The organism is Clostridium tunisiense TJ (assembly GCF_000300195.1).
In the GTDB taxonomy this organism is placed as follows: Bacteria; Bacillota; Clostridia; order Clostridiales; family Clostridiaceae; genus Clostridium_J; species Clostridium_J tunisiense.
In genome coordinates, this window is record NZ_AMQH01000012.1 from 288,357 (window position 1) to 519,042 (window position 230,686).

Annotated in this window: 222 protein-coding genes, 2 pseudogenes, 4 riboswitches and 1 other annotated feature (1 of these 229 running past the window's edge); of the genes and pseudogenes, 188 read left to right on the forward strand and 36 right to left on the reverse strand. The window is 30.6% G+C overall.

Going from position 1 to position 230,686, the window contains the following annotated elements:
* Positions 1 to 131 precede the first annotated feature (131 nt).
* The 8 genes from C661_RS0113135 (at position 132) to C661_RS0113175 (ending at position 6,266) form a co-directional block, all read left to right on the forward strand.
* Positions 132 to 719 (forward strand): GNAT family N-acetyltransferase, encoded by a 588-nt coding sequence (locus C661_RS0113135; protein WP_017415791.1) that lies wholly within the window; start codon positions 132 to 134, stop codon positions 717 to 719.
* A 349-nt stretch (positions 720 to 1,068) separates the two neighbouring features.
* A complete protein-coding gene (locus C661_RS0113140; protein WP_017415792.1) occupies positions 1,069 to 1,626 on the forward strand; it encodes a hypothetical protein in 558 nt (185 codons plus the stop codon).
* Positions 1,627 to 1,730: 104 nt separating this feature from the next.
* Complete coding sequence (locus C661_RS0113145) at positions 1,731 to 2,231, forward strand: GNAT family N-acetyltransferase (protein WP_017415793.1); 501 nt, start codon at positions 1,731 to 1,733, stop codon at positions 2,229 to 2,231.
* A 180-nt stretch (positions 2,232 to 2,411) separates the two neighbouring features.
* Positions 2,412 to 2,528 (forward strand): DUF5694 domain-containing protein, encoded by a 117-nt coding sequence (locus tag C661_RS24265; protein WP_017415794.1) that lies wholly within the window; start codon positions 2,412 to 2,414, stop codon positions 2,526 to 2,528.
* 53 nt (positions 2,529 to 2,581) lie between these two features.
* Entirely contained in the window at positions 2,582 to 3,175 is a 594-nt protein-coding gene (locus C661_RS0113155) for a hypothetical protein (protein ID WP_017415795.1), read from the forward strand.
* Positions 3,176 to 3,216: 41 nt separating this feature from the next.
* The gene (locus C661_RS0113160) at positions 3,217 to 3,948 is read left to right on the forward strand and encodes a carbon-nitrogen hydrolase family protein (protein WP_017415796.1); all 732 of its coding nucleotides are present in this window, start codon (positions 3,217 to 3,219) and stop codon (positions 3,946 to 3,948) included.
* Positions 3,949 to 4,302: 354 nt separating this feature from the next.
* Positions 4,303 to 5,124 (forward strand): class I SAM-dependent methyltransferase, encoded by an 822-nt coding sequence (locus C661_RS0113165; RefSeq protein ID WP_017415797.1) that lies wholly within the window; start codon positions 4,303 to 4,305, stop codon positions 5,122 to 5,124.
* Positions 5,125 to 6,017: 893 nt separating this feature from the next.
* Entirely contained in the window at positions 6,018 to 6,266 is a 249-nt protein-coding gene (locus C661_RS0113175; RefSeq protein ID WP_017415799.1) for a hypothetical protein, read from the forward strand.
* Positions 6,267 to 6,411: 145 nt separating this feature from the next.
* On the opposite strand, the gene C661_RS22795 is transcribed toward C661_RS0113175, so the two are convergent.
* Together C661_RS22795 and C661_RS0113185 are read right to left on the reverse strand one after the other, a co-directional pair.
* Entirely contained in the window at positions 6,412 to 7,740 is a 1,329-nt protein-coding gene (locus C661_RS22795) for an FtsW/RodA/SpoVE family cell cycle protein (RefSeq protein ID WP_157785692.1), read from the reverse strand.
* The gene (locus C661_RS0113185; RefSeq protein ID WP_017415801.1) at positions 7,730 to 8,080 is read right to left on the reverse strand and encodes a PadR family transcriptional regulator; all 351 of its coding nucleotides are present in this window, start codon (positions 8,078 to 8,080) and stop codon (positions 7,730 to 7,732) included. The genes C661_RS22795 and C661_RS0113185 overlap by 11 nt, the downstream gene beginning before the upstream one ends.
* Positions 8,081 to 8,692: 612 nt before the next feature.
* Between C661_RS0113185 and C661_RS0113190 the strand changes: the two genes are divergently transcribed.
* From C661_RS0113190 to C661_RS0113225, 8 genes are all read left to right on the forward strand, one after another.
* A complete protein-coding gene (locus tag C661_RS0113190; RefSeq protein WP_017415802.1) occupies positions 8,693 to 9,208 on the forward strand; it encodes an RNA polymerase sigma factor in 516 nt (171 codons plus the stop codon).
* 1 nt (position 9,209) lies between these two features.
* On the forward strand, positions 9,210 to 10,709 hold the full coding sequence (locus C661_RS0113195) for a DUF4179 domain-containing protein (RefSeq protein ID WP_017415803.1): 1,500 nt from the start codon (positions 9,210 to 9,212) through the stop codon (positions 10,707 to 10,709).
* 135 nt (positions 10,710 to 10,844) lie between these two features.
* Complete coding sequence (locus C661_RS0113200; protein ID WP_017415804.1) at positions 10,845 to 11,297, forward strand: hypothetical protein; 453 nt, start codon at positions 10,845 to 10,847, stop codon at positions 11,295 to 11,297.
* Positions 11,298 to 12,029: 732 nt separating this feature from the next.
* Complete coding sequence (locus C661_RS22800; RefSeq protein WP_017415805.1) at positions 12,030 to 12,848, forward strand: C40 family peptidase; 819 nt, start codon at positions 12,030 to 12,032, stop codon at positions 12,846 to 12,848.
* A 330-nt stretch (positions 12,849 to 13,178) separates the two neighbouring features.
* Entirely contained in the window at positions 13,179 to 14,507 is a 1,329-nt protein-coding gene (locus tag C661_RS21910) for a cell wall-binding repeat-containing protein (protein WP_017415806.1), read from the forward strand.
* Between the two features lie 32 nt (positions 14,508 to 14,539).
* Complete coding sequence (locus C661_RS23695) at positions 14,540 to 14,713, forward strand: hypothetical protein (RefSeq protein WP_157785693.1); 174 nt, start codon at positions 14,540 to 14,542, stop codon at positions 14,711 to 14,713.
* 808 nt (positions 14,714 to 15,521) lie between these two features.
* Positions 15,522 to 16,010 carry an RNA polymerase sigma factor gene (locus C661_RS0113220; protein WP_017415808.1) on the forward strand — a complete coding sequence of 163 codons (489 nt, stop codon included), beginning with the start codon at positions 15,522 to 15,524 and terminating at the stop codon, positions 16,008 to 16,010.
* Positions 16,010 to 16,699: a zf-HC2 domain-containing protein gene (locus tag C661_RS0113225; RefSeq protein WP_017415809.1), complete on the forward strand. Its 690-nt coding sequence runs from the start codon at positions 16,010 to 16,012 to the stop codon at positions 16,697 to 16,699. Before C661_RS0113220 ends, C661_RS0113225 begins: the two co-directional genes overlap by 1 nt.
* 342 nt (positions 16,700 to 17,041) lie before the next feature.
* On the opposite strand, the gene C661_RS22805 is transcribed toward C661_RS0113225, so the two are convergent.
* Together C661_RS22805 and C661_RS0113235 are read right to left on the reverse strand one after the other, a co-directional pair.
* The gene (locus C661_RS22805) at positions 17,042 to 17,578 is read right to left on the reverse strand and encodes a restriction endonuclease (RefSeq protein ID WP_017415810.1); all 537 of its coding nucleotides are present in this window, start codon (positions 17,576 to 17,578) and stop codon (positions 17,042 to 17,044) included.
* On the reverse strand, positions 17,571 to 18,140 hold the full coding sequence (locus tag C661_RS0113235; protein ID WP_017415811.1) for a restriction endonuclease: 570 nt from the start codon (positions 18,138 to 18,140) through the stop codon (positions 17,571 to 17,573). Before C661_RS0113235 ends, C661_RS22805 begins: the two co-directional genes overlap by 8 nt.
* 920 nt (positions 18,141 to 19,060) lie before the next feature.
* Here C661_RS0113235 and C661_RS0113245 point away from each other — a divergent pair.
* From C661_RS0113245 to C661_RS0113265, 5 genes are all read left to right on the forward strand, one after another.
* Entirely contained in the window at positions 19,061 to 19,549 is a 489-nt protein-coding gene (locus tag C661_RS0113245) for an RNA polymerase sigma factor (protein WP_017415813.1), read from the forward strand.
* Positions 19,546 to 20,082 carry an anti-sigma factor gene (locus C661_RS21920; protein WP_017415814.1) on the forward strand — a complete coding sequence of 179 codons (537 nt, stop codon included), beginning with the start codon at positions 19,546 to 19,548 and terminating at the stop codon, positions 20,080 to 20,082. Before C661_RS0113245 ends, C661_RS21920 begins: the two co-directional genes overlap by 4 nt.
* 14 nt (positions 20,083 to 20,096) lie before the next feature.
* Positions 20,097 to 20,930: a YfjL-like protein gene (locus tag C661_RS0113255; protein ID WP_026051057.1), complete on the forward strand. Its 834-nt coding sequence runs from the start codon at positions 20,097 to 20,099 to the stop codon at positions 20,928 to 20,930.
* Positions 20,931 to 21,503: 573 nt separating this feature from the next.
* Positions 21,504 to 22,457: a phospho-N-acetylmuramoyl-pentapeptide-transferase gene (mraY, locus tag C661_RS0113260; protein ID WP_017415816.1), complete on the forward strand. Its 954-nt coding sequence runs from the start codon at positions 21,504 to 21,506 to the stop codon at positions 22,455 to 22,457.
* 474 nt (positions 22,458 to 22,931) lie between these two features.
* A complete protein-coding gene (locus C661_RS0113265; protein ID WP_017415817.1) occupies positions 22,932 to 23,687 on the forward strand; it encodes an alpha/beta fold hydrolase in 756 nt (251 codons plus the stop codon).
* A 92-nt stretch (positions 23,688 to 23,779) separates the two neighbouring features.
* Here the strand turns inward: C661_RS0113265 and C661_RS0113270 are convergent, their stop codons facing one another.
* Positions 23,780 to 24,811 carry a PTS sugar transporter subunit IIC gene (locus C661_RS0113270; protein ID WP_017415818.1) on the reverse strand — a complete coding sequence of 344 codons (1,032 nt, stop codon included), beginning with the start codon at positions 24,809 to 24,811 and terminating at the stop codon, positions 23,780 to 23,782.
* 205 nt (positions 24,812 to 25,016) lie between these two features.
* Positions 25,017 to 25,111: riboswitch (glycine riboswitch) on the reverse strand.
* A gap of 391 nt (positions 25,112 to 25,502) precedes the next feature.
* Between C661_RS0113270 and C661_RS0113275 the strand changes: the two genes are divergently transcribed.
* From C661_RS0113275 to C661_RS21925, 3 genes are all read left to right on the forward strand, one after another.
* Positions 25,503 to 25,727: a hypothetical protein gene (locus C661_RS0113275; protein WP_017415819.1), complete on the forward strand. Its 225-nt coding sequence runs from the start codon at positions 25,503 to 25,505 to the stop codon at positions 25,725 to 25,727.
* Between the two features lie 135 nt (positions 25,728 to 25,862).
* Positions 25,863 to 26,726, forward strand: coding sequence for an alpha/beta hydrolase (locus C661_RS0113280; RefSeq protein WP_017415820.1), 864 nt, complete (start codon positions 25,863 to 25,865; stop codon positions 26,724 to 26,726).
* Positions 26,727 to 26,784: 58 nt separating this feature from the next.
* Entirely contained in the window at positions 26,785 to 27,114 is a 330-nt protein-coding gene (locus C661_RS21925) for a class I SAM-dependent methyltransferase (RefSeq protein WP_017415821.1), read from the forward strand.
* A 177-nt stretch (positions 27,115 to 27,291) separates the two neighbouring features.
* Here C661_RS21925 and C661_RS0113290 read toward each other — a convergent pair whose 3' ends face one another.
* Positions 27,292 to 28,050 carry a ZIP family metal transporter gene (locus tag C661_RS0113290; protein WP_017415822.1) on the reverse strand — a complete coding sequence of 253 codons (759 nt, stop codon included), beginning with the start codon at positions 28,048 to 28,050 and terminating at the stop codon, positions 27,292 to 27,294.
* A 571-nt stretch (positions 28,051 to 28,621) separates the two neighbouring features.
* Here C661_RS0113290 and C661_RS0113295 point away from each other — a divergent pair.
* Together C661_RS0113295 and C661_RS21930 are read left to right on the forward strand one after the other, a co-directional pair.
* Entirely contained in the window at positions 28,622 to 29,143 is a 522-nt protein-coding gene (locus tag C661_RS0113295; RefSeq protein ID WP_017415823.1) for a hypothetical protein, read from the forward strand.
* Between the two features lie 122 nt (positions 29,144 to 29,265).
* Positions 29,266 to 29,838, forward strand: coding sequence for a hypothetical protein (locus tag C661_RS21930; protein ID WP_017415824.1), 573 nt, complete (start codon positions 29,266 to 29,268; stop codon positions 29,836 to 29,838).
* Between the two features lie 178 nt (positions 29,839 to 30,016).
* Here the strand turns inward: C661_RS21930 and C661_RS0113305 are convergent, their stop codons facing one another.
* Positions 30,017 to 30,460, reverse strand: coding sequence for a helix-turn-helix domain-containing protein (locus C661_RS0113305; RefSeq protein WP_017415825.1), 444 nt, complete (start codon positions 30,458 to 30,460; stop codon positions 30,017 to 30,019).
* Positions 30,461 to 30,649: 189 nt separating this feature from the next.
* On the opposite strand from C661_RS0113305, the gene C661_RS0113310 reads away from it, so the two are divergent.
* The 17 genes and pseudogenes from C661_RS0113310 (at position 30,650) to ybaK (ending at position 44,338) form a co-directional block, all read left to right on the forward strand.
* Positions 30,650 to 32,419, forward strand: coding sequence for an ABC transporter ATP-binding protein (locus tag C661_RS0113310; protein ID WP_017415826.1), 1,770 nt, complete (start codon positions 30,650 to 30,652; stop codon positions 32,417 to 32,419).
* Entirely contained in the window at positions 32,382 to 34,130 is a 1,749-nt protein-coding gene (locus C661_RS0113315) for an ABC transporter ATP-binding protein (RefSeq protein WP_017415827.1), read from the forward strand. Before C661_RS0113310 ends, C661_RS0113315 begins: the two co-directional genes overlap by 38 nt.
* Positions 34,131 to 34,333: 203 nt before the next feature.
* Entirely contained in the window at positions 34,334 to 34,480 is a 147-nt protein-coding gene (locus C661_RS23995) for a hypothetical protein (protein ID WP_017415829.1), read from the forward strand.
* A gap of 367 nt (positions 34,481 to 34,847) precedes the next feature.
* Positions 34,848 to 35,297 (forward strand): MarR family winged helix-turn-helix transcriptional regulator, encoded by a 450-nt coding sequence (locus C661_RS0113330; protein WP_017415830.1) that lies wholly within the window; start codon positions 34,848 to 34,850, stop codon positions 35,295 to 35,297.
* A 123-nt stretch (positions 35,298 to 35,420) separates the two neighbouring features.
* Positions 35,421 to 36,326, forward strand: coding sequence for a thioredoxin (locus C661_RS0113335; protein WP_017415831.1), 906 nt, complete (start codon positions 35,421 to 35,423; stop codon positions 36,324 to 36,326).
* 169 nt (positions 36,327 to 36,495) lie between these two features.
* The gene (locus C661_RS0113340; RefSeq protein ID WP_017415832.1) at positions 36,496 to 37,260 is read left to right on the forward strand and encodes a DODA-type extradiol aromatic ring-opening family dioxygenase; all 765 of its coding nucleotides are present in this window, start codon (positions 36,496 to 36,498) and stop codon (positions 37,258 to 37,260) included.
* 440 nt (positions 37,261 to 37,700) lie between these two features.
* A pseudogene (locus C661_RS21935) lies at positions 37,701 to 38,708 on the forward strand (macro domain-containing protein).
* A 100-nt stretch (positions 38,709 to 38,808) separates the two neighbouring features.
* Complete coding sequence (locus C661_RS0113350) at positions 38,809 to 39,462, forward strand: vWA domain-containing protein (RefSeq protein ID WP_017415835.1); 654 nt, start codon at positions 38,809 to 38,811, stop codon at positions 39,460 to 39,462.
* Positions 39,463 to 39,476: 14 nt separating this feature from the next.
* Entirely contained in the window at positions 39,477 to 39,659 is a 183-nt protein-coding gene (locus C661_RS24570) for a hypothetical protein (RefSeq protein ID WP_500681104.1), read from the forward strand.
* Between the two features lie 6 nt (positions 39,660 to 39,665).
* Positions 39,666 to 39,803: a DUF1016 N-terminal domain-containing protein gene (locus C661_RS23160; RefSeq protein ID WP_017415836.1), complete on the forward strand. Its 138-nt coding sequence runs from the start codon at positions 39,666 to 39,668 to the stop codon at positions 39,801 to 39,803.
* A 69-nt stretch (positions 39,804 to 39,872) separates the two neighbouring features.
* Positions 39,873 to 40,715, forward strand: coding sequence for a GIY-YIG nuclease family protein (locus tag C661_RS0113360; RefSeq protein ID WP_017415837.1), 843 nt, complete (start codon positions 39,873 to 39,875; stop codon positions 40,713 to 40,715).
* Between the two features lie 176 nt (positions 40,716 to 40,891).
* The gene (locus tag C661_RS0113365) at positions 40,892 to 41,326 is read left to right on the forward strand and encodes a GIY-YIG nuclease family protein (protein ID WP_017415838.1); all 435 of its coding nucleotides are present in this window, start codon (positions 40,892 to 40,894) and stop codon (positions 41,324 to 41,326) included.
* Positions 41,327 to 41,557: 231 nt separating this feature from the next.
* Complete coding sequence (locus C661_RS0113370) at positions 41,558 to 42,337, forward strand: hypothetical protein (RefSeq protein WP_017415839.1); 780 nt, start codon at positions 41,558 to 41,560, stop codon at positions 42,335 to 42,337.
* Positions 42,338 to 42,507: 170 nt separating this feature from the next.
* Complete coding sequence (locus tag C661_RS21940; RefSeq protein ID WP_017415840.1) at positions 42,508 to 42,966, forward strand: hypothetical protein; 459 nt, start codon at positions 42,508 to 42,510, stop codon at positions 42,964 to 42,966.
* Positions 42,967 to 43,142: 176 nt separating this feature from the next.
* Positions 43,143 to 43,292: a hypothetical protein gene (locus C661_RS23700; RefSeq protein WP_157785694.1), complete on the forward strand. Its 150-nt coding sequence runs from the start codon at positions 43,143 to 43,145 to the stop codon at positions 43,290 to 43,292.
* Positions 43,293 to 43,330: 38 nt separating this feature from the next.
* Complete coding sequence (locus tag C661_RS0113385) at positions 43,331 to 43,618, forward strand: hypothetical protein (RefSeq protein ID WP_017415842.1); 288 nt, start codon at positions 43,331 to 43,333, stop codon at positions 43,616 to 43,618.
* A 249-nt stretch (positions 43,619 to 43,867) separates the two neighbouring features.
* Complete coding sequence (gene ybaK, locus C661_RS0113390) at positions 43,868 to 44,338, forward strand: Cys-tRNA(Pro) deacylase (protein WP_017415843.1); 471 nt, start codon at positions 43,868 to 43,870, stop codon at positions 44,336 to 44,338.
* Between the two features lie 255 nt (positions 44,339 to 44,593).
* Here ybaK and C661_RS0113395 read toward each other — a convergent pair whose 3' ends face one another.
* Positions 44,594 to 44,812, reverse strand: a complete 219-nt coding sequence (locus C661_RS0113395) for a DUF2922 domain-containing protein (protein ID WP_017415844.1) — start codon at positions 44,810 to 44,812, stop codon at positions 44,594 to 44,596.
* A gap of 93 nt (positions 44,813 to 44,905) precedes the next feature.
* Complete coding sequence (locus C661_RS0113400; RefSeq protein WP_017415845.1) at positions 44,906 to 45,094, reverse strand: YvrJ family protein; 189 nt, start codon at positions 45,092 to 45,094, stop codon at positions 44,906 to 44,908.
* Between the two features lie 368 nt (positions 45,095 to 45,462).
* Between C661_RS0113400 and C661_RS0113410 the strand changes: the two genes are divergently transcribed.
* The 4 genes from C661_RS0113410 to C661_RS0113425 all read left to right on the forward strand — a co-directional run bounded on the left by C661_RS0113410 (position 45,463) and on the right by C661_RS0113425 (position 48,204).
* Entirely contained in the window at positions 45,463 to 45,690 is a 228-nt protein-coding gene (locus C661_RS0113410; RefSeq protein WP_017415847.1) for a hypothetical protein, read from the forward strand.
* A 358-nt stretch (positions 45,691 to 46,048) separates the two neighbouring features.
* A complete protein-coding gene (locus C661_RS0113415; RefSeq protein ID WP_017415848.1) occupies positions 46,049 to 46,243 on the forward strand; it encodes a hypothetical protein in 195 nt (64 codons plus the stop codon).
* Between the two features lie 180 nt (positions 46,244 to 46,423).
* A complete protein-coding gene (locus C661_RS0113420) occupies positions 46,424 to 47,314 on the forward strand; it encodes a serine hydrolase domain-containing protein (RefSeq protein ID WP_017415849.1) in 891 nt (296 codons plus the stop codon).
* Between the two features lie 92 nt (positions 47,315 to 47,406).
* A complete protein-coding gene (locus C661_RS0113425; RefSeq protein ID WP_017415850.1) occupies positions 47,407 to 48,204 on the forward strand; it encodes a hypothetical protein in 798 nt (265 codons plus the stop codon).
* A gap of 268 nt (positions 48,205 to 48,472) precedes the next feature.
* On the opposite strand, the gene C661_RS0113430 is transcribed toward C661_RS0113425, so the two are convergent.
* Complete coding sequence (locus C661_RS0113430) at positions 48,473 to 48,850, reverse strand: pyridoxamine 5'-phosphate oxidase family protein (protein ID WP_017415851.1); 378 nt, start codon at positions 48,848 to 48,850, stop codon at positions 48,473 to 48,475.
* A gap of 294 nt (positions 48,851 to 49,144) precedes the next feature.
* On the opposite strand from C661_RS0113430, the gene C661_RS0113435 reads away from it, so the two are divergent.
* The 9 genes from C661_RS0113435 to C661_RS0113475 all read left to right on the forward strand — a co-directional run bounded on the left by C661_RS0113435 (position 49,145) and on the right by C661_RS0113475 (position 55,155).
* On the forward strand, positions 49,145 to 49,654 hold the full coding sequence (locus C661_RS0113435) for an RrF2 family transcriptional regulator (protein WP_017415852.1): 510 nt from the start codon (positions 49,145 to 49,147) through the stop codon (positions 49,652 to 49,654).
* A 107-nt stretch (positions 49,655 to 49,761) separates the two neighbouring features.
* Positions 49,762 to 50,208, forward strand: coding sequence for an HIT family protein (locus C661_RS0113440; RefSeq protein ID WP_017415853.1), 447 nt, complete (start codon positions 49,762 to 49,764; stop codon positions 50,206 to 50,208).
* 948 nt (positions 50,209 to 51,156) lie between these two features.
* The gene (locus C661_RS0113445; protein ID WP_017415854.1) at positions 51,157 to 51,663 is read left to right on the forward strand and encodes a hypothetical protein; all 507 of its coding nucleotides are present in this window, start codon (positions 51,157 to 51,159) and stop codon (positions 51,661 to 51,663) included.
* Positions 51,664 to 51,755: 92 nt separating this feature from the next.
* Positions 51,756 to 52,208 (forward strand): NUDIX hydrolase, encoded by a 453-nt coding sequence (locus tag C661_RS0113450; protein ID WP_017415855.1) that lies wholly within the window; start codon positions 51,756 to 51,758, stop codon positions 52,206 to 52,208.
* Between the two features lie 165 nt (positions 52,209 to 52,373).
* A complete protein-coding gene (locus C661_RS0113455) occupies positions 52,374 to 52,850 on the forward strand; it encodes an HD domain-containing protein (protein WP_026051061.1) in 477 nt (158 codons plus the stop codon).
* A 75-nt stretch (positions 52,851 to 52,925) separates the two neighbouring features.
* The gene (locus C661_RS0113460; protein ID WP_017415857.1) at positions 52,926 to 54,026 is read left to right on the forward strand and encodes an alkaline phosphatase family protein; all 1,101 of its coding nucleotides are present in this window, start codon (positions 52,926 to 52,928) and stop codon (positions 54,024 to 54,026) included.
* Between the two features lie 5 nt (positions 54,027 to 54,031).
* Positions 54,032 to 54,184, forward strand: coding sequence for a GrpB family protein (locus tag C661_RS23165; protein WP_157785695.1), 153 nt, complete (start codon positions 54,032 to 54,034; stop codon positions 54,182 to 54,184).
* 143 nt (positions 54,185 to 54,327) lie between these two features.
* A complete protein-coding gene (locus tag C661_RS0113470; protein ID WP_017415859.1) occupies positions 54,328 to 54,522 on the forward strand; it encodes a hypothetical protein in 195 nt (64 codons plus the stop codon).
* Between the two features lie 177 nt (positions 54,523 to 54,699).
* Positions 54,700 to 55,155 (forward strand): AraC family transcriptional regulator, encoded by a 456-nt coding sequence (locus C661_RS0113475; RefSeq protein ID WP_017415860.1) that lies wholly within the window; start codon positions 54,700 to 54,702, stop codon positions 55,153 to 55,155.
* A gap of 572 nt (positions 55,156 to 55,727) precedes the next feature.
* On the opposite strand, the gene C661_RS0113485 is transcribed toward C661_RS0113475, so the two are convergent.
* Positions 55,728 to 56,267 (reverse strand): GNAT family N-acetyltransferase, encoded by a 540-nt coding sequence (locus tag C661_RS0113485; protein ID WP_017415862.1) that lies wholly within the window; start codon positions 56,265 to 56,267, stop codon positions 55,728 to 55,730.
* A 623-nt stretch (positions 56,268 to 56,890) separates the two neighbouring features.
* Here C661_RS0113485 and C661_RS0113490 point away from each other — a divergent pair.
* The 40 genes and pseudogenes from C661_RS0113490 to C661_RS0113695 all read left to right on the forward strand — a co-directional run bounded on the left by C661_RS0113490 (position 56,891) and on the right by C661_RS0113695 (position 90,075).
* Positions 56,891 to 57,943 carry a serine hydrolase domain-containing protein gene (locus C661_RS0113490; protein ID WP_017415863.1) on the forward strand — a complete coding sequence of 351 codons (1,053 nt, stop codon included), beginning with the start codon at positions 56,891 to 56,893 and terminating at the stop codon, positions 57,941 to 57,943.
* Positions 57,944 to 58,275: 332 nt separating this feature from the next.
* Positions 58,276 to 58,731: a GNAT family N-acetyltransferase gene (locus tag C661_RS21945; RefSeq protein WP_017415864.1), complete on the forward strand. Its 456-nt coding sequence runs from the start codon at positions 58,276 to 58,278 to the stop codon at positions 58,729 to 58,731.
* Positions 58,732 to 59,034: 303 nt separating this feature from the next.
* A complete protein-coding gene (locus tag C661_RS0113500; RefSeq protein WP_278244012.1) occupies positions 59,035 to 59,472 on the forward strand; it encodes a GNAT family N-acetyltransferase in 438 nt (145 codons plus the stop codon).
* A gap of 297 nt (positions 59,473 to 59,769) precedes the next feature.
* A complete protein-coding gene (locus C661_RS21950; protein ID WP_017415866.1) occupies positions 59,770 to 60,261 on the forward strand; it encodes an NUDIX domain-containing protein in 492 nt (163 codons plus the stop codon).
* A gap of 135 nt (positions 60,262 to 60,396) precedes the next feature.
* Positions 60,397 to 61,263 carry an alpha/beta fold hydrolase gene (locus C661_RS21955; protein WP_017415867.1) on the forward strand — a complete coding sequence of 289 codons (867 nt, stop codon included), beginning with the start codon at positions 60,397 to 60,399 and terminating at the stop codon, positions 61,261 to 61,263.
* 222 nt (positions 61,264 to 61,485) lie between these two features.
* The gene (locus C661_RS0113515; RefSeq protein WP_017415868.1) at positions 61,486 to 62,049 is read left to right on the forward strand and encodes a GNAT family N-acetyltransferase; all 564 of its coding nucleotides are present in this window, start codon (positions 61,486 to 61,488) and stop codon (positions 62,047 to 62,049) included.
* Between the two features lie 145 nt (positions 62,050 to 62,194).
* A complete protein-coding gene (locus C661_RS0113520; RefSeq protein WP_017415869.1) occupies positions 62,195 to 62,683 on the forward strand; it encodes an NUDIX domain-containing protein in 489 nt (162 codons plus the stop codon).
* Positions 62,684 to 62,900: 217 nt separating this feature from the next.
* Positions 62,901 to 63,383: a GNAT family N-acetyltransferase gene (locus tag C661_RS0113525; RefSeq protein WP_017415870.1), complete on the forward strand. Its 483-nt coding sequence runs from the start codon at positions 62,901 to 62,903 to the stop codon at positions 63,381 to 63,383.
* Between the two features lie 39 nt (positions 63,384 to 63,422).
* A complete protein-coding gene (locus tag C661_RS0113530) occupies positions 63,423 to 63,983 on the forward strand; it encodes a GNAT family N-acetyltransferase (protein ID WP_017415871.1) in 561 nt (186 codons plus the stop codon).
* Positions 63,984 to 64,078: 95 nt separating this feature from the next.
* Positions 64,079 to 64,309, forward strand: a complete 231-nt coding sequence (locus C661_RS24275) for a Maf family protein (protein WP_017415872.1) — start codon at positions 64,079 to 64,081, stop codon at positions 64,307 to 64,309.
* Positions 64,266 to 64,661: a non-canonical purine NTP pyrophosphatase gene (locus tag C661_RS21960; protein ID WP_017415873.1), complete on the forward strand. Its 396-nt coding sequence runs from the start codon at positions 64,266 to 64,268 to the stop codon at positions 64,659 to 64,661. The genes C661_RS24275 and C661_RS21960 overlap by 44 nt, the downstream gene beginning before the upstream one ends.
* Positions 64,662 to 64,703: 42 nt before the next feature.
* Positions 64,704 to 64,901: a DUF4177 domain-containing protein gene (locus C661_RS0113540; protein ID WP_017415874.1), complete on the forward strand. Its 198-nt coding sequence runs from the start codon at positions 64,704 to 64,706 to the stop codon at positions 64,899 to 64,901.
* Positions 64,902 to 65,213: 312 nt separating this feature from the next.
* Positions 65,214 to 66,080 carry an SDR family oxidoreductase gene (locus tag C661_RS0113545; protein ID WP_017415875.1) on the forward strand — a complete coding sequence of 289 codons (867 nt, stop codon included), beginning with the start codon at positions 65,214 to 65,216 and terminating at the stop codon, positions 66,078 to 66,080.
* Between the two features lie 233 nt (positions 66,081 to 66,313).
* Positions 66,314 to 66,778, forward strand: coding sequence for an NUDIX hydrolase (locus tag C661_RS0113550; protein ID WP_017415876.1), 465 nt, complete (start codon positions 66,314 to 66,316; stop codon positions 66,776 to 66,778).
* Between the two features lie 51 nt (positions 66,779 to 66,829).
* Positions 66,830 to 67,156 carry an NIPSNAP family protein gene (locus C661_RS0113555; RefSeq protein ID WP_017415877.1) on the forward strand — a complete coding sequence of 109 codons (327 nt, stop codon included), beginning with the start codon at positions 66,830 to 66,832 and terminating at the stop codon, positions 67,154 to 67,156.
* Positions 67,157 to 67,636: 480 nt separating this feature from the next.
* Positions 67,637 to 68,206: a hypothetical protein gene (locus C661_RS0113560; protein WP_017415878.1), complete on the forward strand. Its 570-nt coding sequence runs from the start codon at positions 67,637 to 67,639 to the stop codon at positions 68,204 to 68,206.
* A 173-nt stretch (positions 68,207 to 68,379) separates the two neighbouring features.
* Positions 68,380 to 69,084, forward strand: coding sequence for a nucleoside/nucleotide kinase family protein (locus C661_RS0113565; protein WP_017415879.1), 705 nt, complete (start codon positions 68,380 to 68,382; stop codon positions 69,082 to 69,084).
* A gap of 10 nt (positions 69,085 to 69,094) precedes the next feature.
* Entirely contained in the window at positions 69,095 to 69,481 is a 387-nt protein-coding gene (locus tag C661_RS0113570) for a VOC family protein (protein WP_017415880.1), read from the forward strand.
* Positions 69,482 to 69,804: 323 nt separating this feature from the next.
* Complete coding sequence (locus tag C661_RS0113575; RefSeq protein ID WP_017415881.1) at positions 69,805 to 70,944, forward strand: alpha/beta hydrolase; 1,140 nt, start codon at positions 69,805 to 69,807, stop codon at positions 70,942 to 70,944.
* Positions 70,945 to 71,471: 527 nt separating this feature from the next.
* Positions 71,472 to 71,810, forward strand: a complete 339-nt coding sequence (locus C661_RS0113580; protein ID WP_017415882.1) for a hypothetical protein — start codon at positions 71,472 to 71,474, stop codon at positions 71,808 to 71,810.
* Between the two features lie 267 nt (positions 71,811 to 72,077).
* On the forward strand, positions 72,078 to 72,311 hold the full coding sequence (locus C661_RS0113585) for a hypothetical protein (RefSeq protein WP_017415883.1): 234 nt from the start codon (positions 72,078 to 72,080) through the stop codon (positions 72,309 to 72,311).
* A gap of 470 nt (positions 72,312 to 72,781) precedes the next feature.
* On the forward strand, positions 72,782 to 72,982 hold the full coding sequence (locus C661_RS23170) for a DNA-3-methyladenine glycosylase (RefSeq protein ID WP_278244014.1): 201 nt from the start codon (positions 72,782 to 72,784) through the stop codon (positions 72,980 to 72,982).
* 368 nt (positions 72,983 to 73,350) lie between these two features.
* Positions 73,351 to 74,209, forward strand: a pseudogene (locus C661_RS21965) (AraC family transcriptional regulator).
* Between the two features lie 452 nt (positions 74,210 to 74,661).
* Complete coding sequence (locus C661_RS0113600) at positions 74,662 to 75,159, forward strand: ASCH domain-containing protein (RefSeq protein WP_017415885.1); 498 nt, start codon at positions 74,662 to 74,664, stop codon at positions 75,157 to 75,159.
* Positions 75,160 to 75,546: 387 nt separating this feature from the next.
* Positions 75,547 to 76,020 (forward strand): hypothetical protein, encoded by a 474-nt coding sequence (locus C661_RS0113610; RefSeq protein WP_017415887.1) that lies wholly within the window; start codon positions 75,547 to 75,549, stop codon positions 76,018 to 76,020.
* Positions 76,021 to 76,254: 234 nt separating this feature from the next.
* Complete coding sequence (locus C661_RS0113620) at positions 76,255 to 77,121, forward strand: nucleotidyltransferase domain-containing protein (RefSeq protein ID WP_017415889.1); 867 nt, start codon at positions 76,255 to 76,257, stop codon at positions 77,119 to 77,121.
* 202 nt (positions 77,122 to 77,323) lie between these two features.
* Positions 77,324 to 78,151, forward strand: a complete 828-nt coding sequence (locus tag C661_RS0113630; protein ID WP_017415891.1) for a P-loop NTPase family protein — start codon at positions 77,324 to 77,326, stop codon at positions 78,149 to 78,151.
* 259 nt (positions 78,152 to 78,410) lie between these two features.
* Positions 78,411 to 79,001, forward strand: coding sequence for a GNAT family N-acetyltransferase (locus C661_RS0113635; protein ID WP_017415892.1), 591 nt, complete (start codon positions 78,411 to 78,413; stop codon positions 78,999 to 79,001).
* A 76-nt stretch (positions 79,002 to 79,077) separates the two neighbouring features.
* Positions 79,078 to 79,707 (forward strand): CPBP family intramembrane glutamic endopeptidase, encoded by a 630-nt coding sequence (locus tag C661_RS0113640; RefSeq protein WP_017415893.1) that lies wholly within the window; start codon positions 79,078 to 79,080, stop codon positions 79,705 to 79,707.
* A 54-nt stretch (positions 79,708 to 79,761) separates the two neighbouring features.
* Entirely contained in the window at positions 79,762 to 80,289 is a 528-nt protein-coding gene (locus C661_RS0113645) for an NUDIX hydrolase (RefSeq protein WP_017415894.1), read from the forward strand.
* 195 nt (positions 80,290 to 80,484) lie between these two features.
* On the forward strand, positions 80,485 to 80,796 hold the full coding sequence (locus C661_RS21970) for a Type 1 glutamine amidotransferase-like domain-containing protein (protein ID WP_017415895.1): 312 nt from the start codon (positions 80,485 to 80,487) through the stop codon (positions 80,794 to 80,796).
* Positions 80,768 to 81,706, forward strand: a complete 939-nt coding sequence (locus C661_RS21975) for an alpha/beta hydrolase family protein (protein ID WP_157785696.1) — start codon at positions 80,768 to 80,770, stop codon at positions 81,704 to 81,706. The genes C661_RS21970 and C661_RS21975 overlap by 29 nt, the downstream gene beginning before the upstream one ends.
* A 244-nt stretch (positions 81,707 to 81,950) precedes the next feature.
* The gene (locus C661_RS0113655; RefSeq protein WP_017415897.1) at positions 81,951 to 82,520 is read left to right on the forward strand and encodes a hypothetical protein; all 570 of its coding nucleotides are present in this window, start codon (positions 81,951 to 81,953) and stop codon (positions 82,518 to 82,520) included.
* A gap of 453 nt (positions 82,521 to 82,973) precedes the next feature.
* Positions 82,974 to 83,639 carry an acyltransferase gene (locus tag C661_RS0113660; protein WP_017415898.1) on the forward strand — a complete coding sequence of 222 codons (666 nt, stop codon included), beginning with the start codon at positions 82,974 to 82,976 and terminating at the stop codon, positions 83,637 to 83,639.
* Between the two features lie 409 nt (positions 83,640 to 84,048).
* The gene (locus C661_RS0113665; protein ID WP_017415899.1) at positions 84,049 to 84,396 is read left to right on the forward strand and encodes a TIGR04076 family protein; all 348 of its coding nucleotides are present in this window, start codon (positions 84,049 to 84,051) and stop codon (positions 84,394 to 84,396) included.
* 190 nt (positions 84,397 to 84,586) lie between these two features.
* A complete protein-coding gene (locus tag C661_RS0113670; protein ID WP_017415900.1) occupies positions 84,587 to 85,366 on the forward strand; it encodes an alpha/beta fold hydrolase in 780 nt (259 codons plus the stop codon).
* 114 nt (positions 85,367 to 85,480) lie between these two features.
* Positions 85,481 to 86,092 carry a DUF6273 domain-containing protein gene (locus C661_RS0113675; protein ID WP_017415901.1) on the forward strand — a complete coding sequence of 204 codons (612 nt, stop codon included), beginning with the start codon at positions 85,481 to 85,483 and terminating at the stop codon, positions 86,090 to 86,092.
* Positions 86,093 to 86,501: 409 nt separating this feature from the next.
* Positions 86,502 to 86,593, forward strand: a riboswitch (yybP-ykoY riboswitch).
* Between the two features lie 196 nt (positions 86,594 to 86,789).
* On the forward strand, positions 86,790 to 87,506 hold the full coding sequence (locus C661_RS0113680) for a TMEM165/GDT1 family protein (RefSeq protein WP_017415902.1): 717 nt from the start codon (positions 86,790 to 86,792) through the stop codon (positions 87,504 to 87,506).
* Positions 87,507 to 87,946: 440 nt separating this feature from the next.
* Positions 87,947 to 88,864, forward strand: a complete 918-nt coding sequence (locus C661_RS0113685; protein WP_017415903.1) for a DUF2935 domain-containing protein — start codon at positions 87,947 to 87,949, stop codon at positions 88,862 to 88,864.
* Between the two features lie 533 nt (positions 88,865 to 89,397).
* A complete protein-coding gene (locus tag C661_RS0113695; protein WP_017415904.1) occupies positions 89,398 to 90,075 on the forward strand; it encodes a CPBP family intramembrane glutamic endopeptidase in 678 nt (225 codons plus the stop codon).
* 213 nt (positions 90,076 to 90,288) lie between these two features.
* On the opposite strand, the gene C661_RS0113700 is transcribed toward C661_RS0113695, so the two are convergent.
* Positions 90,289 to 91,146: a hypothetical protein gene (locus tag C661_RS0113700; protein WP_017415905.1), complete on the reverse strand. Its 858-nt coding sequence runs from the start codon at positions 91,144 to 91,146 to the stop codon at positions 90,289 to 90,291.
* A gap of 576 nt (positions 91,147 to 91,722) precedes the next feature.
* Between C661_RS0113700 and C661_RS0113710 the strand changes: the two genes are divergently transcribed.
* The 8 genes from C661_RS0113710 to C661_RS0113750 all read left to right on the forward strand — a co-directional run bounded on the left by C661_RS0113710 (position 91,723) and on the right by C661_RS0113750 (position 99,998).
* Positions 91,723 to 92,322, forward strand: a complete 600-nt coding sequence (locus tag C661_RS0113710) for a hypothetical protein (RefSeq protein WP_017415907.1) — start codon at positions 91,723 to 91,725, stop codon at positions 92,320 to 92,322.
* A 442-nt stretch (positions 92,323 to 92,764) separates the two neighbouring features.
* Positions 92,765 to 93,520 (forward strand): class I SAM-dependent methyltransferase, encoded by a 756-nt coding sequence (locus C661_RS0113720; RefSeq protein WP_017415909.1) that lies wholly within the window; start codon positions 92,765 to 92,767, stop codon positions 93,518 to 93,520.
* Between the two features lie 93 nt (positions 93,521 to 93,613).
* Positions 93,614 to 94,057: a hypothetical protein gene (locus tag C661_RS0113725; RefSeq protein WP_017415910.1), complete on the forward strand. Its 444-nt coding sequence runs from the start codon at positions 93,614 to 93,616 to the stop codon at positions 94,055 to 94,057.
* A gap of 353 nt (positions 94,058 to 94,410) precedes the next feature.
* Entirely contained in the window at positions 94,411 to 95,478 is a 1,068-nt protein-coding gene (locus C661_RS0113730) for a DUF6688 domain-containing protein (protein WP_017415911.1), read from the forward strand.
* Positions 95,479 to 95,810: 332 nt separating this feature from the next.
* On the forward strand, positions 95,811 to 96,275 hold the full coding sequence (locus C661_RS22810; RefSeq protein ID WP_017415913.1) for a hypothetical protein: 465 nt from the start codon (positions 95,811 to 95,813) through the stop codon (positions 96,273 to 96,275).
* 81 nt (positions 96,276 to 96,356) lie between these two features.
* A complete protein-coding gene (locus tag C661_RS21980) occupies positions 96,357 to 97,601 on the forward strand; it encodes an ABC transporter ATP-binding protein (RefSeq protein WP_192812668.1) in 1,245 nt (414 codons plus the stop codon).
* On the forward strand, positions 97,598 to 99,400 hold the full coding sequence (locus C661_RS0113745; RefSeq protein ID WP_017415915.1) for an ABC transporter ATP-binding protein: 1,803 nt from the start codon (positions 97,598 to 97,600) through the stop codon (positions 99,398 to 99,400). Before C661_RS21980 ends, C661_RS0113745 begins: the two co-directional genes overlap by 4 nt.
* 214 nt (positions 99,401 to 99,614) lie before the next feature.
* A complete protein-coding gene (locus C661_RS0113750) occupies positions 99,615 to 99,998 on the forward strand; it encodes a hypothetical protein (RefSeq protein WP_017415916.1) in 384 nt (127 codons plus the stop codon).
* 400 nt (positions 99,999 to 100,398) lie between these two features.
* Here the strand turns inward: C661_RS0113750 and C661_RS0113755 are convergent, their stop codons facing one another.
* A complete protein-coding gene (locus tag C661_RS0113755; RefSeq protein WP_017415917.1) occupies positions 100,399 to 100,938 on the reverse strand; it encodes a nitroreductase family protein in 540 nt (179 codons plus the stop codon).
* A 481-nt stretch (positions 100,939 to 101,419) separates the two neighbouring features.
* Here C661_RS0113755 and C661_RS0113760 point away from each other — a divergent pair, with 481 nt between their 5' ends.
* From C661_RS0113760 to C661_RS0113810, 11 genes are all read left to right on the forward strand, one after another.
* Positions 101,420 to 101,938 (forward strand): GNAT family N-acetyltransferase, encoded by a 519-nt coding sequence (locus C661_RS0113760; protein WP_017415918.1) that lies wholly within the window; start codon positions 101,420 to 101,422, stop codon positions 101,936 to 101,938.
* A gap of 135 nt (positions 101,939 to 102,073) precedes the next feature.
* Positions 102,074 to 102,700 carry a Type 1 glutamine amidotransferase-like domain-containing protein gene (locus C661_RS0113765; RefSeq protein ID WP_017415919.1) on the forward strand — a complete coding sequence of 209 codons (627 nt, stop codon included), beginning with the start codon at positions 102,074 to 102,076 and terminating at the stop codon, positions 102,698 to 102,700.
* A gap of 54 nt (positions 102,701 to 102,754) precedes the next feature.
* Positions 102,755 to 103,324 (forward strand): hypothetical protein, encoded by a 570-nt coding sequence (locus tag C661_RS0113770; RefSeq protein ID WP_017415920.1) that lies wholly within the window; start codon positions 102,755 to 102,757, stop codon positions 103,322 to 103,324.
* 311 nt (positions 103,325 to 103,635) lie between these two features.
* Positions 103,636 to 104,205: a hypothetical protein gene (locus C661_RS0113775; protein WP_017415921.1), complete on the forward strand. Its 570-nt coding sequence runs from the start codon at positions 103,636 to 103,638 to the stop codon at positions 104,203 to 104,205.
* Positions 104,206 to 104,551: 346 nt separating this feature from the next.
* Positions 104,552 to 105,106 (forward strand): sigma-70 family RNA polymerase sigma factor, encoded by a 555-nt coding sequence (locus C661_RS0113780; protein WP_017415922.1) that lies wholly within the window; start codon positions 104,552 to 104,554, stop codon positions 105,104 to 105,106.
* 4 nt (positions 105,107 to 105,110) lie between these two features.
* On the forward strand, positions 105,111 to 106,214 hold the full coding sequence (locus tag C661_RS0113785) for a DUF4179 domain-containing protein (RefSeq protein ID WP_017415923.1): 1,104 nt from the start codon (positions 105,111 to 105,113) through the stop codon (positions 106,212 to 106,214).
* Between the two features lie 363 nt (positions 106,215 to 106,577).
* Positions 106,578 to 106,949, forward strand: coding sequence for a PH domain-containing protein (locus C661_RS0113790; RefSeq protein ID WP_017415924.1), 372 nt, complete (start codon positions 106,578 to 106,580; stop codon positions 106,947 to 106,949).
* A gap of 449 nt (positions 106,950 to 107,398) precedes the next feature.
* Positions 107,399 to 107,968: an RNA polymerase sigma factor gene (locus tag C661_RS21985; RefSeq protein ID WP_017415925.1), complete on the forward strand. Its 570-nt coding sequence runs from the start codon at positions 107,399 to 107,401 to the stop codon at positions 107,966 to 107,968.
* A complete protein-coding gene (locus C661_RS0113800; protein WP_017415926.1) occupies positions 107,958 to 109,754 on the forward strand; it encodes a DUF4830 domain-containing protein in 1,797 nt (598 codons plus the stop codon). The genes C661_RS21985 and C661_RS0113800 overlap by 11 nt, the downstream gene beginning before the upstream one ends.
* A 294-nt stretch (positions 109,755 to 110,048) precedes the next feature.
* On the forward strand, positions 110,049 to 110,459 hold the full coding sequence (locus tag C661_RS0113805; protein WP_017415927.1) for an iron chaperone: 411 nt from the start codon (positions 110,049 to 110,051) through the stop codon (positions 110,457 to 110,459).
* A gap of 502 nt (positions 110,460 to 110,961) precedes the next feature.
* Complete coding sequence (locus tag C661_RS0113810; protein WP_017415928.1) at positions 110,962 to 112,320, forward strand: UTP--glucose-1-phosphate uridylyltransferase; 1,359 nt, start codon at positions 110,962 to 110,964, stop codon at positions 112,318 to 112,320.
* Positions 112,321 to 112,590: 270 nt separating this feature from the next.
* On the opposite strand, the gene eam is transcribed toward C661_RS0113810, so the two are convergent.
* The 4 genes from eam to C661_RS0113830 all read right to left on the reverse strand — a co-directional run bounded on the left by eam (position 112,591) and on the right by C661_RS0113830 (position 117,966).
* On the reverse strand, positions 112,591 to 113,868 hold the full coding sequence (gene eam, locus C661_RS0113815) for a glutamate 2,3-aminomutase (RefSeq protein WP_017415929.1): 1,278 nt from the start codon (positions 113,866 to 113,868) through the stop codon (positions 112,591 to 112,593).
* A 489-nt stretch (positions 113,869 to 114,357) separates the two neighbouring features.
* Positions 114,358 to 115,695, reverse strand: a complete 1,338-nt coding sequence (locus C661_RS0113820) for an ABC transporter permease (protein WP_017415930.1) — start codon at positions 115,693 to 115,695, stop codon at positions 114,358 to 114,360.
* Between the two features lie 14 nt (positions 115,696 to 115,709).
* Entirely contained in the window at positions 115,710 to 117,038 is a 1,329-nt protein-coding gene (locus C661_RS0113825; RefSeq protein ID WP_017415931.1) for an ABC transporter permease, read from the reverse strand.
* Positions 117,025 to 117,966: an ABC transporter ATP-binding protein gene (locus tag C661_RS0113830; RefSeq protein ID WP_017415932.1), complete on the reverse strand. Its 942-nt coding sequence runs from the start codon at positions 117,964 to 117,966 to the stop codon at positions 117,025 to 117,027. Before C661_RS0113830 ends, C661_RS0113825 begins: the two co-directional genes overlap by 14 nt.
* 506 nt (positions 117,967 to 118,472) lie before the next feature.
* On the opposite strand from C661_RS0113830, the gene C661_RS21990 reads away from it, so the two are divergent.
* Together C661_RS21990 and C661_RS0113840 are read left to right on the forward strand one after the other, a co-directional pair.
* Positions 118,473 to 119,435, forward strand: coding sequence for a CPBP family intramembrane glutamic endopeptidase (locus C661_RS21990; protein WP_017415933.1), 963 nt, complete (start codon positions 118,473 to 118,475; stop codon positions 119,433 to 119,435).
* Between the two features lie 373 nt (positions 119,436 to 119,808).
* Complete coding sequence (locus C661_RS0113840) at positions 119,809 to 120,840, forward strand: threonine aldolase family protein (protein ID WP_017415934.1); 1,032 nt, start codon at positions 119,809 to 119,811, stop codon at positions 120,838 to 120,840.
* 125 nt (positions 120,841 to 120,965) lie between these two features.
* Here the strand turns inward: C661_RS0113840 and C661_RS0113845 are convergent, their stop codons facing one another.
* Together C661_RS0113845 and C661_RS0113850 are read right to left on the reverse strand one after the other, a co-directional pair.
* Positions 120,966 to 122,000: a homoserine dehydrogenase gene (locus C661_RS0113845; RefSeq protein WP_017415935.1), complete on the reverse strand. Its 1,035-nt coding sequence runs from the start codon at positions 121,998 to 122,000 to the stop codon at positions 120,966 to 120,968.
* 1 nt (position 122,001) lies between these two features.
* Complete coding sequence (locus C661_RS0113850; protein ID WP_017415936.1) at positions 122,002 to 123,105, reverse strand: iron-containing alcohol dehydrogenase family protein; 1,104 nt, start codon at positions 123,103 to 123,105, stop codon at positions 122,002 to 122,004.
* A 453-nt stretch (positions 123,106 to 123,558) separates the two neighbouring features.
* Here C661_RS0113850 and C661_RS23705 point away from each other — a divergent pair, with 453 nt between their 5' ends.
* The 12 genes from C661_RS23705 to C661_RS0113910 all read left to right on the forward strand — a co-directional run bounded on the left by C661_RS23705 (position 123,559) and on the right by C661_RS0113910 (position 134,400).
* Entirely contained in the window at positions 123,559 to 123,717 is a 159-nt protein-coding gene (locus C661_RS23705; protein WP_017415937.1) for a hypothetical protein, read from the forward strand.
* 205 nt (positions 123,718 to 123,922) lie between these two features.
* Complete coding sequence (locus C661_RS0113860) at positions 123,923 to 124,648, forward strand: pseudouridine synthase (protein ID WP_017415938.1); 726 nt, start codon at positions 123,923 to 123,925, stop codon at positions 124,646 to 124,648.
* A complete protein-coding gene (mnmM, locus tag C661_RS0113865) occupies positions 124,641 to 125,183 on the forward strand; it encodes a tRNA 5-(aminomethyl)-2-thiouridylate-methyltransferase MnmM (protein WP_017415939.1) in 543 nt (180 codons plus the stop codon). The genes C661_RS0113860 and mnmM overlap by 8 nt, the downstream gene beginning before the upstream one ends.
* Before the next feature lie 38 nt (positions 125,184 to 125,221).
* A complete protein-coding gene (locus C661_RS23180; RefSeq protein ID WP_017415940.1) occupies positions 125,222 to 125,389 on the forward strand; it encodes a YpmA family protein in 168 nt (55 codons plus the stop codon).
* A gap of 132 nt (positions 125,390 to 125,521) precedes the next feature.
* Positions 125,522 to 126,406, forward strand: coding sequence for a MurR/RpiR family transcriptional regulator (locus C661_RS0113875; RefSeq protein WP_017415941.1), 885 nt, complete (start codon positions 125,522 to 125,524; stop codon positions 126,404 to 126,406).
* Positions 126,407 to 126,621: 215 nt separating this feature from the next.
* The gene (gdhA, locus tag C661_RS0113880; RefSeq protein WP_026051064.1) at positions 126,622 to 127,968 is read left to right on the forward strand and encodes an NADP-specific glutamate dehydrogenase; all 1,347 of its coding nucleotides are present in this window, start codon (positions 126,622 to 126,624) and stop codon (positions 127,966 to 127,968) included.
* A gap of 224 nt (positions 127,969 to 128,192) precedes the next feature.
* The gene (locus tag C661_RS0113885) at positions 128,193 to 129,416 is read left to right on the forward strand and encodes a BaiN/RdsA family NAD(P)/FAD-dependent oxidoreductase (protein ID WP_017415943.1); all 1,224 of its coding nucleotides are present in this window, start codon (positions 128,193 to 128,195) and stop codon (positions 129,414 to 129,416) included.
* Positions 129,417 to 129,770, forward strand: a complete 354-nt coding sequence (aroH, locus tag C661_RS0113890) for a chorismate mutase (RefSeq protein WP_017415944.1) — start codon at positions 129,417 to 129,419, stop codon at positions 129,768 to 129,770.
* A 17-nt stretch (positions 129,771 to 129,787) separates the two neighbouring features.
* Positions 129,788 to 130,444, forward strand: a complete 657-nt coding sequence (gene cmk, locus C661_RS0113895) for a (d)CMP kinase (protein WP_017415945.1) — start codon at positions 129,788 to 129,790, stop codon at positions 130,442 to 130,444.
* A gap of 191 nt (positions 130,445 to 130,635) precedes the next feature.
* Positions 130,636 to 132,558, forward strand: a complete 1,923-nt coding sequence (locus C661_RS0113900) for a bifunctional 4-hydroxy-3-methylbut-2-enyl diphosphate reductase/30S ribosomal protein S1 (protein WP_017415946.1) — start codon at positions 130,636 to 130,638, stop codon at positions 132,556 to 132,558.
* Between the two features lie 229 nt (positions 132,559 to 132,787).
* Positions 132,788 to 133,168, forward strand: a complete 381-nt coding sequence (speD, locus tag C661_RS0113905) for an adenosylmethionine decarboxylase (RefSeq protein ID WP_017415947.1) — start codon at positions 132,788 to 132,790, stop codon at positions 133,166 to 133,168.
* A 371-nt stretch (positions 133,169 to 133,539) separates the two neighbouring features.
* Positions 133,540 to 134,400, forward strand: coding sequence for a GNAT family N-acetyltransferase (locus C661_RS0113910; protein WP_017415948.1), 861 nt, complete (start codon positions 133,540 to 133,542; stop codon positions 134,398 to 134,400).
* 143 nt (positions 134,401 to 134,543) lie between these two features.
* On the opposite strand, the gene C661_RS0113915 is transcribed toward C661_RS0113910, so the two are convergent.
* On the reverse strand, positions 134,544 to 135,740 hold the full coding sequence (locus tag C661_RS0113915) for a pyridoxal phosphate-dependent aminotransferase (RefSeq protein ID WP_017415949.1): 1,197 nt from the start codon (positions 135,738 to 135,740) through the stop codon (positions 134,544 to 134,546).
* A 13-nt stretch (positions 135,741 to 135,753) separates the two neighbouring features.
* Positions 135,754 to 135,921 (reverse strand): hypothetical protein, encoded by a 168-nt coding sequence (locus tag C661_RS24000; RefSeq protein WP_017415950.1) that lies wholly within the window; start codon positions 135,919 to 135,921, stop codon positions 135,754 to 135,756.
* A 475-nt stretch (positions 135,922 to 136,396) separates the two neighbouring features.
* On the opposite strand from C661_RS24000, the gene miaB reads away from it, so the two are divergent.
* From miaB to C661_RS0113950, 6 genes are all read left to right on the forward strand, one after another.
* On the forward strand, positions 136,397 to 137,722 hold the full coding sequence (gene miaB, locus C661_RS0113925; RefSeq protein ID WP_017415951.1) for a tRNA (N6-isopentenyl adenosine(37)-C2)-methylthiotransferase MiaB: 1,326 nt from the start codon (positions 136,397 to 136,399) through the stop codon (positions 137,720 to 137,722).
* A gap of 151 nt (positions 137,723 to 137,873) precedes the next feature.
* Positions 137,874 to 140,612: a DNA mismatch repair protein MutS gene (mutS, locus tag C661_RS0113930; protein WP_017415952.1), complete on the forward strand. Its 2,739-nt coding sequence runs from the start codon at positions 137,874 to 137,876 to the stop codon at positions 140,610 to 140,612.
* Between the two features lie 32 nt (positions 140,613 to 140,644).
* Positions 140,645 to 142,525: a DNA mismatch repair endonuclease MutL gene (gene mutL / locus C661_RS0113935; protein WP_017415953.1), complete on the forward strand. Its 1,881-nt coding sequence runs from the start codon at positions 140,645 to 140,647 to the stop codon at positions 142,523 to 142,525.
* A gap of 19 nt (positions 142,526 to 142,544) precedes the next feature.
* Positions 142,545 to 143,492, forward strand: a complete 948-nt coding sequence (gene miaA / locus C661_RS0113940) for a tRNA (adenosine(37)-N6)-dimethylallyltransferase MiaA (RefSeq protein ID WP_017415954.1) — start codon at positions 142,545 to 142,547, stop codon at positions 143,490 to 143,492.
* 56 nt (positions 143,493 to 143,548) lie between these two features.
* Positions 143,549 to 143,809, forward strand: a complete 261-nt coding sequence (hfq, locus tag C661_RS0113945; RefSeq protein WP_017415955.1) for an RNA chaperone Hfq — start codon at positions 143,549 to 143,551, stop codon at positions 143,807 to 143,809.
* Between the two features lie 137 nt (positions 143,810 to 143,946).
* The gene (locus C661_RS0113950) at positions 143,947 to 145,233 is read left to right on the forward strand and encodes a methionine gamma-lyase family protein (protein ID WP_017415956.1); all 1,287 of its coding nucleotides are present in this window, start codon (positions 143,947 to 143,949) and stop codon (positions 145,231 to 145,233) included.
* A 48-nt stretch (positions 145,234 to 145,281) separates the two neighbouring features.
* On the opposite strand, the gene lexA is transcribed toward C661_RS0113950, so the two are convergent.
* Entirely contained in the window at positions 145,282 to 145,890 is a 609-nt protein-coding gene (gene lexA, locus C661_RS0113955; protein WP_017415957.1) for a transcriptional repressor LexA, read from the reverse strand.
* Between the two features lie 195 nt (positions 145,891 to 146,085).
* Here lexA and C661_RS0113960 point away from each other — a divergent pair, with 195 nt between their 5' ends.
* From C661_RS0113960 to argS, 3 genes are all read left to right on the forward strand, one after another.
* On the forward strand, positions 146,086 to 147,426 hold the full coding sequence (locus C661_RS0113960; RefSeq protein WP_017415958.1) for a DEAD/DEAH box helicase: 1,341 nt from the start codon (positions 146,086 to 146,088) through the stop codon (positions 147,424 to 147,426).
* Positions 147,427 to 147,597: 171 nt separating this feature from the next.
* Complete coding sequence (locus C661_RS0113965; RefSeq protein ID WP_017415959.1) at positions 147,598 to 149,214, forward strand: ABC-F family ATP-binding cassette domain-containing protein; 1,617 nt, start codon at positions 147,598 to 147,600, stop codon at positions 149,212 to 149,214.
* A 698-nt stretch (positions 149,215 to 149,912) separates the two neighbouring features.
* The gene (gene argS, locus C661_RS0113970; protein WP_017415960.1) at positions 149,913 to 151,604 is read left to right on the forward strand and encodes an arginine--tRNA ligase; all 1,692 of its coding nucleotides are present in this window, start codon (positions 149,913 to 149,915) and stop codon (positions 151,602 to 151,604) included.
* Between the two features lie 58 nt (positions 151,605 to 151,662).
* On the opposite strand, the gene C661_RS23185 is transcribed toward argS, so the two are convergent.
* The 3 genes from C661_RS23185 to C661_RS0113985 all read right to left on the reverse strand — a co-directional run bounded on the left by C661_RS23185 (position 151,663) and on the right by C661_RS0113985 (position 153,881).
* On the reverse strand, positions 151,663 to 151,800 hold the full coding sequence (locus C661_RS23185; RefSeq protein WP_017415961.1) for a FeoB-associated Cys-rich membrane protein: 138 nt from the start codon (positions 151,798 to 151,800) through the stop codon (positions 151,663 to 151,665).
* Positions 151,801 to 151,875: 75 nt separating this feature from the next.
* On the reverse strand, positions 151,876 to 153,651 hold the full coding sequence (gene feoB / locus C661_RS0113980) for a ferrous iron transport protein B (RefSeq protein ID WP_017415962.1): 1,776 nt from the start codon (positions 153,649 to 153,651) through the stop codon (positions 151,876 to 151,878).
* Between the two features lie 2 nt (positions 153,652 to 153,653).
* Positions 153,654 to 153,881 (reverse strand): FeoA family protein, encoded by a 228-nt coding sequence (locus C661_RS0113985; RefSeq protein ID WP_017415963.1) that lies wholly within the window; start codon positions 153,879 to 153,881, stop codon positions 153,654 to 153,656.
* Between the two features lie 699 nt (positions 153,882 to 154,580).
* Here C661_RS0113985 and C661_RS21995 point away from each other — a divergent pair.
* The 15 genes from C661_RS21995 to C661_RS24425 all read left to right on the forward strand — a co-directional run bounded on the left by C661_RS21995 (position 154,581) and on the right by C661_RS24425 (position 172,780).
* A complete protein-coding gene (locus C661_RS21995; protein ID WP_017415964.1) occupies positions 154,581 to 155,294 on the forward strand; it encodes a ribonuclease H-like domain-containing protein in 714 nt (237 codons plus the stop codon).
* 156 nt (positions 155,295 to 155,450) lie between these two features.
* Positions 155,451 to 155,876 carry a hypothetical protein gene (locus tag C661_RS0113995; protein ID WP_017415965.1) on the forward strand — a complete coding sequence of 142 codons (426 nt, stop codon included), beginning with the start codon at positions 155,451 to 155,453 and terminating at the stop codon, positions 155,874 to 155,876.
* A gap of 10 nt (positions 155,877 to 155,886) precedes the next feature.
* The gene (ade, locus tag C661_RS0114000; RefSeq protein ID WP_017415966.1) at positions 155,887 to 157,590 is read left to right on the forward strand and encodes an adenine deaminase; all 1,704 of its coding nucleotides are present in this window, start codon (positions 155,887 to 155,889) and stop codon (positions 157,588 to 157,590) included.
* 190 nt (positions 157,591 to 157,780) lie between these two features.
* Positions 157,781 to 157,863: riboswitch (cyclic di-GMP riboswitch) on the forward strand.
* A 103-nt stretch (positions 157,864 to 157,966) separates the two neighbouring features.
* Entirely contained in the window at positions 157,967 to 158,740 is a 774-nt protein-coding gene (locus C661_RS0114010) for a prepilin peptidase (RefSeq protein ID WP_017415968.1), read from the forward strand.
* Between the two features lie 151 nt (positions 158,741 to 158,891).
* Positions 158,892 to 160,589, forward strand: coding sequence for a GspE/PulE family protein (locus C661_RS0114015; protein ID WP_017415969.1), 1,698 nt, complete (start codon positions 158,892 to 158,894; stop codon positions 160,587 to 160,589).
* 154 nt (positions 160,590 to 160,743) lie between these two features.
* A complete protein-coding gene (locus C661_RS0114020) occupies positions 160,744 to 161,946 on the forward strand; it encodes a type II secretion system F family protein (protein ID WP_017415970.1) in 1,203 nt (400 codons plus the stop codon).
* A 100-nt stretch (positions 161,947 to 162,046) separates the two neighbouring features.
* A complete protein-coding gene (locus C661_RS24420) occupies positions 162,047 to 162,481 on the forward strand; it encodes a prepilin-type N-terminal cleavage/methylation domain-containing protein (protein WP_017415971.1) in 435 nt (144 codons plus the stop codon).
* Positions 162,482 to 162,724: 243 nt separating this feature from the next.
* Positions 162,725 to 163,897 carry a type IV pilus assembly protein PilM gene (pilM, locus tag C661_RS0114030; RefSeq protein ID WP_017415972.1) on the forward strand — a complete coding sequence of 391 codons (1,173 nt, stop codon included), beginning with the start codon at positions 162,725 to 162,727 and terminating at the stop codon, positions 163,895 to 163,897.
* A 13-nt stretch (positions 163,898 to 163,910) separates the two neighbouring features.
* Positions 163,911 to 164,486 (forward strand): PilN domain-containing protein, encoded by a 576-nt coding sequence (locus C661_RS0114035; RefSeq protein WP_017415973.1) that lies wholly within the window; start codon positions 163,911 to 163,913, stop codon positions 164,484 to 164,486.
* Positions 164,470 to 165,768, forward strand: coding sequence for a hypothetical protein (locus C661_RS0114040; RefSeq protein WP_017415974.1), 1,299 nt, complete (start codon positions 164,470 to 164,472; stop codon positions 165,766 to 165,768). The genes C661_RS0114035 and C661_RS0114040 overlap by 17 nt, the downstream gene beginning before the upstream one ends.
* 13 nt (positions 165,769 to 165,781) lie before the next feature.
* Positions 165,782 to 166,609 carry a type IV pilus modification PilV family protein gene (locus tag C661_RS0114045; protein WP_017415975.1) on the forward strand — a complete coding sequence of 276 codons (828 nt, stop codon included), beginning with the start codon at positions 165,782 to 165,784 and terminating at the stop codon, positions 166,607 to 166,609.
* A gap of 11 nt (positions 166,610 to 166,620) precedes the next feature.
* Entirely contained in the window at positions 166,621 to 168,705 is a 2,085-nt protein-coding gene (locus tag C661_RS0114050; RefSeq protein WP_017415976.1) for a polymer-forming cytoskeletal protein, read from the forward strand.
* A gap of 16 nt (positions 168,706 to 168,721) precedes the next feature.
* Complete coding sequence (locus tag C661_RS0114055; protein WP_017415977.1) at positions 168,722 to 169,237, forward strand: PilW family protein; 516 nt, start codon at positions 168,722 to 168,724, stop codon at positions 169,235 to 169,237.
* 15 nt (positions 169,238 to 169,252) lie between these two features.
* A complete protein-coding gene (locus tag C661_RS0114060; RefSeq protein WP_020480143.1) occupies positions 169,253 to 172,174 on the forward strand; it encodes a vWA domain-containing protein in 2,922 nt (973 codons plus the stop codon).
* A gap of 225 nt (positions 172,175 to 172,399) precedes the next feature.
* Positions 172,400 to 172,780 carry a prepilin-type N-terminal cleavage/methylation domain-containing protein gene (locus tag C661_RS24425; protein ID WP_017415978.1) on the forward strand — a complete coding sequence of 127 codons (381 nt, stop codon included), beginning with the start codon at positions 172,400 to 172,402 and terminating at the stop codon, positions 172,778 to 172,780.
* Positions 172,781 to 172,945: 165 nt separating this feature from the next.
* Here the strand turns inward: C661_RS24425 and gltX are convergent, their stop codons facing one another.
* The gene (gene gltX / locus C661_RS0114070) at positions 172,946 to 174,397 is read right to left on the reverse strand and encodes a glutamate--tRNA ligase (protein ID WP_017415979.1); all 1,452 of its coding nucleotides are present in this window, start codon (positions 174,395 to 174,397) and stop codon (positions 172,946 to 172,948) included.
* Positions 174,398 to 174,418: 21 nt separating this feature from the next.
* Positions 174,419 to 175,648: a 6-phosphofructokinase gene (locus C661_RS0114075; protein WP_017415980.1), complete on the reverse strand. Its 1,230-nt coding sequence runs from the start codon at positions 175,646 to 175,648 to the stop codon at positions 174,419 to 174,421.
* 586 nt (positions 175,649 to 176,234) lie between these two features.
* On the opposite strand from C661_RS0114075, the gene C661_RS0114080 reads away from it, so the two are divergent.
* The 5 genes from C661_RS0114080 (at position 176,235) to ppaX (ending at position 182,325) form a co-directional block, all read left to right on the forward strand.
* On the forward strand, positions 176,235 to 177,239 hold the full coding sequence (locus C661_RS0114080; RefSeq protein WP_017415981.1) for a WG repeat-containing protein: 1,005 nt from the start codon (positions 176,235 to 176,237) through the stop codon (positions 177,237 to 177,239).
* Between the two features lie 94 nt (positions 177,240 to 177,333).
* Positions 177,334 to 178,278 (forward strand): dipeptidase, encoded by a 945-nt coding sequence (locus C661_RS0114085; protein WP_017415982.1) that lies wholly within the window; start codon positions 177,334 to 177,336, stop codon positions 178,276 to 178,278.
* A gap of 168 nt (positions 178,279 to 178,446) precedes the next feature.
* A complete protein-coding gene (locus tag C661_RS0114090; RefSeq protein WP_017415983.1) occupies positions 178,447 to 180,738 on the forward strand; it encodes a VIT and vWA domain-containing protein in 2,292 nt (763 codons plus the stop codon).
* Between the two features lie 121 nt (positions 180,739 to 180,859).
* Positions 180,860 to 181,606, forward strand: coding sequence for a SprT-like domain-containing protein (locus tag C661_RS0114095; RefSeq protein WP_017415984.1), 747 nt, complete (start codon positions 180,860 to 180,862; stop codon positions 181,604 to 181,606).
* An 89-nt stretch (positions 181,607 to 181,695) separates the two neighbouring features.
* Complete coding sequence (gene ppaX / locus C661_RS0114100) at positions 181,696 to 182,325, forward strand: pyrophosphatase PpaX (protein ID WP_017415985.1); 630 nt, start codon at positions 181,696 to 181,698, stop codon at positions 182,323 to 182,325.
* Positions 182,326 to 182,800: 475 nt separating this feature from the next.
* Here the strand turns inward: ppaX and ltaE are convergent, their stop codons facing one another.
* A complete protein-coding gene (ltaE, locus tag C661_RS0114105) occupies positions 182,801 to 183,826 on the reverse strand; it encodes a low-specificity L-threonine aldolase (RefSeq protein ID WP_017415986.1) in 1,026 nt (341 codons plus the stop codon).
* Between the two features lie 260 nt (positions 183,827 to 184,086).
* Here ltaE and C661_RS0114110 point away from each other — a divergent pair, with 260 nt between their 5' ends.
* Genes C661_RS0114110 through C661_RS0114120 form a run of 3 tightly spaced genes read left to right on the forward strand, consistent with a single transcriptional unit; the run spans position 184,087 to position 187,812 of the window.
* Positions 184,087 to 186,330, forward strand: coding sequence for a type IA DNA topoisomerase (locus C661_RS0114110; RefSeq protein WP_017415987.1), 2,244 nt, complete (start codon positions 184,087 to 184,089; stop codon positions 186,328 to 186,330).
* A 15-nt stretch (positions 186,331 to 186,345) separates the two neighbouring features.
* Positions 186,346 to 187,245 carry a DUF2156 domain-containing protein gene (locus tag C661_RS0114115; protein ID WP_017415988.1) on the forward strand — a complete coding sequence of 300 codons (900 nt, stop codon included), beginning with the start codon at positions 186,346 to 186,348 and terminating at the stop codon, positions 187,243 to 187,245.
* Positions 187,246 to 187,257: 12 nt separating this feature from the next.
* Entirely contained in the window at positions 187,258 to 187,812 is a 555-nt protein-coding gene (locus C661_RS0114120) for a GNAT family N-acetyltransferase (protein ID WP_017415989.1), read from the forward strand.
* A gap of 73 nt (positions 187,813 to 187,885) precedes the next feature.
* Here the strand turns inward: C661_RS0114120 and C661_RS0114125 are convergent, their stop codons facing one another.
* Complete coding sequence (locus C661_RS0114125) at positions 187,886 to 189,127, reverse strand: D-alanyl-D-alanine carboxypeptidase family protein (protein ID WP_017415990.1); 1,242 nt, start codon at positions 189,125 to 189,127, stop codon at positions 187,886 to 187,888.
* A gap of 328 nt (positions 189,128 to 189,455) precedes the next feature.
* Between C661_RS0114125 and C661_RS0114130 the strand changes: the two genes are divergently transcribed.
* The 3 genes from C661_RS0114130 to C661_RS22010 all read left to right on the forward strand — a co-directional run bounded on the left by C661_RS0114130 (position 189,456) and on the right by C661_RS22010 (position 191,240).
* Positions 189,456 to 190,064, forward strand: coding sequence for an NUDIX hydrolase (locus C661_RS0114130; protein ID WP_017415991.1), 609 nt, complete (start codon positions 189,456 to 189,458; stop codon positions 190,062 to 190,064).
* Between the two features lie 99 nt (positions 190,065 to 190,163).
* On the forward strand, positions 190,164 to 190,802 hold the full coding sequence (locus tag C661_RS0114135) for a lactate utilization protein (protein ID WP_017415992.1): 639 nt from the start codon (positions 190,164 to 190,166) through the stop codon (positions 190,800 to 190,802).
* A gap of 222 nt (positions 190,803 to 191,024) precedes the next feature.
* Positions 191,025 to 191,240, forward strand: coding sequence for a hypothetical protein (locus C661_RS22010; RefSeq protein WP_017415993.1), 216 nt, complete (start codon positions 191,025 to 191,027; stop codon positions 191,238 to 191,240).
* 113 nt (positions 191,241 to 191,353) lie between these two features.
* Here C661_RS22010 and C661_RS0114145 read toward each other — a convergent pair whose 3' ends face one another.
* Together C661_RS0114145 and C661_RS0114150 are read right to left on the reverse strand one after the other, a co-directional pair.
* Positions 191,354 to 191,689 carry a hypothetical protein gene (locus C661_RS0114145; RefSeq protein WP_017415994.1) on the reverse strand — a complete coding sequence of 112 codons (336 nt, stop codon included), beginning with the start codon at positions 191,687 to 191,689 and terminating at the stop codon, positions 191,354 to 191,356.
* A gap of 24 nt (positions 191,690 to 191,713) precedes the next feature.
* Positions 191,714 to 193,192, reverse strand: a complete 1,479-nt coding sequence (locus C661_RS0114150) for a nicotinate phosphoribosyltransferase (protein WP_017415995.1) — start codon at positions 193,190 to 193,192, stop codon at positions 191,714 to 191,716.
* A gap of 172 nt (positions 193,193 to 193,364) precedes the next feature.
* On the opposite strand from C661_RS0114150, the gene C661_RS0114155 reads away from it, so the two are divergent.
* Together C661_RS0114155 and pepF are read left to right on the forward strand one after the other, a co-directional pair.
* Complete coding sequence (locus C661_RS0114155) at positions 193,365 to 195,386, forward strand: ATP-dependent helicase (protein ID WP_017415996.1); 2,022 nt, start codon at positions 193,365 to 193,367, stop codon at positions 195,384 to 195,386.
* Positions 195,387 to 195,538: 152 nt separating this feature from the next.
* Positions 195,539 to 197,341, forward strand: a complete 1,803-nt coding sequence (pepF, locus tag C661_RS0114160) for an oligoendopeptidase F (RefSeq protein ID WP_017415997.1) — start codon at positions 195,539 to 195,541, stop codon at positions 197,339 to 197,341.
* Positions 197,342 to 197,436: 95 nt separating this feature from the next.
* On the opposite strand, the gene C661_RS0114165 is transcribed toward pepF, so the two are convergent.
* Both C661_RS0114165 and C661_RS0114170 read right to left on the reverse strand, forming a co-directional pair.
* Complete coding sequence (locus C661_RS0114165; protein ID WP_017415998.1) at positions 197,437 to 198,201, reverse strand: YkgJ family cysteine cluster protein; 765 nt, start codon at positions 198,199 to 198,201, stop codon at positions 197,437 to 197,439.
* 241 nt (positions 198,202 to 198,442) lie between these two features.
* Positions 198,443 to 198,715: a DUF3243 domain-containing protein gene (locus tag C661_RS0114170; RefSeq protein WP_017415999.1), complete on the reverse strand. Its 273-nt coding sequence runs from the start codon at positions 198,713 to 198,715 to the stop codon at positions 198,443 to 198,445.
* A gap of 138 nt (positions 198,716 to 198,853) precedes the next feature.
* Between C661_RS0114170 and C661_RS0114175 the strand changes: the two genes are divergently transcribed.
* From C661_RS0114175 to asrC, 9 genes are all read left to right on the forward strand, one after another.
* Positions 198,854 to 199,333 carry a permease gene (locus C661_RS0114175; protein ID WP_017416000.1) on the forward strand — a complete coding sequence of 160 codons (480 nt, stop codon included), beginning with the start codon at positions 198,854 to 198,856 and terminating at the stop codon, positions 199,331 to 199,333.
* Between the two features lie 4 nt (positions 199,334 to 199,337).
* Complete coding sequence (locus C661_RS0114180; protein ID WP_017416001.1) at positions 199,338 to 199,856, forward strand: permease; 519 nt, start codon at positions 199,338 to 199,340, stop codon at positions 199,854 to 199,856.
* Between the two features lie 138 nt (positions 199,857 to 199,994).
* Positions 199,995 to 200,312: a thioredoxin family protein gene (locus tag C661_RS0114185; RefSeq protein WP_017416002.1), complete on the forward strand. Its 318-nt coding sequence runs from the start codon at positions 199,995 to 199,997 to the stop codon at positions 200,310 to 200,312.
* Positions 200,313 to 200,456: 144 nt separating this feature from the next.
* Positions 200,457 to 202,955 carry a DsrE/DsrF/DrsH-like family protein gene (locus C661_RS0114190; protein WP_017416003.1) on the forward strand — a complete coding sequence of 833 codons (2,499 nt, stop codon included), beginning with the start codon at positions 200,457 to 200,459 and terminating at the stop codon, positions 202,953 to 202,955.
* 388 nt (positions 202,956 to 203,343) lie between these two features.
* Entirely contained in the window at positions 203,344 to 204,027 is a 684-nt protein-coding gene (locus tag C661_RS0114195) for a Crp/Fnr family transcriptional regulator (protein WP_017416004.1), read from the forward strand.
* 84 nt (positions 204,028 to 204,111) lie between these two features.
* The gene (locus tag C661_RS0114200; protein ID WP_017416005.1) at positions 204,112 to 204,879 is read left to right on the forward strand and encodes a formate/nitrite transporter family protein; all 768 of its coding nucleotides are present in this window, start codon (positions 204,112 to 204,114) and stop codon (positions 204,877 to 204,879) included.
* Between the two features lie 25 nt (positions 204,880 to 204,904).
* Positions 204,905 to 205,906: an anaerobic sulfite reductase subunit AsrA gene (asrA, locus tag C661_RS0114205; RefSeq protein ID WP_017416006.1), complete on the forward strand. Its 1,002-nt coding sequence runs from the start codon at positions 204,905 to 204,907 to the stop codon at positions 205,904 to 205,906.
* Entirely contained in the window at positions 205,906 to 206,697 is a 792-nt protein-coding gene (asrB, locus tag C661_RS0114210; RefSeq protein WP_017416007.1) for an anaerobic sulfite reductase subunit AsrB, read from the forward strand. Before asrA ends, asrB begins: the two co-directional genes overlap by 1 nt.
* Positions 206,698 to 206,709: 12 nt before the next feature.
* Entirely contained in the window at positions 206,710 to 207,663 is a 954-nt protein-coding gene (gene asrC / locus C661_RS0114215) for a sulfite reductase subunit C (protein WP_017416008.1), read from the forward strand.
* 32 nt (positions 207,664 to 207,695) lie between these two features.
* On the opposite strand, the gene C661_RS0114220 is transcribed toward asrC, so the two are convergent.
* Both C661_RS0114220 and C661_RS0114225 read right to left on the reverse strand, forming a co-directional pair.
* A complete protein-coding gene (locus C661_RS0114220; protein WP_017416009.1) occupies positions 207,696 to 208,349 on the reverse strand; it encodes a site-2 protease family protein in 654 nt (217 codons plus the stop codon).
* Between the two features lie 275 nt (positions 208,350 to 208,624).
* Entirely contained in the window at positions 208,625 to 209,953 is a 1,329-nt protein-coding gene (locus tag C661_RS0114225; protein WP_017416010.1) for a dicarboxylate/amino acid:cation symporter, read from the reverse strand.
* Between the two features lie 309 nt (positions 209,954 to 210,262).
* Positions 210,263 to 210,520: a binding site (T-box leader), on the reverse strand.
* Positions 210,521 to 210,827: 307 nt separating this feature from the next.
* On the opposite strand from C661_RS0114225, the gene C661_RS22825 reads away from it, so the two are divergent.
* From C661_RS22825 to purD, 9 genes are all read left to right on the forward strand, one after another.
* The gene (locus C661_RS22825; protein ID WP_242826004.1) at positions 210,828 to 211,886 is read left to right on the forward strand and encodes a DUF3810 domain-containing protein; all 1,059 of its coding nucleotides are present in this window, start codon (positions 210,828 to 210,830) and stop codon (positions 211,884 to 211,886) included.
* A gap of 374 nt (positions 211,887 to 212,260) precedes the next feature.
* Entirely contained in the window at positions 212,261 to 216,118 is a 3,858-nt protein-coding gene (locus C661_RS0114235; RefSeq protein ID WP_017416012.1) for a phosphoribosylformylglycinamidine synthase, read from the forward strand.
* A gap of 11 nt (positions 216,119 to 216,129) precedes the next feature.
* Positions 216,130 to 216,609: a 5-(carboxyamino)imidazole ribonucleotide mutase gene (purE, locus tag C661_RS0114240; protein ID WP_017416013.1), complete on the forward strand. Its 480-nt coding sequence runs from the start codon at positions 216,130 to 216,132 to the stop codon at positions 216,607 to 216,609.
* Positions 216,609 to 217,313, forward strand: coding sequence for a phosphoribosylaminoimidazolesuccinocarboxamide synthase (gene purC, locus C661_RS0114245; protein ID WP_017416014.1), 705 nt, complete (start codon positions 216,609 to 216,611; stop codon positions 217,311 to 217,313). The genes purE and purC overlap by 1 nt, the downstream gene beginning before the upstream one ends.
* Positions 217,314 to 217,342: 29 nt before the next feature.
* Positions 217,343 to 218,773 (forward strand): amidophosphoribosyltransferase, encoded by a 1,431-nt coding sequence (gene purF, locus C661_RS0114250; RefSeq protein WP_017416015.1) that lies wholly within the window; start codon positions 217,343 to 217,345, stop codon positions 218,771 to 218,773.
* A 3-nt stretch (positions 218,774 to 218,776) separates the two neighbouring features.
* Positions 218,777 to 219,775, forward strand: coding sequence for a phosphoribosylformylglycinamidine cyclo-ligase (gene purM / locus C661_RS0114255; RefSeq protein WP_017416016.1), 999 nt, complete (start codon positions 218,777 to 218,779; stop codon positions 219,773 to 219,775).
* Positions 219,763 to 220,377: a phosphoribosylglycinamide formyltransferase gene (purN, locus tag C661_RS0114260; RefSeq protein ID WP_017416017.1), complete on the forward strand. Its 615-nt coding sequence runs from the start codon at positions 219,763 to 219,765 to the stop codon at positions 220,375 to 220,377. The genes purM and purN overlap by 13 nt, the downstream gene beginning before the upstream one ends.
* Before the next feature lie 5 nt (positions 220,378 to 220,382).
* Positions 220,383 to 221,891, forward strand: a complete 1,509-nt coding sequence (gene purH, locus C661_RS0114265; protein ID WP_017416018.1) for a bifunctional phosphoribosylaminoimidazolecarboxamide formyltransferase/IMP cyclohydrolase — start codon at positions 220,383 to 220,385, stop codon at positions 221,889 to 221,891.
* Positions 221,892 to 221,905: 14 nt separating this feature from the next.
* A complete protein-coding gene (gene purD / locus C661_RS0114270) occupies positions 221,906 to 223,150 on the forward strand; it encodes a phosphoribosylamine--glycine ligase (protein WP_017416019.1) in 1,245 nt (414 codons plus the stop codon).
* 156 nt (positions 223,151 to 223,306) lie between these two features.
* Here the strand turns inward: purD and C661_RS0114275 are convergent, their stop codons facing one another.
* Positions 223,307 to 223,999, reverse strand: coding sequence for a DUF554 domain-containing protein (locus C661_RS0114275; RefSeq protein ID WP_017416020.1), 693 nt, complete (start codon positions 223,997 to 223,999; stop codon positions 223,307 to 223,309).
* 250 nt (positions 224,000 to 224,249) lie between these two features.
* Here C661_RS0114275 and C661_RS0114280 point away from each other — a divergent pair, with 250 nt between their 5' ends.
* From C661_RS0114280 to C661_RS0114295, 4 genes are all read left to right on the forward strand, one after another.
* Positions 224,250 to 225,830, forward strand: a complete 1,581-nt coding sequence (locus C661_RS0114280; protein WP_017416021.1) for a peptidoglycan-binding domain-containing protein — start codon at positions 224,250 to 224,252, stop codon at positions 225,828 to 225,830.
* Positions 225,831 to 226,393: 563 nt separating this feature from the next.
* Positions 226,394 to 226,486, forward strand: a riboswitch (glycine riboswitch).
* 116 nt (positions 226,487 to 226,602) lie between these two features.
* Entirely contained in the window at positions 226,603 to 227,952 is a 1,350-nt protein-coding gene (locus C661_RS0114285; RefSeq protein WP_017416022.1) for an APC family permease, read from the forward strand.
* Positions 227,953 to 227,963: 11 nt separating this feature from the next.
* Positions 227,964 to 228,491, forward strand: coding sequence for a 2'-5' RNA ligase family protein (locus C661_RS0114290; protein ID WP_017416023.1), 528 nt, complete (start codon positions 227,964 to 227,966; stop codon positions 228,489 to 228,491).
* A 214-nt stretch (positions 228,492 to 228,705) separates the two neighbouring features.
* Positions 228,706 to 230,686 carry the 5' portion of a tetratricopeptide repeat protein gene (locus tag C661_RS0114295; RefSeq protein WP_017416024.1) on the forward strand. 92 nt of this gene lie beyond the right edge of the window, so only the first 1,981 of its 2,073 coding nucleotides appear in the window; its start codon is at positions 228,706 to 228,708; its stop codon lies off the right edge, out of view.

A 230,686-nucleotide genomic window follows, 5' to 3' on the forward strand; every position in this document is an offset into this window, starting at 1 on the left:
TTGTGAAAAACAAATGACCACCATAGAAAAAATATATAATGGGCTATCGGATGTCAATAGTTAATAAAAATTTTCTTGAATTGTGGTATAGGAGTAAATCAAGGCGAAGCAAAGTATTTGGGGGGATTTAAGTGAAAATAAGAGAATTTATAGATACTGATAATTCTCAATGGGTAAGGTGTAGAGTGCTATCCTTTTTAGATAGTGCATATTTCGATAATGTACTGCGTGAAAAAGAACACTACAAAAATCCTTCTGTTGAGTTAGTGGCAGAGATTGATGATAAAATTATAGGTTTAATAGATGTAGAATATGAGATTGAAAAAGGAACAGTTTGTTATAGTTCAAATGAATTAGGTGGAGTTATATGGCATATAGCAGTTTTACCCGAATTTAGAAACTTAGGCGTTGCAACCTTGTTGTTAAATGAAGCAATAAATAGACTGAAAAACAAAGGTATAAAGAAACTTGAAGCATGGACAAGAGATGATAAATGGGTAAATCATTGGTATAAAAATAGAGGATTTAGCTGGAAGGAATCTTACCTCCATGTTTATGCTGAAGGTGATGAATGCGATATAATTACACAATCTAAAATTAATAAATTATTTATATGTAGTAGTTTTGCGCACTACATAGGTAAAGATAAAGATACTATTAAAAAAGCATTCAAAAGGGTACATGAGTGTAATTTATATGAGTTAACATTGACAAAGTAGTTCAGAGTCTTCTTAAGAAGTAACTTAATTACAGTATTTGAATGTTTTAAAACTTAGTATACTTACTAAAAGATAAAGCCACTAAGAAAACATCAAGGAGCTACAAGCTCTAGAGGCGTTTTCTCAGTGGTTTATTTTTATGTGTCCTGAAATTTTATCCCAACTAATAAGTAGGCAATTAACAGCTAAAGCTTTCATTACGGTGAAGTCTTAGATTTTAATTGCCTTGCTTTAAATTGAGTAAAGCATATAAAATAAAACTTTTGATAGCTAGCATTAAAAATTTAAAGAAACATATTATTAATATAAGTTTAAGGTCAACTTTAAAAAGAGATGTAGGAGGTTTTTAATGCTGTTATTTGATGAATACCCTAAAGAAGTAAGCATAGCTAGTGAGAAAATGCCTGATGGTAAGGTTATAAATGAAATCTTTGAACTAACTTATACAGCTATGACTACTATAATTCCGTCTGATACTTCAAAGGATGAAGATTTTAATTTGTGGTATGAAAACTTTAAGTTAAGGTTAAAAAGTGGTACAAAGTACATCTTGATGAGTAATGATAATATTTTAAAGGGCTATTTAGCATATAGCTTACACTATGAAAATAATTCCATATGTATAGAAGACTTAATTATTAATCCTAAATATCAAGAGGATGGGTTTACAGTAGCACGGTTGATATGCTATTTCTTAATGAAAGTAGAAGGTGAAAATTTAAATAACATTTATACTTATACAAGTAAATTAAATACAAGAATGCAAGGTATTCTGGATAAGGTAGGATTTTCTATAGAGGAATACAACAGTAAAAGTATTAAGTATAGAATAGATAAAGAATTAATTACTAATAAATACTCAAAATTAATTTTACATTTCAATAAGAAGAACAATTATAACTTTTAAAATATATTTTAAGGAGGGGTTCTATATAAAAGCTTTTATAAAGAACAACAGTAAATTAAATTTTATTATTTGGATTAGAATAGTTAAAGAAAGAGGAATAGTCTATGAGAGCTAAGATTAAGAGTGGATTATCAATTATAAAAATTACTGAGGAAGACATAAATAAGCAGCTAATTAAGCAATTATCGCAATTGCTAACTTATTCAGAGCCAGAGAATTTTGAAGAGTGTAAAAAGTGGTGGGAACAGTGGTTTTCTGACAAGATACCAGGGGAGAAACTCACAATAATAGCTAAGGAGGAAAATAATATTATAGGGGTTACAAGGTTTTGGAAGACACCGTTTTGTAATAATAAATGGCTCATTGAAGGACTTGAGGTAATACCTCTCAAAAGAAGAAAAGGTGTAGGAAAAGCAATTGTTATAGAAGGCGTACGCATTTTAAGAGGTATTACTAATGAAAAGATATTTGTTAACATTTCAAATAAAAACATTGAATCTAAAAGACTTCATGAAGGACTTGGATTTAAAAAAATTAGCAGTGGATCACTGAATAGTTATGGAGAGTATAGAAATCATATAGATGAATATGTCCTAGAAGTATAGTTATCAATTATTAAATAGTATTAAGTATATTGTGAAAAGGATGATTGTAAATGAACTGGTAATTATAGAATGCAGAATTTAAAGTTTACTGATTTAATAGGTTGCTTCTTAATCTATTTTCTCATACTTTGAGGCTATAGCAATATAATTTACTAAAAGTATTTTGAAGATGATGATTTAATGGGGAAAAGAAAACCTCAAGTTATGATATTAGGTTCGAGTCATGTTTGGATACTTTCTAATTTTATAAGGGAAAGTCAGTTATTTGAACTTGTTGATGTATTAGAATATTTATAGAAGCAGTTTTTAGAATACCATATCCTAATATTTAAATTAGTAGAGGTGTATATATGAGCGTAATAAAAGGAGTTATTACCCATCAGAATAAATTCACATTAGAGGGGGGTTATGTAGCTTTATTAAATTCAACATTTGAAGAAGTTTGCTGTGCCACAACAAATGAACAAGGAGAATATAGTCTAGAAGCTGAAGATGGCTATTATCCTTTTATGGTAGCAGTAAAGGAATATGGAGAAAATTTCCTAGAGTTTTGGTGTCAAAATATTAATCTGAAAAATAATATTACTATCAATGCAGCTATCGATAAGTTAGAGATTTATGGTTTGCACTGCTTTACAGTTAAGGGAGCATACCCTTCAATGATGGTATATTTTAGACCAATGAGCCTTGATAAGTTTAAATTGGGTGAAAAAGACATAGGTCCTAATATAATAAATAGCTCTATTAAGGTTTCAATCAATGGATATGAAAGTGAAGTATATAAAGTAAACAAAGTTGAAGAATATAGTAAGGATTGCAGTATGACAGCATATCTTCTTCAGGTTTCTGTTTCAGATGAATTGTTACCTGAAAATGAAAATATGTTAGATGTTCAAGTGTCAGATTTAGATGGTTTATTTGGGCAGGCATCTATATTTTTTTAAAACATAAGGAGCTTAGTAAACTTTTTTTAGGGAGGAGTAAAATGAAGGCAGCTCTAGTGGTAAATAGAATGAAAAGCTCAATGAGGGAAAACCTTAATGACATTTTAAATTATATTAAAAAGGCTTCACAAGAAAATAGTGACTTGGTGATATTCCCAGAAGCTGCTATTACTGGGCTATGCTTAACGGATAATCCTATAGATGATATAAAACTAGGATTATCTATGGATAGCTTAGAAATTGCCAAGTTATGTAATGCTGCTAAAAATTACAATATAAACGTGGCAATTGGAATCCTGGAGAAAGAAAATGTGAAATTATATGATACAGCTATATATATTGATAGAGATGGTGAAATTATATCAAAATATAGAAGAATAACCTCAGGGTGGAGAGACTCTAGTCAAGATAGCATTTATAAAGAAGGATGTGAAATCAAGGTAATAAACACAGAGTTTGGCAAAGTTTGTTTTTTAATATGTGGAGATTTATTTGAGGAAGAACTTGTGAGTAAAGTAAGAGAAGAAAGTGTTGAGTATTTATTTTTCCCTTTTGCAAGATGTCTTTATCCAGAGACGAATATCAAAGAAATATGGGAAAGAGAAGTATTTAAAGAATACCTAGAGCAGATGAAAAAAACTAATGCGATTACTTTGGCTGCAAATTATCTTGATGAATATTATTTTGGAGGAGCATTTTCAGTAGATAAAGAGGGTAGACTCATATCTTATTTTGAAATTGGACAAGAAGGTATGCTTATTATTGATGTTTAAACTTAATTTTAAATCTATGAGTGGAAAACATTCAAGCTACTAAGAAAAGTATTAAAGGAGCCATAAGCTCTGGAGTATTCTTCTCAGTGGCTTTTATTTCATCTATCTTAGAACTTAAAACCAACTAATCTGTAGATAATTCTCAGTTAAAGCTTACCACTGATTTCAAGCCTTAACTGGAAATTATCTTTTTAAAACTTAACTAGAAAAGTTAGGATTTAAAGTAAAATATTACAGTAATTATATGGTAGAATAGTATTAATTGTGAAATATGGAAGATTTTATTTAGTCTAAACTAATAAATTATTGTGTATTCAGATTATTTATAGAATGTTTGATATAGGAGGTATCTCTATGGAAAAGATAGATGAAGTGTTTGAATTTTATAATACTGGTGCTGAAAAAGGGAGATTAGAAAGAGGACTTGGAAAAGTTGAATTATATAGAACAAAAGAGATATTAAAGAAATATATTACTAACACTAATAATAAAATTTTTGATATTGGCGGAGGCATTGGGATTTATTCTTCTTGGCTTTCAGAGATGAATAACGAAGTACATCTTTTAGAATTAGCACCATCGGCGGTTGAACATGCAATTAAAAATCAAAACGAAAATAATACTTTCATTGCAGAAGTTTGTGATGCTAGAAATATTAATAGGGATGATGAAAGTGCAGATATAGTTTTGCTTATGGGACCGTTGTATCATTTACAAAATATAGATGACCGATTGCGAGTTTTGAATGAGGCAAAAAGAGTTTTAAAGAAAAATGGTCTTTTATTTTCAGTAGGAATATCAAAATTTAGTTGTACAACATGGGCATTGTCAACCTATGGGAAGGATAATAACTTTTTAGATAATGATATATTTGGTGATATGATTGAAAATGAATTATCATCAGGTATTCATATAAGACCAAAAGAATATCCATATTTTATTGCGCAAGCATACTTTCATACTCCATTAGGATTACAAAGAGAGATTGAATCAGTAGGGTTTGAAACAATTGAAAAACATGCAATAGAAGGGCTGATTTGGTTCACACCTTGTTTAAGTGAAAAATGGGAAGATAAAAACAGTAGAGAAAGATTGTTGAAAATTGTAAGGCGTACAGAAAATGAGGAAGAAATCATGGGAATGAGTTCACATTTTATGATTGTATCAAGAAAATAAACATTATCTTTGAATTAACTTCATTCACAATCTTCTTAACAAGCGACTGATTTACAGCATTTCAATGTTTTAAAGCTTAATATACTTACTAAAAGATACAGCCACTAAGAAAAATATTCAAGGAGCTAGGAAGCTATATTAAGTTTCATGAGATTTATAAGTAATTTGTTAAATATGAAAGAGGTGTAATTTTGAAAAGTAAATATTTAATAATTAGGTTAATTTGCAGTATAGCATCAATTATATTAGCTTTATATTTTTTTATAGGAAATATTCATATGAGTAAATTAATGCCTTATATTCTTATAAATTTACTTGTATATAACATTTCGGTACATATGGAAAGTAAACACTCTGTTCATTATAGTAAAAATGACGGAATAAAAATAATTTTATTGAGTATATTATTTTTTTCTTTGTGACAATGGTATTGGCAATACTTCATGAGATATAATTAAAGATTTTAACATGGTTTTATTATGTCACAACATTCTTAAACTATGTCTTACCAATAGAATTATGATTAATTTAAAACTGTAAGTGAATGAAGGCTGTGTAGCATCAACATAGTTTTTGTACCAATGAATAAAGCTTATATAAGCTATCTAAAATACTTTGAAGAGCTTACTCTATTAATAAATAAACCTTAGTAATATATAATTTATTTGAAGTTGCTCACTATCTTGTTTTCAGGATAAATACATGTTTTAGTGGCCATTTTTAAAAGGTATAATTAACAGTAACTGGGACTTTTACTGTAGCCCCTACTAATAATATAGAAGAGCTGAAAAGCTTTTTTTATGATAGGGGAATTAAATAGAAGATTCTTCGAAATAAAATTTATGTATCGATTGGGAATATTATGGTAATGTGAATTTAAAGGGGGGAAATTTATGAATATTTTAGCACTTGTTTTTTCATACATTATATTTACTGTACTATTTAGTAAATTTGGGAAACCTATTGAAGTATATATAAGTAAGTTTAATCTAAAAAAATTAACTAAATTTATTATTCTAGCGGGGGCTATGTCTATATGGTATTTATTAAGAGACTATTTAAACTTAAATGATATTCTATTTGGAGTTATTGCAGGATTAATACTGGCAATAAGTGGAACTGTGTTTAATGTATTTAAATGATATTCAATAGTGATATAAGAGTTTGATAATGAAATATAATCACGACACAATTTTCTTATTAAGTGTCAATCTAAGGATTAAGTTAAGACTATAGGAAGACTAACGCCTGCAAAATTGCAGGCGTTAACTTTTGTAAAAGAATAAGTTAAATTGCTTCTTTTTTAGCCATGTTGTGAGTTATATCTTTCCTTCTGTACACACTTAAGATTAGCCCAACTATAGTCATATTAATAACTAACTGGGAACCACCGAAGCTCATAAAAGGAAGACTAATACCCATGATAGGAGCAATTCCAAAATTCATTGCAATGTTAAGTAAAAACTCCGTAGTTAAAATTGCTATAAAGCCAGAAACTATGAGCTTTCCGTAAGAATTCTTAGTAACCTTTGCTACACTTATTATTTTTAGTAGGAAAATTATAATTAGTGTAATTATAGCCACGGCGGTAATCCATCCAAAGGTATAGACTATATAAGTAAAAACAAAATCGGTATGAAGCTCAGGAATGGTCTTTGGCTCCATGTTAAATCCATTTCCAAAGGCCCCTGCACTTTCCACAGCTTTTTTTAGTTGAAGATAAATCCAACCACTAGCTAGTGGATCACGATCAGGCTCCAAGAAAATTGTAAATCTTCTTAATCTATAGGGTTCCAATAAAGAATAGGTGAAAACACTAAAAACTGGCGATATTATACAAAAAAGTACTTGGGATATCTTGGCCTTAGACATAAACATTAAAGTTATACAAGCAATAAAATATAAAAAACTGTAGGTAGTAGTAGCTGTTAGTGTGAGATAACCAGGAATTATAGTTATGAGTAAAACAGGAACTATAATTAGTCCTAGAGCTTTTAAAAATCCAAAAAGATTATTCCAATCCCAGCCTTCAAATATTCCTGCAAGAGAAACCACTAAAAATAATAAACAAAAGGGCATTAAATCAATGGTTAAAAAGCCTATATGAAAATAGTAGTGGCCATTAACAGGAACATTGAAAAATAACTGTAGAATTAAAATTACCAATGTACCAATGTAAATCTGCTTTGAATAAGGCAAAATTCTTCTGTAATCAAAGAAGTATAATCCTGTGATTAAACCAATTCCTAGGATATAAAATACAAGGTTCTTCTGAAATATTTTAATATAATCAGCTTCAGCCACAGCTCCTTTGCTTTGGATAAAGTACATGGTGACAAGTCCAAAGAGGGAAAAGCACAGTAGAGGTATTATAACACCCCATCCAATTTTTGCTTTATGAGTTATATCTAACTGTTTTCCTATTAAACTGGGGTCCCCCATATGAGAGATTGCCTTTTCAGTTGCCTCTTCCTCAGACAATCCAGAGCTTATGAAATCTTCTTTGAGAGTTTCAATATGATCTTGTAATTCTAGGTTTATATCATAGTGGACATCCTTGTTTCTTATAAGCATGCAAACTTTATTTATATAATCCTTAACCTTATTATTTTCCATAATCAAGAGAAACCTCCTCCCATAAAATTTTATCTACAGCACCAGAGAATAGTGACCACTCCTGTTTTTTCTCTTTCATATAAAGGTTCCCTTTTTCGGTAATTTTATAGTATTTACGTTTCCTACAACCTTCACTTTCACTCCAATAGGACTCAATCATAGCTTCTCCTTCAAGAGCATGAAGTATAGGGTACAAGGTTCCTTCCTTAAAACTGAAAACTCCATTAGATTTAAGATCAATAACCTTTATAATTTCGTAACCATACATGGGTCTGCTGTTAAGTAAGCTTAAAACAAGGGTGGTAGTACTTCCTTTTAATAGTTCTTTACTGATTTTCATAGTTTACCTCCTTTATACCTAGATATTATATGCATCGATTATCTAGGTATAATTTTAAAGACATATTTTCCATATGTCAATAGTTTTTCAAAACTTTGTAACAAGCAAATAAATATGGTTAGACCCCTAGGTTTATTGATATAATTTGCTTTGCTATAAGGTAAAATAGCAAAGGAGACAAATGAAAGTTAGGGAGTTCTACCTGTAGAGAAGTTGCTACCGAAGCTATTATTGTGTTAAGTTTTTAGTTTAAATTGCCTTATATTTTTACTTTTACTCCAAGGAAGCTGAAGCTATAGGTATATTATTACAGTAATAATATGGTAGAATTTAAATAGTAGATCATTGAATAAGAATTTACTTAAGGTCAAACTAGTAAATAAACACGAACAAAGGGAACTTCTCAAATTAATCTTCTCTTAAAAATGTTATATTGGCAAAAGTATTTTTAGCTAACATTATTTTAAATAAAATTAAAGACAGTAGGACTACCAATATTCTTACTGTCTTCAATTTTTCTATATTTTAGAGAACCATTATGCAATATATGAAGTCTAATGTAATGAAATATAGAGTTACTATGGTATAAATAATTTGGGGAGCTGATATTTAGTGGAAAACGAATTAGTGCGTAAAAGTAAAAAAGGGGATATGGATGCTTTTTCAAAACTTATAAAGATGTATGAAAAGGATATGTATAGAGTAGCCATAGCTATGGTGAAAAATAACGAGGATGCCTTAGATTGTATTCAAAATGCAATCTTAAAAGCATATAAATCTATAGGAAAATTGAAAAAAGAAGAATACTTTAAAACATGGCTTATTAGAATTGTAATTAATAATTGCAAGGACACTATTACAAAGGAAAGAAAATATACACCGTTACTTCAGGTTAATAAAGAAGTTTGTTATGAAGAGAATTTAGAATACGTTGAGATTCAAGAAGCTATAGATAGCCTTGATATGGATTTGAAAAAATTAATTATTTTATATTACTATGAAGATATGACTATAAAGGATATTTCTCAGAGTCTAGATATTTCAGAAGGAACTATAAAATCAAGGCTTTCTAGAGCTAAAACAAAGCTTAAATCCATATTAAATGAAGTATATAGTGAGGTGTTATAACATGCATAGAGATGTATTTAAAAATAAAGCAATTGTTGAAAATGATGATTTGGAGTTGAAAAAATTACTTAAGGAAAAGGATAATCTTAAGGTTCCTGAAGAAATATCCAAAGGAATTGATTCTGTTCTAAATGATATTAGAAATAGCAAAACTGTATACAAAAATTATAATAGCCTTTTAAGAAAGATAGCTATGGTTGCAATTATCTGTTTAAGTGTAACTACGGTAGCTAGTTTTACTAATCCAACAATAGTTAGAGCTATACCTATAGTTGGTAAAATATTTGACTTTTTTGCAGGAGAGACGGTAAAAAATATCAAAGATGACTCTTTGATTATTGGGAAATCTGTAAAAGACAAGGGCATAACTTTAACTGCTGAGGAAGTGGCTATGTACGGTAATAAGGTGATTGCTACATTTAAAGTACAAGGTAAGGTTTTAAAAAATGAAAAATTAGACATAGAATTAAGAGGAAAAATTAATGGAGATGGATTTAGTTATTCAAGTAGTAAAATTAAAAGGATAGATGAATCAACTGTAGCAGTGCTATTTGAAGGAAGTTTAATAGATTCTTATGTCAGTGAAAGTGTAGATATAAACTTTTATATGGGTGGTGTTTTAATAGATAATAAAGAGATAAACGGAGATTGGAGAATTTCTACTACAGTGAATAAAGCTCAGATAGAAGTTCCATCAAGGGAGATTAAATCTTCGGAAGAGATAAATGTAAAAGGATTTAAGTTTACAATTGATAATTTAGTGACCTCTTCTATAGGAAATAGTATTACTATGAAATCTAAATTTGAAGAATATGATTTTTCTAATAAAAATGATACAGAAATTTCAAATGATTGGACTGAAATATTTAATAATATGGACTATATATTTATAGATTCTAATGGGAAAATTTTATTAACAGAAAACCTATATGGCACTGGGAATATATCAAAGATGGAGTCTAATATAGAAAATATAATCTATGGCGATATTTCTTATTCAGATTACATTGATATAATTCCAGTTATAAAAGGGATGGATTATAAAGAGGATGATGGAAATTTTGTAAATCAATGCATTTTAAGTTCTACTAATCCAAAGTTTGAAAAAGTATTTAAAAATCGTCAATATTATAATGTTGACAAAGAAAATTCATTTTTAAAATTGGATGAGCTGAAAGGAAAGTCAATACAGGTTAATTCTAGAGATAATATTGAAATAAAAGATATCGAATGCACAGATATGTATACTAAGATAACTATGAAAGTTAATGGATATTATGATTTAAGAAAATTGGGATTTGTTAGTATAATTGATGAAGATTTTAATGAATATACCCATGTAGGAATTAGTGGTGGAGCTGTTGTAGAAAACTCGAGTAAAAATGAAGTGAGTGTAACTTTGCCACCTTTGGATGAAGCAAAGAAATATACAATAACTCTATTAAGAACAAAGGATGTAAACTTAAATGAAATAGAAAAAATTAGAGTAAATTTAAAATAAATAATTTTAAATATTTATTATTGTCATTCTTGTAAGTTTTTGTGACTTATTAACTAAACACCTGTAACGATACTCCAATACCATGTTATCACTAATAATAACTCTTAATATAATATATTAAAGGTGGTGTTTATTTTGAAGAAACTGTATAAAGTTATGCTATTGTTGTTTGTAGCTATTTCAATTTTTCTTATGGGTTGTGATAAACAGAATAAGACTATAATGGATAACCCAAATGCTATTAATTTAACTGAAGAAAAAGCAACGGAGATGTTTCAAAACATGTATGGTATGCCTAGACTAAAAGACCAAAGAGTAATTTTGTTAAATGATACTCTTTATGTAGATTTCTTTTTTGATAAAAGTGCAGGAAAATCAGAATTTGAGTCCGCACGTATTTTTGTATATACCACCTTTATTCGTGAAGAAACCGAAAACTATAGTGAAATATCCTATATCTCCTTAGTTGATAAAGCAGAAAAGAAATTACATTGGAAGAACATAGTATGCGATATATACAAAAACAATAAAAAAGTTTCTTATGAAAGATTTGAAGATAAGCAACTAGTAGCCTCGGAAGTGTATTAAATACTAAAAATAATTTACTATATGAAAGTCACATCTTTCTTAAGAAGCGACTTATTTACAGTATTTGAATGTTTTAAAGCTTAATATACTTGTTAAAAGATAAAGCCACTAAGAAAACATCAAGGAGCTGCAAGCTCTGTAGTAGTTTTCTCAGTGGCTTATTCTCATCCTACATAAAATCCAAACGCATCTAATCTGTAGACTATTTTTGATTAAAGCTTTCACTACGCTGAAGTATTAATCCCAAATAGTCTTTTAATTTAAAACCTAGGTTGAAATAAATATCTCTATGGATATTCATAAATCACTGCAAAGCCTATATTTCATAGAATTTTATAGGCAATAAATCGAAAAAATCCATATAAACTATGATACTAAAGATATTGAACTTTATAATAGAGTTGAAATAGGAGAATTAAAGGGTGGCTTGTAATTAATTTATTACAATTGTAAGGGAAGTAGATATGTATCGACACAGTATATAAAAAACCTATAGACTAAAATAATCTATAGGGAGCTAGTTGGCAATAGTTAATAAAAGCCTCTTAAGCGAAAGAAACTAAATTAACAATATTAATGTGTCATAATAGAATAATTAACATTATTGAGCAATTATTAAATTGATGTAAATTGATTTAATAATAATTAATACAAAATAATTGAGTGGACATGTTGCTTTATATGGAATTATGTTGTAAAATATGTATAAATAAAACAAAAGGGGGAGAAAATATGAAAAAAAACAATTTTAAGTCCATTGTGACAAGAATCTGTCTACTATTTGCAGTTTGTTTACTAGTTTCATTTAATCCAGTTAAAGCTGAAGCAGCTACAGCAACTGGACAAGATATAGTAACTGAAGCAAAGAAGTATTTGGGTGTACCTTATCAGTGGGGTGGAAATGGTCCAAGCACTTTTGACTGTTCAGGTTTTACAAAATATGTATATGGTCAATTTGGAATTAATTTACCTAGAGTAGCTTCTGATCAAGCATCATCAGGAACATCAGTAGCACAAGGGAATCTACAACCAGGAGATTTGGTATTTTGGGGCAGTCCTGCTTATCACGTTGGAATATATATTGGAAATAACCAATATATTCATGCACCACAAGATAATGATGTAGTTAAGATTTCTACATTATCAACATATACTTCAGCTCGTAGAATAATAAAAAATACAGGCTGGGTGTTATCAAATGGTACTTACTACTATTATAATGCAGATGGCTCATTAAAGACTGGTTGGTTACTTGAAAATAACCAATGGTACTGGCTTAATAATGATGCAAGCAAAGGATCACTTGGAGCTGCTGCAACCCAATGGCGTTACATCGATGGATATTGGTATTGGTTTAATGACGATGCAAGCAAAGGATCATTATGTAAAATGATGACTGGATGGTTAAATGTCAATGGTGACTGGTACTATCTAAATGATGATACTGCTAAATACGGCGGTCCATATGGTGGTATGTTAATTGGCGATTACACAATAGGAAATAAGCTATATCATTTTAATGAGTATGGAAGATGCACAAATCCATATTAAATAGTAAAAAGGTAGTCTCTAGATAACTAGGGACTACCTTCTTTTATGTTTAAACAGTGATTTTCCCAGTTGTTTTTTTCAGCGCCGATATAAGAGGAAAATGGAGAATTTAAGACTTAAGTTAAGGAATTAGTCCTAGCTAGTAGTATTATAACTTTGCTCATGGTAATTATTATAAGTCTATATTTTTCGAAACAGTTTCCTATGTGGCTAGGTCAAGTTATAAATTAACGTCATCATGAATTTAAAGGCGTTTTTTTGCTTTATAATGAAACCTAATCAATATAGCTTACATAGTATATTAATAGAGAAATTTAATCGGAGGAAAACATGGAAAATTATGAAATGTGCTGTCCACTTACAGTAAACACTACTAGAGTTTGTGGTGAAAATCCTATTGATACTGCCTTGGAAATCTACAAAATCGCCTTTAGCGATATGGAACCAAATGCAGTGATTTTGGTAAATAAAAACCAAGTTTTTGATGGAATAGCAGCAACTCCACTAGTTCACTTCCCAATTAATGCACCAATTTTATTCACTGATGGGAATAAGATTAACAAAGAAGTTTTGGCTGAAATAAAAAAACTAGACCATGAAAGTCACATGGGAATTCAGGTTATATTAGTTGGTAACATCTGTAAGGAAGTGAAAGAAGACTTAGAGCACATGGGAATATGCACGCATCATATAACTGGGTGCAATCATTATGAGACGGCTTGCGAAGTATTGAAGGCAAGGCATATGTTTGAAAATATACTTATCATGTCTGGAGAAGATTATTCAGAGGGGATTGCTTCAACTTATTGGGCAGCTCACCATGGAGATCCCATTTTATTCGTAAAGAAAAACACTATACCAAGGTGTACCTTAGAAGCTATAAAGAAACATGGAGATGTGAACCTGTACATTGTAGGGTCTACTAACACTGTATCAAAAGAAGTTGAGAATGCCTTGGAGAGACTAGATTGTGTTAATAATGTAAAAAGAATTTCTGGAGACTCACCTTATAGCATTGCAGTAAATTTTGCAGCTTATAAGGATTGTAAAACAGAGTTTGGATGGGGAAGAAACTACAAAGATGGTCATGCTTTTACCTTTGGAACCCTAAATTATCCAATGGAAATTATTGCTGGAGTAGCTTTTGCACATATGGGCAAACATACACCATTACTCTTAATTAAAAAAGATTGTATTCCTCAAATAGTTGAAAAATATATAAAAGCTGTTAAGTTTTTGCCTAAAGAAATGCCGAAACCACCATTTATGCATGGATTTATTCTTGGAGATGTGGAACAAATCTCTTATTGTACTCAAATAGAAGTAAATAAGCTCCTTTCTATTGACCATCATATAATGGAAGTTGAAATGAAAAAAATGATGAAAAAAATGGAAGAAGAACATGAAATGGATCACAAACATCATGAAGACCATGGACTTATTCATTATTTTATGAAAGTGATGATGTCAAAGATGGACATGGACATGGAAGATATGGAGCACATGAATCATATGTGTCACAAAGACCATGAGGAAGATATGCATCATTGTATGATGGAGGAGCATGAAAATATGCATCATCTTATGACAAACCATCATCATCATAAAAATAGCAATAAACTAAAAGGTTGTCATAAGGATATGAAACATCATTGTTAGTATAAAATAACTAAGATGGATAAAGTATTAATGTGATTGAGAATAAGATTTTACTGTCCAGTCATAAAGGGAAGAGCCTTGATAAAATGAAGATAGCCCTTACTGTTAGGAATTCAATATATGAAGAAGCTTTAAGTCAGTTATTTAAAACAGTATCAAAGAGAGAGGGCGGCGTTATAATTAAACCTTCTTATGTAGGAAACTAGGAGAAGTATCTGAAGATTACCTTGAAAAAATTACTATGGGGTAAACCTTATTTAGCTTTCAATAGTAAGAGTTACACACATAATTCATGATTTTAAAGTAATAAAGCAGCCACTAAGAAAACATCGAGGAGCTGAAAGCTCTGGAGGAGTTTTTTCAGTGGCTTATTCTCATCCCACATAAAATCTAAACTCACCTGATCTGTAGACTATTTGGGATTAAAGCTTTCTCTATGTTCAAGTCTTAATCCCAAATAGTCTTTTAATTTATAGGCCAAGTTGAAATAAATACACCTAGAAGTTTTAATTAAATCATTACAAAATTTAATTATTAATGTCATAGGAGCTATGAAAAAACAATAGTTGAATAATAATTTTAGGGATAGTTATTAGAAGTACTTTAATTGTGCTTCAGCTTAAAATACAATTAAAGTAAGTACTTAAAGAGCTAAGAGAGATAAGGGGTAGTACTAAATTTATTACCATGTAGCCCTGAACTATCACCTCTATTAGATGAAATTACTTTCTTAATAAAATGAAAAAGGGAACCAGGTGTAGTTCTCTTAATAAATGAATTAATAAAAATAGATTCTTAAAAAAAGACAATGTAAAAGGGTATTAAACGTATTAGTTATCGAGTTCAAGCAATTAAAAGAATAAAAAAATACTCAAGTATAGAATTTGTTAATATAGCTGGTATTATTGAAGTTGAACTTAATTCTTAGTCTTTAATACCTTTTATTTAAAAATTTCTTAAATACTTTGTAACGAAATAGAGAAATCACCCACTTATTGTATAGGAGGTGGAATAATGGAGGATATGGAACAGGTTTACCTTAGCTATGCTCAAACTGTTTATAAATATTTATTTTACTTAACTGGTGATGAGCATCTTTCTGAAGAGTTAACACAAGAAACTTTTTATCAAGCATCGAAGACTATAAATGATTTTAGAGGAGAGTGCAAGGTTTCTGTATGGCTATGCCAAATAGCTAAGTACTTATGGTACAAGCAGCTAGAAAAGCAGAGTAAGGTAACAAATATACAGTATGAAGAAGCATTGCTTAATTTCCCATCCAAGCAAAATGTTGAAAATGATATCCTTAAAAACAATGATAAAATTGAATTATTTCGGATGATACATACTTTAGATGTTAAGAGTAAGGAAGTAGTTTATCTAAGGCTAACTGGAGAATTAAGTTTTGCTGAGATAGGGGATATTCTAAATCAAAGTGAAACTTGGGCTAGAGTTACTTTTTATCGTGCTAAGAAAAATTTATTGAAAGGAAGGTCAGAGTGATGCAAGATTTAAATTGTGAGATTATAGAAGATTTATTACCAAGCTATATTGAAAATTTAACAAATGACTTTACTAATAAATCAATAGAAAACCACCTTAATAAATGTAAGGAATGTGAAGAAACCTTTAAGCTATTAAGTAAAGAACTTAAGTGCAATGAACCGAAAGAGATTAAGAACTTTCAAAACTTTTTAAGAAAGATAAAAATAAAAAATATAATATTAGGATTAGTTTTAGCAATTATACTTTTCTTTTTAATTGTTAATGTGCATAAAGAACTAATTAGTATTCATGGTACGCCTATTAGTAGCAATGGGGTAAATATTAGTGAAGTAGTTGAATTTAGTGATGGACGTATTCATTGTCGTATTACTGTAAATGGTGATTACATTATCGGTGGGGCTTCAGTAAGTCCAGTTATGGGGACTTCAGATAGTATTTTAGAGCTAAAAACAACGATTATTAGACAAAAATCAAAAGACGATTCCCTAACTTCAAAAGGTATTTGCTTTGATCAAAGTTTTGTTATTGACCTTGATGAGCCAATTTTTAAAGAAACTACTGCATTATATTTTCAAGGAAAAGATGAGAGGGATAGAGTGCTGATTTGGAAAAAAGGCATGAGTATACCTAAGGCTAATGAGGATTTAGAGTTACAGTATCGTATTAAAAGTGGGGAATTTAAATAAATTTAAAGTTAGTTCAGGAGTATTCCTATATTATTTATGATTAAATATGTAATGAGTTTTAAAAGGATATTAATTTTATAGAATGATGTGTACCCTTTACAGCATAGAGTCAAAATGGTGAAAAGTGTACTTATGAGGTTTTGATACAAAAGCTTTTATAGAGAACAACAGTAAGCTTATTTATAGAAAGGTAGCCTACAAAGCTACCTTCTATTTTTACCTAGAAAGAAATTATCAGTGTGAAGACTGTTGGAATTATATAAATATAATTAAACTAATTGCTTGAAGTACAACTATTATCTCTAGCCTAACGAAAGAGTTAGTTTTCTTAAAATCATCACATTATTTAATTGAGGAGTAGTTAAAACTATTCATACTATAAACCATATCAAAACTATTTCCGTCAAATAACTTGATGTTTATATTTTCAGGTAAAGTATTTATAAATTCCCTAGCATCATTAGTAATTATTCCAGTGGTTATGATAATACCAAGATTAACATTATCACATGTCATAGCTCCAATGAGTTTTTTAACAATAGCTTCATCTACTTTAAATGGAGCCTTTCTAGAAAACCAATATCTTTTACATTCAACATAAATAACTTCATCATTTTTAAAACACTTAATATCAATGCCGCCATCAGGACCAGGTGGAGAAACTTCTACATTTAAGTACCCATTACTTTTTAAAAACTCCCCACACCACAATTCAAACTCTCTAGGTGATAGATTATATAACTCATTTCTTAGATTTACTTTAGATAATAAATTTTTTGAATGGTTAACTGTTTTATATAATTCGCTTAGTACACCAATTAGAGGGTTTATTAATAGTAGAATATAAAACATTGTTAAGAAGAAAGGAAAATCACTCATATATGAAGCCTCCATCAAAAATTCCTGATTCTTTTATATCTCTAATAGCTTTAGTAAATTCAAAACCATCAATTAGTAAAATTTCATACTCATTACGTAATCTACTTACAAACTCAAGTGCTTCTGGAGAAAAGTATCCATTAGTAAATATTACACCTTTCTTTACATTATCATGAACCATTCTTCCTAAAAGTCTTTGAACATGGGGTCTACCAACTGGACTATATTTAAATTCTTCAGTTTCTATTAAATCATCTAGAAAGCACTGAACATAGGTTTTTACATTTCTTTTATTGCACACAAAGTCAATATCAGGGAGGCTAAAGAATTTAGCAGGTTTTATATCTGTATAACCTTTATCTTTTAGGAAAAACTTAGAGATTTTTTTAAATGAAGTATAACCAAAGCTATATAAATCCTGCATTGATATGATTCCTAATCTAGTTCTTTTTAGCAATACTCTTTGGCTAAGAAGAAAATTAATTTTACCTACTAATGGTTTAAGTAATATTAAAATAAGAAATAGTATTATTGCATAAATTGTTGTAAAAATATAAAACACATTAATCACCTCAATATAAGTGTTCCCAAAAGAAGGATGTTTAAAACTATTGTGGGATAAAATGTAAGTGTAAAAGGAGTTATACATCTTATTGCAACTTTAACATCAGTGATTCCACTAATTATTATTTTTTCAATTATAGAAGGATCAAAAAACTTTGCCTCCTGGGGAAAAAGAAAAGCAAATTTATGTATTATCTACAAGGGTAACCCAATTAAAGGAAATATCTTAAGAAATACTCTTAAATATTTACCCTAGCAATTTGGACATAAGAGTACCATTAATGGTATTTATAATGACTTTGATACACCTTTTTCTATAATTTTTTGTCATTATCTATGACTCTATCAATTGTCTATATTCTTATGGTTTGTATAAGGAAAGATAATAGGCATCTGGCTGATATAATTGCTGGAAGTATAGTTGTAAAAAACCAGACAAGAGCCGAACACAGATAATGATCATAACAACATGCATATAGCTTGAATTATAAACAATATATAAAATAATAAGTGAAAGAAAAGATATAAAATGATTTTTCACATAAAAAAGAGACTATCCAAAGGAAGATATTAAACTTACTTTGAAAATAGTCCCTTTAATTTTAGTTATGAAATAGAGTGCATGTAGCTGAAGAATATATTGCTAGGACTTCTATTGAGGTGAATACATTTAGTTGTAAATAGAAAAAAGAGTATAAAAAATATCTTATAACATTAAGTTTAACAAAGCAGCCACTAAGAAAATATCAAGGAGCTAGGAAGCTCTGGAGAAGTTTTCTCAGTGGCTTATTTCTATGTTTTTATTTATGCTTACAATAAATATATTGTAAAATAAATTTAGGTATTTTTTATTTTAATTGTAACGAAATAGTAATTGATGGTACTAATAGATGTAAGGAAGTTGAAGGGAGGGATCTTATGAAGGAGTTCGATGAGTTGTACAACCTGTATAGTGAAGGAGTTTATAAGTACTTAGTTTATTTAACTGGAAATTTATCAGTGGCTGAAGATCTCCTTCAAGAGACCTTTTTTCAAGCTTTTAAAAGTATAAATAAATTCAAGGGGGAAAGTAAAATATCTACTTGGCTCTATGGAATAGCAAGGAATACATATTTAAAGAATTATAATAGGGAGAAAAAGTATAACTTATGCCATATTGATGATTTTAAAGATCATATAAACAGTGGAGAACTTTTAGACTCAAATTATGAGAGAAAAGAAACTCTCAGAGAAATCCTTTGCGAGATTAATAAGTTAGATTTTGAGTCTAAACAAGTAGTACTTTTAAGAATTAGTGGGGACTTAAGCTTTAAGGATATTGGAGAAATCCTAGGTAAAAGCGAAAGTTGGGCAAGAGTAACTTTTCATAGAACAAAGATAAAGTTGAGAAAGGAGATGGAGCTGTGATTAAAGAGATTAACTGCGGAATTATCAAGGATTTATTAGCTTTATACGTAGATGGATTAACCTGTAAGGAAAGTAATGAACTTATTGAAAATCACATTTCACGTTGTGCTCAGTGCAATAAATATTTAGAAGAGTTAAAAGATGATGGTATTGAATTAAGCAATGCTGCTGATTTAAAAGAGATGCCAGTTTTAGATAGAGATAACAAGATAGTAAAAAGCATTAAGTATAAACTATTGAATATAAGAATTATCTCAGTTGTTTTTGGAGCATTGCTAGCTTTGTTTCTCTTACAGGGAGAGAGGGCTTTTCAATCCATTTTAATTTATCCTTTGTTAGGGGTGGCAGCTTATGGGGTTGTAAAAAGAATTTGGTTACCACCAGTTATAGTCACAGTTATTTATTTTTTAGGAAGTGTGATTTTCCTGCAAGAGGGAATACCAATATTAATTTTGGCATTTTTGAATGGCGCTCTTACTCTAGCAGGCACAATTATTGGCTATTGTATTAAAAAAATATGGTTTTACAAATAAGAGGTGGGGTAGGGATGAAAAAGGTATTTATTTTTATATTAGTTGGTTTAGTTGGGTTAGTAGGATTTATCTATAATGAATTTAACGGCAATCCAGTAAGTAAGTATTTTGTTAAGAGAGAAATTCAGAGTTATCTTTCAACTAATTATAGTGACAAGAATCTGGAGATTGTAAAAATTGAATATAACAGCAGAATTAAGAATTACTCTACAACAGTAGGGTTAAAAAAGGAAGGAACTGAATATTCTATTGAAAAATTAGAGGATGGAAGTTATGATGACGGTTATTACAATAATGAGGTAATTAACCCTAGATTTTCAAGGAGAATGGGTGAGGAATTAAGTGAGATTATATATAAAAATTTAAAGAATAAAGTTTCTGAACTAAGTAATATAAATGTAAGATTTGAAATAAAGGGTGGAAAATACCCAATAAACATGGAATATACTAAGGAAATAGAGGAAAAGCCTGAAATTATAATTGACCTTCAAGGCAGTGGAATAACCCAAAAAGAGTTTTTAGATAAGGCATTTTTAATAAAGGAACATATTATAAGTGAGGGCTATAAACTTAGAGGATTTCACTTTAGATATAATAAAGAGGGGGAGAATGCTAGTTCAATTTATTCTATGAAGCTAGAAGAAAATCAGCTTAATCTTAGTAGAGAAGAGTTTAATAATCTTAATGTTAATTATGATGAGAGTATAAAGACGAAGGTAAAACAGCGTATAGCTAAGAATACTCTTTTACGAGGAGCTTATATTCTAGGTGGTATTTTAGTTACAATAGCTGTGGGTTTATTTATAAGCTTTTTCGAAAAGAGAAGAAGTGTAAATCAGTTAAACTAGTAAATTTGCAAATAATTTAGTGGTTAGAAGGTATTTGTACTCCTCATATACAGAGTACAAAAGTGAACTTAGATAATATGTTTAATTAAAAGTTAATATAAGAATTTGAAGGAGCAAAATATTAAGAGTTTTGCTCCTTTGTGTTTTGATTTTATATGACGATAACTAATGATTAATTTTTACATCTATTTCTTTAATCTGCTGTAAATTCACTTATAAGTTCTGACCCTCATATTCTCATAGCATAATAAGCAAAATAATTGAATTTTATTCAAGTTAATATTATATACTTTTCAAGTAATTTTGATGTTTATACATTGCCATAGCAACATTCAAATTAATATATTAACATAATAAGTAAGTTACACCTTTGAGACAGCCGTGGCAACTGCTTACTAGCATTGAAGAAAAGGACAGGCAATGGAAACTATAAAATATTCACTAGAGAGTACACTGTAGTTAGAAATTTAAGTGGTGTAAAGTTCTATTAATCTCATTAATAATTTTAAATAGTATTTATTGCAATAAATTCATGAGGATGAATTTAAATATAAAACAGTAAAGAGGGGTTTTATGGTTATAATTATTTATTCAGTGCTCTTAAGTTTTTTTATATCTTTATTTACTGGTTGGCTTATTATTCCGCTTTTTAAAAGGCTTAAACTTGGACAAAACATAAGAAAAGAAGGGCCCCAGAGCCATATTAAAAAATCTGGCACACCTACTTTTGGAGGTATTATATTTGCCTTTTCAACTATAACTACAATGTTAATTTATTCAAGGCAATACACTAATGAAGTTAAGGTTGTAATATATGCAATTATAGCTTTTGGTTCCATAGGTTTAATTGATGACTATTTAAAGAAAATACATAAAGATAATGAAGGATTAACTCCAATACAAAAGATCATCCTATTACTTTTTGTATCAAGTATTTTTGCTTTTTATGCCTATGGTGATGCCACAATTGGACCGTCAATTGTAATTCCTTTCACCAAAAAAATACTTAATCTAAAAATACTTTATATACCATTTATCATATTTTATTATGTAGCCACAACTAATGCAGTAAATTTAACCGATGGTTTAGACGGACTTGCAACCTCAGTAACCTTACTTATAATGACATTCTTTACTACCTTGAGTTTTAGCATGGGATATTATTCCTTATCAGTATTTTGTGGCGCCTTGTCAGGAGCATTGTTAGGGTTCTTAAGATATAATTCATATCCAGCCAGAATAATTATGGGGGATACGGGCTCCCTAGCTTTAGGTGGAGCTGTAGCAACCATAGCTATAATACTAAAAAACCCTTTAATAATCACTATTGTTGGAGGAATCTATATAATAGAAACCTTGTCAGTAATAATACAAACCATATCCTTTAAATTGTTTAGAAAACGTGTATTTAAGATGGCACCAATTCATCACTCCTTTGAATTAAGCGGTTGGCATGAATCTAAGATAGTTACCGTAGCATCAATTGTAACAACAATTTTATGCCTTATAGCATTTTTATCATATTAAATTTTAAAGTATAAAATGGGGTGCATAATAAGTATAGTTTAGAAGTTTTAAGACAACTTTTCTCGGTGGATTATTTTAATACTCGTAGAATTAAAATCAAATAATAGGTAGGCAATTTATAGCTAAGCTTTCCATATGTTGGGGCATTAGTTGTTAATTGTCTTTCTTTATTTTAAGTGAAAGTAATAAAGATTATAGATAAATTATTACAGGAGTTATATGGTAAAAATGAAATGATCACATAGTGTGTTATAGTAGATTATGCTGACTAAACGGCTCTCAAGGGTATGGGGAGTTAAATAGTGGAAAAGAAGGAGTTTAATTGGGGTGTAAAACTCATTAACAAAGGGGAATGAGCAATAGAAAAAAATTATATATCTGCATATTATATTAGCTTGTTATAAATGTTACAATTTGTGTATATAGATATTTAAATAGAATTACTCATGTGATTTTAAATATGTGGAGGTATATATGATATTTAAAGAGTTTGGAAATAGGGATAAGCCAGTAATGATTTTTCTTCATGGTGGTGGGCTGTCCTGGTGGTCATTAAAACCACAAATTGAAGCACTAAAAAGTGATTATTTTATTGTTACACCCATTATTGACGGACACGGTGATGATTGGAATAACACTTTTATAAGCATAGAAAAATCAGCAGAAGGGATTATTCAGTATATAAAGAATAATTGTAATGGAAAAGTTTTTGCAATTTGTGGTCTTTCCATTGGCGCTCAAATTGTTGTAGAAATATTATCGCGAGAAGGTAATATCACAGAACATGCAGTTATAGAAAGTGCTTTAGTTTATCCAATGAAGATGGCAACTAAATTAACTGTACCAATGTACAATCTGTGTTATGGGTTAATCAAAAAAAGGTGGTATGCAAAATTACAGGCTAAAACATTAAATGTCCCTGAAGAATTATTTGAAGTCTATTACATGGACAGTTCACGAATGACAAAAGAATCCCTAATCAATATTACAAAAAGTAATGGGGATTACTCATTACCTCCAACATTAGGTAATACCAAAGCAAAAACATTAATAATGGTTGGAGAGAAGGAACTGTCAGTTATGAAAAAGTCTGCAAAACTACTTCACCACACTATAAAAGGCAGTTTTTTAAAAGTCATTGAGAAGAGCGGTCATGGAGAAATTAGTTTGATTCATACGGATAGTTACATTGACTTATTACAGGGTTTCTTTGAAAATGCTATAAATTAATGGAACTCCAAGGGAGTTCCATTAAAACTCTTATATTATGAACCCTATTTTAAAACATAGCCTTAAGCTAATAAAGTGAATACTTATCTAAACTAAGTGTTTTTAGTGGTTGCTTGAAAACTCTTTTTAAATTTTAGCTCTTTAACAAAGCTGTAAGCATAAGTGCTTATGACTCCTCCAAGTATCCCTGCTATAATTGCAAATAACAGAGTTTTTGAAACTACTATTGGGTCATTAAAAGCAAAAGGAGTAAAGAAGCCTGGTATAGATGATGCTGTTCCTGGAGCATCTACCTTGATTTTAAATAGTACCGCCATAATTCCAGCAAAACCACCACCTATAAAACTTGCAGTATACAAGGGCCCTGAATTTTTAGTAACTAAATCTGCTTGAGTTAATGGTTCAAGCATTAAGGAAACTAATTTAGATTTATCCCTTATTCCTATTTTTAGAAACATCATGCCATTAGCAAAAGCACCGCCTACACAAGCTATACAACCAATTCCCATAGGAATTCCCTTTAAACTTAACATTGCAGTTAAAGCCATTGAGCTAAGTGGAGATGTGCTTATTACAGTTATAATTCCTCCAAGTACAAAACCCATGAATATTGGGGACATAGTTGTAGCATTCACAATGGTAACACCAATTTCTCCAAGGGCATTAGTTACTATTGGATTTACTAATACTGCTATAAACCTTGCTAAAGGAACGAATAATAGCAAGATAGAAATTAACTTTAAGGTATCATTTAATTTATTCTTTAACTTATCATATACTATTGCTAATAAATAACCTGCTACAAACCCTGGTAGAATTCCAAAGCCAAACACTGCTGCCCCAGTAGCTGCAGCTACATCAAATTCAACATCCATTTTTAACATTACAAGTATTGCGCAAATAATTCCAGCTACACTACCTGCAGCTTTTCCTATTTCTCCAGCAAAAGCAATCCCTACAGCATCACCCAAAATATACTTATAAATAGCCTCCACCAGAAAGGTTGCCACAGCAGCTCCTGCTAAGCCAGTCATGGCCTTTTCACCCTTATAAGCCTTTGTGCTAAATAAATAAAACATTACTAACACAAGCATTAACGTAAATAAACCTTTTAAAACTTCCATTTATAAAACCTCCTCATCTTAACTTTAGTATTTAAATAATTAGAAAGTTGCCTATTTATGTTGAGCTCTTACATAAATACTCACTAAATAACTAAGAAAATCCTATGCTTTTTTAATTGCAAAATTTATAATTATTAAATATAAATTATAAATTTTGCGTTTAAAAACATAAAAAAGACAGAGAAAAAGGTATTATAAAAAAATTACCCTTTTCTCTGTCTTTTTATCTGAAAGATTTTACGGCAAGAACCGTATTACTTCTTCGATGCTACAAATTGTAGTCTCTCCAGAGATGTATCAAGAAACTGTAATTTACCTGAGAGTTTCAAAGTAATTCGGATCAGTTACTTCTTTCTCCTACGGTGTCAAGCGACTTTTCAGTATTCCATCATCTACATATATATTGATTTATAGTATTATTTTACCATATGAATATTTTAAACACTAATAGAAATTATTAATAAAACTTAGTATAATCATTTGCTATTTCTATGATTTCATGTTTTAGAGAAAGCATTGGTTGGGTTGGTACAGATATGTAGTGTAGATTAATGCAATAAAATGGTAAATATGCTATACTTTTCTTATGAGCAAAGGGAAAACTTTTTCATATAGCTTGTAAGACCTTGAGTTGTAATGGACTTGGGTTTTTACTGGCATTTATTGAATTAGTAATATAGGGGGAAATCACATGGAAAATAACAAAATAGAAAGGTTACCCCTTAAATTCTATTTAAATGTAGGAATTCTTGAACCAAAAGATAATATCATAGGTGTTAATAAAAAACTAAGAGATGTACTAGAATTAAAGGGATATGAAGTTAAATATGAAGAGTTTAATAGTGGACATGATTACTTGTGCTGGGGAGAAACTCTTGCAAATGGTTTGATTTCATTAATTGGTGATGAAAGTTAAAGCATAGATATAAACTAAAGAATTACAAAAGGGAGTTCTAAACAGCTCTGAGGATTAAATTTATTTTAGACTATGAGCAATGTTCTTTGAAATTTGAATAATACGGTATTTCAAATATATTTTAAGGAGAAAGTAATGAAAGAGATTTTTATTAATAAAGATTATATTAAGGCGAGAATCCATCAGTGGGGAGATAAAGAAAATCCAACAATTATATGTTTTCATGGTTTAGGTGGTACAAGCTTGAGTTTTATTGAGTTAGGGTATTTGTTAAGGAAAGAGTATAATGTTATAGCGATAGATTTGCCAGGACATGGGAAAACACCTGCATTTGAGAGAGAAGAAGATTATGAAATGCCTAATATGGTTACATGGATTGACAAAGTTATTTCAACTATAACTGAGAAAAAATTTTATCTTTTAGGACATTCCTATGGTGCAGATATTGCACTTTACTATCTATACACCTACCCATCAAAAGTAATTAAGACAATGTTATTAGATGGAGGATATTATTTAAAGAAGGAATGGTATGATTACCAGACTTCCATATCAGGAAATATAACCTCCTTACAAAGAGAAATTGATTATTATATCCAAGACTTTGATGACTATTGCTTTGATTCTGTTGAAGAACATATTGAAGTGGAGAAAAGCAATTATATAAGGTGGTCTAATCTATTAGAAGAAGCCTCAAAAGATTTAGTACAGATGGAAAAGGGGAAATATAGATGGCATGCAAATGGTGTTACAGCAAAAGCTGCTATAAAATCTATGTATAATTGTCCACCTAGTTCCATTTATGATAAGTTGCCAAAATCAATTTATTTATTACAAAGTACATTACCTAATTCAATGAATGAGTACAGAAACAACTTTGCCGAGAATTTTAAAAAATGTACGGATTCCAAGCTGAAAAGAATCGAAGAAGCAGGTCATTTGATTCACTGGGACAAACCTAATGAAATTGTAAAAGAGATAATAGATTGGTTTAGATAGAAAGTTATTTTATTACATAGTCTTTTATTTTAACCGAGCAACAGGATTAGAGCAATGCATGAAGTTAAGCTTTGAGGATAAGGAGTTTGATTATGTTGTTTTAAATCTTATTCTATCTATGGTTCCAGATGGAAATAAGTGTTTAAAAGAAGCTTATAGAGTATTAAAGCCAAATGGAAAAATTGCAATATTTGATAAGTTTGCCAGTGATGGACAAAAGGAAAGTTTAGCAAAAGCTTTGTTAAATAAATTAACTACATCCCTTGGAACCGATATAAATAGAAAGTTTTCACAAATATCAAAGGGCATAAATTTAAAAGTTGTTGAGGAAAGAAAGAGCATATTTGGAGGCATGTATAAGATTATGATACTGGAAAAAGGGGATTAGATTATGTGTTATAATCCAAATTAAAACTAATATATGCAATAAATTTATCTAAATTATAAATACATGCAAGAGGAAAAACATACATTTAATTTTGAATAAGAAATTTTCATAACTTTATCCATAAAGAGGTTGTCTCAAAATAGAACTTTGAGACAACCTCTTTGACTTTTTTATATACTATTTTCCAAGAAAAGAAATCATCAAAATTCCCACAATCATTCCTAAAACATTACCTACTGTTGAGAGCTTGCCTTTCCAAATTTCCCTTGAGCTTGGTAAAGTCTCTCGATAAATAATATAAAGTATCATTCCCCCAGCAATGGCAAGGCTAAAACAGATAACAAGTGGTGAAAGAGTACCTAATAATGTACCTAATATCGATCCTAATCCCATAGGTAAAGACGTAATTATTGAAAAGGCTAGAAGCATGACGGTATTAGATTTATACTCTCTAAGAAGTATGCCTAATGTTAAACCTTCAGGAATTCCATGAATTACTAATGCTAAAGCAAGATGAAAACCTTTTGTAGAATTACTACAAAATAGAGAACCAAAGGCTATACCACCAGGAATATTATGAATTCCTATTCCAATAGCCATTAACATAGCAGCTTTAAAGTATCTATGATTTATTCGTGAAGGGGTATGTTCATGATTATGTTCTAATTCACTATCAAGTAATAATGAAATGATAAGTCCGAATGTAATACCTATTATGCTAATATATACACTTCCAACTTCAAAGGACTCTGGTAACAAATCAAAGCATACAATTGCAAGCATTAGTCCACCAACAAACCCTAGTAATGTACCTTTAAATCTTTTGCCACGTCTTTTTACAAAAGAAGAAAGTAACATTCCAGTAAGTAGCCCAGTAATTGAAATGATAAAACCTAATGTCCCCATAGCAAGTGTTGAGATAAAAATGTTATTCATATATTCTCCTAAGAATTAATTCATAAGTATTTTATGAGTAGTATAGCACCTATATGACTGAATAATAGATATTGACGTGGGTAATATATTACAGGCAATATCCAGTTGAAGTAGTAAACCTCTTTGAATTGCATAGTTTTTATTACAGTATCAATTATTATTTTACCAGTAGAAGATATAAGTAGTTTTTTATTTTCCTAATGAAATCAAAAGGAATCTGGTTGGCTTACAGATTCCTTCTTAGTATAAACATGAAAGTTTACCTACTCTAGGGAACGAATATAAATAAACTTCATTATATTTATATTTTAAAATTATATTATGTAGATAATGTGGATAATTATGGTATGCAAGGATGTAACATTAATCAAGTTATATTTCCATTGTGATTATTCGACTTTGTAATTAACCTGTTGATATAATGGTTTATTTGTAGATGTAGGTTTAGAATTTCTAATGATATGTTACTGTAAAATTTCCAGATAAAAATATGCTATAATTATTAGTATATAAAGAATGATAGATACACTTTTTAATTAAAGTAATTGTAATATATTTTATGGAGGAGTATATGAGAGAATTTAACCAAGAAGAAATAAAGGAAATGGAAAAAATAGCTCAAAATTTTGAAACGAAGTTAAAGCTGTTTACTGAAGATGTGGAGTGCGAAAACCCCATTCAAGTTATATTAAAAGGTCACTTGTACATTGAACATGAGTTGAGGGAGTTACTTAAAAATAATCTTGAAAATCCTGAGGTCTTAGATTGTGATAAGTTGGGATTTTCGCAGCTAGTTAAAATAGTATTTTCTTTAGGATTACTTCCCTTAGAACTACTAGAAACTGCTAAGGAAATTAATAGAATAAGAAATTTATGCTCTCACGATTTAAATTTTAAATTTGGGGTTAGGGAATATGATGAGCTTGAAAAGACCTTTAGTTCAGAATTTAAAGAATACTACCAAATATTTTCAACAAAACTTACTAAGCCAAATAGTGAGCTTGAAAAATTGCAGATGGCATTATTTACAATGTGGGAACAGGTGAGTACATACAACCTTATACCAGATCATATCAAAGAGTTACTTGTATAATATGAACTACTGTATTGCACAGAAATGAATTTCGTGTTTTTCGGCCTCGATTGAAAAATACTTTTAATTTCTAATAACATAATTCCTTATTGCTAAAACTATAATGCAAAAGGGGTGATTATATGAAAAAATTAATTGGTTTAATGTTAGTTGTATTTGTTGTTGTAGCAATTCCAGCAGTTATGTATCTACAAAATATAAATAAGAACTATGAAAGTGTTCAAACTAACACTGAGAAAACAACAAAAGAAGTAAGTGAGGTATTTAATAGTACTCAAAATACTGAAGAAGAAGATAAAAGAGTTAAATTATATATATCTGTCATGAGAGACGCATTTAAAATAAATAATGGTGGGAATAGATTTATAGCAATAAAAAAAGATACACTTGTAGGTCTTGATGAAAAATCAAAGATAAAAGTACTAGAAGGGTTTAAAGATTTATCACCAAATCTATATTGGTTTGAAGACATTAAGGACAATAAGTCATTTTTTACCCTGGATGATAATGGTCTAATAGCAGGAACCGTCAAAGGAACATTTCTTTATATAAATCTAATTGAATATAATGATAATGAAGCTGTAGTTGAAGCAACTTCTTGGTATGGCAATTTAGGGGCAGTTATACCAACCTACAAAGCTGTATACAAAAATGGACAATGGAAATTAAAAAATATAGGTACTGGTATATCATAAAATCAACAAGAAGTCAGATTATGCAACTTGAAAGTTAGAATTAGCTTCCAAGTTGCATAAATTTTAATACATCATGCAGCTTTAATCAGCTTTTGTTTTACCAACAATATTGAAATATGGATTTAGTAATGGACAACTAGGTAATCTCTACCTAAAAGACAGTGAAGCAAGCTCAAGATTATTTTTCTTTATTAGTCAGTCTATATTCATCTCTTAATGGCCAAAATAATTTGAATTGCAATTTTTCAACTTCTCTCTTTTGCTTATAGCTAACCCTAAGGGTAACATTGTCAGGAATATCTATTCCTGATGGAACATTCTTTAATAATGAGTTGATATGTTTATTTACTTTAAGATTTGTTACTTCATCAAAAATGCTGTCTAGCATAACATCATAATTACCACTCATATCTTTAACCACTTCATAAAGTTCTTCTTTATTGGCATATTCATATGAATCTCCAGACCCAATCCACTCCATAAGAGCACACCTACTAAATCTCCATTCCCTGCCTATTTTTCTAGCTGGGATGTGCTCTTCTCTTAATAGTTTTATCAATGTTCTTTCTCCCACACCTAAAAAATCGCAGGCCTGTTCCAAATTTAAAATATCATTATCCATCTTCCGCCGCTCCTTTGACATAGTGAATAAATTTCCTAATTATTTAACTTAAATTATACGCTAATTAATATTCTTGGTCAACTTAGTAAGTAGTGACATAACATTATAGTGTAACTTTAATAGTACTTAATATGCATATAATTGTATTTTGATGTAATTAGTAGTATTATTGTTAAGGGGGGGATTGCTATGTCAAAACTAAAAATTGAACCTATGAAACAACCAGATAAAATTTTAAACTATTGGAAGAAAGAGAAGTTTGTGACTACCTGCATAATATTATTTGGAATAGCTAGCAATACTTCAATGATTCTAGGTCCTATATATCAAGGTAAACTTATAGATTCTATTGCAGAGGGTAATAGCTTGTCATCAGTAGTATTGCTTGCTACTTTGTATGCTGCACTCATTGGAATTACTCAGCTATTTCGTTATTTTAAGCGTTTTTATATAAGACGTTTTGCAAACAGCACAAGTTCAACTATGAGGTTTATGATATACAATAATATAATGAGCAAAAGTACTTCAGAGCTTGATGATGAAAACACTGGTAACCTTATGACAAGAGTAATTTCTGATGTAGATTTATGTGTTGAAGGAATGCGAAAGTTTACCACTGAAGTTTTCGATACTGGTGTGCTTATGATATCCTACCTTGTATCAATGCTTTTTTATGATGTGAAAATAACTATACTTTCTATTATTTTTGTTCCAGTTGCTATGGGAATTGCTGAAAAATTAAAAAGTGTTATTTACAAGTACTCTAGGGAATATCGAAAGAAAAGCAGCGACATTGCAGATGTTACTTATGATATAATTGAAAATTCCATGCTTTATCGTGTAACTGGTATGGAAGTTAAAAATAGGGCTCGGTATAATGAGGAGCTGGAGGATTTACAGAACAAAGCTATAAAGGCCAGTATATTGGAAAACTCTATGCAACCCATTTATAACGTTATAGCAATGGTTGGAATAATTATGGTTATTTACCTTGGAGGTACAAAGGTTATTAGAGGAGGCTGGACTGTAGGAAGGTTTTCTACTTATATTGCCATGTTTACAGCTATGGCTACTAAGGCAAGTAAAGCAGCAAAGCTCTTTAACTCTGTTCAAAAGTCTCAGATTTCCTGGAAGCGTATTAAACCATATCTTTCAGACTACAAAACTAAGGATAGTTCTTCTAGTGTAGATAATAGGAATACCATGTTATCAGTGGAGGGCCTTAGTTTTTCTTATGGTGAAGGCCGTGAAAATATAATTGACAATATAAGCTTTGAAGCTAAGAAGGGTGAAATTATAGGTATAACTGGGTCAATTGCTTCAGGTAAATCAACACTTGGATTATCCTTGTTAGGATTATATCCCTATTTAGGAAGTATTAAAGTAGATGGCAAAGAGCTTAAGGATTACTGCCAGTATGAGCGAAGCCAAATGATTTCTTATTTAGGGCATAAGCCACAGCTACTTTCTGATACAATATACAACAATATAACCATGGGCAGTAGGAAAGAAATCACACCTGTTTTAAAGGATGTTTGCTTTGATACAGATTTAGATGCAATGTCAAAGGGGCAAGATACTTTGGTTGGAAACAGTGGAATAAAATTAAGCGGGGGTCAGCAGGCAAGAATAGCTCTTGCTAGAGCACTTATTAATAAGAATAAAATTATAATATTAGACGATCCTTTTTCAGCAGTTGACATGAAGACAGAAGAAAGAATTATTGAAAACTTAAGGAACAATTATAAAGACAGTTTGATTATTTTAATTTCCCACCGTTTAGCTATATTCAACAGGATAAATAAAATAATCTTATTGAAAAATGACACAACAGCTGATATGGGTACACATGAAGAGCTCATGAAAAAATCTGATGTTTATGCCACAATATATAATTTGCAATGCACAGAGGGGGGAGACTATGACGAGCAATACTTTGATAAAGCAGTCAATGAGTAAAGTGATTAAAAATAATATGAAGCTAAGTGTATTATTATTAGTTGCCATTTGTGGAGTTGTAGTTACAACTTTAGTTCCGCCACAGATTTTAAAATATATAGTAGACAACAACCTTGTGCCCAAAAATAACGATAAATTACTTGTATTAGCTACTTCTTATATTGTAGTAATACTCTTTATAGGAATATTTGATTTCGTAAAGGAGGCTATTCTTACAATAATGGGACAAAAAATAACTAAAGAGATAAAAATAGAAATGATGGAAAAGCTTGAAAGGATAAATGCAATGTTCTTTTCCTCAAACAGCTCAGGAGCAGTGGTTTCAAGATTTACAAATGATGTTGATGCAATTAGTTCACTGTTTACTAGCGGTATAGTTGGAATGATGGTTGACTGCTTTAAGCTTATAGGTATTGTAATTTCAATTTGGATGTTCAGTAGTAGGATTGGATTTATAACCTTATTACTTCTCCCAGCTATTTATGGTATTACACGGCTTTTTCAAAAGAGGATGCTTAAAGCACAGATAGAGAATCGGATACTTATAGGTAAGGTAAATAATCATATATCAGAAAGTTTAAAAAATATACAAATGATTAAATCCTACAGCAAAGAAAAGTATATGGAAGAGAACTATAAGACACATTTACTTGATAATTATAAAACTGTAGATAAGGTTAACTTTTATGATTCAGTTTACTCACCTTTGATTCAGTTTATTCGTGCTGTTGTTATAGCTTTCATTGTAGTGTTATCTTCTAGGCAGCTAAATCTTTTGGGCATATCTCTTGGTATGGTTGCAGCAACAATAGAATTAATATCTAGTCTCTTTGCACCAATTGAAAACCTTGGTATGGAACTTCAGAATATTCAGCAGGCCATATCAGGTATTAAAAGAGTAAATGATTTTTATAGTGAACCCGAAGATGTGATTAAGAAAGATAAACTGAAGGCAGAAGATATTATTCAAAATCGTGAAGAGGTGAGATTATCCTTTAATCATATTTCCTTTCAATATGAAGAAGGCACTAATATTCTTCAAGACATTAACCTTAGCTTAAAACTAAATGAAAAGGTTACTTTTGTAGGAAGGACAGGAGTGGGTAAAACCACATTATTTAAGCTTATAATGGGACTATTAAGGCCAACAAAGGGCAGTATTACTATAAATGAAATAGATGTTTATGAGATACCAAATTCAGAAAAACGGAAGCTTTTTGGGTATGTTGATCAAAGCTTTCATATAATTAAGGGTACCGTGGCAGAGCAGATAAGCTTACAGGATGAAAGTATTTCAAGGGAGCAAATAGAAAAAGCTCTAGATTTTGTAGGACTTAAAGAATATGTAGAATCACTTGAAAAGGGCATGGATACTAAAGTAGTCAATGATACACTTTTTTCACAGGGACAAAAGCAACTTTTAGCTATAGCCAGAGCTATTGTAACAAATCCACCTATTCTTTTATTAGATGAGATTACAGCAAACCTTGATTCAATTACTGAAGAAAGAATAGTATACGTACTTGATAAAGCAAGTGAGGCTCATACCATACTGTCTATCTCTCATCGTTTGTCATCAATGATTGCTAGTGATACTGTTGTTATATTAGAACATGGCAGAGTTAAAAATGCGGGCTCTCCTGAAGTACTTCTTGAAAGTGATGATTGGTACCGCAGTCATATTGCACTTGAGAAACTAACATGGAGTTAATTGATAAGTATCCACAAACCCTTGAAGAAAAATAATATTAGAATAGGTATCTTAATTATTTGACAGTAATAATAAACACAGAGTTTGTAGTGGAGAACTTACTAAGTCTTGATGAAGCAGTGGGGTCAAGGGTCTATGAGATGTGTAAGGACTATGTGGTGAAGATAGAGAGGGGAAGGGAGGGTAACCTTTGATTTAGGTGATTGAGGGGAGATGGAGATAACATTGCTATTAAAGATGCTTTTGGTATTTGGCCAGCCGCTATGTTATTTTTATTCGTAGTTTTCTTAATTGGGGTTATAGTTACAGTTAGGAGAGTATATTATAGAGGAATATTAAATAGAAATTGATAGATTTAGATATAAAGTGGTAAATAAAATAAATTTCATTAATGAGGTTTAGCTAACTATGATTCAAAAGGGGTGTTAAGGGGGACTAACTCACAAATCTACCGCTCCACCTAAAAATACCCCTTCAACAAGATTAATAAAATTGCGTATTAGTATGATTAAATGAATTCCGCGAGAAATTAGGGAGGTAATATAATCAGATATGAATATTAAGAAGCTTACATTATTTTAATCCCAGAAGTTAACTCTCGTCTTTTTATTACAGTTGATCCAATGAAGAAATTAATATGATAACATTGAGTCTAGAATTTACACATAAGGATATAGAATCATTGACATTATCACTAATTAGTGATATATTTAATGTATGAGAAAGAATAAAAAAATATCCTATGGTGATTCAAACGATTTGAATTTAAAGTTTTTTATAACCATGAGCAGATCTACTCAAGCTGTTCATAAAAGGGCAGCAAATTTATTTAGCAAAGGAGGCTTAACTACTGCGCAATTTGCAGTACTTGAAACTCTATATCACAAAGGTGATTTGACAATAAATGAATTAATCAAAAGTATTCTAACTACTAGTGGAAACATAACTGTTGTTATCAATAATCTTGAAAAAGAGGAGTTAATAGAAAGATATCCTAATCCAGAGGATAAAAGATCTTTCCTCATTTCTATTACTGAAAAAGGTAGTAAAAAAGTAGAGGAAATTTTTCCAGAACACCTTAAGGATCTAGAATATTGTTTTGAGGATTTATCAGCTGAGGAAAAACAATTACTCATAAGTGTATTTAAAAAAATAGGTACTAAATAGTACCTTTACTTTTAATGAATTATTACTAATTAGTGATAATTCATATGTGAGGTAAGTATTTGGATATTAGTAATAGGGCATAATGATACAGTTATTGCCCCAGTAAAAAGGAGAGAATGACTTATGGAAAATAAAAAAGTTGAAATTATAGAATTTACAGATCCAGCCTGTACTTGGTGCTGGGGCAGTGAACCTGTTTTAAGAAAGCTTGAAGCTCTATATGAAGGAGACTTAGAAGTTAACTTTATTATGGGAGGTTTAGTTGAAGATATAAGAAACTTTAGTGATGATTGGAATGGCATAGGCGGAGATCTATCAGAAGTAAATGAGCAAATTTCTGGTCACTGGCTGGAGGCTTCTAAAAGACACGGAATGCCTGTTGAAGTAAATGGCTTTAAGCTATTTACTGAAGAGACTCCTTCAACCTACCCAATGAATATAGCATTTAAAGCAGCACAATTTCAAAATAATGATTTAGCAAAGATGTTATTAAGGAGAATGCGTGAAGCAGTAGCAGCTGAAGCTATAAATGCTAATAAGACAGAGGTGCTAATAGAACTAGCAGCTGAATGTGGACTAGATATTGCAAGGTTTATAGTAAATTTGAATGATGGAACAGCAGAAACAGCTTTTAGAGAAGATTTAGAAGTAACTAGATCCAATAGAGTGCACGGGTTCCCGTCCTATGCAGTAAAGATAAACAACGAGAAAGCATTAATCCTAAGAGGGTTTCAATCCTTTGAGACTTTCAAAGCAGTTATAGATCAGCTTACTAATAATGAATTAATACCTAAAACTATTGAAAAAACTGAAGAAAACATAATAAGTTTTATAAACAAGTTTCAAAGTGTTGCTCCAGCTGAAATTGCAGCAACTTTTAACCTTTCTAAAGCTGAGGTTGATGAAATTGTGGAAAGCTTAATGAATCAAAATTTAATTAAAGCTTCTAAGGTGGGCAATGGATACTTTATTACAGCTAACAGTAATACTTTAGCTTGTGATCCAGATAGCAGAGTATGTCATATTTAAGACATAATAGTGAAGGGAAGGTTAACAATAATTAATCACTTCCTGCACTGATATGCTGCACTACATGAGGATCATATATATATATAATTCTATCCAATGTATATTGAGTATAAAGTATCAATGTATATAGACTGTTTGTTAATAATTTAATATAAAAGGATGTGAAGTAATGATTTCTCCAATATTTATATGTCACGGTGGACCAACACTTGTAGTAGAAAATAATGAATATACTGCTTATCTCAAGGATCTTGGTAAAAAGCTAACCCCTAAAGCGGTAGTTATATTTACTGCACATTGGGAAACTGAAGTTACTGAAATTTCATCCATAGAAGGCACCTATGATATGATATATGACTTTTCGGGCTTTCCAAAAGAACTATATTCGATAAAATATCCAGCTAAAGGATCTAAAGAAGTAGCTTTTCAGCTGCAATCTATGCTTAGGAATAAAGGGATTGAAAGTAGGCTGGATGAAAGCAGAGGTATGGATCACGGTGCTTGGGATGTCCTTTACTTAATGTTTCCAAATGCAGATATTCCTGTTGTCCAAATATCCCTTAATCCACAGCTGCCAATGGAAAAGCAATATGAAATAGGCAGAGCGATAATGGAGCTTGGGAAGGAAGATATTTTGATAGTAGGAAGTGGTTCCACTGTCCACAATCTTGCAACTATTGACTGGAATTCAGAAAAAGCAGAAGAATGGGCACAAGAGTTTGACCGCTGGCTAATAGAAAAGGTAGAGGGGAATGATATTGAAGGGCTGTTTAATTATAGACAGTTAGCACCCTTCGCAAAACGAGCCGTGCCTACGGAGGAGCATATAGTTCCTTTGTTTATTGCTATGGGAAGCGGTAATAGTGATAAGCCAAAGCTATTGCATCAAAGCTATGCATATGGAACTTTAAGCTATATATGCTTTGAGTTTTAAAATTATAAGCCTTCAATAGGTATTGAATAAAATTATAAATCTATAGAAGGTCACGGCCCCCTAGCAATTGGGGCGTACATCTTTACGCAAAATCAATAATTAATGCGTATTAGTAGGATTTTTCTATCTAAACACAGGTTGATACAGTGGTTAGGCTAGAGAAGAATTAAGCCTATATAAAAGTAGCTAGATAGTTTAAGGTTAGAACTAAAGTATGTTTTATTTCCCCTCAGACATTAGGTTTGAGGGGTTTTTTAGACATAATTGTGGTATAATTTTTTTTAGATAATTACGTTATAGAAAGATAATTCATGAAGTCATAATTACTTACTTTGAACTTATGGCTATATGTGAAGGATAGTACTTATATGGATAGAGCTTTAATAGCTATTGGGTTTATTAACCATATAGGGTTGAATTAAGAACGTGGAGGTTTGACTATGTCTCTTGAAATAATCCGTAATGATATAACAAAAGTTCACGCTGATGCAATAGTGAATCCAACAGATTTATCTTTGATTGGCGGGGGAGGGGTAGATGGAGCAATTCATAGAGCTGCAGGACCTGAACTGCTGGTTTAATACAATGCACTTGCAGGCTGGAAGGTTGGGCAAGCTAAAATAACAAAAGGGTACAAGCTACCTGCAAAGTATGTAATACATACAGTTGGACCAGTTTGGCAAGATGGTAAAAGGGATGAAGAAAAGCTATTGGCAGATTGCTATAAGAACTCACTTGCATTAGCTAAAAAATATAAATTAGAAAGTATTGCTTTTCCATTGATATCCTCGGGAACCTTTGGATATCCAAAGGATAAAGCCTTAAAGATAGCAATTTCTACAATCGGAGATTTTCTATTAAATAATGATATGACAGTTTTTCTTGTTGTCTATGATAAGGCAGCCTTTACCCTATCTGAGAGGTTGTTTTCATCCATTAAACAATATATTGACGATAAGTACATAGAAGAATATCAGGTAGCTTATAGCAATAGATTTGATGAAAGATATGTGGAAAGAGAATGTTATGTAGAAGAATCCATGCTTTCACCTATGGAAGTTCCCTTAAAAAAGCGCAATCGAAGTCTTATTGATATAGTAAAGAATATGGATGAAAGCTTTTCACAAATGCTGCTCCGATTGATTGATGAAAAAGGCATGACGGATTCTGAAACTTATAAAAAAGCAAATATAGATAGAAAGCTTTTTTCTAAAATACGAAATGACATAAATTATAAACCTAGTAAGCCTACTGCTATTGCTTTTGCCATTGCACTGAGATTAAATCTTGATGAAACAAAAGATTTATTACTTAAAGCTGGGTTTGCCCTTTCTCACAGTAACAAGTTTGATATTATCATTGAGTATTTTATTGAGGAGAACAACTACAATATTTTTGAGATAAATGAGGCGTTATTTGCTTTTGACCAGAATCTATTAGGTGTTTAATTAAATTGTAGCATAAATAAAATTGTCGCCCACAAGGCGACTTTTCTTTTTATAGAAAATGTTATTCTTTAATTACAATAAATGATTGGAGGATAACATTATGAAAAAAGGTTTAACAGAATTAGTTTTTATTCTAGACAGAAGTGGCTCAATGAGTGGTCTTGAAAGGGATACTATAGGTGGATATAATGCCATGCTGGAGAAGCAGAAAAGTGAGCCGGGGGAGGTTTTAATAACTACTGTACTCTTTGATGATAGATATGAATTGCTCCATGACCGAATTAATATTCGAGGTATAGAGCCTATAACCGATAAAGAGTATTTTGTAAGAGGTAGTACAGCACTATTGGATGCAGTAGGAAAAACCATAAATAAAATTGGAAACGTGCAAAAACATACAACTAAGGATGAAAGAGCTGAACAGGTTATGTTCGTCATAACAACTGATGGCATGGAAAATGCCAGTAGGGAGTTTACCTATGAAAAAGTCCGTCAAATGATTGAGAATCAAAAAAGCAAATATGGATGGGAATTTATTTTTCTTGGTGCAAATATTGATGCTATATCTACTGCCGAGCGTTTTGGAATCAGTAAAGACAGAGCCACAAATTACAATGCAGATAGCGAAGGAACCTTGCTTAATTATGAAGTAATCAGCGAAGCAGTAAGCAGTATCCGTGCTAGTAATACTATTTCGGAAAATTGGAAAGACCGAATTGAAGAGGACTTTATAAAACGTGGAGGGAGGAAGTAACTGAACTTAGTGCGATAAGAAATGCAATTTCTTTTGGTGGAGACAGTGACACCCTTGCAGCAATAACAGGTAGCATAGCTGAGGCAGCTTATAATATTCCAGAAGAAATAAAGAGAAAAGTATTAGATATTCTTGATGAGCCTTTGATTAATACTATATCAGAATATAGGAAATATAATACTAAAATATCAACATAAAGAAGATTGGGGGCTAAAGTAATTGATAATATTGCAAAAGAAATAAAAGCTGAGTTTCCTGACCAAAAGGGGTTTTCATCTAGAAATTTGAAGTATATAAGGAAATTTGCTATAGAGTATAAGAATCTGGAATTTGTGCAATAGGTTGTTGCACAAATTCCATTAAACTTTTAGTATAATATATAAAATAAGAGTGAGAAAGGAAGAGTGTATATGTTATTGACTGAAATCCTTAAGTTAAGAGGGATTAGTACAGATAAAATGAAAGTTATAAGACATACTGTTAATAGAGATTATATTAAGACGTTAATAGAATGCGGAAATTTTGAATTGTATCAATCAGTTCAAAAGACTAATATTTTGAAGGATGTTAATTATTTCATATCATTTACAGATTTGCAGGGAACTAAGGCTCTACTTCATGGAATGTACAACGTAAACGGAGTACAAACAATATTAGAACTTCCAGAAGAACTCAATATAATAAAGGAGCGGGAATCATGGGGTGAAGGACCTTATTACAGATATAATCTTGAACGAGTTGATTTACTAAATGATTTGGAAGAAAGACTAGTTATTGAATGGGGAACTTCAACTATTTCTTGGCATCAGAGAAAATTAGATAAAGAAATAATTGAAATTCTACCAAAAGGTTTTACTAAGGTATTTCCAGGTTACCAAAATGTAATTCTATCATTTGATGAGTTGTCAAAAACAATTAAGAATCCAGATGCAAATAGGCAATGGAAAATGATGCTATCAAATGTATATGGAGTCTATCTTATTCTTGATAAAAAAGATGGACAACAATATGTTGGCTCTGCATATGGGAAAGATGGAATTTGGGGTAGATGGAGCAATTATATACAATCTAAGCATGGGGACAATAAAATTTTAGTAGAGTTATTAAAGAATGATCCTATGAGATATAAGCATTTTCAATTTAGTATATTAAGTGTTTTACCTAATTCTTCAATTCGTGAACAAGTAATTCAACTTGAATCAATTACCAAGGAAAAGTTAGGTACAAGAGTATTTGGATTGAATGCAAATTGATTGGTATATCAAAAAAAATTTTAATCACATTAACATTAAACAAGGTCCTCACAACTAGATAAAGGTAAAGTTCAGAGAAAGAAATTAGAATTTTAGGGTTATCCTAAAATTTTCTGATGAAGCAAAGTTTATAATTAAGAATTTTAAAGTGATTTTTGAAGAGTGAGGTATTTAAAATGAACATTATTAATAAATTAATTTCTTGTTTAGAAGAAGAAGGAATACTTCCAGTTTCAAAGGCAACCTGGAACTCATTCATGTTAAATCATTGTTTCCCTGAGAATGAGCAGGATAAAAAAGAACAGTATAGCTATATTAAACAGCAGGTGGGAAACAAATCAGGAGTATATATTTATGTAAGAGATGGAGAGTACCTTTATATAGGGAAAGCTAAGCCATTAGCAAAAAGGATTAGAGACCACTATATAGAATCTTATAAGCCAATACCAGATGACTGCCCAGAAAAAAACTCTAGATGGGATAGGTTCTTTCAAAAGTATAACGGTGAAGTTGAGATATATTGGAGGGAATTTGAAAGCGAAGAAGAAAGACAATTGGTTGAAGTGATTTTAACAAAACTAATACAACCAATTTTTCTTAAGTTTAGATAGTATAACCGAATATCAGTTTTATTTAGAATTAACAGTATGTCTTTAAATGTTCTGTTTTACACAAGCAGTAGAAACTCAGATTATCAGTTCATGATTTATAGAATTACCTGAGTAACCTGTTGAGGTTAGTTAAGAAGTATTTTCATTGTATTAGTTGGGTAGTATTTCTAGTTATTACTTTTTATGTTATTATAATAGTATAAAAAGTTTGGTGTGTAGAGGGGAATAAATATGAAACAAAAATTGATTAATGCGGTATTAAATAATAAGGATAATCTTTCTTACGTTAACTTAAATGAAAATAATGAGTATAGAGGTTGGACGTATGATTTTAATATAACACTTCCTGAAGGGGAAAATATGAGATTAGATTTATCAAAAGAAGAAGATTTATTCCTATTGTTTATATTAGCTTCATCTTGGTCCAAAACAGGACCATGGGAGAATGCAGCGTTTTTCACTACATACCTAAAAATTAGTAAAAAAGATAAAGTAGATTTGTGGCTAGATAATGATTTTGTAATTCATGAAGTAAATTGCAGTGAGCAAAATGCAGTAAATATTGTGGAGTTGTGTAAGGGCGTAGTACCTAGAAAAAAGGTGAGCTTTAGAAAAGATTACTTTTCAAGTATCTCAATTATTGCAGAAAATTGGACTGAGATAAATACAAAGTTAAAAGACTCTAATAAAGAAAACAATTATAGAATCTTTATCGACTATATTAGTAAATTAGAAGGACTAGGTGCAGGAAAAAATAAGATGAGAATTAAAATTCCTCTAATCCTACGAGAACTAAGATGTCAAAAGATATATAATAATATACCTGGTGAGATTTGTTGTGTTCCAGATGAAAGAGTTAAAATTTCATCAAAAGAAATTGGAATAATGTTACCACATATAAGCTCTATAGATAATTTACTAAAAGCATCAAAGATAATTTATGATAATTTTGGAGATTTATATGATATACCGTTGTTCGCTTATGAAGATGTTAAAAAGGATATCATTTAAGTGTATTGGATTTACTAAGGTAGTAAGTCCTTTTTTCTTACCTAAAAATAGCTTGGTGGAGTATTTTAAGCAATTTTACCACTGTGGTAGTTAACATTGAGATATTAAATTATAGGTATCTTAATTATTTGCCAGTGATAATAAACACAGAATTTGTGGTGGAGAACTTATTGAGTTTTGATGAGGCTGTGGGGTCAAGGGTGTATGAGGTGTGTAAGTATTATGTGATGGAGATGAGAAGGGGAGGGAGGGGAATTTTAGGCTTAGGTGAGAGGGAACAGAGTGAATTTCAAAAGGCAATTGGAATTGAAAAAGACATAGTTACTCAGGAATTTGTGGTTGGAATAAATAGTGTAAGGGCTGCAACCCTTGAGGATTTTGAAACTGAAGCCTTAAACAGTAGATTAGAAAAAGATGGTGGCTTAGGATTTGACTTTAATATGAAAACTATAAGCTTTGATTTCTTAGATGGACTTGAGGATGAAGAGATTAAAAAGCAATTTGCTAATGCATTAAATGAAGGCGCTATAAAATTAAAGCATACATCCTTTAAAGAAAAGGAAACTGATAATGAAAAATTCGCTATTCAAACTTGGATTCTAAGGCTTGGATTTATAGGTGATAGGTAAAGGTGCAAGAAATCAATTACTTCGCAATTTGAGCGGAAACAGCGCCTTTAGAAGTAATGGTGAGAAATAAGAATAATTAATATTTGAAGTCTTAATGTTAAATTAAATAAAATATAGTAAAACAAGCTAGAACAATTTAAGTATATACCTAAAAAAAGTACATGCTATAATCTTCCATGAAATTTTTTAAAATGATTAAAGTGCTAATAAATAAAGTAGATGATAATTGCCAAAGCTTTGGTTATAAGCTTGAAAAAGATATAATTAATAATATATTAGCATACATGGATATTAAGAATATTAAAAAGAAGGCTAGAGAGGCATAAAGAAGAACAAGTTAAGTAGATGATGAGGTAAGTTAAAAATGAACGATGAGAAAGCATTGTTATGCAAGAATAATCTAATCCAACATATGGAAGATTTCCTAGATTACAAAATTGCTCAAGATGAGTACTATGAACTTTCAGAAAGATGTTATTCAGAGTATGGAGACTTATTAAAAAAATATTATCCCAAATTTAATCAAAAATTTATGGAAGTAGTACCGGAAGCTTGTTTATACTATATTGATGAGCCTGGATTAGATGATAACAGTAGAGAGATATTTAGAAACGAAATTAGCAATTTATATAAAGTATTGATTGCACTGTAATTTAAATTCATCTTAACTCTTTATCCAATTTCAGTGATGAATACTGAATTAAATTGTAGTAAGTTATTATAAAAAGATAAGCCCCCTGAAATTTTAACTAACTTGTGGTAAAGTATAGTTAATGGGAAATAAAGCCCAGTACATCAATGCCTCTCAATTGTTAAACAGTGTTAAGTAGAAAGCACTAGTTATTTTATTGATGAAATAGGCTAAGAGATATGAATTTTTATAATTTTTGGAGTGAAGTTTATGGCAGTTAAAACAAATGTAATGAGATTATTAGATAAGGCGAAAGTAGAATATAAAAGTCATTGTTATGCAGATACAAATGCAGTTAGTGGCATTGAGGTTGCAAATGTTTTGAATCAGAATCCCAAGCAAGTGTTTAAAACACTTGTAACTGTAAGTGAAACTAAGAAATACTATGTATTTCTAGTTCCTGTTGCAGATGAATTAGATTTTAAAAAAGCTGCTAATAGTGTTAAGGAGAAGGCAGTTAAAATGATTAAATCAAAAGATTTGCTGGAGGTTACAGGATATATACATGGGGGATGCTCACCTATTGGCATGAAAAAGAGTTTTGTAACTACCATTGATGAATCAGCAGATAACTTTGAAACTATTATATTTAGTGCTGGAAAAATTGGATATCAAGTGGAGGTAAGTCTTGAAGAATTGAGAAAGGTTATTACCTTCAATTTATTAGACCTTATTCAATGAATATAAAGAATAGTGTACTGTGTCTCACTTCTACTTAGTTATGATGAACAGTGAGAATGGAATTTTCTTAGAAGAAGTAGATATGAAATTCTTTTATTGTAATGTAAGTTATGTTTATTAAGGTTTTGGAGTAAAGAAAAGCACAGAAGTTTTAAAGGTATAAAATACTTTTTTACATAAAGAAGAGACTATTTCAAGGAGGTTTAGAACTTCATTTGAAAATAGCCTCTTTTATTTTAGTTTTGAAGCAGACTGCTACTGAACAGCAAATTTAGTAGTTTGTCTTTGAGTTAATTGGGCTCCATATTTTGAAGCTAGGCCACCACATTTAGTTAGGAATATATCCTTTGCTAGGATGGTATCCATAAGAGCTGAAGCTTCAACTTCAGTTGTATTGCTTTTAACTCCAGTGATAGTCATTGATACCTTATCACCGGTAGTTGTTACAAAAGTCATTGCTAATGAGTATTCCATTTTTCACCTACTTTCTTTTAAGTAATGGACAAGTTTATTTTGTTTACAACTTTAGAAGCAGATTTGAGGCTTCCAAAGTGTTGTTAAGTGGTGTTATGCAACTTTATTATCATTACCATTATCAATACCTACACCAAGTTTAGTTGATATTATGATATTTAGTTTATTTATTGATAAAGTTAGATTCATAATGTTTTTCTCAAGCCTAATCAAAAGATAAGCGCTTATAGCAACAGGAAACCCGCCATTATCAATTAAATTAACTAGTTCATTTATCTCCATGAAAATTACCTCCTTTCTTATAAAACATATATGCCTTTAGAGAGAAATTTCTTAGGATTAGAAATAATTATTGATAATAAATTTTGTGATAGTCAGTGCTCCATATAGGAGAACAGGAAAGACTCATTTATTTTTTGAAAATGCCTTATTAATGTCTACAAAAAAAGGTGGAGCTGGTATAAGAAAGCTTTGATAAATAAAAATCCTATAAGCTTAGTATTCATCTTTGGTGTAACTATTTTTGATTAAACCCGTGTAACCTTGGGTATCTATCAAAGATAGTTTTTTATTATGAAATTATAAAAAACTTTTTTTATGGAGAAGGATTTTAAAACATAATGACGAATATGTGTTCTCGAGGTGATAATATGAATATTAATGTCAATTTAAATTTATCCTTTGGAGAAGCCCTTGAGGTTTTGAAAGCAGTTCATGAAAAATATATAGATATTAAAGTTTTTTTTGCTGAATGTGAGAATGAAGAAGATACAATAGGGCTTTCAACTCCTGAGGAGCTTAAAGCGCTTTATAATAACTTACTTAAACAAATGAAGCAAGAAAGTAGTATGTTTGATTTATTAGATTTTATTAAATAAACCCTTAGAAAAGAATGATTACATAAGATAATAAAAAACAAATGATAATTTAAAAAAATACTTCAGTAGATTTCAATATAGCATTATGCCACTAAGAAAAAGATATTCCACCATTTAAAGTGTTAGGATACTTTCTCTCAGTGGCTTATTCTAATTCACCATAAAATCTAAACCCACTTAATAGGTCTATAATCCCCAGCTAAAGATTTCACCACCTTTAGATCTCAGTTTTAAATTGGCTTTGATTTTTATGCAAGCAATGAAAAAATACAGGTATATTATTACAGTAAATATATGGTAAGATAAGTATAATAGTTCGTTGTAGTAATTTTACATGAATTAATAGGGGGATAGGATAGTGGAGAATAAGCGTTCTAAAAAAGTATATATGATTACTAATTCTATATGGACTTTTACTTGTTTAGCAGGAGCATTAACCATAAAAGATAAATATAATTTAAGCTTATGGATATATTTCATTGCAACAGTAATAGTTTTAGCCACAGGGCAGTTGCTATTGAAAAGGATATTTATGAAGACTAATAACAAATAACTTTATCACACACTTTTCTTAAGTTGCGCATTTATCCTAGATTACCATAGGTGAACAATGGGTAGTTATAACCAATTAGTGGCTATTGATCTGAATAGTATTAACTAACATTAATAATGGCTTAAACATTGAAATTGAAGTGAAGAAAATTATTAGAATAAACAAAATGGGGGGATTTAAATGGGGTTGTTATCAGATTTCCGAAATTCTGTAGTTGAAAAAAATTTGGGGGTATACGGCATTCATGTTTATCAAAATGGGAAAACCCTGGCTGAGCATCGATTCCGCAGCAATGATAGAGAAAATCTCTATTCCGCATCAAAAACCTTTGCATCTGTGGGAATTGGTATAGCTGAAAGCGAAGGTCTTTTAGGGTTGTCAGATTATGTGCTGGATTTTTTCCCTGAATACAAGGAGATTGCTTATTCAGGTTCTGAAAAAATAACTATACGGCATTTGTTGCAAATGAGCTCTGGACATATGTTTGAGGATTTTAGTCAATATAATTCTAAAGATAGAGCAGAACTTTTCTTTAGCACTGAGATGAAAAAAGAAGCTGGTTCAAATTTCTATTATGAGGATTTATGTACTTACATGCTTGGTAGGATTGTTGAAAAGGTCAGTGGTAAGATAATCATGGATTATTTAAAGCCTCGCTTATTTCATAAGTTAGAAATTGTAAATCCACAATGGCATACCTGCCAGAATGGGCATACAGAATGCTCAGGGGGGTTATACCTGACTACTGAGGAGTTTTCTCGCCTTGGGATAACCTTATTACAAAAGGGCATTTACAAGGATAAACAAATCCTTCCTGCTGACTATGTAAGCCGCCTTCATTCTGATTGGGTGGATACCACCTCCAAAAATGATGATGAAACAAGAGGTGGCTATGGATATCAGGTTTGGAAATGTACGCCACCCAACACTTACCGAGCAGATGGCATGTATGGTCAAATGAGTGTGGTTTTAACTGATTATAACGCTGTTATTACTGTTACAGCCCACAATGAAATCAACCACAAGGATATCCTGCGTGCAATGTGGAGCGATATTCTTCCAAAGTTATAAGATAAAAGTACTAGCAAACAATATAAACCAGTGGTTAATTAGGACATGATATATTATTAAAACCTAAATGGGGAGAAATTGGAGGGGTATGAGTGCATAAAGAAGAAAAAAAGCAATTTATAGAAAATCAAATAATTTCCTTAAGGAAGATTAATGAATTACAGAAACAAGTGAGTCATATTGATGATTCATTAGAGAAGCTTTATCCAGTAGCAATTGTTAAAGATGATGTTTTCTTTGTATTTGACTTGGATCACAGTGGTGAAAAGTATGAATTTAAATTGGAATATCCAACACCAATGAAATTTGGAGAGAGAATTTTAGCAGCTTTCCCATTGGAGTTTTATGATATGAAAGCATCTGCAGTAGTGACAGAGGACGCGTTTCATAGTCTAGAGGGGTATGCATTTATTTTTCATGAATTTGTACATTGTTTTCAATGGGAAACCTGTGAGAGAGAAATAAGAGAAACCTTGGAAATCGAAAGAAAATCAAAAGAAAGCAAGAATTTTACGTGGGAAATAACTCATCCTTTTCCTTATGAGAATTCTATTTTTAGCCAGAAAACAATAGAGTTAAGAAATTACTTTGATTTAAGGGACTACTTAGGTGTTTTAAATTATTATAAGGAGATTAAGGAAAGTTTAAAGGAAATTGATTATGAATATATGATATGGCAGGAATGGAAAGAGGGATTTGCAAGATATATTGAGAATTTAGTGAGATATAGGTTAGGCATTAATAAAAATACGGATAATTTAAAGCCACCTTTTGATAGGGTATGTTTTTATGAAATAGGAAGTAAGTATATAGAGTTATTAATCGAGAAGGATAAGAGCTTAAAAAATAACTTAAAGGAACTATATTTTAGAATGTTTAACCCAATATAATAAAGATAGATTGCTTCACCATATTCTTAAAAAGCAACTTAATTACATTATTTGGATGTTTTAAAGATTAATATACTTACTGAAAGATAAATCCACTAAGAAAAGTAACCAAGGAGCTCATAAGCTTTGGAGGAGTTTTCTCAGGGGCTTATTTTATGTGGACTAAAATTTAAATTTAGCTAATAGGTAGACAAGTTAGTTTGTAGGGTAAGTTACCTATGAAAAATAGTAAAAAAGAGTCTCTACCAGATTTGATAGAGACTTTAATTTAAATACCTTGCTTTGCAGATGTAACTGTTACCTCTACAACTCTAGATAAAAATGAGAATTTTTCTTTCATCATATCAAATTCTGGACCAGATGTTAGATATTTTGCAGTTCCTTCAACTACAAAGCCTGTTCCTTGATAGTCTTTGTAGCCTAATACTTCTTTGCTACCTAAAGTCATCTTAATTTTATTATTTACATTTACATTTTTTTCTGTCTTACGGAATCCATATGCAGGAATTAAAATCCTTTCATCATCAGTAACTACTAAATAAGAGTTCCAAGTATTCGCAATATGTGGTTCAGTGGAATCTCCCCATGATATTACAGTTACTACACCTTCATGTTTTAATACATCATAAAATTTTTCTGTAAGCATTCTATATTTCCTCCTAATTATTAAATAATATAAATAAGAACTAGATACTATATCTATCGTAATTTAAGTAATATATACAAGAATTGTGGAATCAATAGATAGTGCATATATTGCATATAATACAGATACATATTATCTACAATTATTATATATTCACTATACTTAGAAGTCAAGAGTAAATAAATATATTATGGACAAACATTATCTATAATTTTATTCAGTAGATATTGACTTATAAAAGATAATGAGGTATTCTGTCGGAAGATTATATTATTATGCAAGGGGATGAGTTTATTGCAATTTTCTATAGGAGTAGAGTATGCATTGCATTGTTTATTATATATGGTAGATATTCCAGCAGGAAAATCTGTTGGCATTAAAGATTTAGCAACATATCAAGGTGTATCAGAGACATACTTATCAAAAGTATATACAAAGTTGAGAAAATCCGGAATTGTTAAGTCAATCCCAGGTGTTAATGGGGGATATGCTTTAGCACGTAACCCTGAAAGCATTACGTTTTGGGATATAGTTGAAGCAGTAGAAGGAACTTCTCCTTTATTTCAATGTGCAGAGATAAGGCAAAATGAGTTATTATTAGATAAGAATAATTTACCTGATACACATACAAAATGTCCTTGTTTAATTAAAGTTGTGATGTTAGAAGCAGAAGAACAAATGAGACAATATTTAAGAAACAAGACTTTACAGTGGTTATATGAACAGTTAAGTAATAAGATTCCTGAAGAAGACAGAAAAGCAACAATTGAGTGGTTTAATAGTATTAAGCAAAAACAAGTTTAATACATGGTATGGTAAATTATAGATTAAAAGATGATTCTAAATTAGGTTGCAACATTCTTAAGTTATGTCATAAGAGTAAATTTATATTTTTTAAGGGGGGCTATAGCATGAAATGCAAGATGTGTGAACATCAAAAGAATATTACAAATGATCCATATTTTATTATGGAACTTGAAACTGGATATGTTATCTTGGGATGGTTTCAGAGGTTCAAGGGATATACAGTTTTTAACTGCAAAGAACATGGCCCAGAATTACATAATTTAGAACATGATTTCAAAATTAAACACCTTGAAGAAATGTCCATAGTTGCAGAAGCTGTTTCTAATGTGTTTAAGCCAGATAAAATGAATTATGAGCTCCTTGGAAATGGCTGCCCTCATATTCATTGGCATTTATACCCCAGGGTGAAGGGGGACACTCCTATAGTAAGCTCGGTTTATCAACTATCTAATAGCGATTTGTTTGATGAAGCTACAAGACCAAGCGATGAAGTAAGAAAAGATTATATAAATAAAATTAAGAATGAAATCGAAAGATTGCTGGCATTATAAGCATAATCTACAATTGAGTAATCTAAGGTTCTTCTTATTAAATCACTAAAAATGAAATTAAATAATTATTGCGGGTGCCGTATTATTCAGCAATGAATTCTACGGTTTTTAGTATCACAATTTTCTTGAAAAGTAACTTAATTACAGTATTTGAATATTTTAAAGATTAATATACTTACTAAAAGATAAAGCCACTAAGAAAAGTCACCAAGGAGCTATTAAGCTTTGAAGGAGTTTTCTTAGTGGCTTATTTTTATGTGGCCTAAAATTTAAAATTAACTAATAGGTAGACAAGTAATAGCTAAAGCTTTCACTTTGGCGAAGTATAGATATACCACGTCATAGCTTTAAATAAAATTAAGTTTTTTCAATGCTTTGATAGCAAAATACTTTAACGTTTCAAGTAGTAAATCTATAGGGTTCCTTGATGGAATTTTTACTTATTCATATCCTGAGACCCTTAAGGGAACCATGGTAGGACTAATCTATAAGTTAAGTTTTAACTCTGGTTCCCTATAGATATACTACGTCATAGCTTTAAATAAAATTAAGTTTTTCAATACTTGGATAGCAAAATACTTTAAGGTTTCAAGTAGTAAATCTATAGGGTTCCTTGATGGAATTTTTACTTATTCATATCCTGAGACCCTTAAGGGAACCATGGTAGGACTAATCTATAAGTTAAGTTTTAACTCTGGTTCCCTATAGATATACTACGTCATAGCTTTAAATAAAATTAAGTTTTTCAATACTTGGATAGCAAAATACTTTAAGGTTTCAAGTAGTAAATCTATATATTAGAGGTAAAATGTCTTTGAATTTATTTTAGGAGCAAGCAAATGTTATAGGTATATTATTACAGTAATAATATGGTAGAATAGAATTACAAAGATAGTAGGCTATAGTAAAAAATGGCGAACCAAATAGTAGTGTAAAGGGAGGAATAGGATGAAAAAATTGTTTGGAGTCCTAATTATTATCGTAGTTATAATTGTTGCTATTTCATTTGGTTTTTATGCTTGTTTTTCTATAGGTACGATTCATACAAACAGTGCTCAACCAATAACAACAAACTATAGTAATGAATATAAAACTAACTTTAAAAAAGATTTTCCGTACATTCAAGATATAGACATTTATTATCAGCAAGGCAGAATTAATTTTAATTTCACCGTAAGTCCTCAAATGTCTTTAGAAGAATGTAAACAAGTGGTTAATAAGACTAAAGATATACTTCAGGATAGAACTATCACTGAGTCTTTCTTAAAAGGACATAATGAACAGAATGCAATTACCATATGCTTTGATAGTAAGAAAGATATTTATTCATTCAAGTGTTCGTATTTTATTCCTACTCCCGACACCACAGATAATCCTAATGTATCTTCAATTAATAATTATAAGATATGGTATCTAACTATTAATAATCAACCGAGTGTACAAATTGAATTCTAAATATTTAGTGAACAATATTCTAGTAATATGGCGTAATCAATAAACTATTAGACATATTTAATCTTTAAATAACATATCAGGGGGGGCATATTATGAGTTTAACAAATTTAACGAGTAAAAAACCTAAAAATATTAGTGGCGCTGGAGTCTTACTAATAGATAAAGATAAGAAAGTGCTACTACAACTTAGAACTGATAGTAACTCTTGGGGTATTCCAGGTGGCTGCCTTAATATAGGGGAATCTTTAGAAGCTGCGGCCAAAAGAGAAGTTTTTGAAGAAACAGGACTTATAGTTGATGACCTACAATTATTTAATGTTTACTCAGGAGAAAAGCAACATTGGATTTACCCTGATGGGAATGAAGTATATATTGTTAGCACGGTATTTATTTCTAATAGTTTTCATGGAATTTTAAGAGCTGATGAAGTAGAGAGTAAAGAAGTTAAATTTTTTCATATAGATAATATGCCTGAAGAAATTATTTCAACAAGCATTCCTATTATAGAAGATTTAAAAAATAGAATTAATAATTATTTTTCATAAAAGATATTTTTGTAGAGTTTATATTATAAGGCTATGAATTAATAAAGTTAGGACGTAATTTTCCTATATTGTGAAGTTAGAAAATTTATATATTGGGCGGTGGAAGACATGGAAAAACATATTGAAAATATTCAAAAGTATTTACATAATGGACATGCTGAAGATATGGAAAATCGCATTGAAAGACTTAGAAAGCATATTGATGATATTCTATTAAATATGAAAGACACTGAAGAAAGAAGGTGTGGGTATCTCCATCTTTATGGAGTTTCCCAAGCATGTGCTATGATTGCTCTAAAAAGGAATCAAGATGTTGAATTGGCGACAATGACTGGTATGTTACATGATTTACACTCTTACAAAGCTATGAATACTGAAAATCATGCAGAGCACGGTGCAGTTTTAGCACGTCAAATTCTTAAGGAGTTGGCATTGACAACTGATTATGAAACAGACTTAATATGTTCAGCTATTCGCAACCACAGTTCAAAGGCGACTACTCATTCTGCATTTGATGAAGTATTAAAAGATGCAGATGTTTTACAACATTGTTTATACAATACGCTTTTTCCTGTGATGGAACATGAAAAATGTAGGTTTCAGAATTTATTAACTGAATTTGGTATTTTAAGAACAGTATAAGCATTTTTGGCACCAAAACTAATATGCAATCTTCTTATCATGAAGCAATGTGAAGAAAAAGATTGGAGGCGTTTTATGGACATAAAATATCCAGACTATAGTAATTCGATTGTGAATTTATCTTGTTCAGTGTTGAGACATTACGGAGCAGAAAATCACCATGAAACCTTAGAAATATTTGATAACTATTTAAAGAAAAATTATAAAAATGTTGTGGTCATGTTATTAGATGGATTAGGCATAAATGCATTAGAAAACCATCTTGATAAAGGAAGCTTTCTTAGAAAGCATCTTGTAGCAGAAATATCTACAGTGTTTCCACCTACTACAACTGCTGCAACAACTTCTATTGAAAGTGGATTAACACCTAAGGAACATGGGTGGCTTGGTTGGAGTTTATACTTTAGCGAAATAGACAAGATTGTTAATGCTTTTATTAACAAGGTAGAAAATAGCGGGGAAGAAGCTGCTGATTATCATGTGGCTGGAAAAATAATTCCTTATAAAAATATATATAGTATTATCAATGAAACTGGTAATGCTACTGCTTATAGTGTGTCACCCTTTGGCACCAACAAAGTTTCATCGCACATTGAAATGTTCACAGAGGTAGAAAGACTTTGCAATCTTTTTGGAGACAAGTATATCTATGCATACTTTCCCCAGCCAGATGCAGCTATGCATGAATATGGTTGCTATAGTAGTGAAGTGACCTCCTGGGTGAGAGAATTAAATGAAGGGATAGAAAAAATGTGCCACAGGCTAAAGGATACTATTGTTATTGTAACCGCAGACCATGGGCATATTAATTTGAATTACAAGTTTGTTAGCGATTATCCTCAGCTTTTAAAGATGCTAGTAAGACCAATTTCTATTGAAAGTAGAGCCACTTGCTTTTATGTAAAAGAAGAGTATAGACAGCAGTTTAAAGAGGAATTTTACAAAGCCTTTGGCAATGAGTTTTTATTATTTTCAAAAGCGGAAGTCATAGAAGGGGATTTATTTGGAGAGGGTCAAGCCCATAGAAAATTTGAGGAGTTTATTGGTGATTTTTTGGCAGTTGCCATTGGTGACAAAGGCATTGCCTACAGCCCTAAATCCAAACAGTTCCTATCAAATCATGCAGGAATGACCAAGCAGGAGATGATGGTCCCATTTATTGTGTTTGAGAGTTGAGAGTTATGAAAAAAAACTGCAAGCAATTTTTTGAGCAAATAAAGTTTAGGGATTTTATCCGTTCTCATTCTGAATTTGCTAAAGAATATGAATTATTAAAGCAGGAACTCTATAAGATGTATGCTGATGATAGAAAAAAGTACACAGAAAGCAAATAGGCATTTTTGATAAAATAAAACAGCTTACAGACGAAAACTGTACTGAATAGTTTAAGTGAAATAGAGCTGCATTATGTACATGGGTAAAGGAATGAAAAATTAACAGCGGAAAGGTTCCAACAAGAAGGAGAGATATCGGCATTGTGAAAGATAATATAATTAAGGTTATTTTTTTGATTATATCCTTAGGGCTACTTATTGCAATGATAGTTATTACAAGTGACAATATCAAGGATAAAATTAACACGAGTAAATTAATACCCATGATAGGTGTTCTTTCAATTATGCTAATTGTGGTACTATTGGTATGGATAAGAAGAAAAAATCATAGTCAATAAGGGAGCATATAGGCAACTTGAGATATCAGTTTACAGTGAAAAATTCTGGGATTAAAGGTGAAAACAACTCAATAAATAGGAATTTGGCAATTTGAAAAATAAGTTGAAATACATTTTAAAGCATTATATGATTAATTCAGGCATCGATGTACTCTATTTAAAAAAGAAGGTAAATTTATGAATATTAATATTGAAATGATACCAGCATATAAAATTGCTTATATACGAAAAATAGGCCCTTATGGTTCAGAGAATGTTGAAATAATGGAACAATTAAAACGCTGGGCTAGAGAAAAAAACTTATTTAATGAAAGTTCAATCATATTAGGAATAGCTCAAGATAACCCTCAATTCACAGAACCCAAAGATTGTCGTTATGATACATGTTTAGTTGTTTCAGATGAATTTAAGGTTGATAATAAGTATATTAATTTTGGGAAAACTATTGCTGGAAAATATTGCGTATTTAAAATAAGTCATACTATGGATGCTATGCAGAAAGCATGGATGGAGATATTTTCGGAGTTATTAAAAAGAAATTACGAATTTGATGATAAAAGACCTATTTTTGAACGCTATGCAGTGCAGATGAGAAATAAACATTACTGTGAAATTTGCGTACCAATATTATAAAAGGTGTAGACTTACGAAAAATAATAAAAGCCACAGGACTTACAGAGGAAGAGATTAAGAAGATAAAGAATATAAAATTTTAAAATTTTAAAAGTAAGCTAGGGTTTAGAAATTAAAAGATAGACTCTAGCTTTTGTTTTGTAGCGAACACTAGGGTTATACTATGGATAATCTTTAGTTAACAAGTTCACAATTCTCTTCAAGTTGTACATAAGAATATCGTAGAATTCATTTCTTAATAATACGGTATTCTAGTCAATTTTATTTGTAAATTTATCTTCGTAACATCTTAATATTATTAATTAGTCTTTCTTATTGAATAGTTTTGGGTATAAGTATAATAATATCCCAACTACTACACTTATTAAAATGTAATTAATTGCAGTTTCCTCTAGTTTAATAACCTGAAATCCTATAAAAAATGTTAAGAAAATAATTATAAAATTTATTAAAGCCAATAGTTTTTCTCTTTTCATATATTATTCCTCGCCATTCATAACTCTTTACTATAATAATTATATCATATTTGAATATTGCTCATTCAATTTGATTGATACATTGGAATTTACAAATTAATTTAGTTCCTTCTGAAGCCCGATAATTGAAAATGATGTTTCACTATATTTTTTATCTCCAAAAACCCCTAGTACTTTATCAAATCCATTGTTTGTCCAAAAGCGGAGTCCTTTCCAATTTTTCAAATAAACACTTAGTCCAATTGATTTCCAGCCTTGCTTTTTACATTCAACACAAATTGATTTAATTACCTCTTCACCATAAGAGTTTCCTTGAGCATTTTTATCAATCATAAAAATGCTTATCCAAATAGTTTCATTATTTGGATAACCGTGATACAAATCAAAAAAACCTATTATCTCACCATTTATTTTTTCGATTACCATAAAATAATAGTTGGATTTATCTGCTCCTTCAATAGGGGGTAAATCACCATTATTAACGCAGTTTTCTATATAACCTTGCGGGAATTCCTCACCCTCAAGAATGACTTTATCTTTCCAAGAAGAACAGATGCGATTTAAAGTTTCAACATCATCATTTTCAGCCTTTCGTATTATAAAATTATGTGTGTTCCACCTTCTATAAATTCTCATTTTCCCTCCTGATTTAATTTATAATAAATTTGTTTTTAATTATAACTATGTCTTAACTCATAAAAAAGTGTACCATACTTACCATTTTATTGCATTAATTTCCAATATACTTCTGCTAACTTTTACTTTTTAAACGAGAAACAGACAAATTATATATCTTAAAGCTAAATAGTAATTTGTAGAGTTGAAGTAACAAACCTTAGTTTCAATTTTTTCCCATCTTTCAATATCTATCTAATTACATTATATAAGAATATTAAAGTAGTCACTAAGAAAAGTACACAAGGAGTTATTAAGCTCTAGAGTAGTTTTCTCAGTGGCCTATTTTAAATCATGATAAAATTAAAAATTAACTAATAGGTATACAAGTAATAGCTAAAGCTTTCACTTTGGCGAAGTTTGAGATGTATAATGCCTATGAATTTATTTTAGGAGCAAGTAAATGCTATAGGTATATTATTACAGTAATAATATGGTAGAATAGAATTACAAAGATAGTACGTTATAGTAATATTAGCTGAAAGAATATGCATAAGAAAATTTTAATTCCTTAATAGTGTATAGTTTGGAGTTGAAATTTATAATAAATAGTATTTGCAGAATTTGAAAAAGGGGTGAAAACATTGGATACTTATATTATAAAATCACAAATATTAAATAGGAAACCTGATTTTTCAGGAGTCATATTCCTTTCGATTAATGGAGAAACCCTTATGCAAGAAGCTATGGGAGAGGCTAAAACAAGTGAACATATTCCCAATTATGTAAACACAAGATTTCCTACAGCCTCTGGAAGTAAGATTTTTACTGCTGTTGCAATATTAAAACTAATTGAGTTAGGAAGATTATCACTAGATGATTCAGTTACAACTTGTCTGCCAAGTTATTTTCCATACATGGATGATTCGGTGACAATTCGCCATCTACTTACCCATACATCAGGTTTTTGTGATTATTTTGATGAGGAAGAAAATGATACAGATGTCTCTTATGCTAGTGTATGGGAAAACATCCCCATGTATGCCATGAAATCACCTAGTGATTTTTTGAGATTACTTCAAAATAAAAAAATGGAATTTCAACCTGGTTATCGTTTCAAATATAACAATGGCGGGTTTGTAATACTTTCTATGATTATTGAAAAAGTTTCTGGCATGGATTTTCCACTTTTTATTCAGAAGTACATTTTTGACGTATGCAGGATGAATAGTAGTGGCTATTTTTCAATGGACAATCTTCCCAGTGATACTGCAATTGGCTATACAGACAATGGAAAAGGTGGCCTAAAAGCCAATATTTATTCTGTGCCAATCATTGGTGGTGGTGATGGAGGTGCCTACACTACCGCAGGAGACATGTATTTATTCTGGAATGCTTTGCTAAATGGGAAAATACTAGCCCCTCATATTGTACAAGCTATGTGTACCCCACAAGTAAAAACTGGAGAAGATAGCGATGCTTATGGTTATGGTGTATGGTTAGATACATGTAATGAAAGTGTTATCAAAATCCATGTTATGGGCGGAGACCCTGGGGTATCATTTAGAAGTGCCTATTACCCAAATAACAAAATTGTATACACTGTTTTATGTAATCGTGATGCTGGTAGTTATATGGCATTTAAAGTAGCTGAGAATATGATGCCTACTATGCAAGCTAAAAATAACAACATATGAATTATGTGGTATTGTTCTTAAACTATGCCTTAATCATATAATTAGGACTAATTTAAACCTGCAAAAGTATAAGGGTTAAGTAGGTTCTCAATAGCCTTTTACTAATAAATAAAAACGGATTCAAGCTTTGGAATAGACTCTGAAAAACTTGATCCCTTTATATAAGACAGTGGCAGAAAAATTATATATTTTAAAGATAAATAGCAATTTAGAGGTGAATTTATATAGATTTCAGATTAGCTAAAATTAACGACTTACTGAGATAAGAATTTTATCTAAAGTGAAACTATTAAATTAAGACGTAACATAAAAATATTTTAGTGGAGGTATGTATGTTTCAGTTTTTGGAATTTAATGACTTAAAAGATGATGAAATCAAATTAGTTTTGAAAAGCCAAGACTTGCCTGATTATGAAAAGGGAATTTTACCAAGATACGGGTTTTCAATAATACATATCAATGATAATAAAGATATTGGTGTAATTTATTTTGCAGTAGACAATACACGCAGACAATATTTAAGAGGTCATCTTAGTTATGGGGTTTCCTCTGATTATTCTGGGCATAATTACGCAATGAAAGCATGTAAACTTATTAAACAAATTGCATTGGCTCATGGATTTAAGCGTTTGTTTATAGGGGCTGGGTATGATAATATTGCCTCAAGAAAAACAATAGAAAAATTAGGAGCGACGCTTATTACTATAAATGATGTTCCTGATGATGAAATTATACAAAACTTGCATACAGAGAAAATAGATATGTATGTTTGGGATATTGTAGTATAAGCATTATTTTTATTAAGGCTTATTCTTAAACTATGCCTTAATCATATAATTAGGATTAATTTAAACCTGCAAAAGTATAAAGGTTATGTAGATTCTGCATAGCCTTTTACTAATAAATAAAAGGGATTCAAGCTTTGGAATAGACTCTGAAAAACTTAGTACCTTAATCTAAGATAGTGGCAGAAAAACTATATATTTTAAAGATAAATGGCAATTTGGAGGTGAATTTAAATGTATTTCAGATTAGCTAAAATTAACGACTTATCAAAAATCAAAGCTATGTATAAAAACATAATTGATAATATGAACAGAAACAATATACCAATTTGGGACGAGATCTACCCTTGCGAGTTTTTTAGAGATGATATTGAAAATAATCGCCTTTATTTATTGGTGGAGGAGAATGAGGATATAGTCGCAGCTTTTGCATTATGTGAATCAAATGCTGGAGAAAGTTATGCGAAATGGAAAAATGCCTATGACAAGGCATTATATCTTGATCGCTTTGGCGTTAATGTTGATTATTCAAGACGAGGAATTGGTAGTATAATGCTTGAGCATGCTATAATCCTCGCTAATCAAAAGAGTGCTAAATATTTAAGGCTTTTTGTTGTGGATATAAATAAACCAGCTATAAATGTATATTTAAAAAATGGATTTAGGCAGGTAGATGGAATCTATGAAGAAAAAATCGATGATGACTTTATACTTCGTGAACATGGATTTGAAATAGAAGTATAAAGGCAACACAAACTCCAATGTTTAGAGTTGAAGTAATACAACTTTAGTTCTTATGTAAGTAATGAAAATGCAGAGGTATATTATTACAGTAATTATATGGTAAAATGGAAGTGATATGATATTAATTTGTAGAAACAAGATACTCAAATTCACTTTGGTTAGTAGTGGCCAAGCCTTTAAGAATTCAACGCATATTGCTTGACCAAGCGAGTCTAGATAGATGAAGTAAGGGTTTGGGTTAAAGACTTTGGCAGAGCAATTAGTTCATAAATTTTGATTCAGAAAAAGGAGAAGAAAATGGTAAAATTAAACACTTTTGGAAAAGAAATAAAGGATGACTTTAGAGAAAGAAATAGAGCTGCAGGGATAGTATTAAATGATAAAAAAGAAATAATTCTAATGAATTTGACAAACATGTATTTTCATATGTTACCAGGTGGTGGAGTGGATGCAAATGAAAATATGGAGGAAGCTTTGTATCGAGAGTTAAAAGAGGAAACAGGTGCAAATGTTGAAATCATTAGTGAGTTAGGGATAGTTGTTGAAAATTTAGAACAAAGAAAAATGAAGCAAATCACATATTTTTATCTTACAAAGGTAGTTGGAGAAATTCAAGAACCAAACTTCATGCCAGATGAATTGGAGCAAGGGTACCAGGTGGAATGGTATTCCATAGATGATGCTATAAAAATTCTTGAGGAAGAAAATGAGTATGAAGAGTACATAAAACAAAGAGAATTAGAGGCAATTAAAGAAGCAAAAAAATACTTACAGGAAAATAATTTATAACTTAAACTTCCTTCAACAAGAAATCTCAGTTCATTCTAAAGTGAAAAACCTGTATGGCAACCACCACATAGGAAGAAGAACTCTGTGACTCCTGTTCGAAAATAGAGATTATTTTTATTAAAGGAGATGTAAGTTATGAAAAAACAAAATGATTATTTTTCAGAATATATCAAAATCAATGGAATAGAACAATACTTGTTACACCACACCATCAGTGCTAAGCTTCCTGTGCTTTTGTTTTTACATGGTGGTCCAGGAATGGCAGAGTCAACATTCGCATATGCTTTTCAAAAGGAATTATCAAGTTTTTTTAACATTATTCATTGGGATCAGAGAGGCGCAGGGAAAACCTTAACCAAAGCCAAGAAAAATAGTAACTATCCTTCTTGTGAGGAGCTAATAGACGACTTATTTGAAATAGTTAAGTACTTGAAAAAGAAATATAACAAGGAGAAGATTGTTATTTTAGGTCATTCTTGGGGAAGTGTTTTGGGAACATTATTTGTGCGTAGATATCCTCAAGAGGTATTATGCTATATCGGTGCTGGACAAGTCATAGATATAGTGGAGAATGAAAAGCTTGGTTATGAAAAGTTAAAGGAATTAATAATAAAAGCGGGTAATAAAAAAGATTTAAACAGCCTTGAAAAAATAGGTGTTTATCCCGAAAAAAATTATGAAAAACCTATGATAAAGAAATTGCAGAGAATTAGAATATTGCAAGGAAAGTATAAGATTGGAATGAATTTTATTCCTATAATAAAAACCTTACTTAAAAGCCCAATTTTTAGGTTGTCAGATATTACAAGTTCATTTAAAGGGATGAATAATAATAAAAAACTTTGGGAATTTTTATTTTCCCATAGCTTATATGAGGAAAGCCGTGATTATGACATACCTGTTTTTTATATCCTTGGAGACAGAGATTTTCAGGCCCCTCATACAATAGCAAGTGGATATTTCGATTCAATTAATGCACCAGACAAAAAAACTTTATTATAAAAGAAGCTGGTCACTTTATGATGCTTGACCAACCGAAACTATTTACTAATGCTTTGGCTGAGATTTCTAAACTATGAATAAATACTAAAATTATAAAGTATAAACGAGAGGTAATTAAGCTGCATTCTTCTAGAGTACTTTATCAAATAAGCTGCTATTTAATTTTGAAGAATAAATGTTAAAAGATGCATAGCGATACATAATGAAATGAGGGATAAGGATATGGTAGATGAAATATTTAGTGTATTCCCTGAAATAAATACAGAAAGATTAAATCTGAGAGAGATAAAACAGGAAGATAGGGAAAGTATATATAAAATTTTAAGTGATTTTGAAGTTATAAGATATGATACATTTGAATTGTTTACAAATATAAAGCAGGCAGAGGACATGATTAATTGGTTCAATGAGGCATTCAAACAAAAACAAGCTATATTTTGGGGGATCTCTTTAAAAAATAGCCCTGAAATTATCGGATTTTGCAAATGTGAAATTGAAATTCCAAAAGTAAGAGCAGATTTTGGTTATGATTTGAATACTAAGTATTGGAGTAAAGGTATTATCACCGAAGCGTTAAGTGCAATAATGAATTTCACATTTAATGAACTTGATGTTAATAGAATTGAAGCCACAGTATCTACAGAAAATATAGCTTCAATTAAAGTTCTTAAGAAGCTAGGTTTTACTCAGGAAGGTATTTTAAGAGAGCGTAGTTATTGGAGAGGTAGTTACTATGATATGATAATGCTTTCCATTCTGAAAAGTGAGTATTTGAGTAGTATATAATATTGTATCATAGGGTTCCATGATGGAGTTTTTACGCACTCATCTTCAAAAAACCTTAAGAGAACCAGGGTAGGACTCATGTATAAGTTAAGTTTTAGCTCTGATTCCTTATATTTAAAAGAAATAGTGATTCATGGAGGGAATTATGGACGGAAAACTTAGAAATATGACATCTGTATATTTATTGAACAGAGACAAAATATTATTACTTTATAGAATTGGCTCAAGGGTAGTGAATAACTCGTATGTAGGTTCGGCTGGTGGACATTTCGAAAAAGAAGAACTAAATGATGCTATGGCCTGTGTTCTTCGGGAACTTAATGAGGAAACAGGACTTGTTAAAGAAGATATAGAAAATTTAGCACTTAGATATGTTACTTTAAGAATGAAAGATAATGAAATTAGGCAAAACTATTATTTTTTTGCAAATTTAATAAGCACATATAAAGAGATTTCCAGTAACGAAGGGCATTTAGAATGGGTAGATTATAAGAATATTTCTTTACTTGTAATGCCATATACAGCAAAATATGTTATTGATCACTTTTTGAAGGTTGGAAGAAATACAACTTGTTTATATGGTGGTATTGCAACTTATAATGGTATTGATTTTATAGAAATGCAAAGCTTTTAATTATAAATTACGTTTTCTAGAGTTGAAGTAAAAAAGCTAAGTTTTAGCTTTTTAGTGTTTTTCAAATATATATTTAATTGCACCATATAATATGAAGGGTTCAATATAAACCCTAGGTTTATGAGAAAATTTAAGTAAACACAAAGAAAAAGATATACAAGCATATAGTAAAACACTACGAAGTAAAGATTTTTTATGTAATGAGAAGGTGATTTTTATGGAAATTAGACAAGCTGATGAAAGAGTTTTATTAAATTTATGGCAAGAAACAGAGAAAAGCATGGAACCAACTACCCGTTTTTTTTATGACAACATTAAAAATGGAAATGCAGAATTTTGGACATGTAATGACGATAATCAAATTGTGGGAGAACTATATGTATTTAAAAAATTATCGGACAATGAATTTGCCGATGGAATACATACGGCATACTTATGTGCTTTCAGAATAATTAAGGAACTGAGAGGACAAGGGCTTGGTACGAAACTACTTACTACAGTTTTAGAACATATAAAGGATATGGGGTTTGAAATAGCAACTATTGGAGTTGATGAAACCGAAACAGATAATATACGGTTATATAAGAGGATAGGTTTTACAGAAAAAGTAAAGGATTCTTTCGTTGACCCTTGTAATTTAGATGAAAACCAGATGCCAAATTCATGTGAGAAATTTTGGCTATTACGAAAAAACTTATAGATACAGATTAATAATTCTTTATAAAGGGGGAAGAAAAAAATGTTAAACCATAAGGGAACGCAGCCTATAGAGACCGAAAGGATTTTAATACGCAGATTTACGCTGAGTGATGCAGAGTATATGTTTAATAATTGGGCGAATGATAGTGAAATTTACAGATTTTTTACAAGAAACCCACATAACGACTTGAGCCAAACAGAACAAATTATTAACGAATGGGTTAATGCATATACAAATGATGATTGCTACAATTGGGCAATTGAATTAAAAGAGACTGGTGAAATAGTTGGTCAAATTTCAGTAGTGCATTTAAGTGAAAAGTACTCCCTATGTGAAGTTGGGTTTACCGTAGGCAGGTCATTTTGGAGCAAAGGCATTGCGACAGAAGCCCTGAAAGCTGTTATTAATTATTTGTTGCAGGAAATTGGTATCAACAGAATAGAAGGAAAGCATAATGTTCTGAATTTCGCATCAGGTAGGGTGATGCAAAAATCGGGGATGACTTTTGAGGGTACTATGCGACAGGCGGATATCAATAGGGCAGGGGAATTTAGTGACCTTGCATTATATTCAATATTAAAGACTGATTTAGCTATATAGTATGAAGAAATTAACTAGTTCAAAATTTTCTTAATTGATGAACAACAGTAATTTTTGATGAACCAACTAAATGAATTTGATTAGAGGTTAATGCTATGAAAGATATAATTTTTGTAACCAGTAATAAAGGAAAGATTGCCACAGCACAAAGTGATTTAAAAAATATCAGAGTATTACCATATGAGGCTGAGTTAATTGAACCAAGAAGTGATGATATTAGAGAGATAGCAGAGCAAAAGGTATATCAGGCATATGAAATTGTAAAAAAAACCTTGTATAGCTTTGGATTCTGGTTTTTTTATCAAGGCATTAAAAGATTTTCCTAAGGCTTATGTAAATCATGCTTTAGATACAATAGGCATAGAAGGTATACTTAAACTAATGAAGGGCATAGATGATCGGTCCTGTGAATTCAGGTCATGTCTAGCGTACTATGATGGAAGTGTTGTAAAGTTCTTTGAGAGTAAATCTCCTGGGAGACTTTCTCTAACTGTTAAAGGTAGGGATAATAAAAACAAATGGTCTGATTTATGGTACATATTTATTCCTGATAAGTTTGAAAAGACATTAACAGAATTTGATGGAAATGATTTTGAAACTTATAATAAAACAAAGGAAGACTCATGCATTAAGAAATTTGGTGCATGGTACGAGTTACGGGAAGTATTTGGTAGTTAGGAATGTCTATTTATTGTTCATAAAAAGGGAGAAAAGATTTTTATGTATGAGAATAAGGTTGTAAGAATTAAATTGAAACATGGAATAGTGGAGATGAAACCTGAGCAAGATTATCAAGAGGTTATAGATAAATATACTAAAGAGGGTTGGAGATTTGTTCAAATTTTTGCGCCACCTATTGTTGGTAATGGGTATGCTACTTTTTATGATTTGATTTTTGAAAAGGTTAAAAATGTATAATAGTTAGCAATAAAAAATGGTTATCATATTGACTATGATGGATTAGCGATAAATTTATAAATTTTTTTATGAGTTAATTATAAAAGAGGTCTAGACATAGCTGAAAATATAAAATGAATTGGTGATTATGGAAAAATTAAAGTTGGAATGACGAGCAATGATATGTTGGGTGATATTGAGGCGTTTGGAGTTGTATTTCATGTCGTCTTATCAAAGATGGTAAATAAAAAAATACAAATAAAGTAAATTATATGCTATAATACCAGTTGTGAATTATTACAAAATATATAGAAATCAGTGAGGAAATGGACAGTGGATAAGATTTTAATTACTGGAGGTAAAGGTTTTTTTGCATCGAGATTTAATGAATATTATAAGGATAAGTATGATATTATTTCCTTATCAAAGGAAGAACTTAATATAACAGATGAAAAAAAAGTTATATCAAAAATTAAAGAAGTTAATCCAAAGTTTATAGTTCATACTGCGGCTATTGCAGATACACAGGTTTGTGAAAAAAATCCTGAGTATTCTTTTGAAATAAATGTAACAGGAAGTAAAAATATTGCAAGAGCTTCAGATTTAGTAAGAGCTAATTTAATCCATATAAGTTCTGAGCAAGTTTACAATGGAAACTTAGAGGAGGGTCCATATAACGAAAATACAATACCTGTTCCAGATACAGTATATGGAAAGCAAAAGCTTCTAGGAGAACAAGAGGTCAACAAAATTACAGAAGATGCATGGATTTTAAGATTTAATTGGTTGTTTGGGTTTCCAGAAAGATATGGTAGGGTTAATGGTAACATTATATGGAATATTACTCGTGCACTATTAAAAGGCGAAAATATGAGAGTTCCCTCAAATGAGTATAGGGGAATGACTTATGTATATGATTTGCTTAAAAATTTCAATAAAATATTTGAAATACCTTTTGGAATTTACAATACTGGCAGTGAAAATAATCTAAGCACTTATGATGTAGCAAAAATTATTTTAGAAGAAATGAATTTATCACATAAAGTTAATGAGATATTAATAAAGGATGAAGAAAGATTTAAAGAAAGAAAAAGAGACTTAAGAATATCAAATTTAAAATTTGAAAATAATGGCATTGTTTTTTTAGAAACTGAAGAAGCTATTAAAAAATGTATTAAAGATTTTGGATTAAGAATTTAAGCAATATGAAAATCTGCTTAGCAATTAGTTTGGTTTATTTGTCAAACCGGTATAACAATAAGTAAACATACATCCTACTACAATTAGAGACGCAATTTTCTTAAAAAGCAAAGTAACTAATTAAATTTAGAGTCATAATAATGTTCTTGAAAACTGAACAATACGATGTTATAAATAAATGTTATAATTGAATCATGATAGTAAAATATGATGAATTAAGGTGAGGGCTAAAATTGGGAGACTATATAAAGTGGATAAGAGGCAGGGTAGGGCATGATACTATAATTTTAAATTTCTCTGTTGCATGTATTGTAAATGAAAATGGAGAAATATTACTACAAAAGAGAAGTGATAAGGATGATATTTGGGGACTTCCAGGAGGAGCAGTTGAAATTGGCGAATCCATTGAGGATGCTGTGATTAGAGAGGTTAAGGAAGAGACTGGATTAAATGTTGAAGTGGAGCATTTTATTGGAGTTTATTCTAAATATTTTCATACCTATCCAAATGGGGATAGGTCACAATCCATATGTCATTTATTTAAGTGTAGTATGCTCAATGGAGAGTTACAGGTTGATAATAAAGAAACATTTGATTTGAAGTTTTTTGATAAACATAATATTCCTAAATTATTTATCCAACAGCATACAGATATGCTAAATGATTTTTTTCAAGGTAAAAGAGGCACATTTAGATAATATTTTATGTAAATATTAAATCAAAAATAACAACTATAAGGGGAGAACGTAATGATTTACGAATTAAGAACTTATTACATTAAACCTGGAAAGATGGAAGATATTCATAATAGATTTTCTAATCTTACAATAGATTTATTTAAGAAATATGGAATGAATACATTGGATTTTTGGGAAGATGCAGAAGGCAAGAATATTATTTATTACATTCTTGAGCACAAAGACATGGAAGCAAGAGAGCAGAACTTTAATAATTTTAAAAAGGATCCGGAGTGGATTGAGGGAAAAAGATTATCTGAATTAAATGGACCTATAGTAGAGAAGGTTGAAAGTATTTTTATGAAAAGAGTACCATACTCTCCAGTTAATAAGATATAATAAATAAAGGTTTTACTTAAAAATCCTAAGGTGAAAAGTTTGAAGGGCAAAATTTACTAATATTGGCTAAGGAATTAGGCTTAGGTGTATTTCGCCTCCACAATGAGACAATTATATTAGTTCAGGTTATTCTTAAAGTACTACTCAATTATAGTATTTGAATGTTTTAAAGCTTAATATACTTACTGAAAGATAAAGCTACTAAGAAAAATACCCAAGGAGTTATTAAGCTCTGGGGTAACTTTTTAGTGGCTTATTTTTATATGTCTTAAAGTTCAAACTCAACTAATAGGCAGGCATTTCTAGCTAAAGCTTACACGGCCTTTAGGTCACAATTGGAAATTATTTTTGACTTAATTTTTATGCAAGTAATGATAAGGTACAGGTATATTATTACAGTAATTTTATGGTAGAATAAGTATAATAGTTGGTTTAGTAGATTATGGCGTTGTAAATATATTTGATATTTGGAGGGAAACTATGGTTATTTTAATTGGTGGAGTTAGTTGCACAGGAAAAACATTGATGGCTCAGAAATTACTAGAAAAATATAAGATTCCATATTTGTCAATAGACCATATAAAAATGGGCTTGATTCGTGGAAATAAATATTGTGATTTTTCTGCAACCGATGGTGATAATGAACTTACATATAAACTGTGGCCAATAGTAAAGGGCATTATCATGACTAATATTGAGAATGGACAACATATTATCATTGAAGGGTGTTATTTACCGCCTGAGCATATTAAGGATTTTGAACCTGAATATTTAGAACAAATAATCCCTTTCTACATAGGTTTTTCAAAGGAGTATGTTGAGAAGCATTTTGATTCAGGAATTGTTGAGCATAGAAGTGAGATAGAACAAAGGGAATGTGATGATTTTTATATGAACAAAGAAAATTTTATTAAATTCCATTGGGAGATCAAAGAACGCTGTAAGAAAAATGGTGCTAAATTTTTTGAGATTAATGATGATTATGCTGGAGAAATGAACAATGTATACAAATGGATGGATGAACAGGTAGAAGCAAAGCGATGGTCATAATAACCTTATTGGAACATAATAAAATTTAATTATATAATTCGCAATATTCTAAAAAGATGATTTATAAGTTAAATAAAATCTACTTTTTAAGTTTATAAATCATGGCAACATTGTAATAAAATAAAGCTAAGTAATTCTATGTAAGTAAAATACATAAGAAGTATAATTACCATATGATCTTATTAAATAGAGGCCAAATTTATGACTTTAGTGTGGTAAACGTAGTGATAAGAGAAATCAAAAATAAAAATAAAAAGGAAAAATTTGAAATGGAATTTTTGATAAACAAATTGAAAAATGAAGATATTTCTAAAAAAATATATGTTATTGGAATTGATGGCTTAGGAGGAGCAGGGAAAAGTACGCTTGTTAATTCCTTAAAATTGCAATTGCAAAGTGAAAACTATTATTCTTATGTGTTACACATTGATGATTTTATTCATCCAAAACGTATTAGATATGATTTGTCTAAAGAAGAATGGGATTGCTATTATAATGTACAGTGGAGATATGATTATTTAGTGAAAGAAATTTTATCTCCTATAAAAAATGGAGAAATAATTGATAAACAAATAGAAATATATGATAAAGAAAATGATAGATATACTACCCAAAGAGTCAATTTAGTTAATGGCTCTGTATTAATATTAGAGGGAATATTTTTGCAAAGAAAAGAACTAAAACCCTATTTAGATTTTATAATTTATCTTGAGGTATCACGGGATGTTAGGTTAAATAGAGTTTTAGCAAGAGATGGATATATGGGTGGATTGGAAGATATAAAATGTAAATACGAAAAACGATACTTTCCAGCAGAAGAAAAATATATCTTAGAATATTCCCCTATTGAAACTGCGGATTATTTATATTTTGAATAGGAGGGAAAATATGAAAAATTATACTCAGGTTTATGTGAAAAGTAGTTTTGAAGCGGCAGAAATGTATTGCGAAGCCTTTGGCGCAGAAATTACATTTGAAGTAAAAAATGATACCGAAACTGCTTATGCACACTGTGAATTATCCGTAAATGGTGAAGGTTTTTTAGCATTAAGCGAAGCAGTAAACCCTTGTGACATAAACATAGTTCACAAAATGAAATGGGAAACTATGACTTTTAATGTTTTTGAGATGGGAAGCGAAGAATCGGTTTATAATGCCTTTAATATTTTGAGTAATGGCGGTGTTATTATTAATCCCATTCAGGAAGTTCCATGGAGCAAGTGTTGTGCGACTGTTATAGACAAATTTGGAGTGTGTTGGTGGATTGCAATATGATAAACCCAATAAGCATAATACGAAGCTGACAAATTCCAATTTCTAGAGTTGAAGTAAAACAACTTTAGTTTTTATATAAGTAATGAAAAGACATAGGCATATTATTACAGTAATTATATGGTAAAATAAAATTAGTATAATAGTTGTTGTAGTAAATTAATATGTAAGAAATAAGAATTTATTTGGAGGAACTTAATGGAGTCAAGTTAATATACTACCAAATAAAAAAGATTAAAGCAACAGAAATTCCCCAATGGGGTGCTTTTCTAAGAAAACAGTTCCATTCAGTGAGATATGAGATTTATGTAATAAGGAGAACACTTATGAAAGTAGGAAGAGTAACAAGAGTCTTAATTGATAAAGATAGAACAGAAAGCTTTTTAACAATTAATGAAAAAGAGAAAATAGTTATCAGTATATTTTACCAAGCAGATCAAGAGTTTGATGCTGCAGAAAAAGCATATTACAAGGACTTATATGAACCAAATAGTGAAGAGTTTATTAAGAGGTTTGGAGACAATAATGAAGAGAGAAAGGAATACTTAAGAACTATAAAGATAAATACATTTAATAATGCTCCAATTACAAAAGAAAATAAAAAGTTTCCAGTTATTTTATTTTCAGGTGGACTAGGTATGGGAAGAGACTTTTATATGTTTAATATTGAAGAGTTGGTAGCGAAAGGGTATATAGTGGTAACAGTTGGACATATTTATGATACTGAATTTACTATTTTGCCTGATGGAACAATAGTTGAACAAGATGAAGCTGTTAAAGATCATACTAAAGAAGCAAGAGAAAAATTAATTAGTATTAGGAAGAAAGATGTTTTATTTGTTTTACATGAACTTAATAATTTGAATAAAAAAGATGCAATTATTAAAAATAAAATGAATTTGAATAAAATAGGTGCTGTTGGTCATTCCATTGGTGCATATACATTATTTGAGAGTTTTAAAGAAGATGAAAGAATTAAAGTTTTAATTATGCTTGATGGAAGCTTACAGTATATTAATTTAAACAAAGAAATAGCAGAAGGTAAAAAACTTAATAAACCATTACTTAACTTTAGGAAGGGATTAAATAAATATGATGAAAGAATGAAATCCTTTATAGAAAAAAATAAGGACAAGTTTGATGGTGAATTATTTAAAGATTTTATAATAAGAGAGCATTACACTATAATAAATCAAGAAGAAGGACAAGAACAGTTAATAAAATATTTGGATAAATATCAATCATCAATTAAATTATGTAACACAGAGCATATGACTTTTTCAGATTGGTTTATAGTTAAAAAAGAATTAAAAAATAATGAAATGATACCTGTAGAAGAAGCTCACAGGATTATTAATTATGTTATAGTTTCATTTTTAGATGAATTTTTATGTGAGGTTAATCAAGGGTATACTGATATTCTGAAGAGTGAGAGATATAGTAATCTTAAGTTGCTAGAGAACTAATTATATTCACACTTATAAATTTCCAAGTAAATATGACCTACCTTTTCAATTAAAACTAATCCACTAAGCAGCCAGTAGTCAGAGAAAAATGTGACTTGTTGGATGCTTAATTATATTTCTATTCTATAATATTCAACTTATATGTTGAGAATTTTAGTAGATTCATATTAATTTAAATTTCTTTTGAGCTTTGATAAATACCGAGAACTTGCTTAATTCAATAAGCCCAAGTTTATAAGAAAACTTAAGCAGCTACTAAGAAAAGTTTCTAAGGAGCTAGTATCCTCAGGGTAAATTTCTCAGATGCTTATTTTTATTTGTCTTAAAATTTAAATTCAACTAATAGGTAGGCAATTTACAGTTAAAGCTTTAAGGACTTTCAAGTCTTAGTTGCAAATTACCTTTGATTTAAATTTTAAGAAGGTTAAGAAAAGGTGTAGGTATATTATTACAGTAATTTTATGGTAGAATGGAATTAATTAGGTAGTACGTTATAGTAATTTAAGGCGAATTAAATGGAGGATATTATGGTAGGAAAGTATAAAGTAATAACTTTGTGCGGGAGTACGAGGTTTAAAGATGAGTTCTTGAAAGTACAAAAACAATTAACTCTACAAGGAAATATAGTTATTTCAGTAGGAATGTTTGGACATGCTGATGGTGAGTTTGAAAATGTCATCACTCCTAAAACTAAAGTAATGCTTGACGATATACATAAAAGAAAAATTGATATGTCTGATGAAATTTATGTAATTAACAAAAATGGATATATAGGCGAAAGTACAAAAGGTGAAATAGAATATGCTATAAAGAATGGAAAAAGGGTTGATTATTTAGAGTGCTGTAATGCTTACTCAGTTTTGTAATATGATAATTAAGCGACTTAACTAATGAAATTTAGAGTTATAATAATGTTCTTTGAAAATTGAATAATACGGTATTAAAATATCAAGTAGCAGAAGTACATTGGAAATTAATGCAATAAATTGGTAGGTATGATAAACTTTTCTTATGAGTTAAGTCATAGTTGTAATTTAATGTGACATATGAAAAATGTAAAACAACATAATAAATAGTAATTTATCTATTAGATTTTAATCAAGAATTATACTTTTTATGTAGGAGGTTACTAAATGAGGTTTAAAATTAATAAAGGTATTAAAGCAAAAATCTTATTTGGAATTGGAATGGTACTATTAATTTGTTATTTGGGAGGCATATTTTATATTTACAATGTTCAAGAGTATAGCCCATATGCTTCTACTGGGGCTGAACTTGATGTTTTAATTCACAGCGTATTGTTTTTACCTTCAACTGCAATATTCTTTATATTATCTCTTATATTACACATAAAAACAAAAAAGTGAATCGTGGTGTCTATTACGAGTATATAAATTCCGATTTGTAAAGTTTATATAAAATAATTTTAGATTTAATTCTATCATATATTTCATATTTAACGACTAAAATTAAAAACCAAATAATTTTTCTAAATGCCGTATTATTCAGTAATGAATTTTACGGCATTTTTACGTCGCAATCCAATAACTAACTATACCTTAAAAATAGAGAGTATCCATAGTATTCAATGATACTAAAACATGTGTAAATAATACTTTGTAGACAGTATAGCTATACCTGGTATTTATAGTCTACAAAGTATTTGTAGAAATAGACTATTTGCCCTATAGACCAATGGATTTGTGTAGCATATCAAATAGCATTTCCTAAAAGCAAATAGAAGAGTGCATTGTTTATATATCAACAAAGTGAAGGTACTGGTATTACTGATGTTTCTGATTATAGGTATAGATAACAAATAAGTTAAGACATTAAAATATTCAAATCAAAGTCATTAGAGGCAAATATCATTGAAACACCTGGTTATATCATAGATGCAAATAATGAAGGAATTTCAGTCGCCACCAATAAAGGTATTCTGATTATAGAAATATTACAGTTTCCAGGAGGAAAACCTCTTGAGGTAAAAGAATTTTTAAAAGGAAATAAAATAGAAAAGGGCATTGTATTATCATAATCATAATTGATTAATAGTCTATATAGGACTACAATATTATGATTATTGGTCAGTAATATTCTTAAAGAGTGGTTTAGCTAACAAAATACTTGTATTTTTAGGGGGAGATGAGTAGGAGTGTATACATATGATTTTAAGACCAGGATACAGATTACAAAGGGATGGTCAAATGATAAAAAAATATTGCGTTACAACCAATGATGGGAAAAAATGCAACAGTAGAATCTTATAGCTTCAATATAAATAGTAATTTGATTTATAGGTTATTTATATATACAATCTTTCAGACAAGACAAAACATAGCACAAAAAGTCGGGAACAACCACTTGAAAAGAGATAAGATAAATATACAGACAGGGGGAGTGATTATGAGGTGGCTTGAAGGAATTGGTGAAGCTATTAACTATATTGAGGAGAATATTACTGAAGAAATTTCAATAGAAAGTATTGCAAAAAAAAGCATTTATGTCTCCATTCTACTTCCAAAAAGGCTTTGGAATGCTTTGTGGTTTTACCGTTGGAGAGTATATCAGACAACGCAGGCTTACCCTTGCCTGCAGTGAGCTTGTTTCCACTAATGAAAAAGTTATTGATATTGCACTGAAGTATGGCTACGACTCACCAGATAGTTTCACAAAAGCTTTTATTCGATTTCATGGTGTCACACCTACTGCTGTTCGAAAAGATGGAGCAATGATTAAATCCTTTGCTCCACTCAAAATCAAATTTTCATTGGAAGGTGGTTATATTATGGATTACAAAATTGTTGAAAAAGATTCGTTCACTATCATGGGGGCATCAAAAGTATTCAAATATGATAATGCAAATACAAAAGTTCCACAGTTTTGGACAGATCGTTATGAGGCAGGAAATGGAGATTTTGTATGTGGAATGTACGGAGTAAGCATAGATGAGAGCATGGGTTCAGATGAGTTTGAATATTTAATTGCAGATAATTACAATCCAACTATAGAAATACCTAATGGTTTTGTTACAAAGATTATTCCTAAACACACCTGGGCAGTTTTTGCTTGTAAGGGCCCAATGCCGAAAGCTTTGCAAGATGGAAACAAAAAAATCTTTTCAGAATGGTTACCTAACTGTAAGGACTATGAAATTGCAGCAGGTTACAATATTGAAATGTACACCAATATAGCTGATTATCCTCAAGGTAATCAAGATGAAAACTACTACAGCGAAATTTGGATTCCTGTTAAGAAAAAATAACTATTTAAAACAGCATAATTCGAAGTTCATTAAGTATTCCAATTTGTAGAGTTGAAGTAAGATAATTTTAGGTTTTAGACCTTTCAAATATCTATTTAATTGCATCCTATAATATGAAGGGTTAAATATAAACCCGAGGTTTACGAGAAAGTTTAAGTAGCCACTAAGAAAAGTACCCAAGGAGTTATTAAGATCTGGAGTAATTTTCTCAGTGGCTCTTTTTCTGCATCTTAGATTTAAATTCAAGTAGTAGGTAGACAACTTTTAGCTAAACAGCTTATTTTTCTGTGTCTTAAAATTTAAATTCTACGAAGGTAATAAAAAGGTGAAGGTATATTATTACAGTAATTTTGTGGTAAAATTAACTTACTAGAGTTATAAAAGAAATCTAACTAAAGTGAAACCAGTAATTTATGACGAGACAGATTATTTATTACGAGGAGGATATAAAGATGGGGAAAGAACATATATCAGTGAAAAAAATGTGGGAAGATTATTTAACCTTAATTGGTGAGAGTCTTGAAAGTACTAATAAGAGTTACACTTCATGGTACTTTTGTGATAATGAAAGAAGTGCCAATAATTTAGCGGAATTAGTGAGAGAAGGAACTAAAAGAGGAACAACTGGACTTTATGATTTATATAAAATAGATAATGAGGAACTTCCTTTAGTTGATAGTTATAGTGTTATTACAAATTGGAATGGAATTGCCCAATGTATCATAAGAACTAAAAAAGTAACAATACTTCCTTTTAAAGATGTAAATGAGGAACTTGCAAATATAGAAGGTGAAGGTGATAAATCTTTAAGATATTGGAAAAAGGTACACATGGATTTTTTCACAAGAGAATTAAAAGAGTTTGATATGTATTTTTCACAAGATATGTCAGTAGTATTTGAAGAGTTTGAAGTGGTATATAAACAAATATTTGATGCAGAACATTCTTAGTCTATGACATAAGAGTAATTTTCAAAGAAATAGGTCTTGTTTAAATGAGAGGGGAGTTAATTATGGTACCTAATAATATCATTGAACAATATGAAGTAAAAACTAATGATATTCTTATGGTATGCTGTGACGGAATGAGCGACTGGGAATCAAAAGAAAAAAATATAAAACTTTAATTGACTTTGGGTTAAAAGATGGAATTGGAAGTTTGATATCTGAATCAAAGGAACTTGCAGTAAATACCCAAAACTATTTTGATGATATGACTGATATATCCATAAAATGGGCTGAGTAAATGAGTTTCTTCAAGTTTTTTTCTTTTTTCTGATTTGAGTAATATGAGTAAAATATTCCGTTATAAATAGTTATGTATAGGGGGAAGAATATATGAATTATAGTAATTATCTTAACAAGGTTTCACAACGTTATACTGGAGTTGATGAAATTCAATTAAATTCACTTGAAGTAAAAAGTATGTATGAAGAAGTTTTCCAAATGAAATGGCTAGCAACAAAATTAAAAATTTTTTCATTTATATCTTATACTAACAAAATTGATGCTAGCGATATTGTTACTTATTCGTATGCCTGTGTAGATTACTCTTTGAAGAATTATAAAGGTTTACCTAGAGGAATGCAAAACGGGATATCAACATTTAACGTACTTGTATCTGAAAATGTCTCAAAAGAAGCAATAAAATTTGCTACATCAAGACCTAAAAAGCACTTTTCACTTTTTGAAATGCCAATTATTTTTGACTTGACTAATGAAAAAATTTACTACTACAAAAATACACCTATGTGGGGATCCATTTATTATAAATACTTTAGGGAGTATATTGAAACCCATTTTAATGTTTAGATTATTACTGCATAATTAGAAAGATATAAAGAATTAAAGAGGTAGTATAAATAATGCCTAAAGTAGGGGTCTTTGCAGCTGTCTTTGATGAAAAGGACAAAATATTATGCGTAAAAATAATACTGCGCTTAAAGCCTTATAAAATGCGGGTTTTCAAAATTGGGAGCGAAAAATAAGTTGTATAATAGTTCGTTGTAGTAAATTATTGTGTATTTTAATTAATAGGGGGATAAAATGGGGAATTTAAATTATCACTGTAAGTGGAGGTTAGAGTTAGCAAAGAAAATTTGCGAAAAGATAAGGGGTGTGGAAGGTACAAAGGGTATAAGGGCAATAATTGTGGGCGGTTCAGTTGCAAGAGGTTATGCTGATGAATATTCAGATATAGAAATACCTATATTTTGGGAAGAACTTCCCAATGAGAAGCTTCGAAAACTTATAGTAAAAGAATTAAATGCAGAATTTTTTTATCCATATAATCATGAAGCAAGAGAGGACAATATCATTGTAAATGAGCTTAGGATTGATTTATGGCACATTACTCTTGAACAAGAAGAACAAGTTATAAAATCTGTAATTGAAGACTTTGAAATTGATTTTGGAAGTAGTAACGCTATAGATACCATAAGAACTTGCATACCTATATTTGGAGAAGAAATAATAAGCTCTTGGAAAACTAAAGCAAAAGAATATCCAAAACAGATTGCAATAAGTAGTATTAATAAAGCCTTACAATCCATAGATAGTACACAGGTTGAACTTTTGATACAAAGAGAGAATTCAACATTATTGTTTGAACATATTGCTAATCTCCAAAAAAACATATTTATAATACTACTTGCCTTAAACAAAGAATACTTTCCAACTTTTAAATGGATGTATAAATCACTTGAAGGTTTTAAAATCAAACCTGATAATGTTGAACAAAGATTTAGAGATGTTTTTAATTATTCCATAAAGGAAGCATATGAAAATACCTTGGCTATTTTGTTTGAAACCATTGATATGATTAACAACATATATCCAGAAGTTAATACAAATATAGTGTTAAGTAAACTAAAATCCGCTCGAATACCCCACCTTCAGCCTATAGATATTTAAGTTTTAGAAAGAGTTGAGATAATGGAAATTGAAGATAGGGTTACAAATATGGAAGATTTTTTATTCTTTAAAAGTATAAGGGGAAGGATTAATTGGTTACAGTTAATACTTAACAATTTTATAGTAGAAATTAATTGAAGGTTATATGCGTAAGCTTATTATTTATTAAGTCATTTTATGAGAGATGGGAGTTAATATAGGTATGAAAAGAACAGTATACTTTATTGAAGGATTACCTGGCACTGGAAAATCAACGATTTCCAAGTGGCTAGAAGAAAAAACTGGCGCAAAATGTATTTTAGAAAGTGACTTAAATTACCCTAATGATTTATGTAATGTAGCAGGTATTCCATTAGATGTTTACAATAAAATTTCTTGCGAATTTCCTATTATAGACGATTTCATTAAACAACATGGTATGTATATATATGTAAATATTGAAGAGGTAAGAAACTGTTTTCCAAATGAACATAAATTATTGAGTATATTATCGGAATGGGATATTGGGGATGAATTTAATCAGCATATGACACTTTCACATTATATTCCATGTACTTTAGAGTTTTTTAATAATCGTTTTGCTCAATTACAAGAAGATTATCATAGCATAATATTTGATAGTGTGTGGCTTCAAAACCCCATAAATGAACTTCTTTCAAGAAATGCAGATAGTGAAACAATAATAAAGTATTGTTCTTCACTTGCTGAAATGTTAAAAGAGTTTAGCCTTTACTGTATTCACTTGAAACGAGATAGTGCTGATAAAACAATTAAATTTGCAACCTATGCAAAAGGAGAACAATGGACAGCTCGCGTTACTGAATTGTTCACTAAGACACCTTATGGAACTACTCATAAATTAGAAGGTTTTAATGGGTTAATCAAATATTTCTCAGAAAGAGCTAAAATTGAAGAAGAAATCTTATCCCGTAGGATTATAAAGTGTTTACAATATACTGTTGATGAAAGTAATTGGGATAAAGTGAAAGAGTTAATATGGGAAGATTTAAAGGATAGTATAATTATTTAAATCTATACCACTATAAAATAATTCAAAGTAACCTTAAAATATGTCTTAATCATAGAAATATGGTTAACTTAAACTTGCAAAAGTATAAGGGGTATGTGGGTTTTACATAGCTTTATTAACAATGTATAGAGCATATTTAAGCTTTTTAACATACTCTAAAAACTGTCATTTTACTCTTAGAGAGAAATAGAAGGATCATATAGTTAAAGATAAATAGGAATTTGAATTGTAAATTATTTATATTACTGGAGGTAAATGAATGGATATTGAGATACGCAAGTTAATACCAGAGCTTGCAGAAGATTATGTGCATTTTTTTGACACTACGCCACACGATAACAATGTGGATGAGCATAAATGCTATTGTGTGTGTTGGTGTAATGATGATTATGAGGGAAAAGATTTTTCAACAGTAGAGAAAAGAAGAGAATGTGCCTTACAATATGTTAAAGGCAATAACATTCAAGGTTATCTTGTTTATAGTGGTGATACGGTTGTTGGATGGTGCAACGCAAATACGAAATCAGATTGTTTGAAATGCGCTAGTTGGCGAAGATTTATGGATTATGTACCTTTAGAGCAATCTAACACAGGCATAAAGGTGAAATCCATATTTTGTTTCGTGATTGCGCCGGAGATGAAAAGAAAAGGCATTGCCACACTTCTATTGGAACGTGTGTGTAAGGATGCGGTTCAGGATGGATTTGACTTTGTGGAGGCATACCCATACAAAGAATCTAGTTATCAATCATCAGATTTTGGCGGCCATTTTGAGATGTATAAAAAAAGTGGATTTAATGTGTCTTTTGAGACTGAACAAGGGCTTGTCATGAGGAAGCGGTTAAAGTAGTACTTTTCAAAATAAGCAATATATTAAGCTGACTAATTCCAATTTATAGAGTTAATTATTGGGGGGGGGATAAAGGATGAAAGATGGTAGAGAACACACTATTAGAAGAATTATTGGATTATTAGTTTTTCTTCAGTTATTATTATTTGGAATAAAACAATGTCTTTTTATTTTTTTCAAAAGAACTGATTATTTAGACAGCATGGCATCTATGTTTACTATGATAATTATTATAGTTTTATTTATAATTTTCACAAGAAAACAGAATGTATCACTTTTAATATTTCCTGAAAAATTTGGTGTGTTTTATAAACTTGCTACCATTGTTGTGGTAGTTCTATTTATTACCACTCCGTCTAATTTTACTGGTGGATCTCAAGCAATAACCTTACTTGTTTACAGTAGTATCGTGACACCAATTTTTGAAGAGTTGATATTCCGAGGGTATGTTTGGAATAAACTTAGTACAATATTTTCAAAAGAATGGAAAACATATATTGTTTCTACAATACTATTTGCATTGTGGCATATCGGTTATATTAGTGCTATTGCCTTTCGTGTGGAAAGTGGACTTGTAAATGCTATGATATGGAAAGTAATATCAGGTTTGTGCTTTGGAATTATTTTAGGGGCTATTCGATTAAAAACTAAAAACAGTTACTCAACAATATTGTTGCATGGAGTCCTAAATATATTTGGTAGATAAATATTACATTCCGAATTTGAAGTTAAATTATAATTTAGGGGGGTACTGTATTATATGGAAATGATTGATATTTATGACGAATTAGGTCAAAAATGTGGTAAGACCGAGGAAAAATACGAGACTCATAGAAAAGGACTTATTCATAAAGGTGTTTGTGTATGGATTATTAATTCTAATGATGAGATACTACTACAAACTCGAAATAGTCAAGTTATGTTCCCAAATATGATGGATATTTCATTTTCAGGGCATATCCAAGCTGGTGAAACATCTTTAGAAGCAGCTATACGAGAAGGAAAAGAAGAACTTGGCATTGATTTAGAAATGGATAAACTCCAGTATCTCTTTTCGTGTCGAGAGTATGGGGAAGTTGATGGATATATTGAAAATGAAATAGATGATGTGTTCCTTTATAGAACGGATATTCTTTTAGAGGAGTATTCTTTCTACGATAATGAAGTGAAAGAGGTATCCTATGTTTCACTTGAGAAATTCAAAATAATGGTAGAAACACATTCCACAATGCTTATGCCTTACAAAACACATTATATTTTTTTACTAACAGCCTTGGATAGGTGGTAAATTTAGTCGATTATATGGACTTGATTTCGTACTTACCATGACAAATTCCAATTTCTAAAGTTGAAGTAATACAACTTTAGTTTTTATGTAAGTAATTAAAAGACATAGGTATATTATTTCAGCAATTATATGGGGAAAAAAAATGTTTTAAAAGTAGCTGTAGTAAATTAATCAAAGTTAGTTAGGAGGATTGTTATGGGAAAAATTGTAACTGTTGGAGGGGTAAATCCACCATCATCACTGGACTTGATTGATAAGGAAATTATAAAGCTTACTAATAAAAAGTATCCCAAAATACTTTATGTTCCTACAGCGGGTGGAGACAACCTAGGTTATTGTGATTTTTACAGAGGAATATATGAAGGACGTTTTGGCTGTGAAATGGATGTGCTTTTTTTAATCAACGAAACACCCACAGAAAAAGAAATCCGAGAAAAAATATTTTCATCAGATATTATATATGTAGGTGGAGGTTTACATGATGGACTTGAAGTCAGGGATTTCTGAAATTATTGGTATTAAAGCTGATGATATACCAGCTTCAATTGAATATAGGATAATAGAATCCATAAAAGAAGTTGGGTATGAGAGACAGCTTATTAAGTATAACACCAATGGAGATACAGTCAGTGCCTTTCTTTTAATTCCCGATGTTCTTAATAATAATCCTGCAATACTAATAAATCACCAGCATAACAGCCAGCGGCATTTAGGGAAAAGTGAGGTATGCGGATTAGCTGGTAATCCCTTGCAGGCTTTTGGACCAGAATTAGCGAGAAAGGGATTTGTTGTTTTAGCACCTGACTCGATATGCTTTGAAGAGAGACGGAAAGATGCGCAGGGGATAGTACCTCTACCAGGGGATGAGGATTTTTTTCAACATTTAAATGAAATGTGTTACCGTATCTTAAAGGGTGATAATCTTATGAAAAAAGTACTGCTTGACGCTATGAACGGAGTAACTTTACTGTCTGAACTTACTTTTACTGATAATAAAAAGATTTGCTCACTGGGGCATTCTTATGGTGGAAACACCGTGCTATTCCTGTCTGCATTAGATGAACGGATCTGTTTTAGCTGTGCAAGTGGAAGCGCATGCACCTATGAGAACCGAATGCTAAATGATGTAGGTATTGAACTGGCAAGCGTGATTCCGGGTTTCAACAAAAGCTATGATATATTTGATTTAGTACACTGTATTGCTCCAAGACCGTTATTGATTGTCTCTGCGGATGAAGACAAATACTCGAGGGATGCAGACTTTATTGTTGAAGAAGCTCGTCCATCATATGCAAAATATGGGGCTCATAATAAATTATGTCATAAGAGATATAATGGTGGACATGGACTGACAAAAGAGAGGTTTGATTACATCATCGAATGGTTGTGTATGAGTGCTGAAAACACCGTATTATAAGCGTTATATGAAGATATTTTACTTCACCTTCTTCTTAAGATATGTCTTAATCATAGAATTATAATTAATTTAAACCTACAAAAATATAAATGGTATGTAGTTTATACATAATCTTTCTACCAATAAATAAAGCGTATTTAAGCTTTCTGATATACCCTTTAAGACTTGTGCTTTTAATTTAAGAGAGGAACAGAAGAATTGTATAATTAAAGGTAAATAGCAATGTAAAGGGGTGGATTGTGTTTTGAAGAAATACCTTTATCATGGCTCTGATTATTCTGGAATTACAGAATTGGAAGCTCGTTCTAAACTCTATAATACCGATAAAAAAGTAGTATATTTGACAGATAATATTCCCTATGCATTGTATTATATTTGGGATGAAAAACACAACGGCTATAGTGGGAAACATGTTACAGGTTGGATTAAGAATGGAGTTGCATATTATGAAGAGCAATTTCCTGATCAATTAAAAACTTTCTATAAAGGAGTTTCTGGCTATCTCTATTGCATTTCCAAGAATTCTGGTATTCAATCCGTTGAAAACAGAGAATGTCTGTATTATAGTTTGAAAAATACCGTTATAGCTAAAGTTGATTATATTTCTGTTGTATATGAAGAACTTTTGAAATATGAAGCATCAGGTAAGTTTAAGGTGTTACGATACAACGAACAATCGAAAAAGCGTCAAGACGAACTAATTGATTTGATTGCAATAAGTATTGTTAAGTCAGACTTTTTCAAGGACAATGAAGCCAAGGCACAGTTTATGAAAAAATATTTTGTTAAGGCATGGGAGAAGGCTCTTAAGTAGCAATAAATTTCAATTTTCAGTTGAGAGTATAAATTCCAATTTCTAGAGTTGAAGTAAGATAATTTTAGTTTTTTGATCTTTCAAATATCTATTTAGTTGCATCCTATAATATGAAGAGTTCAATACAAGCCCTAGGTTTATGAAAAATTTAAGTAGTCACTAAGAAAAGTACCCAAGCAGTTATTAAGCTATGGTGCAATTTTCTCAGTGGCTTATTTTCATGCCACTAAAAGTTTAAACTCAACTAATAGGTAGGCATTCATATCTGAAGCTTATACGACCTTTAAATCGCAATTGGAATTTGTTTTTGACTTAATTTTTATGTAAGTAATGAAAAGGTACAGGTATATTATTACAGTAATTTTGTGGTAAAATTGAATTACTAGAGTTATATAAGAATTTAATATAAAGTCAAACTAGTAGATTATGAAAAATACATTAAGGAGGATTATTATGGGGATTTCTGTTGATGAACTTTTTACATTGAGTGAATTAGATGCACAAGCAATATTTTGTGGGGTTAAGTATCCTTGGGAAGTTCTTGCAAGTATTAATACTTTTATTTTTGAATATGCAAAAACTTTGCCTAATGATTTTGAAAGAATAGAGGAATTTATATGGGTTGGCAAAGGCACTACTATTGAAAAAAGTGCTCTGATAAAAGGTCCTGCGATAATTGGTTATAATTGTGAAATCAGACATTCTGCTTATATTAGAGGAAATGTTATCATTGGTAATGATGTTGTTGTTGGAAACTCAACTGAAATTAAAAATTCAATTCTCTTTAACAAAGTGCAGGTTCCACATTATAATTATGTTAGTGATTCAATATTAGGGTATAAATCCCATTTAGGGGCTGGTGCAATAACCTCCAATTTAAAATCTAATGGAACATTGGTAAAAGTAAAATATGGTACAGATATTATTGAAACTGGTTTAAGAAAATTTGGCGCAATTTTAGGTGATTCATCGGAAGTAGGATGTAATGCAGTTTTAAACCCAGGGACAATATTAGGGAAAGATAGTATCGTTTATCCATTATGTTCTGTGAGGGGTTATATTCCAGAGAATAGTATTTTGAAAAGTAGTGGTGAAATTGTAGAGAGAAAACAAAGTTAAGTAATTAGAATATTTGTCTAGGATTTCGGTTCTAGAAGTAAGTTTTACAGTATTTTACTTCACCAAATTCTTAAAATATGTCTTAACCATAGAATTATGATTAATTTAAATATATATAAATATGAAGGTTATGTAGTTTCTGCATAGCCTTTCTTCCAATAAATAAAGCATAGTGAAATGTATAATATACTCTGAAAAACTTGTTCTCCCAATCTAAGAGAGCAATAGAAAAATCATATATAAAAGATTAAGAGTGATTTAGATAACAGAATAATTGGCACCATGATAAATCAAGCCAAAGAAGTACTTAAGTGGTATGATAATATGCAAAATCCCATTCCTACTTGGTATGAGGGCTGCAAAAAATGAGTAAAAAAGAAGTCGATAAAATCTAATTTGGAGGTTAATCATGAAAAAATGGTATGATGAGGAGTACAAATTTGAAATTGAGGTAACTGGGTTTCTTCGCAGTGACCATACAGAGCGGTACTGCCGAAATGGCGAGGAAGTAGGGGATAAGTATACCTGTACCTATGGCTGTCCCGTAAATAAAGATGGGCAGGGTATTTGTTCAAAGGTTATGCTAATTATGTTCCCAATCATGGAGTCGGTGAGAAGTGGCGGGGATTTAGAGAACATAGGTGGCAATGATAAATATAGCAAGGATATTGTATGCCCAGATGGCTGCGTCATGTTCAGGTTGACGGCAAAGAAACTTCACAATGAGAATTTTTATAAAGGGAAGTTTTTTGATTAGTTTTGACTTTTATTGTGGTCAGTTTGAAGATAACTGTAATATATAAATTCCAATTTCTATAGTTGAAGTAATGTAAGATTAAAGACTTGCTCTTTAATCTAAGAGAGCAAGAAAAAATAATATAGTTAAAGAATAATAGTAATTTACTTAGAAGAAGAATAAAGTATTTATATTTAACATGGAGGTTATTATGAAAGAATATATAGTAGATAATGAAAACAATAAGATGAGGTATCATGATTTTCCAGGTAAAGATACCCCAATAATATTTATTCATGGTTTAGGCTGTGCGGGGTCTTTTGATTATCCTGAAGTAGCAGCACAAACTGATTTAATTGAACATAGGCGAATATTAATAGATTTAATTGGCAGTGGATTTAGTGATAAGCCTGATAATTATTTATATAGCATAAAAGAACATGCAGAATATCTGTATAATTTTGTACAAGCTCTAAAACTTGATAAGTTTATTATTTTTGCACATAGTTTAGGAGGACCAATTGCACTTGAACTTGCAGATAAATGCAAACAGAAGATTGAAACAATTATTCTTAGTGAATCCAATTTAGATAAAAGCAGTAAGGGCTCATATAGTTATGAATTTGGAACTTGTGAAGAAGAAGATTTCGTAAGTGGGGTATTTGATGAAGTTGTAAGTGCAAATTCAATTGATAATTCTATGTGGTCAGCTACATTATCAGTTTGTTCTTCAATAGCAATTAGTAGAATTTCAAAGGCTGCAGTTGCTGGCGGAGACCCATCATGGCGTGAAATATTATATTCATTAAAATGTAAAAGGACTTTTATTTTTGGTGAAAAATCTTTACCAGATGATGATAAAGCTGAGTTGGAAAGACAAAGGATAAATATTGAAATTGTCAAATCAGCAGGACATTCTATGGCTTGGGAAAATCCAAAGGGATTAGCAGAAGCAATAAAAAAAGGTATCCTTTATGCACGAGAGTTATAAATATTTGAAAAAATGACAAATCCAATTTGAAGAGTAAAGTATTATTTGTAGCTTTTCTTATCTTTTCAATTTCTAGCCAGGTAGATTACCTATTACAAGGAAAGAAGTGGTTAAATGGAAGATATAAAAATTGACTCATTATTATCATTGGGTGGTTATAATTGGCGTGTGCTTGACATCCAAAAGGGTATGGCTTTGATTATAACTGAAGAAATTATAGAACAACGCCCTTACCATGACGCCTATAAAGATATAACATGGGCTGACTGCGCCTTAAGAAAATATCTTAATGGTGAATTTTATGATAAATTTAACTCAGCCGATAAATCAAGAATAATTCCAGTAATAAATAAAAATCTTGATAATCAGTGGTATGGTGCAAAGGGTGGAGCAGATACAAAAGATTATATATTTTTATTAAGCCTTGAGGAAGTGTGTAAATACTTCGGGGATAGCAGTTCAAAACTGCAAAACCCAGGAAAAAATCAAAGATATTGGTTTGAAAGAAAAGATGAAAACAACAGTAAGCGATTAGCAAGACTTCTAGGTAAAGAAGGAAGTTGGTGGTGGTGGCTTCGATCCCCTGGACGCGTTAATGTAAAAGCTGTGTACATCTTCGGCACTGACGGCAATATAGGAATCCAAGGCAATAATATATTGAAAGGCAACATCAGCGATGGCAAATGTACAGGCGGTGTTCGTCCCGCTTTGTGGTTGAAACTATAAATGTGAGTTTCTATATGAAATATCCTGATTTTCATAGACATAAGGAATCTATTAATAAAGGGCCTTAATTAAAGAATTCTTGAGTTTTAGTTATCTTTGGAAAGAACCTCAATTTATTTGACAATGAACATTAATTTTCCGGTAAGTAAAGAAGATACAGATATATTATTACAGCAATTATATGGCACAATATAATTAGTATGAGTCTATTGCAGCGTATATGAAAGTATGAATAAGGGTTAACCTGAGATGATAAAAATTATCATTTGATAATTATATGAAGATATATTTTTAGGAATATGTGTTAGAGGTATTGGTATTCTATTGTTTTAGAAAATTATTCACAAAACATGTAATATCAATTGACAAAACAACATACAGTATAATATAATTGCTTTGTAAATTAAATAACTTCGTTAAAAGGGAGTAGCTGCCTTGTAAAAGGTGATAAAGTCAACATACTGACCTTTGGTCTGGCTTTATCGTAACTAATCTTAGTTAAGTGAGACTTTTAGCACAATATTTTCATTGTGCTAGAGGTCTTTTTTGATGCAATAAATGATGCATTAAGAAAGGCTTTTAGCAGGATGTTCTATTGTGCTGAAAGTCTTTATTTATTTTTAAAACAAATATGGAAGTTAAACTTAAGGAGGGTAGTTTATTTTAAGCTAAAATTATTTAATTAGGAGGATGAAAAATGGCATCATTTATCAAAGCATTATTATTAGTTGTAGTTGCAGAAATGGGAGATAAAACGCAATTACTTGCTATGGCTATGGCTAGCAAATACAAGGTTAAGCACGTGATGATGGGAGTTTTAATTGCAACTGTTTTGAATCACGCAATGGCAGTTGCAGTGGGAAGTTACCTAGGTAATGTAATTCCTATGAACATAGTAAAGATTGTAGCAGCAGTTTCCTTCCTAGCATTTGGGCTATGGACAATTCGTGGAGACAAACTAGATGAGGAAGATGAGAAAAAAGTAAAATTTGGTCCTATTGTAACAGTAGCTATTGCTTTCTTTATGGCTGAAATGGGAGATAAAACCCAGTTAATGACTGTAAGTATTGCTGCAGAAAATTCAAGTCCTATATTAATACTTCTTGGTACAACAGCAGGTATGCTTGTAGCTGATGGTATAGGTGTTGTAGGTGGTGCATGGATGTGCAAACATGTACCTGAATCATACATTAAATGGATAGCAGGAATAATATTTATGTTCTTTGGAACATTAACTTTATATAATGGTCTGCCAGCAGCATTTTTAAGCCCAGTATATATAATTTTGTTCTTAGCAGTTATGGGACTACTTATTTATCTTTTTGGAGTAAAATTCGCTTATCATGGTCAGTTATGTAATATAGTACTACCAGAACAAGAAGCTTCAGTAGATAAAGAAAGTAATATAAGTTAAAGAGCTTAAATTTCCAAATAACTATTTTGGTATGAACATATTTTTGTTCTTTTCGATTTTTAAGAATCATGTTGTAGATTAATAGCATTAAATGTAGAATCAGTATGTAATAGAAAGTATGTATAGGTATAGAAAAATTACTTCGCAATAAACTATCGCTAAAATCTTACCATTACTCAATTTGCATAAGATATACTTTAAATAATACAAAACTTATAGGAGCCAAGGCATTGCGCCAAGGCTCTTTTTTTATAGAGAAATGTTGCGTAAATCCTTTCACACACGATTTTGACTAAATTGGAAGTAATAATATATTGACCAGTTATATTAAAAAATTTATGGATTGATTAAGCTTAAAATACTACAATATAAGGTAACATTTTCCAAATATTTACAATATAATGAAATTAGTATTAATTATATATTAGGAGAAGTTAAATATGTTATCTGGCTGCGAATTTATACGCCAATCATTAGAATTACATCTTTTTTTTGCAAGAATTATGAAGGAACACTCATTTTTTTTAGAGATAAGCTTCACACCAAAGGATTCAAATTATATTAGTAGGGCAGATGCATTTAGAATGAGGTTCGATAAAATTTTAGATGAAACTATTAGGCTTTCCAATGGAGTTGTTAGTAATAATGTATTAGAGTCCGGTGAAGTAGTTACACCTTTTACCTTAAAAGCTGAAATGGCTTCAGCATATTTTACTGGAGTCAAAATTCCAACAACTTTGACAGAGTCTGAAACTCAATTAGAGGGTAATAATTCAATGATAAATAGCGCTATGCTTGAAGAAAGAGTGTTTATGCTTAATGAAAGAGCTATGGAACTAACTAAAGATTTAGCACTATTTAAGAATAAGTTATTATCAGATGTGCTATCCTGTAGAGTATTTACGGCTAATTATCCATTACTTATTGATCATATTATGAGAGAAGCAAAATTTTATCTTAAACTTGTTAAAAGGCTACAAAATCGTGAAGAAATAGACATTGAGAGGGAGGCTTATGAACAAGAAGTTTTTTGGAATAGAATTATGGCAGAGCATTCAAAGTTTATCCGAGGGCTTCTTGATCCAACTGAAGAAGAGCTAATAAATAAAGCAAATAACTTTGGTAATGAATTTGATGAATTAACAAAAGAAGCAATTGAGAAGTCATTGTCTATTTATGAACTTACAGATGATAGCCTTAAAGCAACCAAAGAAATAAGGAAATTTAAGGCACAAGGCACTCAAGGATTAGTAGAATGCAAAATCAAGTCTATAATAATACCATTATTAGGAGACCATACATTACGTGAAGCAAGCCATTTTTTACGCTTATTGAAAATATTTAAGCATAATCTATAAATTAATAAACATAATGAGAAACAATACTTATAAATAAAAATGTTTTAAAAGACCTTTGTGTATTAAAATACGGCAAAGGTCTTTTTATTACTAATGGTATACTCTTAATGTTGATTTACACTTAAAACTAAACATTAACTATCTTACTAATTAAATTTGAAAAGAATACAGATTCATTTGATAACTACCAAAATATGCTATAATAGTTAAAGAGTATGATAAATAAGTAGGATTAAGTTAAATAAAAAGTAGGGGAATTAGTATGGGAAATATGAACCTTATAGATAGTGAGCATTACTCTATATTAAAAGATGAATATTTAAATAAGAAGGTGGTCAAGTAGAACATGGGATCTGGATCTTATGTGAGAAACTTTTAAGAATGAATAATAACTATAATTTCTTATAATATTTAGTAATGTGAGAATTTCAAAACATACAAAGGGTATTAGCACAGCAATCTAAGGATAATGATAGGGGTTAATAAAATATTTAAGTATAAAAGGGGAAACGGAAAGTGAGAGGGGTATTAATATGGAGCTTGTTAAAACAAAGGGGTTTTATGTATTCTCAATATTATATATTATTTTTATTTCTATAATATCAATATATCTTAATGGCTTTGTAGAATTTGATCCAACTAACTACAAAATGTTATTTATAGCTATTATATTGTGGCTGCTTTTATATATACCAATTCCAATATCTGTGATGAAAGCTAAATATGAAATAAGTGAATTCGGTTTTAAGATTACAAAAGCACTGCTAATATCTCTGCCCATATTTTTAATATTTATTTTACCAAAGGCAAACTATGATATATCAATAAACACATTATATTGGGCAATATTATTTTCCTTTGCAAGAGTAGGAGAAGAAGTATTCTATAGAGGATTTATTTATACTTTATGTTTAAAGTTATTTAAAAATACAAATACGCCGTGGAACTGGGCTATAGTTTTATCTAGTTTATTATTTGCCATGATGCATACTCAATATGACTTTGGTATAATGGTGAGCACTTTTATTTTAGCTATCTTCTTAGGATTATTAAGGCATATCACGGATTCAATATTAATTCCAATTATAATTCATTGTGCCTTAGCTGGCGGCATATTGACTATAATAATGGGAATATTTATATATTTTATATTTGTACTAATAGGGTTCTTAAGAAAAGAAAAAGTATTAGAGTTAGTAAAATTAAGATAAAACTTCAATTTGTAATTAAAAGAGAATTTATTATAAACTAAATCAGGAGGGAAAATGAGAAGTTTAGTATAGATGGGCTTGAAAAACACAAGCCATTCTTTACGAATGGCTTTGTTGAATTATATTATACAACTTTTTTACTATCCAATAAGGATGACTAATGAGCCCTACTGTACTAGTATTCCCTAAACATTGAGTTTCATTAGTAAAAGCTTACAAAGGAATACAAGATTCACAAGGAGTTCCAAATAAGCAAATACCACAATAGTTTGAATCAATATTATAGGCTTCTTTTGTATGTTTTGAAGCAATGTTTCTTTGATATTCTCTACATTTAATCTTATCATGTCCTTTTTCAGTTATAGCATAAGCTGGACATCGCTTTGCACAATTCATACAAGTGCCTCTTGAATAGAACAAACAATACTCATTATGGTTACTATATTTTCTTTTTGTAGGCTTAATTGAAATATTAGCAATAACAGATCCAATTCTTACAGCTGTCCCTAAAGGCGTAATAAGTGCATCAGTTAAACTAAAAGTTCCTAGACCAGAGATATAGGCAACATGACGTTCTGACCAAGTTGAAGCAAAACCATATTTTTCTGATTTTTTATTCTCCCATAAGGAAGATTGCCCTGGTACAATTGCTTTTATCCCTTCATTTTCAAGCAAATTTACAAGAAACTTTCCAATTTTTTCATTAAAAACTTCACCATGGGTACGTGCTAATACGGCCCGTTTCGCCGGATATATGCTATCACATCTTTGCTCAGCTTTTGTCTTTTTAGTTTGCGGAAGTATCCAAGAAATAACCGTTAATTCAATTGGTTGTACTTTTAACTCAGGATAAACTTTTAAGAATATATCCTCCGGTGTCCAATGAAATTCCCCTATATCTTCTTTCAACTTATAATAGATTTCATCATCGCCTTTTGAAAAACCAACCAAAGGAAGGTCCCAAGCCCTTTCGGGTAAACTTTCATCTAATGAGTTATGAATTGAATCGTTAACAAATTCAACAATGGATGATTCTATATATAGCCTTAAATCTTCTATACTCTTGCCCATAAACACCCCTCCAATAAAAACTTCAAAGACATTATCATAGTCAAATGGTCTTAGATACTATCGTAAGCTAAAGAATCATGTTAATAACTTAATTCTCATATTTGCCAGCTGCATTAAGCTATTATACATGTCTAGTATGTTTTCCTCTTTTATTTCAAGTAAATTTTTAAGAAAAGGTGTTGATAAACTGCAAGAGGATTTTATTTTTATGAAAGTAATAAAAAGGTACAGGTATATTATTACAGTAATTATATGGTAGAATGGAGTAGTTATAATAGTTTGTTGTAGTAATCAGGGTGAAATTATTTACATAAATTCCAGCTAATAGTATTATGTAAATATAAAATATTATATTAAAGGAGTAGTTATGATTTCTATTGATATAAAATATAATTCAAAGGATACCTTTGAATTAACACAGTTTATTAGCAAAAAACTTTATAAGAATAACAGCATTGCAATTGGAAGAGTTTTTACAGTTTTTTAAAAAAATAAATGCATAAAACACAGCAGATAGATCTGATTTAGTAGAATTTATCTGCTTTTATTTAAAATATATTGATTTTAGGAGGAGTTATGAAAAAACGTATATTATGTTGTATTATTACTGTAATAATGGCAATTTCATTAGTAGGTTGCCAAAAAGAAACTAAACAAAAAAAGGAAATCCTTAACGAAGCTAGTAACTCTAATTCTACTACTATCATTAATAATACTGCTTTTGAAGATGAGCCAGATAATAGTGTTATTAAAAAAAGATATGAAAATGTTAATAGGGATGAAATAACTTATGAATTAACAGCACAATCATGTTACTACTATGAAAGTAAGGATAATATAATATGCAGTTTGCGCTCAGCTGAAGTACCTAGTATTAATGATAAAAAGTATTGGTATATATTACAAGATTACACTTATGTATGCGAACTTAATCCAACTAAATTAACTTATGATGAGGCAATAAATTTGATTAACAAAGTGCTACCAAATGATATAAAAAAAGAAAGAGAAAAGCTTCACGATGCTGAATCATATTTGATAAGAAGCATCATCTATTCTTCTAGCAAAGGGAATTTTATTGTGCAATTAGTTCACCCTAAAATTGAAGATGAAAACCTTAAGAAGACTACTGATGTTGCTTCTGTAACAGGCCTTTCATACTTAAAAGAAGAATAAAAGGACGTAGTAGCATGATTTTAACCACATAGATATCAATAATTCTTTGTAAAACAATAAAGAAGGTACCGAAGTAATAAATACTTATACCTTAAGGATCAATACTTGATATATAAAGTTAGATGGAGCATAAACATGGATAGACATTTTACAGTTTCTATATTTATAGTATATAAAGATAAAGTATTATTACATTTGCGTAGGAAGGCAAAAAAGATAAATCCTTTGATACAATACCAGGAGATGGTGAGTCTAATTTGCTTAGATGGTATAGTAAAGAAGATTTGAAAAATGCATGTGACATTCAGCATAATATTTTAATGATGGCTAGTGAAGTCTTAGAATTGTTGGGAGAATGATAGGGTTTTGATTGACTATAAAACATTATGGAATATTTCGATTATTATAAAGATAAATAGTAATTTAGAAGGGAGTTTAAATAATGGATTTCAGAAATACATTTGACCAAATACCAGAAACATTTGATAAATATAGACCCAGATATTGTGATGAACTCTTCACAGAAATCATTAATATATCTGATTTAAATTCAAGCAAGGATGTACTTGAAATTGGTCCAGGTACAGGACAAGCAACAGAGCCTATTTTAAAAACTGGCTGTAATTATAAGGCAATTGAACTCGGGGAGAACTTTACAGAATATATGAAAAATAAATATGGGACTTATAGTAATTTTGATATTGTAAATGCTGATTTTGAAGCATTCGATTTTGGAAATCAAACATATGATTTAGTATATTCAGCAGCTACAATTCAATGGATACCTGAAGAAATAGCATTCTCAAAAGCCTACAATATACTAAAACCGGGTGGCATTCTTGCAATGTTTATGACCCGCTCAGATGATAAAAGTGCAAATGAAGAACTGTATAATAGAATAGATGAGGTATATAAAGAACACTTTTCTGTTAAGAAGAGCTATAATTGTAAAATGAAATATGATAATGTTGTGAATTATGGCTTTGTTAATTACAAATATCAAGACTGGAAAAAGGTAAGAACACTTAATGCTGATGAATATATATCATATATTAGTACACATTGTGAGCATATAACTTTAGAAGAGCCTTATAAGTCTAAATTTTACACGGAAGTAAGAAAGGCTATTATAAATTCTGGCAATAAAATCATTATTAACGATACTATTCCATTATATCTTGCTCAAAAACCGCTATAAATTCCAAGTTGCCGAGTTTCTTATAACTAATTATGGAGAAAAATTTATTAACAATGAAATGTACAAATCAGAATTTTAAAAGGAGAAATAGAAATGGAAATGCAGGAGTTTATTAATTTTTTCAAAGATAAAAATGATCACTACGAAATTTCAGATTCTTTTGCAAGTGATGAAAGATATAGACAAAGATGCGGTGGTTATATCAAAAATGCTAAGGCTGCACAGATTGAAATTAACATAAAAAATGCGGAACCTAATCAAAAATGGCATTTACTTACTTCGTATTATGATGAGATATCTGATTGTAAAAAAGATGCTGAAACTTGCTACAATAGATTAAAATGCCCAGAGTTACTTCTCTGGATAGCTGATGCTGCTGGAATTGATTCAGAAATAGTTAGCAAAGCTGCAAGTAAAGCTAGAGAGATTATTGATAGTGGTTCTAATGGTCGTTCAAGAAATAAAGCAGGCTATGAAATAAGAAAAGAAATTATTACTTGGAGAATGATTGAAAAGAAAATTAAGACAGAACTATAAAAATGCTACATATGAATAATGTAAACTAGAAGGTAGATTTAAACTTGTAACGGTTTGTATTTGCTTAAATTGTTAGCTAGGAGATATTTTAAATTATAAGAAGGGTTATAGGGTTTCATCATAGAATTTTAACTTATTTATGATGAATTTCATTCATGATGAGTGGAATTCATCTTCATAAACCCTTAAGGGAACCAAGGTAGGACTCATGTGTGAGTTAAGTTTTAATTCTGGTTTCCTACAAGCAAAAAAATTATGAGGAGATGTGAATTATGGGACCAATTATTTTTATGTTCTTATTACTATTATTATTTGGAGTCCCTATTTTTTAAACTTTAGCCAATATAGTAAGAATGATTTTTTCTTTTAACAACCAAGCTGTAAAGGAAAAGTTTTATAATGTTACGGACTTTTTTACTTTTACCTGTGGCATATTTTATTCATGTAGCTTAATTTTAATGACAGGCTTTAGGGATTATAATGAGGCACTACAAATACCAAACGATACTTCGTCTTTTCATGCTCCAATAGCTTCTTGGCACTCACTAACTATCATAGCTTTATTTGCTATTGGAATTATAGGATATACTGTGCTCAGGATAAGCAAAACCTCTCTACCACCTCTTTTAACGGTATTGATGTTTTCTTTTATGTTTGTGGGGATATTTGCAAGCTTGTTATGGATTGTTCAGCTTTCAAATAATCTTTTTAAAGATGCTATGGTTTTATTTTTAGGTTTATTTCCACTAAATTTTATCCTTTGCTCAGTTACACTTATGAATTATATTCTTAAAAATTATATATTAGATGCTTCAGAAAAGAAAAATCAGTATAAAAACAAAGTTTTATACTGGATTTACGACCTTTTATTAAAAAGCAAGAATTGGGTTGGGGTAGCTGTAGCTTTAATGCTTCCTGTTCTTATAATATTAATGCTTATACTCATTCTCTTAGGACAACAGCCAGATGCCCTTATAAAGGCCTTTACTGAAACAAGCGATTGGACCTTATCTACAAAAATTTCACCTCCGCCAGTTCAGATGGATTCACATTATCTTTGCACCGTTTCCTTAAGAGGACATAAAAAACTAGTAAAGCCTTTAAGGTATGGTATTCGTAGAAATGATAAGATCGTTGTAAACAGGCAGCTTATGATTGCCAATGCCTTTGAGCAGTTAATTGAGGAAAAGGTTCCTAGAACTCATAGGCTTATACGTTACATTTATGATAAGTATGGCTATCCTCTATCCCGTCATATCAATACAGCTTGGAGTGCTGATATTGTCTATGTTTTGATGAAACCTTTGGAATGGTTCTTCTTGGTAGTACTTTATGCTTTAGATAAAAATCCAGAGAATAGGATTGCAAGGCAGTACTTACCAGGTTCCTTAAGTAAAAGGAGTAAGATCTTAAGTAACTAAGTATTGTAAAATATAATTTATGGAAAAGATCCACTTGTAAATAATTGTGAGGTGATATATATGGAGGCGAAACAAATAATAATAGCATCAATATGTACTATTGCATTAATCTTAACAGTAATTAAAAAAAGAAAAAAAGGGATAAAATATGTTTGATATTTCATAATCTTCTTAAGTGGAGTGTATACTTAAATTTTATGATATATGGGTCTATAAATTACAGCTTAATAATTTCTTTTTTACTGAATGAAAATAACAAAAGTCATTTTAAGACCACGGAAAACATATAATTTACGATGAATTTAATTTAGCTTGATTGGGGATTTAGATATATGGGGAAAAAACAATATAACATTTTAGACCTAGGGAGTATTCCTTTCAGATGTGCAAAGGGTTATTCCTTTTTAATAGCATTACAAAAGATATTAGATGGAATTGTTCCAAGTATACAAATATTAATAACGGCAAAGTTTTTAGATGTTGCCATGCGGATAGCAAATGGAAAAAGCAACCTTTCAGAAATAATATTACCTTTGATTTTAATAGGAGTTTTCATTGCTTACACTTGGTTATCTAGCCAAATTATAAAGTTCGTGGAGTATAAACTTGAGTTTAAACTGAGGGAAAGGTTTAGAGTTAGTATTACAGAAAAAGTAGCCAAGCTTCAGTACAGGCATATTGAAAATCAAGAAACTTGGGATTTAATTTCTAGAGTGTCAAAGCAGCCTGAGATTGTGTTTAAAAAAGCTTATATTAACACCTTATCATTTTTGTCCATGCTACTAAGAATTGTGTGAGTATTGGTTATTTTAATAACTCAGGTATGGTGGGCAGGACTCACAATTTTACTTATTAGCATACCACTTGTAATTTTAGCTATGAAAAGTGGAAAGGAAACCTATGATGCTAGTAGGGAAATATCTAAGCATAGAAGAAGATATGAATGCCTAGGAGAAGTTTTGACTGGTAGAGAGGGAGCCCTAGAGCGAAATCTTTTTGGATTCACTAAGGAAGTTAATAAAAAGTGGAAGGAACAGTATGAAATTACAAGAAGAATTGTTTTTAAAGCAGATCTTAAGTTCTTTGTAAAGTTAAAGCTTGGGAGCATAGTTACAGCAATAATAACTATATTAATGACTACGGTTTTAATAAAACCAGTATTAGATAACTTAATGTCTGTGGGAATGTTTATTTCCATTGTTAATGGGCTTTTTTCACTAGTTCAAATGATGTCCTGGCAGTTAAGTGAATATGTAGGGGAGCTAGCAAGAAATAAAGAGTACTTGAAGGATTTAGGCAGCTTTGAAAGTTTAGAGGAATTACAGGGAGCTGTTGATTTACCATCAGTAAGTGAATTTGAAGTGGAGACCTTAGAGTTTAAGAAGGTGTCCTTTAAATACCCAGGTACAGATTTTTATATTTTAAAGGATTTATCTTTTAAACTTGAAAAGGGAGCTCACTATGCCTTTGTTGGTGCTAATGGAGCAGGAAAAACTACAATTACTAAGCTTATTACAGGGCTATATGAGGATTTTCAGGGTGATATTTTAATAAATGGTAAAAGTATTAAAGCTTACAAGTATAGCGAGTTAAAATCCTTGTTTTCTGTGGTGTATCAAGACTTTGCTAAATATTATATTTCCATGAAAGATAATATTTCCTTAGGTGATGTGAACCACTTAGGAAAAGAAGAAGAAGAGGAAAGCATAAAAAATTCCATTAATATAATGGGGCTTGAGGCAGCTGTGGAGGCACTTCCAGAAAAGTTAAATACACCACTTGGAAAGATAAAAAGCAATGGTCAAGACTTCTCAGGAGGACAATGGCAAAGATTAGCCATGGCAAGGTCAATTATAAGTAAGGCCTCTTTAAGGATATTAGACGAGCCAACTGCAGCCTTAGATCCCATAAGTGAAAGCAAGATTTATGAGGAGTTTGAGAAAATAAGTAAGGGCGGCACAACCATATTTATAAGTCATAGGCTTGGGTCAACAAAGTTAGCTCAGGAGATTTTTGTCCTTGAAAATGGCACCATCATAGAAAAAGGTACCCATGAGGAGCTTATGGAGAAAAGAGGAGTCTATGAGAAAATGTATGAAAGCCAAAGGAGTTGGTATTTATGATGGGCGAGAAGAAGGATAATATATCTCTTTATAAAATACTAAAAAACATTCTCCCTATGATATTTGAGACTTGTCCAGTATATTTTACCCTTTATAATTTATTATCAATTATTCATGGAGTATCCCATGTGGTTACTGTTATTATGACTCAAAAGTTTTTCGATGCTATTGCTAATGCAGTGAGTAACAGAGGGAGTTTTAAAGAAGTACTATTAATGGTATTGGCTCTAGGAGCCACATTAGTAATCAATCAAATATTAAACGGAGTTGCTAATTTTATTCCTGATGATATAGGTTTTAGAGTTCAAGGTAATATTGGAGGCAAAATTAATGAAAAGGCAGGCAAATTTGATGCATTAACCTTTGAAATTCCTTCTAATTTAGATGCCATAAACAAGGCTAATGAGGGATTACTTAATAGCATGTATTTAGTATTTATAATTTCAACTATTTTAACCTTTTACTTTCCATACTTTTTAGTAATGGGAATTTACCTTTATAGTTTAAAACCAATACTAGCAATATCGCTTGTAATTATATTTATACCAGTAGCGCTCACTCAGCTTTTAAGGCTAAAGGTATTTACAAAGTTATCTGATGAATCAGCACCTATAAGAAGAGAATTTCAGTATTATGAGAAATGTATTATTGATAAGGAATACTTTAAAGAAACAAGACTTCTTGGGGCTTTTAAATATTTTAGGGATTTATATTTGTTAGCTATTGATTCATTAAATAAGAAGATTTGGAAGGCAGAAAAGACCTCTGGAATCATGGAGCTTACAATGAAGGCAATAACACTTTCAGGATATTTGGTCATTTTATATTTACTTGTAATTGCGCTAATCAAGGGGGACATTACGGTAGGAGCCTTCGGTGCAGTATTTGCATCTATTGGCAGTATGTTTAACATCATGGAGGAAATAGTATGTAGACATGTGGGTGCCATTACGGAAAATTTAGGTAATGTAAAAGGGCTAATAAAGCTTTTAGAAATGCCTGAAAGAGAAGGAGAAGATAGTGATAGAAATGAGGTTACTGGAATAACTCTCACAGAGGTTTCCTTTAAATATCCAGGAGCAGATAAAGAAGCACTAAGCAATATCAATTTAGAAGTTCAGCCAGGAGAAACCATTGCGATTGTTGGTGAAAATGGTGCAGGAAAAAGTACCTTAGTAAAGCTCATGATAGGACTATTTTCTCCAAGCAGTGGAAGTGTCACTTTAGGGAAGGTGGAAACCTCTAAAGCTTCTATGAAATCCTTATATAAAAATGTATCTGCAGTATTTCAAAACTACCAAAGATACAAAATGACTTTAGGTGAAAATGTTACTATAAGTGACTTTAAAGGTAATAGTGAGGTCAATAAAGATAATAAAGAGAAATTAAGCAGTGCCTTAAATAAAGCAGATTTAATTATAGATGAAGAAAAGTTTAAAGATTCCTATGACACCATGCTGTCTAGAGAGTTTGATGGGATAGACTTATCTGGTGGTCAATGGCAAAGAATAGCAATTGCAAGGGGGTTTTATAGGAATTATCACACCATTGTTTTGGATGAACCTACTGCTGCCATAGATCCAATAGAAGAAACTAAAATTTATAATAAATTTGTAGACATGTCTAAAGGTAAAACTGCCATAATTGTAACCCATAGATTAGGCTCAGCAAAGATAGCAGATAGAATCGTGGTGCTGGATAATGGGGGAATAAGCGAAATAGGTACCCATGAAGAACTAATGAGTAAAAATGGGAAATATGCAGAGATGTATAGGGCTCAAAGCAAGTGGTATGCTTAGTCTTAGTAAGGTTCAATTTAAGAGGATAGAATTAGATAACCTAGTTTTTTGAATTGTGAAATAAAGACATTATAAAATTCTATTTGAATAATAGGTTATAAAAAAGACATCTCTTTTTCATATAAAAATAGCACCATTATCATAATATTGAATATCCTATTATTAGGGATGGGACAAGCTTTTTATCTCTAATAAAAAAACAGGTGATGAATATATGTTTGGAACAGAATTTCAATCTCAAGTTGCTAATAATTTAATAACTCAAAACAGTCCTGTAACAATTGGATCAGCTTGTGTTGCTGAGCTAGAGAATAACGTCTTTGTTTTGCTTGTTGAAATAGAAGTGCAAGTTCCAGGTCCAGATATTGAACAAGTGCTCATAATAAGATTAACACCAGCTCAAGCAGCTGTGTTAATACCACAAGTTGGTCGTTGTAGAATAGTAAATCAAATTCCAACCCAAGCACCTGGAAGAGAAGTAAATCTTATTTGCGGATTTGCATTTGGTCAGAATATATTCTTAGTATTTGACGTTGAAACCAACACAACAGATGAGCTAGTTTTAGTTAGAGTTCCTTCATGCCCAATTGTTGGATAAAACTAATAAACTAAAATTTGGAGATTAATTATAATATTAAGAAGCACGATTTCTATTTTTAAAAAATAATCTATAGTATGAGATAAGGAGTCAGTGCACTGGGGATAACTCTCAGTGTACTGACTTTGTTATAAATTTTATATTATCCTTAAATCTTTATACCTTTTCCATTAGATTTTGCAAGAAAAGTAGCAGATGCTCTTAAAGTTCTAAGAAAATAAACAAATTTGAATACCTATGGAATATCCATAGGTATTCTTCTTAAACATTTGATTTAGAATGTAAAAATGCCGTAAAATTCACTTCTAAATAATACGGCATTAAGAAGTTATTAGATTTTTAATTTTAGTTATTAAATAAGAAAACTTGGAATTAGCATGTTTAATTTACATGATTAATATTACCAACGCTCATAATATACTATATCTTCGAGTTTCTTTCTTGGACGAGGTTTTGGAGTTTCATCAGGATAGCCAATAGTTATAACTCCAACTACATATTTGTCAGAAGGTATATTTAAAACTGGCCTAATCTCTTCTTGCGTAAACTCAGCAACCCAGCAGGCTCCTAGTCCTGAATTATTAGCTTGTAGCAACATATATCCTGCTGAAATTGAGGTGTCTCTAATAATTCGTTTCACCTCATCCTCGGGACTATTATCATCCAAATAAACATCTATACCTTCTTTTATTCTACAACGTATATCTGCAACGCATACAATAAAAACAGGAGCTGTAAGCATCCATTTTTGATTATGAGAAGCCTCCATTACATTCTGTCTCATTTTTTCAGACCTTACTACTATATAGCGCCAAGGCTGTGTATTATTACCTGATGGCGCAAGTCTTCCACTCTCAAGTACCTCATTTATTTTTTCATCTTCAACTGGCTTGTCAGCATATTTTCTTATGCTTCTACGCATTTCAATTTCTTTAATCATATATTGTTTTCACTTCTTTCAATTGTATTTTAATACATTTTATCATACCATTTTGCCTCGATTACTTATAATCATATCATTTAAGGGTAATTGATTCCATATAACTAATAAATTACAGAGTATTTATATATTATTTTTTAACACTGTATTGTTCAGTTTTCAAAGAACATTATTATTACCCTAAATTTCACTAGCTGCATTGCTTGATTATCAAGAGGTGTCTTAATGATTCTTAGTAATGTTCATCTCAAATGGAGCAGGGGAGTTGAATATAATTGTTAAGGATTAGGAGATAATGCTTAATTAATATTTGCTTTTTTAAAAGTCTTTTAGTAGGCATAGATGTGTTTTTTTTATTGCTAAAAATATATTCAGATGCTACAGGTATATTGTTATGGTAATTATATGGTAAAATGAAACTTATACCATAGTGTTTTCCTATGTTAGATTATTTTATAATAATAGTAAAGGGGTATTGAATATGGGGTTAAAAAATTTAGAAACAAATAGGTTAATAATTAGAAGTACTAGGAAAGAAGATACGGATTTTTGCTTAGGCATATGGTTAGATGAGGAAATGGGGAAATACTTATCAGACCCACCTCGTGAAAAAGCAAATGATCTCTATTTGGAATGGAAAGAGAATGTAGAAATTTATGATGGTTGTTATTATTTTATTGCAGTTTCAAAGGAAACTGGAAATTGCATTGGAACCTGTAGTGCAATTCCAAGTGAAGACAAAAGGCAATGGGACTTAGGATATGCCATTCATAAAAACTACTGGCGTCAAGGCTATGCAACGGAAATGATAAAAGCATTAATTGACTTTTGTCATGGTAATGGCGCTAAGAAAATAACAGCTCCTGTGGCACAACAAAACAAGGGTTCAAATGCAGTGCTAAAAAAGCTTAACTTTTATATTGAAAAAGAAGGTACTTTCAAAAAATCTGGCACCGACATTATATATGATGAGTATGTATATGTCCTTGATTTAGAATAATTCTTGCTTTAGTAAGATTAATAATATTTTCAGGGTAGTGTAGTGCAAATGAGAAACTAAGCAAAAGTTGGAGGTATATTATTACAGTAATTATATGGTAAAATAGTGATGGGTTAAATTAAGGGGTGATTAAGTATGTTGATATTATCAGGTGGGGGAGATCCAGAAAAAGTTAAGCCAATTGATAATTTTTTTGCCAGTAAAATAAATAAAGAAAAAGTGTTGATATATATTCCTATTGCAATGGAGGAATCCTGTTTTACTTATGAGGAATGCTATGAGTGGTTCACAAAAACTTATAGGGAATATGGAATTCGTAAAATCCAGATGTGGACTGATTTAAAGGGAAAGAAGTTATCTAGTGAATATGCAGGAGTATTCATTGGAGGAGGAAATACTTATAAGCTACTAAAGATTATGAAAGATACAAATTTTGATAAAGAGGTTATTAAATTTTTAAGTAATGATGGTATTGTTTATGGAGGTTCCGCTGGAGCTATTATATTTGGAAAAACAATTGATTCAGCAAAATACGCAGATAAGAACATAGTTGATTTAATGGATACAAAAGGTTTGAATCTTTTAAATAATAAAGATGTTTGGTGTCATTATAAGAAAGAAGATGATGAGTTAATTAATTCTTATGATAATAAGCTATACATTTTATATGAGGAGTCAGGGATTATTATTGATGGACAAGATGTGAAAGGAATAGGGAAAAAATATAAAGTGAAATCCTTGCAATTTAAAGCACAAGGATGATTGTTTAATTTCAAAGGTTCATGAAGTTTGGTGATAATATAATGGAGGTTACATATGAAAAATAATAATGAAATATTAAAAAACATCCCTTTTACATTTTTTATCTTATTACCAATTATAATGATAATTTTTAGAAGTAATGGAATCACCCTTATGAACAATACCTATGCAAATTTATATTTAATTATTTATGCAGCAATTTCAATAAAGTTTATTTTCGGAACTAATAAAAACTCTAAGTGGTTAGGGATATATGTGCTTATTTATGTACTATTTGAATTTTGTGCTTACACTGGTTCATATGAATCATACAAATCTCCAAACAATAAAAATACAGTAATTGTAGAATATATAAATGTGTTTCCTCATGCAGAAAAATTAAAGGTTTATAAAAGGTCTTTTATTATATTTAAAAAAGAACTAGTAGAAACTCCTGTCGCTGGCTCAGGAGACTACAAAATATTATGGAAAGGTGATAGCTCTGTAATAGTAACTGGAACTCCTATAGCAAGTTTTAGAAATTCTTATGAGAATGGTAGTCTTGATAATCATTATAAAAATATGATAAATGAAGGTACAATTGAGTTGATTTTTACTGAAGGAATTCTGATAAACATAGAATAGAACCTGTTTCCTTGTCGGCACAAGCTTGCTTGTGAACTCAAAATATCCTTCACATCTTTGACTTGTTATTTTCAGATGCCTAATAATAAGTTAAGCCTTAGTTTTATAACTGTAAAACTAAGGCTTATTTTTATTATAAAAGTATAAATATGTAAAATGACAGTTATTGTATGGTAAAATATAAGTAGAGAATAATAGACTGGAAAATAGGATGTAGTAGTTTTAAAGCTACAACACAAACATTAAGGAAGAAGTAAATATAGGGTTCTCATTTTTATTAAAGTATGACCATAGCATAATGGAGGGTAAATATGAAAAGTAAGGATATAACAATTAAAAACATTTCGCTTATGCTTTTAATCTTATTATCAATTTTAATGATAGTTTTAGAGAAAAATGGAATCACTCTTATGAATAATATATATGTATACATATATATTGCTATTTATATAGGGCTTTCAGTAACATATGTTTTGCTAACTAATAAAACTTGCAATTGGTTAGGTATATTTGTAGTTGTTTATCTGATATTTGTATGTTTCAGTTATTTGGGTTCATATGAATCATATAAATCACCAAGCAATAAAAATAAATTAATAGTGGAAAATAAAACTGTATTTCTTAACTCTGCAAAATTAACGGTTAGTAAAGGAACTTGTGGGATATTTAAAAAAGAACTATTCCAAACCTCTAGCACTTGCTCACAAGGATGGAGCGTATTCTGGAAAGACGATAGTTCAATAATATTAACTGGCCCCGCTGTAGTAGAGTTTAAAGATTTTTATAAGAATGGTGTCCTTGATAATCATTATATAAACATGATAAAAGAAAGTAAAATTGAAATACTTTCTTCTGAAGGAATTCTGATAAACATAGATTAAGGTATAGTTTGAGGAAGAAAAATGAATAGATTGAACAGAATAGATTTAAAAAAATTTAATGAAAGAATAAAGTAACTTTATGTATAATAGGCTAAGGCTAAAATGAGCTATTCAGCCTAAAGTTATAAATTTTTGTACAGCTACTAGAAGCGCTAGCATTATGTTTAGGCTTAAAATATAATAAAAATAAATATCTGTAGAACTATGTGAAGTAAGGATAGTAATGAATTATTTGTTTATTACCATCCTTTATTTTTATTTTTGATAGAAATAGTGAAAATTCAACGAAGTATTAGGTGAATAGAAAAACACTTAAAAATGAGCTTGTATAGAAAAGAGGTTAATTATGGAGATTTCTGAAGATAATTTTATTCATCAATTAAAGCTGCAAAATGAAGAAGCTTTAAGTTATATCTTAGAGCAATATGGTTGGATTATTAAATCTACTGTAAAAAAACATCTGTATAATTTAGAAAGTCTTCAAGGTGAATGTATAAATGACATACTTATGGCAGTTTGGTACAACATCCATAGCTTTGATGAGAGTAGAAGTGAATTTAAAAACTGGCTAGCTGGTGTAGCAAAATATAAATGCATAGATTATAAAAGAAAGTATTTGAAGAATTTAGGTCATGAAGATGTTGACAATTTAGAGATCAGTGTAGAAGATAACTCATTGAATGAAATACTCAATAATGAGCTTAATAAAGATTTAGATTCCATGCTTAACTGCTTAAAGAAAGAGGACAAAGATTTATTTCTAAAGCTATATTTAGAGGAAAAAGCTATGGATCAGGTATGTTTTGAAACGGGTATGAAAAGAGAGGTTATTTACAACAGGCTATCAAGAGCAAAAAAGAAGATTAAAAATGTACTGAATACAAATGAAAGCAGGGTGTAATCTAATGGGCAATAATATATATGATATGTTAAATGATAACAATATTGATTTAGAAGGATTAGATAGAGAAGGATTTAATCCTATTGAAAAAAAACAAATAGAAGCTAGATTTAAAAAGTCTATTAATAAAAATGAGAAAAAGAGCATAAAGAAGGGAATAATGGCAGCAGCTATTGTAATTGCTATTGCGGTAGGAACTGTTGGAAGTGGTTTTGGAACTTCTGTAGCTGCTGCAATTAAGTTAGCAACAGCAGATATGGGATTATTTTTAGGCACTAATAAGGATTTAGGTAGATATAAAACTGTAGTTGATCAAAGTAAAAGTAGTGAGGCTATAAGTGTCCAATTAAATGAAGTTATACTAAATGGAAATGAATTAGTAGTGTCAACCACAATTAAATACGAGAAAGGTGATTTAAAAATTGAAAGTATTGATGTCCATGGAGAAGTATTTATAAATGGAGTAGAGCTATCAGAATCCTCCAGTGGAGTTGGAAAAATTACTAAGGATTCCACATTTCAGCAGGTAGTGACCTATAGTCTTAAGGACAATGAACTAAAAGGGGACTTAGCAGTAAAAATAGTTTATCCATCAATATTGTTAAATGGAGAAGTAACTAATATAAAACCTTATGAATTTGAATTTAATACTAATGGGGATAAATTAGCTGGAGACACTATAAAACTTCCAATAAATCATAACTTTACTTTGGAAAATGGTAGTATAGTAACACTAAAAAATTATGTAAGCAATAAAGTTAGTACAAAGTTATTTTTAGATATTGATAATACAAATAAATCTGAGACTGTTTATGATATACAGTTAAGGGGCTATGATAATTGTGGAAATAAAATTGTGTTTAAACCAAGAATTATGAGTGCAGACCAAGGTATTCTTGAACTATCAACTGCATTAGGTGAAGAAATCAGTGATGAGGCAATAGAGATAACCTTAACACCATATGCAGCGGCTTTTTCAGAGGGTAATGGAATTTTCATTAGTGACTTGAAGCAGATTGAGAAAAAAGTAGCCTTTCCAGGTAAAAATCAAAAGTTAGATAATGGTTATAAGCAAGTTGGCGAAGAATTTACTATAAAAATAAAGTAAGGTATGTATTCTACTTGCTAATTAATAAACTTTTTTAAAACTAAGAACTTTCAACAATTTGCATTGTTCAATTTGACCAATGCAAATTTTTTATAAAATAGCAGGCTTACAATTCATTCAAGAGAAATATAGCTAATTATATGGAAAAGATATTAGGTTTAAAACTACTCTTGAAAATGTTGGAATTCAACCTTTGTTTAAAGTATAATAGAGATATATACTTAGATAAATAGTTTCGATATTTGATAATGAATAAACAGAAGTCAAGAGATATTATAAAGTTATAAATATTTATTCTAAAAGTAGATTTAGTAATCTAATGGAGAACTATGAAACACTATAAAATTTAAGGAGGACAATAAAATGCCAGAATCAAATAACATTTTATCATGGACATTAATATCAGAGTGCCCAATTCCTAATGATGCAAAGGATTTACTAGTGGAAGGGGAGGTAGCAATTGCTGCTTATAAAACCTTCCGCGATAGTGCTATATTTACTAATAAGAGATTAATCGTAAGAGATTCACAGGGACTTACAGGAAAAAAAGTAGAGATATACTCACTACCATACTCCTCAATTAACATGTGGTCTACAGAAAATGCAGGAAAATTATTTGATATGAATGCTGAAGTTGAACTTTGGACAAGGGCAGGGCATATAAAAGTAAACTTAAACAAAGATGTGGATATACGTAAGTTTGATAAACTAATAGCAAGTGTTCTTTTAAAATAATATGTAAAATTGGAAGTGCTCACATGTTAGATAAATAATATATCATTCATTGGTTTAGAAGGTAGCTAAAGGTATGGTTAAAAATACTCTTAGCTACTTTTTTCTTACATAAATGCAATATTGAAGAATTGAAGCAAAGTATTAATTAGTGTTTCATTAGGTATCTGAAAATAAATGACAAGTGAAAAATATTTTGAGTTCACGAGCAAACTTGTGCTGACAAGGAGCTTGTTGACCTAGTATAACAGTAGTTAGAGGAAAATACTGACTTGTTTATTTTTGAAGATGCCTTATGCTAAATCTAAAAAAATTAAAATAGAAATTGAGTTTTAGAAAAACTGATCAATTGAAAAAGAAAGTTTATAGTAAAGTGTTACTTTTTTAAAATCAATAAGGTCTTTATAGTTATAGGGTATTTAGAGAAGATATATTAGGGGGGGGAAGAGTTTTTGAGTACAGATTCTTTGTTGGTAGAGAAAGTTCTAAAAGGTGATGAGAAGGCATATGAAACTCTTATTGTGAAGTATCAAGATACTATCTACGGTTTTTTATATAAAACCACCTTGGATAAAGAGGATAGTGAAGATATCATGCAAGAAACCTTTTTAAAAGCCTATAAAAATTTATATAAACTCGAAGATAAGTCTAGCTTTTATCACTGGTTATTCAAAATTACAATTAATACAATGAACACTCATTTAAAAAAGAGGAAAAAATCCACTGTGGAGTTTGATGAGTCTTTTGAAAACTTAAAATCCGATGATAAATACAATCCTGAAAATATGCTAGAGCTAAAGGAGAAAGAGAGAGAACTACATAGAAGATTGAGCATTCTTAAGGAAGATCAAAAGAATATTATTTTGCTTAAATTTGTCCATGGATTTTCTTATAAGGAAATAGCAGAATTTCTTAAAATTAATGAAGATACGGTTAAAATGAAGGCCTTTAGAGCAAAGAAAAAGTTATATATTTCAAGTGGAGATGAAATAGAAGAAGGAGGTATTTTAAATGAAGTGTAATGAAGAAAACTTATATAATTATATTGAAAACAAACTTGATGATGAAAACTTAAAAATGGTTGAAGAGCATATTAGAGTTTGTAAAAAATGCACAGAAGTTTTAAATGCTTTTAAGCTTATGGAAAGTATTAGTGAAACTCCACTTCATGCACCTTCAGGATTTGAAGCTACTGTGATGAGTAAAATAGACAAGGGCTTATATTCAAGGAAAAAGTATTTTTACCTAAATAAAATAATTGGAAGTAGAAGGACAGTTGCAAAGTGCACAGCAGTAGCAGTGCTAGCTTTTGCAGTAATAAGTATACCTATGTTTAATGAAAAGTTTAATTTAGTAGGTAAATTAAAGAACAATAATATAGCTAGAGTGCAAAAGGAAAATGCACAGAAAGAGGATATAGATGAAAAATCTAAAAATATTCTTCTTAAGTACAATTATCATATACAGGAGAAGCTTAGTGAAAAGCAAATTGTGTTAAATGAATCCTTTGGGTCAAATTTAGAAATAGAAGCATCTAAGGAGATAGGCCTTGATTTAGCACAATACAAGCATGTGGAAGTTAAGCAAGTAACTTATGCCTTAAGGGAAAAATCAAAGTATAACTTCAATGGAAGTATAAGTGCTGTTTTATACTATAATGATAAAAACGAATTAATAGGGGGGGGCTTATCTTACGATGGGTATGATCCAGGAATATTTCCAATAAATAGCCGAAGTCAGGTTAGACCTGAAGGTTTTCAGCCAGAGACATTTAAATTTGAAAATGTAGAAAGTATAGAACTAATTAAATTTGCAAATTCTAGTGGGGAAAACTTAGGTGTAGAAAAAAGAAGTACAATTACCAGGAATTTAGAGAAGTTTTTATCTGTATTAGAAACCTCTAAGCCAATTAATAAAGAGTTTAATGGAAAGAAATCTGTAGAAAATCAATATATGATATGCATTAATTATAAAGATAAGGCTGAGCTAAGATTATATTATTATAAGGATATAAATAAAATAGATATTACTGGATTAAAAGACTGGCATTATGAAACAACAGACGAGCTTAGAGCATTGGTTGAAACAGGTGATTTAACAAAGGAAACAACAGCAGTTTCCAAAAGGGATTTACGTAATAAAATTGCCAATAGTGTAGACTATTTCACGAGTGCAAAAGGAAGCTTTAGATGGAATGACAAAAGATTAAACAGTGATGTTACAGTAGATTACAAGGTGAACCTTAAAGATACCCCATCAAGCTATGAAAAAGAAACTTCAAAAGATGGAAATATACTTGAAGCAACTCTTAATGGAAATATAAAGACTATATTTTATAACAACTCAAAAACATATAGGATTGGTGAGGTATCCACATCTAAAGGAGATGCCACAAGAAATAATATAGAAAATAGATACGGTACTGCATCAGATGGTAGTAGTGAAGTCTATCTAAGACCTGACCCTTTATTTTTGATTTATGCAAATGAAAGTTTGTTTAACCAAAATTTAGCAGTTGGAATTTTAAAAGATGAATCAAAGTGGTCTATATCTGGCATAGAAAAGTATTTAGAGCTAGATGCAGCTATAATTGAGGGTACCTTTGACAATTACTATTCAACTAAATTAGCATCAACAAAATATAAGGTTTGGGTAGAAAAAAACTCTGGTATAGTATTAAAGATGGAATGGTATGATGAAAATGGAGACATAACAAAAGAGCTAGAAACCATGTCTATAAAATTAAATATACCAATAGATGATGAAGAGATGAAAAAGGATACAACAGGTTATACTGAAGCTTACTAAAAATAATCCTTATTGTAAAATATAATAAGGATATTACATTAATATATCTAATTGCATTTTACATTGTCTTTAAGATAAGTTGCCTAAAACTTATCTTATAATGTAGAAATAATATTGCAACTTATATGCTAAAGTATGGCTAATATATAGCAAATAAATGATTACAGAGGAGTAGTACTTAAAGTATAATAGAAATAACTACTTATAATGTAACAGTTAATATTTAACTTAGAAATTTGGAGGTCACAGTTACAATAAAAGTGACCATTATAGAGAGAGCGAGGCGAATATGTTATGTGGCAATGTCCTAAATGCGGACGTAATTTTAAGAATACAGACCAAGACCATTTCTGCGGCGAGGCGCCGAAAACTATTGATGCTTATATTGATGCACAATCGGAAGATGTTAGACCATTACTAAATCAAGTGAGAGATACACTTCGTTCCGCACTCCCAAATGCCCAAGAACGTATCTCATGGAGTATGCCAACTTACTGGAGTAAGCAAAATATAATTCACTTTGCTTCATTCAAAAATCACATTGGGTTGTATCCTGGACCTGAGGCTGTAGTGCATTTCACTGAAAGACTAAGGGAATACAAGACAAGCAAAGGCGCAGTGCAGTTTCCTCATAGCAAGCCATTACCACTCCAGCTTATTGCAGAAATAGCAAAATGGTGTTACCATACTGGGAACCATCATTAATAAGGAAAGGGTATGCAGAATTTTCATACCCTTTCTTTATCTGTTAAAAAAGTGAGGAAGTAATTTAAACTACTTTTCTACTTTAATTAAAATTCAACCTATTATTTTCTTAATTAAGCATAGTGGAGAACAAAAAAAACAAGTGGTTTTTCAAAAATTATTTAATGTAATAAAGTGTTAAAATTTGACTTGAGTATATTTAGCATATTATAGTCAATTTAGATTGAGAATAAGAGGGATATGTAAGTAACCTATAATTTCTATAATGAGAAAAATTATAGGCTACTTGTATTAAAGAGAATGCAAAAAGAGTTAGCTAAATGCAGTGTGTTTATTGGATATAATTAAGATTTTAGTATAGTTAGATACTAGATATTACAAAAGAAAATTGTCCTGTATGCAAAATTAGTTTATGGTAAAATATTATTAAAGAGAAATATTGCCTTGCAGTTTAGGGGAAATACATATTTATAAATAACTATTATGATGGAGATGATTTTTAATGAACAAAGATTTAGATAAAACTATTGAGTTGTTGAAGAAATATAATCAAGAGCATTTACTACAATTTTATAGCTTTTTAAGTGAAGAGGAGAAATCAGAATTAATTAATGAAATACTTTCAATAGATTTTAATTTAGTACAAGATACATATAATGGCGTGAAATGTGATGATAGCAAAAAAGAGGATAATGAGTTTAAACCACTTAAAGCAAAGAGTCTTAAACTGTACACAGATGCAGAAAGAGTTAACTTATATAATATTGGAATGGATGCGCTAACAAAGGGCAGGGTTGCTGTTTATTTAGTTGCAGGTGGGCAAGGAACTAGGCTTGGGCATAAAGGACCAAAAGGCACATTCAGTATAGGTTTACCTTCAGGAAAATCACTGTTTCAACTTCAATGTGAGAGACTTATTTATTTATCAAAGGAGTGTAAAAAGTATATTCCATTATATATCATGACAAGTGTTGATAATCATCAGGAGACAGTAAGCTTTTTTGAAGAACATAATTATTTTGGTTATCCTAAAAGTATGATAATGTTCTTTAAGCAGAGAACCATGCCTGCTGTAGGTGAAGATGGAAAGATACTTTTGTCTGATAAGGGTAGAATTGTTATGAGCTCTAATGGAAATGGAGGTTGCTTTCTTGCTTTAAAAGAATCAGGAGCCCTTGAGGATATGAAATCTAAAGGAGTTGAATGGTTGTTTATATATGGAATTGATAACGCCTTAGTAAGAGTAGCTGATCCACTTTTTATTGGATTTACTATATGTTCAAAGCAGTTAGCAGCTAGTAAAGTAGTAGAGAAAAAGTATGCCGAAGAAAAAGTAGGAGTTTTGTGCTATAGGAATAATAAACCTGCTATTGTTGAATATTCTGAGATGCAAAATATAATTGCAAGTGAGGTTGATTCAGAAGGAAAGCTTGTTTATTCAAATGCAAATATATTAAATCATTTATTAAATATTAAATTCATAGAAAAAATAATAGAGGAACCGTTACCACTACATATTGCACATAAAAAAATTGAACATTTAGATAGTCACGGAAGGATGGTAGTACCTACTGAACCTAATGGTTATAAATTTGAATATTTCTTATTTGATATATTTGAGAAGTTAAGTGATATGGCAGCTTTAGAAGTGGAAAGAGAAGAAGAGTTTGCTCCAGTAAAAAATAAAGAGGGAGAAGATAGCCCTGAAACAGCAAAGGAATTAATTTTAAATTTGCATAAGAAATGGCTTACTAATGCAAGGTTTAATAAGACGTTGTTAGAGAAAAATCAAATTGAAGTTTCTCCTTTAATATCATATTATGGAGATAATTTAAGCGGTAAAAATATTAATGAAATCTAAAGGCTAGTTTTATTTACCATTAGATTTATAGAGAAACAACTTAAGTAATAGATAATTTACTACTTAAGTTGTTTATTGTTTTCTCAGCATAAACACATGCACTTCTTTATGTTTTTTAGGGTATATAATTAGGGCTAATTCAAGCGAAATACCTTGGAACCAGCATAAACACTATATATTGTTATATTCTTTTATTTATAACAATAAACATTAATCCCAATGGGATAAAACTCCATAATAAAGCCCTAAGTAAAAATACTTAGGGTTATGTTAATTTGTAATATTTTCTTTTAATAGACTCCCTAAGTCTTGTGTGAATTTATTAGGATAGTCATATATTTTGCCTTCCCAAGTTCTAATTTTAACATAGTTTTTACCTCTAGATATGATGTATTGAGGTAAAATTGGGGTTTTTCCATCTCCATTTGGAGCGTTAACAATGTAAGTTGGGATTGCCATTCCAGAGGTATAACCCCTGAGATATTCCATTATTTCAATACCATCATCTATAGATGTATTAAAGTGGGTGGTTCCAACTACACTTTTAGCATGGAATATATAGTAAGGCCTAACCCTGCATTTTAAAAGCTGCTGATTTAGAAGTCGCATTACAAACTTATCATTATTTATGCCGTTTAATAGTACTGCCTGATTTCCTAGGGGAATTCCTATATTAGATAATTTATCACAGGCTTCTTTTGCTTCTTTTGTGATTTCTAAAGGGTGATTAAAATGGGTATTTATATAAATAGGTGAATACTTTTTAAAAATATTAAGTAAATTTTCAGTAATTCTTTGAGGTAAGTTCACAAGGGTACGAGTACCAAGTCGAATATAATCTACTGTTGGTATATTATATATTTCTCCGAGCAGCCAATCGAGGGTATCATCAGACAACATAAGAGCATCGCCACCAGTGATTAATACATCCCGTATTTCAGGGTTATTTCTTATATAGTCAATGGATTCCTTCAGAACTTCTTTAGTTTTGTGGGTGTCTAAAGTGCCAATGTTTCTTCGTCTTTGACAATGTCTACAAAAGGATGAGCAAAGATTTGTAACATTAATAATTAGTCTATCAGGATATCTCCTTGTAATAGCACCAGCTGGATTTGTAAATTCTTCTCCCATGGGATCAATAGAGCCATGCTGGTTTAATTCTAAAATAGTAGGAATAGATTGAAGCCTTATTGGATTTAGTTTATTATCATCCATTAAAGAGGCATAGTAAGGTGAGATTCCCCATCTGAATTTTTCCTGAACTTTTCTTATGTTATTTATTTCAGAGTCATCCAACTCTACAATTTGAGATAGTAAATCTACATCTTCAATTCTATTTCTTATATGCCATTGCCAATCATTCCAATCAGCTTCTGTACCCTTAAGTAGGGACAGGATTTTTTTCTTTTTTTCCTGAATTTTAGCTTCTACAGTATTGGATAACCCCTTAGGGATAGTATCCTTAATCTTTGTATAATCCTCAATTTTTGATTTTAATTCTTCTGCACGATTAAGTGCACACATAGTTTTGTTTTTTTCTTTAGCCATAAGACCCTCCTTTATGTTTTTATTATATATGGAACCAAAGCGAAGACTTAACTTAGTATTGAAGCTACATTGGTTCCCTTAAGGCTTTTTTAAAGATGAATAAGATAAAGTTTCGCCAGGTAAACTTTAAGAAAAGCAAGTTTACCTTTAAGTATATTTCTGCTATATAAAGATAACTTAAACCTTAATACTACATATAGAGAGTCAAAGTGAAGATTTACCCCATATATGAGCCAACTTGTTTTCCTAAGACCTTTGGAAAACAGTAAGCCAAGATTCCACTAAGAAATCCTATATGCGGTATATAAAAAGTTTCTTTGTAAAAGTTATTTTTAGGAAGTAATGATATTAAATTACTTATTATATTATATAATAACATAATATTCAAAATATATAAATATTTTCGACAAATATTTAAAAGGCAGCTAAAAGTATGGTTGAAAATACTTTTAGCTGCACTTTATTCATAAACCTAATATATTAAAAACCTTACTTATTAGCCTTTAATATATTACCTATTACTTTAAAACTAAGCTTCTGCCCATTATATAACACAAGTCCTTTATAAATTTTAGCGGCTAGCATTATTGTTAACAAGGAGAAAATTAGTAGTAGAGCTGTTGACATAATCCCTGCTGCCATACCCATGGTGCCTGCAATAAGATCAGCCGGCACTATGAAAGGAGAAGTAAAGGGAATATATCTAGCTACGGAAAGTATACCTTCTTTACCAAGGATTGGGGCAAAGTAACAAACTAACCAGCTTATAATTATTGGCATCTGAAATACCGCTTGAGTAGAGGCCACATCCTCTGGTTTTGAAACCATGCAACCAGCAACAGCAGCAATAATGCAGTAAAATAAGAATCCTAAGCAAAAGAAGGCTATTGCAAGTAGTACTGCTGGAAGGGTTAATGCAGTTTCTCCTAAGTTATCCTTAAGAAAGTTGATGATGGTAATTGCTGAATTCTCATAGTTAGGATAAATACTTTGCGCAATGGCATTTCCACCATATAACCCCACAGTGCCTGCTGCAACCCAAGTTACAAATTGTCCCAAGGCCATAGATGTAACAGCTAGTACCTTACCAGTTATCATAGCATAGGGGTGAACAGAGGTTAATAACACTTCCATGAGCTTGGAGGTTTTTTCTGTAGATACTGATTTACTGATGGTCTGACCATAAAGTAGTAGCATAAAGTACATTACAAAGCTAAATACCATAGGTGCCGCTACTTTGATTACTTTGATTACTACACTAGAATTTTCACCAATTTCTGAGAAGGATACTACTGTTGGCTTAAGTACACCAATAAGTTGCTCCGAGGATAAACCTACCTGTAGGAGTTTGTTTGTTTCAAAAGCAGAGGACATTGAGTTAAGTAGAGATTCTGCTTCACCTTTTGATACCTTTGAGTTTTCAGGTATAAGAGCTTTTAATTCGTAGCCTAAATCTTTCTTTGTAATAACTACAGCTATAGCCTCAGAAGACTTTTCTCCTGCAGCTTTAACAGTTTCTTTACTAGACTTATCAATAACGTTTATATATTCAGCTTCATTAAAGTCATTTTTATTAGTCTTAGAAATTATATCCTTATAATTGGTTGGCTGTAATCCACTATTATCTAATACATATACAGCTTTAATTGGAGAGGGGTCACTATTACTTTCCTTATCAGGTTTAGCCACTACCAAATTCACCACTACCAATGCTCCTATTATAAGTAATGAAACTAAGGTAGTAACAAGCTTAAAACTAATGCCCTTTGTAGCCTGTGAAAGGGTAAAGGCATACACTGAAGTCCATCCTCTAAAATTATCTTTCATTTTTCCTTCCCCCTTTACACCGTCTTTGAAATTTTAATAAGTTCTTTAAGTTTAATTTTATTACCATTATGAAGTATTAGTGTTTCATAAACTTTTGCTACAAATTTAAATAATAGCATAATAGTTATTATTTGAAGTGCAATAGCAGCTGCTACAAATGGTAAGGTTACCTTTCCAATTAGAAGGGCACCAGGCAATATGAAAACTGAGGACAAAGGGAATAAGAAAGAGAATATAACAAATCCATTAATTCCCGATGCCATTAATACACTGGCAGCACCCATTCCAACATATGCTCCAATTAAGTTAATCAAGGTGAATAAGGTAAGTCCTTCACTCAATTCTTCTAGCCTGCTTACAGATGCTCCTGCAAGGCCTGCTAAGGTGGCATAGAAAATCATTCCAACACCAATGAGTATTAAACAGAAAATAATATTAGTTATATTTAAATTCTGAAAAATATTTTTTGGAAGGAACTGCGAAAGTACACTTTCTCCACTGCTTGAAGATAAGCCACGTGAAATTATATTGGAAATAAATAATGCTACTATCATAGATATAACTTGAAATAGCACCGCAGTGAGCATGGCAAGAATTTTACCAATCATTATAGCAAGTGGTTTAACAGAAGTTAGTAGGTATTCGATAACTCGAGTTGATTTTTCTGTTAGTATAGAGGAAGCAATTTGTGTGCTTGCCATTATGTTCACCATCATAACTATAAATAGGATTCCATAAATGAATCCGTACTCGCTACCTGATATAGAAGTATCTTCTTTTACAACTTCTATACCATTAACATCAGTGGTAAATACCTTAGTTTTTACTTCTGCATTAATCATATCTAACTGGGTGCTATTTACTCCAAGGGAATTAAACTTAATAGTTTCAAATTCCTTTTTTATAGAATCTGCAAGGGTATTTAAGGTGCTTTCTTTAACAGGCCCCTTGGTAGCTCTTACAAATTCTAAAGAATACTTATCTTGAACTTCACTAATAGTTAGTATTATAGATTCTTGTTCACTTTTTTCAATTCTTTCTGAAACTGCTGTATAATCTTCCTTCATTGGCTCAAAAGAAATATGCTTTAGGGTTTCATCTATGAGATTTTGAAAATCTATGGTTGAAATATTGGTTTTATTATTTACATAGATTTTTTTCACTGTACTAGGAGAAGTTGAGCCAGAACTATCCTTTGAAGTAAGTGCACTTACAATGGGCATAGAAATCAGCATTAATGCAAGGAGTATGGCGAAGGAAATAATATACGCTTTACTTTTTAAAGTTTGTGTAAGGGTAAAGGTGAAGACATCCTTCCAACCAGTAAGACTATTCTTTTTCATTAATGTCGCCTACCTTTTCAATAAATATTTCATGCAAGGAGGGTTCACGAAGTTCAAATTTAATAACTGGAATCTTATCTTCAATAAGCTTTGATAAAAATTTCATTGCATGGTCTTCGCTTTGAACTCTTAAATGATACTCACTTGGGGTTTTATTTACAATGTCGAGTTTAAAGGAGGCAATATAAGATGCAATGTCTACATCACTTTTAACAAAAAGGTTCACACGTCCATAGCCTTTCTTAATCTCATTTAAATTTCCTTGAAGGACTGCTTGGCCATGATTCAATATGTTAATATCAGAACAAAACTCTTCAATAGTAGGCATTTGATGACTAGACATAATTAGATATTTGTTCTTTGAAATTTCTTCTCTAATAATTGATTTAAATAAATCTGTATTCACCGGGTCAAGTCCACTTAAAGGTTCATCTAGAATAATTAATTCCGGATCAGAAATTAAAGTAGACATGAGCTGAATCTTCTGTTGATTTCCTTTAGATAACTGCTCTGCGCGATAAGGCTTTGGAGCTTTTTTACCCTTTACCTTAGGTGGGAATAGGTACTCACTTACAGATAATCTCTCACTCCAGTATTCAATACGACTCATAGCAATTTTTTTAGGTACATTTCTAAGCTTTGCAAAATATAAAAGTTGATCAAGTAAAGAATACTTTGGGTATAATCCACGTTCTTCTGCTAGATAACCTACATTAGTTTTCAAGGGATCAAGAGGTTGACCCTTCCATTGGACTTCTCCCTGATCCTTTGCTAGCATTCCTAAGATGATACGAAGTGTTGTAGTCTTTCCAGCTCCATTTGTTCCTAGTAGAGCATATACTCCTGGTTTATCGATTTGGAAACTTAAGTTATCAACAACAACTTTGTCTCCATATTTCTTTGTCAAATTCTTAACACTTAAAGTCATAATATCCCTCTTTCCTGAAACACATCAGATAAAATTTCGTATAACGGATCTCATTTTTAGTAGAACTATAACATCATCTGTAAGTTTCTAATCTATGATTTTCTTGAAAATGTAGCAACATAGCCTAGTGAAATTGTTTAGTTTAGCCCAAATCTGTTTCTAATGTTGCTCTACAATATGAACTTGTTGGTTTTTTAATACTTACCTAAAAATGCCATCCCTCAACATGGTAATTATACTATAATATTCCTAATTTAAAAAGTTAATTCCATTATATCTATGGATAGTATTAATCTATAACAAAATAGCTACTAGGGGCTTCCATAAATTAAGTTAAATTTATTTACATTCATTTATAAAAACTTCAAATTCAACCTATAGTGAGGAAGCACAGAAAATGATATAATGGAATATAGTGGTAATGATTTAGATTTGGATGGGATAACAGGTCTAATTCAAAAGTAAAATATACTTTTAATAATTAATCTATAAAGGGGAAGTGTTAGATGTTAACAAAGATTAATTCAAACCAATCAAAACAGTGCAAACAGTTAAAACCACGTCAGGGTATAGGAGTGTTTATTTTAGTTATTGTAGTTATGCTTTTTGTAGCAGCACCTATACAAATGGCCTTTGGGATGTACGGTGTAGCACTTACAGAGGTTATACTTCTATTATTGGCTATAATTCCAGCAATAGTTATTAAAGCAAACTTAAAAGAAGTATTTCCTTTAAGGAAGCCTTTACTTCGTGAGATTTTGGGGGTTTTACTTATATGGGCAGGTAGTTATGTTGCCGTAATACTTTTAACTTTAATTATTGGATACTTCTTCCCACAAGGACTTACAGAAGTAAGTAGTGGTTTACAGAATGTATTCACTAGTGTACCTATGTGGATTGCCTTTATTATTATTGCAGTTATGCCAGCTATTTGTGAGGAAGCTTTGCATAGAGGACTTATTCTGTCCTCTCTAGGTTCTGTAAATAATAAATGGCTTAGGGTCCTTTATATGGGAATTATCTTTGGTATTTTTCATTTAGATCCAGTTCGTTTTCTTCCTACAGCTATTTTAGGAATGGCACTGTCCTATGTTATGATTGAAACAAGAAATATGATTTTACCTATTATATTTCACTTCGTAAATAATGGATTAGCAACTTTAATATCTTTTACAGCAAAATCACAACCAACAGCAGCGGATATGAATTCAGGCATGATGATATATGGAATAGCAACTTATTTCATTATTGGAGCAGTAGTACCGTTCCTTTTATTATTTGGATCAAGATTAATTCATAGAAAAGAAGCTAGAAATGAAGTAGAAGATACTATGATGAAACAGAAAAAAGAAAAGAAACTCACTATTCTAGCAGGGATTTGTTCAGGATTAATGATAATAGTAGGAATAGTGATAATGGTATACGGTATTAATACTGTACCAATTACTGATATTATAAAACCTAAGTAAAGATATTTTTCAATTGTAGTACCATCTAGTAGAAGTATCACAAGGTAATGGAAGAAAAATTAAACCTATAAAGTAGACAGAGGAAAAAAGTCTATTTTATAGGTTCTTTTTTTATGCCCATGTTTTTCTAAAAACCAATTCCTAGAAGATATAGATTAAATGTTGAAGTGGTTTCTCTATATAGTTACATCAGTGAAAATTAAATTATTGTATTAATAAACTCTTAAGGTAACCAGGGTAGAACCCATGTTGAAGTTAAGTTTTAACTCTGGTTACATGTAAAGAAGAAATTGCAAAAATCCACTATAATTTTGATAAAAATATAAATTTAGGATATAATTTCATTATGATATACAAAAGGAGGACAATTTCAATGTATAGTTTCAAAAACGATTATAGTGAGGGGACACATCCTAGGATACTAAATGCACTTATGGAAGCTAATATGGAGCAGATGGAAGGCTATGGGGAAGATGAGTATTCTATAGAAGCTATTAGATTAATTAAGGAAAGATTAGGTAGGGAAGATGTTGATGTTCACTTTTTTCCAGGCGGTACTCAAACAAATTTAACAGCTATTTCAGCTTTTTTAAGACCTCATGAAGCGGCAATTGCTGCAAATACAGGTCATATACTTGTACATGAAACTGGAGCTATAGAGGCTACAGGTCATAAAGTTATTTCTATAGAAGTGAAAGATGGAAAAATTAACCCTACACAGGTTAAAGGAGCAATGGATGCACACACGGATGAGCATATGGTAAAACCTAAATTAGTTTATATTTCTAACCCTACAGAAATTGGCTCCATTTATACAAAAAAGGAATTAGAAGCCTTAAGTAATTTTTGTAGAGATAATGGACTTTTTCTATATGTAGATGGTGCTAGACTTGGTTCAGCACTATGTTCTAAAGAAAATGATATTAATCTTGGGGATTTAGCTAATTTAGTGGATGCCTTTTACATAGGAGGAACAAAAAATGGAGCTTTAATTGGGGAAGCTCTTGTAATTTGCAAAGATTCCTTAAAAGAGGACTTTAGATTCCATATAAAGCAAAAAGGAGCGTTGCTTGCAAAGGGAAGGCTTCTTGGAATACAATTTTCAGAGCTTTTTAAAGATAACTTATTCTTTGATTTGGCAACCCATGCTAATAATATGGCAGAGTTATTAAAAGAAGCTGCATATCAGGAAGGATATTCTTTTTTAACTCATTCACCATCAAATCAAATATTCCCAATACTGCCTAATTCCATAATTGAAGGATTACAAGAAAAGTATATATTTTATGTATGGCAGAAAATAGATGAAAATAACTCAGCAATAAGACTGGTAACTTCTTGGGCAACAAAAGAAGAAGCAGTAAAGAGTTTTATTGAAGATTTAAAAAGCCTTAAGAATAGATAACCAAATTAAGTGATGACCATGTTTATTTATCCAAAAGCAATACATAAAAAGATGAACTGCAAGCTGCAGTTCATCTTTTTATATTTATTTGTATAGAATGTAATGAACATTATGAGATATAAAATCTAAAACTTAGTGAAATTAATCCCTTTTTCTATATTTATAATGTCTCTTAAAATAGCAGCTGCAGCTGGGGTAGTGCCAGAAGCTCCACCAATTACAGTGACATCCCCTAAAGTGTCGGATACAAACTTCACAGCTTTGTTTTTACCGTCCACATTAAATAGAGGATCATTATTATAAACTTTATCTAAACCAACAGAAAGGGTTAAGGAATTATCTAGGAATTTTGCAGTTCCTATTAGCTTGTATTTGTAGCCTAAAGTTTTTCCTCGTTGGATTTCTTCTATAGTTAAGTTAGATATTCCGCTGAGGTTTACATCTTTAAGGGAAAGACTTTTATTAAAAATTGCATTACAAATTATTATAAGTTTAGTTGCAGTATCATAACCTTCAATATCTAAGGTTGGGTTTGTTTCAGCAATTCCTAAATCTTGGGCTTTCTTTAAAGCATCCTTAAAGGTGAAATTATTATCTTCCATTTCATTTATAATATAATTTGAGGTACCATTTAATATTCCTCTAACTTCTAAAATATCAGAGCCTGCAAGATCAAATAAGGCTGCGTTTATAGAAGGAAGTGCTCCGCCTGTGGTACAGCCAAAGGCTAAGGTACAATTATTTTCTTGTGCAAGGGTTTTTAAGTGTTTATATTCTAATAGTATAGGACCCTTATCACCTGTAATTACATTTATTCCTTTAGTAAGAAGCTTTTTTATATAAGTTATTCCTGGTTCTCCTGTATCCTTATTAGTTGGAGTTAAAAGCACAGCAGCATCTATGTTACCATTTTCAATGACATAATCTATATTTATATCAGGGGAGAAAGAAATGTAATCATTTAATTCTTTATTCATATTTAGATCCTTAGCAAAAGCTTCAACTGAAATACCTTGGTTATTATAAATACCACCCTTTGAATTAAGGATTGAAATAATTTCCAGGGAAATACCATTATTTTCAATATTTCCTTGTTTTTCTTTAAGTAATTTTAAAAATGCTTTACCTACGTTTCCAAAACCAATTAATGCTATTCTCATATTAAATCCTTCCTATACTACTTCTATAAATGTCTAATATATCATCTGCAGTAACAGGTGATGGGTGACTTTTAAGTTTTGCTTTATTATTACTCATTGCTGAAGCAAAACTATATAGCTCCTCATCACTTAAAGCTATATGTTCTCCTAAGGCTCTTTGCAGGAAATCACCAAAATCATCTAAGGTATTAAAATTAAGCAGATTAAGGATATTTTTAACCTTAGCCTTATCACTACAAAAGTTCATGTAAGATTTTAAGAATACTCCTGTAGCTTTTCCATGAGGGACTCCTTTATTGTAGGTTAAAGCATAGCCCATACCATGTGGAAGGGAAGTACCTGCTTGAGTTATGACAATTCCAGCAATACAGGAAGTTAGTAGTAAGGTTTCTCTCATATTAAAATCAAGAGCATCCTTTTCAATTTCATTAATACATTCTCCAAATAATTTTAATCCTTTTTCCGCTAACCCATCACTAAAAATATTTGCATTAGCTGAAAGGTAACCCTCAATTAAATGGCAAAGTGCATCTACTGCTGTATTAATAGTCACATCTTTTGGAGTACTCATTAAATAGCTTGCATCTAAAAAGGCTAAAATAGGGAATACCTTTTGAGCTATACCATGTTTTGTTTGTACCTTGTGATTAGTTAATATTGCATAGGGTGTAACCTCAGTTCCTGTACCTGCAGTTGTTGGAATTGCAACTAAAGGTAGAGAGGCTAGCATTGGTGATAAAGTTAAGTCTTCAATAGATGATGATGGGTTTTTAATTAAAACCGCAGCTGCTTTGGCAGCATCAATAGGAGAACCACCACCTAACCCAATTAAAAAATCTATGTTATTTTCTCGTCCTAAGGCGGTGATTTTTTCTACGGTTTCCATAGATGGGTTTTCTTCTACATCATCAAAAATCATATAAAATATATTCAGTGATTGCAGAGCTTCCACCAAATCTTGTAAGGAACCGTTATTCTTGGAAGAATTTTTTCCCGTTATAATTAATGTACGCTTACCTAATTGGCATAGGGCGGCACTATGATTTTTTATTGCATTTTTTTCCGTTATGATTTTAGTAGGCATATAAAAAATTGAATTATTCATTATCATGTCTCCTTTGTTTATATATTCATAGGCTTTCTTAGTAGAATTTTAATTTATTTATTATTAAAAAGCTTTAAAGGAACCAAGGTTGGTTCTTTGTATAAGTTAAGTTTAATTTTGCTTCACTATAAAATAGAAAGCTACTTCATTATACAGTTCTAACAAAATTTATACATGTAAAATTAAAATTTATTCCCTTTACTTTAGTAATAGGAAGCCTCACTAAAGGGAAATATACAGTAACAAGTATATTTAGCTCAGCTCTAGGAATTTAAAATCCTTCTACTAGTGCACCTTATAGAGGTGAATATTCTTTTAACCCTAATATAGCATTAGTGGATAAATTTCTCAACGAGGAAAAATTACAAATTATTTCCATGGAAATAATTTGTAAGTTATTATAAGTATAGTTTCTCTCAAATAGATAATTATATTACAAGGGAGGTGATTCAGATGCCACAAAACAAACAAAAGCAGCAACAAAAATTACAAGATCAAGGTCAAGAAAAATCTAAGGCTACATCTATTAATGACACTGCACAGCCAAAGGGAAGTTTAGAAAATGGTTACATGCATAAGCATCCTAGCACAAAGGTGAATCAGTTTAGATAAGTAAATATAGTAGTGTAAAAAAGTACACCTTTCAGGTTATTTCTTCATAATCTTAAAGGTGTACTTTCTTTTATAAGAATTTATTTGATTTTTATTCCAATTATAATTATAATTCCAATTATGCAAACTATATAAATAGGACACGTAAGCTATTAACTTAGATTATTAAGTGTTTATGCATAATCAATTATTTTGAGGTGGTATCTTGGAAGAAAGACTACAAAAATATATGGCACGATGCGGAGTTGCATCGAGAAGAAAATGTGAAGAAATTATAACTTCTGGAAGAGTAAAGGTTGATAATATAGTTGTCAGTGAACTAGGCGCTAAAATTGATTGTAAAATTCATGTGGTTAGCGTTAATGATAAAATAATAGTACCAGAAGAAAACAAAGTATATATAATGCTCAATAAACCTGAAGGCTATGTTTCAACAGTTAAGGATGAGAAGGATAGAAATACAATTTTAGACTTGGTGAATGTAGAGGAGAGAGTTTACCCTATAGGAAGGTTAGACTATGATACTTCTGGACTAATTTTGCTAACAAATGATGGGGAAGTTTACAATAAAATAATTCACCCAAGAGTGGCAATAGATAAAGTCTACATAGCACTGGTAAAGGGCATACCTGATAATGAGAAAATTAATAGGTTTGAAAAAGGAATAGATATTGGAGATTATATAACTGCGCCAGGAAGATGTGAAATCATCAAAAAATATGAGAATAGCTGCGAATTAAAAATTATAATACATGAAGGAAAAAATAGACAAGTTAGAAGAATGTGTGATGCTATTGGTCACCCTGTAATAGCACTAAAGAGAGTTTCAATAGGTAGTATTAACTTAGGAAGCTTACCTAAAGGAAAGTGGCGATTCCTTAGTGAGAAAGAACTAGAGTTTTTGAAAAGCGGTGGTGAAAGCAGTGTTTAAATATGTAGGAGATATCAGCAAAATAGCACAAAACATTATTAGTACTTACAGTGAAACAAGGAATATTGCTGTAGATTGTACCTTGGGTAATGGCTTTGATTGTGATTTTTTAAGCGAAAGATTTAAAAAGGTGTATGCTTTTGATATACAAGAGGAAGCTATTGATAATTACAGGAAAAAGAAACCTGATAAGGTTACATTAATACATGATTCTCACGAAAATATTAAAGAGTACATAGAGGAAGAAATTGATGTAGCAATGTACAATCTAGGGTTTTTGCCTGGGGGAGATAAGAGCATTACCACAAAAAGCCACTCTTCTTTAAAAAGTATTAATGCTTCACTTGAACTATTAAAAAGCGGAGGGTTTGTTACTATAGCAGTTTATGTAGGTCATGCTGAAGGGCAAAAGGAAAGCGAAGCTTTGCTTAAGTTTGTAACTAACCTTCCCAAAAGTACCTTTGGGGTGATGATTCATAGTTTTGCTAATAGGGATGCTAAAGCTCCCTATCTTATAATAATAGAAAAGAAATAGTGCTTTATAAAAGTAATAACTTATGAAAGGTGATTAAAATGAAGGATAAATTACAGTTAATTGCAACTAAGGAATTTAAAGAGTATGATGAAATGTATAAAATTGTTGACTTTTTAAATAAAAACTTAAGTGATTTAAACTTAATTTTCGGCATGCATGAAAAAAATAATAGCCATGTTGTGTCAATTTACAAAGAGGAAAGTTAGTATAAAATATATAAACAAATGAATTATTCGTTGAATCCCATGTCAATATATGCTAAAATGAATTGAATGATTCAATTTTATGACAAATGAAACGGAGATTTCATTTGTTTCCCGTTATGAAGGAGTGTTACTATGGAAAATAATAATCTTGATCTTATGAGAATAATTCAAGTGAAATTCCCAAGGTTAAGTAAGGGGCAAAAACTTATAGCAGAGTATATTCTAAAGCATTATGATAAAGCAGCTTTTATGACTGCTGCTAAGCTTGGAAGTAGTGTAGGGGTAAGCGAATCTACTGTAGTAAGGTTTGCAAATGAACTGGATTATGCGGGATACCCTGAACTACAAAAGGCTCTACAGGAATTGATAAAAAATAAGCTAACCACAGTACAAAGAATAGAGTTATCTAATGATTTTATAAGTCAAGATAATGCGCTTAAAGGAGTGTTGAAATCTGATATAGAAAATATTAGAGCAACTTTAGAGAAAATAAATTATTCAGCCTTTGAGAACTCAGTTGATAGTATAGTAAATGCTAAAAAGATTTATATAGTAGGACTTAGAAGTTCAACAGCCCTAGCTGATTTTTTAGGATTTTACTTAAATTTAGTTCTCGATAATGTTAAGATTGTTTCCTATGGAATGAGTGATATCTTCGAGCAAATGCTAAATTTATCTCAAGATGATTGTGTTATAGGAATTGGCTTCCCAAGATATGCTATGAGAACTGTTGAAGTGCTAACTTTTGCCAAGTCAAGAAATGCAGATGTTATTGCAATAACTGATAGTGTTTTATCACCGCTTGCAGCAAGAGCAGACTATGCACTTATAGCTGAGAGTAATATGGCATCTTTTGTTGATTCCTTAGTTGCGCCATTAAGTGTTATTAATGCGCTGATTATTGCAGTTGGTTTAAGAAAAAAGGAAAAAATATCTCAAACCTTTAATGACTTAGAGGGAATTTGGCAAGAATATCAGATTTATTCTTACAAAAATAAAGATGAAAATAAATTTTAAAATATAGGTTGATTTATAAATCATAATAGAATATTATGTATGTGTAGCTATGAAATCGTTTTACTTCTTCAAATACTTTAAATTTAAACTTTTTATGAATAAGAAGGAAAAACAACAACTACATAGAATAAGTACATTAAAAAGAAATTTATTTTGCATGAGCAAAATAAATTGAAATTTTAACTTCAATTTATTAGGAGGTAGTAAGCGTGGAGATTAAAGCTTATATCGAACAAGTATTGGAAAATGTTAAAAAAAGAAACAGTGGTGAGCCAGAGTTTATTCAAGCTGTAGAAGAAGTTTTACATTCTTTAGGACCAGTTTTAGAAAAACACCCTGAGTATGTAGAAGCTAACTTATTAGAGAGATTCTGTGAGCCAGAAAGACAAATCATGTTTAAAGTATCTTGGATGGATGACAATGGCAAGATGCAAGTAAACAGAGGATTCAGAGTACAATTCAATGGAGTTATTGGACCATACAAAGGTGGTTTAAGATTCCATCCATCAGTTTATTTAGGAATAATCAAATTCTTAGGATTTGAACAAATATTAAAGAACTCTTTAACTGGTCTTCCAATAGGAGGAGGTAAAGGTGGTTCTGACTTCGACCCAAGAGGAAAATCAGATGCTGAAATCATGAGATTCTGCCAAAGCTTTATGACTGAGCTTTACAGACATATTGGACCAGACGTAGATGTTCCAGCAGGAGATATCGGAGTTGGTGGAAGAGAAATCGGATACCTTTATGGACAATATAGAAGAATCAGAGGAGCTTTTGAAAATGGAGTTCTTACTGGAAAAGGCTTATCTTATGGCGGAAGCTTAATAAGACCAGAAGCTACAGGATTTGGAGTAACTTACTACTGCCAAGAAATGTTAAAACATGAAGGAACTGATTTTGCAGGCAAAACAGTAGCTGTTTCAGGTTTCGGAAACGTTGCTTGGGGAGTTTGTAAAAAAGTTGCTGATTTAGGTGGTAAGGTTGTTACATTATCAGGTCCAGACGGATACATATACGATCCAGCTGGAATAACTGGTGAGAAAATAGATTACCTAGTTGAAATGTTAAAAATCAACAAAGGTGCTAGAGTTAAAGATTATGCAGACAAGTATGGCGTAGAATTCTTTGAAGGACAAAAGCCATGGAATGTTAAAGTTGATATCGTAATTCCAGCTGCTACTCAAAATGATGTTCAATTAGAGCATGCTAAACAAATCGTCGCTAATGGAGTTAAATATGTTTGTGAAGCTGCTAACATGCCATGTACAAACGAAGCTGTTCAGTACTTCTTAGACAACGGAGTTATCGTAGGACCAGCTAAAGCTGCTAACGCAGGTGGAGTTGCTACTTCTGCTCTTGAAATGTCACAAAACAGCATGAGATTGTCTTGGACTGCTGAAGAAGTTGATGCAAAACTTCACCAAATCATGATTAACATCTACAACAACTGTAAAGATGCATCACAAGCTTATGGCTTTGGATACAACTTAGTTGCTGGAGCTAACGTAGCTGGATTTGTTAAAGTTGCTGAAGCTATGCACGCACAAGGAAATTACTAATCCTAATTAATTAAATAAATGAGGAGAGAGTTCTTTAGAATTCTCTCTTTTTTTAAGTTTAATACATTACTAAAACCATATTGATGTATACTATTATAGTGTTAATACAACTTGTATCCATATATTTTAAGTAATTAAAAGTTGAATATTTCTAGAATTTGTATTAAATTATAATATAGGGAATTAGTTGAAAATAGGATTTATAAATATTAGGTGGTGATTTTATGTCAAAGGTCATAGTTATTGGTGGAGGTCCTGCAGGAATGATGGCGGCAATCACTGCTAGTGATAACAATGAGGTTATTTTAATTGAAAAAAATAATAAACTAGGAAGAAAACTGTACATAACTGGTAAAGGCAGATGCAATGTAACCAATGGTAAAAATATTGGTGAATTTTTTGATTATATACCAACTAACCCTAGTTTTTTATATAGCTCACTATATACTTTTACAAATGAAGATACAATGAAGTTTTTTGAAAGAAACGGTGTTAAGCTAAAGATTGAAAGAGGAGATAGGGTATTCCCTGAATCAGATAAATCCTCAGATATTATTAGGGCTCTGGAGTCTGAACTAAGAAGCAAAGGTGTTAAAATAATATTAGATTCAAAAATAAAGAACTTTGAGGCAAAGGATAATAAAATAAAGTCCGTAATTTTGGAAAGTGGTGAAAAAATTTATGGAGATCACTTTGTTTTATGTACTGGTGGTGTTTCTTACCCTCAAACAGGTTCCTCTGGTGAAGGGTTAGAAATTGTAGAGGATTTAGGGCATAAAATTGTTGAATTGAAGCCTTCCTTAGTGCCAATGGAAATTGAAGAATCTTGGGTTAAGGAATTACAGGGTCTTTCTTTGAAAAATGTGGAAATATCTTTAAAGAATAAAAGTAATAAAACTGTATTTAAAGACTTAGGAGAAATGGTCTTTACTCATTTCGGTATTTCAGGTCCTTTGGTGTTAAGCGCAAGTAGTGCAGTTAAAAAACAAGGTCCTTATAAGGTAACCATAAATTTGAAACCAGGATTAACAGAAGAGGAACTTGATAAGAGAATACAAAAGGATTTCAAACTTTATGCTAATAAGGATTTTAAGAATTCTTTAAATGATCTTTTCCCAAGTAAACTTATACCAGTTATTATTAAATTAAGCGGCATAGATGAAAATCAAAAGGTTAACATCATAACCAGAGAACAGAGAAAAACTCTTGTTTATCTAACCCAAAACTTGACTCTTTCAGTTAAAGGATTAAGACCTGTGGCAGAGGCTATAGTAACTTCTGGAGGAGTAAGCACAAAGGAAATAGACCCATCTACTATGAAATCTAAAATAATTGAAAATTTGAGTTTTGCTGGAGAAGTTATAGATGTAGATGCTTATACTGGAGGATATAATGTTCAAATTGCCCTATCTACAGGGTATATTGCTGGAAGTAAGTTAGGTGATTAGATGATTTCAATTAGAGGTGCTACAACTATTTTAAATAATTCAGAGGAAGAAATTAATAAAAACACCATTGAATTAATAAATGAAATTATAAGAGTAAACAATTTAAATGTAGAAAAAATACATACTATGATATTTTCTTGTACAGATGATATAACAAAGGCATATCCAGGAGCCTTTGTTAGAAAATATTTTGATATGAAAAAACTCTCTCTTATGCATTTTAATGAAATGAAAGTAGACAATTATTTAAACCTATGTATAAGAGTGTTAATCCTTTCTAATGAGAATAAGGATGAAGTCAAATTTGTTTATTTGAACAATGCTAAATCTTTAAGAAAGGATTTAAATCAGTAGGAGAAAGGACGATATGAATGAAAATGTCTATTGCCATTGATGGACCAGCAGGAGCTGGTAAGAGTACTATAGCGAAAATAGTAGGTGAAAAATATAATTTAATGTATATCAATACCGGAGCTATGTATAGAGCTGTTACTCTTTGTGCAATGAATGAGGGAATAAATCCAGATCAGGTTAAAGAGTTATGTGAGCTTGTTGATTCTCTTGAAATGCATTTCGAAAAAGAAAATTTAATAGTTAACGGGGTAGACGTAACCAGTGAAATTACTATGCCGCTAATTAGTAATAATGTATCAAAGTATGCAGCTATACCAGAAATCAGGGCAAAGCTAGTAGAATTACAAAGAAGTATATCAAAAAAATATAGTGTTATCATGGATGGAAGAGATATTGGTACAGTGGTTTTAATCAATGCAGATTTAAAGTTTTTCTTAACAGCTAGTGCAGAAGAAAGAGCTAGAAGAAGATATGAGGAGTTAAGAACAAGAGAAATAGAGGTTGATTACGAAACTATACTAAATGATATAATAAAAAGGGATTATATGGATACTCATAGAGAGGCTGACCCATTAACTAAAGCAGCTGATGCCATTGAAATAAATTCGTCTAATGTTGATATTAATGGAGTGGTTGATATAATATCCACATATATAGATGGTATTTTAAATTAATTAAGGCATGTTCAAAAAATAAATATGTAAGTATCATTGTCTATTTCGTGCTATACTGAGCCAACAGAACCTATTAATAGCCCAACCATAAATAGAGCCTGTTTCATAGTATAACACAAAATATATTTCACATCTTTGACTTATTATTTATTTTTAAATGCCTAGACTATTTCACATTAGGAAGTGATATGATGAAAGAGATATCTTTAGCAGATAAAGCAGGTTTTTGTTTTGGTGTGAAAAGAGCAGTGGATTCTGCTTTAAAGCTAAAAGAAAAGTACAATAAGCCTATTTATACCTTAGGACCATTAATACATAATAATGATGTGGTAAGTTTTTTAAAAGATAAAGAAATTTACTCAGTTGAACTAGAGGAAATTGAGAAACTTAGCCCAGAGGATGTAATTATTATAAGGTCTCATGGGGTACCAAAGGATGTTATAGAAAAACTAAAGAGTCATAAAGTTATTATAGAAAATGCCACCTGCCCTTATGTAAGTAACATACAGCAAAAGGTAGAGAAATATTATAAAGAGGGGTACGCAATTATTATAGTTGGGGATGAGAATCATCCAGAAGTAATTGGAATCAATGGATGGTGTGATAATACAGCTATTATTTCTAAGAGCGGAGATAATCTTGAAAATATACCTAAAAGGGTGTGTGTGGTATCTCAAACTACTGAAAAACAAAGTAATTGGGAAAAAGTTCTAAATAAAATCATAGGTTTTGCAAAGGAGTTAATTGCATTTAACACTATATGCAGTGCTACAGAAGTTAGACAAAAATCTGCTGATGAAATATCTAAAGAAGTAGATGCTATGATAATAATTGGTGGGTATAATAGCTCAAATACAACTAAGTTATATGAAATTTGTAAGAACAATTGTGAGAACACTTATCATGTGGAAAATTTACAAGGGTTACCTAGTGAAATTTTAAAAAATCAAAATATAAAAAAAATAGGAGTTACAGCTGGGGCATCAACACCTGACTGGATAATTAAGGAGGCTATTGAAAAAATGAGAGATGAAAAAAATGTAAACGGTGAAGAAATGGAACTTTATGAACAATACTCAAGGGACAATGTAAATATTAGTGTAGGAAAAATCCTTGAAGGGGAAGTATTTAAGGTAAATGAAAAAGAAGCTTATTTAACTATTGGTACTAAATCTGAAGCTATTTTACCTATAGGGGAATACACGAAGGAAGAAAATGTTTCATTAAAAGACTTTCTTAAAGTAGGCGATAAGATAAGAGCTAAGATCATAAATAGAAAAAATACAGATGGACTTGTAGTACTTTCAACAATTGAAGTGGAAAGACAAAAGCTTTATGAAGATTTAAGTAGAGCTTTTGAAAATAAAGAAGTTATTGAACTTCAAGTAAAAGAAGAAGTTAAAGGTGGATTAGTGGGAAGTTATAAAGGAATAAGAGTATTTATTCCAGCATCTCATATAGAATTAAATAGAATTGATAATTTAAAAGCTTATATAGGACGTACAATCCAAGTACAATTAATTGAATTTGAAAGACAAAGAAATGGAATGAAAATTGTTGCCTCAAGAAGAAGTATTTTAAAAGGCGAAAAGGAAAGTAAAGAAGTTGAAACTTGGAATAATCTTCAAGAAGGAGAAGTAGTTGAAGGTTTAGTAAGAAGAATAACCAACTTTGGTGCATTTGTAGAAATTGATGGAGTTGATGGATTACTTCATAGTTCTGAGATGTCTTGGAATAAGGTAAACAATCCAAGTCATTTATTAAAGGTTGGAGAAAAAGTTAGAGTATATGTTCTAAGCATAGATAAGGAAAATAAAAAGCTATCATTAAGTATGAAAAAGTTATCTGAAAATCCTTGGAGTAACATTAAAGAAAAATATCCAGTTGGGAATATAGTGTTAGGTAAGGTAGTAAGATTCGCTAAGTTTGGAGCTTTTGTAGAATTAGAACCTGGAATTGACGGATTAGTTCACATATCTCAGATAAGTAAAAATAGAGTGGAAAAACCTGAAGATGTATTAAAAGCAGGAGAAGAAATTAAAGCAATAATAATAGATGTAAATGAAGATGAAAAAAGAGTATCCCTAAGTATTAAGGCTTTAGAAGAAATTTAGTAGTTCTTCATTGTGCATAATAGTATTATAAAAGTAATAGCATTAAGTTATTACTTTTGTAATACATTATAACTATGTAGCTAAAATAACCTAATAAAATTTAAATTCTATGGTTAAATTAACAAAAAACAGGTGATTATTTAAGGAGTTTTGAATAATATTGACTTTTTGTGTATTTTTGATAGAATTTATTTATCTGTTTAAATTTGTTAAGGGAGGTATACTGTTGATGAACGAACTAGGACGCCATATTTTAGCTGAAATATATGGTTGCGATGCTGAAATATTAAATAATAAAGAGTTAATAGAAAAAAACATGGTAGAATCTGCACTAAAAGCTGGAGCTGAAGTAAGAGAGGTTGCCTTTCATAAATTTAGTCCACAAGGAGTAAGTGGGGTAGTAATTATTTCTGAATCACATTTAACAATACATACATGGCCAGAACTTGGATATGCAGCTGTTGATGTATTTACTTGTGGAGATAGAATAAATCCTTGGGATGCATGCAATTATTTAACAGAGTTATTAAATGCAAAGAACATGACTGCTACAGAAGTTAAAAGAGGAATTTTTGAACATCCTGTTTCTGTTAAAGCATCAAATATATAAGAGTCATCATTTTGATGGCTTTTTTTATTGTATAGGAAATTCAACTTTTTTTCGTTGAAAAAGCGCCTGAAATGCCTTGTAATTGCTGGGTTTCAGAATGTGTGTGAAAAAATGTAAGTAATCGCTAGTTATTTAAAAGAGCCTGTGAACACACGCATTTGTTCTTGAGTTTAAATAAGTTATTTTCATATTAAAGCTTAGAATCATAAGTCTATTAAGATAAAGTAGGTATTAAATAGGTGATGGTAGGTTATTAGCTTTAAACCTTCTAAGAATAAGATTTTAAACCAGACACATATAATATGGTTATTTTTTACATAACTGTAGTATAATATATATAGACTAAAATATTTATTTGATAAGAGGAATCTATGTATAAGTTGGAAGGTTTAAATAATATAAATATGAATTTAATAGAAAATCTTCAGGTTTATGATGAATATAGGTGGAAATATAATTTAGTTCGTCTTTTTAACTCTAATAATCTATTAAAAAGATTAATGCTTTGGAAAAATATTAAATTCTTAAAAGTGGAAAATGAATATGTGGGTTTTATATGGTTTGATAAATTAGATAGAAATAGGTACAAAATAAATTCCATTAAAGTAATGAATAACTATAATACTGCAGAGTATTATAATATGCTTCTAAGTGTTATTAAAAGAAAATCTATCATAACTTATAATTGTGCCAGTTCAGAAATTGAGTACTATGTTTTAAGAAATCTAGGCTTTGAGCAAAGAAAAACAATAATAGAGATGAAAACACAGTTAAATGGTTTATACGACTTAGAAGCTGATCCAAAAACTTCATTTTTCACATTTTCAAAAAATAAGGATGAAAGATTACGATGCGTAGTTCAAAATAAAGTGTTTTCTGACCTAAGCAGGTATCCTATTAATGAAGGAGATATATATTTTGAAGAAAATCAAAAGTATTATATTGATGATGGTTGTATTTTCATAAAATATGAAGAAAAGGTTATTGGCTATGGACAAATTATAGTAGATAATTGCAAGGCTTATATAGTAAATTTTGGAATACTAAAAGAATATAGAGGTAAGGGGTTTGGAAAAACTCTTTTAAAGTATCTCCTAAATCTCTCTTATAATCAGAACTACAAGGAAATATACTTAAAATGCAATGAAAATAACATAATAGCTTTAGAATTATATAAGTCAATGGGGTTTGTTAAAAATCAAACTATATATGAACTTTATAAAATAAATTAATTTAAAAACATTACTTTCATAGGTTATTATGTATCCAATTTTAATCTTATGAAACTTTTTAACAAGCTAGTGATTACTTTAACAAAAGCAACTTGATATTTGAGATTAAAAGAAATAGCAAGGTTTTTTCCTTGCTATTTCTTTTATTTATGAAGTTCCATATATTTTTGTAAACCTATAGCTAAAGTATCCATAGCATCTGCTAGTGCTTCAGTGTTTAAGCAGTAGGAAAGTCTTATTTCATCGGTGCCCAAACCTTCTGTAGCATAGAAACCTTCTGCTGGAGCAAACATAACAGTTTTATTATTGTGGCTAAAATCCGTTAGCATCCATTTAGCAAAGTCTTCTCCATTAGTTATAGGAAGTTTAGCCACCACATAGAAGGCTCCAGTTGGTTTTTTACAAACAACTCCTGGAATTTTTGAAAGTTTTTCATATAGTATGTTTCTTCTGGCCTCATATTCAGCTAAAACTTTTTCAAAGTATTCTTTAGGAGTGTTTATCAAATTAGCTGCTGCCAATTGTTCAATTGTTGGCACGCATAATCTTGTTTGACATATTTTCATGATTTGAGCAATTAATTCTTTATTTTTTGAGGCTACTAAACCAACTCTAGCACCACAAGCACTATATCTTTTAGAAATACTATCAATTAAGATTACTCTGTCCTCAATATCTTTCATGTAAAGTGCTGAAGTGTAAGTTAATCCATCATAAACAAACTCTCTATAAACCTCATCAGCGATTAAATATAAATCATGATCTTTACAAATGTCAGCAACCATTCTAATTTCTTCCTTAGTGTAAACAACTCCAGTTGGGTTACCTGGATTGGAAATCATAAGGGCTCTTGTTTTATCAGTGATTTTGCTTACGATAACTTCTTTAGTAGGTAAATGAAAGCCTTCTTCAGCTTTAGTGATAAAAGGTACAACTTTTGCACCAACTGTGTGAGCAAACCCAACATAATTTGTGTAAAAGGGCTCAGGGATTATTATTTCATCTTCAATATCACAAATAGCAGTAAGTGCAAGAGAAATTGCTTCTGACCCTCCATTAGTGATAATAAGTTCATCTTTTTCAAAATTTATGTCCCATTCTTTATAATATTTTATAAAGCTTTCAATTGTTTCATCTAATCCTTGGGACTGAGCATACTTTAATACTGCATCCTTGTAGTTAGCAACACCTTCCATAAACTGAGCAGGAGTTTCGATGTCCGGCTGACCTATATTTAAGTGGTAAACATGGATACCTTTTTTCTTTGCTGCATCCCCATAGGGTGCAAGTTTGCGAATTGGTGAGTATTCCATTGATAAAATTCTGTTTGAAAATTTCATTGTGATAATCCTCCTATGAATTGCTATTGAAGTCCTGTATTAAGTTTTCTATAGGAACTACGGATGACTTAGTGCCCATAGAAATGGTGTTTTCTATATTAGTAAAATAGCTACGATCTTTGATACAATCTCCTTTTAGGCATTCATTTGCATCTAATTTTCCTTTTTTAGCATCATACATAGAAAAACCTCCTCTTTTTTTATATTTTTACCTTAAAGAATAGGTTTTATGTGATGATTCCACAGTGTAATAAAATATTCATGTTATTTTCACAGTTAGGTACCTTCAAAAAATAAGTAAGTCAGTATCCTCGTCCATTTTGTGTTATACTACGTCAGCATAACACTTAGATAGCTCTGCTATCTGCGGAACCTGATTCCTTGCTTGTAAACTCAAAATATACTTCGAATCTTTGACTTATTATTTATTTTCAGATACCTTATGCTAGGTGAATAATGCACAAAGGTTTTAAAAAGTAAAATATAGTTTTATTTTAGGTAAATTATATTTTAAGTTATAAAAGAATTTCTGAAATTGTGTCTAAATTACAAGAAAATGAAAAAATCCTGTGAAAAAACAAAAAAAACTTTGAATATTGTCCAATATTATATATAATAAATAGATGGTTATAATTAAAATGGAGGAGGAACTGCTAATGAAAAAAGATTTAAAGTACTATATAGAAACTTGGGGTTGCCAAATGAATGAAGAAGATTCGGAAAAACTTTCAGGCGGTTTAAAGCCATTAGGATATAAGAGAACAACTTCTAAAGAAGATGCAGATATAATAATTTTTAATACATGTTGTGTTAGAGAAAATGCAGAGCAAAAGGTTGAAGGAAATGTTGGAGCATTAAAAAAGCTTAAAAAGGAAAGACCAGAAGTTGTTATTGCAATTACAGGTTGCATGATGCAACAAGAAGGTATGGCTGAAAACATAATATCTAAGTTCCCTTTTGTAGATATTATTATAGGAACTCATAACGCTTATAAGTTCACTGAGTATTTAACTAAAGCTTTAGGCGGAGAAAGACCTATTGTTGAGGTTTGGGATAAGGAAGCTGATATTATTGAGGGAGCTGTGATTGATAGAGCCAGCACCATTAAAGGCTTTGTTACAATCATGTATGGATGTAACAACTTCTGTACTTATTGCATAGTTCCACATGTTAGAGGAAGAGAAAGAAGCAGAAAACCAGAAGAAATTATAAAAGAAATAGAAGACATGGTTGCTGATGGTTATAAGGAAGTAACTTTACTTGGACAAAATGTTAACTCCTATGGTAAAGGCTTGGAACCTTCTATAGATTTTGCACAGCTTCTAAGAAGAATTAATGAAATTCAAGGAATCGAAAGAGTGAGATTTATGACGTCTCATCCTAAGGATTTAAGCGATGATGTAATAAAGGCTGTTGCTGAATGTGATAAGCTTTGTGAATCAATTCACTTGCCAGTACAATCTGGTTCCTCAAGACTTTTAAAGAAGATGAATAGACATTATGATAGAGAACAATACCTAGAATCAATCAAGAAAATTAAAGCTGCTATTCCAAATGTAGCTTTAACTACTGATATAATTGTAGGGTTCCCAGGAGAAACAGAGGAGGATTTTGCGGATACTTTAAGCTTAATAAAGGAAGTGGAATATGATTCTGCCTTCACTTTCCTATATTCTAAGAGAAAAGGTACCCCAGCAGATTTAATGCTTGACCAAGTCAGTGAAAGTGTTAAAAAAGAAAGATTTAATAGACTAGTTGAAGCAGTGAATGAGATTTGTGCAAAGAAAAACAAAGAGTATGATGGCAAAACAGTAGAAGTACTTGTTGAAGGAATAAGCAAAAGTGACGAAGCTAAGCTTACAGGAAGAACTAGAACAGGAAAACTAGTTAATTTTAATGGAGATAAAGCTTCCATTGGAAATTTAGTTAATGTTAAAATTACTAAAGCTCAGTCCTTTTCACTTATAGGTGAGCAAGTTTAGCTATATAATAAGGTGGTAAGTATACCCTTCATAATGTAGCTAATAAAAGAAAATTTATTAGCCTAGTAAAATAAAAAACAGTATAAAAAAGCGACTTTGTCGCTTTTTTTATAAAGCAAACTAGTCTATATTTATATAAAGGAGAGATAACATGGCTTTAACTCCTATGATGCAACAATATTTAGAGGTTAAAGAAAAGTGTAAAGATTGCATTTTGTTCTTTAGATTGGGTGACTTTTATGAAATGTTCTTTGAAGATGCAAAGGTTGCCTCAAGAGAATTAGAACTTACTTTAACAGGTAGAGATTGTGGTTTAGAAAATAGAGCACCTATGTGTGGAATTCCTTTTCATGCTGCTGAGGGCTACATATCAAAACTCATCACTAAAGGCTACAAGGTTGCTATTTGTGAACAGGTTGAAGATCCAGCAACTGCAAAAGGAATAGTAAAAAGAGATATAATAAGAATTGTTACACCAGGTACATATACTGAAGGTAGTTTCTTACAAGAAACTAAAAACAACTATATAATGTCACTATTTATAAGTGATGATAATAAGGTAGGCATATGCTTTTGTGATATTTCTACTGGGGAATTTTATTGCAGTGAAACAAACTTTGAAGAGAATATTATTATTGATGAAGTTTGTAAGTTTGAGCCTAAAGAAATTTTAATTCCTCACAATTTTAATAGTAGTATTGCTGAAACTATAGAAGAAAGATTTTCAATTTCTCTTTCCAAGTTTCAAAGTGAGGAGTTTAACTCAAGCATTGACAATCTAAAACTTCAGTTTAAAAACTTTGAGAATATAAATTTAGGAGTACCAGCTATTAAAGCTTGTAACGGCTTGTTAAATTATATTTTAGAAACTCAGAAGATTCCTTTAACACATATTGATGAAATTGAATTATATAATATTTTTGATTACTTGACTATTGATATAAATTCTAAGAGAAACTTAGAAATAACTGAAAGTTTAAGAGAAAAATCTAAAAAGGGAACCTTACTTTGGATTTTAGACAAAACAAATACCTCCATGGGAGCTAGAAGGCTGAAAAATTGGATAGAGAAGCCTCTAGTAATGAAGGAAGAAATAGAGCATAGACAAGAGGCTATTGAGGAATTAGTTAATGATATGCCCCTTTTAGAAGATTTAAAAGAAGTTTTAAAACAAATATATGATATTGAGAGACTTGTAGGGAAGATAAGCTCAAAAAGTATCAATGCAAAAGAGTTAGTGGCTTTAAAGCAATCTGTAGGTAAGATACCATCAGTAAAAGAGCTTTTAAGTTCTACAAATTGCAAATTGTTAAAAAATATTCATAGTACCTTAGATGATTTACAAGATGTATATGAGTTACTTGAAACTTCAATTTTAGAAAATCCAGCACTTTCTGTTAAGGAAGGAAACATCATTAAAGATGGGTATAATAAAGAAGTAGATGATTTACGTGTGGCTAAAACAAATGGGAAGCAGTGGATAGCAGCTCTTGAAAATAGTGAAAGAATTGCCACGGGTATTAAATCTTTAAAGGTAAGCTATAACAAAGTCTTTGGATATTTTATTGAAATAACTAAAGCGAATCTTTCTTCTGTTCCAGAAGGAAAATATATTAGAAAACAAACCTTATCCAATGCAGAAAGATTTATAACTCCAGAGTTAAAAGAAATGGAGGATAAAATTTTAGGTGCAGAAGATAAATTAATGGCTCTTGAGTACGATTTGTTTGTAAAAATAAGAGAGAGTGTTGAACTACAAAATCATAGAATGAAAACTACAGCAAAACTAATATCTGAACTAGATTGTTTGTATTCATTAGCTTTAATATCAAAGGAAAACAACTATTGTAAACCTAAGATTAATAATGAGGGAATAATCTCAGTAGAAGGGGGAAGGCACCCTGTAGTTGAGAAAATGCTTCCTGTAAATACTTTTGTAGATAATGATATTGCTTTAGATACTAAGGATAATCAGTTAATTTTAATAACTGGGCCCAACATGGCTGGTAAATCCACTTATATGAGACAGGTTGCATTAATAACTATTATGGCTCAAATAGGTTCTTTTGTTCCAGCAAAATCTGCTAATATATCTATCTGTGATAAAATCTTTACAAGAATCGGAGCATCGGATGATTTGGCTGGTGGCAAAAGTACTTTCATGGTGGAGATGTGGGAAGTTTCAAATATCTTAAAGAATGCTACCACAAGAAGCTTAGTGCTTTTAGATGAAGTTGGTAGAGGAACAAGTACCTATGATGGTCTTAGTATTGCATGGTCAGTAATAGAGTATATTTGTAAAACATCCTCAATAAGATGTAAAACCCTATTTGCTACTCATTATCATGAACTAACAAAACTAGAGGGAGAAATCTCAGGGGTTAAGAATTATTCCATTGCAGTAAAAAAAGTGGATAATAGTATTGTGTTCTTAAGAAAGATTGTAAGAGGAGGAGCAGATGAGTCCTATGGTATTGAAGTTGGAAAGTTAGCAGGACTTCCAATGGAGGTAATTCATAGAGCTAGAGAAATTCTGTTAACTCTTGAGGAAAATAATAAGGAAACTCCAAGTAGTACTATTAATAAACCGTCAAATCAGAAAGAATTATTAGCTGGGGTTAATACCCAAGAGGCAACAACTTATAGCTTAAGCAATAATTTTAATATGGATTCTAGTAAGAAAAATAATAAAGATAGTGCACCTGTAGAGAAAGAAGTAGCAACTACACTTATAAAAGAAGAAAAAATAGAGCTAGTTCAAATTGGCTTTGAAGATATTGCTACAAAAAATTTACTTGAAGAAATAAAAGCTGTTGATGTATTAAATATGACACCAATGGAAGGTTTTAATAAATTATATGAACTAATTAATAAGGCTAAAAAAATTTAGCCTTATAATCCTTTATAAAAGGAAGTGGGTTTATGAAACGTATTAACTTATTATCACAGGATACTGCAAATAAAATAGCTGCTGGTGAGGTAGTTGAACGTGCAAGCTCCGTTGTGAAAGAATTAGTGGAAAATAGTATTGATGCCAATGGTAAAAATATAATCATAGAGATTGAAGATAGTGGAACTAGCCTTATTAGAATAAGTGATGATGGTGATGGAATTCATCCTGAAGATATGGAAAAGGCATTTATGCCCCACGGGACCAGCAAGATAAGTGACATTGAAGAAATCTTTGCTATAAATACCTTTGGTTTTAGAGGAGAGGCTCTAGCCAGTATTGCTGCTATTTCCAAGGTTAGAATTGTATCAAAAACTGAAGAGTTTCAATATGGAAAAGAAATGTATCTAGAGGGTGGAGAAATTAAGTCTATAAAAGATATAGGGGCTAATATTGGTACTACTATTGAAATAAGAAATCTATTTTATAATGTACCAGCAAGGCAAAAATTCCTAAAATCTCCTCAAAGAGAAAATAGTATAATAAATGATTTAGTTTTAAGACTAGCCTTAGGAAACCACGGGGTAACCTTTAAATTATATAGTAATGGGAAAGAGGTTTTTGCAAGTCTTGGCACACAAAATTCCAAGGACACAATTAGAGCTGTATACGGAAAAGAAGTATACAATAACATAATTCCCTTTGAAAATCATAGCGATATAATATCAGTTTATGGGTTTATTGGTAATAGGGAAATAAGCCGAGGTAGTAGAAATAGACAAAGTATTTTTGTTAACAAGAGACTAATAAAGAGTAGTTTAATTACTGCTGCTGTTGAAAATGCTTTTAAGTCCTTTATAACAGTTAATAAATTTCCATTCTTTCTTGTTTATATTGATATATTCCCAGATTATATTGATCCTAATGTTCATCCCACTAAAGCTGAAATCAAGTTCTTTGATGAAAAAGCTGTATTTAAGTTAGTATTTGATGGAGTTCACAAGGCCTTGAGGGAAAGCTTAAGAAATAGCTTTGATATTGAAGAAGACATCTATACAGATAGGAATCCTAAGGAAGAGGTTGAGCAAATTTCTGCTGTAGAGTTTCCTATAGACTTTGAACCTATTAATAAAAATACCTTTGCCATAAATAATGAGTTAAAAGATAAGGTCACAGAAAAGGTAATCTATAAAGAAGCTTCAGAAACCTCTAGCTATGAAGAGGAAGTTCCTCAAAGCAGAAGTATAGAAATATATGAAAAGCCTAATGGAAATACAGAGTATGACAAGGAAATAAAAGTCCAGCAAGAGGTGAAGGAAGTAAAAATCCCTAAGTTTCCTAGCCTTAGATTAATTGGGCAATTTAATAGTACCTATATTCTTGGTGAATATGGAGATGAACTTTACCTAGTAGATCAGCATGCAGCTCATGAAAAGATACTTTTTGAAAAATATAGAGAAGCTATAATGAAGCTACAAGTAGTAAGTCAAATATTACTTACTCCCTTAGTTATAGAATTAGGCTTTGAAGATTATGGTTACTATGTAGAAAATAAGGATGTATTCACTTCCTGTGGTTTTTCTATTGAGGATTTTGGGGGAAATTCAGTATCTATAAGAGAAGTTCCAATGCTCTTGGGAAAACCTGATGTTAAAGGTCTATTTTATGATATTATTGAAAACCTTAAAGTTCTAGGCACAGGAAGAACTGTAGATGTAAAATACGACAAGATTGCATCCCTTGCTTGTAAAGCAGCTGTAAAGGCAAATAATAGGCTTTCAGATAAGGAAATGGAGACTTTAATAGAAGAATTAAGATATATTAATGAGCCTTTTACTTGTCCTCATGGAAGACCTACTATAATTAAAATAGGGTTGCAAGAATTAGAGAAAAGATTTAAAAGAATACAATAAGGCAAGGTGAGGTAGTTTTATGATAGATATTTTTATTTTAGCTGGTCCTACAGCGGTGGGAAAAACCAATATTTCAATTAATCTAGCTAAAAAGCTTAAGGGAGAGATAATATCAGCGGATTCCATGCAAATTTATAAAAAAATGGATATTGGTTCTGCCAAGATTTCAGAAGAGGAAATGCAGGGAATACCTCATCATATGATTAATGTTGTGGATCCTAAGGAAGATTTTAGCGTAGCTATGTTTAAGGAAAAAGCAGAGAGAGACATAGAAAACATAAAAAGTAGAGGAAATCTTCCAATGATAGTTGGGGGAACAGGATTTTATATCAATTCTCTAATTTACAATTATAATTTTGCTAATACAAATAGAGATGAAGAGTATAGAAAACACCTTGAAACTCTTGCAGAAGAAAAAGGGAACATCTATGTACATAATCTTCTTAAGGATATAGATTTAGATAGCTATAATAAGCTATATCCTAATGATTTAAAAAGGGTCATAAGGGCTTTAGAGGTTTACAAGGTTACGGGAAAGCCAATATCACAATTTGCAAAGGAAGAAGATTTGTATAACATTCCTTATAATGTTCACTATTATGTACTTAACATGAATCGTGAGGAGCTATATGATAGAATTAATAAAAGAGTAGATATCATGTTAGAAAAAGGTTTAATAGAGGAGGTTATAAGATTGCAAAAAGAAGGATATACTTCTGATATGCAATCTATGAAGGGTATAGGGTATAAAGAGATACTATATTATTTAGATGGGCAAATTTCTTTGGAAAAATCTATAGAGATGATAAAACAATTTAGTAGAAATTATGCTAAGAGGCAGCTTACTTGGTTTAGAAAAGATCCTAGAGTAAAATGGGTAAATAAAGATGAATTTTCAGATGAAGATGCTATTGTAGACTTTATATATAATGATTTTCTGGAAAATATACAAATAATTTCAAAATAAAGAGGATTTTTTCATCATCTATAGAATAATTTCATTATAGTTTTGGAGGTGCGGGTATGAGTAAATCTACAAATAATTTACAAGATATTTTCTTAAATGGTGCTAGAAAAAATAAAATTCCTGTTACAATTCATTTAACTAATGGTTTTCAAATTAAAGGTACTGTATCAGGCTTTGACAGTTTTACAGTAGTTTTAAATGTTGCTTCTAATGGAGACGGAAGACAACAAATGCTTATTTATAAGCATGCAGTTTCTACTATTACACCATTAAAACCAATACTATTCAATAACACAAATGAGCAAAGTGAAGAATAAGCTTAAATAAAAAATACACCTTTTGGTGTATTTTTTATTGTTTATATAAATTAACTTTTAAGTTTTCCTTTATAATTTGATTAATGTACTGTAATATGATAGTATATTTAAGAAATTCTACAAAAGGAGTAAGTGAAATGTTAAGTTTAACTAAAGAGTTTTTATTAAAAGAATATAAGATAAATGATAATATACTAAAGTTGTATGAAAGAGCTATAGAAGATGTACAAGAGCAATTCAATAAATTGGATAGTATTAGAGAATATAACCAATTAAAAGTATTAAGTGCTTTTCAACAAGAAAGAATCAGTGATATGCACTTTACTAATTCTACTGGTTATGGTTATGGGGATATAGGAAGAGATGCTTTAGATAAGGTGTATGCAAGAATTTTTCATGCAGAAGCCGCTTTAGTTAGGCCCCATTTTGTTAATGGAACTCATGCTATCGGAGCTGCACTTTTTGGAAATTTAAGACCAAACGATACTATGTTAAGTGTGTGTGGTACTCCTTATGATACCCTTCATAACATAATTGGTATTAGTGGAAATACCAACATTGGTTCTCTTAAGGAATATGGAGTAAACTATAGACAAATTGAATTAGATGAGAAGCAAAGAGTTAATATAGAGTTAATGAAGGAAATTTTAAGAGAAGATAAAAGTATAAAGTTAGTACATATTCAAAGATCTACTGGTTATGGATGGAGAAAATCTCTTCTAGTAGAGGACATAGAACCAATTATTAAAGCTGTAAAGAGCATAAATGAAAATATAATTTGTTTTGTTGATAATTGTTATGGTGAATTTATAGAAACTATTGAACCAACTGATGTTGGAGCAGATTTAATTGCTGGTTCCTTGATTAAAAATATTGGAGGAGGAATAGCTCCAACTGGAGGATATATTGCAGGAAAAGAACAGTATGTAACTCAAGCCTCCTATAGACTTACTATACCTGGAATTGGAGGGGAGTGCGGCTCTACCTTTGGTGTAATGAGAACTTTTTATCAGGGGTTATTTCTTGCACCTCATGTTGCAATTGAAGCAGTAAAAGGAGCCATATTCTGCGCAAGAATAATGGAACTTGCAGGCTTTGAAGTGTTACCTAAACATGATGATAGAAGAAGTGACATTATACAAGCTATTAAATTCAATGATAAAGAAAAACTTATCAAGTTTTGCAAGGGAATTCAAGCAGGTTCTCCAATTGATTCCTTTGTAGAGTGTGAACCATGGGATATGCCAGGATATAATGATCAAGTTATAATGGCAGCTGGGGCTTTTATTCAAGGATCCTCTATAGAACTTTCAGCAGATGCACCTATAAGAGAACCTTATATTGCTTACCTTCAGGGAGGTTTAACTTTCGATCATGCTAAGATTGGAATTTTAATTTCTCTTTCAAAAGTGCTAAATGGATAATTAATAATAAACAGGGTATAGAAAAATAAGAAGCTATATAATAGCTTCTTAATATTTTCTATATAACCCTGCAAGTTTTCCAAGAATTTTGCAATCCTTAACTAAAATAGGAGTCATAGAAGAATTTTCAGGTTGTAATCGTATGTATCCATCTTCCTTAAAAAATCTTTTTATAGTAGCTTCATTTTCAATCAGCGCAACTACAATGTCTCCATTAGAAGCAGTAGAGGTTTTTTCAATAATTGCTAAATCACCATCAAAGATACCTGCCTCAATCATGCTTTCACCAGAAACCTTTAACATATAAAGTTCAGCAGTGCTTTTTACAAAGTTAAGAGGTAGGGTAAAAAAATCTTCGATGGACTCTTGTGCAAGTATTGGCTCCCCAGCTGTAATTTTTCCTACTATAGGGATATCTACCATTTCCTTTTTTATTGGAGATTCCATAAGAATTTCAATTGCTCTTGGCTTAGTTGGATCTCTTCTAATAAGACCTTTTTTTTCCAATCTGGAAAGATGGCCATGAACGGTAGAAGTAGAACTTAAATTAACAGCTTCGCAAATTTCTCTAACAGAAGGAGGATATCCCTTTAAGGAAACTTGTTGCTTAATGAATTCATATATTTCGCTTTGTTTATTACTTTTTATTTCAATCATGAAAACACCTCTCATTCGAATAAATTATACCATATTTTATGGTTGATATCAAACTAATGTTCTTCTATACTTATAATTATTGACAATATATTGAACAAAATACTTACTTAATAAAACTATTAAAAATTGCAAATAATTTTCTTATAAAGCACTTAAAGATAATTTTATTAAAATATAAAATTTGGAGATGATAAGATGACCAGTTTTTTGGACTTAAAAATAAATAATGAAATAGTTAAAGCCCTTGAGAAACAAAATATTAAAATACCAACTAAAATTCAAAACTCTGCTATACCATTAGTTCTTGAAGGGGCCGATATTATCGGAGAATCAGAAACAGGAAGTGGTAAAACTTTAGCATACCTTCTACCACTGATGGAAAAGGTAGACTATGAAAAAAGAGAAAATCAAATTATTGTGTTGACCCCAACCCATGAACTAGCTATTCAAGTAAATAAAGTTATAGAAACTATTAGAGATAATTCTAAACTCAATCTAACTTCAGCAGTAATAATTGGAAACGTAAATATTAAAAGACAAGTTGAGAATCTTAAAGAAAAACCTCAATTTATAATTGGTTCACCAGGAAGAATTTTGGAACTAATTAAGCTAAAAAAAATATCTGCTCATACTGTTAAAACTATTGTAATAGATGAATGTGATAGATTACTTGATGAAAACAATTATGAAACCATTAAAGCTGTGATAAAAACTACCTTGAAGGAAAGACAACTTTTAATGTTTTCCGCTACAGTTACTGAGGAAGTAATTGTAAAGGGAAAAGAGTTAATGAAAGAACCTAAAATTATTAAAGAAAAAATAGCTTCTGCAGTAAATGAAAATATAAATCATATTTTTATGGTCTGTGACAGAAGAGATAAAGTATTACTTTTAAGAAAACTTATGGCTGCACTAAAACCTAAAAAGGCAATAGCTTTTATTAATAAAACTGATGAAATTGAGATTTTATCTGGAAAACTTAAATATCATGGCTTAAAAGCCGATGGAATCCATGGATCCTTTGTAAAAAATGAAAGAAAAAAGGTTATGGAAGATTTTAAGAGTGGGAAAATAAATCTATTAGTGGCATCAGATTTAGCAGCTAGAGGTCTTGATATTGAAGGGGTTACTCATATTTTCAATATAGATATACCTGAGGATCCTAGAGATTATTTACATAGGAGTGGAAGGACAGGAAGAGTTAAGAATAAAGGCAGGGCTATTTCAATTGTTACAGAAAAAGAAATACCTACAATTAAAGGTTTTGAAAACAAATTTAATATTAAAATTAATTATAAAGAGCTTTTTTATGGAAAATTATTCGATGGTGAATATAAAGCTGGCGATAGCTCAATGCCTAAGTCTACAGATTACAAAAAAAACTCTATCAAAAGTAGTTCTAATGAAGAAAGAAAAAAAACTGGGAATTTTGAAGAGGGTAAAGAGAGAAAAAGTACTAGACCAGCATATGCTGAAAATAGGAAAGATAATAGAAAGACCAACACTAATTTTCAAAAGAAACCTAAAAAGTCATAGTAAAATAAAAGTTTCTTAAAATATTTATGATTTATAATTTTTAAGATTATTATAGTAAAATATAAAGTTTTATGTTATAATAAGAACTATGTGTTCAACTAAAGAGATATATAAAGGTTTTACCTGTTAATAAAAGGTAAAACTTTTTTCTTGATATATGGAGGGAAAAAAATGATAAGTACAACAGGCGTAAGTTTAAGATATGGTGCACGTAAGCTTTTTGAAGATGTTAATATTAAGTTTACAGAAGGAAATTGTTATGGACTAATAGGTGCAAATGGAGCAGGAAAATCGACTTTCTTAAAGATATTATCTGGAGAAATCGAGGCTAATACTGGTGATGTATCTATAACACCAGGACAAAGACTTGCAGTTTTAAAGCAAGATCACTTTCAATTTGATGAAGAAGAAGTTTTAAGAACAGTAATGATGGGGCACTCAAGATTAATTGAAATTATGGATGAGAAAGAAGCCTTATATGCAAAGGAAGATTTTAGTGACGAAGATGGAATAAAAGCTTCTGAACTAGAGGGGGAATTTGCAGAACTTAATGGTTGGGAAGCTGAAAGTGAAGCTGCAACTTTATTAATGGGCTTAGGAATAACTGAAGATTTACACAGTAAAAAAATGAAGGATTTAAATGGTTCAGAAAAAGTTAAGGTGCTTTTAGCTCAAGCTTTATTTGGACATCCAGATATTCTGTTACTAGACGAGCCAACTAACCACTTAGATATAAAATCTATAACATGGCTTGAAAACTTCCTAATGGACTTCGAAGGAACAGTTATTGTAGTATCCCATGATAGACACTTTTTAAATAAAGTATGTACCCATATGGCGGATGTAGACTTTAGTAAAATCCAACTATATGTAGGTAACTATGATTTCTGGTATGAATCTAGCCAATTAGCACTTCAAATGGCTAAGGATCAAAATAAGAAAAAAGAAGAAAAAATAAAAGATTTACAAGCCTTTATCGCAAGATTTAGTTCCAATGCCTCTAAGGCAAAACAAGCAACTAGTAGGAAAAAGCAACTTGATAAATTAACACTTGACGACATAAAACCTTCTTCAAGAAGATATCCTTTCGTAGGCTTTAAGCCAGAAAGAGAAGCAGGAAATGATTTACTTACAGTTGAGAACTTATCTAAAACTATTGAAGGCGTTAAGATTTTAGATGGAGTGAGCTTTAGAGTAAACAAGGGAGATAAAATTGCATTCTTAGGTGATGGTATTGCAAAAACTACTTTATTCAAGATACTTATGGGAGAAATGGAACCAGACAGCGGTAGTTTTAAGTGGGGAATAACAACTTCACAAGCTTACTTCCCACAAGACAACTCTCAATATTTTAATGATTGTGATATGAATTTAGTTGACTGGTTAAGACAATTCTCTGAGGAGAAAGCAGAAAGCTTTGTTAGAGGATTTTTAGGTAGAATGTTATTCTCAGGAGAAGAGGCTTTAAAACAAGCGTCTGTTCTTTCAGGGGGAGAGAAGGTTCGTTGTATGTTATCTAAAATGATGTTAAGTAGTGCTAACGTACTTATTCTAGATGAACCTACAAACCACTTAGACCTTGAGTCTATTACAGCAGTAAACAATGGTCTTATTAGCTTTACAGGAACAGTTTTATTTACTTCTCATGACCATCAGTTTATACAAACTATTGCTAATAGAGTTATAGAATTAACACCAAATGGTATTATGGATAGAGCTATCACTTATGATGAATACTTAGAGAGCGATGAGATTCAAAAACAAGTTCAAGAAATGTATAAGCTATAATAAAAATTTCATTCCCTTAAAACTGCTTATTATAAATTAATAATCATTGTTGACAAGGTCTCAAATCAGATTTATAATACAACTTATAAATATAAACAAATTAATTATAAAAATTCAATGAAAAGGACAGTACTTTCTTATAAGTTTTAAAGCGAGCAGGGGTAGAGTGGAAGCCTTGTAGAACGTAAGAAGCTAATGTGGCGACACAGTAGTATTGTATGATAGGTTTAAAACTTATCTACATAGGAAGAGAACCTTGGAGAAGCTGCCTGAAACAGCATTACTTTAGTAGGGTAAGTCGCAGTTATGCGTTAAAGTTTTGAGTGGACTTAGAAGTCAACAAGAGTGGTACCGCGGATATACCCGTCTCTATTTTAGAGACGGGTTTTTTATTTTTTGTAATGTAAAAAGCTATTTAGATTAATTAAAAATACTAAAAAATGAACAAGTTCATTTTGTTGAGCTGCTGTGTAAGAAGGTTTAGACTAAACAAATTCTATTTATTAAAACAAAGGTATCTTTGCGAAGAAACAGCGTTTGTTACACCAACGCAACTTGTCTAGGCGGAGCAACTGCCACTTAAAGAAGAGGGCAGACTTGAAGTTCCTAAAAGTTTGTTAAATCAAAGCAAATCCAGGGATAACAAAAATAGCTTGTCTATAGGATTATATATTAAATATTGAAGGGAGATTTTAATAATGGATTACAAAAATCATATTGCTTTAAAGTTAAGTGAATATATAGAAATGGATGTAGATAGCATTGAAAGATTAATTGAAATTCCGCCAAGAACGGAGATGGGAGACTTTGCTTTCCCTTGCTTTCAGTTAGCAAAGATAATGAGGAAAGCACCAAATAGCATTGCTATAGAATTAAAAGAAAAGTTCCCAAGAGAAGGTTTTGAAAAAGTGGAAACTTTTGGGCCATATCTGAACTTTTTCGTAGATAAATCAGTGTTCATTGGGGCAACTATTGAAAAGATTTTAAAAGATGGGGATAGCTACGGTAGAACAAATGTAGGTGAAGGGAAAAATGTAATAGTAGAATATTCTTCGCCTAATATTGCTAAACCCTTTCATGTAGGACATTTATTTACCACTGTAATTGGTAATTCTTTATATAAAATATTTAAATTTCAAGGTTATAATGCTATAGGAATAAATCACTTAGGTGATTGGGGAACACAGTTTGGAAAATTAATCTCAGCTTATAAAAGATGGGGTAAGGAAGATGCACTTCAAAAGGAACCTATAACTGAACTTTTAAGAATATATGTTAAGTTTCACGATGAAGCAGAAAATAACCCAGAACTTGAAGATGAAGGCAGAATGTACTTTAAAAAATTAGAGGATGGAGATAAAGAAGCTGTAGAACTTTGGAATAGATTTAGAGAGCTAAGTTTGAAGGAATTTAGTAGCCTCTACAAAACTTTAAATGTTGAATTTGATTCCTATGCAGGGGAAAGTTTTTATAGTGATAAAATGGATGAGGTAGTTAAGGAAATTGAAGATAAGGGGTTACTCGTTGAAAGTAATGGTGCCAAGGTAGTAATGCTGGAGGAATACAACATGCCACCATGTATTATTAAAAAGGCTGATGGAGCAACTATTTATGCTACTCGTGACTTAGCTGCTGCCTTTTATAGAAAGAAAACCTATGATTTCTATAAGAATATATATGTGGTTGGAAAAGATCAAACCTTGCATTTTAAGCAGGTGTTCACTACTATAAAACTAATGGGCCATAAGTGGGCAGAACACTGTAATCATGTTGACTTTGGACTTGTAAGATTTGCTGATAAAAAGTTATCTACAAGAAAGGGCGATGTTATATTACTAGATGATCTACTAAATGAGGCAGTGGCAAAAACTTTAGATACAATTAATGAAAAAAATCCTTCCTTAGAAAATAAGGAAGAGGTTGCAAAAAAAGTAGGTATTGGGGCAATAATTTTTGCTTACTTAAAGAACAACAGAGAAAAGGATATTGTATTTGATTGGAAGGAGATGCTTAGCTTCGAAGGAGAAACAGGTCCTTATGTTCAATACACCTATGCAAGGGGGAAAAGTATCCTAAGAAAAGTAGAGGACAGTAGTGAGGCGGTTAATTATAGCATGCTTTCTTCAAAGGAGGAATTCGAGTTGGTTAAAGAACTTCAGGGCTTCCAGGGGGCTATAGAAGCTGCTGTTGATAAGTTGCAACCAAGCATGGTTACAAGATATGTTATTGAGGTTGCTAAAGCTTTTAATAAATTCTATAATGCTCATAACATTTTAAGTTCTGAAGATAAGGATATTAAAAATGCTAGAATTAATCTAGTAAAAGCAACGCTACAAGTAATTGAAAATGGTTTAAAACTAATTGGTCTTGATGTAGTTGAAAAGATGTAATAAATGAAAGCTAAAAACAATTTCAAATTAAAAGTAAAAGAGATTAAAAGTATAACTTTTAATCTCTTTCATCGTATTTAGGGCATTTAGAATTACAACTTCCACATTCGCATTTCCCTTGAGCTTTTCTTTTTAAGTTTCTATAAAGAATTACTCCAGCAGAAGCTAGAATTATTGCAGTTATAATTATTTCCATAATCAATCACTCCTTTAAAAGAATGAACTAAGTTTAAGCATAAATGAATTATTTTTAATTATTATGCACAAATAACTAGAGAATTATCTGAGCTACATTATAAACTAAGAAAGCAACTATCCATGCTACAATAAACTGATATACTACTGAGAATAATGCAAATTTACCGCCAAACTCTTTTTTCATTGTAGCAATTACAGATACACATGGAGTGTAAAGTAAAGTGAATACTAAAAAAGATAATCCCGTAATAGTGGTAAAGTTAGCAGCAATTTGTGCTACTAAATCTCCAGTGTACAGAACTCCCAAAGTACCAACAACTACTTCTTTTGCCATAAGTCCTGTTAAAAGTGCCACGGAGTTTTCCCAAGAAGCAAAACCAAGTGGAGTAAAAATAGGATTTATGAATCTACCTATAGAAGATAAAAAGCTAGTATTAATATCAGTCATTCCACCCATGTTAAAGTTTGAAAGGAACCAAACTATTACAGAAATAGAGAAAATTAAAGTTCCAGCTTTTTTAAGGAACCCTTTTCCTTTTTCCCAAGTATGGATTAATAGATTTTTTAATTCGGGTAACTTATACTCAGGCAATTCTATTATAAAAGGCTCTTCATCCTTCTTGAATAGAGTATTTTTAAATATAAGAGCAATAATAAATGCAACTGAGATTCCAAGTAGATATAGCCCTAAGATAACTAAAGCTTCGTTAGCAGTAAAAAGAGCTGCTGTGAACAGTCCATATACAGGCAATCTTGCATTGCAGGACATAAATGGAACTATTAAAGAAGTTAATTTTCTATCTTTTTCACTTTCTAAAGTTCTTGCTGCCATGATTCCTGGAACAGAGCAACCAAATCCCATGATAAGAGGAATAAATGCTTTCCCAGATAACCCTAACTTTCTCATTAATTTATCCATTATAAAAGCAGCTCTTGCCATATAACCACTATCCTCAAGGAAAGTTATTCCTAAAAATAAGGCAAGAATTATAGGAAGGAAAACTATAACAGAACCAACTCCACCAATTATTCCATCTATAATTAATGATTGAAACCAAGCACTAGAATTTGCAAGGGGTATTTGTATCCAAGAAACTAAAGTCCCACCTACAAAGCCATCGAGAACCTCTTGAAGAGGACCACCAACCCATTCGAAGGTAAATTTGAAAATTAAAAATAAAAGTCCTAAGAAAATAGGGTATGCAAGAAATTTATTAAGTACTAGTTTATCAATCTTTTCTGTAGTAGTAATAGTATTATCTTTTTTACCTACTATTGAGGTCTTTAATAAGTTCTCTATGTAAGCATAGGTTTCTTTTTCATTCATCTTTAAAAAGTTGTGCTTTTTATTTATAGATAAGTCCAAGCTATTATAATCATTTTTCCCAATAAAGTTTTTTAGAGCTTCTATTCCAGTTCCTTTAGAAGCTGAAATCGGCATAATGGTAACTCCAAGCTCTTTTGAAAGCTTTTGAAAATTAATGTCTATGCCTTTGGCCTTTGCAACGTCTATCATATTAACTATTAGTAGAATAGGTTTATTAAACTGAGTAAGCTGAGAAGTTAAATATAAATTTCTTTCAAGTTTTGAACCATCTACAATATTTACAATTAAATCTACATTACCATCAGTTAAAAATTCTTTTGAAACCTTCTCTTCGTTTGAAAAAGTGTCCATGGCATAAATTCCAGGAAGGTCAACAATTTTTATATCCTTACCAAGGTAACCTTCTTTTTTTTCTACTGTAACTCCAGCCCAGTTTCCTACATATTGGTTAGAACCAGTTAAGGCATTAAAAAGGGTTGTTTTGCCCACATTAGGATTACCTAATAATGCTATTGTCTTCATCCTTAAACGGCCTCCATTATGTGAATATTTTTAGCGTCTTTTTTTCTTATAGCTAAATCTGTACCTCTTAAGTTTATTATTATTGGATCACCAAGAGGGGCTGCTTTCTTTACAAGTATTTCAGTACCTTCTATAAAACCTAAAGCTAAAAGTCTTTTAGCTAATTTTTCATCACAATTTAGATATTTAATATACCCTTTCATACCAGGTTTCAAGTCGAATATGCTCATGAAATTCACTCCTTATTGATAATTATTATCAATATTATTATAAAGCTATTGAGAATAGTTGTCAATAGTACAATATTATTATTTTCAAGAGAGGATATAAATCATTTATCTGCAATATAGTTTTTAATTTAATCCTTTAAAATTATTTTAAATAGATTAATAATAATTCTTAAAAATGGTAATATAATTATTATATATGACTAAGAAAAGCTATAAATAATTTCAGGTGGTTTTGCATAAAATTTTGTAGTTATAGTAATTGTATTTAAATAATTCTATAATTCTTAATAGGTGTAACTGTAAGGGTTTATAAAGGATTTTTAGTGAAGAATTAAACTTGTTCATTTTAAAATCCTAATACAACTGCCATAATTTTATGAGTAATTATAGCTTTTAAATTAATTCCTTATATAGAAAATAGGTGTTAAAATGTGGTATAGTATTATTATGCTTTGCAGTTTGAGGTTTGGGAATTTGTCTATACTATTAATTTGAGTATATTTAGGGTCCTACAAAGTTACTACATCAGAAGTACTCCTATTTATAAAGTAATAACCTGTATTTATGAACTTTCCTTATTGGAACATATATATTTTACTTTCAAAAAAAATTTATCTACATTAAAGAAAGATTTAAGCTAATATATAATTCCTCTTAGTACATTAAGCATAGACATTTAATTTAGAAAAGAGTGATATAGTGATAATTAAAGAAGAAACTATTAAGGTAGAAGCATTTCAGTTAGAAAATAGCTTAGACATCGGAGGGAATAAAGAACTGTTCAAGGATGCTATATTTTTTGATTTGGAACATTATGTATACAAAAAGCCTATTTGTATAGGGGTTTTTGGGGCAGGTTACTATGACTATAACGCAAATGAGCTGAAAATAACTCAGTACATGTTAGAAAATAAATACGAATTAAAAAAAATGTTGACAATGGCTAAAGAATATTTTGAAAAAATGAAAGCTGTTCATAATAAGAAATCTATTGTAACCTTTTCAGGAAATAATGATTTTATTGTAATTAACTATTTACTGAATAAACATAACATTGGATATAAAATTAGTGATAACTTCCAACAAATTGACTTGCAAAAGAAGTATGAGCAGGAAATGGGTACTTCTATTGGCTTAAAAAACTTAGAAAATGTTTTTGGCATAACAAGAGAAAGCGAGCTAATAAGTGGATCTAATCTAGCAAAAACCTTTGGTAAAATCATGAAGGATGATGAGTATTTTTCCAGAATGCCTTTAGAGAAAAAAGAGAAAATTTTGCTATATAACATGCAAGATGTTGTAAGTTTATTCTATATATACGTTAATTGGAAGAACCATGTAGTGAAACCAGTTCAAGTAGAAGAAACCCAACCAGAAACAAATAATATTTCAATTACAAATAATTTTAATTGATTTGAACTAGATTATAAGTCTAGTTCAAATTTTTTTGTCTAATTCTGTGCTTATTTCATAGTTTATATAGGTAATATAATAGAAATTATATTAATAACATATTATTAATATAATAATCATAGAAATTTTTTATTAAAATATGAGGGGGTTATTTCAATGGATTTAAAAGTTTTTACAGAGGAAAGTAACGAGGAAAACAGTGATTTAACTAATGCCTATGAAAAAATGAGAGTATCATCATTAACAGTGGATAATAAAAATGAAAATATAAACTGTAGTGATTTCAATAGAACTGAGTCAATAGCCCCAGTTATAAAAAGTTATGTTCATTTAGTTGAAGAAGGAAATAAAATTAGGGAATATAAACTTAACTTTAAAGGTACAAATGGTAGGGAGTTTAGGGTATACGAGGTTGAGAATTTAGTTATTGGAAGACCTGTTGAATACCTTTACAAAACTACTATTTTTAATATTATAAGAAATAAACTTACAGAGGCCATGGGAAAAGAACTAACCTTTGAAAAAGAAGTTATAATGGAGAATTATATGAATCAACTGAATCAAATATTGAAGAATAGTTGAGGGGTATTATATGAGAGAGTTAACTAAAAAAATTAAAACTGCTTTGAAAGAAGAAAAGTGTGACTTAGTTCTTAAAAATGCTACTTTTCTCAATGTATTTACCCAAAAGTTAGAAACAGGACATATAGGTATTTATAAAGACAGTATTATAGGAATAGGTGATTATGAGGGAGAAGTGGAAATCGATTGTTCTAATAATTACGTGGTGCCAGGTTTTATAGATGCACATGTTCATATAGAGTCCTCTATGGTAATACCTGAAAAATATTCTACTATAGCTTTGAAAAATGGAGTAACAACAGTAATTGCAGATCCTCATGAAATTGCAAATGTTCAAGGAGTTAAAGGAATAGAGTTTATGCTTGAAAACTCTAGGAATACCTTGTTAGATATATTTTATATGTTACCCTCTTGTGTGCCAGCCACACCCTTTGAGGATAATGGATATACTTTAGAGCATAAGGAGTTGAAATCATTTATTAATAACCCAAGAATTTTAGGTCTTGGTGAAGTAATGGATGTATCTGCTGTGTTAAGTAGAAATGAAGAAATGCTAGAAAAAATCCTTTTAGCTAAAGGGAAAAATATAGATGGGCATTGTCCTAATGTAAATGGAATATCATTAAATGGATACCTATGTGCTGGAATAACAACAGACCATGAATGCTCTACAGTAGAGGATGCTTTGGAAAAAGTTAAAAATGGAATGTATGTAATCATAAGAGAAGGGTCCGCAGCTAAGAATCTTACTACTATAATAAAAGCAGTTAACAACGAAAATTATAATAGATTTTTATTCTGTACAGATGATAGGCATTTAGAAGATTTAATGGAGGAAGGTTCTGTAAACAACTGCGTAAGATTGGCAATAAGAGAAGGGGTTGACCCTATTAAGGCTTTTACCATGGCAAGTTTTAATGCAGCTCAATGCTATGGATTAAAGAACTTAGGAGCTATAGCTCCAGGTTACAAGGCAGATTTGGTATTATTAGAAAATTTAAAAAGAGTAAATATAACCAAAGTCATTAAAAATGGGAAAGATATAGATTCAGTAAAATACAAGAAAAGCAGTTCCTTTAAGGTTAAAAACTCCATAGACATGGACTTTGTTTCTGAAGAAAATTTTAATGTTTCATTAGAGGGAAAAAAGATAAACGTGATAAAGTGTAAACCACAATCACTTGAAACTAAAAAAGTAGTAAGAGAAATAAAGAGCAACGATGGAGTAATTTCAGGATTAAAGGGTAAGGATATTTTAAAATTAGGAGTATTTGAAAGACATAAAAAAACAGGGAAATACTCTTTAGGATTTGTAGAAGGCTTAGGACTTAGAAACTGTTCTATAGCACAAAGTATTGCTCATGATTCTCATAATATTATTGTATTAGGTGACAATGATAAAGACATGTCTATTGCAGTGAACTCTTTAATAACAATGGGCGGAGGAATAGCTTTAGTTTCAGAAGAAAAGCTAATTGCCCATTTAAGCTTACCAATAGGGGGAATTATGACTTTTCAAGATCCTAAAATAGTCTCTGAGTCTGTGAAAAGGCTCAATAGAATAGCTAGAAGCTTTGGAATAAAACCCGAATTTGATCCATTTACAACTTTATCATTTTTAGCATTACCAGTAATACCTGAATTAAAGCTTACTGCTAGAGGCTTATTCGATTATAGTAAATTTCAATTTATTGATTTGGAAATTAATTCTTAGAAAATTAAAGATTTTTGTAATAAAAAGAAATCAAGTTGTTATGATTTAATACAACTTGATTTCTTTTTATGTAAAACCAAATAATTACCCAAATAACTAATTATAGAAAAATAATTGGTAAAGTAAAGCAAAACTATTGATTTCTGTTATTTATTTGTTTAATATAGTATATATAGTAAATCATTGTAAATGAGTAGAAGGAAACTATGAAGCATGCTCTTATTTGGGCACTTTGTGCATGTGGAGTTTATAGTGCAACCGGCCTTTATATAAAGGGCCTTTTTTTGTGCAAAAAATTAGAAATATCATAATAAAAGGTAGTCCTATAGAAGTAAAATATTCTAATATATTGCAATTTTATAGGTGTATATAAATTATGAAGGAAGTGATAAAAATATTGGCTTACTTATTAGTTATAGCTTACGGTCTAGTTATTGGAAGTTTTCTAAATGTATGTGTGTATAGAATTCCACTAAATCAGTCTATAGTATATCCACCTTCTAATTGTACTAACTGCAATAGTAAATTAAAGTGGAATGATTTAATACCTATTTTTAGCTATATATTTTTAAAAGGAAAATGTAGGTATTGCGGAAGTAAAATTTCTATGAGATACCCCATACAAGAGTTATTAACAGCAATAATTTTTGTAGCTACATATATTCAATATGGCTTTTCTTTGTATTTTATAAAATTTGTCATATTATTTTGCTTTTTAATTGTAATTTCAAATATTGATATAAAATTTCAAGATGTGTATAGTGTTACTACTATCCCAGGTATAGTTATAGGAACAATTTTCGCCGCTGCAGAAAAATATCTTTATTCATCTAGTTTAGGAAATTACTTGTTAGGTGCTATTCTAGCCGGTGGGATAATTTCTATCGTTGTTTATTCTACAGGAGCAATGGGAAAAGGTGACATAGAAATAGCCCTATTGTGTGGGATGTTTATTGGGTGGAAGTATTCCTTAATAATGATAATATTATCATTTGTTTCCGGCGGCATAATTGGAGTTTTGCTCATTGCATTTAAAATAAAGGGAAGAAAAGATTATATTGCTTTTGGACCATTTTTAGCATTAGGAACACTATTGGTAATCTTTTTTGGTAACAACATTTTGAATTGGTATTTACAAATGTTTTTTTAGTAATTGAGAATTTTTAAGGGATATTTTGAAATGATTTTATTTTTTATTGTTTAATTTAAAAAATCTTAACGAAATGAAAGTATAATGGAAGTTTCTATCTGAAATAAAAACATTATACATAAATAATTGTACTATGCAAGGAGTGCTTAAAATGGCTATAGGAGGAAAATCTGTTAAACGTCTTGGGGATTTGCTAGTGCAAGCTGGAAAAATTAATAACTTTCAATTACAAGAAGCTTTAAAGAAGCAAAAGTTTCTAGGTAAAAAAATAGGTGAAGTTTTAATTACCGAAGGCTTAGTAACTGTAGAGGATATACTTGAGGTATTAGAAAAGCAAATAGGTATAAAAAGAGTAAATTTAGAATTAATGAATATTGATAAAAAAGCTATTAAGTCAGTTCCACAGAACCTTTGCATGAAAAATGATTTAATGCCTTTTGGATTTAATGAAAATAAGATAAAGGTGGCAATGTGGGATCCTTTAAATATATTTGCTATGGATGATATCTATATAGCTTCTGGTTTTGAAGTTGAGTCATACTTAGCAACTAAGGATGAAATAAGGCGAGCAATTGAAAGGCAATATTCTGATGAGCAGGTAGTTAAAGCTGCAGAGGAACTATCCAAGGAAAAACAAGGAGACTTAAAAAACCAACTTAATAATGAGGAGACTTTTGATGATATAAAAAATGCTCCTGTGGTTAAAATGATAGATTATTTAATTAAAAATGCTATAGAGCAAAGAGCAAGTGATATACATATCGAGCCTTATGAGAAATTTGTAAGGATAAGATATAGAATAGATGGACAACTTCATCAGATTTCCAATCTTTCAGTGGATAGTTTAGCACCGCTTGTAACTAGAATTAAAATAATGGCTAATTTGAATATTGCGGAGAAGAGAGTGCCACAGGATGGTAGGATTATTACAAGGTTAACAGATAAAGAGGTGGACCTTAGGGTATCCATTCTTCCAATGATTAATGGGGAAAAGGTAGTTATAAGGGTACTAAATAGAGATGGCTATGAAATAGGAAAAAATAGCTTGGGCATGAGTGAAGAGGAACTTAAAGTCTTAGATAATATGATAACCAATCCCCATGGAATTATCTTAGTCACAGGGCCAACTGGTAGTGGAAAGTCTACAACCTTATATACGATTTTAAATGAGCTAAATGACGAGGACAAAAACATAATTACTATAGAAGATCCTGTAGAGTATATTATGGAAGGTATAAACCAAGTTAATGTCAATACAAAGTCAGGACTCACCTTTGCTAGTGGATTAAGATCTATATTAAGACAAGACCCTGATGCTGTGATGATTGGTGAGATAAGAGATAACGAAACAGCACAAATAGCTGTAAGAGCTGCTATAACAGGACATTTAGTATTAAGTACACTTCATACTAATGATGCGCCTTCTTCTGTGGTTAGACTTGTTGATATGGGAATTGAACCCTATCTCGTGGCAACCTCTATCAGTGGGGTTATAGCACAAAGATTAGTTAAAAAAATATGTAGTAAATGCAAAAAGGAATATAAAGCTTCTGTTCATGAAAAAAGAATATTAGCAATAGACCCTGATGAGGAAGTTATATTGCACAAAGGAGAAGGGTGCGCTTACTGCAACAATACTGGGTATGTTGGAAGAACAGGGGTTTATGAGATGATGGAAATTACAAGGGAGCATAAAGAAGCTATATTAAGTGATAAAAGCTCTGATGAACTTAGAGATATATCTGTTGAAAATGGAATGAAAACTCTAGGAATAGCTTGCAAAAGATTAGTACTTCAAGGGATTACCACTGTGGATGAGTTAGCTAAAATTGCTTTTCTTAATGAATAATTTATTTCAACATATTCATCTAGGCCCAAGGTCCATAAAGATAAAAATATATCAATATAAGAATATAAGAGTATAAGAATATGCAATTTCAATATCAGTGATATTAAAAGGAATAGAATAGTGATTATTTAGATTTAATAGGGGTGAGGAGTTAGTGCCAAACTATAAATATAGAGCTATGAACGAAAAGGGAGAAAAGATAGAAGGAGTCTTTACGGCTGAATCTAGGGAAGAAGTTAAGGAAATGATTCAAGCAAATAACTATTTTCCTCTCATGATTGAGGAACCACAACAGGGAGTGAAACTTGACCTCTCAGGCTTAGCAAAAGTAAAAACCAAGGATATTTCTGTATTTTGCAGGCAATTTCATACTATGTTAGATGCTGGAAGTCCAATTAATAGTGCACTTCATATACTATCAACTCAGCATCCTAATAAGAAATTGAGAGAGGCCTTATCTATTGTTGAGGATGAAGTAAGAAAAGGCTCCACTCTTGCAGAAGCAATGACAAAGCCAAAGGATGTGTTTCCTAGTCTTTTAATTAGTATGATTGAAACAGGTGAGGTTAGCGGTACCTTAGATTCCGTAATGCTCAGAATGTCAAAGCATTATGAAAAAGAAAATAGAATAAACAACAAAATTAAAGGAGCAATGATATATCCTTTAGTTTTAGCAACAGTGGCTATTGGAGTTATTGTATTTATATTAGCCTTTGTTATGCCAATGTTTGTGGACATGTTCACCCAAGGAGGAGTTGAGCTTCCTACTTCCACTAAAATATTACTTGGTATAAGCTCAGGTATACAAAGTTATGGATGGTTAATGCTTCTTGCAACCATTTCTGTGGTTATAGTTTTAAGGCGGTATTTTAAAAGTGAAAAAGGACAGGAACTTTCAAGTAAGCTAAAATTAACTATTCCAGTAATAAAAAAGCTTAATCAAAAGATTATCGTATCTAGATTTACAAGGACACTATCTACAGTTTTAGCATCAGGTATACCACTGGTTCAAGGACTTCAGGTAGTAAATGGGGTTATTGGAAACAAAGTTGCAGAAAAAGCCTTGGATGAAATAAAGGATAAGGTAATTAAAGGGGAAGGCCTTGCAGAACCCATAAAAGAGTGTGGAATATTCCCAATGATGCTATCTTCCATGATAAAAATTGGAGAAGAATCAGGATCATTGGATGATATTTTAAATAAAACTGCAGACTTCTACGATGAAGAGCTGGAAAATGAAATTCAAACAGCCACATCACTACTAGAGCCTCTAATGATAGCAGTAATGGGAATAATATTAGGCTTTATCATAGTATCAATTATTACTCCAATCTTTGGAATGTATAATACTATCTAGTAGATAATGGACAAGCATACCTTTTAAAATGAAAAATAAAAATTGGTATTTGGGCCAAAAGGTCTTAATATATATTTAAATTAAAATGGGAGGTTTTCAAATGAAAGAAATATCAAACAAAAAAAGAAAAAAGAAAGGCTTTACACTAATTGAACTTATTATTGTAATAGCAATTATAGCAATCATAGGTGCTATAGCATTACCTAACTTCACAAAGATAAGAACAGAGTCTAAGGTTAAGGCTGAGAAGCAAAGTGTCCAAAATATTGAAAGAATTACAGAGACACTACTTATAGACCAAAAGCTATTACCAGGTGATGTAGTAAATATAGCATTTACTGGTACGAATGGTGCTGCTGTAGCAACGAAAACCGCAGCTACAACATCAGGTTCTGCAACTGATACCGAGTTAACAGAATACTTTAAGGGTGTAAATAAGCCACAAGAGGATGGTAAAACTGGTTACAAAATTAGCATTGATTCAACCAGTAAGGATGTTCAAGTTACTACAACTCCTGCTACTACAACTCCTTAATGTAATAAAGTGTAAAGCTATTCCTAGCTTTACACTTTATCCATAGTAAATTAAACAATAAAGTGTAGAGTTCACTTATCAAATATAATTTAAGCTTATAAGCTTAGTTATTAATTCCCTTGATATTGATTTTTGAACTGTGCACTTTATAATATACAAAAGAAAAAATAACAAATTTAAATACATTAAAAATTAAAAATAGTATGAGAAAAGATGGTTACATTTAATAAAGGGGTGTTATATTTGGCTATTACTATTCCAAAGCTTAGCAATTTAAAAGAGCTACTTAATATGGATATTAAAACCTTAGGAAAAAATAAAACAAGCAATAAAAAAACCACTGGTTATTTCTCTATGAAAAATTCACCAAAGAAACTTGTGTCTTTTGATATAGGTAGCCACAGCATTAAAGTTGTGGCAGGGGAAAGAGTAAAAGATAAGCTAATTGTAAACAAGGCTTTTTCTGTTCCAATTTCAGAGGGAGTTATGGCAGATGGAAAGATTTTGAATCCTTTAGAAATCACTAGATTATTAAAAGAAAACCTTGCTTTAAACAATATTAAAATCAGTGATGCTGTATGCACTACCAATAGCACTTCTATTATAAATAGGGATATAGTTGTACCAAAGGGTGAGGAAAGTGAAATGGATGCAATCATAAACTTTTCTATACAACAATACCTTCATATCAATATGAGTGACTATACAATTCAATATGATATTTTAGGACAGGTTGAAAGTGAAGGTGTGGAAAAATATAAAGCACTAGTAATTACTTATCCTAATATCATGTCTAAGGAATATTTTAATCTTATTAAGGAATGTAATTTAGAACCCTATGCTTTAGATGTTGCGTTTAACTCTATAAAGAAGCTATATAATAATACCCAGTATTTAAATGACAACTTTTTAGATAAAGAGGGAACCATAGCTTTTGTGGACATGGGCTGTAACACCATTAATGTACACATTTATAAAAGTGGAAACCTTGAATTCACTAGAGTTATTAAAACAGGTGGTAGTGACCTGGATGGAAGCATTTCTAGAAAATATGGCATCAACTTCAAAGAAGCTGAAGAAAGAAAATTTAAATACAGTTATTTAGAAGGCTATGGTGAATCAGAAGAGGTTCATGAGTTTAATGAATTTTTAAAGGAAGAACTTCAACAATGGGTAGTAGAAATCCAAAGAATAGTTCAATTTTATAAAAATAAAAGTGTTGGTAATAAAATTGATAACATGTACATTTTTGGTGGATCTTCTAAAATTAAGGGTATAGATGGATTTTTAAGAAACCAACTATCTATACCTGTGGAAACTATAAATACTATTGAAAATATAGTGGCACAAGATGGCAAGGTATTTGAGGATATAAATATATACTTAAATGCTTTAGGCGCCCTAATAAGACTTTAGGTGGTGAAATTAGATGAGAGATTTTAACTTCTTTTTACCCTATTTACATGACAAAAAAGAAAGAAAAAACAAGAAAGCATATATTGCTGCCACCTTAATTGTAGTAGCTATAATTGTATTAGGAACGTTTATTTATAATTCCTTTTATATATTTACTTTGAAAGGTGACATAAAAGATTTAAAAAATACTTATGAAGCTGCAGATAATCAACAGCAGTTAGCAAAAGCAGAAGGACTTATCAAAACTTATAATATTCTTAATGATTATAACAAAGAGTTGGAAGATATATTTGCTGGGGTGTTAGATAGAAAGGTTGTTAGCAGCCAAGTTCTATTTGATATATCAAACTCCATACCCAAGGAGGTTTCCTTTAAAAATATGTCACTTGATGGTAGTGTTCTTAGTATTCAGGGAATATCCAGTAGTAGAGTTGCAGTAGCAGAACTAGGACATAACCTAAAAGTTCTTTCTTACTTCGGAGAAGTTCACATTGGAAACATAAATTTAGTCAGTAATGAGGGCGCTGAACAGTATAGTTTTTCAATAAAATGTACATTAAAGGGTGTGAATAATGATGAAGCTAAGTAAGAGAGAAAAAGTGTTAATTGCTACATTGGGAGTTTTATTATTTCTTGGAGCATACTACAAATTTATTTTTATTCCACAAAAGGATAGAATAGAGGCATTAAAAATAGATAAGGCTGCCTATGAGGAGAAAGTCAATAAGTTAAATACTTTAGTTGCAACCATACCACAAAAAGAATCAGATATCAAAGTTGTAACTACTAAGATTAAAGATAAAAGTACTAAATTATATCCAGACATAGTTCAAGAAAACATCATTAGAGAATTAGATAAATTAATTATTGACTCGGGAATTCACGGAAGTATAGGTTTTTCAGAAGTAGCTGTAGCCCCTATAGAAAATTTTAAAAGAGAAGAGTCAAAATCTAAGGACAGTAAATTACAAGATTTAAAAGAACAATATGCCAATCCAAGCTCAGAGTCTTCAGCAAAAGAGAAGGTTTCAGAAGACAACAGTAAACCTAAAACTGAAGATAAGGCGGAATCTTCAAAACAGGAAACCAAAGGTGAAAATAATTCAGTAGCTTCTGAGACTGAGAACAGTTCTAAAGCACAACAATTAAAGGTAACTTTAAACTTTAATGGAGCATATAGTAATGTTGTTGATTTTGTAGAAAGATTAGAGAATTATACCAAGCATATAGCTATGGTATCACTAAATATCTCTCAAAGTAGTGATACTGAAATTACGGGTACTTGCGTTTTGGAATTTTATGCAGTACCTAAGATTACTGATGATGATAAAGATTACTTCAACTGGGACCTACGAAATCCTTATGGGAAAGAAAATATATTTGATGGCTCTATGAGCATTAATCCTCCTAAGACTGTGGAGGACATAACTAATGCTGGTAAACCAAAATTTGACTTTGTAATGTCGGTAAAACCACAAAGCTCAGATATTCCTACAATAATTTTAGGAAGAGCTAATGATGCAGACAGAAAATCCTATGTGTATGCAGATAGTAACAAAGTAGAAAATATTGAAATAATTTTAGAAAAAGAAAAAGATAAGTATTATTACAGATATAAAACTTCTAGGGATAGCTATCCACTAAATTTCCAGAGTGAAAAAGTGGAGTTTGATCCGGGCTCATCTGAAGTATATTTCAATATTCTATCTTCTCTAAGGCTTTCTGCTGATGACAAATCCGGTGCAAATATTAAGTTAACTAATAAGTCGGACAAGAAAATTGTTGTCATTGTAGAGGGGGAAGACACTACAACACCTAGAATTAAAATAGAGGGTGAAGGTGGAAATATTGAAGTAAAACAGACACCCTAAGGAGGGGAAGTAGTTGAAGTTTTTTAGAGTTTATAAAAAGAAGGCTCTAACTTTAATTGAAGTTGTAATAAGCTTAGCAATATTATTTATTATAATGATACCCGTATCTACCATGACAATTCAAACAATTAAAATGAATAAACAGGCTGAAGATAAACAACAAGCAACCATAATTGCTCAAAAGCTCATGGAGGAAGTTAAATCCTTGACTAAGTATACTAATAGGATGCTAGAAGATGGAGTAAATATCCAAGAAGATGAAAATTCATCCTTAGATTATAAAATTACTGGGGAAATAGAAGGGTTTAGAGTTGAAGGAACTATAAAGCCTTCTGTAGATTACAAAAGCAAAAATATTGATGAGACTTCAAAAGTAGAAGTTGACGGAACGGTAAAAATTAAAAAAGAAGGATTTAATAACATCATATATGTGGATGAAATTTTTGCAATTGGAAACCCTAGTGAATTTTATATTAATAAAAAAGATACAGGTACTGAATTGATTTTTAAAAATAGTACCAGTACAGTTAATAAAACAATACCAAGTACAAAATCAGTAGTAGAGATAATTGCTGAAAAAGACACATCAAACCAGTACAATATTAGAGTTTCTAATGTTACTAATGAAACTTTAAAAGTATATTGCTACAAATACAACAATTCAACTGTAGAGTTCAATGTGATTAATGAAAAGGGTAAGGTTGTATATTATGATAATCTTATAAAACAAGAACCTTCCATTGAAGGAAGCACTCTAAATAGAGTGTATGACATTTATATTAAGGTTGCTAAAGGGGATTCCTTCTATGAGATAAAATCCAACAAAGCTATGGGGAGATAAGGGGGGATTGTATGAGAGCAAAGAAAAAGGGATCCGCACTACTAACTGTAATCTTGGTTTTCGGTATATTGATTACTGTAGGTTCTGCAGTGATGACTGTAGCTTTATCTGACGTGAAGTTGAGAGTAACTGAAAGTAAGAGAGTTCAAAATTTATATGGGTCGGAATCCGGGTTAGAAGAAACTTATGGGGTAATGTCAAAATATGTAGACGAGTCCATTGAGGCAGGCAATAATAAGGTAAAAATTTATTTAGAAACATTAAATGGTGATAATGGCATACTCGCTGCGGAAAGACAAAAAGTTATTAATGACGGAAAGTATACTTCAGATTATATAAATCAAGATGGAACAGTGAAGACGCAACATATTAAAGCTGAAATTAACTCCAATTTTAAAGAAGGCTATAAAGAAACTTTTAAAAATAAAATTAAATATATTTTAGATAATAAAGAAGGATATATTTTAGGAACTAAAGAGTCATCTCCTAGAGTAAATATTGTTAACTTAGGATTAAACATAGATTTTACTAAATTAAGTCCTAATATAACTGATCCTGAGGAATTGAGATTAACTTTAAGTTCGGTTTATGAAAAAATAGGTCAAGATGGATTTAAAAATTTAAGACAAGTTGAAAGCACTTTTAAAATTGCTATTCCAGAATATGATGCTCCATACTCTTTAGAAACAGAAAAGATATTATTAGCAGATAATATTATAAGAGGAAAGACCCTTGTGACAAATTCAAATTTACAGTTAAATAATAGTGCCAATTTAAATATGCAAGGAGAAGTTTTTGTACTGGGAAGTGGAAATGACTCAAATGCTTCTTCAGGAATTTTGATTAATGGACAAAATAGCATTTTAAATATGAAAAATGCAAGTATAATCTCCAAAGGAGACACGAAAATACTAGGTGCTGCTTCAAAGATTATAGGAGACGAAAATAGTACCTTATTTACAGGGAATTTGTCTATAGAAAAAAGTGCGCAAAGTTCTAATATGGATATCAAAGGTTCTGTGTATGCAAATAATGATTTAGTATTAAATGGGGAAAAGTCAACTGTAAACATAGCTAATGGATTTTACGGAGTTAATGATATTAGAAAAATTGGCATTGGAGACAAGAAAAAAAATTCAAGTAGTATAATCGTAAATGCTAAAGATATAGGCGAAACAGGAGGTTCTTCCATATCCATAGGAAATGACCTAGTTCTCTTAGGTACCGCATATATTGATACAAAGCCGGAAAGTTATCAAACCGGAGAATCGGTTGGAGTTAAAGGAAATTATAAAGCTTATACTTCAGCACTTGATAATGGAGGGAATTATAGTAAAGGAAATATAGTTTTTGACTACTTATCACCTCTTCAGTTAGCAAATAGGTTTAAGGATGGTAAAGAACTCACACTACAGGATAAAAATAACTATTTCATGACCTATTATGATAACAAAAAAGATACGCTAAAGTTAAATGGTATTAACTTACCCAGAAACATCTATACCTTAGGAGTAGCAATAAATAATGGTAGTGCTATAAGTGGTAATTATACTATTGATAATGATACTATTAAAAATAGTATAAAAAATTATGGAGCTAAAACCTCTGAGATTACCAGTGTTGATCAATATATCAATTTTTCTGCCATTAATTCAGCAATAAGTAAAGTATCAGAGGTTGAAGGAATGAAGGAAATTATATACCTATCAAAAGATAATATAGATTTGACTATATCTAATGGTAGTGGAACTGATACCAATAATAAGATATTTTTAAATGGTAAAAAGGCAAAAGGTATAATTATAAACTCAGGAAATGTGTTTATAGATGGAAATGTAAACTTTGAAGGCACTATTATTTCAAAGGGGACAATTACAGTTAAGGATAACTCTAATGCTACATTAAACAGTAATAAAAAAATTGTGGATTACTTAGTAGCAAAAAATTATGGTGAATTCACTGATGTTTTCAAAAATGACACTATAAATGCATCCAATAGTATTGAAATTGATGCAACTGCGATTATAGAAAGTGCACTTCAATCTATACCAAAAGATAATCTTATTAAAACAAGTAACTGGAGAATAGTGAAATAAAGAAGGGAAGAATCACATGAAAAAAAAGAAAGCTCTTACATTAATAGAGGTATTAATAGCTCTTTCTATTTTTGCAATAGTCATGGGGATAATCTTCCCTTTTTTCACCTCATCTGTTAAAGGTTTCAATACCACAACCATAAGATCTGAACTACAAAATGATGGTGAAAATGTAATAAAAAATATATCTAAGACGGCTATGGAAGCTAAGAAATTGAATTTAATTGATAATGTTAATATAGAAAATAGCTCTGCTACCTACAAAATAGATGGTACTAATGTAAAATCAATAGAATTTTTATCAGGAAGTGATTCGAAAAACGTCTTTGAATTAGATAAAGGAGAATTTTATAAGGTTTTATCTCCAGGAAATAGAATTTCCTTAGGGAAAAATGTAGAGTATATTGACATATCTCCATTAGATGGGCTTACCTATGAAAAAAGTCAGGGAATAAAAGTGAAATTAGTTATGGTAAAAAACAGTGTAAATTATGAAATAAGTAATACATTGTACTTTAGAAATAAAAGATAGAAGGGGGGAGAATTTGTGAAAAAGTATATTTTAAGAAATAAACTATTTTTAAAAATGATAGTTGCTTTTGTTCTTATTGGAATTTTAGGTATTGCTTATAATGTTAAAGCAACAGTGATCAAACCGGAATTAAATATTGATGCAAGTACAAGTAAATCTTCAATTTATGTAAATGAAGAATTTGAGGTAACTTATAAAGTAAATCCACAACCACTAGCTTTGCAAGATATTAATCAAGCAACGGACAAAGAAATTATCCTGATTGTAGACACATCAGGAAGTATGGGAGATCGTATAACCCAAACTCAAACCCAAACAAAAATTGGAGCATTAAAAAATGCTGCTGTTCAGTTTATTGATAAGTTTAAAGCTGAAGACCATGTGAAAATAGGGGTAGTATCTTATAGTGATAATGCAATACAAAGTAAAGAATTAGTTGATGCAGATATTTCATCTAATCAATCTAGTTTAATATCAGTTATTAATAATCTTAAAGCTGAAGGCGCTACTAATATTGGTGATGGTATTAGGGTTGCGTATAAAATGTTTTCATCAAATTCTGCTTCTAAGAAGTATGTTATTTTAATGTCTGATGGTAAGCCAACATCATTAACTTATAGTGGTTTCGCTGGAGGTTACATTATTGGAAAAAATGGAAAGTATACGTATGATTATGAATCTTCAACAGAAAGTGGAAAAAATTATAGATTACCTGATAGTTTAAGGGAAGGGGATCGAAGTTGGAAATATTATGGCATAAATGATACCTCTTACTTTCGATATGGAACCTATGGAGATGAGGATCCTAGAGGGTATTGTTTAAAATATAGTACATTAATGGCATCAGAGTTACTCAAAGCTAAAATACAAAATTATGTTGTAAATTTTAGTGGAACTAGTAATAGTATTGCTCTTAATGCAATCTCCAGCGCTGGTGGAGGAACTTATTATGATGCGGCTACTGAGTCAGATATTATAGAACTATATTCTAGTATAGCTGACAAAATTAAAGAAACTTATAATGTTGATGGAGTTAAGTTAAATTTTACATTGCCTGCCGGACTACAATATTTTATGAACGAGTCAGATGGAGTGATAGACGGGAATAAATATACTAAATCTATACCGAGCATTGAATATAAATTAGATTCAAATACTAATGAATATAAGGCTAACCCTATAAATATACCTTTAAAATTTAAAGGTATTACACCTGGCAACTATAATTTATCTGGTGAGGGGTGGAAAATATCTTATAAGGACATTAGTGGGAATATTATCAATAAACTTTTGCCACAAACTACAATTAATATTAGTAAATATAATGTGGGTTTTGATTTATTAAGAAAATCTATACCTGAAAATACTAGTGGAAAATTTAATATAAACAACGAATTTCAAATTGAGTATACAATTAAACCAAAGCCTATAGCTGTGCAAACAACACCAAAGCAAAAGGAAATTATGTTGGTAGTAGACAAGTCAGGTAGCATGGAATGGTCTGCAAATAAGGATGAATTACCTGCTTCCGGTGAAAAATCAAGGCTAAAGTTAACCCAGGAGGCATTAAACAAGTTTGTAGAAAAGTTTAAAGATACTAACAATGTAAAAATTGGTTTGGTAACCTATGATAGCAGTGGAGAAGTATATACCAATAATAATAGCAATTTATTTGAGTATAACAACATGCAGGGTATAAAAAATAAAATTAATGGACTGAGTGCACAAGGTGGAACAAACTTAGGAGATGGACTACGAAGAGCGGCTTGGGCATTATCGTCAAATACTAACTCACAAAAATATATAATTTTAATGACAGATGGTGAACCTACATTTTATTCTTACTATTATTCAAATTTTTCACAAAAATATTATTCAGAACTCGATAATAATAATGTGTATTATAACAATGATAATGATTTTGCAAGGGGATTAGCATATAGTAAGCTAATTGCTAGTAAGCTTAGGGAAAATGAAAACTTAGGCCTTAAAACATTTGCCATAGGTTTTGCAAATGATCCTAATGGGCTCAAAGTTCAGAAGCTCAAAGACATTTCATCTTTAGCAGGTGGAGAATTTTATGACGCAACAGTTAATGCTAATGCAATTGAAGAAGTGTATTTAAGAATTGCTGATCAAATTAAAACAGATTTAGCAATAGAAAATGTTAAATTTACTCAACAACTACCAGAGGGGCTTGTTTTATCAGAAACTGGTGGTACTTCTATAACTAAGGATTTAAAAGTAAACTATACCTACAATAGCACTACAAAGCAATATGAGTCTGAACCTATAAGTTTTACTGTAAAAGTTAAGGGTACCAAGGTAGGGAATTATGAACTTAAGGATGATGCAAAGTTATCATATAAAGATTTAGATGGAACTACTAGTGAGAAGTGTTTTGACCCGCTTAATATTTCTATATTAGACACCTTTATAATAAAACAAGGTTTATTCCAACCTAACGGCAATAACACTAATATTATTCATGTGGGAGAAAAGAATATCAAATATATTAGCAACCTAAGTCTAGATATAACTCCTAACTCGGAATATCAACTTGCAACATTTGTAAGAACTAATGGACAAGAAACACCAATAAACATTAAGCTAAATTCAAGTAATAATACTGAAGTTACTAAAATGAAAATTATATCTGTTAATGTTTTTTCAGTTAATTCAGATGGATCACTTACAAAGTTAACATCAATAGCTCCTATTATAGAAAATGATAGCAGTGCTTCTCCCAATATTAAGGTAACTTTAAATAGTGAGAACACTAGTGGGGATAAATACTATATAATTAATTATAATTATGTAGTAAATGAAGCTAAGGAAGATACTAATAGTATGATTATAAATAGGTCAAATATTATTGGAACTGATAAGTTCAATGATTTTAATACAAAAATAACTGCAATGCCTGATGTATTTTGATTTTTAGTTTTATAAGGATTATATCTAATGATTTAAAATGAAAAATATGGATATTATAATAGTTAAGTAAAATTTATTTATTACTTAACTATTATAAGTTGTAGCAGTATTTCTACATTACTAGATAAATTAAAAGCGACTTATATGAAAGAGAATGTAAAAGTGGGTTTATTGTTAGTGCAGTCTCTTTATTGCATTCTATATATTAATTTAGGTGGGTTAAAAATGAATAGAAAGCAGTTCATAAGAAAAAAGAAAGGATTTACCCTCATAGAACTAATCATAGTCATAGCTATAATAAGCATAATTGCATCTATAGCTGTTCCAAACTATATGTCGTATAAAGAAGATGCAAAGGTAAAGGCAGATCAAGTAACTGCTCAAAACATAGCAATAGCAGTAAAAGTTGAGTTAAGCAAAGGTGTAACCTCAGAGAATATTAGGAACAACGGATACAAGAAAATTGCAGATGAATATTTTAATGGAGTAATGCCGAAGACTCAACTAACAGAAGGTAACTTTATTATCAATGTAATAGATAATAATAATATTACTGTAAGTACAACTAAGTACAGGTTATATCCACAGTTTGAAAAAATTAATTAAGGGATAGAGTTACTATTAACTCTATCCCTTAGTTTATAATTTTAATATTTAAAATCTGTAAACAGGATATATAAATCCTATAATGTTCCTAAAGACACTATGAGTAAAACAATGGAGATTAATTTTACAGACTCATTATTAAGTTGTTAATCTCAATTATTACTATTATTTTGTAAGCTTTTCTATTCCAACTTTTATTCTCTTTATTGTTTCTTCCTTACCAAGAATTTCTGCTATTTCAAAAGCTCCACCTGGTGTTGCAGCTTTTCCAGAGATAGCAGTTCTAATTGGCCAAAGCATTTGACCATTTTTAATTCCTAAAGTTACAACAAGCTTCATCATCTCATCATGTAGAACTTCTGCTTTCCAATAACTAATTGTTTCTAGTATTGGTAGAGCAGCTTTTAAGCTCTCTAAAGAATTTTCCTCAGTTGTTTTCATTTTTTTATGAAGGTAAAGCTCAGTGCTGTACTCTGGAAGTTCATCTATAAAGTCTATTCTTTCTGGAATATCTGTTAAAACCTCAGCTCTGCTTTGAACTAAGTTACTAATTTTTAATAAATCAATATTTGGATTCTTAACTACAGTTTTAATATAAGGCTCAGCCATTTTAAAGAAAGCTTCTGGTGTTTGCTTTTTAATATATTCACTGTTCATCCATTTTAGTTTTTGCATATCAAACACTGCTGGAGATTTATTAATTTTTCTGTAATCGAAGATTTTCACAAGCTCTTCTAAAGAAAATATTTCTTCATTAGTTCCAGGGTTCCAGCCTAATAGGGACACGAAGTTTACAATAGTATCTATTAGGTAGCCTTGTTCAAATAAATCCTCGAAGGAAGAGTGTCCGCTTCTTTTGCTCAATTTTTGATGTTCTTCATTAGTAATTAGTGGACAATGAACATATACAGGTACTTCCCATCCAAAAGCATCATATAATCTGTTGTATTTTGGAGATGAAGATAAATATTCATTTCCTCTAACTACGTGAGTAATACCCATTAAATGGTCATCTACCACATTTGCAAAGTTGTAAGTTGGAAGCCCATCAGATTTAATTAGAACCATATCGTCTAGTTCATTATTTGGTACAGAAATTGTTCCATAAATTTCATCTTCAAAAGTAGTGAAGCCCTCAGTAGGATTGTTTTGTCTTATCACATAGGGAAGTCCTGCTGCAAGGTTTTTCTCTACTTCTTCTGAAGAAAGGTGGGAGCAATGTTTATCATATTTAAAAGTTCCACCTTTTTCTTCAATTTCACTTCTTAGGCCATCAAGTCTTTCCTTGTCACAGAAGCAGTAGTAAGCTTCACCTTTAGAAACTAACTCCTTAGCATATTCCAAATAAAGTCCTTTTCTTTCACTTTGAATATAAGGACCTACTGGACCACCAACATCTGGACCTTCATCGTGATGTAATCCTGTAAGTTTTAAAGTGTTATATATAATGTCTATTGCACCTTCAACAAATCTTTCTTGATCCGTATCTTCAATTCTTAAGATGAAATCTCCACCTTCATGCTTAGCAATTAGGTAAGCATAAAGCGCAGTTCTAAGATTTCCTACATGCATTTTACCCGTTGGGCTTGGCGCATATCTAGTTCTAACTTTATTCATTTTGTTCACTCCTGTAAATTTCTATTTATTTCTCTCATTTAAATAAACATATTTTGGAAGTCCATTTTCATACTTAATTTTTGGTTCTCCCATTATTAGAGGTAGTGTATATTCATAAGCCTCTTTAGTTACATTATTACCTTCTGAATTTATCCACTCTTTAGGGAAGTATTTTATTGAGTTAGCAACCTTTGAAGTATGAACAGCAAATGGTTCAGATTTATAAGGATTATTTTGAACTCTTCTGATTCCAATCATGTTTCCGCTTTCACCATCTTTAGAGTACTCTAAAGCAAAGGCACCACTTTCATAAGCTTCATCAATATCAGTTTGTGAAGCAAAATGCATTGCACAACGTTGAAGAGTTGAAAGTTCAACAGCTCTTACTTTTTTGCAAACTCCATTTTCAATGATTAAATTTTTTAAGTAGCCACATACACCACCAAGTTGTGCATGACCGAATTTATCATATCCAGCAGTAGATTGCATTTCTCCTAGGAATATACCTTCTGCAGTTCTAATTCCTTCAGAAACCACAATAACTAATCTGTTTTTATTTTTTAATTTGTTTTCTACATCTTTAAGGAACTGGTTAGTATTAAATGGTATTTCAGGTAAGTAGATTAAATCTACTACAGGTTCTCCATTTAAAGTGGCAATACAAGAGCTTGCAGCAAGCCAACCTGTATCTCTTCCCATAGCTTCTAAAATGAATATGTTCTTAGTTTCATAAACACTAGCATCCAAGCTATTTTCTAGAGCTATAGTTGCAATAAACTTAGCTGCACTACCAAAGCCCGGAGTGTGATCCATTACAGGTAAATCATTGTCTATTGTTTTAGGAACACCTATAAATTTTATATCTATGTTATGTTCTTTAGCATAGTTGCTTAACTTATGAACTGTATCCATGGAGTCATTTCCACCTATGTAAAAGAAGGTTTTTATTTGGTTTTTCTCTAATATTTCAAATAATTTTATGTATTCTTCTTTGCTTTCAGCATAGGATTTAAGTTTATATCTGCAAGAACCTAATCCTGAAGAAGGAGTATATTTAAGGCCGTGTACTGAATCTTTGTCTATTTCACAAAGGTTAATAATGTTTTCCTTTAAAATTCCTTCTATACCGTTTAATCCAGCAAAAACTTTGTCATAATATTTAACTTCTTCATTTTTTTCAAATATTCCTATAGCACTAGCATTAATAACAGAAGTAGGACCTCCTGATTGAGCTACTATACAATTTCTCATGTTGTTGTACTCCCTTCAAATTTCATTACTTTTTCCATTATAATATAAATCCTTGCTTGTAACAATTGTAACTATAAATATTATTATCCTAAATAGGTAAAAAATATATGGTATAATAATAATTTAAGGACTATAATATTTTCTTAGATAATTTTATAATCTTTTCTAAGCATAGAGCTTTAAGGTTAAATATTAATTAATTTTAGAAGATAACTAACTTTAAGTATTAGTATCTATATATTAAGCTTAACACAAAGGAATTTAAAATATCCTTTAATTTATAGAATGTAATAAAGATAGTGCATAAATATATCTAACTCTATTTTGCATTTTCTTTAATATAAGTTGCTTAAAATTATCTTATAATGTAGAAATAATATTGCAACTTGCATACTTTCCTAAATGAAGCTAAATTAATATTAGAAATGGAAAAAATCAAATTATAATATTTGTTTTAAAAAGTGTTTTTTATAAAGTTAGGTAACTTTGTCACTATAGGGCTAAACCTAACTATAAATTTAAGTTGATAAAGAAGCAAAATATTATTATTCTTATCTATAAAATAAGTAAACAATAGGAGGAAAATATGAGTATGACTTTATATCCTGTAGAAAGAGAAAATAAGTATGGCTATGTAACCATAAATGGAGAGGTGGTAATTCCATTTAAATTCGATTTCGCCGATGAATTTGAAAATAATATGGCTTTTGTAGAAGTTGATGGTCTATGTGGTTTTATTGGAGAGGATGGAGAATATTTAATTAAGCCGAAGTATGATGATATTAATTATTTTAATGAAGGTATGGCTGTAGTAGAAATTAACCATAGATATGGATATATAAACCCTAAAGGTGAAGAATTAATTAGTATAAAATATGAGGATGCAAAGGGATTTACTAAGGGTTTAGCTGCTGTAAAGCTTTTAGGTAAATATGGCTATATAAATTACAACGGAGAAATGGTAATTAAACCTGTATTTGATGAAGCTAATGAATTTAACGAAAATGAATTAGCTCTTGTAAAGAAAGGCGAAAAGTATGGGTATATTGACTCAGAGGGAAAGCTTTCTATAGATTTAATTTATGATTTTGCAAATGATTTTATTGATGGATTAGCTGCAGTAGCAATAGGAGAAGAGTATTTCTTTATAGATTCAAAAGGAAATAAAGTTATTCAGGGAGATTTCGATTTTATAGGAAACTTTAATGAAGGGTTTGCACCTGTTTCAGTGGAGGATACTTGGGGTTTTGTAGACTTACAAGGGAATATGGTTATAGAGCCAAAATATCACTGGACAGATAGTTTTAGCAATGGATATGCAGTGATTTCTATGGATGATAAATATGGGTTCATCGATAAAAATGGTAACATAATTATTGAGCCTAAATACGATAATGTATTTGATTTTAGTGAAGATCTATTTGCAGTTGAGGTAAATGGACTTTGGGGTTATGTAGATATTAATGACAATAGTATAATTAATCCTAAGTTTGAAGAAGCTGAGAATTTTATAAATGGGGTAGCAAAGGTTAAATATAGAGGAAAAGAAACATATATTAAGAAGGATGGGTGTTTTATTCTAAATTCTTAGTTGTTGATTTGCACTATTTAAAGAAGAATTCTTATTTACTATATAAGAGAAAAAATCTTTATAAAAAATGATTTAATTAAATGGGGGGATAGATATGAGAGTTATTGACTTACATTGTGATACCGTAATGAAGCTAATGGAAGGGAAGGAAAAAGTAAATTTAAGAAGAAATGACTTTTCTGTAGACTTGGAAAGACTTCAAAAGTCTAATTCAATGGCACAATTTTTTGCACTTTTTATTGAAAAAGAATATGTGGAAAATCCTTTTGAATTCTGCATGGATATGGCAGATAGAATTCATGAAGAAATTAAAAGTAATAGTGAAATTATTAAACTTGCAACTAACTATGAAGATTTAGTTAGAAACAATGAAGAAGGAAAAATTTCTGCTTTTTTAACTATTGAAGAAGGTGGAGCCCTTAAGGGAAAGTTATCGAATTTAAGAAACTTTCACAAGCTAGGTGTTAGGCTTATTACATTAACTTGGAATTATGAAAATGAAATTGGATACCCAAACAAAAATCCTAATTTTATAAATAATGGATTAAAGAGTTTTGGATTAGAAGTGGTAGAGGAAATGAATAACTTAGGTATGGTTATTGACGTTTCTCACCTTTCAGATGGAGGCTTCTATGATGTTGCTAAGCATTCTAAATATCCTTTTGTGGCATCCCATTCAAATGCTAGAGAAGTTTGTGGCCATAGAAGAAACTTAACAGATGAAATGATAAAAATTCTAAGTAATAAAGGTGGAATTACAGGAATCAATTTTGAAAGAAGCTTTTTAAATAGTGATGGTAGAAGCAATATTGAAGATATGATAAAGCACATTAATCACATTTATAATGTGGGTGGTATTGAGGTTATAGCCTTAGGAACAGATTTAGATGGTATAAATTCAAAGGGCATAGAAATAGACAATATTGGAGATATTCATAAACTTTCCCACGCCTTAGTTAAGGATGGATTTTCAGAGGATGAAGTGGAAAAGATTTTTTATAAAAATGCAATGAGATTAATAAAAGATGTGATGAGATAAGTATATGTATTGAATTTAATAAGTATAATAATAAAAGCAAAGATGTTAAACTTTGCTTTTTTATTAAATTTATTATTAATTTCAAAATTTTACAACTATTTCAGAGTTATTTCTGGTAGAATATAATTACAGATAATATTTCCTGTTATTAAAAAAAGGAGAGATAGTATGAAATATCCTAAAATCGTATACAAACCTTCTCAAAATGCCATTGAGTTAAAGAAAGTTGATATTGAAGGAAATGTTTGTGGAGAGTTTGTTGAATTTACAATTAATCATGTGTACGAGAATAAAGGCAAAGGAGATGTGGAAGCAGTATATAACTTCCCAATTCCTGAAACTGCAGTATTATCCGGTTTTGAAGCAAATATTGGCGGCAGAACTATAAAGGGTAAGGTAGAAGGTAAAGAGGAAATTGATAAAATTTATAATAATGTAGCTGAACAAGGCACTAGTAATTTTCTTCTAGAGGAGTTTAGCGAAAATAATTTTAGAATCTCCATAGGAAAGATTCTTTCTGGAGAAACTATTAATATTAAAATTTCCTACATTGAAGAATTAATTTATGACAATAACAAGTTGAAATTAACAATCCCTAAAGTAATTCCACCAGTTAAGGCTTACTCTAGCAATAAAAAGCCAATAGCTATACTAAAAAACAATCATAATTACAAATTAAACTTGAACTTATTAGTAGAATCCTTTGAAGAAACAAAAATTACTTGTCCTTCTCACAAGATTACCGTTGAAGGTGGAGAAAGTAATCTATATAAGATTACTCTTGAAAATGAAGAGCAAAAGTTAACAGAAGATATGGTAATTTATCTTGAGGAGAGAGAGCTTCAAGAAACTACGGGAATGGTTTATGAAAATTATAGGGAAAAGAATGGTATTTTGTATCTAAGGTTCATTCCTGATATTCAAGATATTAATAATATAAATTATGGAAATTATATTTTCCTAGTAGATATCTCTGATTCTATGAAGGGAGATAAGATAAAAGAGGCAAAAAGAGCACTTCAGTTATGTTTAAGAAATTTAACTGAACATGATACTTTTAATATTGTAGCTATGGGAGATAAACTACATTATTTCTCAAAAGAAAGAAGAGTCAGATTTAATGAAGAAAGCTTAAAAGCTGCTTCTCAGTGGATTGATAATTTGCAGTGTGAAGATGATGCTGTGATCTTTGATGGAATAAAATATGCTTTTGAAAAAGAGCATGAAGGCGAAGAAAATACCATTTTATTATTTACAGATGATATTGTAGACGATGAGAAAGAAATTTTAGATTATGTTGATGAAGTTTGCAGAGAAAGCAGAATATTCCCATTTGGTATTGATGCTTCAGTAAACACTTACTTTATCAATAAACTTGCAAGAATAACTTATGGTAAAGCAGAATTCATCAATAGGAAAAGAAGAATAGAAGATTCTATTCTAAAACAATTCAATAGAATTAGAGGTCTTCAAATCACTGACGTTGAAATTGACTGGGGCAATATGAAAGTAGAAAAAACTTACCCTAGAACTATAGAATATATGTATGATGAAGAACCTTTCTCTATTTTTGCAAGAGTTCAAGGACCGCTTGAGGGTGTAGTTACTCTTAGAGGTAAGGTAGGGAATAGAAGAGTTCAAAGAAGAATTAGTCTAACAAACTTGGATTTAGAGGTGAATGCAAACTTAATCGAGAAGGTATGGTATAAAAAGAGATTAGAATCTTTAGAAAACAGAATAGTTTATGAGCGTGGGGAAGTTTATAATTCAATGAAAAATAAAATAGTAGAGCTGTCTACTAAGGTTGGAATAATAAGCACAGAAACTTCCTTTATATTAATAGAAGAGCTATATGAACCTGTTTTAGGAATAGCTATGAGAAAGTTTTTACCTGTAAAGGTTCAAGATGTTGAAGATGATAACATATCTACCACACCTAGCTTATGTTATAACCATTCATTAAATGGTGTTTCCTTTAATGAAGAAATATTAAGCTTGGATTTAAGAGAAGAACTTCTTAGAATATTAGCAACTCAACAGTTAGCAAGTGGGGCTTTTGCCAATTCCTATGAAGAGGAGAAGTATATTAAATTTATGTCTACCTTAAAGGGAATTTTAGCCTTCACATTAGGTAAGGAAGATATAACTATATACAAAAATCTTCTTGCAAAAGCATTATCCTATGTTATAGAAAATTCACAGGATGAAATAACTCATGAGGAAGCAATTATTCCATTCATATATTTAACTATAAAAACTGCATTATCTAAGGGGATAGTTAAATCAGAAGTTCGAGAAGTTTTTAATACTGAATGTAAAAGATTAGAAGATATATTAACTAGTAAAGGAATAGATGTTGCAAAGATATCAGAAGAGTTTATTGCCTTTATTGAAAATAACATTGAAGGCCAAGACACATTAAATACTTTAATAGATAAAACTATATTAAAAACTAAATAGCCTTTATTAGAGCTTGTTACAGTGAAATAACATACACTGTAGCAAGCTCATCTTTGTTTTATATAGATTTTTCAGCATTATAAGTTATAATTAAATAGTATTAAGATTTTAGGAGATTTTTATGATTAAGTTAAATGCAAATGAGAAGGATTTTGTAAGTTACACTAGACAGAGTATAAAAAGTAAATTTTTAAAAGAAGTTCATATGGAGATTTGTCAACAAGATGTAGGTAAAACTAAAAATATAAAATTAGATAATAAGGATATTGAAGAACTTTTTGATTTATATGATGATTATTTCTTTGAAGGGGAACTTAAAAAGGTCTTAGGCAACAATATAGTTTTTTCCCTGTCCAAAAGAATGACTTCAGCTGGAGGAAAAACTATCTTTAGAAGAACCTCTAACAGTAGTGAATTTGAGATTAGAATAAGCTTGGTAATTTTAAATAACTTTTATTTAAAAACTTGTGAAAAAAAGGTATCAGGAATAACCGTTTCAGATCCAATTGAGGCACTGATGCTTATTATGGAGCATGAAATATGTCATGTTGTTGAATTTTATAATTATGGAAATTCAAACTGCAAAGGGAAAAGGTTTAGAGATATTTCTTCTGGGGTTTTTAATCATAAGGGAATTTATCACGATATTCCAACAAGAAAAAATTTAAATTCAAATTTAGAAGTCAGTGATATTTCTATTGGAGACAAGGTAACTTTTATTTATAAAAGTAAAAAATATGTGGGTCTTGTAGCTAATATTACTAAGAGAGCTACAGTAATGGTATTGGATAAGAGCGGAGCATATAAAGATAAGGAAGGTAATAGATATACAAAATGGTATGTACCTATGATAAACTTGTCTAAATAAGAAAGTATGTCTTTTAGTGTTAACGAGTATTAAATAAATAAACAAAAAAACAAGCGGAGCATTGCAAATTTTGAAAGGAGCTAATTAAAATGATTAAAGGTATTTTATTTGATTTAGATGGTACATTAATAAATACAAATATGTTAATTATAAATTCATTTAAATATGTTTTTAAAGAAAATTTAGATTTAATTGTGGAGGATAATGAAATAGTTCAGTACTTTGGAGAACCACTTGCATACACAATGGCTAAGTATACAAAAGATAGAATAGAAGAACTAGTTCAAAAATATGTAGAGTATTCTCTTTCAATTCATGATGAGTATACAGAAAGCTTTAAAGGAGTAGAAGAAGGATTAATTATACTTAGAGAAAAAGGTTATAAGCTTGCAATAGTTACCTCGAAGAGAAGAACCACAGCCTTAAGAGGACTCAGATTGTTTGATTTAGAAAAATATTTTGAAGTAATTGTTTCTCCAGAGGATACAGAAAAACATAAACCAGAAGGTGAGCCCGTATTAAAGGCTTGTGAGCTCCTAAACTTGAAGCCAGAAGAAGTAGTTATGGTAGGGGATAGTCATAACGATATTTTATGTGGTAAAAATGCTGGATCTAAGACTTGTTTAGTAAAATATACAGCCTTGCCTTTAGAAAAGCTATTAGAGCATAAACCTGATTATGTAATTGATTCAGTAGAGGAAATTTTGAATATAATATAAAAAGACAGGCATTGCGCACCTGTCTATACCCTAGGGATTTTATGAGAACTTAAAATAATCTACGCTAGTTCCTGTTAATATATTCACTCATTATATGGTTTTAAAATATAATTTATGGAATACAAATACATATTTGAATAGAACTGTGGAGAAGTATTACCCATTTTCCACAGGATAATACTGTTATAGTTACTAAATTTGTAATTATAGGGTTCTATTCAAAGCTAGCTCAAATAAATTAAGTTCTCAACCTATTAATAGAGTTTCCCAAATAGATTAATATATTATTAATATTTTGTGAATTATTTTTTTGTTTAGTTACTAACCTTATATAGGGTTTAATTAATTATATAGAAGAACAAGTTAAAGTAATTAAACAAGTAGAAAAATAGTTTCATATATATTTATTGTTTACTCTTGATGGTTTGTTAATCTATTGTATAGGGTAAGCTGTTTATAAGTAATAATTTGTAGTCTAAATTAAAGATTTTAATAAATCTACAGCAAAATGGATATCTTCTTCAGTAACCCAATAATGAGTAACAAATCTCATCATGCCATCCTCTTCACCACAAATTTTAATTCCTTTTTCTAAGAATTTCTCTACCACATAATCGCTAGATAAACCTGTATCTCTCATATCAAAGAAAACCATGTTTAGATGAATATCTTCTAAATTAACTTTAACTCCTGGAATTTTAGCTAATTCTTTAGCTAAAAGTATTGCTTTTTCGTGATCTGTTTTAAGATTTTCTCTCATTTCTTTTAAAGCAACTAAGCCAGCAGCAGCTAGGAAGCCTGCTTGTCTTAATCCACCACCCATTAGTTTTCTATTCTTTTTAGCTTTTGCTATAAAGTCTTTTTTTCCAGCTAGTATAGAACCAACTGGCGCACATAGACCTTTAGATAAGCAAAACATTACTGAATCAACATGCTTTGTTATTTCTTTTACATCTACATTTAGGTAGGAAGAGGCATTGAATAATCTTGCTCCATCAAGATGAACTTGAAGGTTATGCTTCTTTGCAACCTTATTAAGGTCTTCCATTACTTCTAAAGGAACCACTCTACCACTAGAGTGAGCGTTTTCAAGACAAATTAAAGAAGTTTTTGGATAGTGAATATCTTCCTCTTTTCTTATTCTTTTTTCAATTTCCAAAGGATCTAATATTCCATGATTACTTTGTACAGTTCTAAGTTGAACTCCAGCAATTACAGATGCTGCTCCTACCTCATGAGCAACAATATGGCAATCATCACCAAGTATAACTTCATCACCACGATGACAGTGAGTTAGCAAGGCTAATTGGTTACCAAAAGTACCGCTTGGTACAAATAGGGCAGCCTCCATTCCCGTAAGCTCAGCTGCATATTTTTCTAGTTCTTTTATAGTAGGATCGTCATCATAAACATCGTCTCCAACCATTGCGGTAAACATAGCTTGCCTCATTTTGTCTGTAGGTTGGGTAACGGTATCACTTCTTAAATCGATTATTCTCATAATTTTATCCTCCATTTTATGTAATTTAAGCTTAAAAGGTAAAACTTTAGTTTATTTAATTTATTATGAAAAACTAATAAAAAAGTTTATTTTGAAAGCCTTTACATATTTATTATAAATTATTTAGCGGAATATTGAAATATGTTATAGTAATTTATGGTATAATGAACACGGTAAGGATTAAATTCCTTACTATTTTCTTTTGAAATTATAAGTTATAAAAATTAGTTTAAAACAAATTACAATAAAGAGGACTTAATATGAATAAAGCATTGTTTGTTACAGAAAAACCATCAGTTGCAATGGATTATGTTAATTTATTAAAATTAAAGGGAACAAAAAGAGATGGATATATAGAGTGTGAAAAGGCCATTTTTACCTGGTGTGTAGGTCATATGGTAACTATGAGTTACCCAGAAGCTTATGATGAAAAATTAAAATCATGGGCACTAGAAACCTTACCCTTTTTACCAGAGGAATATAAATATGAAGTTATTCCATCGGTGAAGAAGCAATTTGAGGTAGTTAAGTTGTTACTTCTACGAGAAGACGTTGATACAATCTATGTTTGTACCGACTCAGGAAGAGAAGGAGAATACATCTATAGACTAGTGGACCAGATGGTTGGGGTAAATGATAAGAACAAAAAAAGAGTTTGGATAGATTCACAAACTGAAGAAGAAATAAAAAGAGGAATAAAAGAAGCTAAAGATCTATCAACTTATGATACCTTAGCCAATTCCGCATATCTTAGAGCTAAGGAAGATTATCTTCAAGGAATTAATTTTTCAAGACTTTTAACCTTAATTTATGGTCGTAGTTTATCTAAACTTTTAAGGGAAGATAAAGTTGTAATTGCAGTTGGCAGAGTAATGTCTTGTGTTCTTGCCATGATTGTAGATAGGGAACGAGAAGTTAAGGGGTTTCAGAAAACTACCTTTTACAAACTTCAAGGAGATTTTCATACTTCTGAAGGAGATTTTTCTGGCGAGTGGAAGGTCAATGAGAAATCCCAATATTTTAATAGTGAGAAACTCTACAATGATAATGGGTTTTTAAAAAGGGAACATAGTGAAGAACTTTTAAACTTCACAAATAAAAACAAAAATAATATAGAAATTACAAGTATAAGTAAATCAAAAGAGAAAAAGAATCCGCCCCTACTTTTTAATTTAGCAGAACTACAAAATGAGTGCTCTAAAAGGTTTAAAATAAATCCAGATGAAACCTTGGGAATTGTGCAAAGTCTTTATGAAAAGAAAATTGTAACTTATCCAAGAACTGATGCTAGAGTATTGTCTTCAGCTGTAGCTAAGGAAATAAATAAAACTTTAAATAAACTTTTAAGATTTAAGGAAATTGGCGATATTAACAATAATGTGAATGAAATTATTAATGAAAAGTGGTATTCAAAGATTTTGAAATCCAAATATGTAGACGATAGTAAAATTACTGACCACTATGCTATTATTCCTACAGGCGAAGGATTAGATGGATTTAATAAGTTAAAAGACTTAGAAAAGTCAATTTTTGAGTTGATCCTTAGAAGGTTTTTAGCAATTTTCTATCCTCCCGCTGAATATAGCAAAATCTCAATTGAAGTTAATATAAGTAATGAATACTTTTATGCAAATGAAAAGGCCTGTGTAGAAAAGGGTTACCTTGTAGTAATAAATAGTAAGGATGAGAAGGATGAGAAGGGTGAAAGTAATTTAAATAAAATTAAAAAAAGCTCTTCAATAGAACTAAAAGAACTTACTATAAAAGAAGGTGAAACTACACCACCAAAATATTATACCTCAGGTTCAATAATTCTAGCTATGGAAAACGCAGGGAAGTTAATAGAAGATGAGGAATTAAGAGAACACATTAAAGGTGCTGGAATAGGCACCAGTGCTACAAGAGCAGAAATATTAAAAAAACTTGAAAGAATAGATTATATTTTTATTAATAAAAAGAATCAAATTGTACATCCTACGATTAAAGGCGAACTCATTTATGAAACTATAAAAAGCTCTATACCATCACTTTTAAACCCAAAATTAACAGCTAGCTGGGAAAAAGGATTAAAAATGATAACAGATGGAGAAATTAATGCTGAAGAATTTATGGATAAGTTAGAAAGTTACATAAAAGACAATGTAAAAAAGGTATTATCCCACAACAATGTAATTGATTATAGCAATGTAATGGATGGGCTATGTTCAGATGAAAACACAAAATTAAACAAGGCGGATTTAGATGAAGTCTTAGGTATATGCCCAATATGTAGAGTTGGACACATTGTAAAAAATATAAAAGGGTATGGATGTACTAATTGGAAAAGCGGATGTAAATTTTTCCTTGGAGAAATATGCGGAGTTAGTATATCACCAAAACAAATAAGACAACTTATAAACTCTGGTAAGACAGAGCTTATCCAAGGATTTGTGTCAAAGAAAGGAAATAAATTCAATGCATGTTTAAAAATTCAGGATAACAATATAGCATTGGATTTTAAGTAGTATTTGGAGGAGTTTATGCTAAGTTTCAAGAAATTAACAATTGAAGATAAGAACATTATTATGCCTTATATTTCTCCCTATAATTTTAGTACTTGCGAGTTTTCCTTCGCAACACTAATTATATGGAGTAAGGCTTGTAATATAGAGTATACAATAGAGGAACAGGTTTTAATTTTAAAAAAGAAGGACTATCATGGAAAGAGTCATTTTGTTCAGCTCCTTGGTTATGATGATAATTCTTTAAGAAATGTTATAGAAGTACTTAAAACAGAAAAACAAAGAAATAATTTAGATTATTTGTTTAAAGAAGTTGAATGGAATTTTGTTGAAGATTTAATTCATGTTTATGGAGATAAGGTTATCTACGAAGAAGATAGAGATAATTTTGATTATATCTACGAAAGTAAAAGTCTTATAACCATGCAAGGTAAAGTATTACATAAAAAAAGAAATCATTATAACAAGTTTGAAAAAAATAATAATTATATGCTTAAGGTTATAGATGACTTAAAGGTTAAAGAAGATTGCAAGAGAGTTGCAAAGATATGGCATGAAAGTTATGGTGTTTATGATAAGCTTACAGACTTTGAGCTAGAAGCTATTAATGAGGTGTTAGATAATTGGGAAATTTTAGAGCTCAAAGGTTTAGCAGTTTATGTAGATGATAACATTGCAGGATTTAGTATTGGCGAGATTGTTAATGATGAAATGGCAATAATACACTTTGAAAAAGGTGATAAAAATTATTCAGGAGTATTTGCTTTTATAAATCAAAAATCTACAGAAATGCTTTATAGTCATATCCCGTTAATAAATAGGGAAGATGATATGGGACTTTTAGGACTAAGAATAGCCAAAATGTCTTATGGACCAATTAAACTAGAAAAAAAATACACAGTATTAGATATTTTGTAAGGGGGATCAACTATGAGTATAATGCAATTACTTAAAGGTAAAAATGTTAAACTAACAGCAGTAAGGGAAGTTGATATACCAGTTATAGAGTCTTGGTATAACGATATGAAATTTTTAAGGCATTTTGATAAACTAATAGCCATACCAAGAGAAACCTCCTATATATCAAAGTTTATCCAAGGGATGCAGCAAGCTAACAATGAAATAATATTTGCAATAAGAGATTTAGAAAAGGATACCCTCATTGGAGTAACAGGTTTTGAGAATATTCAATGGAATAATAGGGTGGCCACTATATTTGTTGGTATTGGAGATGAAAGTTACAGAGGAAAAGGTATTGGAAAAGAGGCTATGTCATTAACTATAGACTATGGTTTCAATGAGCTAAACTTGCATAAGCTTCAGCTCACAGTTCTTGGATATAATTCGGCAGCTATTGGTCTATACGAAAGCTTAGGCTTTGTAAAAGAAGGGGTTTTTAGAGAGTTTATATTAAGAGATAAACAAAGGCATGACCTGATTAATTATGGAATTATTCATTATGAATGGGTAAATAAAATTTTATAAAAAAAGTCTATAAAGAGTGAATTAAAGTGTCCTTAAAACAGGAACATTTTACTCTTTATAGGCTTTTAATAGTTTATTTAAAAAGTGATCTTCTTCTTCTTTTTTTTCTTTTAAATTTAATTCTAATAATTACAATAGAAGATATAATTGTAATTATTACTAATAATGCTAAGAGATAGTATAATGCATTATCTTTTATAATTTGCCACTTTGATATGTTTGGGAATAGTTCATAACTTTCGCTGTAATTTCGAACCTTAACTTCAACTTTTCCAACGGGCTTATCAGCACTAAGCTTCCATGGACTTATATCCTCAATTGCATAGTTTAGTTCAGGAGCTAATTCTGTATTATATAAGGTTATATCCTTATGTAGGCTTACAGGAACTTTAATAGTTCTTGTAGGTCCTATAAATGGAATAGCTTTGTATTTTAAAGTAATGGATTTTAACTCTTTTTCTTTTTCTAAAAATACTTGTTTCTCTGCAGAAAAACTATATTCAACAAGCTTTTCCATATCTTCAAAAACTTTTGTATCAGCTGGAAAATTATATTCGGAGTTTAATACTACTGTAGCAATTGTACGTCCGTTTCTTTCATAAATTGTAAATAAGCAACGGCCAGATTTAGTAGTATATCCTGTTTTCCCACCAACATTTCCATTTATCCCTAATAGTTTATTTCTATTTTCAATTACAGCTATAGGTCCATTTGAAGATTGAACTTCCGAGGTCTTTTTAGCAATTGTTTCTTTAACCCATGGATTTTTATAAACTGCTTCGCCAAGTAAAGTTAAATCATAAGCAGAAGTATAGTGATCATTTGTATTATCATCTAAGCCGTTAGGGGTTACAAAATTTGTATTAGTCATATTCAAGGATTTGGCTTTCTCATTCATGAGTTTACTAAAATTCTCAACAGAACCACCCACATTATCAGCAATCATATAAGCAATGTCATTTCCAGAATAAAGTAAGAGGATATCCATTGCATCACTGCCGCTAAAGGTTTCACCAGCTTGAACTGGATGAACGTTTAATCCATAAGAGTAATCTGGCTCCTTTTTAGCACCTTCTGGATAAGTCAAATTATCTTCAGGCTTTTTATTTTCTGCAAGAAGTAACCCAGTCATAAGTTTAGTTATACTTGCAGGTTGTCTTTTCTCATCAATATTTTTAGCATAAATTATCTCTTTTGTTGTCAAATCCACTGCGATTGCAGAAGTTCCTATTAAATCAGGAGCTGGTGCAGCTAATGCAGTAGAAGAGAAAAGCAAGCTAAAAGTTAATGCCAAAGTTATTACTTTTTTCTTCATCAATTTGCATCTCTCCATTTATTTAGTGTTTTTAATTTTAAATGTAATGCTTAGTAAAACAAAACATAAACCTAGTATACCATTATGAATAATTTAGAACAAGGGGACAAACTTAACAATATTAGGTATAATCATATTATATAGTAATAATAATTAAGTATATAAGTTGTAACAGTATTCTTACCTTACTTAATAAATCAAAAGCAACTTATACGAAAGAGAATGCAAAAGTAGGTTTATTATCAGTGTAGTTTCTATATTGAATTCTATATAAAATAGTTTTTATTTTTTCAACTTGCAAGTTTTCACAAAGAAAGGGTGGTTAAATATGGTAAATGAAATAGAGAAAATTTTTAAATATAGAAAAGCTAATCCTATTGGGAAATATAAAAATAGCGCTGTATTAATTTTATTACAAGAAATAAATGGTGAAGAACATTTAGTGTTTGAAGTAAGATCAAATAAATTGACACACCAACCTGGAGATGTGTGCTTACCAGGAGGTATGATTGAACCAGGGGAAAGTCCTAAGGATACTGCAATAAGAGAAGCTATGGAAGAGCTTAACTTAAATATTAATGAGATTCAATATATTGGAGAAATGGATTATTTTATAAGTCCCTATGGTATGTTCATGTATCCATTTATAGGAAGAACTAATAAAGCTGAAATAATTCCTAGCGAATACGAAGTTGATCACCTATTTACAGTCCCATTAAAGTTTTTTTTGGAGCATGAGCCACTACTTTATAACATGGAAATAGGTCCAACTAATCATGAAGGGTTTCCTTTTCATTTAATAAATAGGGGAAAAGATTATAAATTTAGAAAAGGAATTTTAAGAGAATATTTTTATGTATACAATGAATATGTTATATGGGGTTTTACAGCTCAGATTATCAAATCCTTTATAGATATTTTAAAAGGTGAGGATTAATTTTAAATTTATGATTTTGAATAAATAAGAAATAATTATGTGAAATATTAAATATTATTAAATGGAATGTATTATATATTAAATATATGGGGTGATTTTATGGATAATATAAAAAGGTGGCAAGAGCAACTACTAGGGGAACGTGTTGTTAAATCTCTTCAGAAGAATGAATTTCATTCTATTTATGTGGAATCAAAAGAGGAAGCAGTAGCATTTATTATGTATCATATAAGTAGAGGAACTGTGGTTGGCATAGGGGGATCAACAACCATAGAGGATTTAAATATAGACCATAACATAATAGAAAAGGGTGGCACCTTATTAAGACATAGCGATGGAGTTTCTGAAGAAGAAAAGTTTGAAATTATGAGAAAAGAATTGTTGAGCGATGTTTATTTGTGTAGTACTAATGCTGTAACTCTTGATGGATATTTAATAAATGTAGATGGAGCAGGAAATAGGGTTGCTGCTATGAACTTTGGGCCAAGAAAAATAATTATTGTAGCTGGTGTGAATAAAATAGTTAAGAATGAGGTTGAGGCGGCGGAAAGATTAGGATTTACTGCCTGCCCATTAAATAATAAAAGATTAAATTTACAAAACCCCTGTACGTCCTTGGGTGTATGTGCTGACTGCAATAGTAGCAAGAGAATATGTAGAATCTACACTACTGTAAAACGAAAACCATTGAGAAGTGATATCACAGTTATTGTTGTAGGAGAACATCTAGGGTTTTAACTGCAAATTCAAATACGACAAACATGTCAAAATATATCAAATCATTGGAGAAAGTTTCATTATTTTACCAAAATATTATTACAAAATATTATTTTACTAAAATTTTTAAATTAATTATAATTTTTTATATAAAACATATAGAATTTTCAAAAAAGTGCTTCATTTTATTCCTGTTTTAATCTATAATTGTTTTAATAGCTTTGGTAGGGATGGGGTGTTACAATGTCAAAATGTCCTTTTTTGACTACGCATGATGAGGTGGTTGAGTGTTTTAAGGAGTGCTCACTTTATAAATGGACAGAAAATGAAAATAAATGTCCTTTTGTAGAGCTTAAAAATTTCAAGTCAATTTCTATTAAAAACATATATGACTATGATTTGTTTAGAGAGGACAAGTCCTCACCACTGAATATTTTATATGGCGAAAGTTATCTATAAATAGATAATAATTTTAATGGTTTAAAATATAAAAGTTTTAAAAGTAAACCCCTTATGTTATATAACATAAGGGGTTTACTTTTAAATAAGATTTGATTTAATATTAATCAATGTTAGTGGCATCCACCTTTACAGTTTTTAGAGCAATTATTGCAAGAACTTAAAGAAGTGCTGGATTCTGACTTAATTAAGTAATTACCTTTCTCTAGTAAAATTGTAACTGAATATATATTTTCCATTAAGTCCCTAGTGTAACAAACAACTAAATCCTCAATTTTATCACAAACATCTGTTGGGCTAGTAGTATCTAGCATTAGTTGTACCTTTGAAGATTTACAACATCCATTTTCGTAATATAATCTAAAACAGTTATACTCGTCATGGAAGTTTAACAAGTTTATCATATCGCTATATGCATTATTTGAAATTCTTATTTTAATTTTATCCATAATAGTTATTCAATCCTATCTAAATTATTCTTCAAATACTGATGAATATTCGTGAAGTAATGCTTCTTTTAACTCCCAAAGTTTGTGCGATAAGTCAACATAATATGCATGTGGGTTCTGCAATCTTAAAACCTCAGGCCAAAGTTTTTTTCGCTCATTTAAGCTGTACTCTCTGATTTCCATTACTGTAGGACTAGTATAAATAAGATTTCCCTTGTCAAAGATTTTAACCATTAATTCTTTGCATTGATAATCTTTTATCTTTTTTCTTTTCCAAGTGTAATTAGGATCAAAAAGCTCTAGAGTAGAACTTTCATTAATTGCTTCATCATGAAGGGTTATTAAATCCGCAACAGCTTTATTTGAATGTTTATCATAAATTCTATATAACTTTTTAAAGGCTGGATTAGTTATTTTCTCTACGTTCTCACTTATCTTAATTTTCGGTATAATTTGGTTATCCTTTTCAATAGCTACTAGTTTGTATACACCACCGAAAACTGGCTCACTTCTGGCGGTTATTAATCTTTCACCTACACCAAAGCTATCTATTTTAGCTCCATTCTCAAGAACACCTTTTATTATAAATTCATCAAGGGAGTTTGACACTGTAATTTTTACATCTTCATACCCTGCATTATCTAAAAGCATTCTAACTTCTTTTGATAAGTAAGTAATATCTCCACTATCGATTCTTACTGCTTTTGGTCTTTTGCCTAAAGGTTTTAATACTTCTTCAAAAACCTTAATAGCATTTGGTATTCCAGATTTTAAAACATTATAAGTATCTACAAGTAGCACCGTATTATCAGAATAAGTTTCTGCCCATGCTTTAAAAGCTTCATATTCACTATCAAATAATTGCACCCATGAATGAGCCATGGTACCAATTGCAGGAATATTAAACATTTCATCAGCAATAGTACAAGCTGTTGAATTACAGCCACCAATAACAGAGGCTCTTGCACCATAAATTGCACCATCATAACCCTGAGCTCTTCTAGAGCCAAATTCCATAACTGCTCTTCCACTAGCAGCCTCACATATTCTTGCAGCTTTTGTGGCAATTAAAGTTTGATGATTAATAGTTAGTAGTATCATAGTTTCAATAAATTGAGCTTGCATTATTGGTCCTCTAACAGTTATTAGAGGCTCATTTGGAAACACAGGAGAGCCTTCTGGAATTGCCCAAACATCACAACTAAACTTAAAGTTAAGTAGGTATTCCAAAAACTCCTCACTAAAGAGGTTTTTGCCTCTAAGGTACTCTATATCATTTTTAGTAAATTCTAAGTTTGAAAGATATTCAATAAGCTGTTCTACACCAGCCATTATACAGTAGCCACCGCCATCTGGAATTCTTCTGAAAAACATATCGAAATAAGCAACAGTATTTTGTACTCCTTTATTTAAATAACCATTTGCCATGGTTAATTCATAAAAATCCACCAACATGGTTAGATTTCTTTGATTTTTTACATCAAATTCTGTGAATGTACTCATTTTAGTTCCCCTTACTATTTAATAATTATGAATAGAATTCATACAAATAAAATTCTTACTAATGTCCACTATATATTACCATATTGATACTTTTATTACTATAGTATAAATATAAATATTGTGGTAATATTATTTGATTAGAATAAAATTTATAAAATGAAAAGGGATATAAATGATATACAATGAGTTTGAAAAATTAAGCAAAGAACAACTAAATGCTGTACTTTGTGAAGAGGAGAATATATTAGTTACAGCAGGCCCTGGTAGTGGGAAAACTGTTGTAATAGTAAACAGGGTATTTCATCTTATTAATCACAAAAATATTAATCCTAAAAATATTATTGTGATTACTTTTACAAAAGCAGCTGCTAATAATATGAAAACAAGATTTATTAACATGAGTAAAAATAAAGCAACCCCTTTTTTTGGTACTTTTCACGGGCTATTTTATAGAATTTTAACTTCTTACTATGGTGAGATTAAAATTATAGAAGGCAGTGAAACCTTTAAGTTAGTTAAGAGTTTTTTAACTACTTATATGGAAGAGGTTAGTGAGGATAGAATAAAAGAGTTTATTAATGCAATTTCCCTTTTTAAATGTGCTAACACATCTTTAGAAGAGTTTTCTACAGATTTAGATAAAAACATATTCAAAAATTTGTATGAATTATATGAGACCTATAAAAGAGAAAAAAATCTTTTGGATTTTGAAGACCTTCAAATAATGTGCAAAAATCTCTTCATAAAAAGCCCTAGATTATTGCAAGGATATCAAAACATGTTTAAATATATTTTAATAGATGAGTTTCAAGATTGTGATGCTATTCAGTTAGATATCTTAAGACTACTTAAAGGCGAAAATAACATCTTTGCAGTGGGGGATGAGGATCAATGTATTTACAGCTTTAGAGGCTCTAGACCAGACTTTATGGTTAATTTTCAGGAACTATTTAATAATTCCAAGCAGTTGTATCTTTCAACTAACTACAGGTCAGTTTCTAATATTGTAAAGCTTTCTATGGAGACTATCAAAAATAACAAGCTAAGAAGTGATAAAACCATAGTACCAAATAAAAATTATGATGGAGATATTGCCTTTGTTAAGGTTCAAAGAGAAGCGCAACAAGGGGATTTTATTGCTAATGAAATTGAGAAGGCTGTACTAAGTGGTAGCAATTCCTATAATAGTTTTGCAGTTTTGTATAGAACAAACATTGAGAGCAGAGGGATAATCGATAGTCTTATTAGAAAAAAAATTCCCTTTAAACTATTAGAAAGGGAGTTCAACTTCTATGATCACTTTGTTTGTAGAGATATTTTAGCCTACTTAAGGTTAAGTATTAACCCAACTGATACAGAAAGCTTCATTAGAATAATAAACAGACCTTACAGATATATTAGTAAAGGAAATCTAGAAATAATTAAAAAGGATATTTACTGCTCTGATGTATTTGAAAAATTAAAAGCTATAGATACAGTTCCTATATTCCAACTTAAGGCTATAGACAAGTTAAAGAAGGATATACATAATTTAAATAAAATGAGTCTTCATACTGCAGTGGATTTTATAATACATGACTTAGGTTATCATGATTATTTAGTAGAATACTGTAATAAGTATAAAATTCATATTACTGATTTAGAGAATATATTAGAAGAGTTTAGGGATTCCCTTGGAGATTACAGAACTATAATTAATTTTCTAGCCCATGTTGAAGTGGTTAATGAAGAAATTCTTAAGAGCAAGAGTAAAACAAAGGATGAGAATGTAGTATTGCTAAGTACTGTTCATGGCGTTAAGGGCATGGAGTTTAATCATGTTTATTTAATCAATTTAGTTGAAGGTATTATTCCACATGAGCAAAGCCTAGAAGAAAATATTGAGGAAGAGCGAAGGCTTTTTTATGTAGCCATAACTAGAGCAATAAATAATCTCACCCTTATACTGCCAAACATAGTTCAAGGAAAACCCCGTAAACCTTCTAGATTTTTAAAGGAGTGCAACTTTACTCAGGATATTGTAAACACAAAGGGTATAGTTGAGGGAGAAAACCTAATCCATAAAAACTTTGGTTTTGGAGTTGTCAAGAGTTTAGAAAAGGGTAGTATTACTATAGCCTTTAAAAATGGTATAGAGAGGAAATTTGATTTTAAAATATTAATAGATAATAACCTTATTGAAAAGTGTAACTAAGAAAAAGATTGCTACTTATTCACTATAACCCCCTTAAGTATAGGGGGTTATACTTATAGTTAAGAGATGAAATTAACTAATAAAACAATCAAATAATTGGTAATATATGTTATAATGTTTTTATAACTATCATATTAAGGGGGAAATTTAAATTGGGGAATGCTATGAAGGATAGAAGAGACGTAGAGGAATTACTAACTTGGGATTTATCAGCAATATTCAGCACAGAAGAAGCTTTTAACACTGCAGTTAAGGATGTTGAAGATGGTACAAAAGAAATTGTAGAGAATTACAAAGGGAAATTAAACACCCCACAGGTTATTAATGAGTGTTTGGATAAAATGCGAAAAGTAACGGAAATTATGAATATTACAGCTTCCTATGCAAGTCTTTCAGTTTCTGTAGACCAAACTAATTATAAAAATCAAGAAAGATATATGAAATTAATGAATGTCATTACAGATCTGCAAAGTAAACTAAGTTTTGTAGATAGCGAAATTACTGAAGCTGACGAAAATGTTATAGAAGAAGCAATGAATGCTTCTAAAGAAAACTATAACTACTTAAAATCAATAAAAAGATTTAAGCCTCATGCACTTCATCCAGAAGTGGAAAAAACTCTTGCTGCGTTATCAGAGGCTTTAGATTCACCTTATTCTATATATAACAGAACAAAGCTAGCTGATATGGATTTTGGAACTTTTATAGTAGATGGAGAAGAATATCCACTTAGCTTTGTACTTTTTGAGAATCATTATGAGTTCGAAACAAATACAAAAGTAAGAAGAGCGGCTTTTCAGGCATTTTCCTCTAAGTTAAAAGAATATCAAAATACTTTAGCAACAGTTTATGGAGTGCAAGTTCAAAAGGAAAAAACCTTAGCAAATCTTAGAGGATTTGATTCTGTTATTGATAGTTTATTATTTTCTCAAGAGGTAGACAAAGATTTATACAATAGGCAAATAGACATAATTATGGAGGAGTTAGCTCCACATATGAGAAAATACGTAAAATTACTGAAAAAGATTCACAATATAGATCACATGACTTTTGCTGATTTAAAATTGGCTGTGGATCCGGAATATGAACCAGAAATTTCTGTAGAAGAATCGAAAAAATATGTTGAAGAGGCTTTATCAGTTCTTGGGGAAGACTATCTAGAAATGGTTAGAATAGCCTATAAGGAGAGGTGGATTGATTTTGTTGAAAACAAAGGGAAATCTACAGGTGCGTTTTGCTCAAGTCCTTATGGGAGTCACCCATTTATTTTAATTTCTTGGTCTGAAAGAATGAGGGAGGTTTTTGTCCTTGCCCATGAGTTAGGCCATGCAGGACATTTTACTTTAGCTCATAAAAATCAAAATATCTTTGATTCAAGGCCATCCTTATATTTTATTGAGGCACCCTCTACTATGAATGAAATGCTTATGGCTAACTATCTTATGAATATAAATAATGACCCAAGATTCAAGAGATGGGTTCTATCTTCAATGATAAGCCGTACTTATTATCATAACTTTGTTACTCATCTTTTAGAGGCCGCTTATCAAAGAGAAGTATACAAGATTATAGACAATGGTGGAAGTGTTCAAGCAGCTACCTTAAATAAAATTAAGAAACAGGTGTTAGAAAAATTCTGGGGCGATACAGTAGAAATTACTGAAGGCGCGGAGCTTACATGGATGAGACAACCACATTATTATATGGGTCTATATCCTTACACCTATAGTGCAGGTCTTACTGTGGCTACAGAAGTTAGCAAAAGAATATTAAAAGAAGGAAAAGCTGCAATAGAAGATTGGAGAAATGTACTAAAATCCGGAGGAACTAAAACCCCAGTGGAACTTGCAAAGATGGCTGGAGTAGATATTACTACTGAAAAACCCTTAAGAGATACAATAGAGCATATTGGGAATATAATTGACGAAATAATTAAGCTTACAGAAGAGCTATAAGATAAATTACTTCTGTAGGTGATGAAAATTTAAACTAAAAAATAATTAGCTTCAGTATACTAGATACTGGAGCTAATTATCTCCATACAGTTATATTAACTTTCGAGAAACCAAGTGAGAAGATGATTATAGTCTAGCTTATTATAGGTTAATTTATTTAATTTTCCTATAGCATCTTTTACTGTGGTTAAGTATTTAGCATAATACTGAGTTGTATTTAGTGATGGATCTTTACATACACTTGAATTATTAAATACTAAGTATTTTCTACACACAAAAGGCCTAACGTTATAAATACTGCAACGGTTGGTTTCATCTAAGAAAGCACATGGGACGTTCATCTTAATATAATTATCATAACTAACCTTCGAAAATTTTTCCTCTTTATGCTGCATATTTTCAAAAATCTGTATGTTTAAGTTAATTTTATTCTTTAAGTTTTCCTTTTCTCCACCAGAAAATTTATGATTAATAAAATCTTTTATTACCTCATACTCTAGCTTGCTGGTCAATACTGGCAAATGGCAACAATGGTTACAACCAACTTTACAGGAAGCTACCTTTTCTATTGGGTTCAAAGTAGTGGCTAATTTTTCATAAAGTTTATTTAGTTTTTTGGAAGAACTACTAAATGGTAATTGAAATGTTTCACTATTTACCCTTGTGTCAATAAAAATTAACAAACCTTTTGCTGCAGCCATAAATTCTGTTAAGTCATATATTCCATAGGTTCCATCATCTTTCAATAGTCCCTCATAGCTATGATTTTTTTTCATACAACAATCACTGAACTCTTTACCACTACCACATATACAAGGCTCATTTTTGTTTACAGTTATTTTTATAGCGCTATTGGTCATTTTTACTTTCCCTCCATAATTTATCCCCAAATTAAATTAAGAATTAAAAGATTAATTAAAATATAATAAGTTTATATTTATACGATACAATCAGATTAGAGTGAAAAATCCATATATTCTGATTATATTACAAATCTATGAATAAATCCACAATAAAGTTCACATATCGTTAACAGTTCATTATAAATAATTACTTTACAGAAGATGAAGAAAAAAAATAAGCCTTGCTAAATGCAAGGGCTTACTCTAGTGCTTCATTTTTTATTAACTTCACAATTAGTTTCGCAAGAATCTTTCTATCTTCCTTACTACCTACTTTCCAAAGTTCATGTAAAAGTCGTTCCTCTCTATTTTCTGGATCTACAATTGCACTAAGAAAACTACCTATATTATAGGCAATAGTATCAATAGTTTGGTCACTCATACCCATGTTTTCGCCTAAGTTAATAGCCTTTGAAAGAGCAGTTTTCCATTTATCCCAGTCATGAAGCACATCTAAATTTTTCAAATCCAAAATATACACCTCCTAGCTTTATATTCTATTATTTGTATAAGATTTTAAAATATACTTATTATCCATGTTAACTATGAACCATTAAAAACTAGTTTAGTATAATATAATATACTTAGAAGTTCTAGGGGAGTGAAAGCAATGACAACTTATATGCTTTATGGAATTGTAATTATACTTTACTTAATTAGTTTTCTTAAGAATAGAGATAAAACAAAACAAGCTTTAATTAAGTCTGGAAAATCCTTTGAGAGCATTATGCCACAGTTTTTAAGTGTAATTTTTATAGTAGGATTTATACTAACGGTCTTATCACCAGAAACCATCTCTAAGTTACTAGGTGATAAATCTGGGGTGGTAGGAGTTTTTATTGCTAGTATTATAGGCTCAATTACTATAATGCCTACCTTTGTGGCTTTTCCAACTGCAGCACTTTTGCTAGAAAATGGAGCTGGATATACTCAAGTTACAGCTTTAATTTCTACCTTAATGTTTGTTGGAGTTATTACTTTTCCAATGGAAGCAAAGTTTATAGGCAAAAGAGCAGCACTGATTAGAAATTTGACTTATTTCCTTTATTCAATTCTAGTGGCTTTTGTCATTGGAAGGTTAATGGGGTGATGTTATGAAAATATTAAAAAGATATTTATTCTTTTTTATAATATTATTAATCACAGTGGGAATAACTTTGATTAATTTTAACTGTGGTAAAAGTATATTTACCATTGCTTTAGCTTCTTTCAAACAAATGATAAGTGTGCTCCCACCAATTATGTTATTGCTAGGACTGTTAGATGTATGGGTACCAAGGGAAACAATGCTAAAGTATATGGGGGAAAATTCAGGCATTGTTGGCATAGCATTAGCTATTATTTTGGGTTCTGTTGCTGCTGGTCCTTTGTATGCAGCTTTCCCCATAATAGCAGTGTTTACTAAAAAGGGAGTAAAGTTTAGTAATATTATGATATTTGTTGGAGCTTGGTGTACAACTAAAATTCCTACTTTATTGTTTGAGTTAGCAGCGCTTGGGCCTAAATATACATTTACAAGAATGTTTGTGAACTTGCCCTTTATTATATTGTTAGGATATATTATAGAATATCTTATAGGAGATAAAGAGTTAAAAGAAATTTATAAAATTTGAATAGCTGTACAAAATAAATGTACAGTTATTCAAAATAAATAAAAATATAACATATTTATTTATTTATTTATTTTAGAAGAACAAAAGCATATACTTATTTTTGTTAGATTTAATATACCTTGAAGGGATAGATGAAAAGTGAAAAGTTTAGATGAAATATTACAATTAATTGAAAAAAGCAAATTATCCTTAGTTCTTGCATCAACCCATGGATGTTCAGTGTGTGACGTTGTTGAACCTAAAGTATTAAAAATCATAAAAAGGTTTTCCGAAATAAAATATATTCATATTTATATAGATGACATAGTAGAAGCTTCAGGAGAATTTATGGTTTTTACTGTTCCTACTTTAATTTTATTTGCTGAGGGGAAAGAGATAGCCAGACAGGGGAGATTTATCAACTTTGAAGAACTTGAGTTTGAAATAAATAGATGGTATGAATTTCTTTTTAAGTAGTATAATCATAGAGAATTTGTAAAATAATATAAGTTAATAATAGTAAATCACATAAATTAATAGTTCAGTTAAAAATTTAACTTGAATTTATGGAGAAAATAACGTAATATTATAATATAATAATTATTAAATGGAGGAACGATTATGAAGGTATTAGTTGTTGGTGGTGTTGCTACAGGTGCTTCTGCGGCTGCTAGATTAAGAAGATTAAATGAAGAAGCTGAAATTATCATGTTTGAAAAAGGGGAATATATTTCCTTTGCTAACTGTGGACTTCCTTACCACATTGGAGAAGTTATAAAGGACAGAGAAAAACTAATTGTAACTAAAAAAGAATTGATGGAATCTCGTTTTAATATAGATGTAAGAAATAATAGTGAAGTTATACAAGTTGATAGTGTTAACAAAACTGTAACAGTGAATTCAAAAGAAAAAGGACAATATATAGAGTCCTATGACTACTTAATACTAGCTCCAGGGGCAAAACCAATAATACCACCTATCGAAGGTATTAATGATGAAAGAATATATACACTTAGAAATATACCTGATACAGATAAAATTAAAGCAGTTGTAGATAACAAATCCGTTAAACATGCAGTTGTAATTGGTGGAGGCTATATTGGTATTGAGATGGCGGAAAACCTAAAAGAAAGAGGAATAGATGTAACACTAGTTGAAGCAGCACCTCACATATTGGCACCTTTTGATAGCGATATGGTGGTTATTGCTGAGAAGGAATTAGAAGAACGAGGAGTAAAACTTAAGCTTAGTGATGGGGTTAAGAAATTTGAGTCTCTAGACCATGGAGTGAATGTAGTTTTAAATAGTGGAACAAAAGTTTTTGGTGAAATTGTAATATCTGCTATCGGTGTGAAGCCAGATACAGACTTCTTAAAAGATAGTGGAATTGAGTTTGGACCAAGAGGACATATAATCACTAATGAGCATATGGAAACAAACGTCCCAGGAATCTATGCAGGAGGTGATGCTGTTGAAGTAGTAGATTTTGTTAATGGTGGTCAAACAGCAGTACCACTAGCAGGACCTGCTAATAAACAAGGACGAATAATATCAGATAATATACTTGGAGTTAAATCTAGCTTCAAAGGAACTCAGGGAACCTCTGTAATTAAAGTTTTCGACATTATTGCTGCAGGAACAGGAAGTAATGAGAGAACTCTTCAAAGGTTAGGAGTTCCTTACAGAGTAATTTATGCTCACCCAAATGACCATGCAGCTTACTATCCAGGTGCAACTCCAATATCTCTTAAGTTAATTTTTAATGATGAAGGCAAAATCTTAGGAGCTCAAGGTCTTGGATATGGTGGAGTAGAAAAACGAATAGATGTAATTGCAACAGTAATGAGATTAAATGGAACAATTTATGATTTAACTGAACTAGAGTTAAGCTATGCTCCACCATTTTCTTCAGCAAAGGATCCTGTAAACTTTCTAGGATATATCGCTGAGGATATACTAAGTGGTAAGAGTGAAGTTGTATTACCTAGAGATATTGATGGCCGTGATAAAGAAAATGTAGTGTTATTAGATGTAAGGGAACCTCTTGAAGTAGAGGTAGGAAAAATTTCGGATTCTACAAGTATAAGTGTTAATCAACTTAGAACTAAGCTAGATACTCTTGATAAAAATAAGGAATATTGGATTTATTGTGCTGTAGGACTTAGAGGATACGTGGCTGAAAGAATGATGAAAAATCATGGATTTAAAGTAAAAAATGTTACAGGTGGTTATAAGAGCTACATGCTTGAAAAGTTCTCACCAAAAGACTTTAATAATTTTCAAAGTGAAGGAAAAGCAGGCTTTGAAGGACAAACAAGAGGTGGGGAAAGTAGTAATCAAGGTGACTCCATAAGCAAAGCAGAACCACATATGGCAAAAATCATTACATTAGATGCTTGTGGATTAAGTTGTCCGGGACCACTAATGAAAGTTAGAGATAGTATTAATGAAATAGCTTTAGGAGATCTACTAGAAGTTAAGGCCTCTGATCCAGGGTTTTATGAGGATATTAAGGCTTGGTGTAAAAGAACAAATAATGAATTGGTAGAAATTAACAGAGATAAAGGCATTTCTACGGCAATGATAAAAAAGGGAACTAGCCAAAGGATTACAGAAGCTTGCAAGACTACTGCAGTAACTTATGAGCCAAAAGATAATAAAACTATGGTAGTGTTCAGTGGAGATTTAGATAAAGCAATTGCCTCCTTTATTATAGCTAACGGAGCAGCTTCTATGGGTAAAAAAGTTACTATGTTCTTCACCTTCTGGGGTCTAAATATCTTAAGAAAGCATGAAAAGATTTCAGTTAAAAAGAATTTTATTGAAACAGCCTTTGGTATGATGATGCCAAGGGGAAGCAGGAGACTTAAGCTTTCTAATATGCATATGATGGGTATGGGTAGCAAATTAATTAGAGGAGTTATGAAAAATAAAAACATATCTTCCTTAGAAGACTTAATAGAACAAGCAATGAAAAATGGCGTGGAAGTAGTTGCTTGCTCAATGTCAATGGATGTTATGGGAATAAAAAAAGAAGAACTAATTGATGGAGTTAAAGAAGGTGGAGTTGGTTATTATTTAGGTGAAGCTGAGGATTCAAATGTGAATTTATTCATCTAATTAAACATACCTTTGAAACCATATGATTGCAGTTTTAATACTTCTTTAATCTTATTAAAGATATAAAGCCTAAATGCACCGAAAGTTTCTTATTAAAGATTAAGCACTATGAGATATTACTAATTTCATAGTGCTTGATTTTATTTATAAATGGAAAACAATAAAGATTTTTATCTTCTTTTAGGAAAATAGATACAATAAAATTATTGTAAAAAATTAATAATAAGAAAGAACAGTTGTGAGATGAATATTTATTTAATCTTAAACTTTAAATATAAAATGATTCTAGAGAGTAAATAAATTCTTCTGTATTTGTTTAAATCAATGTTATAATTATTTAAATGCAGAAAATTTAGTGTGAAGATTATATGTGAAATAAGGTGAATATATGAAGATTAAGATTTCAGAGTTAAAAAAACTAGAGTTATTTCAACAGGTTAAAGAAGAAACAATTTTAGAGCTTGTAAATAAATGCAATGTAGTTAAGTTACAAAAGGGAGAAGTACTGTTCTTAGAGAGGGATGAAGTAAATAATATATATATTATACTTGAAGGAAAAGTAACCATGTATAGAACTACTTCAGATGGACAAAAAAGAATTATATATGTGCTTACCCATGGAACAATAATAAATGAAGCAATTTTTGATGGTATTACTGCATCTATTTGTTGTGAAGGTTATGAAAATACACAGTTAATCTCTATAAATAAAGAGGATATATTAAAGATAATGGAGAAGGATTTTCAGTTTACAAAGATAATTATTAACTCTATGAGCAAGAAAATAAGAAGACTTTATAGACAACTAAAGAATACTGCTGTAATAAGAGTTGATAAAAAAGTTGCTGCAAAACTATGGAAATTATCGATGGATTATGGGAAACCCTACGATGATGAAACTATTATAGATCTAAAGATTACTATTACTTACTTAGCTGAAATGTTAGGGCATCCAAGGGAAACAATTTCTAGAGCTTTAAAAACCTTAGAAGGGCAAGGCCTTGTTAAGTATTTAGATAAAAAATTTATAGTTAATCAGCAAAAGTTGATTGAATATTATAGAAATTTATAAAAAACCTTAAAATTGTGACTATTATCACATACTTCCTTAACATTTATTGTTATTATATTAACAATAAGTTGAGGAGGTTTTTTTATGTTTGGTGATGTTGTTGAAAAGATAGGGAATTCAGCAGTAGCTAAAAGTAAGTTGCTAAAAAGCTCAAAAGGAAAATATCTTATTAGTTCTGCTTTAGCTGGAATGTTTGTGGGATTTGGAGTTATTCTTATATTTACTATTGGTGGTTTACTTAACGCTGCAAATTCTCCAGTTACAAAAATAATTATGGGATTAAGTTTTGGAGTGGCACTTAGTCTTGTGATTATGGCAGGGTCGGAGCTTTTTACTGGAAATAATATGATTATGACTATTGGTACATTAGATAAGAAGGTTACTTTAAATGAAACTTTGAATATATGGGTTTTTAGCTTTATAGGAAATTTACTAGGGGCAATTTTATTAGGGTATTTGTATTCCAAAAGTGGACTTGTTACAGGACCAGTTGCAGAATTTATTAGTAAGATTTCCACTGCTAAGATGGCAACACCTGCAGTGCAACTATTTATAAGAGGGGTTCTCTGTAACATAATGGTTTGCCTTGCAGTTTGGTGTTCTTTTAAGCTAAAAGAAGAAACAGCAAAATTAATTATGATTTTCTGGTGTTTATTTGTGTTTATTACTGCTGGATTTGAACACAGTATTGCAAACATGACACTTCTTGCTATAGGGTTATTTATACCTCACCCAGCCACAGTAACCTTAAACGGATATATATATAACATTGGAGTTGTAACTCTTGGAAATATGGTAGGTGGAATAATATTTGTGGCTCTTGCCTACTGGTACATTTCTAAGGAAAAATAAATTTAGTTTTAGGAAGGGGACAACCATGGATAGAAAATATAATGCAGAAAATTTTAATGAAATACTAAACAAATTGAAAAAGGAATATAGAATATTTGCTCCTGTTACTCTAGTAGGTAAAGGTACTTTAAGTGATACAAACTCAGTGAAATATAAGCAAATTAATAAGATACAGGATGTAGAGTTTAGAATAAAAAGTAGTTTCTCTGCCAAGGAAGTATATATGCCAATTACAGAGACTTTGTTCTATTTTACGGAAGATGCTTATATAGATCCTAAAAAGGAAGAAAAGAAAACCTTGGTATTTTTGAGAAGTTGTGATGTTCATGCTCTTAAAAGAAGTGATGAAATATATTTGAGAAATGGTTTTGAAGATCCTTATTATAAACATTTTAGAGATAACCTTAAAATAATATTAATTGGCTGTGAAAATAGCTTTGATAACTGTTTTTGCGTATCTATGGAAACAAACAAAACAGAAGATTTCAGTATGTATTTAAAGTACAAAAAGGATACAGTTTACGTAAAAATTAAAGATGAAGAGCTTTCACCTTGTTTCCAAGAGGGAGAAAGTACAGATATTGAAATTGATTTTGTAGAAGAAAACAATGTAAACGTTAGTATTCCAGAAAATCTATGTCAAAAAGTATTTAAGGCAGCAATGTGGGATGAGTATGATGCTAGATGTATAGCTTGTGGTAGATGTAACTTTGTATGTCCAACTTGTACATGTTTTACAATGCAGGATATTCACTATAAAGACAATCCAAAGAATGGAGAGAGAAGAAGAGTTTGGGCTTCATGCCAAGTAGATGGATATACAGATATGGCGGGCGGTCACAGCTTTAGGAGAAAGAACGGAGAAAGAATGAGATTTAAAACTATGCACAAGGTTTATGATTTTAAAAAGCGATTTGGATATCATATGTGTGTAGGCTGCGGAAGATGTGATGATGTCTGTCCTCAGTATATCTCCTTCTCTAACTGTGTTAATAAATTAAATATTGCTGTAAATGAGGTGGAATAATGAATAATGTATATATGCCTTTTAAATCAAAAATATTAAATATTATACAACATACAGATATAGAGTACACTTTTAGAATGGAGTTTCATGGTGAAGTTAAGCCAGGTCAGTTTATGGAAGTTTCTATTCCTAAGTATGGTGAAGCGCCAATTTCTGTCAGTGGAATAGGTGAAGATTTCATTGATTTAACTATAAGAAGGGTTGGGGTGGTTACTGATGTAATTCACACTTTCTTTGTTGGGGATTCACTGTTTTTAAGAGGACCCTATGGTAATGGATTTGATGTTACCCAATATGAAGGAAAAGAAGTTATTGTAGCAGCTGGAGGAAGTGCCCTTGCTCCGGTGAGAGGGATTGTAGAGCATTTCACAAAACATAGAAAAAAAGCAAAGGATTTTAATCTTTTAGTAGGATTTAAATCACCCAAAGATATTTTGTTTAAAGAAGATTTAAAGCAATGGGCGGAAAAAGTTAGTGTTACAGTAACTGTGGATTCAGCACCAGAAGATTATACTGGAAATGTGGGTCTTGTAACTAAATATGTACCTAAAATTAAGATAAGTGATATAGAAAATGTTGTTGTTGTGGTGGTGGGCCCTCCAATGATGATGAAGTTTACAGTAGCTGAGTTTTTAAATCTTGGCATAAAAGAAGAAAACATATGGGTTTCCTACGAGAGAAAAATGTGTTGCGGAGTAGGAAAGTGTGGTCACTGTAAGATGGATGATACCTATATATGTTTAGATGGTCCTGTATTTAATTATGCTCAGGCAAAAAACTTAGTAGATTAAGGAGGGGTAATTGTGGACATTAATACTAAAGCTATAATGAGAAATGCCTTTAGAGTAACTAAAAAAAGAGGGAAAACAGCTATAAGAATAAGAGTTCCTGGAGGACATTTACCTGTAAAATATTTTGATGTGTTAAAAGAAGTGGCAGAGAAGTATGGAAATGGATCTGTGCATATGACTACAAGGCAAGGATTTGAAATCACAGATATAGATTTTGATAAAATGGAAGAGGTTAATAAACTTATCCAGCCTGTAATTGAGGGATTAGATATAAATCAGCCCAATGCACCTAAAACTGGGTATGCAGCTGCAGGGACAAGAAATGTAGCTTCTTGCATAGGAAATAGAGTATGTCCTTTTGCAAATTATGATACAACTGCATTAGCACAAAGAATTGAAAAAGCCATCTTTCCAAACCACTATCATGTAAAAGTAGCTGTAACAGGATGCCCTAACGATTGCATTAAGGCTAGAATGAATGACTTTGGAGTTTTAGGAATGACTGAACCCCAATATGAGAGTCATAGATGTATTTCCTGTGGTGCTTGTGTTAAAAATTGCAAAAAAAGGGTAACTGGGGCCCTTAGAATGGAGAATTTCAAAGTAGAAAGAGATCATGAGAAATGCTTAGGTTGTGGAGAGTGCGTAAACAAATGTCCAACAAATGCCTGGACTAGAAGTGATAAAAAATATTACAAACTAGTTATAATGGGAAGAACAGGGAAGAAAAATCCTAGAATTGCAGAGGATTTTATTAAATGGATTGACGAAGATTCAATAATAAAAATCATCTTAAATACCTATAAATATGTAGATAAATACATTGAAAAGGATGCGCCAAATGGAAAAGAACACGTTGGATACATTGTTGATAGAACAGGTTATCAAATATTTAAAGACTTTGTATTAGAAGGGGTTAACCTCCCTGATAAAGCTGAAGTTGCTAAAAATATATATTGGAAATAAAAAAACACTCCCACAGGAGTGTTTTTACTTGCCTAAAAAATCAAAAACAATAATATTGATACTATTAAAATGTTAACCACCACTATAATTAACTTACTATTAATAACATTAATTTTTGATTTTTTTATTAATCTATTAATAGTAGCAACCCAGATCTTATTACCATCTAGTGAGGATAAGGGGATGAGATTTGTAAGCCCTAAAGTTAAGTTTACAATTATTAATAAAAACCATAAGGTAGTACCTTTCATTGAAATAAATAAGTTTGCAAGATTATTTTGTAAGATATAGATATTTTTTAAGCTTATGCATCGCAAACTTTGAGCAATTATTCCATATATATTAATTAAGTTACTTTCAAGCAACTTAAAATTAAAGTCCAGAGAAGTGAGTAAAGATAATACAAATATTAAAAAGTTAAGAAATACACCAGATAAACAAATTACATAAATTTTTAGCAATTTGAGGGATTCATATTTTAATTCATCATTATAGATATATCCACCAAGTGGAAGTAATCTTACTTCGAATTCTGTACCATATCTCAAGAAAGAAAATATTTTAGGACCTACCCCTATAGAAAACTGATATACAGGAACCTTAAACATTTTAGAGGCTAGATAATGTCCTAATTCATGAATAAAAATAGAAGTAAAAAGCACAATATAGATTATAAAAAAATCCATATTCCCCCCTGATAATAGTGATTATAATTAATTTGTATTCAATTTTTCTAGGGTTTATAACAAGATTTTGTTGCTAAAGTTGTGATTTTTGAAATATATAACCTAATAAGAAAATATAATAATAAATAGTTCTATGGCTTTATCTTAAATATTATTTGATTACTATAACAAAAAATTAAATAACAACCTGAAATAATTCAATATGATTTCAAGTTGTTATAATTTAATCTTTTGCAAACTTTATTTTAATAATATATCACAGAATAGATATTAATCTAAGCACTTATTTCTAAGTCAGCAGTGTTATCTTTTGAGTCATCCTTATTAAAGGCTTCTCTATCAAAATCACCTACTGAATCTGCTACAAGAAGTGATACAACAGCTGCACCAGTTACGTTTGTGGCTGTTCTTGCCATATCGACAATAGTATCAATTCCAAGTAGTAATGCTATACCTTCAACAGGTAACCCCATTGCTGCAAGAACTACAGTAGTCATAATTGATGCTGTTCCAGGCACGCCAGCAGTTCCTATGGATGCGATAGTTGTAACAATAATTAAAGTAATATAATTTACTAAAGTAAAGTTGTGACCAAAAACATTAGCAACAAATACTGCAGCCATTACGGGATAAAGACCACCGCAAGCATTCATACCCATTGTAGCACCCATTGGAGCTACAAATGAAGCTATTTTATTTGAAATTTTAACATTGTCTGTAAGTGCTCTAATAGTTACAGGCAAAGTTCCATAGCTACTTCTTGTAGTGAAAGCCACTACTTGAGGTTCGTAAATCTTTTTTAAGAACTTAATAGGGTTTACCTTAGCTACAAAAGTTAATAGAGAACCATGAACTAATACAATTTGAAGGGCACAAGCTAGATATATTGCTAAAATAACTTTGGCAAGGGGAATTAAAGTAGCAATACCATATTTACTTGCAACTCCAGCCATAAGAGCATACACACCATAAGGAGTAAGTTTAAGAACCATTTTTGTAATTCTAAACATAATATTTGCAAAAGATTCAAATAGATTTTTAACTGCTGCTACTTTTTCTGGCTTTCTTGAGCCTTCGATAATTATTGCCACACCAATCAAAATAGAGAAAATAATTACAGGAATTATCTTTCCGCTAGCCATCTCATTAACTGGGTTAGATGGTATCATATCAATTAAAACTTTTGTAAAAGTTGGAACCTCTTTTGCTTTAAAACTTGCATCTTCAACAAATTTTATGCCATTACCAAGCTTAAAAGCAAGTGCAACTAGAATTCCAATAACTGTGGCAGCAGCAGTTGTCCCCATTAAATAAGCAAGAGTTCTAGTCCCGATCTTCTTAAGCTTTGCTGGACTTTCAAGGGATGCAATACTTGTAACTACTGATGATACTACCAGTGGAATTACTATCATTTTAATCAAGTTAACATACATGGACCCAATAGGTTCAATTAGAGAAGTATTTTTGCTAAATATCATACCTACTACAATACCCAATGCCATTGACACAAAAACTCTATTACCAAAAGAAACTTTTTTCTTTTTAAGATACATAAGAATTCCAAAAACTAAAACTGAAACTAATAAGCTAATATAATTCATCATTTCTTTTCCTCCAAATTTTTAATTTTATTTTTAACAAGATTTTAGGGTGAAAGTTTAAACTTTTAAATTTCACGAACCTCTGTGGTTCATTTGAGAAACTTTACTATTCATAATTGTAACTCCATAATAAAAGTTGTTTTATATAAGGTTCCATTTACACATAGTTATACATAAAGTAAGCATAATCATAGAGGTTCACGCATAATTGCTATAAATACCGGTAAAATTTTATAACAATTTTCATAAAACTTTGTAAAAATTTTGACGTCTTAAATATTTTACAAAACAAAAAACTCCTACCTCTGTAAAAACAGAGGCAGAAGTAATATTCCGCGGTTCCACTCTGATTAAGTAATAAATACTCATCTCATTTTAAGCACTACCATGCTCTATCCCTATAACGGGGGAATCCGTAATATCCTACTTGGGCATTGAAAATAATGCCATAAATTTCGGTATTAAGCTCATAGGGGCACTTCAGTATTATTAATACGTAAAACTCTCTCACCAAATGAGTTTCTCTCTGTAAGATTTCTAATACTTACTTTTCCTAATCTTAGCATTTATTAATTAAATAATAATTATTCTTACAAAATGGATTATATAATCTAATAAAATAAAAGTCAATAAGTTTTTATAAATGAATTATTAGTAATTTTATACAGTATATTTTAACTGCCTTAGTACTCTTGTTCAAATTAATGATTTATAATTCTAAATTCTATATTATAATTAATAATGAATAAGTAAATTTATTTATTATTATAGGCATAATTAACAACTATGAAAGCTTTGAAAAGTAATTTTGTAAGGGGGATATTTCATGAAGATAAATAAAAAGATATTCTCATATTTTCTAATATGTTTAATAGGAATGGTTACCTTTATCTTAATCCAGTTATGTAAAGAAAATCCTTTAATTGTTGAGAAGATATACTCAAACTATATTTTTTTATTAATTGCTAGAGTATTAAGCAAACTCTTCAGTAAAATTCCATTTTCCTTGTGGGAATTTATTTATGTGGGCTTACTAGTATTTCCTGTTATTATTTTTTTCAAGTTCATATATATGCTTATTAAACATCGAAAAAATCTTAAAATTAAACTCATTAAACATACTAAAGCTTGCTTAATAATATTATTGCTAGGTTATTTTCTTTTTAATATTCTATGGGGTATAAATTATTATAGAGAGCCTATTGCAACTTCTATGGAGCATGAGAATGAACAATATAAAAAGGATGATTTGATCAATCTCTGTAAAGAGTTTTTAATTATTACTAATGGTCTAAGAGATAATTTAAAGGAAGATATTAATGGCAATTTCACCTTAAGTATGGAGTTCTCTCAATTAAGCAATGAGGTGGAAGATGGGTACAAATATTTTAAGGTAGATAATAAACCTTTGGATGTAAAATATAATAACACCAAACCTGTTACCTTATCTAAATTTATGAGTTACACAGGGATTACAGGGATGTATTCTCCGTTCACAGGGGAAGCTAATGTGAACATTGATATTCCTAGTACAACTTTACCTGTAACTATTGCCCATGAACAAGCACATCAAAGAGGAATTGCTAGGGAAGAAGAAGCTAATTATTTAGCCTATTTAGCTTGTGTTAATAGTCCAAATAAAGAATTACAGTATTCGGGATATTATTTAGCATTAACCTATCTTATGAATGATTTATATAGTATTGATAAAGAGGCATACCAGGAAATAAAGAAATTGTATAGCAATAAGTTAATAAGAGATATAAATTTTAGTAATAATTACTGGAAAAACCATGAAGGATTTGTTGAAAAAGTTTGGAATAAAGCCAATGATAGCTACTTGAAGGCAAATAACCAAAGTGCTGGAGCTGCAAGTTATGGACTAATGACAAAGTTGCTATTAGGTGAATATAAGAGTAATTTAATAAATAAATAAATAAATAAATAGAACTGTGTAGGTTTCTGTAATTCACTAAATCATGGAGTGAATTGTAAAAATTTACACAGTTTTTGTTTTAATAAGTTAAATTTTCAACTTACATATTGCATAAACTTCAAGGGTTTAAACTCAAAAAAGTATTTTCCTCCATTGCTTTGTGAAATATAAAAATTATATTTAAGTGCTAAGTATTAATATTTGATAAATCCTAAGGCCGAATATGTACTAATAGTAAAAACTAAGTAAAAAATGTTAAAGTTTTTAAAAAGTACTTCCAATTATCAGAAAAGTGTTATATTATAAAAATACGAACAATAAACAAATTAATCATATTAATATTCGTATAAAAATCTGTTGTTTGAGGTGATAAGATGGAAAATTGTACTTTCACAGCTTATGTTGAAAAAAAAGCGAACTTTAGTAGTGAAGCTTTAGCTATTAAAAATGAAATAAATCAAATATTAGGAATAAAGAATGTTGAAAATGTCCGTTATATAAACAAATATGATATATCTGGCATTACAAAGGATGAGTATGAAGTAATTAAATACACAACTTTGTCAGAGATAAACACAGACTCCATTTATGATAACACAATTAATTTAGGGAAATGTGAATACTTTGTTGTGGAGTTTTTACCAGGCCAATATGACCAAAGAGCAGATTCTGCTGCACAGTGTATTCAGTTAATTACCCAAAAGGAAATGCCAGAAGTTAAAACTTCAAAAATATATGCTATTTATGGGGACATTAGTAAGAATGAACTTGATAGAATAAAGGAGTATTACATAAATAAGGTTGATTCAAGGGAAACCACCCTTGAAACTAATAATATTTTTAACAGTACCATGGTTGAAGATAAAAAGATTGAAGTTATAGAAAACTTTATTGAAAAGAATGAGGACGAACTAATAGGAGTTCAAAAAGAATATGGGCTTTCTATTTCTAAAGAAGACTTAAAACTCATTCAAAAATATTTTAAAGATGATGAAAATCGTAATCCCACTTTAACTGAAATAAGAGTGATTGATACTTATTGGTCAGATCATTGCAGACATACTACTTTTTTAACAAACTTAAAAAGTGTTAGATTCCAAGAAGGCAAACTAAATAATCCAGTTAAAAAAGCCTTTTCAATATACGAAGATTATAGAAAAACTTTATATAAAGATAAAGAAAAGCCAATGACTTTAATGGATATAGCAGTAATCGCAATGAAAAAACTACGAAAGGATGGTAAACTTCAAGGATTAGATTCTTCAGATGAAATTAATGCTTGTAGTATTGTAGTTGATGTAGATGTGGAAGGTAAGCTAGAAAAGTATGTGGTGATGTTTAAAAATGAAACTCATAACCACCCAACAGAAATTGAACCTTTTGGTGGTGCATCTACTTGTATTGGAGGAGCTATAAGAGATCCACTTTCGGGAAGAAGTTACGTCTACCAAGCTATGAGAATTACAGGCTGTGGAGACCCAACAGAACCAATTAGTAGCACTTTAAAAGGCAAGTTGCCACAAAGAAAAATTACTAAAGAAGCTGCAAAAGGATATAGTAGCTATGGAAATCAAATTGGGTTAGCAACTGGTTTTGTAAAAGAGATTTACCATGAAGGTTATAGAGCCAAAAGAATGGAAGTAGGAGCTGTTATTGGTGCTGCTCCCTATGAAAACATAGTAAGAAGCAAACCAATGCCAGGAGATGTAGTAATATTATTAGGTGGCAGAACTGGTAGAGATGGAATTGGTGGTGCAGCAGGATCATCTAAAGTTCATACTGAATCTTCCATAAACACCAGTAATGCGGAGGTTCAAAAAGGTAATGCACCTACAGAAAGAAAAATACAAAGACTGTTTAGAAATAAAGATGTTACTAAGCTAATAAAGAAATGTAATGATTTTGGTGCTGGGGGAGTCTCAGTAGCTATTGGCGAGTTAGCTGATGGTTTAAAAATTAATTTGAATTGTGTTCCTAAAAAATATGAAGGATTAGATGGAACAGAAATTGCGATTTCTGAATCTCAAGAAAGAATGGCTGTAGTAGTTTCAAATAATGAGGCAGAAAAGTTTATAAAGTATGCTAATGAAGAAAACCTTGAAGCTACAGTGGTTGCTGAGGTAACAGAAGAAGAAAGAGTCATCATTGAGTGGAATGGAAATACCATTGTTAACCTTAGCAGAGAGTTTTTAAATACAAATGGAGCTACTAGCTATAGTGAAGTTATAGTAGAAGCACCAAAAGAAGAAGAAAATTATTTCTTAGAAAAGAAAGAGGAAAACACCAGACTTTATGAAGAGTTCACAAAAGTTTTATCAGATTTAAATGTATGTTCTCAAAAAGGTCTTATAGATATGTTTGATTCATCAATTGGTGGTGGAACAGTATTCATGCCATGCGGAGGAAAACATCAAGGAACACCAATGGAAGCTATGACCTGTAAGATACCTGTATTAGGAAGGGAAATAAAAACAGGAACAGTAATGTCTTATGGTTTCAATCCGAATATTTCATGCTGGAGTACCTTCCACGGTGCATTGTATGCTGTTGTAGAAAGCATTGCCAAAGTTATAGCTGCTGGAGGAAAATTAGAGGATACTTATCTTACTTTCCAAGAGTATTTCGAAAAACTTGGCAATGATCCAGCTAAATGGGGAAAACCATTCTCAGCATTATTAGGAGCCTTGTATGCACAGCATAACCTAGAAGTTGCAGCAATTGGTGGAAAGGATAGTATGTCAGGAACCTTTGAAAATTTAAATGTTCCACCAACTTTAATTTCCTTTGCTGTCAGCACTTTAGAGGTAGATAAAGCTGTAAGTGGAGAATTTAAAAGAAAAAATAGCAAGGTTATAATAATTCCAAGTAGTTTAGATGATGAGTATATAATTGATTTTCCTAAGTTAAAGAGAAACTTTGAATATGTTTCAAAGCTCATAGAAAAAGGCTTGGTTTTATCCTCATATACTGTAACTTATGGTGGGGTTATAGAAGCTATTTCAAAGATGACCTTAGGAAATCGTATTGGTTTTGAATTTAACTCATCTATGAATCTTGAGAAAATTAAAGCTTACACTTATGGCAGTATAATTTTAGAAATTAAAGATGAAGAAGCTTTAAGTATTTTAAATTCACAAGAATATCATGTATTAGGTTCTACTGTAGAAAGTTATACCATTAAGTTAAAAGAAGAGCAACTGTCTATAGAACAACTGGAGAAGGTATATAATGAGCCACTATCTAAGATTTTTCCAATGGATTATGATGCGAATCAAAAGAGTTTCTTTGGCTTCAATAAGGAGTGTGTTGAAAACCCACATTTAAATAAACAGTTAGAGATTTCTATGAATGATAGTATTTCAGATAGAGAAATACAATTCAATGAAAACTCTCTAAGAAATACAAATAAGAAGTATATTGGAATCAACAAGGCTAAACCTAAGATTATTATACCAGTTTTCCCAGGAACAAACTGTGAATATGACTGCGAAAGAGCATTTATGAAAGCAGGTGGGGAAGTTAATCAGTTAATTTTTAATAACTTAACTTCTAAGAATATTGAAGAATCTATTTTAGCTCTTGAAAAAGCCATAAAATCGTCTCAAATAATTATGCTACCTGGCGGATTTAGCGCAGGTGATGAGCCAGATGGTTCAGGTAAATTTATTAATGCTATCTTTAGAAATGAAAAAATTAAAGAAGCAACAATGGATTTGCTTAAAAATAGAGATGGTTTAATTTTAGGTATTTGCAATGGATTCCAAGCTTTAATAAAGCTAGGCCTTGTAACATACGGAGAAATAAGAGATTTAGAAGAACAAAGTCCTACGTTAATACCTAACGCTATAGGAAAACATATGTCTTGTATGGTTAATACTAAAATAATAAGCAATAGCTCTCCATGGCTTCAAGGTGTTAATGAAGGAGATATTCATGCTATTCCTATATCTCATGGGGAAGGTAGATTTTATGGTAGTGAAGACGTTATAAAGGAATTGTTCAAAAATAAACAGGTGGCAACTCAATATGTAGATGAACTTGGAAATCCAACCTATGATATTAAATATAATCCTAATGGTTCAATGTATGCTATTGAAGGTATTACTAGCCCTGACGGAAGAGTATTTGGGAAAATGGGCCATAGTGAAAGATATACTGAAAATGCGTTTAAAAATATATCAGGAAATTATGATCAAAAGATTTTTGAAAGTGGAATTAACTACTATAAATAGGAGGTTATGATATGAAGGTAGCAATTATATTTGGTAGCAAGTCTGACGTGGAGGTAATGAGAGGTGCTGCAAACTGCTTAAGGGAATTTGGTGTGGAGTTTACAGCTCATGTTCTGTCTGCTCATAGAGTTCCAGAGAAGTTAGAAGAAGTTTTAGAGAAATTAGAATTAGAAGGTTATGAGGTAATTATTGCAGGGGCAGGTCTTGCTGCTCACTTACCAGGAGTAATAGCCTCTAAAACTATTCTTCCTGTAATTGGAGTACCTATAAAGGCGGCATTAGAAGGATTGGATTCTTTATATTCTATAGTTCAAATGCCAAAGTCCATTCCAGTAGCTACAGTTGGAATAAATAATAGCTATAATGCAGCTATGCTTGCAGTGGAAATTTTATCAATTAAATATGGTGAGTTAAAAGAAAGATTAGTAAGTTATAGACAAACTATGAAAGAGAATTTTATCAACGATAATAAAGAAGGAGTGGAATTATAATGGAGAATAAAAACTTTTTATACGAAGGAAAGGCTAAAAAAATATATGGTACAGAAAAGGAAAATCAGGTAATTGTATATTATAAAGATGATGCAACAGCATTTAATGGAGAAAAAAAAGCTTCAATTAATTCAAAAGGAATCCTTAATAATACCATAACTTCTATCATTTTTAATATGTTAAAGGAAAATGGAATTGAAAGTCACTTCATCAAAAAATTAAACGATAGAGAGCAATTATGTAAAAAAGTGGAGATTGTTCCTCTTGAAGTAATTGTTAGAAACGTTGCTGCTGGAAGCATGGCTAAAAGATATGGCCTTGAAGAAGGAACTGAACTTAAAACTACAGTGCTTGAAATAAGCTATAAAAATGATGATTTAGGCGATCCATTAATGAATGATTATCATGCTGTTGCTATGGGATTAACAACTTTTGATGAGCTAAATTATATATATTCCCAAGCAGAAAGAATAAATGAATTATTGACAGATTTCTTTAAGAAGCAAAATATAAAGTTAGTAGATTTCAAACTTGAGTTTGGAAGATATGAGGGAGAAGTAATATTAGCTGATGAAATTTCTCCAGACACCTGCAGACTTTGGGATATGACTACAGGAGAAAAACTAGATAAGGATAGATTTAGAAGAGAACTTGGAGATTTAGTAGAAGGGTATACAAAAATACTAGAGAGAATTAATGGATAGCACTATAAGTGGTATTTAGGAGGAAGAGTATGAATTTGGAATTTCAAGGATCTTACGAGTGTTACGATGATGATAAGTTTCATGATGAATGTGGAGTTTATGGGATATTTAGTACATCACCACAAATTAATGTAGCTAAAAGAACTTACTATGGACTATATGCACTTCAACATAGGGGACAAGAAAGTGCAGGGATAGTAACTTCTGACGGTAAAACTATGAGTTGTCATAAGGGGATGGGGCTTGTATCTGAAGTGTTTAACAACAAGATTATAGATGAGCTTCAAGGGCATGCTGCTATTGGGCATGTAAGATATTCAACAGCAGGCGATAGTGTGCTAAAAAATGCACAACCAGTTTTAGGGGAATTCAAACTTGGGAATATTGCTATTGCTCACAATGGAAATTTAGTAAATGCAGATATAATTAGAGAACTTTTGGAAGACTCAGGTTGTGTTTTTCAAACTTCTATAGATTCTGAGGTTATATTAAACTTGATTGCTAAAGGTTCAAAAAAAGGTGTTGTGAAAAGTATAATAGATACTATGCAAGCTATAAAGGGATCCTTTGGAATTGTTATCCTAACAGAAAATGAGCTAATTGGAGTTAGGGATCCTTATGGAATTAGACCTTTATGTCTAGGAGAAATAGATGGAAACTACATTATTGCATCGGAAAGCTGTGCTATTGATGCAACTGGTGGCAGTTTTATTAGAGATATTGAACCTGGTGAAATAGTAGTAATTAATGCTGAAGGTATTAAGTCATTTAACTTTGGTGAAAAAACTAAATGTGCTACCTGTTCTTTCGAGTACATCTACTTTGCTAGGCCGGACACTACAATTGATGGTATTAGTGTGAATACTTCCAGAATAAAAGCAGGAATGAAATTATTTGAAGAGCATCCTGTAGAAGCGGATATAGTAATAGGAGTTCCAGATTCAGGAATACCAGCAGCTATAGGTTTTTCAAAGGCATCAAATATTCCTTTCGAAACGGCTTTAATCAAAAATAGATACATTGGTAGAACCTTTATTGCTCCATCCCAAGAAGAGAGAGAAAGTGCAGTAAATGTGAAATTAAATGTGCTTAAAGAAAGCGTTGAAGGAAAATCAGTGGTATTAATAGATGACTCAATAGTGAGAGGAACTACTAGTAGAAGATTAGTAGAACTGCTAAAAAATGCTGGTGCAAAGGAAGTTCATTTTAGAGTTTGCTCACCTGTAGTTAAATATCCATGTTACTTTGGAATTGATACTCCGTATAGAGATGCACTAATAGGTAGTCAATTACAAATCGATGAGATAAAAGAAGCTATTGGAGCTGATAGCTTAGGCTACTTGACTACAGAAGGGTTATACGAGAGTCTTGGAAAAGCTGATGGTTTTTGTACTGGTTGTTTCCATGGGAAGTACCCAATGTCTGCACCAGTTAAAGTGTCAAATGGAGAGGAGAGTTAAACTATGATTTCATATAAAGATGCAGGTGTTAATATTGAAGAGGGGTATAAAGCTGTTAGTTTAATGAAGCAGTATACTAGTAAAACTTATACTGAAGGTGTGCTAAACGGAATTGGAAGTTTTGCTGGAATGTTCGAAATCGGAGCAGGGTATAAAAATCCTGTGTTAATATCAGGAACTGATGGAGTTGGAACTAAGCTTGAAATCGCAATTCGACTTAATAAATTTGATACCATTGGTATAGACTGTGTAGCCATGTGTGTGAATGATATTTTATGTCATGGGGCAAAGCCTTTGTTTTTCTTAGATTACATTGCATGTGGAAAGTTAGATGCAGATATTGCAAGTGATATAGTAAAAGGTGTGTCCCAGGGATGTGTTGAAAGCGGAGCGGCCCTAATTGGTGGAGAAACAGCAGAAATGCCTGGTATGTATAAAGAAGGCGACTATGATGTTGCTGGATTTGCTGTAGGAATTGCTGATAAAGCTAAAATTATTGATGGAAGTACCATTGCTGAAGGAGATGTACTTATTGGTATAGCTTCTAGTGGAGTGCATAGTAATGGATATTCCTTAGTAAGAAAGTTAGTAAAAGACTATAATGAAAAGTTAGGTGAAAAAACACTAGGAGAAATTCTTTTAGAACCAACAAGAATTTATGTAAGTACTATAATGAGTTTACTTAAGGAATTTGAAATAAAAGGTATGGCACACGTTACTGGTGGAGGTTTTTATGAAAATATCCCAAGAATGTTCAAGGGAGATTTCACTGCAGTAGTTAAGAAGGATAGCTACCAAGTTCCAGAAATATTTAAGTATTTAATGAGTAAGGGTGTGGCTGAAGAGCAAATGTATAATACTTACAATATGGGAATAGGTTTTGTATTAGCTGTAGATAAATCTATAGTAAAAGATGTGCTAAAGGCTCTAAATGATTTGAATGAAACAGCTTATGAAATTGGGTATGTACAAGCTGGAGGTGTGGGCCTTTGCTTAAAATAGCTGTTTTAGTGTCTGGTGGTGGATCTAACCTTCAAAGCATAATAGATAGTATATCAGCTGGAGAACTAAAAAATGTAGAAATTGAATATGTAATTAGCGATAGAGAAGGGGTTTTTGCCTTAGAAAGAGCAAAAAAATATGGAATTAACACCATAACCTTAGATAGAAACAAGTATAAGAATAATTTAAATGCTGAAATTCATAATATTCTAAGTGGAAAAGTAGACCTAATAGTTTTGGCAGGCTTTTTATCCATAATTAAAGGTCCCATATTAGAAGAATTCAGACACAAAATTATAAATATACATCCTTCTCTAATTCCTAGCTTTTGTGGAAAAGGAATGTATGGGTTAAAGGTTCATGAAGCTGCAATTAATTACGGAGTGAAAGTTAGTGGATGTACGGTTCATTTTGTAGAAGAAGATACAGACACGGGTGCTATAATCCTACAAAGTGTTGTTGAAGTTTTAGTTAATGATACAAAAGAAACCTTACAGCAAAGAATTTTGGTAGAAGAACATAAAGCACTTCCAAGAACAATTAAGCTTTTTGCAGAAGGTAATATTAAGGTTAATGGCAGACAAGTAATTGTAAAGGAGTAGTTTAAATGATTAAGAGAGCTTTATTAAGTGTATATGATAAAACTAATATTATACCCTTTGCTAAATTTTTGATAAGTAAAGGCGTTGAACTTATCTCTACTGGTGGTACCTACAAGTTATTAAAGGAGCAAGGAATTTCAGTAAAGGAAGTATCAGAAGTAACAAATGCTGAAGAAATGTTAGATGGTAGAGTTAAAACACTTCATCCAATAGTGCATGGAGGTATTTTAGCCATTAGAAGTAATGAGAGCCATATGGAAACTTTAAAAGAAAGAGAAATTGAAACTATTGATTTAGTTTGTGTTAACTTATATCCTTTCTTTGAAAAGCTAGGCGAAAATCTACCTTTTGATGAAATGATAGAATTTATTGATATTGGTGGTCCAACTATGCTTAGAAGTGCAGCTAAGAACTTTAATGATGTAGTAGTTGTAAGTGATATAACAGATTATGAAACCGTGATGAATGAAATAGAACAACATGGACAGGTTTCATTTTCTACAAAAAGAAATCTTGCAGCTAAGGTATTTAACTTAACTTCTTCCTATGATGCTGCCGTTGCAAACTATTTATTTAATGAAGAAAAGGTTAAAAATCCAAAATTCTTATCTTTGTCCTATGAAAAAATTGAGGATTTAAGGTATGGGGAAAACCCACATCAGGCAGGTGCAATTTATAAAAGCACTGATAAAAAAGGTATGATGAATAATATTAACATATTAAATGGAAAACCACTTTCTTACAACAATATAAAGGATATGGATATTGCATGGAAAGTAGTTAACGAGTTTCAAGAAACTGTTTGTTGTGCTTTAAAGCATAACACACCTTGTGGTGTAGCTTTAGGTGATTCTGTGGAAGAAGCTTATGTAAAAGCTTTTAATTGTGATTCAGTTTCAATCTTTGGAGGTATAGTTGCATTAAACAAAAAAGTTAATAAGGTTGCTGCCCTTGAAATGATAAAAACCTTTTTAGAAATTGTAATTGCTCCAGAATTTGATGCGGATGCCTTAGAAGTATTAAAAACCAAGAAAAACTTAAGAGTTATACAATGTTTAACATGTCCAACAGATGAAATAGAAGTTGTTTCTGTGGATGGAGGAATCCTTGTACAAGATGTAGACAAAAAATTATACGAGGAACTTAAAGTTGTTACTAAGGTAGCTCCAACTCCTGAGGAAATGGAAAACTTAATTTTTGGTATGAAGGTAGCTAAGTATGTAAAATCTAATGCTATTGTAGCTGTAAAAGATAAGATGGCAAAGGGAATAGCTGGTGGTCAAGTTAATAGAATATGGGCAACTGTTCAGGCCTTAGACAGAGCACAAGATGGAGTTGTGCTAGCCTCTGACGGATTCTTCCCTTTTAAAGATTCCGTAGAAGAAGCTAAGAAATGTAATATAAAAGCTATAATTCAACCTGGCGGTTCTCTTAGAGATGCTGAGAGCATAGAAGCTTGTGATGAATATGGTATTTCAATGGTTATTTCAGGAACCAGACATTTTAAACATTAATAGGAGATGATTAAATGAAGGTACTTTTAATCGGCAGTGGAGGAAGGGAACATGCAATTGCCTGGAAACTAAGTCAAAGTATATTGGTAAATAAAATATTTTGTGCTCCTGGCAACGGTGGTACTGCCACTGAGGAAAAATGTGAAAATGTTAATATAACTAACAATGAAGAATTATTAAAATTTGCTATAGATAACTCTATTGATGTAACAGTAGTTGGGCCAGAAGCGCCACTTTGTGAAGGTATTGTAGACTCTTTTTCAGAAAAGGGATTAAAAATATTTGGACCTTGTGCCGCAGGTGCACAGCTAGAGGGAAGTAAAATCTTTTCTAAAAACTTTATGAAGAAATATAACATTAATACCGCAGCTTATGACACTTTTACTCATGCAGATGAAGCTATTCAGTATCTTGAAACTTGTAAATTTCCAGTTGTACTAAAAGCTGATGGTTTAGCAGCAGGAAAAGGAGTCATCATCGCTCAGGACTATAATGAAGCAAAAATCGCAATTGAAGAACTCATGATTAGTGATATATTAAGAGGAGCAGGAAAGTCTGTTGTAATTGAGGAGTTTTTACAAGGGGTAGAAGCATCAATACTAGCTATTACCGATGGTGAAACAATAATACCTTTTGTCTCTTCAAAAGATCATAAGGCTATATATGATGGAAATTTAGGACCAAACACCGGAGGAATGGGTACTCTAGCTCCGAACCCATATTGTACTGAAAAGGTGTTGCAAGATTTCAAAGATAAAATTATGTATCCAACTCTTCAAGGTCTTCAAAAAGAAAATATTCAATACAAGGGGATTATCTTCTTTGGATTGATGATAACAAAAGATAATGTGTATTTATTGGAATACAATGTGAGAATGGGAGACCCTGAAACTCAAGTAGTGCTACCACTAATGGAAAGTGATTTCATGGAGTTAATAATGTCAACCATTGATGGAAATTTAAGCAGTAAGACTGTAAGTTTTAAAGATGAATTTGCATGTTGTGTTATAGCAGCTTCCAAAGGATATCCCGGCACTTATGAAGTAGGTAAAGAAATAAATATTGCAAATAATAGTTCAGAAAAAGTGTTTATTGCAGGTGGAAAAATTTCAAACAGTAAATTGCTTTCTAGTGGTGGAAGAGTCCTTGGGGTAACAGCCCTTGGAAAGTCTATTGAAGAAGCTAGAAAAAATGCTTATGTTGGAATAAATAATATTGATTTTGAAGGAATTTATTTTAGAGGTGATATAGGAATTTAAATATTCCAACGCCAGAAGCTTAATTAAAAGACACCCTTAGTTTAATTTGTAATAATTATACTAAGGGTGTCTAGTATTTTATAAGCTTGACCTAATAAAAAGCAAATTAAGTTTACACATATCTTTAATTGACTTATTTTCAATGTTACAAAATGTCTAAAAAATACTTATTAGTTTAATAATATAAGGTGCTAGAATCGGAAGAAATATTGCAGGTAATAAGTTAGCAACTTTAATTTTAGTTACGCCTAAAATATTAAGTCCTAATCCAACAATAATTAAACTTCCACAGGCAGTCATGTTTGAAATTACAGCTGAGGAGAGTACGGGACTTAAAAAAGAGGCACATAAAGTAATAATTCCTTGATATAAAAGTACAGAAATTCCAGATAACATTACCCCAATGCCCAACGTTGAGGAAAAAATAATAGCAGAAATTCCATCTAAAATTGACTTTGAAAATAAAATATCATGTTTTCCTTGAAGACCGCTCTCAAGAGAGCCAACGATGGCCATAGCGCCCACACAGTATAATAAACTTGCACTAACAAAGCCTTCTGATATTTTACTATCACTATTTTTAAATTTGCTTTGTAACCAATCTCCAAGTTTTTTTAACAAATTATCAAGGTCTGCAAATTCTCCTATTACAGCACCAATGCTCATGCAAATGATTACAACAAGCATATTTTCAACCTTGAAAGCACCAGATATTCCTATATACAGTATACACAATGCTATACCCTGCATTACGGTGTTGCTGACTTTTTCAGGAATACCACCTTTTAGGAATAACCCCACTAATGCGCCACCTACTATGGCTAAAAAATTAACTATGGTGCCAAGCACAATACCACCCCATTTTCATTATTATTTAAAACATCCATAACTATTTTACAATATAGGATGTATAAGTCAATAAATTATATTATAAATAAAATTTACTGTTAATTTGAAGCATTATATAATAATACATAAGTTTACATCACTGTGCAAATATATAGGATAATTTGGTAAATCATAATTACACTTTTGCTAGCACAAAAATGTTACAGTAAATCATAGTATAATATTACAATTAATTATTTTGAGGGTAAGTATGAGTTATGCTGGTAAATTAAAAGTTATAGTTTACGACGGGGATGGATTTAACCCTTATGTAGGTGCAAAAGTTACACTCACTCCTGAAGAGTTTCAATATAATTATTATGGTACAAAAGAAGTGTTTACAGGTGAAAGCGGTGAAACTGAAGTTCTAGAGGTTCCCACCCCACCTACAGCCTTATCTCAATCACCAAGCTATAATTCAGGTCTTGTACCTTATAGCTCCTGGTCATTAAAAATTGAGGCTCCACAAAGAATACCAATATCTATTAAAGGAGTTCAGGTTTTTCCTGAAATAACGTCTATTCAAAAGGTAAATCTACAAAAAGACATAACTACAGTAGCAATGTTTAGAACCATAAAAAATATTAATGATACATCAAAGATAAGTTCTAGCATTATTGAAATTGGTCCCCATGTATTATATGGAAATTATACTAAGAAATCTTTAGAAGAGGAAGAAAAAGAAATGCCAAAATCAAAAAGTATGTTTAGAGTGCTTCCGGAAGTTATTATACCAGATAAGATAGTTGTACACGTAGGCACTCCAGACTCTGCTGGACCTAATTATGAAGTAAATTTCAAAGAGTATATTAAAAATGTAGCAAGTAGCGAAATTTATCCAACTTGGTCTGAAAATACTATTAGAGCCAACATACATTGTATAGTATCCTTTACTTTAAATAGGATTTTTACAGAATGGTATAGAGCCAAGGGTAAAAACTTTGACATAACAAATTCTACTGCTTACGATCACTACTTTGTATATGGAAGAAACATTTTTGAGAATATAGGTAATATAGTAGACGAGGTCTTTGCACAGTACATTAAAAGGCAAGGTGCTATTCAGCCTCTTTTAGCTCAATATTGTGATGGTATAAGGTCTAAGTGTCCAGGACATTTGACACAATGGGGAAGTAAGTATCTTGGAGATGAAGGAAAAACTCCTTATGAAATTTTAACTCACTTTTATGGTAATAACATAGTTTTTGATTTATCTAAAATCATGCGAGGAGTTCCTAAATCTTATCCTGGGAATACTTTAGTAGTTGGCTCAAGAGGAAAAGATGTTACTACTGTTCAAAAATATATAAATAGAATTTCAAAAAACTTTCCAGCTATTAAGAAGTTATCTACTGATGGAATATACGGAAATAATACAAGGCAATCAGTCCAGATGTTTCAAAAAATATTTGGTCTAAATCAGGATGGCAATGTGGATTATAAAACATGGTATAAACTTTCAGATGTATATGTAGCTGTAACAAAAATGGCAGAAGCTTCAGGAGAAGGAGAAAGGGAATCTGAATTGCAACCTTCATACCCTGGTAATATTTTGAATATTGGATCTAAAGGTAATGATGTTAAATTAATTCAGGAGTATTTGAATGTTATTCGAACTAGGTATCCATCAATTATTTATCTACTTCCTGATGGTATCTATGGTTATAATAGTAGTTCAGCAGTATCAGAGTTACAAAAAAATATTGGGATTCCTATTACAGGAAAAGTTGATGAGGTTACTTGGAATTCTATAGTAAATAGTTATAATAGTATAAAATCTGGCTCTAATTAAAAAAACTTATATTTTCTTAGTTGGGTTTTTATAATTATTTCATTCCAGGTATGAGCTTGTTTATTAAACTTATAAGCTTATAAAAGTATAAGCTTATAAGTTTAATAATAATAACTTAGAATAGTAAGTACATTTGAGGCGATTTTCTACATAGAAAGTAGATTAAAGGAGGTATACAATAAGTAAAACTATTTTATTATTTAGCTTTAGTATATGTAAATACTTAATTTTTACGAAAAATTAGAACATTTAATATTAAATTGTAGTTAATTTAACAAGAACATTGTCGAAAAATGTATTGACATTTCAATTAATTGTAATTAAAATTAAATTAATTTAATATCGGTGGATGAAAATTATTGGAGATATCTATTAGGGTAGGTGCTATAAAGCAATAGGTTAAAGTTGATAAAAGTATTTAGTTTCTCAAAGTTAACCATATTGAGTTTGGCTCTAAGCAATTAGCTTCTAGCTAATTATATTATACCTTGGATAACCGTAGAAGAAAAAAGTAGGTAAAGCTAATTAGTTACTTTGAAGCTTTCAGGTCACATACAATAATTTGACACCCCCCTGGAGAGTTCACTTAAATGTGGCATCAACGGAGCAACTTTATTTTAAAGGAATCTTTCAGATAAAAGGACAGGGAGTAAGATAGCATTATTTTTCATGCTATTTTACTCGTTGTCCTTTTCTATGTTTAAAAATCTTAAACATTAAGCAAAATACCTTTAAGGACTGGATAATGATTAATAATAAGGAGGTCTTTTTTATGGAAGTAAAAAAAGAAAAGGTGAGTGGAGAAAATAATAAATCCTCAAATGCTTTAAAAAAGCAAATAGGATTATTTGAAGCAATAACTATGGTTATTGGAATTGTAATAGGTTCAGGTATATTTTTCAAGGCTTCTGCAGTATTTGGAAATGCAGGTAGTGCTACTATGGGCATAATGGCTTGGGTAGTTGGAGGTATAATTACCATCGCCTCTGCTCTTACTATAGCTGAAATAGCAACTGCTATACCTAAAACAGGAGGAGTTTTCATTTACTTGAAAGAACTATACAGTGAGAAATGGGCATTTCTATTTGGATGGGTACAAAGCTTTGTATATGTTCCTGGTGCAGTTGCAGCTTTAGCAATTGTATTTGCAACTCAAGCAACTTATTTTGTTCCAATGAGCGGAACTCAACAAAAGATTTTAGCAATTATAATGATTTTATTTATAATGGTTCTAAACATTATTTCAACAAAAATAGGAAGTAAAGTTCAGTTAGTTTCAACTATAGCTAAATTAATACCTATAGCTATAATTATCATTTTTGGCTTAACAAAAGGCACAGTAAATAGTTTTTCCGCAACTGCAATAGAAGGAAGTTCTGTAGGTCTTGCAGGTTTCGGAGCAGCTATATTAGGTACCTTATGGGCCTATGATGGATGGATTGCTGTAGGGAATATGGCTGGTGAATTAAAGAAACCAGAAAAGGATCTTCCAAAATCTATAATAGTTGGACTTCTAGTTATTATCGCAGTTTATGTTCTTATTAACCTTGCAATTATTAAAGTTATGCCAGTTGGAGAAGTTGTTAAATCCTCAAAGGCAGCTACAGATGCTTCAGTGATACTTTTTGGAAAGAATGGAGCTAGCTTAATTGCAGCCGGTATCATGATTTCTATATTTGGTGCGCTAAATGGTTACCTAATGACAGGAGTTAGAATACCTTTTGCAATGGCTCAAGATGGGGTTTTTCCTTTCGCAAAATTCTTTGGTAAAGTAAATGAAAAGTTTGAAACACCATTAAACGCCTTCATTATTGAAGTAGCAATATCTTCTTTATACGTTTTAAGTGGTTCCTTTGAATTACTTACTAATCTTGTAATGTTTGTACTTTGGATATTCTTTACTATGGCGGTTGCAGGAGTATTTATACTAAGAAATAAGTTTAAACATCTTTCAGCACCCTTTAAAGTACCTTTATATCCAATTACACCACTCATTGGAATTGCGGGTGGAATCTATATATTAATTAGTACTTTAATAACAAATACCATGTTTGCATTGGTTGGTCTGTTAATAACTTTAGTGGGCTTACCTGTATACTACTTTATTACTAAAAACAAATAAGGAGTATTAATATGAGATATGTTATAGTATCAGTGTTAAAAGGCGCACCTGGGGAATTTAACAACAAATTAAGAAAAGAAGTTTTTAAGGAATTTGGAGCAAAGTCATCAAAGTTACCAGCTCATTTTACCATTAAGGCTCCTTTCGAATATGAAGATGAGTTAGGCGAGTTGGAAAAAGCTTTAGAGAACTTTTGTCAAAAGGAAAAAAAAGAACCTTTCGAAATCAAAGGATTTGACCATTTTGATAATAGAGTTATTTTTATGAGAGTAAATATGTCTAAGGCGGCTAAAGCCGTTCATGATAGACTCATTGATGAGCTGAGTAAGATAAACTATATAAATTTTGATAAAAAAGATGGAAAAAATAAAGTTTTTCATATTACAGTGAGCTCTAAAAGAATTCAATCAGTATTTAAAGAGTTATGGGAGTATGTAAATAATCTTTCTTGTGACTTTAGTGGTGAGTTTGATAATATATCAATATATAAGTGGTCAAATGATACTTGGGTATTGCACAAGGAATATCATTTAAAATAACTTAAGCTATATTGTTTGTTTTAACAAAAATATAGTATAAATTTAAAAGGGTGATAATTACAATAATTATCACCCTTTTTTAGGTTTAATATTAGAATTTCACCGTAGTATTAATACGTTTCATTAATAATTTATGTTAAAATTAAGTGTGCAGTTTAATCTTGCATAAATTCCTAATGACTACATAAGTATCAGTTGATAAAAGGAGATAATTATGGATTACAATAAGTTTAATATAGAAGAAAAATATGATAGTTATAAGAATATAAGTGAAGAAGAAGCTGAAAATATCATTAATAAGCTTACTGAAAATGAGGAACTCCAAAGTAATTATGACACTATTATCTTAAAGGCAAAAATGCACCTTAAACTCCATAGGCTAGATGCAGCTATAGAATATTTAAAAGAATCTCTTCAAATAAAAGAAAGTGATGAGGCTTATGATCTATTATCCTTTGCATACTATGAAGTTGAAGATTTTAAAAATGCTTTGTACTACGTGAATCTATCTATTGATTTATCTAAGGATGAATTTATATACAACCATAAAGCAAAAATTTTGGAAAGACTAAAAGATTATGAAGAAGCTTTTAATACTTACTATGAGGGATTAAAGTTTTTAATATATAATAACAAGAGTTATGGTGATTTGGAGATATTTGGTGAAAATCTATTAAGAGTTGGAAAGCTATTAAAAGAAAAACTTCAAAAGAAAATTATAAAATTTATAGCAGAAAAAAAATGTGAAGAATTATGTAATTCCTATAATAAACTTCTGGATATTATTATAAAAGAAGAGGAAAATGACCAATACCATAGTTCAAATTTTGAAATTAACATTAACTATTTAGATTTACTGGAACTTGGCAAACAAGTATTGCTGGATTGCGGATATTTTATTCAAGTTATTGACATTTATAAAGTCTTATATAAAATAGAGAGAATCTCCGAATACGAAGAATTGACATATATCAATAAGGGTTATATTGATAATAAAATTAAGGACCTAATTGATGAAGTTGTTAGTAGAACATCCTTACAAGAAAATGATGAACTTTTACTACAGGTTTTGAATCAAGTTATAAATATAAATAATAAGGATTACTATAACTATTTATTCCACAAGGGATATATCTTAATAAAGATAGCAAAGTATAATGAGGGTTTAACCGTTTTAAGGAGCATTATTGATGATAATAAAGCTAAAACTTCAATAAAAGTTGAGGCTTACCAGTGTATAATAAATGGCTTAGAGAATCTTGGTCATAAGGAGATGGAAAGTTATAAAACCTATAAAAAAGAGTTTTCTAGTTTTCTTCAGTATAAAGTAGAAGAAGTGTTACAGGAAGAAACACTATCTCTAGATGATAAGTGTAATATAATCCTTGAGCAATGTGATAGAGCATTAAATATGGATTTAGATAGGGAGTACTGGCTATTAAAAACTGAACAGGTCTGTTTAATTTTTGGAGAAGAATATGAAGAAATTTCACAAAACCAAACAATCTACAATATAATAGAAAATTATAATAAAGCAGTTAAAATATATGATAAGCTAATAGGCTTTAATGAGGGCTGTGCGCATGGATATTATAGGAAAGGTAGAGCTATAGTTCTAGTGCTAAGAATCTTAAATAGTTCAGACTCCACAACTAAAGAAGCAAGGATGGTTCATGAGCTAGACTGTTATACTTATTCTGAGGTTATTTATAATTTAAATAAGGCTATTAGCTTAAATAACACTAATCCTAAATACTTTAACTTACTTTCAAGAACTCACTTTGAAATTGGAGAATATGATAAAGCACTTACCTATATTGATAACGCATTAGCTTTAGATGATGAAGAGTTCTATATTAACTTAAATAAGATATTTATCTTAATAAGGAGTCATAAATATACTGAAGCTATTGATGCTTTGTTAAAGCTTTCCTATAAAAATCCTAAAATGGGTAAAGTGCGAAAAACTTTTTTACCAAAGAAAGATATATTAAATTTTCTTATGGGAATGTTTAATCTTTATTCAAGACAAGATAAAATCTATTACCTTATGGCATTTTATTTCTATACAGTTAGCGATTTTAACTATAAAAAGGCGATAATCTTTATTAATAATGCCATTGAAATTGGGGATGATGAAAGATTCTTTTTATTAAAAGCTAAAATTCATTATAAAAACAAAGAGTATGATGAGG

Excerpts from the sequence above, each read along its gene's own strand:
- C661_RS0113140 (WP_017415792.1), top strand. The coding sequence starts at position 1,069 with ATGCTGTTATTTGATGAATACCCTAAAGAAGTAAGCATAGCTAGTGAG.
- C661_RS0113145 (WP_017415793.1), top strand. The coding sequence starts at position 1,731 with ATGAGAGCTAAGATTAAGAGTGGATTATCAATTATAAAAATTACTGAG.
- C661_RS24265 (WP_017415794.1), top strand. The coding sequence starts at position 2,412 with ATGGGGAAAAGAAAACCTCAAGTTATGATATTAGGTTCGAGTCATGTT.
- C661_RS0113155 (WP_017415795.1), top strand. The coding sequence starts at position 2,582 with ATGAGCGTAATAAAAGGAGTTATTACCCATCAGAATAAATTCACATTA.
- C661_RS0113160 (WP_017415796.1), top strand. The coding sequence starts at position 3,217 with ATGAAGGCAGCTCTAGTGGTAAATAGAATGAAAAGCTCAATGAGGGAA.
- C661_RS0113165 (WP_017415797.1), top strand. The coding sequence starts at position 4,303 with ATGGAAAAGATAGATGAAGTGTTTGAATTTTATAATACTGGTGCTGAA.
- C661_RS0113175 (WP_017415799.1), top strand. The coding sequence starts at position 6,018 with ATGAATATTTTAGCACTTGTTTTTTCATACATTATATTTACTGTACTA.
- C661_RS22795 (WP_157785692.1), bottom strand. The coding sequence starts at position 7,740 with ATGGAAAATAATAAGGTTAAGGATTATATAAATAAAGTTTGCATGCTT.
- C661_RS0113185 (WP_017415801.1), bottom strand. The coding sequence starts at position 8,080 with ATGAAAATCAGTAAAGAACTATTAAAAGGAAGTACTACCACCCTTGTT.
- C661_RS0113195 (WP_017415803.1), top strand. The coding sequence starts at position 9,210 with ATGCATAGAGATGTATTTAAAAATAAAGCAATTGTTGAAAATGATGAT.
- C661_RS22800 (WP_017415805.1), top strand. The coding sequence starts at position 12,030 with ATGAAAAAAAACAATTTTAAGTCCATTGTGACAAGAATCTGTCTACTA.
- C661_RS21910 (WP_017415806.1), top strand. The coding sequence starts at position 13,179 with ATGGAAAATTATGAAATGTGCTGTCCACTTACAGTAAACACTACTAGA.
- C661_RS0113220 (WP_017415808.1), top strand. The coding sequence starts at position 15,522 with ATGGAGGATATGGAACAGGTTTACCTTAGCTATGCTCAAACTGTTTAT.
- C661_RS0113225 (WP_017415809.1), top strand. The coding sequence starts at position 16,010 with ATGCAAGATTTAAATTGTGAGATTATAGAAGATTTATTACCAAGCTAT.
- C661_RS22805 (WP_017415810.1), bottom strand. The coding sequence starts at position 17,578 with ATGAGTGATTTTCCTTTCTTCTTAACAATGTTTTATATTCTACTATTA.
- C661_RS0113245 (WP_017415813.1), top strand. The coding sequence starts at position 19,061 with ATGAAGGAGTTCGATGAGTTGTACAACCTGTATAGTGAAGGAGTTTAT.
- C661_RS0113255 (WP_026051057.1), top strand. The coding sequence starts at position 20,097 with ATGAAAAAGGTATTTATTTTTATATTAGTTGGTTTAGTTGGGTTAGTA.
- mraY (WP_017415816.1), top strand. The coding sequence starts at position 21,504 with ATGGTTATAATTATTTATTCAGTGCTCTTAAGTTTTTTTATATCTTTA.
- C661_RS0113265 (WP_017415817.1), top strand. The coding sequence starts at position 22,932 with ATGATATTTAAAGAGTTTGGAAATAGGGATAAGCCAGTAATGATTTTT.
- C661_RS0113270 (WP_017415818.1), bottom strand. The coding sequence starts at position 24,811 with ATGGAAGTTTTAAAAGGTTTATTTACGTTAATGCTTGTGTTAGTAATG.
- C661_RS0113275 (WP_017415819.1), top strand. The coding sequence starts at position 25,503 with ATGGAAAATAACAAAATAGAAAGGTTACCCCTTAAATTCTATTTAAAT.
- C661_RS0113280 (WP_017415820.1), top strand. The coding sequence starts at position 25,863 with ATGAAAGAGATTTTTATTAATAAAGATTATATTAAGGCGAGAATCCAT.
- C661_RS21925 (WP_017415821.1), top strand. The coding sequence starts at position 26,785 with ATGAAGTTAAGCTTTGAGGATAAGGAGTTTGATTATGTTGTTTTAAAT.
- C661_RS0113290 (WP_017415822.1), bottom strand. The coding sequence starts at position 28,050 with ATGAATAACATTTTTATCTCAACACTTGCTATGGGGACATTAGGTTTT.
- C661_RS0113295 (WP_017415823.1), top strand. The coding sequence starts at position 28,622 with ATGAGAGAATTTAACCAAGAAGAAATAAAGGAAATGGAAAAAATAGCT.
- C661_RS21930 (WP_017415824.1), top strand. The coding sequence starts at position 29,266 with ATGAAAAAATTAATTGGTTTAATGTTAGTTGTATTTGTTGTTGTAGCA.
- C661_RS0113305 (WP_017415825.1), bottom strand. The coding sequence starts at position 30,460 with ATGGATAATGATATTTTAAATTTGGAACAGGCCTGCGATTTTTTAGGT.
- C661_RS0113310 (WP_017415826.1), top strand. The coding sequence starts at position 30,650 with ATGTCAAAACTAAAAATTGAACCTATGAAACAACCAGATAAAATTTTA.
- C661_RS0113315 (WP_017415827.1), top strand. The coding sequence starts at position 32,382 with ATGACGAGCAATACTTTGATAAAGCAGTCAATGAGTAAAGTGATTAAA.
- C661_RS0113330 (WP_017415830.1), top strand. The coding sequence starts at position 34,848 with ATGAGAAAGAATAAAAAAATATCCTATGGTGATTCAAACGATTTGAAT.
- C661_RS0113335 (WP_017415831.1), top strand. The coding sequence starts at position 35,421 with ATGGAAAATAAAAAAGTTGAAATTATAGAATTTACAGATCCAGCCTGT.
- C661_RS0113340 (WP_017415832.1), top strand. The coding sequence starts at position 36,496 with ATGATTTCTCCAATATTTATATGTCACGGTGGACCAACACTTGTAGTA.
- C661_RS0113350 (WP_017415835.1), top strand. The coding sequence starts at position 38,809 with ATGAAAAAAGGTTTAACAGAATTAGTTTTTATTCTAGACAGAAGTGGC.
- C661_RS0113360 (WP_017415837.1), top strand. The coding sequence starts at position 39,873 with ATGTTATTGACTGAAATCCTTAAGTTAAGAGGGATTAGTACAGATAAA.
- C661_RS0113365 (WP_017415838.1), top strand. The coding sequence starts at position 40,892 with ATGAACATTATTAATAAATTAATTTCTTGTTTAGAAGAAGAAGGAATA.
- C661_RS0113370 (WP_017415839.1), top strand. The coding sequence starts at position 41,558 with ATGAAACAAAAATTGATTAATGCGGTATTAAATAATAAGGATAATCTT.
- C661_RS23700 (WP_157785694.1), top strand. The coding sequence starts at position 43,143 with ATGAAATTTTTTAAAATGATTAAAGTGCTAATAAATAAAGTAGATGAT.
- C661_RS0113385 (WP_017415842.1), top strand. The coding sequence starts at position 43,331 with ATGAACGATGAGAAAGCATTGTTATGCAAGAATAATCTAATCCAACAT.
- ybaK (WP_017415843.1), top strand. The coding sequence starts at position 43,868 with ATGGCAGTTAAAACAAATGTAATGAGATTATTAGATAAGGCGAAAGTA.
- C661_RS0113395 (WP_017415844.1), bottom strand. The coding sequence starts at position 44,812 with ATGGAATACTCATTAGCAATGACTTTTGTAACAACTACCGGTGATAAG.
- C661_RS0113400 (WP_017415845.1), bottom strand. The coding sequence starts at position 45,094 with ATGGAGATAAATGAACTAGTTAATTTAATTGATAATGGCGGGTTTCCT.
- C661_RS0113410 (WP_017415847.1), top strand. The coding sequence starts at position 45,463 with ATGAATATTAATGTCAATTTAAATTTATCCTTTGGAGAAGCCCTTGAG.
- C661_RS0113420 (WP_017415849.1), top strand. The coding sequence starts at position 46,424 with ATGGGGTTGTTATCAGATTTCCGAAATTCTGTAGTTGAAAAAAATTTG.
- C661_RS0113430 (WP_017415851.1), bottom strand. The coding sequence starts at position 48,850 with ATGCTTACAGAAAAATTTTATGATGTATTAAAACATGAAGGTGTAGTA.
- C661_RS0113440 (WP_017415853.1), top strand. The coding sequence starts at position 49,762 with ATGAAATGCAAGATGTGTGAACATCAAAAGAATATTACAAATGATCCA.
- C661_RS0113445 (WP_017415854.1), top strand. The coding sequence starts at position 51,157 with ATGAAAAAATTGTTTGGAGTCCTAATTATTATCGTAGTTATAATTGTT.
- C661_RS0113450 (WP_017415855.1), top strand. The coding sequence starts at position 51,756 with ATGAGTTTAACAAATTTAACGAGTAAAAAACCTAAAAATATTAGTGGC.
- C661_RS0113455 (WP_026051061.1), top strand. The coding sequence starts at position 52,374 with ATGGAAAATCGCATTGAAAGACTTAGAAAGCATATTGATGATATTCTA.
- C661_RS0113460 (WP_017415857.1), top strand. The coding sequence starts at position 52,926 with ATGGACATAAAATATCCAGACTATAGTAATTCGATTGTGAATTTATCT.
- C661_RS23165 (WP_157785695.1), top strand. The coding sequence starts at position 54,032 with ATGAAAAAAAACTGCAAGCAATTTTTTGAGCAAATAAAGTTTAGGGAT.
- C661_RS0113475 (WP_017415860.1), top strand. The coding sequence starts at position 54,700 with ATGAATATTAATATTGAAATGATACCAGCATATAAAATTGCTTATATA.
- C661_RS0113485 (WP_017415862.1), bottom strand. The coding sequence starts at position 56,267 with ATGAGAATTTATAGAAGGTGGAACACACATAATTTTATAATACGAAAG.
- C661_RS21945 (WP_017415864.1), top strand. The coding sequence starts at position 58,276 with ATGTTTCAGTTTTTGGAATTTAATGACTTAAAAGATGATGAAATCAAA.
- C661_RS0113500 (WP_278244012.1), top strand. The coding sequence starts at position 59,035 with ATGAACAGAAACAATATACCAATTTGGGACGAGATCTACCCTTGCGAG.
- C661_RS21950 (WP_017415866.1), top strand. The coding sequence starts at position 59,770 with ATGGTAAAATTAAACACTTTTGGAAAAGAAATAAAGGATGACTTTAGA.
- C661_RS21955 (WP_017415867.1), top strand. The coding sequence starts at position 60,397 with ATGAAAAAACAAAATGATTATTTTTCAGAATATATCAAAATCAATGGA.
- C661_RS0113515 (WP_017415868.1), top strand. The coding sequence starts at position 61,486 with ATGGTAGATGAAATATTTAGTGTATTCCCTGAAATAAATACAGAAAGA.
- C661_RS0113520 (WP_017415869.1), top strand. The coding sequence starts at position 62,195 with ATGGACGGAAAACTTAGAAATATGACATCTGTATATTTATTGAACAGA.
- C661_RS0113525 (WP_017415870.1), top strand. The coding sequence starts at position 62,901 with ATGGAAATTAGACAAGCTGATGAAAGAGTTTTATTAAATTTATGGCAA.
- C661_RS0113530 (WP_017415871.1), top strand. The coding sequence starts at position 63,423 with ATGTTAAACCATAAGGGAACGCAGCCTATAGAGACCGAAAGGATTTTA.
- C661_RS24275 (WP_017415872.1), top strand. The coding sequence starts at position 64,079 with ATGAAAGATATAATTTTTGTAACCAGTAATAAAGGAAAGATTGCCACA.
- C661_RS0113540 (WP_017415874.1), top strand. The coding sequence starts at position 64,704 with ATGTATGAGAATAAGGTTGTAAGAATTAAATTGAAACATGGAATAGTG.
- C661_RS0113555 (WP_017415877.1), top strand. The coding sequence starts at position 66,830 with ATGATTTACGAATTAAGAACTTATTACATTAAACCTGGAAAGATGGAA.
- C661_RS0113560 (WP_017415878.1), top strand. The coding sequence starts at position 67,637 with ATGGTTATTTTAATTGGTGGAGTTAGTTGCACAGGAAAAACATTGATG.
- C661_RS0113565 (WP_017415879.1), top strand. The coding sequence starts at position 68,380 with ATGATCTTATTAAATAGAGGCCAAATTTATGACTTTAGTGTGGTAAAC.
- C661_RS0113570 (WP_017415880.1), top strand. The coding sequence starts at position 69,095 with ATGAAAAATTATACTCAGGTTTATGTGAAAAGTAGTTTTGAAGCGGCA.
- C661_RS0113575 (WP_017415881.1), top strand. The coding sequence starts at position 69,805 with ATGAAAGTAGGAAGAGTAACAAGAGTCTTAATTGATAAAGATAGAACA.
- C661_RS0113580 (WP_017415882.1), top strand. The coding sequence starts at position 71,472 with ATGGTAGGAAAGTATAAAGTAATAACTTTGTGCGGGAGTACGAGGTTT.
- C661_RS0113585 (WP_017415883.1), top strand. The coding sequence starts at position 72,078 with ATGAGGTTTAAAATTAATAAAGGTATTAAAGCAAAAATCTTATTTGGA.
- C661_RS0113600 (WP_017415885.1), top strand. The coding sequence starts at position 74,662 with ATGGGGAAAGAACATATATCAGTGAAAAAAATGTGGGAAGATTATTTA.
- C661_RS0113610 (WP_017415887.1), top strand. The coding sequence starts at position 75,547 with ATGAATTATAGTAATTATCTTAACAAGGTTTCACAACGTTATACTGGA.
- C661_RS0113620 (WP_017415889.1), top strand. The coding sequence starts at position 76,255 with ATGGGGAATTTAAATTATCACTGTAAGTGGAGGTTAGAGTTAGCAAAG.
- C661_RS0113630 (WP_017415891.1), top strand. The coding sequence starts at position 77,324 with ATGAAAAGAACAGTATACTTTATTGAAGGATTACCTGGCACTGGAAAA.
- C661_RS0113635 (WP_017415892.1), top strand. The coding sequence starts at position 78,411 with ATGGATATTGAGATACGCAAGTTAATACCAGAGCTTGCAGAAGATTAT.
- C661_RS0113640 (WP_017415893.1), top strand. The coding sequence starts at position 79,078 with ATGAAAGATGGTAGAGAACACACTATTAGAAGAATTATTGGATTATTA.
- C661_RS0113645 (WP_017415894.1), top strand. The coding sequence starts at position 79,762 with ATGGAAATGATTGATATTTATGACGAATTAGGTCAAAAATGTGGTAAG.
- C661_RS21970 (WP_017415895.1), top strand. The coding sequence starts at position 80,485 with ATGGGAAAAATTGTAACTGTTGGAGGGGTAAATCCACCATCATCACTG.
- C661_RS21975 (WP_157785696.1), top strand. The coding sequence starts at position 80,768 with ATGATGGACTTGAAGTCAGGGATTTCTGAAATTATTGGTATTAAAGCT.
- C661_RS0113660 (WP_017415898.1), top strand. The coding sequence starts at position 82,974 with ATGGGGATTTCTGTTGATGAACTTTTTACATTGAGTGAATTAGATGCA.
- C661_RS0113665 (WP_017415899.1), top strand. The coding sequence starts at position 84,049 with ATGAAAAAATGGTATGATGAGGAGTACAAATTTGAAATTGAGGTAACT.
- C661_RS0113670 (WP_017415900.1), top strand. The coding sequence starts at position 84,587 with ATGAAAGAATATATAGTAGATAATGAAAACAATAAGATGAGGTATCAT.
- C661_RS0113675 (WP_017415901.1), top strand. The coding sequence starts at position 85,481 with ATGGAAGATATAAAAATTGACTCATTATTATCATTGGGTGGTTATAAT.
- C661_RS0113680 (WP_017415902.1), top strand. The coding sequence starts at position 86,790 with ATGGCATCATTTATCAAAGCATTATTATTAGTTGTAGTTGCAGAAATG.
- C661_RS0113685 (WP_017415903.1), top strand. The coding sequence starts at position 87,947 with ATGTTATCTGGCTGCGAATTTATACGCCAATCATTAGAATTACATCTT.
- C661_RS0113695 (WP_017415904.1), top strand. The coding sequence starts at position 89,398 with ATGGAGCTTGTTAAAACAAAGGGGTTTTATGTATTCTCAATATTATAT.
- C661_RS0113700 (WP_017415905.1), bottom strand. The coding sequence starts at position 91,146 with ATGGGCAAGAGTATAGAAGATTTAAGGCTATATATAGAATCATCCATT.
- C661_RS0113710 (WP_017415907.1), top strand. The coding sequence starts at position 91,723 with ATGAAAAAACGTATATTATGTTGTATTATTACTGTAATAATGGCAATT.
- C661_RS0113720 (WP_017415909.1), top strand. The coding sequence starts at position 92,765 with ATGGATTTCAGAAATACATTTGACCAAATACCAGAAACATTTGATAAA.
- C661_RS0113725 (WP_017415910.1), top strand. The coding sequence starts at position 93,614 with ATGGAAATGCAGGAGTTTATTAATTTTTTCAAAGATAAAAATGATCAC.
- C661_RS0113730 (WP_017415911.1), top strand. The coding sequence starts at position 94,411 with ATGATTTTTTCTTTTAACAACCAAGCTGTAAAGGAAAAGTTTTATAAT.
- C661_RS22810 (WP_017415913.1), top strand. The coding sequence starts at position 95,811 with ATGGGGAAAAAACAATATAACATTTTAGACCTAGGGAGTATTCCTTTC.
- C661_RS21980 (WP_192812668.1), top strand. The coding sequence starts at position 96,357 with ATGAAAAGTGGAAAGGAAACCTATGATGCTAGTAGGGAAATATCTAAG.
- C661_RS0113745 (WP_017415915.1), top strand. The coding sequence starts at position 97,598 with ATGATGGGCGAGAAGAAGGATAATATATCTCTTTATAAAATACTAAAA.
- C661_RS0113750 (WP_017415916.1), top strand. The coding sequence starts at position 99,615 with ATGTTTGGAACAGAATTTCAATCTCAAGTTGCTAATAATTTAATAACT.
- C661_RS0113755 (WP_017415917.1), bottom strand. The coding sequence starts at position 100,938 with ATGATTAAAGAAATTGAAATGCGTAGAAGCATAAGAAAATATGCTGAC.
- C661_RS0113760 (WP_017415918.1), top strand. The coding sequence starts at position 101,420 with ATGGGGTTAAAAAATTTAGAAACAAATAGGTTAATAATTAGAAGTACT.
- C661_RS0113765 (WP_017415919.1), top strand. The coding sequence starts at position 102,074 with ATGTTGATATTATCAGGTGGGGGAGATCCAGAAAAAGTTAAGCCAATT.
- C661_RS0113770 (WP_017415920.1), top strand. The coding sequence starts at position 102,755 with ATGAAAAATAATAATGAAATATTAAAAAACATCCCTTTTACATTTTTT.
- C661_RS0113775 (WP_017415921.1), top strand. The coding sequence starts at position 103,636 with ATGAAAAGTAAGGATATAACAATTAAAAACATTTCGCTTATGCTTTTA.
- C661_RS0113780 (WP_017415922.1), top strand. The coding sequence starts at position 104,552 with ATGGAGATTTCTGAAGATAATTTTATTCATCAATTAAAGCTGCAAAAT.
- C661_RS0113785 (WP_017415923.1), top strand. The coding sequence starts at position 105,111 with ATGGGCAATAATATATATGATATGTTAAATGATAACAATATTGATTTA.
- C661_RS0113790 (WP_017415924.1), top strand. The coding sequence starts at position 106,578 with ATGCCAGAATCAAATAACATTTTATCATGGACATTAATATCAGAGTGC.
- C661_RS0113800 (WP_017415926.1), top strand. The coding sequence starts at position 107,958 with ATGAAGTGTAATGAAGAAAACTTATATAATTATATTGAAAACAAACTT.
- C661_RS0113805 (WP_017415927.1), top strand. The coding sequence starts at position 110,049 with ATGTGGCAATGTCCTAAATGCGGACGTAATTTTAAGAATACAGACCAA.
- C661_RS0113810 (WP_017415928.1), top strand. The coding sequence starts at position 110,962 with ATGAACAAAGATTTAGATAAAACTATTGAGTTGTTGAAGAAATATAAT.
- eam (WP_017415929.1), bottom strand. The coding sequence starts at position 113,868 with ATGGCTAAAGAAAAAAACAAAACTATGTGTGCACTTAATCGTGCAGAA.
- C661_RS0113820 (WP_017415930.1), bottom strand. The coding sequence starts at position 115,695 with ATGAAAGATAATTTTAGAGGATGGACTTCAGTGTATGCCTTTACCCTT.
- C661_RS0113825 (WP_017415931.1), bottom strand. The coding sequence starts at position 117,038 with ATGAAAAAGAATAGTCTTACTGGTTGGAAGGATGTCTTCACCTTTACC.
- C661_RS0113830 (WP_017415932.1), bottom strand. The coding sequence starts at position 117,966 with ATGACTTTAAGTGTTAAGAATTTGACAAAGAAATATGGAGACAAAGTT.
- C661_RS21990 (WP_017415933.1), top strand. The coding sequence starts at position 118,473 with ATGTTAACAAAGATTAATTCAAACCAATCAAAACAGTGCAAACAGTTA.
- C661_RS0113840 (WP_017415934.1), top strand. The coding sequence starts at position 119,809 with ATGTATAGTTTCAAAAACGATTATAGTGAGGGGACACATCCTAGGATA.
- C661_RS0113845 (WP_017415935.1), bottom strand. The coding sequence starts at position 122,000 with ATGAGAATAGCATTAATTGGTTTTGGAAACGTAGGTAAAGCATTTTTA.
- C661_RS0113850 (WP_017415936.1), bottom strand. The coding sequence starts at position 123,105 with ATGAATAATTCAATTTTTTATATGCCTACTAAAATCATAACGGAAAAA.
- C661_RS23705 (WP_017415937.1), top strand. The coding sequence starts at position 123,559 with ATGCCACAAAACAAACAAAAGCAGCAACAAAAATTACAAGATCAAGGT.
- C661_RS23180 (WP_017415940.1), top strand. The coding sequence starts at position 125,222 with ATGAAGGATAAATTACAGTTAATTGCAACTAAGGAATTTAAAGAGTAT.
- C661_RS0113875 (WP_017415941.1), top strand. The coding sequence starts at position 125,522 with ATGGAAAATAATAATCTTGATCTTATGAGAATAATTCAAGTGAAATTC.
- C661_RS0113885 (WP_017415943.1), top strand. The coding sequence starts at position 128,193 with ATGTCAAAGGTCATAGTTATTGGTGGAGGTCCTGCAGGAATGATGGCG.
- aroH (WP_017415944.1), top strand. The coding sequence starts at position 129,417 with ATGATTTCAATTAGAGGTGCTACAACTATTTTAAATAATTCAGAGGAA.
- cmk (WP_017415945.1), top strand. The coding sequence starts at position 129,788 with ATGAAAATGTCTATTGCCATTGATGGACCAGCAGGAGCTGGTAAGAGT.
- C661_RS0113900 (WP_017415946.1), top strand. The coding sequence starts at position 130,636 with ATGAAAGAGATATCTTTAGCAGATAAAGCAGGTTTTTGTTTTGGTGTG.
- speD (WP_017415947.1), top strand. The coding sequence starts at position 132,788 with ATGAACGAACTAGGACGCCATATTTTAGCTGAAATATATGGTTGCGAT.
- C661_RS0113910 (WP_017415948.1), top strand. The coding sequence starts at position 133,540 with ATGTATAAGTTGGAAGGTTTAAATAATATAAATATGAATTTAATAGAA.
- C661_RS0113915 (WP_017415949.1), bottom strand. The coding sequence starts at position 135,740 with ATGAAATTTTCAAACAGAATTTTATCAATGGAATACTCACCAATTCGC.
- C661_RS24000 (WP_017415950.1), bottom strand. The coding sequence starts at position 135,921 with ATGTATGATGCTAAAAAAGGAAAATTAGATGCAAATGAATGCCTAAAA.
- miaB (WP_017415951.1), top strand. The coding sequence starts at position 136,397 with ATGAAAAAAGATTTAAAGTACTATATAGAAACTTGGGGTTGCCAAATG.
- mutS (WP_017415952.1), top strand. The coding sequence starts at position 137,874 with ATGGCTTTAACTCCTATGATGCAACAATATTTAGAGGTTAAAGAAAAG.
- mutL (WP_017415953.1), top strand. The coding sequence starts at position 140,645 with ATGAAACGTATTAACTTATTATCACAGGATACTGCAAATAAAATAGCT.
- miaA (WP_017415954.1), top strand. The coding sequence starts at position 142,545 with ATGATAGATATTTTTATTTTAGCTGGTCCTACAGCGGTGGGAAAAACC.
- hfq (WP_017415955.1), top strand. The coding sequence starts at position 143,549 with ATGAGTAAATCTACAAATAATTTACAAGATATTTTCTTAAATGGTGCT.
- C661_RS0113950 (WP_017415956.1), top strand. The coding sequence starts at position 143,947 with ATGTTAAGTTTAACTAAAGAGTTTTTATTAAAAGAATATAAGATAAAT.
- lexA (WP_017415957.1), bottom strand. The coding sequence starts at position 145,890 with ATGATTGAAATAAAAAGTAATAAACAAAGCGAAATATATGAATTCATT.
- C661_RS0113960 (WP_017415958.1), top strand. The coding sequence starts at position 146,086 with ATGACCAGTTTTTTGGACTTAAAAATAAATAATGAAATAGTTAAAGCC.
- C661_RS0113965 (WP_017415959.1), top strand. The coding sequence starts at position 147,598 with ATGATAAGTACAACAGGCGTAAGTTTAAGATATGGTGCACGTAAGCTT.
- argS (WP_017415960.1), top strand. The coding sequence starts at position 149,913 with ATGGATTACAAAAATCATATTGCTTTAAAGTTAAGTGAATATATAGAA.
- C661_RS23185 (WP_017415961.1), bottom strand. The coding sequence starts at position 151,800 with ATGGAAATAATTATAACTGCAATAATTCTAGCTTCTGCTGGAGTAATT.
- feoB (WP_017415962.1), bottom strand. The coding sequence starts at position 153,651 with ATGAAGACAATAGCATTATTAGGTAATCCTAATGTGGGCAAAACAACC.
- C661_RS0113985 (WP_017415963.1), bottom strand. The coding sequence starts at position 153,881 with ATGAGCATATTCGACTTGAAACCTGGTATGAAAGGGTATATTAAATAT.
- C661_RS0113995 (WP_017415965.1), top strand. The coding sequence starts at position 155,451 with ATGGATTTAAAAGTTTTTACAGAGGAAAGTAACGAGGAAAACAGTGAT.
- ade (WP_017415966.1), top strand. The coding sequence starts at position 155,887 with ATGAGAGAGTTAACTAAAAAAATTAAAACTGCTTTGAAAGAAGAAAAG.
- C661_RS0114010 (WP_017415968.1), top strand. The coding sequence starts at position 157,967 with ATGAAGGAAGTGATAAAAATATTGGCTTACTTATTAGTTATAGCTTAC.
- C661_RS0114015 (WP_017415969.1), top strand. The coding sequence starts at position 158,892 with ATGGCTATAGGAGGAAAATCTGTTAAACGTCTTGGGGATTTGCTAGTG.
- C661_RS24420 (WP_017415971.1), top strand. The coding sequence starts at position 162,047 with ATGAAAGAAATATCAAACAAAAAAAGAAAAAAGAAAGGCTTTACACTA.
- C661_RS0114035 (WP_017415973.1), top strand. The coding sequence starts at position 163,911 with ATGAGAGATTTTAACTTCTTTTTACCCTATTTACATGACAAAAAAGAA.
- C661_RS0114040 (WP_017415974.1), top strand. The coding sequence starts at position 164,470 with ATGATGAAGCTAAGTAAGAGAGAAAAAGTGTTAATTGCTACATTGGGA.
- C661_RS0114050 (WP_017415976.1), top strand. The coding sequence starts at position 166,621 with ATGAGAGCAAAGAAAAAGGGATCCGCACTACTAACTGTAATCTTGGTT.
- C661_RS0114055 (WP_017415977.1), top strand. The coding sequence starts at position 168,722 with ATGAAAAAAAAGAAAGCTCTTACATTAATAGAGGTATTAATAGCTCTT.
- C661_RS24425 (WP_017415978.1), top strand. The coding sequence starts at position 172,400 with ATGAATAGAAAGCAGTTCATAAGAAAAAAGAAAGGATTTACCCTCATA.
- gltX (WP_017415979.1), bottom strand. The coding sequence starts at position 174,397 with ATGAATAAAGTTAGAACTAGATATGCGCCAAGCCCAACGGGTAAAATG.
- C661_RS0114075 (WP_017415980.1), bottom strand. The coding sequence starts at position 175,648 with ATGAGAAATTGTATAGTAGCTCAATCAGGAGGTCCTACTTCTGTTATT.
- C661_RS0114080 (WP_017415981.1), top strand. The coding sequence starts at position 176,235 with ATGAGTATGACTTTATATCCTGTAGAAAGAGAAAATAAGTATGGCTAT.
- C661_RS0114085 (WP_017415982.1), top strand. The coding sequence starts at position 177,334 with ATGAGAGTTATTGACTTACATTGTGATACCGTAATGAAGCTAATGGAA.
- C661_RS0114090 (WP_017415983.1), top strand. The coding sequence starts at position 178,447 with ATGAAATATCCTAAAATCGTATACAAACCTTCTCAAAATGCCATTGAG.
- C661_RS0114095 (WP_017415984.1), top strand. The coding sequence starts at position 180,860 with ATGATTAAGTTAAATGCAAATGAGAAGGATTTTGTAAGTTACACTAGA.
- ppaX (WP_017415985.1), top strand. The coding sequence starts at position 181,696 with ATGATTAAAGGTATTTTATTTGATTTAGATGGTACATTAATAAATACA.
- ltaE (WP_017415986.1), bottom strand. The coding sequence starts at position 183,826 with ATGAGAATAATCGATTTAAGAAGTGATACCGTTACCCAACCTACAGAC.
- C661_RS0114110 (WP_017415987.1), top strand. The coding sequence starts at position 184,087 with ATGAATAAAGCATTGTTTGTTACAGAAAAACCATCAGTTGCAATGGAT.
- C661_RS0114115 (WP_017415988.1), top strand. The coding sequence starts at position 186,346 with ATGCTAAGTTTCAAGAAATTAACAATTGAAGATAAGAACATTATTATG.
- C661_RS0114120 (WP_017415989.1), top strand. The coding sequence starts at position 187,258 with ATGAGTATAATGCAATTACTTAAAGGTAAAAATGTTAAACTAACAGCA.
- C661_RS0114125 (WP_017415990.1), bottom strand. The coding sequence starts at position 189,127 with ATGAAGAAAAAAGTAATAACTTTGGCATTAACTTTTAGCTTGCTTTTC.
- C661_RS0114130 (WP_017415991.1), top strand. The coding sequence starts at position 189,456 with ATGGTAAATGAAATAGAGAAAATTTTTAAATATAGAAAAGCTAATCCT.
- C661_RS0114135 (WP_017415992.1), top strand. The coding sequence starts at position 190,164 with ATGGATAATATAAAAAGGTGGCAAGAGCAACTACTAGGGGAACGTGTT.
- C661_RS22010 (WP_017415993.1), top strand. The coding sequence starts at position 191,025 with ATGTCAAAATGTCCTTTTTTGACTACGCATGATGAGGTGGTTGAGTGT.
- C661_RS0114145 (WP_017415994.1), bottom strand. The coding sequence starts at position 191,689 with ATGGATAAAATTAAAATAAGAATTTCAAATAATGCATATAGCGATATG.
- C661_RS0114150 (WP_017415995.1), bottom strand. The coding sequence starts at position 193,192 with ATGAGTACATTCACAGAATTTGATGTAAAAAATCAAAGAAATCTAACC.
- C661_RS0114155 (WP_017415996.1), top strand. The coding sequence starts at position 193,365 with ATGATATACAATGAGTTTGAAAAATTAAGCAAAGAACAACTAAATGCT.
- C661_RS0114165 (WP_017415998.1), bottom strand. The coding sequence starts at position 198,201 with ATGACCAATAGCGCTATAAAAATAACTGTAAACAAAAATGAGCCTTGT.
- C661_RS0114175 (WP_017416000.1), top strand. The coding sequence starts at position 198,854 with ATGACAACTTATATGCTTTATGGAATTGTAATTATACTTTACTTAATT.
- C661_RS0114180 (WP_017416001.1), top strand. The coding sequence starts at position 199,338 with ATGAAAATATTAAAAAGATATTTATTCTTTTTTATAATATTATTAATC.
- C661_RS0114190 (WP_017416003.1), top strand. The coding sequence starts at position 200,457 with ATGAAGGTATTAGTTGTTGGTGGTGTTGCTACAGGTGCTTCTGCGGCT.
- C661_RS0114195 (WP_017416004.1), top strand. The coding sequence starts at position 203,344 with ATGAAGATTAAGATTTCAGAGTTAAAAAAACTAGAGTTATTTCAACAG.
- C661_RS0114200 (WP_017416005.1), top strand. The coding sequence starts at position 204,112 with ATGTTTGGTGATGTTGTTGAAAAGATAGGGAATTCAGCAGTAGCTAAA.
- asrA (WP_017416006.1), top strand. The coding sequence starts at position 204,905 with ATGGATAGAAAATATAATGCAGAAAATTTTAATGAAATACTAAACAAA.
- asrB (WP_017416007.1), top strand. The coding sequence starts at position 205,906 with ATGAATAATGTATATATGCCTTTTAAATCAAAAATATTAAATATTATA.
- C661_RS0114220 (WP_017416009.1), bottom strand. The coding sequence starts at position 208,349 with ATGGATTTTTTTATAATCTATATTGTGCTTTTTACTTCTATTTTTATT.
- C661_RS0114225 (WP_017416010.1), bottom strand. The coding sequence starts at position 209,953 with ATGATGAATTATATTAGCTTATTAGTTTCAGTTTTAGTTTTTGGAATT.
- C661_RS22825 (WP_242826004.1), top strand. The coding sequence starts at position 210,828 with ATGGTTACCTTTATCTTAATCCAGTTATGTAAAGAAAATCCTTTAATT.
- C661_RS0114235 (WP_017416012.1), top strand. The coding sequence starts at position 212,261 with ATGGAAAATTGTACTTTCACAGCTTATGTTGAAAAAAAAGCGAACTTT.
- purE (WP_017416013.1), top strand. The coding sequence starts at position 216,130 with ATGAAGGTAGCAATTATATTTGGTAGCAAGTCTGACGTGGAGGTAATG.
- purC (WP_017416014.1), top strand. The coding sequence starts at position 216,609 with ATGGAGAATAAAAACTTTTTATACGAAGGAAAGGCTAAAAAAATATAT.
- purF (WP_017416015.1), top strand. The coding sequence starts at position 217,343 with ATGAATTTGGAATTTCAAGGATCTTACGAGTGTTACGATGATGATAAG.
- purM (WP_017416016.1), top strand. The coding sequence starts at position 218,777 with ATGATTTCATATAAAGATGCAGGTGTTAATATTGAAGAGGGGTATAAA.
- purH (WP_017416018.1), top strand. The coding sequence starts at position 220,383 with ATGATTAAGAGAGCTTTATTAAGTGTATATGATAAAACTAATATTATA.
- purD (WP_017416019.1), top strand. The coding sequence starts at position 221,906 with ATGAAGGTACTTTTAATCGGCAGTGGAGGAAGGGAACATGCAATTGCC.
- C661_RS0114280 (WP_017416021.1), top strand. The coding sequence starts at position 224,250 with ATGAGTTATGCTGGTAAATTAAAAGTTATAGTTTACGACGGGGATGGA.
- C661_RS0114285 (WP_017416022.1), top strand. The coding sequence starts at position 226,603 with ATGGAAGTAAAAAAAGAAAAGGTGAGTGGAGAAAATAATAAATCCTCA.
- C661_RS0114290 (WP_017416023.1), top strand. The coding sequence starts at position 227,964 with ATGAGATATGTTATAGTATCAGTGTTAAAAGGCGCACCTGGGGAATTT.